Raw genomic sequence first — 230686 nt, 5'->3', positions numbered from 1 at the left:
TCAGCCGCAAGTCCGAAGCCCTGTACGGCCCCTTAGGTGCAGGGAAGGGCCGCATCGATGCCTGGCAGCGGTTGATGGCGACCCAGAGCCAGGGCAGCGAGATGCAGCGCCTGCAGGTGGTCAACCAGTTCTTCAACCAGCAACTGCGCTACGTCGAGGATATCGACCTGTGGCACGAGGTCGACTACTGGGCCACGCCTATCCAGGCGCTTGTAAAAGGCGCCGGCGACTGCGAGGACTACGCCATCGCCAAGTACTTTAGCCTCCGGCGCATGGGGATCCCCAGCGAAAAGTTGCGCATCACCTACGTCAAGGCCCTGCGCCAGAACCGTGCGCACATGGTGCTGACCTATTATTCAAGCCCACAGGCGCAGCCGTTGGTGCTCGACAGCCTGATGGACGCAATAAAGCCGGCCAGCCAGCGTACCGACCTGCTGCCGGTGTATGCCTTCAATGGTGAAGGTCTGTGGCTGACCGGCGCTGCGGGCAACAAGAAGGTCGGTGATACCAAGCGCCTGTCCCGTTGGCAGGACTTGTTGAAGAAAATGCAGGCCGAAGGGTTCCCGGCCGAACCGGTTTACTGAAGGAGCACAGATGTCACTGTTCAAACAATTGCTGTTGGCCATTTGCCTGTTCCTGGTCATCGCGTTCAGCGGCAGCTTCATGGTCAGCCTGGAAAGCTCGCGCAGCCAGTATGTCAATCAGCTGCGTTCGCACGCCCAGGATGCAGCCACTGCGCTGGCACTGTCGCTCACGCCAAATATCGATGACCCGGCGATGGTCGAGCTGATGGTCAGCTCGATCTTCGACAGTGGCTACTACGCCAGCATCAAGGTGGTCGACCTGAGCTCCAATGCCGTGCTGGTTGAGCGGCACGCTGAGCCGGACCCAGGCGGTGTGCCAGCGTGGTTCATCCACCTGATTGGCCTGGAAGCGGCCGGTGGTGATGCCATCGTCAGCCGGGGCTGGCAGCAGGCTGCGCGGGTCGAGGTGATCAGCCACCCGATGTTTGCCATCGCCAAGCTCTGGCAAAGCGCATTGGGCAGCCTCGGCTGGCTGCTGCTGTGTGGTGCCGCCAGTGCGGTACTTGGCGCACTGCTGCTGCGTCGTCAGTTGCGGCCGCTGGACTACATGGTGGAACAGTCCCACGCCATCGCCCGACGCGAATTCCTCAGCCTGCCGGAGCTGCCGCGCACGCCGGAGCTACGCCGTGTGGTGCAGGCAATGAACCAGATGGTCGAGAAGCTCAGGGCCTTGTTCACCGAACAGGCCGAGCGCAGTGAGCGGTTGCGGGCGGAGTCCTATCAGGACAGCCTCACTGGCCTGTCCAATCGGCGATATTTCGAAATGCAGCTGACAGCCCGGGTCAGCAACCTGGAAGAGGCACGTGCCGGTTACCTGCTGCTGCTGCGCGTGCAGGGCCTGGCCGGGCTCAACGCACGCCTGGGCGGCCAGCGCACCGACCAGCTGCTGCAGGCAGTAGGGGAGCAGCTACGGCGTACCTGCGCCAGCTTCCCGGAGACCAACGACTTGATTTCCCGCAGCCGTGGCGGTGAGTTCGCCGTGCTGGCCCCGGGCATGGTCCACGAGGAAGCCGTGCAGCTCGCCCAGGCACTGGAGGCAACACTGCAGAGCCTGCACGAAACAGGCGCCAGCGACGTCGACCCGGTTGCCTGCATCGGCCTTGCTCCATTCAGCCCCGGTGACGCGCCGCAGGCATTGCTCAAGCTGGCTGACGAGGCGTTGGCGCGTGCCGAGAATCAGCCGACCCCAGGTTGGGTATGCCTTGAGCAGGGCGTGGCCGCAGTGGCTGGCGACAGCCAGCATGCCTGGCACACGCGGTTGGACGAAGCCTTCGTCAAAGGTCGTTTCGAGTTGTTCTTCCAGCCTGTCGTGAATGCCAGGCAGACGCAGCAGGTCCTTCATCACAAGGTGATTTCACGCCTGCACGATGACCAGGGCGAGGCTTTGCCTGCCGGTCGCTTCCTGCCGTGGCTGGAGCGCTTTGGCTGGATGTCGCGGCTGGATCTGCTGGTACTGGAAAAGGTGCTGGCACACCTGCGTGGCCATGATCAGGTCCTGGCGCTCAACCTGTCGGCTGCAACGCTGGCTGACCCCAAGGCCTTGCAGCGTGTCTACGAGTTGCTGAGCCAGCATCCAGCGCTGGGCTCACGGTTGATCTTCGAGATCGGTGAGGAGCAACTGCCCGAACAGGCCGCGCTGGACAAACTCACCCGCCGTCTGCACAGCCTGGGCTTCGGCCTGGCGTTGCAGCGCTTCGGCGGGCGCTTCAGCATGATCGGCAACCTGGCGCACCTGGGCCTGGCCTACCTGAAGATCGATGGCAGCTATATCCGCAACATCGACCAGGAGCAGCACAAGCGGCTGTTCATCGAAGCCATCCAGCGCGCGGCGCACAGCATCGACCTGCCGCTGATTGCCGAGCGGGTGGAGACCGAAGGCGAGCGGCTGGTATTGGTGGAGATGGGCGTCGGTGGCATCCAGGGGCAACTGGTCGGCGAGCCGGCGCCCTGGCGTTGATTCAAGCATGGCGGGGCGCAATGCGCCCCTTGGGATTTCAGATCAGCCCGCCTTCCTCCTCTTCCTCGATCAGGTTGTTCAAGCTCCCCAGCGCCTTGCGCGCGGTAGAGCGGTTGAGCAACTTGGCCTGCGCCCCCGCCGGCAGGTCGGTGATGCTGAACACGCCCTTGGCGGTCAGCACCTCGATCAGGTCCTCGAGCACGCGGATCATGTCCAGGTCGCTCTGCTTGAGCTGCTTGAGGCTGTTTTCGACGACATCGTCAGCGAACCATTCTTGGATTTCTGCATGATCGGCGGGCAGGATTTCCGTGTACTCGGCGTAGGGCGCGGCCTCCACCCGCCCCAACTGCCCTTCGCCGTCGCGTTGCACATAGAACATGGCGTCCATCCTCGTCTCGTTGACTACTCTGGTTCTGGCGCAGCATAGGCAACTTTGCCCAACTGCGCCTGCCCGTCAGCTGTTGTTGTTGTCGATCTTGATGGTCGGGTCGGCACCGCTGATCAACGAGTTGATCGTGGTATTCGACCAGTTCACGCCCTCCAGCTTGATGCTCACGTCTACGTTGGCCAGCCCACCAGCAGCATTAAGTTTGCCTTCGGTGCTGATCTGCAGGGTCGACTCGCCACCCGTCGTAGTGATCTTCAGGTAGTTGTCGATGGTCGAGCCGCGCTCGCCCTGCAACAGGTCGGTGAGGTCGATGCGGTCGCCTTCGCTGAGCTTGAAGTCCTTGATCACGTCCTGGCCAATGTCGCCGGCTTTCCATACGAAGGTATCGGCGCCGGCGCCACCGCTGAGGATGTCGTTGCCCTTGCCGCCGATCAGGGTGTCGTTACCGGCCCCGCCGAATAGCAGGTCGTTGCCTTCGCCGCCAAGCAGTGTGTCGTTGCCCGTACCGCCCAGCAGGATGTCATTGCCCTTGCCGCCATCGATGTAATCGTTGCCGCCCTGGCCGAAGATGATGTCGTTGCCGCCCCCGCCCATCAGGGTGTCGGCGCCGTCGTTGGTGCGCGACAGGTCGAAGTCGGTGTAGTGCTCGGTGATGTACTGATGCATCACCTTGGCATCCACCAGGCTCGTGTCGACGCCCAGCTTGGTGGCGACGAAGGCCTGCACGGCCTCGATGCCGCTGCCGGGTATCGAGTCGAAGCTCACCAGGTCGCCGAAGATGATGTCGTGGCCATCGCCGCCACTGATGGTGTCGGCACCGGCAATGGTCTGGTCGGTGTGGCCGAGGATCGCATCGCTGATCTTGCTCGGGTCGACATTGACCTGGGGCACGCCGTCGCTGTCGAACGGTTTCAGGTCGGTGGCAGCGATGCCTGTGCCGACGCCGACGGCTTCGACCGATGACAGCGCCGAGAGCAGCGCGAAGCTTGAGGTGGCGTTGGTCAGGGTGTCGCTGGTGGTGGTGCTGCCGGTGCCGGCCAGTTTCGACAGCTCGTAGCCGCCGTTGCCTTCGGCGTGGATCAGGCCGGTGGTGACGGCACTCCACTTGTAGCTCAGGCTCAGCAGGTCGAAGCTGCGGGTTTCGGCGGTGAGCTTGCCGGTGGCGTCGATCGACACCCGGTTGCTGGTGTCCAGCTGGTAGTTGGTCAGGGTGTCGCCCATCTTGTAGCTGACATTGCTGAGCAGCGTGTCGAGCTTGACCGAGCTGTTGGCCAGGGTTGGGTTGGTCTGCTCGCCGGTCTGGTAGTAGGTCGGCTGGCCGTCGGTGAGGAAGTAGGTCTGGTTGGTGCCGGTGACACCGGCATTTTTCAGGTTCTGGAACCAGTTGGCGGTGGTCTTGAAGGCATCCTCATAGTTGGTGCCGCCGTCCGCGCTCATGCCGCCCAGGGCGTTCAGCAGCGTCTTGAGGCCAGCGTCGTTGAGGGTGACTGAGACGGTACTCTTGACCTGGGTGGCGAAGTCCACCAGCAGCACGTTGACCGTGCCGACCCCGGTGGCCTTGGCATCCGCCAGCAGGGTCTGGAACGTGGTGGCCAGCGACGCCTTGGTCGCGTCGATGCCGGTGGTGCTCATGCTGCCCGAGGTGTCGACGATGAAGGCGAGGTTGTAGTTGGTGCCAGCGGTCATATGCAGGCCGGCGGTGTCGGCGATGATGATGTCATCGCCGTAGGTACCGGTTGTGCTGTCATTGGCGGTGGTCAGCTGGCTGGTGGTGTAGGTGTCCGGGTAGACCGTGACCTTGAGGGTGCCTTCGGTGGTGGCGAAGCTGCCGCCGACCGACTCGGTGGAGGTTGAGCTGACCTTCACATCGAACTGGCCGCTGTAGTAGGCCGGTGGCTTGATCGTCAGGCTGCTCAACGTCCAGCCACTGACATCGACTGCGGTGGCGCCCACGGTGGCGGTGTGCCCGGCAGTGTCGCTGATCACCGAGCCCGCTGGAATACCGCTCAGCTTCACGCTGAGGGTCTCTGAGCCGTCGGTGTCGGTCAGGCTGCTGCCGATACCCACCAGCTTGACGCTGCCGTTTTCCGGCCCTTCGTTGAGCTTGTAGCCATCGTAGTAACCCTGAGTGCTGTTGCTGCCGTGCAGATCGGACACGGTGACCCCGGCGTTGGTCAGGGCGGTGACGTTCTGGTACATCGGGATGGTGGTGCTGTTGAAGTCGCCGGCAGCGCCGCCGTTGACCGAGATGTTGACGTCGTAGCTGCCCGGGCCGGACTGGTTGGCGTGGTAGATCTCCAGGGTGTAGTAGCCGCTGGTGGTCGGTGTGTAGGTGCCCGAGACGGTCCCCGACCCCGAGCCCCAGGTGGCAGTGACCACGTTCTTGCCGCCGATGTTCACCAGCAGGCTGTCGTCGGCGTTGCCGCTGAAGGTGTAGGTCTTGCCAGCCTCCAGGTACACCAGGCCGGAAGTCTTCGAGCCGCTCTGTGCCGCTACGCTGGAATCGGATTGCACGTTGGTGATGGTCGTGGACGAGGTTGCGGCGCCAGAGTTGGTGAACACTGTCTTCAGTGCATCGCCGGTAATGCCGTTGCCGTTGGTGCCCAGGCCAGTGAGGCTGGTCCAGATTTCCTTGGTCAAACCCAGCGAGTTGACGCTGTTGCTGCCGATCGACAGGGTCGGTGCGTCGGCGATCGGGTTGATGTCTACCTTCAGAATGGTTTCGCTGCCCGGGGTGACGCCGTCAGTGGGCTTGAACTTGATCTGTGCGTAGTCAGCCTGATTGTTGCCCACCCCGGTGCCGCCATAGCCGTTGACGCCCGACTGGTTGACCAGCGGCACGAACTTGAGCTTGCCGGCGCTGATGTCGGCCTGGCTGATGGTCTGGTTGAGGGCCACGTTCACCCAGGCGGTACCGTTGTTGTACTGCATGGTGCCGAGGGCCGGTAGCTGGGTGATGGTCACGCCCAGGCTCGAGACCGGGCTGTCGACGTCAGTGACGTTGAAGTTGCTCCAGGTCAGCACCAGCGCGGTGTCTTCGACCCCGGTGACGGCGCCGCCGGCGGACACTGGCGCGTCATTGACCGCCACAACGTTGACCGTGGTGGTGGCGGTATTGGACACATTGACCCCGTCGGTGACCGTGACCGTGATGATCCGTGGCGTGGTGCTCGGGTCTTCGCTGGTGTTGACGAAGGTGATGTTCTTGATCGCCTGCATGTAGTCGGCCAGCGAGGCGTTGCCAGTCAGGGTCAACACCACCTTGCCGGCGGTCACGCTGGAGATGATGGTAATGCCGTTGACGCTGCTGCCCAGGTTCAGCGCATCGCCGGCCTGGGCGTTGGTCAGGGTGACGGTCGCGCCGGTCAGCTGCGTGCTGTCGAAGTCGGTGATGGAGATGTCCAGGTCACTGATCGAGTTGCCGCTGCTGTTCTCGGTGAAGGTGGTCTGGAAGTCGGCGCCGGTCTTGCCGCTGGAGTCGTTGGCATCCAGGTCCAGCACGGGTGCGGGTTCGAACAGCTGGGTGGTGATGCTGCCCGCGGTGTTGCTGACGACAAGGCCCTCGAAGTTGCCGCCAGTGGCCGAGTCGATCTTGATGGTGAAGGTCTCGGTGCCTTCGGTGATGTTGTCTTTGATGGTCGGGATGCTGAAGGTCGCCGTGTTGCTGTTGGCCTTGATGGTCACGGTAGCCACGCCGGTGTAGTCGACACCGTTGGTGGCAGTACCGCTGTAGCTCAGCTTGACCACCACATCGGTCTGCGGCGGGTTACTCAGGGTCAGGGTGTAGGTGGCGGTGTTGCCCTCGGCCACGGTGGCCGAACCGGTGATGCCGAGGGTGGTGTTGTTCAGCGTGTCGGTCACGGCGGTGACTGCTGGCGCCGGGTTCACCACCAAGCTTTCGAAATTGCCGCCGGTAGCGTTGGTGATGGTGGTACTGACAGTGGAGGCGTCGATGTACACATCGTCGGCTGGCGCCGCCACAGTGACGCTGCCGGAGGACTGGTTGGGGCCGATGGTGATGGTCTGGCCATTGCTCAGGGTCACGCTGACGGCTGTCTGTGCCGGGTTGGTCAAGGTCGCGGTATAGACGATCTGGCCGCCCTCGGCCACGGTCGGCGTGGCGGTGAGGGTGACGGTGGTGGTGTCCGTCACATCGGTGACGCTGGTGCTGACCACGGTCTTGTTGGTCACCAGGTTCTCATAGCTGCCACCGGAGACGCTGCTGATGCTGTTGGTGACGGCTGCATGCCCCTGATAGACATCATTGGTGACCGAGCCGGTCGTGGTGCCGCTGCTCTGGCCGACCGGGATGGTGATGGTCTGGCTGTTGGTCAGGGTCACCACCACCGGAGTGACGGTGACTGGCGCGCTGACGGTGGCGGTGTAGGTGATGGTGCCGCCCTCGGCCACGCTTGGCGTGGCGGTGAGGGTGACGGTGGTGGTGTCCTGCACGTCGGTGACGCTGGTGCTGACCTGAGTCTTGTCGGCGATCAGGTTCTCGTAGCTGCCGCCGGATACGTTGGTGATGCTGTTGGTCACTGGCGCATGGCCCAGGTACACGTCGTTGGTCACGCTGCCGGTGGCGGTGCCGGCGCTCTGGCCGACCGGAATGGTGATGGTCTGGCCGTTGGCCAGGGTCACCAGCACGGCGCTGCCGGTGACCGGGGCGCCGACAGTGGCGGTGTAGGTGATGGTGCCACCCTCGGCCACGCTGGGTGTGGCGGTGAGGGTGACGGTGGTGGTGTCCTGGACATCGGTGACGGTGGTGCTGACCGCTGTCTTGTTGGCCACCAGGTTTTCGTAGTTGCCGCCGCTGACGGCGGTGATGCTGTTGGTGACCGGTGCATGGCCCAGGTACACGTCATTGGTGACGGTGCCGGTGGCCGTACCAGAAGTTTGCCCGACGGCAATGGTGATGGTCTGGCCGTTGGCCAGGCTCACCAGCACTGGGCTGCCGGTGACGGCGGCGGTGACGGTCGCGGTGTAGACGATGGTGCCGCCTTCGGCTACCGACGGCGTGGCGGCCAGGGTCACGGTCGAGGTGTCGATGGTATCGGTGACGTTGGTCACTGCGGGCGTGTTGTTGACTGCAAGGTTCTCGAAGTTGCCGCCTGACGCGCTGGTGATCTGTGCACTGACCTGGCCAGCGTCGAGGTACGGGTTATCGCCGTGGGTGGCGACGGTGACGCTGCCGGAGGTCTGGTTGGCGCCGATGGTGATGGTCTGGCCGTTGCTCAAGGTTACCGTCACGGCGGTTTGCGCTGCGTTGGTCAGGGTAGCGGTGTAGGTGATCTGGCCACCTTCGACCACGGTCGGAGTGGCCGACAGCGAGACCGTGGTGGTGTCCTGCACATCGGTGACCGTGGTGCTGACCACGGCCTTGTTGGCCACCAGGTTTTCGTAATTGCCGCCGGAGACGTTGCTGATGCTGTTGGTGACCGCGGCGTGCCCCAGATAGACATCGTTGGTCACGGCGCCCGTGGCGGTGCCGGCGCTTTGGCCGACCGGAATGGTGATGGTCTGGCCATTGGTCAGGGTCACCACCACGGCAGAGCCGGTGACTGGCGCAGTCACCGTGGCGGTGTAAACGATCGTCCCACCCTCGGCCACCGATGGTGTGGCGGTCAGGCTGACGGTCGAGGTATCGATGGTATCGGTGACGTTGGTCACTGCCGGCGAGCCGTTGATAGCGAGGTTCTCGAAGTTGCCTCCCGTTGCGCCGGTAATGCGCGCGTTGACCTGACCGGCATCGAGGTACGGGTTATCGCCGTGGGTGGCAACCGCGACGCTGCCGGAGGTCTGGTTGGCGGCGATGGTGATGGTCTGGCCATTGCTCAGGGTCACTGTCACAGGCGACTGCGCGACATTGGTCAGGGTGGCGGTGTAGACGATCTGGCCGCCCTCGGCCACGTTCTGGGTGGCCGACAAAGAAACCGTGGTGGTGTCCTGCACGTCGGTGACGGTGGTGCTGACCGCTGCCTTGTTCGCCACCAGGTTTTCATAGTTGCCACCCGACACATTGCTGATGCTGTTGCTGACGGCAGGATGGCCCTGATAGACGTCGTTGCTGACGGCAGCCGTGGCGGTCCCCGAACTTTGCCCGACCGGGATGGTGATGGTTTGCCCGTTGGCCAGGGTCACCACTACAGCAGAACCGGTGACCGGTGCGGTTACTGTGGCGGTGTAGACGATCGTGCCGCCCTCGGCGACTGAAGGCGTGGCGGTCAGGCTGACGGTCGAGGTATCGACGGTATCGGTGACGTTGGTCACTGCCGGCGTGCTGTTGACCACCAGATTCTCGAAGTTCCCGCCCGAAGCGTTGGTTATGCTGGCGCTGACCTGCCCCGCATCGAGGTACGGGTTATCGCCGTGGGTGGCAACCGCGACGCTGCTGGTAGTCTGGTTGGCGCCGATAGTGATGGTCTGCCCGTTGCTCAGGGTCACGGTCACTGGCGACTGTGCGGCGTTGGTCAGGGTCGCGGTGTACACGATCTGACCGCCCTCAGCGACGGTCTGGGTGGCCGACAGCGAAACGGTGGTGGTGTCCTGCACATCGGTGACGCTGGTGCTGACCGGTGACTGGTTGGCGACCAGGCTTTCGTAGTTGCCACCGCTGACACTGGTGATGCTGTTGGTGACGGCGGCGTGGCCTACATAGACATCGTTGGTCACTGCGCCAGTGGCGGTGCCAGAGCTCTGGCCGACCGCGATGGTGATGGACTGTCCATTGGCAAGGGTTACCACCACCGGGCTGCCAGTGACGGGCGCGCCGACGGTGGCGGTGTACAGGATGGTGCCACCTTCGGCTACGGATGGTGTGGCTGTAAGGGTAACCGTGGTGGTGTCGGTCACATCGGTCACGGTGGTGCTGACCTGAGACTTGTCCGCCACCAGGTTCTCGTAGCTACCGCCGCTCACATTGCTGATGCTGTTGGTGACAGGTGCATGGCCTTGGTACACGTCGTTGCTCACGGCGCCAGTCGCGGTGCCGGAGCTTTGCCCAACAGGGATTGTGATGCTCTGGCCGTTGGCCAGCGTGACCACCACCGGGCTGCTGGTGACGGGCGCGCCAACGGTGGCGGTGTAGATGATGGTTCCACCCTCTGCCACGTTTGGTGTGGCTGTCAGGGTCACGGTCGTGGTGTCGGTCACATCGGTAACGGTGGTGCTGACCTGAGTCTTGTCTGCGACCAGGTTCTCGTAGTTACCGCCGCTCACGTTGCTGATGCTGTTGGTGACAGGTGCATGGCCTTGGTAGACGTCGTTGCTCACGGCACCTGTCGCCGTGCCGGAACTCTGGCCAACCGGAATGGTGATGGTCTGGCCATTGGTCAGGGTCACCACGACCGGGCTGCCGGTAACCGGAGCGCCGACGGTTGCGGTGTAGACGATGGTCCCGCCCTCGGCAACGGAAGGCGTGGCAGTCAGGGTCACAGTGGTGGTGTCCTGGACATCGGTCACTGTGGTGCTGACCGCTGCCTTGTTCGCCACCAGGTTTTCATAGTTACCGCCAGACACGTTGCTGATGCTATTGCTGACGGCCGGATGGCCCTGATAGACGTCGTTGGATACTGCGGCCGTGGCGGTCCCGGAGCTTTGCCCGACCGGAATGGTGATAATTTGCCCATTGGCCAGGGTCACCACCACAGCGGAGCCTGTAACCGGAGCGGTCACCGTGGCTGTGTACACGATCGTGCCGCCCTCGGCGACGGAAGGCGTGGCGGTCAGGCTCACGGTTGAGGTGTCGACGGTATCAGTGACATTGGTCACTGCTGGCGTGCTGTTGACTGCCAGATTCTCGAAGTTGCCACCTGATGCATTGGTGATGCTGGCGCTGACCTGGCCGGCATCGAGATAGGGGTTATCGCCGTGGGTGGCAACCGCGACGCTGCCGGAGGTCTGGTTAGCGGCGATGGTAATGGTCTGGCCATTGCTCAAAGTGACGGTCACCGGAGACTGTGCAGCATTGGTCAGGGTCGCGGTGTAGACGATCTGGCCGCCCTCAGCGACGGTCTGAGTGGCCGACAGCGAAACGGTGGTGGTGTCCTGCACGTCGGTGACGTTGGTGCTGACCGGTGCCTGATTGGCGACCAGGTTTTCGTAGTTTCCGCCCGTGACGGTAGTGATGCTGTTGATGACGGGTGCATGGCCCTGGTACACGTCGTTGCTCACGGCGCCAGTCGCAGTGCCGGAGCTTTGGCCAACGGCAATGGTGATGGTTTGTCCATTGGCAAGACTAACCACAACCGGGCTGCCGGTGACCGGCGCGCCGACGGTGGCGGTGTAGACGATGGTGCCGCCCTCGGCCACGGTTGGCGTGGCGGTGAGGGTGACGGTGGTGGTGTCGGTCACATCAGTGACGGTAGTGCTAACCGCCGCCTTGTTCGCCACCAAGTTCTCATAGTTGCCGCCAGACACGTTGCTGATGCTGTTGCTGACTGCCGGATGGCCCTGATAGACGTCGTTGGATACTGCGGCCGTGGCGGTCCCGGAACTTTGCCCGACCGGAATGGTGATGGTCTGCCCGTTGGCCAGGGTCACCACCACGGCAGATCCGGTGACCGGCGCGGTCACGGTGGCGGTGTAGACGATGGTTCCACCTTCTGCCACCGAGGGCGTGGCGGTCAGGCTGACGGTCGAGATGTCAACGGTATCGGTGACGTTGGTAACTGCCGGCGCGCTGTTGACTGCCAGATTCTCGAAGTTGCCACCTGATGCATTGGTGATGCTGGCGCTGACCTGGCCGGCATCGAGATAGGGGTTATCGCCGTGGGTGGCAACCGCGACGCTGCCGGAGGTCTGGTTGGTGGCGATGGTAATGTTCTGGCCATTGCTCAAGGTGACGGTCACTGGCGACTGTGCGGCATTGGTCAGGCTGGCGGTGTAGACGATAGTGCCGCCTTCGGCCACGGACGGCGTGGCGGTCAGTGTGACGGTTGTAGTGTCCTGCACATCGGTAACGCTGGTGCTGACCTGAGACTTGTCGGCGACGAGATTCTCGTAATTTCCGCCGGAGACGTTGCTGATGCTGTTGGTGACTGCCGGATGGCCCTGATAGACGTCGTTGCTGACGGCCGCCGTAGCGGTCCCCGAACTTTGCCCGACCGGGATGGTGATGGTCTGGCCGTTGGCCAGGGTCACCACCACAGCAGAGCCGGTGACCGGCGCGGTGACCGTGGCGGTATAGACAATGGTCCCGCCTTCGGCCACCGATGGCGTGGCGGTCAGGCTGACGGTCGAGGTGTCGACGGTATCGGTGACAGTGGTCACTGCCGGCGCGCTGCTGATTGCTAGGTTCTCGAAGTTACCGCCCGAGGCGCTGGTGATGCTGGCGCTGACTTGGCCCGCGTCGAGGTACGGGTTATCGACGTGGGTGGCAACCGCCACGCTGCCAGAGGTCTGGTTGGCAGCGATGGTGATGGTCTGGCCATTGCTCAGGGTCACAGTCACTGGCGACTGCGCAGCATTGGTCAGGGTGGCGGTGTACACGATCTGCCCGCCCTCGGCCACGCTCTGCGTTGCCGACAGCGAGACCGTGGTGGTGTCCTGCACATCAGTGACGCTGGTGCTGACCTGAGTCTTGTCGGCCACCAGGTTCTCGTAGTTACCGCCGCTCACGTTGCTGATGCTGTTGGTGACAGGTGCATGGCCTTGGTAGACGTCGTTGCTCACGGCACCTGTCGCTGTGCCGGAACTCTGGCCAACCGGAATGGTGATGGTCTGGCCGTTGGCCAGGCTGACCACGACCGGGCTGCCGGTAACCGGAGCGCCGACGGTTGCGGTGTAGACGATGGTGCTGCCTTCGGTCACGGAAGGTGTGGCGGTCAGGGTCACAGTGGTGGTGTCTTGAACATCGGTGACTGTGGTGCTGACCGGCGAATGGTTGGCGACCAGGCTTTCGTAGTTGCCACCACTGACGGCCGTGATGTTGTTGGTGACCGGGGCGTGCCCCTGATAGACGTCATTGTTCACCACTTCAGTGGCGGTACCGGAGCTCTGACCCTCCGCAATGGTGATGGTCTGCCCATTGGCCAGGCTCACCACCACCGGGCTGCCAGTGACGGGGGCGCCCACACTTGCCATATAGGTAATGGTTCCACCCTCTGCCACGCTGGGTGTGGCTGTCAGGGTCACAGTGGTGGTGTCTTGGACATCGGTGACTGTGGTGCTGACCGGCGACTGGTTGGCGACCAGGTTTTCGTAGTTGCCGCCCGTGACGGTGGTGATGCTGTTGGTGACGGGTGCATGGCCTTGGTACACGTCGTTGCTCACGGCGCCAGTCGTGGTGCCGGAGCTTTGCCCAACAGGGATTGTGATGCTCTGGCCGTTGGCTAGCGTGACCACCACCGGGCTGCCGGTGACGGGCGCGCCAACGGTGGCGGTGTAGACGATGGTGCCGCCCTCGGCCACGGACGGTGTGGCGGTGAGGGTAACGGTGGTGGTGTCGGTCACATCAGTGACGGTAGTGCTAACCGGTGCCTGATTGGCGACTAGATTTTCGTAGTTGCCACCGCTGACGCTGGTGATGCTGTTGGTGACGGCCGCATGACCCTGATAGACGTCGTTGCTGACCGCAGCCGTGGCGGTCCCCGAACTTTGCCCGACCGGGATGGTGATGGTCTGCCCATTGGCCAGTGTCACCACTAAGGCAGAGCCGGTCACTGGCGCAGTCGCCGTGGCGGTGTAAACGATGGTCCCGCCCTCGGCTACAGATGGCGTGGCGGTCAGGCTGACAGTCGAGGTGTCGACGGTATCGGTAACGTTGGTCACCGCTGGCGCGCTGTTGATTGCCAGGTTCTCGAAATTGCCGCCAGTCGCATTGGTGATCTGTGCGCTGACCTGGCCGGCATCGAGATAGGGGTTATCGCCGTGGGTGGCGATGTTGACACTGCCGGAGGTCTGGTTGGCGGCGATGGTGATGGTCTGGCCATTGCTCAGGGTTACGGTCACTGGCGACTGAGCGGCATTCGTCAGGGTCGCGGTGTAGACGATCTGCCCGCCCTCAGCCACGGTCTGGGTGGCCGACAGCGAGACTGTGGTGGTGTCTTGCACATCGGTGACGCTGGTGCTGACCTGGGTTTTGTCCGCGATCAGGTTCTCGTAGTTGCCACCGCTGACACTGGTGATGCTGTTGGTGACGGGAGCATGGCCCTGATAGACATCGTCGCGCACGGCACCTGTCGCCGTGCCGGAACTTTGGCCGACCGGGATGGTGATGGTTTGCCCATTGGCCAGGGTCACCATCACGTCAGAGCCGGTGACCGGCGCAGTCACGGTGGCGGTGTAAACAATCGTCCCGCCCTCGGCCACCGATGGCGTGGCGGTTAGGCTCACGGTCGAGGTGTCGACGGTATCGGTGACGTTGGTCACCGCGGGAGTGTTGTTGACCGCGAGATTCTCGAAGTTGCCGCCCGTTGCGCCAGTAATGCTCGCGCTTACCTGACCGGCATCGAGGTACGGGTTATCGCCGTGGGTGGCAACCGCGACGCTGCCGGAGGTCTGGTTGGCGCCGATAGTGATGGTATGGCCATTGCTCAGGGTGACGCTCACCGCAGTTTGCGCCGTGTTTGTCAGGGTAGCGGTATAAACAATCTGCCCGCCTTCAGCCACGCTTGGCGTCGCCGACAGCGAAACCGTGGTGGTGTCCTGCACATCGGTGACGGTGGTGTTTACGGTAGCGGTATTGGCGACCAGGCTTTCGTAGTTGCCACCACTGACGGCCGTGATGTTGTTGGTGACCGGGGCGTGCCCCTGATAGACGTCATTGTTCACCACTTCAGTGGCGGTACCGGAGCTCTGACCCTCCGCAATGGTGATGGTCTGCCCATTGGCCAGGCTGACCACCACCGGGCTGCCAGTGACGGGGGCGCCCACACTTGCCGTATAGGTAATGGTTCCACCCTCTGCCACGCTTGGTGTGGCTGTCAGGGTCACAGTCGTGGTGTCGGTCACATCGGTAACGGTAGTGCTGACCTGAGTCTTGTCTGCGACCAGGTTCTCGTAGTTGCCACCGGATACGTTGCTGATGCTGTTGCTGACTGCAGAGTGGCCTTGGTAGACGTCGTTGGATACCGCAGCCGTGGCGGTACCCGAACTTTGCCCGACCGGAATGGTGATGGACTGGCCGTTGGCAAGGGTCACCACCACAGCAGAGCCGGTAACCGGAGCGGTCACCGTGGCGGTGTAGACGATGGTCCCGCCTTCAGCCACCGATGGCGTGGCGGTCAGGCTGACGGTCGAGGTGTCGACGGTATCGGTGACATTGGTCACAGCGGGGGTGCTGTTGACCGCCAAATTCTCGAAATTGCCGCCTGATGCACTGGTGATACTGGTGCTGACCTGACCGCCATCAAGATAGGGGTTATCACCGTGGGTGGCGACGCTGACGCTGCCGGAGGTCTGGTTGGCGGCGATGGTGATGGTTTGCCCGTTGCTAAGGGTCACTGTCACCGGAGACTGTGCTGCATTGGTCAGGGTCGCGGTGTACACGATCTGCCCGCCTTCGGCCACGCTCGGCGTTGCCGATAGCGAAACCGTGGTGGTGTCCTGCACATCGGTGACACTGGTGCTGACCTGAGTCTTGTCGGCCACCAGGTTCTCGTAATTACCGCCGGACACGTTGCTAATGCTGTTGGTGACAGCGGCGTGGCCTTGGTAGACGTCGTTGCTGACGGTGCCCGTGGTGGTGCCGGAACTCTGGCCGACCGGAATGGTGATGGTCTGGCCATTGGTGAGGGTGACCACGACCGGGCTACCAGTGACCGGAACACCCACGCTGGCGGTGTAGAGGATGGTCCCACCTTCGGCCACGGATGGCGTGGCAGTCAGGGTGACGTTGGTGGTGTCGGTCACATCGGTCACGGTGGTGCTGACAGTGGCGGTGTTGGCGACCAGGTTTTCATAGTTGCCACCGCTGACGGCGGTGATGTTGTTGGTAACCGGGGCATGGCCCTGATAGACGTCGTTGGACACCGCAGCTGTGGCGGTCCCTGAACTTTGCCCGACCGGAATGGTAATGGTCTGCCCATTGGCCAGGGTCACCACCACGGCAGAGCCGGTGACCGGCGCAGTCACGGTGGCGGTGTAAATAATCGTCCCGCCCTCGGCCACCGATGGCGTGGCGGTCAGGCTCACGGTCGAGGTTTCGACGGTATCGGTGACGCTGGTGCTGACCGGTGACTGGTTGGCGACCAGGTTTTCGTAGTTGCCACCGCTGACACTGGTGATGCTGTTGGTGACGGGAGCATGGCCCTGATAGACGTCGTTGCTCACGGTACCGGTGGCAGTGCCGGAACTCTGGCCGACCGGAATGGTGATGGTCTGGCCATTGGTCAGGGTCACGACGACCGGGCTGCCGGTGACCGGGGCATCCACACTCGCCGTGTAGACGATGGTGCCGCCCTCGGCCATCGACGGTGTGGCGGTGAGGGTAACGGTGGTGGTGTCCTGCACATCAGTAACGGTGGTGTTCACGGTCGCGGTATTGGCGACCAGGCTTTCATAGTTGCCACCACTGACGGCCGTGATGTTGTTGGTGACCGGTGCGTGACCCTGATAGACATCATTGGTCACCACCTCGGTGGCGGTACCGGAGCTCTGACCCTCCGCAATGGTGATGGTCTGCCCATTGGCCAGGCTTATCACCACTGGGCTGCCGGTGACGGGGGCGCCCACACTCGCCGTATAGGTAATGGTTCCACCCTCTGCCACGCTTGGTGTAGCTGTCAGGGTCACGGTCGTGGTGTCGGTCACATCGGTAACGGTGGTGCTGACCTGAGCCTTGTCTGCGACCAGGTTCTCGTAGTTGCCACCGGATACGTTGCTGATGCTGTTACTGACTGCAGGGTGGCCTTGGTAGACGTCGTTGGACACCGTAGCTGTGGCGGTCCCCGAACTTTGCCCGACCGGAATGGTGATGGTCTGCCCGTTGGCCAGGGTGACCACGACGGCAGAACCCGTGACCGGAGCGGTCACCGAGGCGGTGTAGATGATCGTCCCGCCTTCAGCCACCAAAGGCGTGGCGGTCAGGCTGATGGTCGAGGTGTCGACGGTATCGGTGACATTGGTCACTGCAGGGGTGCTGTTGACTGCCAGATTTTCAAAGCTGCCGCCCGATGCGCTCGTAATTTGTGCACTGACCTGTCCAGCATCGAGGTACGGGTTATCGCCATGGGTGGTAACCGCGACGCTGCCGGTAGTCTGGTTGGCGCCGATAGTGATGGCCTGGCCATTGCTCAAGTTGACGGTTACCGGAGACTGCGCAGCATTGGTCAGTGTCGCGGTGTAGACGATCTGTCCGCCTTCAGCCACGGTCTGGGTGGCCGACAGTGAAACGGTGGTGGTGTCCTGCACGTCGGCGACGCTGGTGCTGACCGGCGATTGATTGGCGACCAGGTTTTCATAGTTGCCACCGCTGACGCTGATGATGCTGTTGGTGACGGCCGCATGGCCTACATAGACATCGTTGGTTACTGCGCCGGTGGCGGTGCCGGAACTCTGGCCGACCGCAATGGTGATGGTCTGGCCGTTGGCCAGGCTCACGACGACCGGGCTGCCAGTGACCGGCGCGCCCAAAGTGGCGGTATAGAGGATGGTTCCGCCTTCGGTCACGGATGGCGTGGCGGTCAGGGTGACGGCGGTGGTGTCCTGCACATCGGTGACGGTGGTGCTGACTTGAGTCTTGTCGGCAACCAGGCTCTCGTAATTACCGCCAGTGACGTTGGAGATGCTGTTTGTGACCGGCGCATGACCCTGATAAACGTCGTTGGACACTGCGCCCGTAGCGGTGCCGGAGCTTTGCCCGACGGCGATGGTGATGGTCTGGCCGTTGGCCAGGTTCACCACCACTGGGCTGCCGGTGACCGGGGCACCCACACTCGCCGTGTAGACGATGGTGCCGCCCTCGGCCACGGACGGTGTGGCTGTCAGCGTCACCGTGGTGGTATCGGTCACATCGGTGACAGTGGTGCTGACTTGGGTCTTGTTGGCGACTAGGTTCTCGTAGTTGCCACCTGACACATCGCTGATGCTATTGCTGACTGCGGCATGGCCTTGGTAGACGTCGTTGGATACCGCAGCCGTGGCGGTTCCGGAACTTTGCCCGACCGGAATGGTGATGGTCTGCCCGTTGGCCAGCGTCACCACGACGGCAGAACCCGTGACCGGAGCGGTCACCGTGGCGGTGTACACGATGGTCCCACCTTCGGCCACGGACGGCGTGGCGGTCAGGCTGACGGTTGAGGTGTCGACGGTATCGGTGACATTGGTTACCGCAGGCGTGCTGTTGACCGTGAGATTTTCGAAGTTGCCGCCTGATGCGCTCGTAATTTGTACACTGACCTGTCCAGCATCGAGGTACGGGTTATCGCCATGAGTGGCAACCGCGACGCTGCCGGAGGTCTGGTTGGCGCCGATAGTGATGGTCTGGCCGTTGCTCAGGGTCACGGTCACTGGGGACTGTGCAGCATTGGTCAGGGTGGCGGTGTAGACGATCTGACCACCCTCAGCCACGCTCGGCGTGGCCGACAGCGAAACGGTGGTAGTGTCCTGCACATCGGTGACGCTCGTGCTGACTTGGGTTTTGTCCGCGACAAGGTTTTCATAGTTGCCGCCGGACACACTGTTGATGCTGTTGGTGACTGCCGCGTGGCCGTGATAGACGTCATTGGACACTGCGCCAGTGGCGGTCCCGGAGCTTTGTCCAATGGCAATGGTGATGGTCTGCCCATTGGCCAGATTGACTACGACCGGGCTGCCGGTGACGGGCGCATCCACGGTGGCCGTGTAGAGGATGGTGCCGCCCTCGGCCGCGGACGGTGTGGCGGTGAGGGTAACGCTGGTAGTGTCCTGCACATCGGTGACGGTGGTGCTCACGGTAGCTGTGTTGGCGACGAGGTTTTCGTAGTTACCACCGGACACGTTACTGATGGCGTTGGTGACCGGGGCATGGCCCTGGTACACGTCGTTGCCAACTACACCGGTTGCGGTGCCGTAACTCTGGCCGACAGCGATGGTGATGGTTTGGCCATTGGTCAGGGTGACCACCACCGGGCTGCCGGTGACCGGGGCATCCACACTCGCCGTGTAGACGATGGTTCCGTCCTCGGCCATCGACGGTGTGGCAGTCAGCGTGACCGTGGTTGTGTCGGTCACGTCGGTGATGGTGGTGCTGACCTGGGTTTTGTCCGCGACCAGGTTTTCGTAGTTGCCGCCGGACACATCACTGATGCTGTTGCTGACTGCGGCATGGCCTTGGTAGACGTCGTTGGAGACCGCAGCCGTGGCGGTCCCTGAACTTTGCCCGACCGGAATGGTGATGGTCTGCCCGTTGGCCAGGGTCACCACCACAGCAGAGCCGGTAACCGGAGCGGTCACCGTGGCGGTGTAGACGATGGTCCCGCCTTCAGCCACCGATGGCGTGGCGGTCAGGCTGACGGTCGAGGTATCGACGGTATCGGTGACCTGGGTCACCGCCGGTGTGCTGTTGACTGCCAGGTTCTCGAAGTTGCCGCCCGTTGCGCTGGTAATGCGTGCACTGACCTGGCCGGCATCGAGGTACGGGTTATCGCCGTGGGTGGCGACGTTGACGCTGCCGGAGGTCTGGTTGGCGGCAATGGTGATGCTCTGGCCATTGCTCAAGGTTACAGTCACCGGAGACTGCGCGGCATTGGTCAGTGTCGCGGTGTAGACGATCTGTCCGCCCTCAGCCACGGTATGGGTGGCTGACAGCGAGACCGTGGTGGTGTCGTTCACATCGGTTACGGTGGTGCTGACAGTGGCGGTGTTGGCGATCAGGTTTTCGTAGTTGCCGCCGGACACGCTACTGATGCTGTTGCTCACTGCCGGATGGCCCTGGTAGACGTCGTTGGATACCGCAGCCGTGGCTGTGCCCGAACTTTGCCCGACCGGAATGGTGATGATCTGCCCATTGGCCAGTGTCACCACCACCGCAGAGCCGGTCACCGGCGCGGTCACCGTGGCGGTATAGACGATGGTTCCACCTTCGGCCACCGATGGCGTGGCGGTCAGGCTCACCGTCGAGGTTTCGACGGTATCGGTAACGTTGGTCACCGCGGGAGTGCTGTTGACCGCGAGATTCTCGAAGTTGCCGCCCGTTGCGCCAGTAATGCGCGCGCTGACCTGACCGGCATCGAGGTACGGGTTATCGCCGTGGGTGGCAACCGCGACGCTACCGGAGGTCTGGTTGGCAGCGATGGTGATGGTCTGCCCGTTGCTCAAGGTGACGGTCACCGGAGACTGCGCCGCATTGGTCAGGGTGGCGGTGTAGACGATCTGACCACCCTCAGCCACGGTCTGGGTGGCAGACAGCGAGACCGTGGTGGTGTCCTGCACATCGGTGACGCTGGTGCTGACCGGTGACTGGTTGGCGACCAGGTTTTCGTAGTTGCCACCGCTGACACTGGTGATGCTGTTGGTGACGGGAGCATGGCCCTGATAGACGTCGTTGCTCACGGTACCGGTGGCAGTGCCGGAACTCTGGCCGACCGGAATGGTGATGGTCTGGCCATTGGTCAGGGTCACGACGACCGGGCTGCCGGTGACCGGGGCATCCACACTCGCCGTGTAGACGATGGTGCCGGCCTCGGCCATCGACGGTGTGGCGGTGAGGGTAACGGTGGTGGTGTCCTGCACATCAGTAACGGTGGTGTTCACGGTCGCGGTATTGGCGACCAGGCTTTCGTAGTTGCCACCACTGACGGCCGTGATGTTGTTGGTGACCGGGGCGTGCCCCTGATAGACGTCATTGCTGACTGCAGCCGTGGCGGTCCCTGAACTTTGCCCGACCGGAATGGTAATGGTCTGCCCATTGGCCAAGGTCACCACCACGGCAGAGCCGGTGACCGGCGCAGTCACGGTGGCGGTGTAAACAATCGTCCCGCCCTCGGCCACCGATGGCGTGGCGGTCAGGCTCACGGTCGAGGTTTCGACGGTATCGGTGACGTTGGTCACCGCGGGAGTGCTGTTGACCGCGAGATTCTCGAAGTTGCCGCCCGTTGCACCAGTAATGCGCGCGCTGACCTGACCGGCATCGAGGTACGGGTTATCGCCGTGGGTGGCAACCGCGACGCTACCGGAGGTCTGGTTGGCAGCGATGGTGATGGTCTGCCCGTTGCTCAAGGTGACGGTCACCGGAGACTGCGCCGCATTGGTCAGGGTGGCGGTGTAGACGATCTGACCACCCTCAGCCACGTTCTGGGTGGCCGACAGCGAAACGGTGGTGGTGTCCTGCACATCAGTGACGCTAGTAATGACCTGGGTCTTGTCCGCGACCAGCGCTTCGTAATTGCCGCCGGACACGTTGCTGATGCTGTTGGTGACAGCAGTGTGGCCTTGGTAAACGTCGTTGCTGACGGTGCCCGTGGCGGTGCCCGAACTATGGCCGACGGGAATGGTGATGGTCTGGCCGTTGGTCAGGCTCACGACGACCGGGCTGCCAGTGACCGGTGTGCCCAAAGTGGCGGTGTAGAGGATGGTGCCGCCTTCGGCCACGCTTGGCGTGGCGGTGAGGGTAACAGTAGTGGTGTCGGTCACATCAGTGACGGTAGTGCTTACCGCCGCCCTGTTTGCCACCAGGTTCTCATAGTTGCCGCCAGACACGTTGCTGATGCTGTTGCTGACCGCAGGATGGCCCTGATAGACGTCGTTGCTGACTGCAGCCGTGGCGGTACCCGAACTTTGCCCGACCGGGATGGTGATGGTCTGTCCGTTGGCCAGGGTGACCACGACGGCGGAGCCAGTGACCGGTGCGGTCACCGTGGCGGTGTAAACAATCGTTCCGCCTTCAGCCACCGAAGGCGTGGCGGTCAGACTGACGGTCGAGGTGTCGACGGTATCGGTGACATTGGTCACAGCGGGGGTGCTGTTGACCGCCAAATTCTCGAAATTGCCGCCAGTCGCATTGGTGATCTGCGCACTGACCTGGCCGGCATCAAGATAGGGGTTATCACCGTGGGTGGCGACGCTGACGCTGCCAGAGATCTGGTTGGCGGCGATGGTGATGGTTTGCCCGTTGCTAAGGTTCACTGTCACCGGAGACTGTGCTGCATTGGTCAGTGTCGCGGTGTACACGATCTGCCCGCCCTCAGCGACGGTCTGGGTGGCCGACAGCGAAACGGTGGTGGTGTCCTGCACATCAGTGACACTAGTAATAACTTGGGTCTTGTTAGCGATCAGCGCTTCGTAATTGCCACCGGACACGTTGCTGATGCTGTTGGTGACAGCGGCGTGGCCCTGATAAACGTCGTTGCTGACGGTGCCTGTGGCGGTGCCCGAACTCTGACCGACGGCAATGGTGATGGTCTGGCCGTTGGTCAGGCTCACGACGACCGGGCTGCCAGTGACCGGCGCGCCCAGGGTTGCGGTGTAGAGGATGGACCCGCCTTCGGCTACGGACGGCGTGGCGGTCAGGGTGACGGTGGTGGTGTCGGTCACATCGGTCACGGTGGTGCTGACCGTGGCGCTGTTGGCGACCAGGTTTTCGTAGTTGCCGCCGCTGACAGCCGTGATGTTGTTGGTGATCGGTTCGTGGCCCTGATAGACGTCGTTGCTCACGGCCGCGGTGGCGGTGCCTGAACTCTCTCCGACGGCAATGGTGATGGTCTGGCCGTTGGCCAGGCTGACCAAGACCGGGTTGCCGGTGACCGGCGCATTTACCGTCGCGGTGTAGATGATGGTGTCACCCTCTGCCACGGACGGTGTGGCGGTGAGGGTGACGGTGGTGGTGTCCTGCACGTCGTTGACGCTGGTGCTGACCGGTGACTGATTGGCGACCAGGTTTTCGTAGTTGCCACCGCTGACGCTGGTGATGCTGTTGATGACGGCGGCGTGGCCTACATAGACATCGTTGGTCACTGCACCGGTGGCGGTGCCAGAGCTTTGCCCGACCGCAATGGTGATGGTCTGCCCATTGGCCAGATTGACTACGACCGGACTGCCGGAAACCGGCGCATCCACGCTGGCCGTGTAGAGGATGGTGCCACCCTCGGCTACGGACGGTGTGGCAGTCAGCGTGACCGTGGTTGTGTCGGTCACGTCGGTAACGTTGGTGCTGACGGGTGTCTGGTTGGCGACCAGATTCTCGTAATTGCCGCCTGTGACTGATGTGATGTTGTTGGTTATCGACGCATGGCCTCCATAGACATCGTTGCTGACAGCACCCGTGGCGGTGCCGGAACTCTGGCCGACGGCGATTGTGATGGTCTGGCCGTTGGCCAGGTTCACCACCACTGGGCTGCCGGTGACCGGAGCACCGACAGTGGCGGTGTAGACGATGGTGCCGCCTTCGGCCACGGTTGGCGTGGCGGTGAGGGTAACGGTGGTGGTGTCGGTCACATCAGTGACGGTAGTCCTTACCGCCGCCTTGTTTGCCACCAGGTTTTCATAGTTGCCGCCGGACACGCTGTTGATGCTGTTGGTGACAGCGGCGTGGCCCTGATAAACGTCGTTGCTGACGGTGCCCGTGGCGGTGCCCGAACTCTGGCCGACGGCAATGGTAATGGTCTGGCCGTTGACCAAGCTGACCACCAGCGGGCTTCCGGTGACCGGCTCACCCACGCTTGCGGTGTAGAGGATCGTGCCGCCCTCGGCCACGGACGGTGTGGCTGTCAGCGTCACCGTGGTGGTATCGGTCACATCGGTGACAGTGGTGCTGACTTGGGTCTTTTCGGCGACCAGGCTCTCGTAGTTGCCTCCGGACACATCGCTGATGCTGTTGCTGACTGCGGCATGGCCTTGGTAGACGTCGTTGGAGACCGCAGCCGTGGCGGTCCCCGAGCTTTGCCCGACCGGAATGGTGATGGTCTGCCCGTTGGCCAGGGTGACCAAGACGGCAGAACCCGTGACCGGGGCCGTCATCGTTGCGGTGTAAACGATCGTCCCGCCTTCAGCCACCGAAGGCGTGGCGGTTAGGCTGACAGTCGAGGTGTCGACGGTATCGGTGACATTGGTCACTGCCGGCGTGCTGTTGACCGCGAGATTCTCGAAGTTACCGCCCGAGGCGTTGGTTATGCTGGCGCTGACCTCGCCGGCATCGAGGTACGGGTTATCACCGTGGGTGGCGACCGCGACACTGCCGGAGGTCTGGTTGGCGGCGATGGTGATGGTCTGGCCATTGCTCAGGGTCACGGTCACCGGAGACTGCGCAGCATTGGTCAAGGTCGCGGTGTAAACGATCTGGCCACCCTCAGCGACACTCGGCGTTGCCGATAGCGAGACCGTGGTGACGTCGGTCACATCGGTGACGTTGATGCTGACCTGGGTCTTGTCCGCGACCAGGTTTTCGTAGTTGCCACCACTGACGCTGATGATGCTGTTGGTGACGGCGGCATGGCTTTGATAGGCGTCGTTGGACACCGCACCGGTGGCGGTGCCGGAGCTTTGCCCGACCGGGATGGTAATGGTTTGACCGTTGGCCAGGTCGACGGTGATGGGGCTACCGGTGACCGGCGCCCCCACTGTGGCGGTGTAGAGGATGGTGCCGCCTTCGGCCACCGACGGCGTGGCGGTGAGGGTGACAGTGGCGGTGTCCTGCACATCGGTGACGGTGGTGCTTACCGGCGTTGGGTTGGCCACCAACTGCTCGTAACTGCCGCCGCTGACACCGGTGATGCTGTTGCTGATTGGCGCATGGCCCTGGTAGGCGTCATTGCTGACGGCCGCCGTGGTGGAACCTGAGTTTTGGCCGATGGCAATGGTGATGCTCTGCCCATTAGCCAGGGTCACCACTACGGGTGAGCCTGTGACCGGCGCGTTGACAGTGGCTGTGTAGACAATGGTGCCGCCTTCGACCACCGACGGCGTGGCGGTCAGGGTCACGGTCGTGGTGTCGAGGGTATCGGTGACAGAGGTCACCGCCGGCGTGCCGTTGACTGCCAGGCTTTCGAAACTGCCGCCCTTGGCACCGGTGATGCGCGCGCTGATCAGGCTGGCATCGGCGTAGTGGTCATCGGCAGGCGCGGCCACGCTGACGCTGCCCGAGGTCTGGTTGGCCGCGATGGTGATGCTCTGGCCGTTGCTCAGGGTCACGGTGACGGCGGTCTGGCCCGGGTTGCTGAGGGTCGCTGTGTAGATGATCTGGCCACCTTCGGCCACGCTCGGGCTCGCGCTCAGGCTGACAGTGGTGACGTCCTGGATATCACTGACGGTAGTGCTGACCGGCGCGGGGTTGGCGACCAGATTCTCGAAGTTCCCCCCGGAAACCCCGGAGATGCTGGTACTGACCTGGCCTTGCCCTTGGCCCTGATAAACATCGTCGCCGACCGGCACGCTAACCGTGCCGCTGCTCTGGCCGACCGCCACGGTAATGGTCTGGCCGTTGGTCAGGGTCACCACCACCGGCGTCCCGGTCACCGGTGCCGAAAGGCTGGCGGTGTAGACAATGGTGCCGCCCTCGGCCACGGAGGGCGTGGCGGTCAGCGTGACGGTGCTGGTGTCGGTCGAATCGCTGACCACGGTCAGAACGGGAGCCGGGTTGGCTTGCAGATGCTCGAAGTTGCCCCCGGTGGCGGAGGTGATGTGGGCGCTGAGGGTGGTCGTGTCCTTGTACACATCATTTGCCGTCTGCAGCACCACGCTGCCGCTGCTCTGCCCCGCGCCGATGCTGATGACCTGGCCGTTGGACAGGGTGACGGCGACAGGCGTCTGGGCAGGGTTGCTCAGGGTCACGGTGTAGGTGATCGCACCGCCTTCGGTCACGTTCGGGCTGGCGCTGAGGGTGGCGGTGGTGGTATCGACGGTGCCGACCACGCGGGTGTCGGCCGGGGTGCCATCGATGCTGACCGCAATGCCGCCGCCACTGGTGCTTATGATCGTGGTCGACACGTGACGGTCATCGGCATACACCGTGGTGCCCGGCGTGACCGGCACGGTCACCGAGCCACTGGTCTGCCCGGCGGCAATCGCGATCACCGCGCCATTGGACAAGGTTACGGTCAGCGCGCTGAGCGGCGCCTGGCCGACCGTGGCGACATACACGATACTGCCGCCGGCCTCGCTGATCGACGGCGTCGCGCTCAGCACTACGGCGGTAGCCAGTTCGGCGACCAGCGCAGTGGTTGCGGTCTGTGGCCCGGCGGCGAAATCGAAGTTGAGGCTTTCGCTGAAATTCAGCGGTCCGGTCTGGAAGCCGATGTTCGGGTCGACGCGGGCAGCCGTTTCCTCAAGCAGGACGAAGCTGTGGCCACCGCCAAGCGCGCCGCCGCCACTGCTGCCCGAGGAGGTCGGGCCGGCAGCGGTGGCTTCCAGCGCCGTGGTCGGGTCGGCACCCGCCTGGATCGCCTGCTGCAGCTGCTCCACCGACGGTGCCGTCTGCGCGGTGGCCATGCACATGTCGGTACTGTGGTCGGACGCGCTGGCGCTCCACTGGCTGTCGCGGCCCAGGTCCACATAGCGGCCGTCTGTCAGCTGCAGGGTGACGGCACCGCCCACGCCTGTCAGCACCTGCTCGCCTGCGAACAGGCGGTCTCCCTCGATGAGCACGCGGCGGATGCCTTCTGGCGATACCGCGATGACTTGGCCAACAATGCTTTTGACGATGGCGACGACGGTGCTCATGGGACTCTCCAGATGACTCGACCAGTGTCTTCCATGCCCCTCCGGCGCTCGAAACCGGCGGGTTGTGGAATGATTTGAAAGTGCCTCTATTTATAGGCCCGTCAAACTTCCGTGCATTGAACGCTTGCGCGTTAAAAGACAGTCGAAATATTGACTTGGTTCGCTGTTTTGCGAGCGAAGGCCAATCTAAAGTCATATCGTGAAATAGCTGATTGCCAATTCTCACTTTCGTATTAGTTGCATAGATGTTGTCGGTCTTTGGCAGGCAGGATGGCATGGAGGCCTTGTCATATCTGGCTTTCGCAAGAGTGGAGAAGGCGTTGCATAACTTCTGGCTTGCGCCGCGCGTATCTCGCGTTAGTCTTTCCCTATCGCTGCGCGATGTTGGCTATGTGCAGAAAGTCTTGGCGATTTGAAACCTTCGAACAGTGATGTCGTCTGCTTTAAAGAATGCCGGGCCATTGTTGATGGGTGCCTGCCCCAACTACCGCAAGGAAGAGAGCGCCACGTGGAATCCGAAGTCCGTCGAGCCCAGCTCAGTCACGACCCGCGTAGTCAGCACGACGATCCATTGCTGGATTGCCTGCTGACCCTCTGTGTGCTGCATCAGAAACCCGCCAGCCGGGTGATGCTGACCACCGGCTTACCCTTGCCGGCCCAGCGTCTGAACGCCGAGCTGCTGCCCCGTGCCGCCGCCCGTGCCGGCCTGCAGGGGCGCCTGTTGCAGCGCAAGCTGGAGCAGATACCGAGCATCGCCATGCCGGCCATGCTGCTGCTCAAGGAAGGCCGCGCCGCAGTGCTGCTGGGGTGGGAAAACGCCGACACCGCACGCTTGCTGCTCAGCGAGAGCGACGGCGGTGAGGTGCTGGTCAGTCGCGAGGCGCTGGTCGAGGACTACAGCGGCAAGGTGTTCTTCGCCCAGCCGCAGCACAAGTACGACGTCAACCACGGCAACCTGATCCCGCGGGCCCAATCCTGGTTCCGCGACACCCTGCTGCGCAGCAAGTGGCTGTACATGGATGCCATCGCCGCCAGCCTGGTGATCAACCTGATCGCCTTGGCCGCGCCGCTGTTCGTGATGAACGTCTACGACCGTGTGGTGCCCAACCAGGCCACCTCGACACTGTGGGTGCTGGCTGTGGGCATTACCGGTGCCTACCTGTTCGACCTGATCCTCAAGGGCCTGCGCAGCCTGTGCCTGGACCTGGCCGGCAAGAAGACCGACCTGATCATCTCGGCCACGCTGTTCGAGCGCATCGTCGGCATGTCGATGAAATACCGACCGGCGCGGGTGGGCAGCTTTGCCCAGAACATCCACGAGTTCCAGGGCCTGCGCGACTTTCTCGCCTCGCTGACCCTGACCAGCCTGATCGACCTGCCATTCACCCTGATCATTCTCATGGTCATCGCCATCGTCGGCGGCCATCTGGTGTGGATCCCGGTCCTCGCCTTCCCGTTGGCGCTGGGCATCGGCTATGCCCTGCAAAAACCTTTGATGGCGACCATGGAGCGGACCATGGCGCTGGCCTCCGAACGCCAGTCGAGCCTGATCGAAACTCTGGCCGGGCTGGATGCGGTCAAGGTCAACAACGCCGAGAGCGAGCGCCAGTACCGCTGGGAGCAGACCCTTGGGACCCTCAGCCGCCTGGAACTGCGGGTCAAGGTGTTGTCGGGCCTGGCCATGAACATCACCTTGATGATCCAGCAGCTGGCCGGCGTGGCGATGATCTGCGTCGGCGTGTATCAGATCATCGACGGCAACCTCAGCATGGGCGGCCTGGTGGCCTGCTACATGCTCAGTGGTCGTGCACTCGGTCCGCTCGGGCAGTTGAACGGGTTGCTCGCGCGTTACCAGCAGGCCAAGGTGACCATGGTCTCGACCAACCAGATGATGGAGCTGCCGCAAGAGCGCAACTTCGAGGAGCGCCCGCTGAGCCGCCAGGTGCTGCAGGGTGCAATCGAGTTCCGCGGGGTCGATTTCACCTACCCGAACCAGCAGAACATGGCCCTGAAGAACATCAGCCTGAACATCCGCCCGGGCGAGAAGGTCGGCATCATCGGCCGCAGTGGTTCGGGCAAGAGTTCGTTGGCCAAGCTGATCGTCGGGCTGTACGAGGCAGACAACGGCTCGCTGCTGGTGGACGGCGTGGACATCCGCCAGATCGACGTCAGCGAATTGCGCCACAACGTCGGCTACGTGCCCCAGGACATCCAGCTGCTGGCCGGTACGCTGCGCGACAACCTGGTCAGCGGGGCGCGCTACATCGAGGACGAGCTGATCCTGCAGGCCGCCGAACTGGCCGGTGTGCACGAGTTCGCCCGGCTGCACCCCGATGGCTATGAGCTGCAGGTCGGAGAGCGTGGGCAGAACCTCTCCGGCGGCCAGCGGCAGAACGTCGCCCTGGGCCGTGCGCTGCTGCTCAACCCGCAGATCCTGCTGCTCGACGAGCCCACGGCGGCCATGGACAATACCGGCGAAGAGCGCCTCAAGCAGCGCCTGCAGGCGGTGATCGAGAACAAGACCGTGCTGCTGGTGACCCACCGCGCCTCGCTGCTGTCGCTGGTCGACCGGCTGATCGTCATCGACCGTGGCCAGGTGGTTGCCGATGGCCCGAAAGCTTCCGTTATGGATGCACTGAAGAAGGGGCAGATCAGTGTTGCATAAGCTCGATGTCGGTCAGTTCAAGGACAGCCTGCGCCGCTATTTCAAAGGCTCCGACTCGCTGCACGGGCAGCCGCTGCCCGAGGTCAACAAAGCGCTCATCGAAGACGCCCCGCGCGTCGTGCGCCTGACCATCTGGGGCGTGATCGCGTTCTTCCTGTTCCTCATCGTCTGGGCCAGCTTTGCGCCCATCGACGAAGTCACCCGTGGCGAGGGCAAGGCCATTCCGTCATCCAAGGTGCAGAAGGTGCAGAACCTCGAAGGCGGCATCGTCGCCGAGATCTTCGCCAAGGAAGGGGAAATCGTCGAAGTTGGCCAGCCGCTGCTGCGCCTGGACGAAACCCGCTTCATCTCGAACAAGGGCGAAACCGAGGCCGAACGCGTGGCCATGGCCCTGCGCGTCGAGCGGCTCAGTGCCGAAGTCGAGGACACGCCGCTGAAGATCGACGAAGAGCTGCGCAAGGCCGCGCCGAGCCAGGCGGCCAGCGAAGAGTCACTGTTTGCCAGCCGGCGTCAGCAATTGAATGACGAAATCAATGGCCAGCAGCAGCAACTGGTGCAGAAGCAGCAGGAGTTGCGCGAGTTCAACTCCAAGCGCGCCCAGTACGCCAACAGTTTGCAGTTGCTGCGCCAAGAGATCGGCATGTCCGAACCGCTGGTGGCCAAGGGGGCGGTTTCCCAGGTCGAGATCCTGCGCCTGCGCCGCTCCGAGGTGGAAACCCGAGGCGAGCTGGACGCCACCGAACTGGCCATCCCGCGCGCCGAAGCGGCGGTGAAGGAAGTGCAGAGCAAGATCGAGGAAACCCGTGGCAAGTTCCGCAGCGACGCCCTGACCCAGCTCAACGAGGCCCGCACCGACCTGAACAAGGCCACCGCCACTACCAAGGCGCTGGACGACCGGGTCAACCGCACCCTGGTCACCTCGCCGGTGCGCGGCATCGTCAAGCAGCTGCTGGTCAATACCATCGGCGGGGTGATCCAGCCGGGCAGCGACATCATCGAGATAGTGCCGCTGGACGATACGCTGGTGATCGAGGCGAAGATCCTGCCCAAGGACATCGCCTTCCTGCACCCGGGGCAGGAGGCCATGGTCAAGTTCACTGCCTATGACTACACCATCTACGGCGGCTTGGAGGCCAAACTCGAGCAGATCGGCGCCGACACCATCACCGATGAAGACAAGAAGACCACCTACTACCCGATCCGCCTGCGTACCGACAAGAGCCACCTGGGTAGCGACGCCAAGCCGCTGCAGATCATCCCCGGCATGGTCGCCACGGTGGACATCAAGACCGGCAAGAAGACCATCATGAGCTACCTGCTCAAGCCAATCATCAAGGCCCGCACCGAGGCCCTGCGCGAGCGCTGATGAGGTTTACGACCCTGTCCTGTGGGACCGCGTCGGGTTGCTCAATGCCGCTCAGATCAAACCAGTGTTTTCATCTTCCTCAATCAGGTTGTTCAGGCTGCCCAGTGCCTGGCGCGCGTTGGAGCGGTTGAGCAACTTGGCCTGGGCGCCGGCCGGCAAGTCGGTGATGCTGATCACGCCCTTGGTGGTCAGCACGTCGATCAGGTCCTCCAGCACGCGGATCATGTCCAGGTCGCTCTGCTTGAGCTGGCGCAGGCTGTTTTCGACCACGTCGTCGGCAAACCATTCGAGGATGTCGGTATGGTCGGCCGGGAGCATTTCCGTGAATTCGGCATAGGGGGCAGCTTCTACCCGCAGCAACTGGCCATTGGCGTTGCGTTGCACGTAGAACATGGCGTCGTCCCTCGTCACGATGGTTCCTTAGTTGAATCCGCAGCATAGGCAAAGTTCACCGGGCAGGTGAGCCCGGCGCGTGAGTATGCGCTGTGCGAGGGTGGCAGGGAAGGCCGCCTCCGCGGTGGCCAACGCTGGCCACCGCGGGACGGGGATCAGTGATCGACCTTGATGGTCGGGTCGGCACCGCTGATCAACGAGTTGACCGTGGTGTTCGACCAGTTCACGCCTTCGAGCTTGATGGTCACGTCGGCGCTGCCGCCGGCGTTGAGCTTGCCGTCGGAGCTGACCTGCAAGGTCGAGGTGCCATCTGCGGCGGTGGTGATCTTCAGGTAGTTGTCGATGGTGCTGGCGGTCTCGCCCTGCAGCAGGTCGTGCAGGTCGAGGCGGTCACCCTCGCTGGCCTTGAAGTCCTTTATCACGTCGTTGCCGACGTCACCGGCCTTCCACACGAACAGGTCGGCACCGCTGCCGCCGATCAGGATGTCATTACCCTGGCCGCCGATCAGGGTGTCGTTGCCGCTGCCGCCAAGCAGGATGTCATTGCCCTTGCCGCCATCGAGGTAGTCGTTGCCACCCTGGCCGAAGATGATGTCATTGCCTGCGCCGCCCAGCAGGGTGTCGGCCCCGTCGTTGGCCCCCGAGATATCGAACTCTGTGTAGTGCTCGCTGACGTACTGGTGCATCGCCCGCGCGTCCACGTCACCGACATCGACACCGGTCTTGCCGGCCACATAGGCCTGGATGGCCTCGACACCGGTACCGGCGATGGACGGGAAGGTCACCAGGTCGCCGAAGATGATGTCGTTGCCGTCGCCACCGTTGACTGTGTCGTTACCCGGCAGGGTGGCTTCGGTGTGGCCGAGAATGGCATCGGCGAGCTTGCTCGGGTCGATGTTGGTCTGCGGCTTGCCATCGGTGTCGAACGGCTTCAGGTCGTTAGTGTTGACGCCGTTGTTCAGGCCGATGGCCTCGACCTCTGACAGGCCCGCGAGGATCTTGAAGCTGTCCAGCGAGTTGTTCCAGGTGGCGTTGCTGGTGCTGCTACCGCTACCTGCTCGCGAGGAGAGCTCGTAAGTGCCATCACCCTGAGCGTGCAGGGTGCCCAGGTCATAGGAGCTGCCCCATCTGCCATTGCTGTTCTTGTACTGGATGGTGAGGCTGCCGTCGGTACCGATGGTCACGCGGGTATTGCTGTCCACGCTGCCACGGTAGACGTAGTCGCCCAGCGTGTACTTGATCGACGAGAGGTAGCTGTCCAGGGTGATGCCGCTGCTGGTCAGGTTCGGGTTTGTATCTTCGTCAGTCTGGTAGTAAGTCGGCTGCCCGTCGGTAATGAAGAACGTCTGGTTGCTGCCGGTGCTACCCGCTGCCTTGAGCGCCTCGAACCAGTTGGCGGTGGTCTTGAAGGCATCTTCGTAGTTGGTGCCGCCGCCGGACGACAGGTTGTTCAACGCCGCGAGCAGGGTTTTTAGGCCAGCGTCGTTGAGGGTCACCGAGACAGTGCTCTTGACCTGCGTGGCGAAGTCCACCAGCAGGATGTTGACCACGCCGGACTGGGAGCCCTTGACGCTGGCCGCCAGTGTCTTGAACACCGACTCCAGCGAAGACTTGGCCGCGCTCACGCCCGACGAGCCCATCGAGCCCGAGGTATCGACGATGAAGGCGATGTTGTAGTTCTGCCCCGGCACCACGTGCAGACCATTGACGTCCGAGACGATGATGTCGTTGCCGTCGGTACCGGTGGTGGTGTCGCTGTCGGACGACAGGTTACTGGTGGTGTAGGTCTGCGGGTAGACCGTGACCTTGATGGTGCCTTCGGTGGTGGCGGTGCTGCCGCCGACGCTTTCGCTTGAGGTCGAGCTGACCTTCACGTCGAACTGGCCCTGGTAGTAGGCCGGTGGCTTGATGGTCAGACTGCTCAGGTTCCAGCCAGTGACTTCGACCGCGCCGCTGCCAACGGTAATGGTGTGACCCGCGCTGTCAGCCAGTACCGAGCCTGCCGGAATGCCCGAGAGCTTGACGCTGAGTTTTTCCGAACCGTCGGTGTCGTTCAGCGCGGTGCTGATGCTCACCAGCTTGATCGGGGCACCGTTCTCGCCGCCTTCGTTGAGCTTGTAGCCGTCGTAGTAGCCCGTTCCGTTGCTGCCATGCAGGTCAGACACGGTTACACCGGCATTCGCCAGCGCACTGACGTTCGGGTACATCGGGATGTTGGCGCTGCTGAGGTCGGTGACCGCACCGCTGCCCACCTGGATGTTGACGTCCAGGCTGCCCGGGCCGGCCTGGTTGGCGCTGTAGATCTCCAGGGTGTAGTAGCCGCTGGTGGTCGGGGTGAAGCTGCCCGAGATGCTGCCGCTGGCGTTGGCCCAGGTAGCGCCGGCGACGTTCTTGCCGCCGATGACGATCTGCAGGCTGTCGTCGGCGGTGCCGCTGAAGGTGTAGGTCTTGCCGGCTTCCAGGTAGATCAGGCCGGAAGTCTTCGAACCCGAGCCCGCAGTGATGCTGGCCGTGGTATCGACGGTGGTCACGGTTTCGCTCTTGCCCGCTTTGCCAGAGTTGGCGAACACGTTCTTCAGCGCGTCACCGTTAATGCCATTGCCGTTGGTGCCCAGGCCGGTGAGGCTGGTCCAGGTTTCCTTGGTCAGGCCCAGCGAGTTGACGCTGTTGTTGCCGATGCTCAGCGACGGGGCGTCGGCGACCGGTTTGATGTCGACCTTCAGCGTGGCCTGGTTGCCCGCATCCTTGCCGTCGGTAGGCGTGTACTTGATCTGCGCGTAGTCGGCCTGCTTGTTGCCCACGCCGGTGCCGCCGTAGCCGTCGACGCCCGACTCGTTGGCGGCCGGTACGAACTTGAGCTTGCCGGCGGCGATGTCGGCCTGGCTGACGGTCTGGCCGGCCTTGACGTCGGTCCAGGTCGAGCCAACCAACAGCTGCAGTTTGCCGGCGCCCGGCAGGGTGTTGATGGTCACGCCCAGGCTGCTCAGCGGCGAATCGACGTCGCTGACGTTGAAGTCGCTCCAGGCCAGTACCAGGTCGGTGTCTTCGTTGCCGGTGACCGCGCCGCCGGTGGTGGTCGGCGCGTCGTTCACGGCAATCACGTTGACCGTGGTGGTCGCGGTGTTCGAGGTGTTGACGCCATCGGTCACCGTCACCGTGATGATCCGCGGCGTGGTGCTCGGGTCTTCACTGGTGTTGATGAAAGTGATGTTCTTGATCGCCTGGATGTAATCAGCCAGCGACGCGGTACCACTCAGGGTCAGCACCACCTTGCCGTCGGTGCTGTTGGCGTTGATGGTGATGCCGTTGATGCTGTTGCCCAGGTTCAGCGCATCGCCCGGCTGACGGTTGGTCAGGGTCACGGTGGCGCCGGTCAGCATCGAGCTGTCGTAGTCGGTGATGCTCACGTCGACATCGCCGATCGACACGCCACTGCCAGGCTGGCCTTCGGTGAAGGTGGTCTGGTAGTCGGCGCCGGTCTTGCCGCTGGAGTTGTTGGCGTCCAGGTCCAGCACCGGGGCCGGTTCGTAGATCACCGTGGTGGCGCTGCCGGCTGTACCGCTGACGGCCAGGTTCTCGAAGTTGCCGCCGGTGGCCGAGTCGATCTTGACGGTGAACTGCTCGCTGCCTTCGGTGACGTTGTCCTTGAAGGTCGGGATGGTGAAGGTGGCCGTCGAGCTGTTGGCCTTGATCACCACGTTGACCACGCCGGTGTAGTCGACACCGTTGGTGGCGGTGCCGGTGTAGCTCAGCTTGACGGTGACGTCGGTCTGCGCCGGGTTGCTCAGCGTCAGGGTGTAGCTGGCCGTGCCGCCTTCGGCCACCGCAGCGGTGCCGTTGATGCTCAGGGTGGTGGTCTGGATGGTGTCGGTCACGGCGGTGACCGCAGCCTGGTCGCTGACGGTCAGCTGCTCGAAGTTGCCACCGGTGGTACCGGTGATGGTCGCCGAGACGTTGCCCGCACTGATGTACACGTCATTGGCCGGGGCGGCGACAGTGACGGTGCCGGAGCTCTTGCCAGCGTCGATCTGGATCACCGCACCGTTACTCAAGGTCACCGTCATCGCGGTGTCGGCCTTGTTGGTCAAGGTAGCGGTGTAGGTGATCTGGCCACCTTCGGCAACGGTCTGGGTGGCGCTCAGGCTCAGGCCGGTGTTGTCGATGGTGTCGGTGACCTTGGTTTCGGCGTAGGAACCATCGATGAACAGCAGCTCGAAGTCGCCACCGGTGGTGCCATCGACCTTGACCTGCAGTGTGGTGTGATCGATGTATGGGTCATCGGCAGGCGCCTTGATCGTCACGCTGCCTTCGCTCAAGCCTTTGGCGATGGTGATGACTTCACCATTGGTCAGGAAGACCTTCATGTCGGTGCCGGCCGGATTGCTCAGCGTGACCTTGTAGGTGATCTGCCCGCCTTCGTCGACAGTTGGGGTCGCGGTCAGCTTGAGGTCGGTGACCTGTTTGGTGTTCGGGCCATCGTTGACCGTGGTGGTCGGCGTGCCAACGGCCACCAGCTTCTCGTAATTACCCCCGGTCATACCGGTGACGCTGTTGGTCAGCGGCGGATTGGTGGTGTAAACGTTGTTCGGCGCGGTGTAGTTGACCGAACCGCTGGTTTCGTTGATGCCGATGGTGATGGTCTGGCCGTTGGCCAAGCTGATGACCAGCGGTTTTTCGGTTACTGGCGCATCAACGGTCGCGGTGTAGACCACCGTGCCACCCTCGACTACCGATCCGGTCGCGGTGAGCGTGACGGTGGAGGTATTGATCGAGTCAGTGATATCGGTCTTCGCAGCCTCTGGATTGATCTCCAGGTTCTCGAAGTTGCCGCCTACCGCCTTGTCGATGGTTACTTCAACGGAGTGTGCGTTGTTGTAGACGTCATTGTCCGCGGTCTGGAACTCGACGCTACCGGTGGTTTTGCCGGCGTCGATGACGATGGTCTTGCCGTTCGACAGGGTCACGGTGACTGCGGTCTGAGCGGCGTTGGTCAGGGTGGCGGTGTAAGTAATCTTGCCGCCTTCAACCACGCTTTCCGAAGCCGACAGCGACACGGTCGTAGTGTCGGAAGAATCGGTAATGTCGGTTTTCGCAGCCTCTGGATTGATCTCCAGATTCTCAAAGTTGCCACCTTCGGCTTTGTCGATGGTTACTTCAAGGGAGTGCGCGTTGTTGTAAACATCATCGTCTGCGGTCTGGAACTCGACGCTACCGGTGGTTTTACCGGCGTCGATGACGATGGTCTTGCCGTTCGACAGGGTCACCGTGACTGCGGTCTGCGCGGCGTTGGTCAGCGTCGCGGTGTAGGTGATCTTGCCGCCTTCAACGACACTTTCCGAGGCTGACAGCGAAATGGTCGTGGTGTCGGACGAGTCAGTGATATCGGTCTTCGCAGCCTCTGGATTGATCTCCAGGTTCTCGAAGTTGCCACCTTCGGCTTTATCGATGGTTACTTCAACGCTGTGTGCGTTGTTGTAAACATCATCGTCTGCGGTCTGGAACTCGACGCTGCCGGTGGTTTTACCGGCGTCGATGACGATGGTCTTGCCGTTCGACAGCGTGACGGTGACTGCGGTCTGCGCGGCATTGGTCAGCGTGGCGGTGTAAGTAATCTTGCCGCCTTCAACCACGCTCTCCGAGGCCGACAGCGACACGGTGGTGGTGTCGGACGAATCGGTAATGTCGGTCTTCGCAGCCTCTGGATTGATCTCCAGGTTCTCGAAGTTACCGCCTACCGCCTTGTCGATAGTTACTTCAACGCTGTGGGCGTTGTTGTAGACGTCATCGTCTGCGGTCTGGAACTCGACGCTGCCGGTGGTTTTGCCGGCGTCAATGACGATGGTCTTGCCGTTCGACAGGGTCACGGTGACTGCGGTCTGAGCGGCGTTGGTCAGGGTGGCGGTGTAAGTAATCTTGCCGCCTTCAACCACGCTCTCCGAGGCCGACAGCGACACCGTGGTGGTATCGGACGAGTCGGTGATGTCGGTTTTCGCTGCAGTGCTGTCCACTTCGAGGTTTTCGAAGTTGCCACCTTCGGCTTTATCGATGGTTACTTCAACGGAATGCGCGTTGTTGTAGACGTCATCGTCAGCGGTCTGGAATTCCACGCTGCCGGTGGTTTTACCGGCGTCGATGACGATGGTCTTGCCGTTCGACAGCGTCACGGTGACCGCGGTCTGAGCCGCATTGGTCAGCGTCGCGGTGTAGGTGATCTTGCCGCCTTCAACCACGCTTTCCGAGGCCGACAGCGACACGGTCGTGGTGTCGGAAGAGTCAGTGATCTCGGTCTTCGCAGCCTCTGGATTGATCTCCAGGTTTTCGAAGTTGCCGCCTTCAGCCTTGTCGATGGTTACTTCAACGGAATGGGCGTTGTTGTAGACGTCATCGTCCGCGGTCTGGAACTCGACGCTGCCGGTAGTTTTACCGGCGTCGATCACGATGGTCTTGCCGTTCGACAGCGTCACCGTGACGGCGGTCTGAGCGGCGTTGGTCAGGGTGGCGGTGTAAGTAATCTTGCCGCCTTCAACCACGCTTTCCGAAGCCGACAGCGACACGGTCGTGGTGTCGGACGAGTCAGTGATCTCGGTTTTCGCTGCAGTGCTGTCCACTTCGAGGTTTTCGAAGTTGCCACCTTCGGCTTTGTCGATGGTTACTTCAACGGAATGCGCGTTGTTGTAAACGTCATCGTCAGCGGTCTGGAACTCGACGCTGCCGGTAGTTTTGCCGGCGTCGATCACGATGGTCTTGCCATTCGACAGCGTCACGGTGACTGCGGTCTGAGCGGCATTGGTCAGCGTGGCGGTGTAAGTAATCTTGCCGCCTTCGACCACGCTCTCCGAAGCCGACAGCGATACGGTCGTGGTGTCGGACGAGTCAGTGATCTCGGTTTTCGCTGCAGTGCTGTCCACTTCGAGGTTTTCGAAGTTGCCACCTTCGGCTTTGTCGATGGTTACTTCAACGGAATGCGCGTTGTTGTAAACATCATCGTCAGCGGTCTGGAACTCGACGCTGCCGGTAGTTTTACCGGCGTCGATCACGATGGTCTTGCCGTTCGACAGCGTCACCGTGACTGCGGTCTGAGCAGCATTGGTCAGGGTGGCGGTGTAGGTGATCTTGCCACCTTCAACGACACTTTCCGAGGCCGACAGCGACACCATGGTGGTATCGGACGAGTCGGTAATGTCGGTCTTCGCAGCCTCTGGATTGATCTCCAGGTTTTCGAAGTTGCCGCCTTCAGCCTTGTCGATGGTTACTTCAACGGAATGGGCGTTGTTGTAGACGTCATCGTCCGCGGTCTGGAACTCGACGCTGCCGGTGGTCTTGCCGGCGTCGATCACGATGGTCTTGCCGTTCGACAGCGTCACCGTGACGGCGGTCTGAGCGGCGTTGGTCAGGGTGGCGGTGTAAGTAATCTTGCCGCCTTCAACCACGCTTTCCGAAGCCGACAGCGACACGGTCGTGGTGTCGGACGAGTCAGTGATCTCGGTTTTCGCTGCAGTGCTGTCCACTTCGAGGTTTTCGAAGTTGCCACCTTCGGCTTTGTCGATGGTTACTTCAACGGAATGCGCGTTGTTGTAAACGTCATCGTCAGCGGTCTGGAACTCGACGCTGCCGGTAGTTTTGCCGGCGTCGATCACGATGGTCTTGCCATTCGACAGCGTCACGGTGACTGCGGTCTGAGCGGCATTGGTCAGCGTGGCGGTGTAAGTAATCTTGCCGCCTTCGACCACGCTTTCCGAAGCCGACAGCGATACGGTCGTGGTGTCGGACGAGTCAGTGATCTCGGTTTTCGCAGCCTCTGGATTGATCTCCAGGTTCTCGAAGTTACCGCCTATCGCCTTGTCGATAGTTACTTCAACGCTGTGGGCGTTGTTGTAGACGTCGTCGTCTGCGGTCTGGAACTCGACGCTGCCGGTAGTTTTGCCGGCGTCGATCACGATGGTCTTGCCATTCGACAGCGTCACGGTGACTGCGGTCTGAGCGGCATTGGTCAGCGTGGCGGTGTAAGTAATCTTGCCGCCTTCGACCACGCTTTCCGAGGCTGACAGCGAAATGGTCGTCGTGTCGGAAGAATCGGTGATGTCGGTCTTCGCAGCAGTACTGTCCACTTCGAGGTTTTCGAAGTTGCCACCTTCGGCTTTGTCGATGGTTACTTCAACGGAATGCGCGTTGTTGTAAACATCATCGTCAGCGGTCTGGAACTCGACGCTGCCGGTAGTTTTGCCGGCGTCGATCACGATGGTCTTGCCATTCGACAGCGTCACGGTGACTGCGGTCTGAGCGGCATTGGTCAGGGTGGCGGTGTAAGTAATCTTGCCGCCTTCAACGACACTTTCCGAAGCCGACAGCGACACGGTCGTGGTGTCGGAAGAGTCAGTGATCTCGGTTTTCGCTGCAGTGCTGTCCACTTCGAGGTTTTCGAAGTTGCCGCCTACCGCCTTGTCGATAGTTACTTCAACGCTGTGCGCGTTGTTGTAGACGTCATCGTCTGCAGTCTGGAATTCCACGCTGCCGGTAGTTTTACCGGCGTCGATGACGATGGTCTTGCCATTCGACAGGGTGACGGTGACTGCGGTCTGGGCCGCATTGGTCAGGGTGGCGGTGTAGGTGATCTTGCCGCCTTCAACGACACTTTCCGAGGCCGACAGCGACACCGTGGTGGTATCGGACGAGTCAGTGATCTCGGTTTTCGCTGCAGTGCTGTCCACTTCGAGGTTTTCGAAGTTGCCGCCTACCGCCTTGTCGATGGTTACTTCAACGCTGTGTGCGTTGTTGTAAACATCATCGTCAGCGGTCTGGAACTCCACGCTGCCGGTAGTTTTACCGGCGTCGATGACGATGGTCTTGCCGTTTGACAGCGTGACGGTGACCGCAGTCTGAGCGGCATTGGTCAGGGTGGCGGTGTAGGTGATCTTGCCGCCTTCAACGACACTTTCCGAGGCCGACAGCGACACCATGGTGGTGTCGGACGAGTCAGTGATCTCGGTTTTCGCTGCAGTGCTGTCCACTTCGAGGTTTTCGAAGTTACCGCCTACCGCCTTGTCGATAGTTACTTCAACGCTGTGCGCGTTGTTGTAAACGTCATCGTCTGCGGTCTGGAATTCCACGCTACCGGTGGTCTTACCAGCGTCGATCACGATGGTCTTGCCGTTCGACAGGGTGACGGTGACGGCGGTCTGAGCCGCGTTGGTCAGGGTGGCGGTGTAGGTGATCTTGCCACCTTCAACGACACTTTCCGAGGCCGACAGCGACACCGTGGTGGTATCGGACGAGTCGGTAATGTCGGTCTTCGCAGCCTCTGGATTGATCTCCAGATTCTCGAAGTTGCCACCTTCGGCTTTATCGATGGTTACTTCAACGGAATGCGCGTTGTTGTAAACATCATCGTCTGCGGTCTGGAACTCGACGCTGCCGGTGGTCTTACCAGCGTCGATCACGATGGTTTTGCCGTTCGACAGGGTGACGGTGACTGCGGTCTGCGCGGCATTGGTCAGGGTGGCGGTGTAGGTAATCTTGCCGCCTTCAACCACACTTTCCGAGGCCGACAGCGAAATCGTAGTGGTGTCGGACGAGTCAGTGATCTCGGTCTTCGCAGCCTCTGGATTGATCTCCAGGTTCTCGAAGTTACCGCCTACCGCCTTGTCGATAGTTACTTCAACGCTGTGGGCGTTGTTGTAGACGTCGTCGTCTGCGGTCTGGAACTCGACGCTGCCGGTAGTTTTACCAGCGTCGATAACGATGGTCTTGCCATTCGACAGGGTCACGGTGACTGCGGTCTGGGCCGCATTGGTCAGGGTGGCGGTGTAGGTGATCTTGCCGCCTTCAACCACGCTTTCCGAGGCTGACAGCGAAATGGTCGTCGTGTCGGAAGAATCGGTGATGTCGGTCTTCGCAGCAGTACTGTCCACTTCGAGGTTTTCGAAGTTGCCACCTTCGGCTTTGTCGATGGTTACTTCAACGGAATGCGCGTTGTTGTAAACATCATCGTCAGCGGTCTGGAACTCGACGCTGCCGGTAGTTTTGCCGACGTCGATCACGATGGTCTTGCCGTTCGACAGGGTCACGGTGACCGCGGTCTGAGCGGCATTGGTCAGGGTGGCGGTGTAAGTAATCTTGCCGCCTTCAACGACACTTTCCGAAGCCGACAGCGACACGGTCGTGGTGTCGGAAGAGTCAGTGATCTCGGTCTTCGCAGCCTCTGGATTGATCTCCAGGTTCTCGAAGTTACCGCCTACCGCCTTGTCGATAGTTACTTCAACGCTGTGGGCGTTGTTGTAGACGTCATCGTCTGCAGTCTGGAATTCCACGCTACCGGTGGTCTTACCGGCGTCGATGACGATGGTCTTGCCGTTCGACAGCGTGACGGTGACCGCGGTCTGAGCTGCATTGGTCAGGGTGGCGGTGTAGGTAATCTTGCCGCCTTCAACGACACTTTCCGAGGCCGACAGCGACACCGTGGTGGTATCGGACGAGTCGGTGATATCGGTCTTCGCTGCCTCTGGATTGATCTCCAGGTTCTCGAAGTTACCGCCTACCGCCTTGTCGATGGTCACTTCAACGCTTTGCGCGTTGTTGTAGACGTCATCGTCAGCAGTCTGGAACTCGACGCTGCCGGTAGTTTTACCGGCGTCGATCACGATGGTCTTGCCGTTCGACAGCGTCACCGTGACGGCTGTCTGAGCGGCGTTGGTCAGCGTCGCGGTGTAGGTGATCTTGCCGCCTTCAACGACACTTTCCGAGGCCGACAGCGACACGGTCGTGGTGTCGGACGAGTCAGTGATATCGGTCTTCGCAGCGGCTGGATTGATCTCCAGGTTCTCGAAGTTACCGCCTTCAGCCTTGTCGATGGTTACTTCAACGCTGTGTGCGTTGTTGTAAACATCATCGTCTGCGGTCTGGAACTCGACGCTGCCGGTAGTTTTACCCGCGTCGATCACGATGGTCTTGCCGTTCGACAGCGTCACGGTGACGGCGGTCTGCGCGGCATTGGTCAGGGTGGCGGTGTAAGTAATCTTGCCGCCTTCAACCACGCTCTCCGAGGCCGACAGCGACACGGTGGTGGTGTCGGACGAATCGGTAATGTCGGTCTTCGCAGCCTCTGGATTGATCTCCAGGTTCTCGAAGTTGCCACCTTCGGCTTTGTCGATGGTTACTTCAACGGAATGCGCGTTGTTGTAAACGTCATCGTCAGCGGTCTGGAATTCCACGCTGCCGGTAGTTTTACCCGCGTCGATCACGATGGTCTTGCCGTTCGACAGCGTGACGGTGACCGCGGTCTGAGCCGTATTGGTCAGCGTCGCGGTGTAGGTGATCTTGCCGCCTTCAACGACACTTTCCGAGGCCGACAGCGACACCGTGGTGGTATCGGACGAGTCAGTGATCTCGGTTTTCGCTGCAGTGCTGTCCACTTCGAGGTTTTCGAAGTTGCCGCCTACCGCCTTGTCGATGGTTACTTCAACGCTGTGTGCGTTGTTGTAAACATCATCGTCAGCGGTCTGGAACTCCACGCTGCCGGTAGTTTTACCGGCGTCGATGACGATGGTCTTGCCGTTTGACAGCGTGACGGTGACCGCAGTCTGAGCGGCATTGGTCAGGGTGGCGGTGTAGGTGATCTTGCCGCCTTCAACGACACTTTCCGAGGCCGACAGCGACACCATGGTGGTGTCGGACGAGTCAGTGATCTCGGTTTTCGCTGCAGTGCTGTCCACTTCGAGGTTTTCGAAGTTACCGCCTACCGCCTTGTCGATAGTTACTTCAACGCTGTGCGCGTTGTTGTAAACGTCATCGTCTGCGGTCTGGAATTCCACGCTACCGGTGGTCTTACCAGCGTCGATCACGATGGTCTTGCCGTTCGACAGGGTGACGGTGACGGCGGTCTGAGCCGCGTTGGTCAGGGTGGCGGTGTAGGTGATCTTGCCACCTTCAACCACGCTTTCCGAAGCCGACAGCGACACGGTGGTGGTGTCGGACGAGTCGGTAATGTCGGTCTTCGCAGCCTCTGGATTGATCTCCAGGTTCTCGAAGTTACCGCCTACCGCCTTGTCGATAGTTACTTCAACGGAATGCGCGTTGTTGTAAACATCATCGTCAGCGGTCTGGAACTCCACGCTGCCGGTGGTCTTGCCGGCGTCGATAACGATGGTTTTGCCGTTCGACAGCGTAACGGTGACTGCGGTCTGAGCAGCATTGGTCAGGGTGGCGGTGTAGGTGATCTTGCCACCTTCAACCACGCTCTCCGAAGCCGACAGCGACACCGTGGTGGTGTCGGAAGAGTCGGTGATATCGGTCTTCGCAGCCTCTGGATTGATCTCCAGGTTCTCGAAGTTACCGCCTACCGCCTTGTCGATAGTTACTTCAACGCTGTGTGCGTTGTTGTAAACATCATCGTCTGCGGTCTGGAACTCGACGCTGCCGGTAGTTTTACCCGCGTCGATCACGATGGTTTTGCCGTTCGACAGGGTGACGGTGACTGCGGTCTGCGCGGCATTGGTCAGCGTGGCGGTGTAAGTAATCTTGCCGCCTTCAACCACACTTTCCGAAGCCGACAGTGAAATCGTAGTGGTATCTGACGAGTCAGTGATCTCGGTTTTCGCTGCAGTGCTGTCCACTTCGAGGTTTTCGAAGTTGCCACCTTCGGCTTTGTCGATGGTTACTTCAACGGAATGCGCGCTGTTGTAAACATCATCGTCTGCGGTCTGGAGTTCCACGCTGCCGGTGGTCTTACCAGCGTCGATCACGATGGTCTTGCCGTTTGACAGCGTGACGGTGACCGCAGTCTGAGCGGCATTGGTCAGGGTGGCGGTATAGGTGATCTTGCCGCCTTCGACCACGCTCTCCGAAGCCGACAGCGACACGGTGGTGGTGTCGGACGAGTCAGTGATCTCGGTTTTCGCTGCAGTGCTGTCCACTTCGAGGTTTTCGAAGTTGCCGCCTTCGGCTTTGTCGATGGTTACTTCAACGCTGTGGGCGTTGTTGTAAACGTCATCGTCCGCGGTTTGGAATTCCACGCTACCGGCGGTCTTACCGGCGTCGATGACGATGGTCTTGCCATTCGACAGGGTGACGGTGACTGCGGTCTGAGCCGCATTGGTCAGGGTGGCGGTGTAGGTGATCTTGCCGCCTTCAACCACGCTCTCCGAGGCCGACAGCGACACCGTGGTGGTATCGGACGAGTCAGTGATGTCGGTCTTCGCAGCAGTACTGTCCACTTCGAGGTTTTCGAAGTTGCCACCTTCGGCTTTGTCGATGGTTACTTCAACGGAATGCGCGTTGTTGTAAACATCATCGTCAGCGGTCTGGAACTCGACGCTGCCGGTAGTTTTGCCGGCGTCGATCACGATGGTCTTGCCATTCGACAGCGTCACGGTGACTGCGGTCTGAGCGGCATTGGTCAGGGTGGCGGTGTAAGTAATCTTGCCGCCTTCAACGACACTTTCCGAAGCCGACAGCGACACGGTCGTGGTGTCGGAAGAGTCAGTGATCTCGGTCTTCGCAGCCTCTGGATTGATCTCCAGGTTTTCGAAGTTGCCGCCTTCAGCCTTGTCGATGGTTACTTCAACGGAATGCGCGTTGTTGTAGACGTCATCGTCCGCGGTCTGGAACTCGACGCTGCCGGTAGTTTTACCGGCGTCGATCACGATGGTCTTGCCGTTCGACAGCGTCACCGTGACGGCGGTCTGTGCGGCGTTGGTCAGGGTCGCGGTGTAAGTAATCTTGCCGCCTTCAACCACGCTTTCCGAAGCCGACAGCGACACGGTCGTGGTGTCGGACGAGTCAGTGATCTCGGTTTTCGCTGCAGTGCTGTCCACTTCGAGGTTTTCGAAGTTGCCACCTTCGGCTTTGTCGATGGTTACTTCAACGGAATGCGCGTTGTTGTAAACATCATCGTCAGCGGTCTGGAACTCGACGCTGCCGGTAGTTTTGCCGACGTCGATCACGATGGTCTTGCCGTTCGACAGGGTCACGGTGACCGCGGTCTGAGCGGCATTGGTCAGGGTGGCGGTGTAAGTAATCTTGCCGCCTTCAACGACACTTTCCGAAGCCGACAGCGACACGGTCGTGGTGTCGGAAGAGTCAGTGATCTCGGTCTTCGCAGCCTCTGGATTGATCTCCAGGTTTTCGAAGTTGCCGCCTTCAGCCTTGTCGATGGTTACTTCAACGGAATGGGCGTTGTTGTAGACGTCATCGTCCGCGGTCTGGAACTCGACGCTGCCGGTAGTTTTGCCGGCGTCGATCACGATGGTCTTGCCATTCGACAGCGTCACGGTGACTGCGGTCTGAGCGGCATTGGTCAGGGTGGCGGTGTAAGTAATCTTGCCGCCTTCGACCACGCTTTCCGAAGCCGACAGCGACACCGTGGTGGTATCGGACGAGTCGGTGATCTCGGTCTTGGCTGCGGCTGGATTGATCTCCAAATTCTCGAAGTTGCCACCTACCGCCTTGTCGATAGTTACTTCAATGCTGTGGGCGTTGTTGTAGACGTCATCGTCTGCAGTCTGGAATTCGACGCTACCGGTGGTCTTACCGGCGTCGATGACGATGGTCTTGCCGTTCGACAGGGTGACGGTGACCGCGGTCTGAGCGGCATTGGTCAGGGTGGCGGTGTAGGTAATCTTGCCACCTTCAACGACACTTTCCGAGGCCGACAGCGACACCGTAGTGGTGTCGGACGAGTCGGTAATGTCGGTCTTCGCAGCCTCTGGATTGATCTCCAGATTCTCGAAGTTGCCACCTTCGGCTTTATCGATGGTTACTTCAACGGAATGCGCGTTGTTGTAAACGTCATCGTCTGCGGTCTGGAACTCGACGCTGCCGGTGGTTTTGCCGGCGTCGATGACGATGGTCTTGCCGTTCGACAGCGTCACGGTGACCGCGGTCTGAGCAGCATTGGTCAGGGTGGCGGTGTAGGTAATCTTGCCACCTTCAACCACGCTCTCCGAGGCCGACAGCGACACCGTGGTGGTATCGGACGAGTCGGTGATCTCGGTTTTCGCTGCAGTGCTGTCCACTTCGAGGTTTTCGAAGTTACCGCCTACCGCCTTGTCGATAGTTACTTCAACGCTGTGTGCGTTGTTGTAAACATCATCGTCTGCGGTCTGGAATTCCACGCTACCGGTGGTCTTACCAGCGTCGATCACGATGGTCTTGCCGTTCGACAGGGTGACGGTGACGGCGGTCTGAGCCGCGTTGGTCAGGGTGGCGGTGTAGGTGATCTTGCCACCTTCAACCACGCTTTCCGAAGCCGACAGCGACACGGTGGTGGTGTCGGACGAGTCGGTAATGTCGGTCTTCGCAGCCTCTGGATTGATCTCCAGGTTCTCGAAGTTACCGCCTACCGCCTTGTCGATAGTTACTTCAACGGAATGCGCGTTGTTGTAAACATCATCGTCAGCGGTCTGGAACTCCACGCTGCCGGTGGTCTTGCCGGCGTCGATAACGATGGTTTTGCCGTTCGACAGCGTAACGGTGACTGCGGTCTGAGCCGCATTGGTCAGGGTGGCGGTGTAGGTGATCTTGCCGCCTTCAACCACGCTTTCCGAGGCCGACAGCGACACCATGGTGGTGTCGGACGAGTCAGTGATATCGGTCTTCGCAGCCTCTGGATTGATCTCCAGGTTCTCGAAGTTACCGCCTACCGCCTTGTCGATAGTTACTTCAACGCTGTGGGCGTTGTTGTAGACGTCGTCGTCTGCGGTCTGGAACTCGACGCTGCCGGTAGTTTTACCAGCGTCGATAACGATGGTCTTGCCATTCGACAGGGTCACGGTGACTGCGGTCTGAGCGGCGTTGGTCAGGGTGGCGGTGTAGGTGATCTTGCCGCCTTCAACCACGCTCTCCGAGGCCGACAGCGACACCGTGGTGGTATCGGACGAGTCAGTGATGTCGGTCTTCGCAGCAGTACTGTCCACTTCGAGGTTTTCGAAGTTGCCACCTTCGGCTTTGTCGATGGTTACTTCAACGGAATGCGCGTTGTTGTAAACATCATCGTCAGCGGTCTGGAACTCGACGCTGCCGGTAGTTTTGCCGGCGTCGATCACGATGGTCTTGCCATTCGACAGCGTCACGGTGACTGCGGTCTGAGCGGCATTGGTCAGGGTGGCGGTGTAAGTAATCTTGCCGCCTTCAACGACACTTTCCGAAGCCGACAGCGACACGGTCGTGGTGTCGGAAGAGTCAGTGATCTCGGTCTTCGCAGCCTCTGGATTGATCTCCAGGTTTTCGAAGTTGCCGCCTTCAGCCTTGTCGATGGTTACTTCAACGGAATGCGCGTTGTTGTAGACGTCATCGTCCGCGGTCTGGAACTCGACGCTGCCGGTAGTTTTACCGGCGTCGATCACGATGGTCTTGCCGTTCGACAGCGTCACCGTGACGGCGGTCTGTGCGGCGTTGGTCAGGGTCGCGGTGTAAGTAATCTTGCCGCCTTCAACCACGCTTTCCGAAGCCGACAGCGACACGGTCGTGGTGTCGGACGAGTCAGTGATCTCGGTTTTCGCTGCAGTGCTGTCCACTTCGAGGTTTTCGAAGTTGCCACCTTCGGCTTTGTCGATGGTTACTTCAACGGAATGCGCGTTGTTGTAAACATCATCGTCAGCGGTCTGGAACTCGACGCTGCCGGTAGTTTTGCCGGCGTCGATCACGATGGTCTTGCCATTCGACAGCGTCACGGTGACTGCGGTCTGAGCGGCATTGGTCAGGGTGGCGGTGTAAGTAATCTTGCCGCCTTCAACGACACTTTCCGAAGCCGACAGCGACACGGTCGTGGTGTCGGAAGAGTCAGTGATCTCGGTCTTCGCAGCCTCTGGATTGATCTCCAGGTTTTCGAAGTTGCCGCCTTCAGCCTTGTCGATGGTTACTTCAACGGAATGCGCGTTGTTGTAGACGTCATCGTCCGCGGTCTGGAACTCGACGCTGCCGGTAGTTTTACCGGCGTCGATCACGATGGTCTTGCCGTTCGACAGCGTCACCGTGACGGCGGTCTGTGCGGCGTTGGTCAGGGTGGCGGTGTAGGTGATCTTGCCACCTTCGACCACGCTCTCCGAAGCCGACAGCGACACGGTCGTGGTGTCGGACGAGTCGGTAATGTCGGTTTTCGCAGCCTCTGTATTGATCTCCAGATTTTCGAAGTTGCCGCCTTCGGCTTTGTCGATGGTTACTTCAACGGAATGCGCATTGTTGTAAACATCATCGTCAGCGGTCTGGAATTCCACGCTGCCGGTGGTTTTACCAGCGTCGATGACGATGGTTTTACCGTTCGACAGGGTCACAGTGACTGCGGTCTGAGCGGCATTGGTCAGGGTGGCGGTGTAGGTAATCTTGCCGCCCTCGACCACGCTTTCCGAAGCCGACAGCGAAATGATGGTGGTGTCGATGGAGTCGCTGATAACGGTCTCGACCGGAGTCTTGTCGGCGTCCAGGGCTTCGAAGTTACCGCCTTCGGCTTTCTCGATCGAAACAGAAACATTGGAACCGTTGTTGTAGACGTCGTTGGCGGCCGTCGGTACATCGACGCTGCCCACGCTCTTGCCCGCTTCGACGGTGATGGTCTGGCCATTCGACAGGGTCACAGTCACGGCGCTCTGAGCCGGGTTGCTCAGGGTCACGGTGTAAGTGATCACGCCACCCTCAGTCACGCTAGGCGATGCGGTCAGGGTAGCAGTGGTGGTGTCGACCGAGTCGCTGACGACGGTCTCGGCAGGCGCCGGGTTCGGGGTCAGCTGCTCGAAGTTGCCGCCAGTGGCACCGGTGATGGTGGTGCTGACGGTCGAACCGTTGTTGTAGACGTCATTGGCCGGGGTCTGGAAATCAACGCTACCGGTGCTCTTGCCGGCTTCGACGGTAATTGTTTGGCCATTGGACAGGGTCACGGTCACCGGAGTCTGGGCAGGGTTGCTCAGGGTCACGGTGTAGGTGATCACGCCGCCTTCGGTAACACCTGGGGTAGCCGAGAGAGTCGCAGTGGTGGTGTCGACCGAGTCGCTGACGACGGTCTCGGCAGGCGCCGGGTTCGGCGTCAGCTGCTCGAAGTTGCCGCCAGTGGCACCGGTGATGGTGGTGCTGACGATCGAACCGTTGCTGTAGACATCATTGGCCGGCGTCTGGAAATCGACGCTACCGGTGCTCTTGCCGGCTTCGACGGTAATTGTTTGGCCGTTGGACAGGGTCACGGTCACCGGAGTCTGCGCAGGGTTGCTCAGGGTCACGGTGTAAGTGATCACGCCACCCTCGGTCACGCTAGGCGACGCGGTCAGGGTGGCAGTAGTGGTGTCGACCGAGTCGCTGACGACGGTCTCGGCAGGCGCCGGGTTCGGCGTCAGTTGCTCGAAGTTGCCGCCAGTGGCACCGGTGATGGTGGTGCTGACGGTCGAACCGTTGTTGTAGACATCATTGGCCGGGGTCTGGAAATCGACGCTACCGATGCTCTTACCGGCCTCAACGGTGATGGTCTGGCCGTTGGACAGGGTCACGGTCACCGGAGTCTGCGCAGGGTTGCTCAAGGTCACGGTGTAGGTGATCACGCCACCCTCGGTCACGCTGGGCGACGCGGTCAGGGTGGCGGTGGTGGTGTCGATGGTGTCGGTGATTTCGGTCACTGCCGGCGTCTGCGGCAGGGTCACGATCACGTTGCCGCCACCGGTGGTGCCGGTCACGGTGGTGGAAATCTGCCCGCCATCGATGTACGGCGTGTCGTTCCCTGCAACCGGCACGTTGACTGTACCGGTGGTCTGGCCGGCCGGAATGACGATGACCGCGCCGTTCGACAGGGTCACGGTCAGATTGGTCGCCGGAGCCTGGCCAACGGTGGCGGTATAGACGATGACGCCACCCGCTTCGGTGATGGAAGGGGTGGCGCTGAGGGTGAGGTCGGTGGCGATCATCGTGACCGCCGTACTGGAGGTGGTATCGACCCCTCCTGTTTCCTCAGTGGTCGCTGCGGTGGCGAAACCTATCGGAGCCGTAGGGAAGCCGATGGTCGGGTCCACGCTGCCAGCCGTGGCGTCGAGCATCACGAAGCTGTGGCCGCCGCCGACCGCGCCGCCACCACCTGCCGCCGAAGGGCCGGCTGCCGTTGCTTCGAGCTGAGTGGTCGGGTCGACACCGGCGGCGATCGCCTGTTGCAACTCTTCAACGGACGGTGCGGCCTGAGCGGCGGCCTGGCCCAGGTCGGTGCTGCTGTCCGGAGCATCGGCGCTCCACTGGGAGTCGCGACCCAGGTCGAGCAGGCGGCCATCGGCCAGTTCCAGAGTAACGGCCCCGCCCGCGCCCGTGAGCACCTGCTCGCCCGCGAACAGGCGGTCACCCTCGATGAGTACGCGCCGGATGCCTTCTGGGGATACTGCGATGACCTGGCCAACAATGCTCTTGACGATGGCAACAACGCTGCTCATTGGACTCTCCGGCTTACCCGATGATGGGACGTCCCTGCTCCGAAAGGCGCCCGCGGCGCCTCATCAGGCGGAATTGTGTCATTAATATGTCTGAAATTTTTGACGTCAATAAATTGGCTATAACTCATTGGAATTAACTTTATGCCAAACTATTGACCTTATGTTCGTCATCCTAAACAATCGACGAAGTAATGTCACATTGATATTTGAACGTTTGCATTCCCTTCCCGAAGTGCCTCTCCAAGTGCCCTGTTGGAAGCTCGCTCATCGCTCAGATCAGGTTGTCATTTTCCAAACCTGCACAGCTTCTGCCGTGATTCAGAACAACAGCGCCTTCGGGGATCCGTAAAAACATGCGTGCGCCACTGTTTACCGCTCTGCCACTCGCTTTTGTCGCCACTTTTGCCCACTCCCAGACGCTGCCAGAAGCCATGCAGCAGGCCCTTGAAGTGCACCCCGAGATCCAGGCCGGGGTGAACGCGCGCGTGGCCGCGGACTACCAATTGCGCGCCGCCAAGGGCGGCTATTTGCCGCAGGTTAACGTCACCGCCGGCTACGGCCGTGAAGGCAGCGACAGCCCGAGTACCGGCAACCGCTGGGAAACCCTGAACCGTGGCGAGTCGGCCATCCGCCTGCGACAGATGGTGTTCGATGGCTTCGCCACCTCCAGCGAAGTTGGCCGCCAGCAGGCCACCGCCAACTCCCGCGCCTATGCGCTGATGGACACCTCCGAGCGCACTGGCCTGGACGTGGCGAAGGTCTATCTGGATGTGCTGTCGCGCCGCGAGATGGTGCGCCTGGCCCAGGAGAACCTGCAGAACCACGAACGCATCCTCGACCAGATCAAGCTGCGCACCAGCCGTGGCGTCGGCCGTCTGGCCGACCTCGACCAGGCTGAAGCGCGCTTGGCCCAGGCCCAGAACAACCTGATCACCGAGCAGACCAACCTGGCCGACGCCAACACCAACTTCCTGAGCGTGGTGGGGCAGATGCCGGATGAGCTGAGCGCCCCGGCGCCGTTCATCGACCTGCTGCCCGCCAGCCTGGAAGAAGCCCGCGCGCAGATGGTAGAAAGCAGCCCGGTGCTGCGCTCGGCCGAAGCGGACATCGCCGCAGCGGAAAAACAGTACGATGCCGCCAAATCCAGCTTCTACCCGCGCTTCGATGCCGAACTCGGCCGCACCGCCGACAACAACATCGACGGTGTCGTTGGTCACAACAACGATTGGGAAGCCATGGTGCGGATGAACTTCAACCTGTACGCCGGCGGCAGCAACAAGGCCGACCTGGAAGCCAAGTCACACCTGGCCGGCCAGGCCCTGGACATCCGCAACAACGCCCTGCGCCAGCTCAACGAAGAACTGGGGCTGGCCTGGAACGCCCAGGAAAACGCCAACGCCCAGGTACCGATCGCCCAGCAGTACGTCGACCACAGCAACCGTGTGCGCAGCGCCTACCAGCAGCAGTTCAGCCTCGGCGAGCGGACCTTGCTCGACCTGCTCGACAGCGAGAACGAAACCTTCACCGCCCAGCGCCGTTTGGTGGAGGTGAAGAATATTCAGTTGTTTACTCAATATCGAATCAAGGCGACCATTGGCCAGCTGCTCAAGAGCCAGGGCGTTGTCGCGCCGATGGCCACTGTTGTGCAGAACGATTTGAAACCCCGGGTGAACCTGCCAGGCCTGAACTGAGGGACACCCATCCACTACCCGCCAGGTTGAAGAGAGCACCGCGTGGAATCCGAAGTCAGTCGAGTCCAACTCAACCACGATCCACGCAGTCAGCATGACGATCCATTACTGGATAGCCTGCTGACGCTGTGCGTCCTGCATCAGAAGCCTGCCAGCCGGGCGATGCTCACCACCGGTTTGCCGCTGCCGTCCCAGCGCTTGAACGCCGAGCTGCTGCCCCGCGCCGCCGCTCGCGCCGGCCTGCAGGGGCGCCTGCTGCAACGCAAGCTGGAGCAGATCCCGAGCATCGCCATGCCGGCCATGCTGCTGCTCAAGGAAGGCCGCGCTGCGGTGCTGCTGGGTTGGGAGAGCGACGGCAGCGCACGCCTGCTGCTCAGTGAGAGCGACGGTGGTGAGGTGCTGGTCAGTCGCGAGGCGCTGGTCGAGGACTACAGCGGCAAGGTGTTTTTCGCCCAGCCGCAGCACAAGTACGACGTCAACCATGGCAACCTGATTCCGCGGGCTAAGTCCTGGTTCCGCGACACCCTGCTGCGCAGCAAGTGGCTGTACATCGACGCCATCGCCGCCAGCCTGGTGATCAACCTGATCGCCCTGGCCGCGCCGCTGTTCGTGATGAACGTCTATGACCGCGTGGTGCCCAACCAGGCCACCTCGACCTTGTGGGTACTCGCCATCGGCATCACCGGCGCCTACCTGTTCGACTTGATCCTCAAAGGCCTGCGCGGCCTGTGCCTGGACCTGGCTGGCAAGAAGACCGACCTGATCATCTCGGCCACGCTGTTCGAGCGCATCGTCGGCATGTCGATGAAGTACCGCCCGGCGCGGGTCGGCAGCTTTGCCCAGAACATCCACGAGTTCCAGGGCCTGCGCGACTTCCTTGCCTCGCTGACCCTGACCAGCCTGATCGACCTGCCGTTCACGTTCATCATCCTCCTGGTCATCGCCATCATCGGCGGGCACCTGGTGTGGATCCCGATCCTCGCCTTCCCGCTGGCCCTGGGCATCGGCTACGCCCTGCAGCGGCCGCTGATGGCGACCATGGAACGGACCATGGCGCTGGCCTCCGAGCGCCAGTCGAGCCTGATCGAAACCCTGGCCGGGCTGGACGCGGTGAAGGTCAACAACGCCGAAAGCGAACGCCAGTACATGTGGGAACAGACCCTTGGCACCCTCAGCCGCCTCGAGCTGCGGGTGAAGGTGCTGTCGAGCCTGGCGATGAACATCACCTTGATGATCCAGCAGCTGGCTGGCGTGGCGATGATCTGCGTCGGCGTGTACCTGATCATCGACGGTAACCTGAGCATGGGCGGCCTGGTGGCCTGCTACATGCTCAGCGGCCGCGCCCTGGGCCCGTTGAGTTCGCTCAACGGCCTGCTGGCCCGCTACCAGCAGGCCAAGGTGACCATGGTTTCGACCAACCAGATGATGGAGCTGCCGCAGGAGCGCAACTTCGAGGAGCGCCCGCTGAGCCGTAAGGTGCTGCAGGGCGGCATCGAGTTCCGCGGCGTCGACTTCACTTACCCGAACCAGCAGAACCAGGCACTCAAGGGCATCAACCTGAACATCCGCCCGGGCGAGAAGGTCGGCATCATCGGCCGCAGTGGTTCGGGCAAAAGCTCGCTGGCCAAGTTGATCGTGGGCCTGTACGAAACCGACAACGGCTCGCTGCTGGTGGACGGCGTGGACATCCGCCAGATCGACGTCAGCGAACTGCGCCACAACGTCGGCTACGTCCCGCAGGACATCCAGCTGCTGGCCGGTACCCTGCGTGACAACCTGGTCAGCGGTGCCCGCTACATCGAGGACGAGCTTATCCTGCAAGCCGCCGAGCTGGCTGGCGTGCACGAGTTCGCCCGCCTGCACCCGGACGGCTACGAGCTGCAGGTGGGTGAGCGTGGCCAGAACCTCTCCGGCGGCCAGCGGCAGAACGTCGCCCTGGGCCGTGCGCTGCTGCTCAACCCGCAGATCCTGCTGCTCGATGAGCCGACCAGCGCCATGGACAACACCGGCGAAGAGCGCCTCAAGCAACGCCTGCAGGCCGTGGTGGAAAACAAGACCGTGCTGCTGGTCACCCACCGGGCCTCGTTGCTGTCACTGGTCGACCGGTTGATCGTCATCGACCGAGGACAGATTGTTGCCGATGGCCCGAAAGCCACCGTCATGGATGCGTTGAAGAAGGGGCAGATCAGTGTTGCATAAGCTCGATTTCGGCGTGTTCAAGGACGGCCTGCGCCGCTATTTCAAAGGCTCCGACTCGCTCAGCGGGCAGCCGCTGCCCGAGGTCAACAAAGCGCTCATCGAAGACGCCCCGCGCGTCGTGCGCCTGACCATCTGGGGCGTGATCGCGTTCTTCCTGTTCCTCATCGTCTGGGCCAGCTTCGCACCCATTGACGAGGTGACCCGCGGAGAAGGCAAGGCCATTCCCTCGTCCAAGGTGCAGAAGATCCAGAACCTCGAGGGCGGCATCGTCGCCGAGATCTTCGCCAAGGAAGGGCAGGTGGTCGAGGTCGGCCAGCCGCTGCTGCGCCTGGACGAAACCCGTTTTGCCTCCAATGTCGGTGAAACCGAGGCCGACCGCCTGGCCATGGCCCTGCGCGTCGAGCGCCTGAGCGCCGAGGTCGAGGACCGCCCGCTGAAGATCGACGAAGAACTGCGCAAGGCAGCGCCAAGCCAGGCAGCGGACGAGCAGTCGCTGTACCAGAGCCGCCGCCAGCAGTTGCAGGACGAGCTCGGTGGCCTGCAGCAGCAGCTGGTGCAGAAGCAGCAGGAGCTGCGCGAATTCACTTCCAAGCGTGCCCAGTACGCCAACAGTTTGCAGTTGCTGCGCCAAGAGATCGGCATGTCCGAGCCGCTGGTGGCCCAGGGCGCGATCTCCCAGGTAGAAGTGCTGCGCCTGCGCCGCTCCGAGGTGGAAACCCGTGGTCAGATGGACTCCACGGCGCTGGCCATCCCGCGTGCCGAAGCGGCCATCAAGGAAGTCGAGAGCAAGATCGAAGAGACCCGTGGCAAGTTCCGCAGCGAGGCGCTGACCAAGCTCAACGAGGCCCGTACCGAGCTGAACAAGGCTACCGCCACCAGCAAGGCACTGGATGACCGCGTCAGCCGTACCCTGGTCACCTCGCCGGTGCGCGGCATCGTCAAGCAGCTGCTGGTCAACACCATCGGCGGGGTGATCCAGCCAGGCAGCGACATCATCGAGATCGTGCCGCTGGACGACACCTTGGTGGTCGAGGCGAAGATCCTGCCCAAGGACATCGCCTTCCTGCACCCAGGGCAGGAAGCGACCATCAAGTTCAGCGCCTATGACTACACCATCTACGGTGGGCTAAAGGCCAAGCTGGAGCAGATCGGCGCCGACACCATCACCGACGAAGACAAGAAGACCACCTACTACCTGATCAGGCTGCGCACCGAGAAGAGCCACCTGGGCACCGACCAGAAGCCGCTGCTGATCATCCCCGGCATGGTCGCCACGGTAGACATCATGACCGGCAAGAAGACCATCATGAGCTACCTGCTCAAGCCGATCATGAAGGCACGCGACGAGGCCTTGCGCGAGCGGTAAGCCTGCTCTGGCCCTTTCGCGGGGCAAGCCCGCTCCTACAACGATCGCGCAGGCGTCATGGCACTTGCAGGAGCGGGCTTGCCCCGCGAAGAGGCCGGCACAGGTGGCCACGGAATCCCTTCATATCTTTATTCTTTAAAGATATTTAAATTATTTTTCTTATGCATTTATAGTCACTTCCACTGCGTACCCGTCGACCAATCGATGCGCCGCACGACTCGAACCCACACGGGTAATCCCCGTGCGTTTCTGATCGTTGCGCGCCATTGACGTCGCGCACTGCGTGGGAGTGAAACATGCCAGCCGCCTCGAACGCCTTGTCGTCCATCGACAGCGCCCAGCCGCAAACCTTCGAAATCCGCCCATTCTCCGGTGCCGTCGGCGCCGAGATCATTGGCCTGGACCTGGCCAAGCCGGTCACCACCGAGGATTTCACCCGAATTCATCGCGCCCACCTTGACCACCATGTACTGGTGTTCCGCGACCAGCGCATCAGCCCGGAACAACAGATCGCCTTCAGCCGCCGCTTCGGCGAGCTGCAGATCCATGTGCTCAAGCAGTTCTTGCTCGCAGGCCACCCGGAAATTCTGATCGTCTCCAACATCGTCGAGCACGGCCAGAACATCGGCCTGGGCGATGCTGGCAAGTTCTGGCACTCGGACCTGTCGTACAAAGAACTGCCAAGCCTCGGCTCCATGCTGCACGCCCAGGAGCTGCCAAGTGAAGGTGGCGACACCCTGTTCGCCGACATGCATAAAGCCTGGGATGCCGTGCCCGAGGCCCTGCGCAAGGTGGTCGAGGGCCGCAGTGCTGCGCACTCTTACACTGCCCGTTACGCTGAAACCAAATTCGAAGGCAACTGGCGCCCGACCCTGACCGCCGAGCAGCTCGCGCAAGTGAAGGAGGTCATCCACCCGGTGGTACGTACCCACCCGGAAAACGGCCGCAAGGCGCTGTTCGTCAGTGAAGGCTTCACCACCCGCATCGTCGGCCTGCCTGACGATGAAAGCCGCGATGTGCTGCAGCAGCTGTACGCGCTGAGCGTGCTTGAGCAGAACATCTACCGCCATCAGTGGCAGCCCCACGACCTGGTGTTCTGGGACAACCGTTCGCTGATCCACCTGGCTACCGGTTGCCCGGCGCATCTGCGCCGCAAACTGTTCCGCACCACCATCCAGGGCGATGCCCCGTTCTGACGACTGAGGAATTCATCATGCGCAAATCCATCAGCCGCCTGGCGGCAAGCATCGGCCTGGGTGCCAGCCTGGTTGTCGGCAGCCTGGCGGCCCCCGCCGTGGCGCACGCCGAAGGCAAGATCCGCATCGCCGAGCAGTTCGGCATCGTCTACCTGCTGCTCAACGTGGTGCGCGACCAGCACCTGATCGAGAAGCACGGCAAAGAACAGGGCATCGATATCGAGGTCGACTGGGCGCAGCTATCCGGCGGCTCGGCGATCAACGACGCGCTGCTGTCCGGTTCGGTGGACATCGCCGGTGCCGGGGTCGGCCCGCTGCTGACCGTGTGGGACCGCACCAAGGGCCGGCAGAACGTCAAGGCCGTGGCCTCACTGGGCAACTTCCCGTACTACCTGGTCAGCAGCAACCCGAACGTGAAGACCATCGCCGACATTTCCGACAAGGACCGCATTGCGGTGCCGGCCGTGGGGGTTTCGGTGCAGTCACGCTTCCTGCAGTACGCCGCCGCCCAGCAGTGGGGCGACAAGGAGTACAACCGCCTCGACAAGTACACCCTGGCCGTGCCGCACCCGGATGCCACCGCCGCGTTGCTGGCCGGCGGCACCGAACTGAACGGGCACTTCTCCAACCCACCGTTCCAGGACCAGGCGCTGGCCAACAAGGACGTGCACGTAGTGCTCAACAGCTATGACCTGCTCGGCCCCAACTCGCCGACCCTGCTGTTCGCCACCGAGAAATTCCGCAAGGACAACCCCAAGACCTACAAGGCCTTCGTCGATGCCCTGGCCGAGGCGGCAGACTTCGCCCAGAAGGACAAGGCCGCTGCAGCGGATACCTACATCCGCGTGACCAAGGCCAAGATCGACCGCGATGCGCTCATCAAGCTGATTGACAACCCGCAGTACGAGTTCACCGTCACGCCGAAGAACACCTACAAGCTGGCCGAATTCCTGTATCGGGTTGGCGCCATCAAGCACAAGCCGCAATCGTGGAAGGACTACTTCTTCCAGGATGAACGCCCGTTGCAGGGGAGCTGACCGACCATGACCGCCCCTTTGCCAGGCCACACGGCCAGCAACCTTAGCCGTGTCGCTACACCGCCGTTGCTCCAGGTGGACAACCTGAGCCTCGAATACCGCACCGCGCAGCGCGTGGTGCGGGCAACCCATCAGGTCAGCTTCGAAGTCGACCGGGCCGACCGTTTCGTCCTGCTTGGCCCGTCGGGCTGCGGCAAGTCCACCTTGCTCAAGGCCGTGGCCGGTTTCATCGCCCCCCAGGAAGGGCAGATCCTGCTGCAGGGCCAGCCGGTCGACGGCCCCGGGCCTGACCGCATCGTGGTGTTCCAGGAGTTCGACCAGCTGCCGCCGTGGAAAACGGTGAAAGAGAACGTCATGTTCCCGCTGGTGGTGTCTGGCCAGCTCAAGCGTGCCGAGGCCGAGGAGCGGGCCCTGCATTACCTTGACAAGGTCGGCCTGTCCGCCTTTGCCGATGTCTACCCGCACATGTTGTCGGGCGGAATGAAGGCCCGCGTGGCGATCGCCCGGGCGCTGGCCACTCAGCCGAAGATCCTGCTGATGGACGAGCCGTTCGCCGCGCTCGATGCGCTGACCCGGCGCAAGATGCAGGAAGAACTGCTGCTGCTGTGGGAGGAAGTGCGCTTCACCTTGTTGTTCGTCACCCACTCCATCGAGGAGGCGCTGGTGGTCGGCAACCGCATTTTGCTGTTGTCGCCCCATCCGGGCCGGGTCCGGGCCGAGGTGCACAGCCACCAGTACGACCTCGGCAGCCTGGGTGGCGCGGACTTCCAGGCCAGTGCGCGGCGCATCCATCGCTTGCTGTTCGACGAGGCCGAAGCCCCTGAACAGGCTGGTGAACTGGGCTTCAACGACATCCGCATCGCCTACTGACAGGAGCTTCAGCCATGACCGCTACACCTGGACGCCAGGAATACGAGGTGCAGCTGGAGCCTTTGCTCAGTGTGCCTGTGGAACGCAATCTACCGTTGGCTCAGCGCCTGTGGCAGCACGGCTGGCTGCGCAAGGCCGTGATCCTGATGGTGATCGCCGCCTTGTGGGAAGCGATCGCCCGCTTTCAGGGCAACGATCTGCTGCTGCCGACCTTCCTGCAGACCGCTGCCGCGCTGTGGGACGGCCTGCTCAGTGGCGAACTGCCGGCCAAGGTCGGCGTGTCGCTGGTGATTCTGCTCAAGGGTTACCTGCTGGGCATCGTGCTGGCCTTCGGCCTGACCAGCCTGGCGGTATCGACCCAACTCGGTCGTGATCTGCTGGGCACCCTGACCTCGATGTTCAACCCGTTGCCGGCGATTGCCCTACTGCCGCTGGCGCTGTTGTGGTTTGGACTGGGTGACAACAGCCTGATCTTCGTGCTGGTGCATTCGGTGCTGTGGGCGCTGGCGCTGAATACCTATGCGGGCTTTCTCGGGGTGTCGGAAACCTTGCGCATGGCCGGGCGCAATTACGGCTTGAAAGGGCTGCGCCTGGTACTGCACATCCTGGTGCCGGCGGCGTTACCGTCGATCCTCTCCGGGCTAAAGATCGGCTGGGCGTTCGCCTGGCGTACCTTGATTGCCGCCGAGCTGGTGTTCGGTGCCAGCAGCGGCAAGGGCGGGCTTGGGTGGTACATCTTCCAGAACCGCAACGAGCTGTATACCGACAAGGTGTTTGCCGGGCTGGCGGTGGTGATCCTGATCGGGTTGCTGGTCGAAGGGCTGGTGTTCAACACCCTGGAGCGGTTGACCGTTCGGCGCTGGGGCATGCAGCGGTAATACACCTGTGCCGGCCTCTTCGCGGGGCAAGCCCGCTCCTACAGGATTATCACAGGCCTGTAGGAGCGGGCTTGTCCCGCGAAGAGGCCGGCACAGGCGACCAATTCATATGCTGTGGGCCAAGGCCCTTGCTCTGAAAATCTTTCATGCATTCGCAAGCTAATTTGTCTGAAAAGCTGTAGGAAAATTCTGAGTTTAGTCTCGATCTCCTGAGAACCGTTGCGGTTGTCGTTCCTCGCGCCTAGCCTGTTCCGCTCATTCGTTTACAAGGAACAGTAATCATGGCTTTCGACGCATTCATTCAAATCGCGGAAATCGCCGGCGAATCACAAGACGAGCAATACAAGCACTGGATCGAGATCCTCGGCTACACGTTCGGCACCAGCCAAAGCGCCTCTGCGACCGCAAGTTCTGCAGGGGGCGCCACTTCCGGGCGCACCACCCTGAGCAATCTGACCTTCACCAAATACCTGGACAACGCCAGCTGCAAACTGCTCGAAGCCAGTTGCGCCGGGCAGCACCTGAAAGAAGTCAGGCTGGTCGTCTGCCGCGCCGGTGGCGACAAGCTCAAGTACTACGAAGTCGTGCTCGAAGAAGTGATCGTTGCCGATTTTATACAAGGCGTGCACGCCGGCGTGCCGACTGAAATCGTCCAGCTCAACTACGGCCGTATCAAGACCACCTACACCCGGCAGCAGCGCATCGATGGCGGCGCTGGTGGCAGTGTTACCGGTGGCTGGGACCGTATTGCCAACAAGAAATTTGCGTGAGGTACAACCATGTCCGAGGCACGCAGCTACATAAACCCCAAGGCACAGAACTACGCGACCCTGAAGAACAGCACGCCGATGAGCGCCAACCAGCAGGCCAAGTTCGATGTGCTCAATGCGCATATCGTCAACACGGTCGTCCTGGCCGGTGAACTGGTGATCGTCGGTGATCCAAGCACTTCCTCCTGTACCAGCCATGAAGCCTTTCTCATGGGCAAGGCGGCAGGTATTCACCGCGATATTGTGTTCAATGGCGGCGGTGTCGATGGGTTCATGCTGGATAACTTCGAAATGCTGCAGAGTCTGCTGTCCCATGCGTCGATGGGGGCGGGGGCCGCGAGCGATGGTTGGGCCAGGCATCTGGATGCGATCAAGAAGACGCTGGAACAGATCGAGCAATTGCACCGGGAACACATGAGTGGTGGTACGTTCAGGGCGCGGGAGGAGTTTTATGCCAAGCGTGCGGCGCTGTTCAGCAGGCTGGATGAGCAGTTTGGGAAAACCGCTGCTTACGGCTCGGGTCTACGAAATCAGGGATCGATCAAGCGGATGCTGCAGCTTTCCACTAAACGCTATCTGAGTACCGGTGAAATTACGGGGTATGCAAAGAAGGTAACAGGAGTGGCGAGGGCTGCGAGTCTGATCAAGAAAGGGAGCTACATCGGAGTCGCATTAGATGTGGCAGCGACAGGGCTTTCCATTCATAAGGCATGCACCATTGGCCGAGAAGAGGAATGTAGAAAGGCCAAATATGTAGAGGGCAGTGGTTTAGTTGGAGGTTTGGGTGGAAGTGCTGTTATGGGGGGTGTCGGAGGTGCCGCAGGTACCCTAGTATGCGCTGTACTATTCGGAATATCTACTGGAGGTCCTGGCGCATTAGCGTGCGCGGTGGCTGGCGGAGTTGTAGGTGGAAAGGTCGGTGGCGAAAAAGGTAAGGAGGGTGGTGAATGGCTTGGGGAAATTCTCTACGAGAACATTCAGCCATGAACACTTTTGAAATGAATGTGGTTGCGATTTGTTTTTTCTTCTTGGCTATGGTCGCATTTTTAGTGCAAATATATGTCGCCATAAGACATCTTGATAAAATTGAAGGGCTGCTTTCGAAAAGCGATTTTGTACTGGGGAATAGAAAGCTTTATTTGCACGCAGGCCTCCTAGGTAAAGTGATGCGTATCTGTACCATATCAACACTACTGACTACTCCATATCTGTTTGTTCGAAAGGGGTTGGCTGATAAGGCACAATTGCAAAACTTCCCGGCGCCTATGAAAAGACTGCTTATAGCAGCCTGGTGCACAATGTGTATTTCTTCAGCCGCTTTCCTCGCGCTCGGGTCTTTTTAAGAATGTGTTTGAGGTGCACATGCTGCAGTGCTATGCGCCGTGCTCAATTGCACCCTGTCCGAGGAAACTTGTAGGGAAGATGAGAGCAACAGTTTTGCTGGTTTGGCCCGCATGGGGGGCTAGTGTGTGTAAAGAGGAATGAATGAAGTCGACGGCCGAAGTGATAGGAATGTCCATATTGTTATTTTGGATGATGGTCAGTATGGGGTCTGTGATTTTTCTGGCGTGCCGATATCTTGATGTGGTCGAGTCGAAGCTGTCGGGATGCAGTTATGTGCGTGATAATCGGCTGAAATTTTCATCGGCGGGGTTGTTAGGGAGAGTGTTGCGCGTCAGTTTTGCCGCAAACATGCTCATGATGCCTTGGGTCTTTGTCCGCAGAGGCGTCGCGGATGCTTCCGAAATATCGCGATTTCCAAGAGGTTTGAAAATTAAGATGCTGATCTCTTGGGGAGGGCTAATGGCTTCTGCGACCCTCTTTTTTGTTTCTCACAATATTCTGAAGCTTGTAAACCATCCCAGTTGAATGGAGCAGTAGTTCTCCTGTGCTGGCCTATTCGAGGCGTCGAACCACCACGAAGAGGCCGGCACAGGCGACTAATTCACGTACTGTGCAGCCGCATTGCTCAAGGTCCTGGCGATCTCATCGCGCAATGCCTGCGGCGCTTCGACCACCAAGCCTTCCCCTTGGCTCAGCACCCACCAGCGCAACGGCCCGCCATCTTCCACCGTGGCCCGCAGCCGATGCCCCTGGTCCAACGCGGTCAACTGCATGTCCGCGCTCAACGGCGCTTCACGCAACTGCCTGGCCAAAGGATCGCTGACCCAGGCCTGCATCTCGATCCCTTCACCCTGAACCGGCTGAAGCGAATCACCACGCAAATATCCCTGCAGGTCGAAATTTCCTCGCAACTCGCCAGCAACGTTCGCCGACCAATGCCAGCCAAACGGAATGCTCTTGTCATTACGGTCCAGCGGAAAGATCAGCGACAACTCATTGAGGTCCCGCTCCACCGTACGTTTGCTGATGTTGAAGCCCACATCGCGCAGGCGCCACACCAGTTCGGCACTGGTAATACCTGGGGAGCGGCTCGGTAACTGGCGCAGCAGCGCCCACTGACGGCTGAGGGTGGCGCGGGTGGTGACGAACGGCAAAAGGTAACGTCCTTGTCTAGGCTTGCCGCAACAGGATGGCGGCTCGAGCGGGTCATGGCAATTAGCCATAACCCGCTCAGATCCAGGAATGCGCAATTGGTTGCCTTGCCCCGAATCGTTCGCGACAGGTTTTGACGTGACGTCGCGCAGAATCACGCCTCATCACAGCCGCGGTCGGGCCTGTGGGTCGTTCAATGAGGATGAACATGTCTGCTGTCAGCAATATCCATTCGCTGCTCGCCCGTCTTCTGCCAGAGCAGGTCATTTGCCCACCGACACACGCCGGCAGGCGACAGCGGCTGTTTGCCGGGGTAGGGCAGCCCAGCCAGCGCGCACTGCTGGTCAACCGCCTGGATGAGGCCCACGACCTGCAGGCGGTGTACACCGACCTGCGCCAGCAGGCACTGGCTGGCAACGTGGCAGCACTCAACGACCTCGGCTGGATCTGGCTCAACGGCAAGTACTGGCGTGCCGACACTGCCCTGGCAGGGCACCTGCTGCGCATGGCGGCGCTGCAGGGCAATGCGGCGGCATGGTTCAATCTGGGGCAGCAGCACTACTTCGGCAAGGGTGTCGAAACCTCTTACGCTCAGGCCGAGGAATGTTATCGCCAGGCCTTCGAGCGGGGCATGCTGCATGCCGCTGCAGCGTTGGGCGACCTCTATGAAGAAGAAGTCTGCGATGCCACGCTGGGCTGGCAGGTGGACCCCGGCCAGGCCTACCAATGGTTCTTGCGCGGCGCCGAGCGGGGCGAGGCGCGTTGCCGGTTCGAAGTGGGTTACCGCTTGTTGCATGGCCTGTACGTGGACGCGGACATCAAGGCCGCGCTGTATTGGCTGGAGCTGGCAGCGGCAACCGGAGTGATGCAGGCGGCCGAGGAGTTGGCGGTGCATTTCAGTAGCCGCGATGACGCGCGTTACCAGGACTGGCGTGACCGGGCGGTGCAGATGGGTAGCACCTTGGCCCTGACCATGAAGCTGGAAGACCAGGTTCAGCCCTGAATGAACAAGAATTTATCAAGGCCCCCCGTCGCCCACGGTTGACGACAGGGGGAGTCACAGGCGTATATTGATAGTTAGCAAACTATGAATATCCTTGGTTCTTCTCATGTCCATTGACTCCCTGCGCCTGCAAGTCAGCAGCGGTATGGTGGTTGCCGCTCGCCACTGGCGGCGCATCTGCCACAATGCCGTGATCGGCTACGGTATTTCCGAGGCCTGCGCCGCACCGTTGCTGATGATCGTGCGCCTGGGCGATGGCGTGCACCAGGTGGCGGTGGCCCAGGCTGCCGGCCTGGAAAGCCCGTCTCTGGTGCGCCTGCTGGATCAGTTGTGCAGGGCTGGCCTGGTCTGTCGCAGCGAAGACCCACTGGACCGCCGTGCCAAGGCCTTGAGCCTCACCGCAGAAGGCCGTCGCCTGGCCGAAGCCATCGAAGCCGAGCTGGTGCGCGTACGCCATGACGTGCTGCAAGGCATCGACGAGGCCGACCTGCAGGCCGCGCTGCGCGTATTGCGCGCCTTCGAGGCCGCTGGCCTGGGCACGGCAGGTGGGGTGGCATGAACGGTTTCTTCAGCTCGGTGCCGCCGGCCCGCGACTGGTTCTACGGCGTGCGCACCTTCGCCGCGTCGATGATTGCCTTGTACATCGCCCTGCTGCTGCAGTTGCCGCGCCCGTATTGGGCGATGGCCACCGTTTACATCGTCTCCAGCCCGTTCGTCGGCCCGACCAGCTCCAAGGCGGTGTATCGCGCTGTCGGTACGCTGCTCGGTGCTGCCGGGGCGATCTTCTTCGTGCCGCCGCTGGTGCAGTCCCCGTTGCTGCTGAGCATCGCCATCGCCCTGTGGACCGGCACTTTGCTGTTCCTCTCGCTGAACCTGCGCACGGCCAACAACTATGTGCTGATGCTGGCCGGCTACACCTTGCCGATGATTGCCCTGGCAGTGGTCGACAACCCCCTGGCGGTGTTCGACGTGGCGTCCTCCCGGGCCCAGGAAATCTGCCTCGGGATCGTCTGCGCGGCGGTGGTCGGTGCGATCTTCTGGCCCCGTCGGCTGGCCCCGGTGGTGGTGGGTGCCACCGGCAACTGGTTCACCGAGGCAATCCGCTACAGCGACACCTACCTTGCCCGTGAAGCCAGCGCCGACAAGGTCGGTGGCATGCGCGGCGCAATGGTCACCACCTTCAACTCGCTGGAGCTGATGATCGGCCAGCTCGGCCACGAAGGTGCCGGCCCGCACACCTTGAAGAATGCCCGCGAGCTGCGTGGGCGGATGATTCACCTGCTACCGGTGGTCGACGCCCTTGACGACGCTCTGGTTGCCCTCGAAGGCCGCGCCCCGGCCCATTACGCGCAGATCCAACCGGTGCTGGATGCCGCCCGTGAATGGCTCAAAGGCACCGCCGACAGCGCGTCCATCGCCCGCTGGACCGCCCTGCACGAGCAAATCGACCGCCTGCAGCCGGGCGCCGCCGCCCTCGACCAGCGTGCCGAGCTGCTGCTGTCCAACGCCCTTTACCGCCTCACCGAATGGGCTGACCTGTGGCAGGACTGCTGCTCCTTGCAGCACGCCCTGCGCACCGATGACCCCAAGCCCTGGCGCGCGGTTTACCGCCACTGGCGCCTGGGCCGGCTGACCGCGTTCTTCGACCGTGGCCTGATGCTCTACTCGGTGGTTTCCACGGTGCTGGCGATCGTCGTCGCCTGCGGCCTGTGGATTGGCCTGGGCTGGAACGACGGCGCCAGTGCGGTGATCCTTGCCGCCGTGTCGTGCAGCTTCTTCGCCGCCATGGACGACCCGGCGCCGCAGATCTACCGGTTCTTCTTCTGGACCCTGATGTCGGTGATCTTCTCCAGCCTGTACCTGTTCCTGGTGCTGCCCAACCTGCACGACTTCCCGATGCTGGTGCTGGCCTTCGCGATCCCGTTCATCTGTGTCGGCACCCTGACCGTGCAGCCGCGCTTCTACCTTGGCACCTTGCTGACCATCGTCAACACCTCGACGTTCATCAGCATTCAGGGCGCATACGACGCTGACTTCTTCACCTTCCTCAACTCGAATCTGGCCGGCCCCGTCGGCCTGCTGTTCGCCTTCATCTGGACCCTGGTGATGCGCCCCTTCGGCGTGGAACTGGCTGCCAAGCGTATGACCCGCTTCGTCTGGCGCGACATCGTCGAAATGACCGAGCCGGCGACCCTGGCCGAGCATCGCCAGGTCGGTGTGCAGATGCTCGATCGCCTCATGCAGCACCTGCCGCGCCTGTCGCAGACCGGCCAGGACAGTGGCGTGGCGCTGCGTGACCTGCGCGTGGGTTTGAACCTGCTCGACCTGCTGGCCTATATGCCGCGCGCCGGCCAGCAGGCCCGCGAGCGCCTGGGCACGGTGATCGAGGAAGTCGGCGCGCACTATGCCGCCTGCCTGCGTGCGGGTGAGCGCCTGCATGCCCCGGCCGCGCTGCTGCGCAACATGGAGCGAGCGCGCCTGGCGCTGAACCTGGATGAACTGTACGAGCGCGGCGATGCCCGCACTCATCTGCTGCATGCCCTGGCAGGCCTGCGCCTGGCCTTGCTGCCGGGTGTCGAGGTGATGCTCGAGCCTGCCGAACAACCGCAACTGCCCCCCGGCCTCGACGGAGCGCCCCTGTGATCGGTGAACTGGATATCAGTGGGGTGTTCCTGCCCACGCTGCTGGTGATGATGTTTGGCACCTACCTGCTGTTCCTGGGGGTGCACGCGGTGCTGGTGCGCCTGCATTTCTACCGCCTGGTCTGGCACCGGGCGCTGTTCAACGTTGCCCTGTATGCCGTGCTGCTGGGTGCGGTCGACCACTTTTGCCGAAGCCTGATGCTGCCATGAAAAAACCTTTGCTGACCCTGGGCCGTGTGGTCCTGACCTTGCTGGTAGTGACCTTCGCCGCCGTGCTCGTGTGGCAGATGGTGGTGTACTACATGTTCGCCCCCTGGACCCGCGACGGGCACATCCGCGCCGACGTGATCCAGATTGCCCCGGACGTGTCCGGCCTGATCCAGAAGGTCGAGGTGCGCGACAACCAGACCGTCAAACGCGGCGATGTGCTGTTCACCATCGACCAGGACCGCTTCACCCTGGCCCTGCGCCAGGCCAAGGCGACCCTCGGCGAGCGCCAGGAAACCCTGGCCCAGGCATCCCGTGAAGCGCAACGTAACCGCAAGCTCGGCAACCTGGTGGCGGCCGAGCAGCTGGAAGAGAGCCAGTCCCGCGAGGCCCGCGCCCGCTCGGCGGTCAGCGAGGCCCAGGTGGCGGTCGACACTGCCCAGCTCAACCTCGACCGCTCGGTGGTGCGCAGCCCGGTAGATGGCTACCTCAACGACCGCGCCCCGCGCGACCACGAATTCGTCAGCGCTGGCCGCCCGGTGCTGTCGGTGGTCGACAGTGCCTCGTACCACGTCGATGGCTACTTCGAGGAAACCAAGCTCGGGGGTATCCACATCGGCGACGCCGTGGACATCCGTGTGATGGGCGACAACACCCGCCTGCGTGGCCATGTGCAGAGCTTCGCCGCTGGCATCGAAGACCGTGACCGCGTCAGCGGCGCCAACCTGCTGCCCAACGTCAACCCGGCGTTCAGCTGGGTGCGCCTGGCCCAGCGCATTCCGGTGCGCATCGCCTTCGACGAAGTGCCGGAAGACTTCCGCATGATCGCCGGGCGCACGGCCACTGTGTCGATCCTTGAGGGCCAGCGCCCATGAAACAGCTGATCCTCGCGGGGTTCTGCCTGTCCCTGGGGGCCTGCATGATGGTCGGCCCCGATTACCAAGTGCCGAAGGACGCGGCGGTGCAACGCAGCGACCTCAACGGCCCGCTGCGCCAGGATGCCGACAGCGTGGTATCGGCGCCGGTGCCCGAGGACTGGTGGCAGCTGTATCAGGATCAACGCCTCAACCAACTGGTGCGCCAGGCGCTGAGTGCCAACACCGAACTGCGCGTGGCTGCGGCCAACATCGCCAAGGCTCGCGCCCAGGTCGAAGTGGCCGAGTCCCAGGGCGGCTTCAATGGCGGCATCAAGGCCGGCGCCCAGCGCCTGCAGGAGTCTGGCCAGGCCTTCCTGCTGCCGGAGAAGGTGCCGGTGGCCAACATCGGCGAGGCGATCATCAGTGCCTCGTACCAGTTCGACCTGTGGGGCACCTTCAAGCGCGGCACCGAGGCCGCCAAGGCCAACGCCGATGCGGTGCAGGCCGCTGCCGACACCGCGCGCATCACTCTGGTGGCCGACGTGGTCAAGGCCTACACCCAGGTGTGCTCGGCCAACGAGGAATTCCACATCGCTCGCGAGTCGCTCGACCTGCAGGAACAGAGCGTGAAGCTCAACCAGCGCCTGCGCGACGCTGGCCGTGGCGACGAAACCCAGGTCACCCGCTCGCAGACCCAGTTCAAGTCGTTGCGCGCCGAACTGCCGCGCTTCAAGGCCGAGCGCGAAACGGGCATCTACACCCTGGCGGCGCTGCTTGCCGTACCTGTGGATAAGTTGCCCGCCGGTACCGCTGATTGCGCCGAGCTGCCGCACCTCAACCAGTTGGTACCGGTGGGTGATGGCGCGGCCCTGCTCAAGCGCCGCCCGGACGTGCGCCAGGCCGAACGCCAGCTGGCGGCGGCCACCGCCGAGATCGGCGTGGCTACGGGGGCGCTGTACCCAGACATCAGCATCGGTGCCCAGGTCGGCACCATTGGTATCCTTGAAGACCTCGGCGACCCGTCCACTAACCGCTGGGGTTTTGGCCCGCAGATCAGCTGGAGCATCCCGACCAACGGCACCCGTGCGCGGATTCGCATGGCTGAAGCCTCGACCCAGGCTGCCCTCGCGCATTTTGACGGGGTGGTGCTGAACGCCATTCGCGAGACCCAGACCCGTCTGGCGCAGTACAGCGCTTTGCTGGACCGGCGTGATGCGTTGGCCGAGGCGGAGAAGTCGGCGAAGGAAGCGGCGGATCAGACGCACCGGTATTACCAGGCGGGGCGTGAGTCGTTCCTCGCGGATTTGCAGGCGACGCGGGCTTATACCGATGTGCGGGCGCAGTTGGCGGCGGCCAATAGCCAGGTGGCGGTGGGGCAGATTGGTGTGTTCCTGGCGTTGGGAGGCGGGTGGAAGCAGTGAGGTTTTGGCTTGAGATTGGGTGATGGCTGACAGGTGCCCGCCTTGACGCATTCAGCGCCTGTGAGATCGAGCGCCGCCCGCGCGGCGCTCGATCTCATAGGCGCTGCAAACCTGTCGGCAGGCACCTGTCAGCCCTCACCCTATCTCCCGGCAGGCATCTCCTGAATCCACTGAAGTCCCTTGCTGTCAGACATTTCCGAACCTTAAACCAAATGCTTCAGTTCTGATTCCATGTCGAATTATCCTACGGCACCTGTCGGAGGGTGCTGTCTTGGCTGGGAAGTCTCCACGGAATACTGTCCTCGGGACCCCTTTCCAGGCGCATTGACCCTCCCGGAATTCATCCCCCTGTTCACTTCTGGCGCCGTAATTATTGGCCTGGGTACAGTTCCCTGGCTTGAGTTTATATCGATATCGATATATTTTTGATCTGCAGCTTCCGGCATGTTCAGCCAAGCCTTTCGAGACAGACGGATGGAGCAGCGTGACTCAGTGCCTTGGTCAGGGCGAGTGATGAATTGCGAGCACATCTAGCGTCTGGACCGACGGCAAAGGGGCATTTGGCATGCGGGTTAATGAGAAACCCATCGAGTGGGTGGGCAGCAGTAAGGATGACCTACGCAGCTTTCCGCTGGTAGCCAGGCAGCGAGCCGGGTATCAGCTGGATTTGATTCAAGCCGGCGAGGAGCCTGCGGACTGGAAGCCAGTGGAAGCGGTAGGGCAAGGCGTGCGGGAGATACGCATCATGTGCAAAGACGGGGCTTTTCGCGTTTTTTATGTGATTAGCCGTCCTGAAGCCATCTATGTCCTGCATGCCTTTCGCAAGACTACTGAGAAGACTGAGAAACGCGACATCGACCTGGCAAGAGCTCGGTTCAGGTCGCTGGGTTAAAACAGAGGGATTCAACGATGGCAAACGAGAGATCTACCTCGGTTTGGGACGCGCTGGTTGACTCGCCTGAAGAAGCCGAGAACCTCCGACTGCGTTCCAAGCTAATGCGCGAATTGACCAGGGCTGTGCGGGCTTGGGATCTACCGCAAAAGGATGCAGCAAAGCGGTTGCGGGTGACTCAACCGCGCTTGAGCGAGCTGCTCAATGGCAAGATTGATAAATTTTCACTGGATGCTCTGGTGAACCTGCTGGCCAATGCTGATTTGGAAGTAGATTTCACGGTGAAAGGGAAAGCAGCATAGTTTGGACAAGTGATTCACTTCGGGCTGGCCTTGCGCTGGCTCGAATTGTTAGCGCTGGGCAAAGGCATGTGCGCTGTCAGACATTTCCGAATCTGAAACCAAATGCTTCAGTTCTGATTTCATGTCGAATTATCCTACGGCACCTGTCGGAAGGTGCTGTCTTGGCTGGGAAGTGCTCCCGGACTACTGTCCCTGGGTCGCCTCGCAAGGCGATCGGGCGTGAGACACCCGGTTTACATTCGGTAGCACCGCTTCATGGCGGTCGTGTGCGGACAGGCTTTGGCCTGGCCGGGGTTACCGTATGTCCCGGGTCTCACACCGTGCACGACTGCCACCCAATTCCGTGAGACGAAGAGGAGAGCAGTACCATCTCTCATACGGAGTTCCGCCATGAAAAAGCTAGTCCCCGACCCACCTCCTACCTCTATCCCCCAACTCGACATTCCCGGCTTCTCGCTCATCACCCCACCCGGCACCGAGCAATGCAATGCGCTGATGCACGCCTTGACCCTCACCGTGCAGCAAACCTACGGCGTCCTGCTGGACAGCGAGCCAGGCGCGCAGCGTGATGCCATGGCCATGAACATTCGCCTGTTGTGCCGAATGGTATCGGCCCTGACCGAACACTCGGACCTCCCCGTCTAAATCAAGGAGCGACAGGATGAGCACTTATCCACAAGACGCAGTAACCGCAGGCGTGCAGACCTTCGACCTGTTCAGCCTCAAGCCCAACGTGCCCTTTGACCATGCCTTCTCGCAGCTATCGGTGTTGCTCGGCTGCATCCGCCACCTCACCACCGAAGCAGAAATGGAGAACGACCGCATGGCCGGCAGCGCGGCGCGGATTCTCAGTGAAATGGCCAAGGCGCTGATCGACGATATGGAGTTGGGGCTGAACAAGGTTCTTCAATAAACCTAGAGCACATGGGGCTGCATGGCAGCCCCATCGTTGTGACGATCCACTTCATCTGATTTGTCTCAAGATTTTTCATGAAATCCACTGACAACGCTTGAGCGACGCAAAGTGGAAGTGAACAATGTTCTCTTTCGCATTCCCTTCGAGACTGGCCATGAAAACCCGTTCCCGTCTGCTCGCCTGGTTGCCGGCCGTTGTGCTCGGCCCGATGCTGGCGCTGTGCAGCGCCCTGGCGCAGGCCGAAGCGCCCGCCGAGGCCGCCAAAGCCTTGCACCTACTTGACTACATTGGTGCCGACTACCCGCCTACCGTTGCAAACGGCAAAGTCATCGACGACGGCGAGTACCGTGAACAGCAAGAATTCAGCACGGTGCTGGCCGACCTGATCAAAGGCCTGCCGGCGAACGCCGAGCAAGCCGGGCTTCAGCAGGGCGTGCAGGCGTTGCGCCATGCCATCGACCAGCGTCAGGACGGCGCAGTGGTAGCCAAGCAGGCCCGCCTGCTGGGCGCACGCCTGGCGGTGGCCTACGAGGTCAGCCAGGCCCCGGTCATTACCCCGGACCCGGCCCGTGGCGCCTCGCTGTATGCGCAGAACTGCTCGATCTGCCACGGTGATACCGGTGTGGGCGACGGCCCGGCAGGTTTGGGCCTGGAGCCAGCACCGGCCAACCTGCGCGACACCGCACGTCTCGATCAACTGAGCCTGTTCGACCTCTACAACACCCTGGCCCTGGGCATCGATGGCACCGAAATGCCGTCCTTCGCCGACCAGCTCGACGAGCGCCAGCGTTGGGACGTGGCCGCGTACATCGCCAGCTTCACCGCCAAGCCTGACGCGGCCAAGGGCGAGAAGACCTGGAACATCGCCGACCTGGCCCGCCAGACTCCGGCCGAAGTCGCCGCCAACGAAGGCGCCGCGTCGGTCGAGGCGTTCCGCGCCCAGCGCGCCCAGCCGCCGCAGGTCAAACGCGGCCCTGCGCAATTGCTGGAATACACCGCCAGCACCCTGGACAAGAGCCTGGCGGCCTACCGTGCAGGCGACCATGACCAGGCCTACGACCTGTCGGTGGCTGCGTATCTGGAAGGTTTCGAGCTGGTCGAAAGCTCACTGGACAACATCGACACCGAAGCGCGCAAGAGCACCGAAAAGGCCCTGATGGCCTACCGTCAGTCGCTGCAGGACGGTCTGCCGGTCGCCCAGGCTGAACAACGTCTGAGCGAAGCGAAAACCAAGCTCGACCAGGCCGCCAAGTTGTTGGGCAGCGATGGCCTGAGCTGGTCGCTGAGCTACATTTCCGGCCTGCTGATCTTGCTGCGCGAAGGCCTTGAAGCCATTCTGGTTCTGGCGGCGATCCTTGCCTTCCTGCGCAACACTGGCCAGCAATCGGCCATGCGCAGCGTCAACATCGGCTGGGGCCTGGCGCTGGTTGCGGGCTTTGCCACCTGGGCCGTGGCGGCCTATGTGATCGACGTTGGTGGTGCCCAGCGTGAGCTGCTGGAAGGCAGCACGGCCTTGTTCGCCAGCGTCATGGTGCTGTGGCTGGGCGTGTGGATGCACGACCGCCGTCACGCCGCGGCCTGGCAGGACTACATCAAGAGCAGCCTGGTCAGTGGCGGCGGGCGCTTCGGCTTTGCCGTGCTGGCGTTCTTCTCGGTGTACCGCGAGCTGTTCGAAGTGATCCTGTTCTACGAAACCCTGTGGTTGCAGGCAGGCCCAGCTGGTCACCAGGCGGTGTTGGCCGGCGGCGCCACGGCGCTGGTTCTGTTGGTGGGACTGGCGTGGGTGATCTTGCGCGGTTCGGCGAAGCTGCCGCTGTCGCTGTTCTTCAGCATCAACGCCGGGCTGCTGTGTGCGCTGTCGGTGGTGTTTGCCGGGCATGGCGTGAAAGCGCTGCAAGAAGCGGGCGTGCTGGGCACGCGGCCGGTAGCGTTCTTCGAGTTCGACTGGCTGGGGATTCACCCCGATGTGTACTCGCTGAGTGCGCAGGCGGTGGCGCTGCTGGCGATTCTGGTGTTGTATGGGCGTAGCCGCCTGGCCGACAAGCGCCGGGCTGCCGTTTAAGGTTGATGCTGCTGGCCCCTTCGCGGGACAAGCCCGCTCCTAAAGGCCTCCTGTGGCCCCTGTAGGAGCGGGCTTGCCCCGCGAAGAGGCCGGTGCAGGAATGAAGAGATTTAACTGAATGCGCATCTGGATCGACGCCGACGCCTGCCCCAAGGCAGCCAAGGACCTGATCGTCAAATTCGCCCTCAAGCGCCAGCTCGAAGTGGTGATGGTGGCCGGTCAGGCCGTGACCAAGCCGGCTTTCGCGATCGTCCGCCTGATCGTGGTGCCCAGCGGCATGGACGCGGCCGACGATTACCTGGTCGAGCACGCCGTGCCTGGCGAGCTGGTGATCTGCAGCGACGTGCCGCTGGCCGACCGCCTGATCAAGAAGGGCGTGGCGGCCCTGGACCCACGTGGCCGCGAGTTCGACGAACGCAACATGGGCGAGCGCCTGGCCGTGCGCAACCTGTTTACCGAGCTGCGTGAGCAGGGCCAGGTTGGGGGAGGGCAGGCGCCCTATGGCGAACGCGAGAAGCAGGCCTTCGCCAATGCGCTGGACCGGATCCTGACCCGCCTGAGCAAGGGCTGATCACTCCCCTTCGTGGGTCAGTTCCAGCACACGGTCCACAAGCTTGTAGATGCCCCCGGCAGCTTCACTGATCGACTTGGCCACCATGTAGGCCGGGGTAGTCACCAGCTTGCGTTGGGTATCCTCAACGATGTCATGCACATCGCACTCCTCGTGCTTGCCGCCCATCTTTTCCACAGCTGCCGCGGTGCCCGCGTCATTGCCAATGGTGCAGATCACGCCCGGGCCATAAATCTTCGCCGCCAGCGCTGGCGAGATGCAGATCAGGCCAACCGGCTTGCAGGCCTCGGCAAAAGCTTCGGCCAGGCTTAGCACCTCCGGATTCACCGTGCATTCAGTGCCTTCCACGGCAAAGTTGGACAGGTTCTTCGCCGCGCCGAAACCGCCTGGCACGATCAACGCATCGAAGTCTTCGGCCTTGGCCTCACGGATGTCCTTCACTTCGCCACGGGCGATGCGCGCCGATTCGGTCAGCACATTGCGCGACTCAGGCATTTCCTCGCCGGTCAGGTGGTTGATGACATGCATCTGCGCGATGTTCGGCGCAAAGCACTGCACCTGTGCGCCGCGCTGGTCGAGGCGCAGCAGGGTGATCACGCTTTCGTGGATTTCGGCGCCGTCGTACACGCCACAGCCGGAAAGAATCACCGCTACTTTCTTGGTCATGCTCATTACTCCATTTTCGAGGCGCTAAATGTCCTCTAGTTTGGCAGATGTGGCCATAGGGATTACGGCAGGCGCATCCTAATCTCTGTGGATAACCTTACCGAGCGTTGCCCATGGACCTGATTCTGCTGGCCGTGCCGTTTTTCTTCGTGCTGATCGCCGTGGAGCTGATTGCCGACCGCGTGCGCGGTCAGCGCAACTTCACCCTGGCCGATTCGATCAACAGCCTCAGCACCGGCGCGCTGTCCACCAGCACCGGCCTGCTGACCAAAGGGGTAGGGCTGCTGACCTATGCGCTGGCCTGGGAGCACCTGGCGCTGCTGCGCCTGCCGCAGAGCGCCGTGTGGGTCTGGCTGCTGGCCTTCGTGCTGTACGACCTGTGCTACTACTGGCTGCACCGCCTGGGCCATGAGCGCAACGTATTGTGGGCGGCGCATTCGGTGCATCACCAGAGCGAGGAGTACAACCTCACCACGGCGCTGCGCCAGACCAGCAGCGGTTTCATCTTCTCGTGGATCTTCTACTTGCCGCTGGCGCTGATCGGCGTACCACCCGTGGTGTTCATCACCGTGGCCTCGCTGAACCTGCTCTACCAGTTCTGGGTGCACACCCGCCACATCCCCAAGCTCGGCTGGCTTGAGTGGGTACTGATCACACCATCCAACCATCGCGTCCACCATGCGCAGAATCCTGCCTACTTGGATCGCAACTACGGCGGCGTGTTCATTATCTGGGACCGCTTGTTCGGCACGTTCAAGGAGGAGGACCCGGCCGAGCCGGTGGTGTTCGGCGTGACCACGCCTTTGGCCAGTTGGAACCCGCTATGGGCCAACCTGCAGTTCTACGCCCAGCTGTACAGCGATGCCCGTCGCACCCGCAGCTGGAAGGACAAGCTGCGCATCTGGTTCATGCCCACCGGCTGGCGCCCGGCCGATGTCGCGGCAGCTTATCCACAGGCGAAACAGAACCTGGCGATTTTCCGCAAGTTCGAGATTGCCCTGGGCCGGGCGTGGCAGGTGTACGTGGCTGTGCAGTTCGCCGTCTACATCGCGTTGGGCAGTTATCTGATGGACGTGGCCGAACGTGTGCCGAGCGCCGCCCTGATGCTGGGCTGGTCGCTGATGGCGTTTGGCTTGTTCGTGCTGGGAGCGGCCCTGGAAAAGCGGCCGTGGGCGGTGCGCCTGGAGCTGGCGCGCCTGCTGACGCTGGTGCCGGCGCTGTACCTGGCCGGTACGCTGGGCTTAGCGGTGGTCGTGCCCGTGTTCTGGCTGCTTCTCGGCGGCTACCTGCTGCTCAGTGCTGGCGGGCTGCTCGTCTGCCGCCGCGCGGCGCTCGGCGCGGATGGTGCGGAAGCGCCGGCGCAACCAGAGCAGGCCACCCAGCAGCAACAGGCCGCCGAGCACCCATAGCTCGTATTTCTTGATGCTGCCCAGCATGCCTTCGAGGATGGCGCCGAAGTGGTAGGCCGCCAGGCCCAGTGCCAAGGCCCATACAGCAGCGCCGATGCCGTTGAGCAGCAGGTAGCGGCGCGGCGAATAGCCGGACAGGCCGATGGCTATCGGCATCACCGTGCGCAGGCCGTAGACGAAGCGGAAGCTCAGCACCCAGATGTCCGGGTGGCGGCGGATATGCTCCAGCGCCCGGTCACCCATGGCCTGCCAGCGCGGCTTGCGTGCGAGGATCTTGCGTCCGTGCCGCCGGCCCATGAAGTACCACAGCTGGTCGCCGGCGTAGCTGCCGCAGAAGGCCACCAGGACCACCAGCTTGATGTCCATGTATTCGCGGAACGCAAGGAAACCCGCAAGTACCAGAATGGTCTCGCCTTCGAAGAAGGTGCCTAGAAAAAGGGCAAAGTAGCCGAAATCCTGCAGGAATTGTTGGAGCATTTTCTGAGGTGCTGGCGAAATGAACGCGCAGCCTACCCCTTCGCGCGCATTCGTGAAAGTGTCCAAATGTGTCTCGACGTGAACAATTCCTACACGGACAATATCGGCAGCCTTAAGTCGCGCCTTGCGCGAAGCTGTAACACAGCCGTCATAATGGGCGCTTATCTTGCCGCTCAATTGATCATAGGGCGTTAACGTCCTCAGGAACGTCAGATGAATAATGAAGTGCTAACCCCTGTCGCGATCAAGGATGCCCAGGCAGTCCCCGAAGAGATGGTTCAGACCCCGCCAGACCTGCCCGAAGTGGTGGAGCCGGTGGTCGAAGTCGCCGCCCCGGCCCCTGCGCCGACGCCGGCCATCGCCGTCCCGAGCCTGGACGACAGCAGCCTGTACATTCATCGCGAACTTTCGCAGCTGCAATTCAACATCCGCGTGCTGGAACAGGCGCTGGACGAATCGTACCCGCTGCTCGAACGCCTCAAATTCCTGCTGATCTTCTCCAGCAACCTCGACGAGTTCTTCGAGATCCGCGTTGCCGGCCTGAAGAAACAGATCAACTTCGCCCGCGAACTGGCCGGCGCCGACGGCCTGCAGCCGCATCAGGCGCTGGCACGCATCAGCGAGCTGGTGCACTTCGAGGTGGAGCGCCAGTACGCGATCCTCAACGACGTGCTGCTGCCGGAGCTGGAAAAGCACGCCATCCGCTTCATTCGCCGCCGCTACTGGACGCCCAAGCTCAAAACTTGGGTGCGCCGCTTCTTCCGCGACGAGATCGCGCCGATCATCACCCCGATCGGCCTCGACCCGACTCACCCGTTCCCGCTGCTGGTGAACAAGAGCCTGAACTTCATCGTCGAGCTCGAAGGTGTCGACGCCTTCGGCCGTGATTCCGGCCTGGCGATCATCCCTGCACCCCGCCTGCTGCCGCGCGTCATTCGTGTGCCGGAAGACGTCGGTGGCCCAGGCGACAACTACGTCTTCCTGTCGTCGATGATCCATGCCCACGCCGATGACCTGTTCCAGGGCATGAAGGTCAAAGGTTGCTATCAGTTCCGCCTCACTCGTAACGCCGACCTGGCGCTGGATTCCGAAGAAGTCGACGACCTGGCGCGCGCCCTGCGCGGTGAGCTGTTCTCGCGCCGCTACGGCGACGCCGTGCGCCTGGAAGTCGCCGACACCTGCCCGAAACACCTGTCGGACTACCTGCTCAAGCAGTTCAGCCTGAGCGAGAGCGAGCTTTACCAGGTCAACGGCCCGGTCAACCTGACCCGTCTGTTCAGCATCACCGGCCTCGACAGCCATCCGGAGCTGCAGTACACGCCGTTCACCCCGGCCATCCCCAAGCTGCTGCAGAACGCCGACAATATCTTCAGCGTGATCGGCAAGCAGGACATCCTGCTGATGCACCCGTTCGAGTCCTTCACCCCGGTGATCGACCTGCTGCGCCAGGCCGCCAAGGACCCGCACGTGCTCGCCGTGCGCCAGACCCTGTACCGTTCCGGGGCCAACTCGGAGATTGTCGACGCGTTGGTGGATGCGGCACGTAATGGCAAGGAGGTCACCGCGGTGATCGAACTGCGCGCGCGCTTCGACGAAGAGTCCAACCTGCAGATGGCCAGCCGCCTGCAGGCTGCCGGTGCGGTGGTGATCTACGGCGTGGTCGGCTTCAAGACCCACGCCAAGATGATGCTGATCCTGCGCCGCGAGCAGGGCGAGATCGTGCGCTATGCACACCTGGGTACCGGTAACTACCACGCCGGCAACGCCCGCCTGTACACCGACTACAGCCTGCTGACCTCTGACGATGCCCTCACCGAGGACGTCGGCAAGCTGTTCAGCCAGCTGATCGGCATGGGCAAGACCCTGCGCATGAAGAAGTTGCTGCACGCGCCGTTCACCCTGAAGAAGGGCATGCTCGACATGATCGCCCGGGAGACCCAGTTCGCCCTGGAAGGCAAGCCCGCGCACATTATCGCCAAGTTCAACTCGCTGACCGACGCCAAGGTCATCAAGGCGCTGTACAAGGCCAGCCAGTCGGGCGTGAAGATCGACCTGGTGGTGCGCGGCATGTGCTGCCTGCGCCCAGGCATTCCGGGGGTTTCGCACAACATCCAGGTGCGCTCGATCATCGGCCGCTTCCTTGAGCACACGCGGGTGTTCTACTTCCTCAACGGTGGCGAAGAGCAGATCTACCTGTCCAGCGCCGACTGGATGGAGCGCAACCTCGACAAGCGCGTCGAGACCTGCTTCCCGGTAGAGGGCAAGAAACTGTTGCTGCGGGTGAAGAAGGAGCTGGAAGGTTACCTGACCGACAACACCCACGCCTGGACCTTGCAGCCTGACGGGCGCTACGTGCGCAGCAGCCCGACCGGCAACCAGAACCCGCGCAGTGCCCAGGCGACCCTGCTGGAGCGCCTGAGCAACCCGCTCCTCAACGTACGCTGAGGACGAAGCCGACCCGGGCCAGCCACTCCGCCTCGTTGGCGAAGTCGGCCTGGGTCAGCTGGTTCTGTTCCAGCCAGCCTTCAGGGAACACCACCTCGAGGCTGTGTTCGCCGGCCTGCAGCTCAACCTTGGGCATCTGCTGGGTGCCACGAATGTGGTGGAACAGGATGGCGAAGCGCAGCAGCACGCACAGGCGAATCAGCTGTACGGCTTCGTCGCCGAACTCGGTGAACTTGTCCTTGGGAATGTTGCGGCGATGGCCGCGCACCAGCAGGGCCATCATCAGCTGCTCGTCGCGGGAAAAACCGGCCAGGTCGGAGTGCTCGATCAGGTAGGCACCATGCTTGTGGTAGTGGTAGTGAGCGATATCCAAGCCGATTTCATGGATTTTCGCTGCCCAACCCAGCAGATCGCGCCAGTTTCCATCTTCAAGCTTCCATGCATTGGCCACTTGGTCGAAGGCGCTCAGTGCCTTGCGCTCGACGCGAGCCGCCTGGCCTTGGTCGACGTGATACCGCTCCATCAGCGAATTCAAGGTGCGCTCACGCACATCCTCGTGGTGGTGGCGACCGAGCAGGTCGAACAGCACACCTTCGCGCAGGGCGCCGTCGCAGTGGTCCATGCGTTGCAGCTCAAGGGCGTCGAAGATGGCCTCGAGAATCGCCAGGCCGGCCGGGAAGATGGTGCGACGGTCGGGTTTGACGCCTTCGAAGTCGATCTTGTCGACCTCGCCCAGCTTGAACAGCTTGCGCTTGACCCAGGCCAGCCCCTCGGCATTGACCTCGCCGTTGCCCAGGCCGCCGGCCTTGATCGCGGCGCCAATGGCGCGGATGGTGCCGGACGAACCGATGGCCTCGTCCCAGGTCAGGCGGTGCAGGGCGTTTTCGATGCTCATCAGCTCCAGGCGTGCGGCGGTGTAGGCCTGGGCGTAGCGCGCCGGGGTGATCTTGCCGTCGCGGAAGTAGCGCTGGGTGAAGCTCACGCAGCCCATCTGCAGGCTTTCGCGCAGCAACGGCTCGAAGCGCTGGCCGATGATGAACTCGGTACTGCCGCCGCCAATGTCGGCGACCAGGCGCTTGCCGGGGGTGTCGGCCAGGGTGTGCGACACGCCGAGGTAGATCAGGCGCGCCTCTTCACGGCCGGAGATGACTTCCACCGGGTGGCCGAGGATGGCTTCGGCACGCAGGATGAAGTCGTTGCGGTTGCGCGCTTCGCGCAGGGCGTTGGTGCCGACAATGCGTACGGAGCCTGCGGGCATGCCGTTGATCAGTTGGGCAAAACGCTTGAGGCATTCCAGGCCTCGCTCCATGGCTTCTTCGCTGAGCATGCGCTCTTCGTTGATGCCGGCGGCCAGCTGAACCTTCTCGCCGAGCCGCTCGAGAATGCGGATTTCGGTGTGGTGCGCCTTGGCCACGACCATGTGGAAGCTGTTGGAGCCCAGGTCGATGGCGGCGATCAGGGACAGGTTCTTCGCGGAGGTATGCGGCATTCTGTGTGTTCTCGGTCGGTAACCCGGCAATCGTGCCACGATCCTTGGCTGACGCCAACGCGCACCACACCGGGCCTTGATGCAAGGCAATGTGCCATTCCATGCTATGACACTTGTGTGACAGTTTCGATTCGCGGCGTCTTGCACAACTATAGTTACACTCAATCGTCCGTGACTTCCTGTAGGGCCTGGGTGCCGCTATCATGGGCCACGTTTTTTTGCTTACGACCCTGGAGATATCCATGAGCAGCGATCTGATCAAACACGTCACCGACGCCACCTTCGAAGCCGAAGTCCTGCAGGCTCAAGGCCCGGTGCTGGTCGACTACTGGGCTGAATGGTGCGGTCCATGCAAGATGATCGCTCCGGTTCTGGACGACATCGCCGGCACCTACGAGGGCAAACTGACCGTCGCCAAGCTGAACATCGACGACAACCAGGAAACCCCGGCCAAGCACGGTGTGCGTGGCATCCCGACCCTGATGCTGTTCAAGAACGGCAACGTCGAAGCCACCAAGGTCGGCGCCCTGTCCAAATCGCAGCTGGCCGCGTTCCTCGACGCCCACCTGTGATGTGAAGCAAAAAACCCCGCAAATGCGGGGTTTTTTCTTTTTCAGAGCACTAGACGCAGAAAAAAGCAAGTGTTACATTCGGCCTCGCACTGCTTCTCCAGTGCCCTCTGCACGCCGTCGCCGAAGCATCCCTAATTCGAATCAGTACGCGATCCTGTCGCCATCTAGCGGCGCGGCCTCATTAAGCCACAGCTTAATTCTCCCTTCTTACATGATTACGTCACTCCCCTTATGAACCTGACTGAACTCAAGCAAAAGCCGATTACCGATCTTTTGGAAATGGCCGAACAGATGGGCATCGAAAACATGGCCCGTTCGCGCAAACAGGACGTGATTTTCGCCCTGCTGAAGAAGCACGCGAAAAGCGGCGAAGAGATCTCGGGTGACGGCGTGCTGGAGATTCTCCAGGATGGTTTCGGTTTCCTGCGTTCGGCTGATGCGTCCTACCTGGCCGGCCCCGACGACATCTACGTCTCGCCAAGCCAGATCCGCCGTTTCAACCTGCGTACCGGCGACACCATCGTCGGCAAGATCCGCCCACCGAAGGAAGGGGAGCGTTACTTCGCCCTGCTGAAGGTCGACACCATCAACTTCGACCGCCCGGAAAACGCGAAGAACAAGATCCTCTTCGAAAACCTGACGCCGCTGTTCCCGAACAAGCGCCTGAAGATGGAAGCCGGTAACGGCTCCACCGAAGACCTCACCGGTCGCGTCATCGACCTGTGCGCCCCGATTGGTAAAGGCCAGCGTGGCCTGATCGTCGCTCCGCCGAAAGCCGGTAAGACCATCATGCTGCAGAACATCGCGGCGAACATCACCCGTAACAACCCCGAGTGCCACCTGATCGTCCTGCTGATCGACGAGCGCCCGGAAGAAGTGACCGAAATGCAGCGCACCGTGCGCGGCGAAGTGGTCGCCTCGACCTTCGACGAGCCACCAACCCGCCACGTGCAGGTTGCCGAAATGGTCATCGAGAAGGCCAAGCGCCTGGTCGAGCACAAGAAGGACGTGGTCATCCTGCTGGACTCCATCACCCGTCTGGCGCGTGCCTACAACACCGTGATCCCGAGCTCCGGCAAGGTGCTGACCGGTGGTGTCGACGCCCACGCCCTGGAGAAGCCGAAGCGCTTCTTCGGTGCCGCGCGTAACATCGAGGAAGGCGGTTCGCTGACCATCATCGCCACCGCGCTGGTCGAAACCGGCTCGAAGATGGACGAAGTGATCTACGAAGAGTTCAAGGGTACCGGCAACATGGAGCTGCCCCTGGACCGTCGTATCGCTGAAAAGCGTGTGTTCCCGGCCATCAACATCAACCGTTCCGGTACCCGCCGCGAAGAGCTGCTGACCGCCGACGACGAATTGCAGCGCATGTGGATCCTGCGCAAGCTGCTGCACCCGATGGACGAGATCGCCGCCATCGAGTTCCTGGTCGACAAGCTCAAGCAGACCAAGACCAACGACGAGTTCTTCCTGTCGATGAAGCGCAAGTAAGATCGTCGTACCACGCGAAAAGCCGGGGAAACCCGGCTTTTTGCTATCTGTACTTTGGCTATTGCGGCCCTATCGGCGCTACACTCTGCACCCCGACCGATACGGCCAACACGAGGCTCATGCATGCAGTATCGCGATTTGCGCGACTTCATCCGTGGCCTGGAGCAGCGCGGTGAACTCAAGCGCATCCAGGTTCCGATTTCCCCTGTCCTGGAAATGACCGAGGTCTGCGACCGCACCCTGCGCGCCAAGGGTCCGGCGTTGTTGTTCGAAAAGCCTACCGGCTTCGACATCCCGGTACTGGGCAACCTGTTCGGCACGCCAGAGCGCGTGGCCATGGGCATGGGCGCCGAGTCGGTCGACGAACTGCGCGAGATCGGCAAGCTGCTGGCCTTCCTCAAGGAGCCCGAGCCGCCGAAAGGCCTGAAGGACGCCTGGTCCAAGCTGCCCATCTTCAAGAAGGTCGTGTCGATGGCGCCGAAGGTGGTCAAGGACGCGGTGTGCCAGGAAGTGGTCATCGAGGGTGACGATGTCGACCTCGGCCAGCTGCCGATCCAGCACTGCTGGCCAGGTGACGTGGCGCCGCTGATCACCTGGGGCCTGACCGTGACCCGTGGCCCGAACAAGGATCGCCAGAACCTGGGCATCTACCGCCAGCAGGTAATCGGCCGCAACAAGGTGATCATGCGCTGGCTGAGCCACCGTGGCGGCGCCCTGGATTATCGTGAGTGGTGCGAAAAGAACCCAGGCCAGCCGTTCCCGGTTGCCGTGGCGCTGGGCGCTGACCCGGCCACCATCCTTGGCGCCGTGACGCCAGTGCCGGATACCCTTTCCGAATACGCTTTCGCCGGCCTGCTGCGCGGCAACCGCACCGAGCTGGTCAAGTGCCGTGGCAGCAACCTGCAGGTGCCGGCCACCGCCGAGATCATCCTCGAAGGCGTGATTCATCCGGGCGAAATGGCCCCGGAAGGCCCGTATGGCGATCACACCGGCTACTACAACGAAGTGGACAGCTTCCCGGTGTTCACCGTCGAGCGCATCACTCACCGGCAGAAGCCGATCTACCACAGCACCTACACGGGCCGGCCGCCGGATGAACCGGCGATCCTGGGTGTGGCGCTGAACGAAGTGTTCGTGCCGATCCTGCAGAAGCAGTTCCCGGAAATCGTCGACTTCTACCTGCCGCCGGAAGGCTGCTCGTACCGCATGGCGGTGGTGACCATGAAAAAGCAGTACCCAGGCCACGCCAAGCGCGTGATGCTGGGTGTGTGGTCGTTCCTGCGACAGTTCATGTACACCAAGTTCGTTATTGTCACCGATGACGATATCAATGCCCGCGACTGGAACGATGTGATCTGGGCCATCACCACGCGCATGGACCCCAAGCGTGATACGGTGATGATCGACAACACGCCGATCGACTACCTGGACTTCGCGTCGCCGGTATCGGGGCTGGGGTCGAAGATGGGCCTGGACGCCACGCACAAGTGGCCGGGCGAGACTACACGCGAATGGGGCCGGGTCATCGTCAAGGACGAGGCCGTCACCCGCCGTATCGATGAGCTGTGGGATCAGTTGGGAATAGATTGATGCAGGTAACGTTGCAGCCGTCCGGGGCGGTGCTGGCGCTCGAACCCGGGGAAAGGATCCTGGATGGAGCGCGGCGGCTGGGCTATGACTGCCCGAACAGCTGCCGCAATGGCAATTGCCATGTCTGCGCCGCGTTGTTGGTCGAAGGAAGCGTGCGTCAGGACGGAGTAGTCCGTGACCATGGCGAGTTGTTCACCTGCATTGCCGAACCGCTGGAGGACTGTGTGTTGCTCTGGGATGGTGTGCTTGCCCTGGGCGAGCTGCCAGTGCGCAAGCTGGCGTGCAGCGTGAGCGAATGCGTCGAGGTCGGTGGCGACGTCTGGCGCGTACGCCTGCGCGCGCCGGCCGGCAAGCCGCCGCGTTACCATGCCGGGCAGTACCTGATGATCGAGCGCGAGGGCGGCAAGCCGGCGGCCTTCTCGCTGGCCTCTGCGCCGCATTCCGGGCGGGACCTTGAACTGCATGTGCTTGGCCGTGAAGCCAGCGCGCTGCAGTTGCTGGCGCAGCTGCAGCGTGACCGCGTGGCGCGTATCGAAATGCCGTTCGGCGATACCCACCTGGCCGAGTTGCCCGACGGGCCGCTGGTGCTGATTGCTGCTGGCACCGGCATGGGCCAGATGCACAGCCTGGTCGAACATTGCCGCGCCCAGGGCTTCAAGCATCCGGTGCACCTGTACTGGGGTGTCCGTCGCCCGGAGGACTTCTACAGCATCGAGCACTGGGCTGAATGGGAGCGCTTGCCCAACTTGTTCCTGCACAAGGTGGTCAGCGACATGTGTGGCTGGGAAGGGCGTTGCGGCATGCTGCATGAAGCGGTGTGCGAGGACGTGAAAGACCTCAATACCGTGCATGTGTATGCCAGCGGCTCGCCGAACATGGTCTACGCCACCCTCGACGCCCTGGTCGAGGCCGGCATGGATGCGCACCGCATGCGCGCCGATGTGTTTGCCTACGCGCCACGCGGTTAATAACCGAAGTTTGAAGTAATGGGTATAAGGCGGTCATTGTTACCGCCTTGGCCATTAACTTTCGCGGCCATCGAAACAATACTTCCCAGTCGTCGGAACTGCGCATGAAACTCTGTTCATGGGACTTGAGTATTGGCGTATTTCTATCCTATGGTTACTGCAAGCGCCGGTGGCGCGGCCGCGCAGGCCGCGTCATCAGCGCCTCCCGCTTTATGCGTAGTAAACAGGGAATAATGGCGGCAGCTTATGTCGGCACTTGAAAGTTTGTCCTGGGAAGTTGCATACCCTCCGACGCTCGACTTCGGTCAGCAACTGACCCGTGAGCAATTGCTCAATTCCATGCAAATGACCATGTCGCGCCATGAAGGTGGCCCTGTCTGGTTGTTTGCCTATGGCTCGTTGATCTGGCGCCCGGAATGCAATTCGGTGGAGCGCCAACGGGCGCGAGTGCATGGTTATCACCGTGGGTTGTACCTGTGGTCGCACGAGCACCGGGGTACCCCGGAAACGCCAGGCCTGGTGTTCGGCCTTGATCGCGGCGGCTCCTGCAGCGGTTTTGCCTACCGACTTGAAGACAGCAACCTCGATGATTCGCTGATGGCGCTGTGGCAGCGGGAAATGCCTTATCCGGCGTATCGGCCGCACTGGCTCAGCTGTCGGTTGGGCGATGGCAGCAAGGTGCAAGCGTTGGGGTTCGTGCTGGAACGGCATCTGCCGTGCTATGCGGGCAACCTGCCAGATACCTTGCTCAGCCAGATTCTGGCCAGTGCCAAGGGGCGCTATGGCACCACGCGGGACTATGTCGAGCAGACATTGAATGCGCTGCGCAGCCATCAGATGCCGGATCGCAACCTCGAGGCACGGTTCAGGCGTTGCCATAACCTGCGAGAGGTATGAAGGGGCTGCCGGCCCTTTTCGCGGGGCAAGCTTGCCCCGCGAAGCGGCCGGTCCTGCTTATCTGGCCAGCACCACCAACTTACCCACAGCCTTGCGCTGCCCCAACTGCTCAATTGCGGCCCCCGCTTCAGCCAGTGGATAAGTCCTCGACACCAACGGTTTCAACTTGCCCTCGGCATGCCAGGCAAACAATTGCCGGAAGTTCGCCGCATTGTCCTCAGGTTGGCGCTGGGCAAACGCCCCCCAGAACACCCCAAGTACCGCCGCCCCCTTGAGCAGCACCAGGTTCGCCGCCATCTGCGGAATCGTCCCGCTGGCAAACCCCACCACCAGCAGCCGGCCCTGCCACGCCAGCCCGCGCACGGCTTGGTCGAACAGCTCGCCGCCCACCGGGTCGTAGATCACATCCACGCCCTGGCCGCCGGTCAGGCGCTTGATTTCCTCCTTGAGGCTGGCCTGGCTGTAGTCGATCAGTTCGTCAGCGCCGGCAGCCTTGGCAACGGCGAGTTTCTCGGCGCTGCTGGCTGCGGCGATCACTCTTGCGCCCATGGCCTTGCCGATTTCCACCGCTGCCAGGCCAACACTACCGGATGCACCGAGCACCAGCAGGGTTTCGCCGGGCTGCAACTGGCCGCGCTGCTTGAGGGCATGCATCGAGGTGCCATAGGTCATGCCGAACGCCGCGGCGGTGGCGAAATCCATGTGCTCGGGGATCGGCATCACGTTGTAGAACGGCACCGCCACCTGCTCGGCGAACGCCCCCCAGCCGGTCAGGGCCATTACCCGGTCGCCCACCTTGAAAGTGCCGGCCCGTTCGCCGACCGCAGCGACCACGCCGGCGGCCTCGCCACCTGGCGAGAATGGCAGCGGGGGCTGGAACTGGTATTTGCCTTCGATGATCAGCGTGTCGGGGAAATTGACCCCGGCAGCCTGCACATCGAGCAGGATCTCGTTCTTCTTCGGCACCGGGCTGGCCACGTCTTCCAGCACCAGCTCGCGAGCCGGGCCCAGGGTTTTGCACAACACAGCTTTCATCGGGGCTATTCCTTTGCGTGTAGTGGCCGATAAGTGTAGGAGGGTCGCCTGCCGGGTCAACGAGCATGCCCCGCCCTGATGTGCTGACATAAGTGCTGGCACAAGCCCGTGCTTGGGTTTACGCGGCATGCTGGGTAAGCTGGCGCCAACTGTTTTGAGGAGCGAATTCGTGAAAGCGTGGATCTTGATGGTACTGGCGCTGATGCTGCCAGCGGCGGCCATGGCTGAGGAAGCCAAGGAAGGGGAGCCGAAAGTTTCCTACATCACCCTGAGCCCACCCTTCGTCGGCAACTACGCCCTCGATGGCAGCCCCAAGCTGCGCGTGTACAAGGCCGATGTGGCCCTGCGCGTGACCGGTGATGCCGCGGCGGCTGCGGTCAAGCACCAGGAGCCGCTGATCCGCAACCAGCTAGTGGCACTGTTCACCCAGCAGACGGTGGATAGCATGAGCAACGTCGACGCCAAGGAGAAGCTGCGCCAGGAAGCGTTGAAACAGGTGCAGCAGGTGATGGAATCGGAAGAGGGCAAGCCGATTGTCGAGGATCTGCTGTTCAATAACCTGATTGTGCAGTAAGCAAGGCTCGTTGATTTCGCAGCAGGTCGGATGTTCATCTGAGCATGCGATTCATGTGGGAGCGGGCTTGTCCCGCGAAGAAGGCACAGCGGTGCCTGGCACGATGCAGCCAGAGCATTTCGCCGCTGTGCGGGAAGCTGTCAGTTGTGCGCTTGGCTTCACACATCCAGCAACAGTGCGGACAGTTGTCAGTAGGACACAGGATGCACCATACTGAGCGCGTTCCCGAGAGGGGCTTGTGAGACTCTGCGGATCCTGGATTATCCAGCAATTACAGAGCCGGGCAGGTATAAGGCGATAACAAGTCTACCTGTCTGTGAGTAGGGCGCCGCGAGGCGCCCTTTGTCTTTGTGGACTACGTGTGAGCGGTTAGCGCGCCAGCGCGATGATCGCTGCCCACTGCTCTTCGGTCACTGGCATCACCGACAACCGCGTGCCTTTCTGCACCAGCGGCAACTCTGCCAGCGCACTCTGCTGCTTCAGCAGGCCCAACCCCAGCACCTGGCGGAAGGTCTTCACGTGGGCCACGTCCACCGCGCTCCAAGGGTTCTTTTCGGCATTGGCCTTGGCGTCGAAGTAGTGGCTTTCCGGGTCCAGTGCCGTCGGGTCCGGGTAGGCCGCCGCAGTAATCCGGGCGATGCCGGCAATGCCCGGTTGCGGGCAGCTGGAATGGTAGAAAAAGAACTCGTCGCCTACGCTCATGGCCCGCATGAAATTGCGCGCCTGGTAGTTTCGTACACCGTCCCAGCGCGCCTCGCCCAGGCGGCCCAGGCCTTCGATCGAGAGCTCGTCGGGCTCGGATTTCATCAGCCAATAGGCCATGGATACTGCTCCTGAAAAGGTTTGAAATAACCTGTTTCACGAAACCGACAGCCGGTTGGCGTCAACGTTTGCGTGAAGACTCAGGTTGTCGGAAAATGCGCCGATTTTAAAGCTAGACGCTCCGGCGGCACCTAGAAGGTCGCCGAGCCTGAACGTATGCCTAGGGGGGCATTCTTCGATGAATCAACGCAAACCGGATCTACTGTGGATCCTGGTCTTCATCTTTGGCCTTGGTGTGGTCACCACCGGTTATGCTCAGGGCATCTGGGAGCGCAAGCTGGATACCGCCTATCAGACGCCGGTCGACGCCAACCCTCAGCAACGCTGATATCCCCTCGCTGACGCCGCTTACTTCGGCGCCAGGTACCAGCCACGGTCGCTGACCGTGCCCTGCAGTGGTACATCCCAACTGGCCTGCGCCAGTCGCTCGACTTTCTGGCATTCATGCGCCAGCCCCAGCAGCAGCGGTTTCTTCCAGGTCTTGCGGCGTGCCTGGTAGGCCAGGCTGCGGTCGTAGAAGCCGCCGCCCATACCCAATCGCCCGCCGACTTCATCGAAGCCGACCAGCGGCAGCAGGATCAGGTCCAGCGACCAGATCGGGCGCTGGCGCCGACGATCGGTCAACGGCTCGGGAATACGGAAGCGGTTGCGCTTGAGCTTTTCGCCCTGTTCGAAACGCTGGAACACCATGCGCGTGCGTGGCCAGGCATGCAGTACCGGCAGGTAGGTGCGCTTGCCCCGGCGCTGGGCCTCGCGCAGCAGCAGGCGCGGGTCGATTTCACCGTCATTGGGCAGGTACAGGGCGATATGTCGGGCACGGCGAAACAGTGGGTGCTGTGCCAATTGCCGATACAGCCCGCGTGAAGCCTGGTGTTGCTGGGCGGGGGTAAGGGCGCGGCGGGCATTGCGAAGCAGGCGACGAAGCTGGGGGCGGGTGAGCGGCGCAGTTTCAGTCATGGCACTGGCGATCCCAGGTGTCGGATTGCCCAGCTGAGCGCTGGGCAGGAAGAATCAGGCTCCCCGATAAGACCGCTATCGGTGTAGCCCTTGAACCCGAAAGTTCAAGGTGGAGATTGCAGGGGGCGTTAAGGCTTTCCGTCGGGCGGACATGCACACCGGCCCCAGCGTGCAACCCCCGTGGTTGTGCGTATCGGCTCAGGGACATAACCGACTGGCGCATCCCCCAGGGAGTGGCGCCAGTATACCAATCTCAGCCGTTTTTGGTACCCGCATCGTCGGACAAAGCCTGATCGACCCGTTCCAGCAGGTCACGCACCTGTTCACGGTTGGCGCTACTCACCGGCGCGTCACTGCGTTCCTCCTGGCGGTGCAGCATCTCGTGAGTGATGTTCAACGCCGCCATGACCGCAATGCGGTCGGCACCGATCACCTTGCCGCTGCTGCGGATCTCGCGCATCTTGCCGTCCAGGTAGCGCGCGGCGCTGACCAGGTTGTTGCGCTCTTCCGGAGGGCAGATGATCGAATACTCCTTGTCGAGGATCTGCACGGTGACGCTATTGCTTGAACTCATGAGTCTTGCTCCAGGGCCTTCAGGCGTAAAATCATCGACTCGACCTTGCGCTTGGCGATCTCGTTCTTTTCGATGAGGTGGGCGCGCTCCTCGCGCCAGGATTTTTCCTGAGCTACTAGGAGTGCATTTTGCCGTTTTAGTTGCTCGACGCGTTCAATCAGCAACTCGAATCGGCTCATCAGCGCTTGCAGGTCGTTCTCTTGCGTGGGTTGCACTCGATTCGCTCCGTCGTTGAATCACCCTGCGATGATGCCTCTCCCTGCGCAGCGGCGGCCAGTGCCGATGGTCTTGGCGCGCCTGCCGGTGCTAGGATACAAGGTCTTCATTCTAGTCAAATGCGCCGTCTGGCGCCTAGCCGACCATGCCTAATACTCAATCGCCTTACGTTGCTTTTGCCATGCTTCTCTCGAGCAATGGCCATCCTGTCACCCCTGCCGAGCTGCACGGCCTGCTGATCGGGCGCAGCTGCGCCGGTGCCGGCTTCGATGCCGAGGCCTGGTTGGCCGACGCCGCCCAGCTACTGGAAACCGAACCCGGCGACACCGTGCGCAATGCCCTGATCGGCCTGCAAGAGATGGTCAAGGGCGAGCTGAACAGCGAAGACATGGCCATCGTCCTGCTGCTGCCGAGCGACGATGCCGCACTGGCCGACCGCGCCGAGGCGCTGGGCCAGTGGTGCCAGGGCTTCATCACCGGCTTTGGCCTGAACGCCGGTGGCAAGGACCTGTCTACCGAAGCCAAGGAAGTGCTGCAGGACCTGGTGGCCATTTCCCAGGTTCAGGAAGCACTCGAAGAATCCGAAGACGGCGAGAGCGACTACATGGAAGTCATGGAGTACCTGCGCGTCGCACCGCTGCTGCTGTACACGGAGCTGGCGGCGCCTGCCGCACCTGCACCAAAACCTTCGCTGCACTGATCAACCGGGGGTAGTCCTGCCCATGAGCCACATACCCAAGGCCGAGTATGCCCGTCGGCGCAAGGCGCTGATGGCGCAGATGGTCCCCAACAGCATTGCCATCCTGCCGGCTGCCGCGGTTGCCATCCGCAACCGCGATGTCGAGCACGTGTACCGTCAGGACAGCGATTTCCAGTACCTCAGCGGCTTCCCCGAGCCAGAGGCGGTGATCGCACTGATACCTGGCCGCGAGCATGGCGAATACGTGCTGTTCTGCCGTGAGCGCAACCCGGAGCGTGAGCAATGGGACGGGCTGCGAGCCGGCCAGGAAGGCGCAGTCCGTGACTTTGGCGCGGACGATGCCTTCCCGATCACCGACATCGACGAGATCCTGCCGGGCCTGATCGAAGGCCGCGAACGGGTCTACAGCGCCATGGGCAGCAACGCTGAGTTCGACCGCCGCTTGATGGACTGGATCAACGTGATCCGCTCCAAGGCGCGCCTCGGTGCTCAGCCGCCGAACGAGTTCGTTGCGCTGGATCACCTGTTGCACGACATGCGCCTGTATAAATCGGCAGCGGAAGTGAAGGTGATGCGTGCCGCCGCCGAGATCTCTGCGCGCGCCCACGTGCGGGCCATGCAGGCCTGCCGCGCAGGGTTGCACGAGTACAGCCTGGAAGCCGAACTGGACTACGAATTCCGCAAGGGTGGGGCGAAGATGCCTGCCTACGGCTCGATCGTCGCCGCCGGGCGCAATGGCTGCATCCTGCACTATCAGCAGAACGATGCCCCGCTCAAGGACGGTGACCTGGTGCTGATCGATGCCGGTTGCGAGATCGACTGCTACGCCAGCGATATCACCCGTACCTTCCCGGTCAGCGGGCGCTTTTCGCCCGAGCAGAAGGCCATCTACGAGCTGGTGCTCAAGGCCCAGGCCGCCGCCTTTGCCGAGATCGCCCCGGGCAAGCACTGGAACCACGCCCACGAGGCGACCGTGCGAGTCATCACCGAAGGCCTGGTGGAACTCGGCTTGCTCAAGGGTGAGGTGCAGGCGCTGATCGACAGCGAGGCCTACCGGGCCTTCTACATGCACCGTGCCGGGCACTGGCTGGGCATGGATGTGCACGATGTCGGTGAATACAAGGTCGGTGGCGAGTGGCGGGTGCTGGAGCCCGGCATGGCGCTGACAGTAGAGCCGGGTATCTACATCGCCGCCGACAACGAGTCGGTCGCGAAGAAGTGGCGCGGCATCGGCATCAGGATCGAGGACGACGTGGTAGTGACCAGGCAAGGCTGTGACATTCTGACCTCGGGCGTGCCCCGCACGGTCGCCGAGATCGAGGCGCTGATGCAGGCTGCACGTAAGGACGCGGCATGAATCGGGTCAACCTGGCGATTATCGGTGGCGGTCTGGTCGGTGCAAGCCTGGCCCTGGCCCTGCAGGCCGGCGCCAAGGCACGCGGCTGGAAGATCCTGCTGATCGAGCCGTTCGCCCCCGGCGACAGCTTCCAGCCCAGTTACGACGCACGTTCCTCGGCGCTGTCTTTCGGCACCCGGCAGATCTACCAGCACCTTGGCCTGTGGCAAACCATCAGCCCGCGCGCCGAGCCGATCCGGCAGATCCAGGTCTCTGATCGGGGCCGTTTCGGTGCTACCCGCCTGGATGCCATGGAAGAGGGCGTGCCGGCGCTGGGTTACGTGGTGGAGAACGCCTGGCTCGGCCAATGCCTGTGGCAAGGGCTGGACAGCGAGGTGGTGAGCTGGCGCTGCCCGGCCGAAGTGAAGGCGATGCAGGCCATCGAAGGTGGCTACCGCCTGCTGCTGGACGACGACACCAGCCTGGAATGCGACCTGGCGGTATTGGCTGACGGTGGCCGCTCCGGCCTGCGCGAGCAGCTGGGTATCCATGTGCGCCGTACGCCCTACGAGCAGAGCGCGCTGATCGCCAACATCACCCCGGGCGAGGCCCACTGCGGCCAAGCCTTCGAGCGCTTCACCGAGCAAGGCCCGATGGCCTTGCTGCCCTTGCCGGAAAACCGCTGCGCGCTGGTCTGGACGCGGCAGGGTATGGATGCCAGGCGCTTGGCCGAAATCGACGAGCGCAGTTTCCTGCGCGAGCTGCAGGATGCCTTTGGCTATCGCCTCGGCGCCCTGCGCCAGGTCGGTGCCCGGCATCTCTACCCGCTGGCGCTGATTGAAGCTCAGGAGCAGGTACGCCCACACCTGGTGGTGCTGGGCAACGCCGCGCACAGCCTGCACCCGATTGCCGGGCAGGGCTTCAACCTGTCGCTGCGTGACGTGCAGTCGCTGGCTGATGCGCTGCTGGCCGGCCCGCAGCATCCGGGTGATCTTGCCAGCCTGCTGGCCTATCACCAGCGCCAGCGCCTCGACCAGGCCCTGACCATCGGCTTCTCCGACCAGGTCACCCGCCTGTTCGGCAGCAACCAGCCGCTGCTGGCGGCCGGGCGCAATATCGGCCTGCTCGGGCTCGACCTGCTGCCACCGGCAAAAAGTTGGTTCGCCCGCCAGGCCATGGGCCTCGGCACCCGCCCCGATCCGCGGGGTCAGGCATGAGCAACCCGCGAAGGCTGGCGCGCCGGGCGCGCATGTTGCGCTGGCTGCTGAACCTTTACCCGCCCTACATCGGTGCCGGTATCCGCATCCAGCACATCAGCCCTGACATGCGCAGCGTCAAGGTACGCATGAAGCTGACCCGCTGGAACCGCAACTATGTCGGCACCCAGTTTGGCGGCAGCCTGTACTCGATGGTCGACCCGTTCTACATGCTGCTGCTGATCGAGCAGCTGGGCCGCGAGTACATTGTCTGGGACAAGGCTGCCAGCATCGATTTCATCGCCCCGGGCAAGGGCACGGTGTACGCCGAATTCCACGTCGATGACGCGCTGCTGGACGAGATCCGCCAGCAGACCGCCACCGGCAAGAAGTACCTGCCGCGTGTGCAGGTCGATATCCGTGACGAAGCCGGCGAACTGGTGGCACGGGTCGATAAAACCCTATACGTGCGGCTCAAGCCGCAAGCGAGGCAGGCGTAAGGCATGGAAATGCGCGCAGATCTGTTGATTGTCGGTGCCGGTATGGTCGGCAGCGCCCTGGCCCTGGCGCTTCGCCACAGCGGCCTGGAAATTCTCCTGCTCGATGGCGGCCCGCTGTCGGTGAAACCGTTCGATGGAGCCGCACCGTTCGAGCCGCGGGTCAGTGCCCTGTCGGCGGCCAGCCAGCGCATCCTCGAACGCCTGGGTGCCTGGGAAGGCATCGCCGGGCGGCGCGTGTCGCCGTATTCCGACATGCATGTATGGGACGGCAGCGGTACCGGCCAGATTCATTTCTCGGCAGCCAGCGTGCATGCCCAGGTACTTGGCCATATCGTCGAGAACCGGGTGGTGCAGGACGGTCTGCTGGAGCGCCTGCACGACAGCGACATTGGCCTGCTGCCCAATGCCCGCCTGGAGCAGCTGCGCCGCTCCGGTGACGAATGGCTGCTGACCCTGGCCGACGGCCGCCAGTTGCGTACACCGCTGGTGGTGGCCGCCGACGGAGCCAACTCGGCAGTGCGCCGCCTGGCCGGCTGCGAGACCCGCGAATGGGATTACCTGCACCACGCGATCGTTACCAGCGTGCGCTGCAGTGCTGCGCACCAGGCCACCGCCTGGCAGCGTTTCACCGATGAGGGGCCGCTGGCGTTTCTGCCACTGTCGCGTGACGGCAAGCAGGATTGGTGCTCGATCGTCTGGTCGACCACGCCGGAGCAGGCCGAGCAGATCATGGCACTGGATGAACAGGCCTTCCTCAAGGCCCTGGAACGCGCCTTCGAGGGGCGTCTGGGGGATGTGCTGGAGGCCGACCCGCGCGTTTGCGTGCCGTTGCGCCAGCGCCACGCCAAGCGCTACGTGGACGAAGGGCTGGTGTTGATCGGCGATGCCGCGCATACCATTCACCCGCTGGCCGGGCAGGGCGTCAACCTGGGCTTCCTCGACGCCGCAGTGCTGGCCGAGGTGCTGGAGAATGCCTGCGAGCGCGGTGAACGGTTGGCAGATGTGAAAGTGCTCAGCCGTTATGAGCGCCGGCGCATGCCGCACAACCTGGCGTTGATGGCGGCGATGGAAGGCTTCGAGCGGTTGTTCCAGGCCAATCCGTTGCCGCTGCGCTGGTTGCGTAACAGCGGATTGAAGCTGGTGGAGCAGATGCCGGAGGCCAAGGCGTTGTTCGTGCGCCAGGCGTTGGGGCTGACCGGGGACTTGCCGGAACTGGCCAAGGCCTGATTGTATAAAACTCGTGTAGGAGCGGGCTTGTCCCGCGAAGCAGGCAACACGGTGCATGGCACCGGCTTTGCCGGTGTTCGCGGGACAAGCCCGCTCCTACACGAATCTTTGCAACATCCGGTAACTGCTCGGATGATGAGCTGGAAAATGGGATTCACTACCATTTGCACCTCTCATACGATCCGAGGAGTGCTTTCCATGTTGCCACGCAAGCCCCTACTGGCCGCCCTGGCCCTGACCCTGTTAGGCGGCACCGCCCAGGCGGCGGACGAAGTGGTGGTGTACTCCTCGCGCATCGACGAGCTGATCAAGCCGGTGTTCGATGCCTATACCGCCAAGACCGGGGTCAAGGTCAAGTTCATCACCGACAAGGAAGCCCCGTTGATGCAGCGCATCAAGGCCGAGGGCGAGAACGGCGTGGCCGACCTGCTGCTCACCGTCGATGCCGGCAACCTCTGGCAGGCCGAGCAGATGGGCATCCTGCAGCCAATCAAGTCGGACATCATCGACCAGAACATCCCCCCGCAGTACCGCGCTTCGTCCCATGACTGGACCGGCCTGAGCCTGCGTGCACGGACCATCGTCTACTCCACCGAGCGGGTCAAGCCGGCCGAGCTGACCACTTATGAAGCCCTCGCCGACAAGCACTGGGAAGGCCGCCTGTGCCTGCGCACCGCGAAGAAGGTGTACAACCAGTCGCTGACCGCCACGCTTATCGAGAACCACGGCGAGGCCAAGACCGAGCAGATCGTCAAAGGCTGGGTCGGCAACCTGGCCACCGATGTGTTCTCCGACGATAACTCGGTGATCCAGGCCATCGAGGCCGGTCAGTGCGATGTGGGCGTGGTCAACACATACTACTACGGCCGCCTGCATGCTCAGAACCCGAAACTGCCGGTCAAGATCTTCTGGCCCAACCAGGGTGACCGTGGCGTGCACGTCAACCTGTCGGGCATCGGCCTGACCAAGCATGCGCCGCACCCGGAAGCCGCCAAGAAGCTGGTCGAGTGGATGACTGGCGAGGAGGCGCAGAAGCTGTTCGCCGACATCAACCAGGAATTCCCGGCTAACCCGAAGGTCAAGCCGTCGGATGAAGTGGCAGCCTGGGGTAGCTTCAAGGCCGACAGCATTCCGGTGGAGGTGGCTGGCAAGCGCCAGGCCGAAGCTATTCGCCTGATGGATCGGGCTGGCTGGAACTGAGTTATCCTCCGGGGGCCTGCAAGGGCCCCTGTAGGAGCGGGCTTGCCCCGCGAACGACCGCAAAGCGGTCGCAAACCAGCCACAGAGACATTCAACCTTGCCCCACACCCTCCAACGCCGCTGGTACCTCCCGGTCACCCTGACCGCCGCCCTGGTTCTCCTGCCCCTGAGTGTGCTGCTGCTGTCCTGGCAGTCCATCGACCTGCAGATCTGGTCGCACCTGCTCGACACCCAGATGGGCCGCCTGCTGGGCAATACCGCGACGCTGCTGGTCGGCGTAGGAATCGGAGTCACCCTGCTCGGCGTCAGCCTGGCCTGGCTCACCAGCCTCTGCGAGTTCCCTGGCCGACGCTGGCTCGACTGGGCGCTGATGCTGCCGTTCGCCATTCCGGCCTACGTGCTTGCGTTCGTCTTTGTCGGCCTGCTCGACTTTTCCGGCCCCGTGCAGAGCGCCTTGCGCGAAGTGTTCGGGCCCATGCGCCTGCCACGTGTACGCTCTACGGGTGGGGTGATCATCGTGCTGGTGCTGGTGTTCTACCCCTACGTCTACCTGCTGGCGCGCACGGCGTTCCTGGCCCAGGGCAAGGGCTTGATGGAGGCTGCGCGGGTACTGGGCCTGTCACCCCTGCAGGCCTTCTGGCGGGTGGCGCTGCCGATGGCGCGGCCTGCGATTGGTGCGGGTATCGCCCTGGCGCTGATGGAGACCCTGGCCGATTTCGGCGCAGTGGCCGTGTTCAACTTCGACACGTTCACTACGGCCATCTACAAAACCTGGTACGGCTTTTTCAGCCTGTCCAGTGCGGCCCAGCTGGCCAGCCTGCTGCTTTTGGCGGTGATGCTGGTGCTGTATGGCGAGCGCCGCGCCCGTGGCGCGACCCGCAGCGGCAACGAGCGACCGCGCGGGCAGGCGCTCTACCACTTGCGCGGGTTCAAGGCGCTGCTGGCCAGCGGCTGGTGCCTGTTGGTGTTCGCCTGCGCATTCGTCATTCCGCTGCTGCAGTTGCTGGCGTGGTTCTGGCAGCGCGGTCGGCATGATCTGGACGAGCGGTATGTCGGCCTGGTGGTGCATACCTTGTACCTGGGCGGCATGGCCGCTCTGCTCACCGTTTGCGTGGCCCTGCTGCTGGCCTTCGCCCGCCGTCAGGCGCCGACGGGCGGCATTCGTGCCGGCGTTGGCCTGGCCAACCTGGGCTATGCCTTGCCCGGCTCGGTGCTGGCGGTGTCGATCATGCTGGCGTTCAGTTACCTGGATAATCAGCTGGTCATTCCGCTGTCGACCTGGTTGGGCGGCGCGGGCAAGCCACTGCTGCTGGGCAGCCTGGCCGCCTTGCTGCTGGCTTACCTGGTGCGCTTCATCGCCGTGGCCTATGGCCCATTGGAGAGCAGCCTGGAACGTATTCGGCCCTCATTGCCGGAGGCTTCGCGCAGTCTCGGCGTCGGTGGCGTGGGTTTGTTTTTCAAGGTGTATCTGCCGCTGCTGGTGCCCGGGGCTTTGAGCGCCGCGTTGCTGGTGTTCGTCGACGTGCTCAAGGAAATGCCTGCCACCTTGCTGATGCGCCCGTTTGGCTGGGACACCCTGGCGGTCAGGGTGTTCGAGATGACCAGCGAAGGCGAGTGGGCGCGCGCCTCGCTGCCGGCGCTGACCTTGGTGCTGGTAGGGCTGCTGCCGGTCATCGGGCTGATTCGCCGTTCCGCTCGGCGTACGGGTCACAGTCACTGAGGATGCCAGCTTGCGCCCTTGCGGCTACAATGCGCGGCATTCGCGCGGCGGGTCCTACAAGAAGAGCTGACGATTAAACGTCATCGACCGCCGCCGCTTCGCCACGCCCGGAAGGAGAAACCCATGGGACAGCGCACGCTTTTGTACGACTTGCACCTGGCGCTCGGTGCCAAGACGGTCGATTTCGGCGGCTGGGACATGCCGCTGCACTATGGCTCGCAGGTCGAGGAGCACCATCAGGTGCGCAGCGACTGCGGTGTCTTCGATGTGTCACACATGACGGTCATCGACATCACCGGCGACGACGCCACGCCCTGGCTGCAACGTCTGCTGGCCAACGACGTAGCCCGTCTCGACGGCACCGGCAAGGCGCTGTACAGCCCGTTGCTCAACGAAGACGGCGGGGTCATAGACGACCTGATCGTCTACCGCACACAAGGCGGCTACCGCCTGGTTACCAACGCGGCCACGCGGGCCAAGGTCATCGACTGGCTGCAGCGCCAGTGTGCCGGTTTCAGCGCCTCGTTCGACGTTCGCCCCGACCTCGCGATTCTCGCCATCCAAGGCCCCCATGCCCGCGAGAAAGTCGCCGCGCTGCTCAGCCCTGCGCGCGCCGCGCTGATCCGTGAACTGCGCCCGTTCGAAGGTGTTGCCGAAGGTGACTGGTTCATCGCCCGTACCGGCTACACCGGTGAAGACGGCCTGGAAATCATCCTGCCGGGTGATGAGGCGGTAGCGTTCTTCAACGACCTGGTCGGCGCTGGCATCGCGCCGAGCGGCCTGGGCGCGCGCGACACCCTGCGCCTGGAGGCCGGCATGAACCTGTACGGCCAGGACATCGATGAAAGCCATACCCCGCTGACCTCCAACCTGGGCTGGTGCATTGCCTGGAAACCCGCCGAACGCAACTTCGTCGGCCGTACCGGGCTGTTGGCGGAAATCGAGCGTGGTGTGCAGGAAAAACTGGTTGGCCTGGTGCTGGAAGAGCGCGGCGTTCTGCGTGCCCACCAGGTGGTGCGTGTAGCCGGGATTGGCGAAGGGGAGATCACCAGTGGTAGTTTCTCGCCTACGCTGAGCAAGTCCATTGCCTTGGCGCGCGTGCCCATGGCTACCGGTGACCGTGCCGAGGTCGAGATTCGCGGCAAATGGTACCCGGTGCGGGTGGTCAAACCGACCTTCGTGCGCCACGGCAAGATTTTGATCTGAACATTCAACGGCGGGCCGAACCGCTGACCCAAACGAGGAATTCAAGACATGAGCAATATCCCCGCCGATCTGCGTTTCGCCGAAAGCCACGAGTGGGCACGCCTGGAAGCTGACGGCACTGTGACCGTGGGTATCAGCGACCACGCCCAGCAAGCGCTGGGTGACGTGGTGTTCGTCGAGCTGGCCGAAGTCGGCAAGGTGTTCGCTGCTGGCGACGCAGCTGGCGTGGTCGAGTCGGTCAAGGCCGCCTCCGACATCTACGCCCCGGTTGCCGGCGAAGTGATCGCGGTCAATGAAGAACTGGCCGATAGCCCGGAACTGCTCAACGAAGAACCTTACGATTCGTGGATCTTCAAGCTGAAGCCAAGCGATAAGCCGGAGCTGGACAAGCTGCTGGATGCTGCTGGCTATCAGGCACTGATCGGCGAGTAAGACCGCGTCGCCTGCTTCGCGGGACAAGCCCGCTCCTACAGGAATAGCACCGACCTCATGGCTGTGTTTATCCTGTAGGAGCGGGCTTGTCCCGCGAAGAGGCCGGCCTTGCCATGCAAGATTCCCCGCAGAATCGGCAATCCTTCCTAGACTTATAAGTCTCCATGAGACCTGGTCTAGGAAGAGAGCGTCGACATGTCCCAGTCGCCATCCCTGCATCAACTGCAAGAGCTCAACCCTTTCCTGCGCCGCCACCTGGGGCCCGATGCCTCGGAGCAGCAGGCGATGCTCAGCATCCTCGGCCTCAACAGCCGCAGCGAGCTGATCGAGCAGACCGTGCCGCCAGGCATCCGCTTTAACCGCGCCCTTGACCTGCCGCCAGCCCTGGATGAACAGGCTGCGTTGGCCAAGCTCGCCGGCTACGCCGAGCAGAACCAGGTGTGGACCAGCCTCATCGGCATGGGCTACCACGGCACCGTCACGCCCACGGTCATCCTGCGCAACGTGCTGGAGAACCCCGGCTGGTACACCGCCTACACGCCCTATCAGCCGGAAATCGCCCAAGGCCGTCTGGAGGCGCTGCTCAACTTCCAGCAGATGGTCATCGACCTCACCGGGCTGGCCCTGGCCAATGCGTCGTTGCTCGATGAAGCCACCGCCGCTGCCGAAGCCATGGCCCTGGCCAAGCGAGTGGCGCGCAACCAGAGCAACGCCTTCTTTGCCGACGAGCATTGCCATCCACAGACGTTGTCGGTACTGAAAACCCGCGCGGAAGGCTTCGGTTTCCAGCTGATCGTCGACACTGTGGATAACCTTGCCAAGCACCAGGTCTTCGGGGCGTTGCTGCAATACCCTGACACCCACGGCGAAGTGCGTGACCTGCGCCCATTGATCGACCAGTTGCACAGCCAGCAGGCCGTGGCCTGCGTGGCCGCCGACCTGCTCAGCCTGGTGATGCTGACACCGCCCGGTGAGCTCGGCGCCGATGTGGTGCTGGGTTCGACCCAGCGCTTTGGTGTACCGATGGGCTACGGTGGCCCGCACGCGGCTTATTTCTCCTGCCGTGACGACTACAAGCGGGCGATGCCCGGGCGCATCATTGGCGTATCCCGCGATGCCCGTGGCAACACGGCTCTGCGCATGGCCCTGCAGACGCGTGAGCAGCATATCCGCCGCGAAAAGGCCAACTCCAACATCTGCACCGCCCAGGTGCTGCTGGCCAACATCGCCAGTTTCTATGCGGTGTATCACGGTCCGGAAGGCCTGCAGCGCATCGCTCAGCGGGTGCATCGGCTGACCTTCGTGCTGGCCGCAGGCCTTGAGGCCAAAGGCATCAAGCGTCTCAATCAGCACTTTTTCGACACCTTGACCCTGGACGTCGGCGGCGCTCAGGCGGCGATCATCGAAAGTGCCGAGGCCGCCCGCATCAACCTGCGCATTCTGGGGCGCGGCCATCTGGGCGTGAGCCTGGACGAAACCTGTAACGAAGCCACCGTGCTGCGGCTGCTCGACATTTTCCTGGGCGTCGATCATGGCCTGGATATTGCCACGCTTGACCAGCACGCGCTGCCCGAAGGCATTCCCGCTACGTTGGTGCGCCGCACGCCGTTCCTCAGCCACCCGGTGTTCAACCTGCACCACAGCGAAACCGAGATGCTGCGCTACCTCAAGCAGCTGGAAAACAAGGACCTGGCACTGAACCAGTCGATGATCCCGCTCGGCTCCTGCACCATGAAACTCAACGCCACCAGCGAGATGATCCCCATCACCTGGCCTGCGTTCGCTCAGCTTCACCCCTTTGCGCCCGCCGCACAGGCCACGGGCTACAAGGCGATGATCGACGAGCTGGAAAGCTGGTTGTGCGCCATTACCGGCTTCGATGCCATCTGCATGCAACCCAACTCCGGCGCCCAGGGCGAATACGCCGGGCTCATGGCCATTACCCGTTATCACCGCAGCCGCCATGAGCCTCAGCGCACGCTGTGCCTGATCCCGTCGTCGGCCCATGGTACCAACCCGGCTTCCGCGCAGATGGCGGGCATGGAGGTGGTAATCGTCGATTGCGACGATGCTGGCAACGTCGACCTCGAAGACCTCAAGGCCAAGGCCCATGCCGCCGGGGCTAGGCTGTCGTGCCTGATGGTCACCTATCCCTCGACCCATGGCGTGTACGAAGAAGGCATCCGCGAGATCTGCGAGGTGGTGCACCAGCACGGTGGACAGGTGTACATGGATGGCGCCAACCTCAACGCTCAGGTCGGCCTGGCGAGACCTGCGGATATCGGTGCCGACGTTTCGCACATGAACCTGCACAAGACGTTCTGCATCCCCCATGGCGGTGGCGGCCCAGGCATGGGGCCGATCGGCATCCGCGCTCATCTGAAGCCGTTCGTCGCCAGCCACCCGGTAGTACCCGTTCCGGGCCTGGACCCGAACAACACTGCGGTCAGCGCCGCGCCTTGGGGCAGTGCGAGCATCCTGCCGATCAGCTGGATGTACATCGCCATGATGGGCCCACAGCTTGCTGATGCCAGCGAAGTGGCGATCCTCTCGGCCAACTACCTGGCCAGCCAGCTCGGCGGCGCGTTCCCGGTGCTGTACCGCGGACGCAACCAGCGCGTGGCCCACGAATGCATCCTCGACCTGCGGCCACTCAAGGCGCAGACCGGCATTACCGAGGAGGACGTCGCCAAGCGCCTGATGGACTATGGCTTCCACGCCCCGACCATGTCATTCCCCGTACCGGGAACCTTGATGGTCGAGCCCACCGAAAGCGAGTCGAAGGCCGAGCTCGACCGCTTCGTCGAGGCGATGCTGGCGATTCGGGCAGAAATTGCCGAGGTGCAGGAGGGTAACTGGCCGGCGGAAGACAACCCGCTCAAGCATGCGCCGCATACCCTGGCCGATGTGTTGGCGCCGTGGAACCGGCCTTACAGCCTGGAGCAGGCGGTTGCGCCCAGCGCCCACGTGCGCCTGCACAAGTACTGGCCAGCGGTGAACCGGGTCGACAACGTGTATGGGGACAGGAATCTGTTCTGTGCTTGCGTGCCGGTGGAGGCTTACCGGTAAGGCTTGGGATCGGTGCTGGATGCTTCGCGGGCTTGCCCGCGAAGCAGACGACGCGGTTACTCGGCTACCGCGTTCTTGGCCAGGATGGCGTTGGCCAGTTCCATATCCGAGGCCTGCATCCCTGGGTTCTCGGCACGCACCTGCTGCAGCGCCTGCTCCAGGAACGGCCCGCGAATCGCACCCTCGCTGGCGACGAAGCTGCCGGCGTCATCCTGCGCCGCGAGCACCAGCTTGTGGTCGTGCGAAGTGATGTAGCTCGACGCGGTGGTTGCGCCGGAAGTCATTACGTTACGCCAGAAGGTATCGGCCATGGCAGAGCCAACAGGCAGCGAAAGCAAGGCAGCAGCTGCGATGGCGGTTTTGAGACGCATGATGAAACACCTCGAAGGGTGAGGGTTGGGAATGGTCGTTTTGATCCCGCAAAATGGGCGCAAGTTCCTTGAATACAAGGGTTTTTTGCTCAGGAACAGACCCGCAGCACCTCCTCGGAAAGGGTCAGCCCACGGGCCACTTTCGCCTCCCCACAGCTGCGCAAATCCTGTAACCCTTCAGCTAGAGCCTGCCGTTGCAGTTCGGCCAGATCGGTGCTGGCGCCTATCCGTGCACGCAGGCTGTCGCTCGGGATCAGTAGTTCGAACAAGCCGGTACGGCCACGGTAACCGGTGCCTCGACAGACCTGGCAAGGATCGCTCGATGGGCGGCCCTGGCAGGCTTGGCAGAGCAGGCGCACCAGGCGCTGGGCCATGACCCCGCCCAGGGTCGCCCGGATCAGGTAATCGGCCACACCTAGCTCAAGCAGGCGGGTAATGGCGCTACAGGTGTCGTTGGTGTGCAGGGTCGAGAGTACCAGGTGCCCGGTGAGCGCAGCCTGAACCGCCACCAGTGCAGTCTCGCGGTCGCGGATTTCACCGATCATGATGATGTCCGGGTCCTGGCGTAGCAGGGTGCGCACGCCATCGGCAAAGCCCAGGCCCAGGGCTGGCTGCACCTGCATCTGGTTGAACACCGGCTCCAGCCGTTCGATCGGGTCTTCGATGGTGCACAGGTTGACCTGCGGCGTGGCCAGCTGCTTGAGGCTGGCGTAGAGCGTGCTGGTCTTGCCGGAACCGGTAGGCCCGGTGACCAGCAGGATGCCCTGGCGGCGCTGCAGCAGCGTTTGCCATTGGGCCAGTGGCTCGCCCTCCAGGCCCAATTGGTCGAAGTCCTCCTGCAGCTGGCGCGGGTCGAACAAGCGCAACACCAGTTTTTCACCAAAGGGCGTCGGCAGCGTCGAAAGGCGCAACTCAACTTCGCTGCCGCCTGGCAGGCTGCTCTTCACCCGCCCGTCCTGCGGGCGGCGCTTCTCCGCTACATCCATGCGGCCCAGGTGTTTCAGGCGGCTGACCACGGCCAGGGTGACGCTGGCCGGGAAGGCGTAGACCGTGTGCAGCAGCCCGTCTATGCGGTAGCGCAGGTGGCCTTGTTCGCGACGTGGCTCCAGATGGATATCGCTGGCGCGTTGCTCGATGGCGTACTGCAGTAGCCAGTCGACGATATGCACGATGTGCGCGTCGTCGGCCGTGGCCTCCGCTTGACGCTTGCCGAGCTCAAGCAAGTGTTCGAGCTCGCCCAGGCTAGTCGCTTGCTGGTGCTGAGCGCCTTGTACCGAGTGAGCCAAGCGAAACAGCGACTGGCCCAGTTGGCGAATCTGCAGCGGGCTGGCCAGCACGCGGCGGATCGGCTTGCCCAGGCTACGCGCCAGGTCGGCCTGCCACAGCTGCTGGTAGGGTTCCGCACTGGCCACGGTGATGGCGTTGGCGTCGTTGGCCACGATCAGGATGCCGTGGCGTTGCGCGAAGGCGGGGGAGATCAGGCCATTGACCTGGGCCAGGTCGAGTTGCATGGGGTCAATGCGCAGGTAAGGCAGGCCGACCTTTTGCGCCAGCCATTGGCAGAGGGCGTCCAGGTTCAGCAGCTGGCCAGGCTGGCAGCGATCTTCCAGGCCCAGGGCCGCAATGGTTTCAAGCGGGTGGTGAGCACTGTACCGGGCCGCTTGTTCGCGAACCTGGCATGAGTCGGTGGCGGTCAGGTGCTGGTCGGCCTGCAAGGCGTCCAGCAGGCTCTTGAGATCGAGGGATTGCTCATTGGGAGTGAACATCGGCGGCGTCCGTGCCTTGGGGGAGTCCTGGGTCAAGGCTAGCCCTGCCCGCCGGAACGAGGTTAGGCAAAGGATTTCGGGATTTTGCGCCGCCTTCCTGCTGGCTGACCTGCACGCTGTGCGGCGTGAGGGACTGCAAGGCAAACAGGTTGAGCACTCGGCACAGGGTATCCGGCTCGGCTTCGGCCTGCAGGCGATAGCGCACCGTACTGTGGCTGGCGTTGGCGGCCCAGGCATCGCTGCGGGGCAGGGGGCGTTCGAGTGCGTTCATGCTGGGTCTCCGCGAGTGTGGGAGAAATTCTTGCACGTCGAAGTCGGTATTTTTTCGCTATGATTCCAGCGTATTGCGGGTGTTGCAGATTAATCAATTTGCACAAGTATATTTAGGGGAATTATTCATGCAAGGCGAACTAGATGCCTACGACCGGCGCATTCTCGAGCTCCTGCAAGAGGACGCGTCGCTGTCCAGTGCGCAGATCGCCGAGCGTGTGGGGCTGTCGCAATCGCCCTGCTGGCGCAGGATTCAGCGGCTGAAAGAGGAAGGGGTGATCCGCGGGCAGGTGACCCTGCTGGACCGCAAGAAGGTCGGCCTGAATACGCAGATTTTCGCCGAGGTGAAACTCAACGCTCACGGCCGCTCCAACTTCACCGAATTCACCGAGGCGATCCGCGGCTTTCCGGAAGTGCTGGAGTGCTATGTGCTGATGGGAGCTGTGGACTTTTTGCTGCGCATCGTTACCTCGGACATCGAGGCGTATGAGCGCTTCTTCTTTGAAAAACTATCGAACGTGCCAGGGATCCAGGAAGTGAACTCGATCGTGGCGCTGTCGGAGATCAAGTCCACCACCAGCCTGCCACTATCGAGGTGAGGCCTTCGCGGGACAAGCCCGCTGCTACAGGGAAATCCGTAACCCTGTAGGAGCGGGCTTGTCCCGCGAAGTAGGCAACGCGGTATCAGGCCTTGAGCAGGTGCTTCCAGCCCCGGCTCTGATCAACCGCCCGAGCCTGCTCGATCCGCGCTTCCAGCACTTCATCGCTGATCGGCAGCTCCGCCAGCTCATGCAGCTTCTTCAGGTCGCCGTACAGGCGGTCCATCTGCGGTGCTTCGAGCACCTGGCGTGCATGGTGCAGCCAGGCCAGCAGCTGTTCGATACGCGGCAGCTGTTCAGCCAGGTCTTCCGGGCGCTGGGTGTACAGCGGCAGCTTCAGCGAGCGGCCTTCTTCGCCCAGCAGGTGCGCCAGCCAGCTGGCTAGCTGCGCCTTGCCCTGGCGCTCGCCACGGCCCTTGCGCTCCACGGTCCAGGCACGGGCCAGCAGCCAGCGCGAGGTTTCCAGGGAGAACTGGCCCCAGCGTACGTCTTCAAGCTCTTCGATGAACTGCTCGGGGGCGGCACGGCGAATGTCTTCGTCGTCGTTGCCGGCCTGCACCAGCGGGCGCCAATCTTCCAGCAGCACGTCGAGGCTGGCGCGCAGCTCGCGGGTGGTCGCGCGGGGTGCGGCCTGGCCCAGGCTGGCAACCAGTGCACGCAGTTCGGCCAGGCACTGTACCCAGTCCTGCAGCAGGCGCCAGTGGCCATTGTGGCGGTACTGCTCGGCCAGGCGCTGGCTGCTGCCCAGCAGCTGCCAGGCGAGCGCGGTGAACGCGTCGTCCACGGCCATTTCGGCGTCCAGTTCGGTGGAAGGCAGGCCCAGCTCGTAGCTGTCCGGCTCGAGCAGGCGGTAACCGCGCTCGGCCTTACTGATGTCGCATGGCATCAGTGGCAGGCTCGCGGCCAGCTCTGCGGCCAGCTCCAACAGCGCTTCGGGGGCGCCTTCGCGCAGTTCCAGTTCCAGCTCGCTGATCTCTTCCTTGCGCTTGCCGGCGATCACGAAGCCCTGGTCCAGTGCGGCCTCGATCACGACCTTGCTCTTGCCGCGGCCCCAGCTGATCTCGGCGTATTCGCGGGTGAAATCGGTGGTGAACAGCGGCTTGATGGTTTTCTTGTCCAGCTCGGCCAGTTGCTCGGGCCAGCAGGTGGCGTCGAGCTTTTTCAGGTCGAGCTTGACCTTGTCCAGATGCCATTCGTACTCGTTGCGCTCGGACAGACCGGCGACACTCTGGCCGCGGCACTTCAGGGTCTGGATGACTTCCTCGCCGTCACGGCGCAGACGCAGGGCGACACGGGCGGCGGAGAGGTCGCGCTCAGGGGTGTCGAAGTACTGGTTGAGCAGCTCGCGAGTCTGCCAGCCGGACTTGTTGCGCTTTTTCAGCAGGGGGTGCTCGCGCAGGGCGGCCAGGGTCTCGCGGCTGGCGCGGAGCTTAAGTTCGGTTTCTTTGTGCATCACAGGCTCGAAAGAGGGGCGTCGTTGCAGGGCAGTCTACAGGAGTCGGCCGGCAACGGTTTATTCCAGACGGCGGATAGTCCTATGATGGGCAACGCTTCCGAGGAGTATGCGCATGCCGTTGCCGACGCTGAAAGACCAGTTTGCCGCCTTGATCGCCGCGCCCTCGGTCAGTTGCACCCAACCCGCATTGGACCAGTCCAACCGTCAGGTCATCGACCTGCTGGCCGGCTGGCTGGGCGATCTGGGCTTCAGCTGTGATATCCAGCAGGTCAGCCCCGGCAAGTTCAACCTGCTGGCCAGCCGTGGCAGTGGCCCTGGCGGCCTGGTGCTGGCGGGGCATAGCGACACCGTGCCGTACGACGAACAGCTGTGGTCCAGCGACCCGCTCAAGCTCACCGAGGCCGATGGCCGCTGGGTCGGCCTGGGCAGCTGCGACATGAAAGGCTTTTTCGCCTTGATCATCGAAGCGGTGATCCCGCTGCTGGAGCACGATTTCAAGCAACCGCTGCTGATCCTCGCCACCTGCGATGAAGAAAGCTCCATGTCCGGCGCCCGCGCCTTGGCCGCTGCCGGCCAGCCGCTCGGCCGCGCGGCGGTGATCGGCGAGCCCACTGGCTTGCGGCCGATCCGCATGCACAAGGGCATCCTCATGGACCGCATCGATATCCTCGGGCGCAGCGGCCATTCCTCCGACCCGAACCTGGGCCGCAGCGCGATGGAGGCCATGCACGAGGTGATGGGCGAGTTGATGGGCCTGCGCCGGCAGTGGCAGGCAACCTTCAGCAACCCGCAGTTCACCGTGCCTACGCCCACCATGAACTTCGGCTGCATCCATGGCGGTGACAACCCCAACCGCATCTGCGGCCAGTGCGCCCTGGAGTTCGACCTGCGCCCGCTGCCGGGCATGGATGTCGAACAGCTGCGGGCCGCCATTCGCGGCAAGCTGCAGCCGGTGGCCGAGCGCCATGAGGTACGCATCGACTACGCACCGCTGTTCCCTGAGGTGCCACCCTTCGAGGAGGCCGCCGATGCCGAGCTGGTGCAAGTGGCCGAGCGCCTCACCGGTCATCGGGCCGAAGCGGTGGCGTTCGGTACCGAAGCGCCTTATCTTCAGCAGCTGGGTTGCCAGACCATCGTGCTGGGCCCCGGCGACATCGCCTGCGCCCACCAGCCCGGCGAATACCTTGAAATGTCACGAATCGAGCCTACCGTGCGTCTATTGCGTGACCTGATCCGGCACTACTGCCTGAATTAAACTTCCACCCTGCTGATTCGTTCTTGCCTAGAGGAGACCGCGCGTGACCGCAAGCCTGTTCCGACGATGATCCTGAACGCCGTGTGATTCACCGTTCTCCGTCCACTTTATCCACAGGCCCCGTCATGCCCGAATACGTCAACTGGCTACGTCATGCCTCCCCGTACATCAATGCCCATCGCGACTGCACCTTTGTGGTGATGCTCCCCGGCGATGGGGTTGAACACCCGAATTTCGGCAACATCGTCCACGACCTGGTGCTGCTGCACAGCCTGGGGGTGCGCCTGGTGCTGGTGCATGGTTCGCGCCCGCAAATCGAAAGCCGCCTGGCTGACCGCGGCCTGACCCCGCACTACCACCGGGGCATGCGCATTACCGATGCCGCCACCCTGGACTGCGTGATCGATGCCGTCGGCGCCCTGCGCCTGGCCATCGAGGCGCGCCTGTCGATGGACATCGCCGCCTCACCGATGCAGGGCTCGCGCCTGCGCGTGGCCTCCGGCAACCTGGTCACCGCGCGGCCGATCGGCGTGCTTGAAGGGGTGGACTACCACCACACTGGCGAAGTGCGTCGGGTCGACCGCAAGGGCATCAGCCGCCTGCTCGACGAGCGTTCCATCGTGCTGCTGTCGCCGTTGGGCTACTCGCCCACTGGCGAAATTTTCAACCTGGCCTGCGAAGACGTCGCCACCCGCGCGGCCATCGAGCTGGGCGCCGACAAGCTGCTGCTGTTCGGTGCCGAACCAGGTCTGCTGGATGAAAACGGCAAGCTGGTGCGTGAGCTGCGCCCGCAGCAGATCGCCCCGCATCTGGCGCGCCTGGGCAGCGATTACCAGGGCGAGCTGCTGGATGCCGCCGCCGAGGCCTGCAAAGGTGGCGTGGCACGTAGCCATATCGTCAGTTATGCCGAGGACGGTGCACTGCTGACCGAGCTGTTCACCCGCGAAGGTGGCGGCACGCTGGTGTCGCAGGAGCAGTTCGAAGTGGTGCGCGAGGCGACCATCGACGATGTCGGTGGTTTACTGGAGTTGATCAGCCCGCTGGAAGAACAGGGCATTCTGGTGCGTCGTTCGCGCGAAGTGCTGGAGCGTGAGATCGAGCAGTTCAGTGTGGTCGAGCGTGAGGGCATGATCATCGCCTGTGCGGCGCTGTATCCGATTGCCGATTCGCAGGCGGGTGAACTGGCGTGCCTGGCGGTGAACCCGGAGTACCGCCATGGCGGGCGTGGGGACGAGCTGCTTGAGCGCATCGAGGGGCGGGCGCGGCAGATGGGGTTGAATACCTTGTTCGTGCTTACCACGCGCACGGCGCACTGGTTCCGTGAACGCGGGTTTGCGCCTAGCGGCGTAGAGCGCCTGCCGGCTGCGCGGGCTTCGCTGTACAACTACCAGCGCAATTCGAAGATTTTCGAGAAATCCCTGTAAGCCTGTACCGGCCTCTTCGCGGGCGCGCCCGCTCCCACAGGATACTCACAATGCTTGAGCCTGTGATGTACCTGTGGGAGCGGGCAAGCCCGCGAAACAGGCGACGCGGTCCGGAATGAAAAACGCCGCCCCTGAGGGCGGCGTTTTTGCTTACACGGTATGCAGATACCAGTTGTACTCGAGGTCGGAGATCGAATGCTCAAACTCCTCCAGCTCGCTCTCCTTGCACGCGACGAAGATGTCGATGTACTTCGGATCGATGTACTTGTTCAGGATCTCGCTGTCGTCCAGCTCGCGCAGGGCATCGCGCAGGTTGTTCGGCAGGCTCTGCTCCAGCTGCTCGTACGAGTTGCCTTCGATCGGCTCACCCGGCTCGACCTTGTTGGTCAGGCCATGGTGCACGCCGGCCAGTACGGCAGCCATCATCAGGTACGGGTTGGCGTCGGCACCGGCCACGCGGTGCTCGATGCGTACGGCGTCCGGCGAGCCGGTCGGCACGCGCAGGGCCACGGTGCGGTTGTCCAGGCCCCAGCTCGGTGCGTTCGGCACGTAGAACTGTGCACCGAAGCGGCGGTACGAGTTGACGTTCGGGCAGAGGAAAGCCATGGACGCGGGCAGGGTCTCGAGCACACCGCCGATCGCATTACGTAGCGCGGCGTTCTGCTCGGGATCCTCGCTGGTGAAGATGTTGTTGCCATCTTTGTCCAGCACGGAAATGTGTACATGCAGGCCGTTGCCAGCCTGGCCCGGGTAGGGCTTGGCCATGAAGGTGGTGTCCATTTCATGGTCGTAGGCGATGTTCTTGATCAACCGCTTGAGCAGTACCGCGTAGTCACAGGCCTTGAGCGGGTCGGCAACGTGGTGCAGGTTGACTTCGAACTGCGCCGGGGCGCTTTCCTTGACGATGGCGTCGGCCGGGATGCCTTGTTCTTTCGCGCCTTCCAGGATGTCCTGCAGGCAGTCGGCATATTCGTCAAGATCGTCGATCAGGTACACCTGGGTCGACTGTGGGCGCTTGCCCGAAATTGGCGAGCGTGGCGGCTGTGGGCGGCCGTTCACGTTCTCCTGGTCGATCAGATAGAACTCCAGCTCGAACGCGGCGCAGATGGTCAGGCCCATATCGGTGAACTTGCTCACCACCTGACGCAGCACTTCGCGCGGGTCGGCGAAGAATGGCTCGCCTTCGAGTTCGTGCATGGTCATCAGCAGCTGCGCGGTCGGGCGCTTCTGCCAGGGTTCGTTGGAGAGGGTGCCGGGGATCGGGTAGCAGATGCGGTCAGCATCGCCGATGTCCAGGCCCAGCCCGGTGCTTTCGACGGTGGAACCGTTGATGTCCAGGGCGAAGAGGGAGGCAGGCAGGTTGATGCCTTTCTCGTAAACCTTGTGGAGGCTGGTGCGCTCAATGCGCTTGCCACGCACCACACCATTCATATCTGCAATCAGAAGGTCAACGTAGAGAACCTCAGGATGTTCCTTAAGGAACGCGTTCGCTTCGTTAAGCTGAACGGCACGCGGGGGTACCGACATGATGCAACACCTTTGTTGTTAAAAATATCAATCAAGGGGGGCTTGCAGGACCAGTCAATCGAAAAGACAAACTGATGTCAAGCCAACCCCATGATGCCTCGAAATGGCACATCGACGGCAGATTTGCTGCATATCGGGGCGTGCCATTATCCGCTATTTCCCCAGCAAAGGGCTATCTCCGACACGCCGTGTTTTATTTTTTACGGAGGTGTTGTGTAAAAAATTTAACAAGGCTAAGCTCGGACTCAACCCAGAACACAATAATACGAGGGTCACATGGTCCGCTTGTCGCGACCTGAACGCGCTGCCTGCGCAGTGCAGTCGGGTATCCCTGCCGTTCCCGAACGCATCAGTCGAGCTGTGGCCTGCATGGCCGCAATAATTGACGCTTTGCGCATCTGGACCACACCCCGTAACGCTTTTTCGTTGCTCTTCTCGTATTCCTGCCCTTTGATCCCACTACGGACACGCTTATTTTCAGTGTATCCACAGTGCGCCTGCGCGTGGGTTTTTGCTTTAGCAATCTACTCCATCCAGAATCAGGGCGCGGACCACCTTACCTCCTGAGGTATTTATGAGTAACAACCTCGACCAGCTCACCGATTGGTTGAAAGAGCACAAGATCACCGAAGTCGAATGCCTGATCAGCGATCTGACCGGCATCACCCGCGGCAAGATCTCGCCGACCAACAAATTCATCGCCGAAAAAGGCATGCGCCTGCCCGAGAGCGTGCTGCTGCAGACCGTGACCGGCGACTATGTCGACGATGACATCTATTACGACCTGCTCGACCCGGCCGACATCGACATGATTTGCCGCCCCGACCAGGACGCAGTGTTCCTCGTGCCGTGGGCCATCGAGCCGACCGCCCAGGTGATCCACGACACCTACGACAAGAAGGGCAACCCGGTCGAGCTGTCGCCGCGCAACGTGCTGAAGAAAGTCCTCAAGCTCTACGCCGACAAGGGCTGGCAGCCGATCGTCGCGCCGGAGATGGAGTTCTACCTGACCAAGCGCAGCGAAGACCCTGACTTCCCGCTGCAGCCGCCGGTCGGTCGCTCTGGCCGCCCGGAAACCGGCCGCCAGTCGTTCTCGATCGAAGCCGCCAACGAATTCGACCCTTTGTTCGAAGACGTCTACGACTGGTGCGAACTGCAGCGCCTGGACCTCGACACGCTGATCCACGAAGACGGCACGGCGCAGATGGAAATCAACTTCCGTCACGGCGACGCCCTGCACCTGGCCGACCAGATCCTGGTGTTCAAGCGCACCATGCGTGAGGCCGCGCTCAAGCACAACGTGGCTGCCACCTTCATGGCCAAGCCGATGACCGGTGAGCCGGGCAGCGCCATGCACCTGCACCAGAGCGTGGTCGATGTGGCCACCGGCAAGAACATCTTCAGCAATGAAGACGGCAGCATGAGCGAGCTGTTCCTGCACCACATCGGTGGCCTGCAGAAGTTCATCCCCGAAGCGCTGCCGCTGTTCGCCCCCAACGTCAACTCGTTCCGCCGCTTCCTGCCCGACACCTCGGCGCCGGTGAACGTCGAGTGGGGCGAGGAGAACCGCACCGTCGGCCTGCGTGTACCGGATGCCGGCCCGCAGAACCGTCGCGTCGAGAACCGCCTGCCGGGTGCCGATGCCAACCCTTACCTGGCCATCGCCGCCAGCCTGCTGTGCGGCTATATCGGCATGGTCGAGGGTATCGACGCCAGCGCGCCGGTTCAGGGGCGTGGCTACGAGCGCCGCAACCTGCGCCTGCCGCTGACCATCGAGGACGCCCTCGAGCGCATGGAAAACAGCCGTGCGCTGGTGCAGTACCTGGGCAAGAAGTTCATCACCGGCTACGTCGCGACCAAACGCGCCGAGCACGAGAACTTCAAGCGCGTCATCAGCTCGTGGGAGCGTGAATTCCTGCTATTCGCTGTCTGATCAACCCTGAGGCCGCTGGTGCGGCCGCCGGAAAATGGAGAGGCACATGAGCGTCAACAACCCGCAAACCCGTGAATGGCAAACCCTGAGCGGCGAGCACCACCTTGCACCCTTCTCTGACTACAAGCAGTTGAAGGAGAAGGGGCCGCGCATCATCACCAAGGCGCAGGGTGTGCATTTGTGGGACAGCGAGGGGAACAAGATCCTCGACGGCATGGCCGGCCTGTGGTGCGTGGCGGTCGGCTATGGCCGTGAAGAACTGGTGCAGGCGGCAGAAAAGCAGATGCGCGAGCTGCCGTACTACAACCTGTTCTTCCAGACCGCTCACCCGCCAGCCCTGGAGCTGGCCAAGGCGATCACCGACGTTGCGCCGGAAGGCATGACCCATGTGTTCTTCACCGGCTCCGGCTCCGAAGGCAACGACACCGTGCTGCGCATGGTCCGCCACTACTGGGCGCTGAAGGGCAAGCCGCACAAGCAGACCATGATCGGCCGCATCAACGGCTACCACGGTTCAACCTTCGCCGGTGCTTGCCTGGGTGGCATGAGCGGCATGCACGAGCAGGGTGGCCTGCCGATCCCGGGCATCGTGCATATTCCGCAGCCGTACTGGTTCGGCGAAGGCGGTGACATGAGCCCGGACGAGTTCGGCGTCTGGGCTGCCGAGCAGCTGGAGAAGAAGATTCAGGAAGTCGGCGAAGACAACGTCGCTGCCTTCATCGCCGAGCCGATCCAGGGCGCCGGTGGGGTGATCATTCCGCCGGAAACTTACTGGCCGAAGATCAAGGAGATCCTGGCCAAGTACGACATCCTGTTCGTCGCCGACGAAGTGATCTGTGGCTTCGGCCGCACTGGCGAGTGGTTCGGCTCCGACTACTACGACCTCAAGCCCGACCTGATGACCATCGCCAAGGGCCTCACTTCCGGTTACATCCCCATGGGCGGTGTGATCGTGCGTGACAAGGTGGCCAAGGTGCTCAGCGAGGGCGGTGATTTCAACCACGGCTTCACCTATTCCGGCCACCCGGTAGCGGCCGCAGTGGGCTTGGAAAACCTGCGCATCCTGCGTGACGAGAAGATCGTCGAGAAGGCGCGCACGGAAGTGGCACCCTACTTGCAGAAACGTCTGCGCGAGCTGCAGGACCACCCGCTGGTGGGCGAGGTGCGCGGCCTGGGCATGCTCGGTGCCATCGAGCTGGTCAAGGACAAGGCGACCCGCAGCCGTTACGAGGGCAAAGGTGTCGGCATGGTGTGCCGCAACTTCTGCTTCGAGAACGGCCTGATCATGCGTGCGGTCGGCGACACGATGATCATCGCGCCGCCGCTGGTGATTAGCCATGCCGAGGTGGATGAACTGGTGGAAAAGGCGCGCAAATGCCTGGATCTGACCCTCGAAGCGATCAAGTGAGCACCTGCTAGGCTAGCGATGTGACATTAAGTCGTTACAAGGCCCTGCTTTCCTTGAAACAGAGCCTTGTAACTTGCCAGACTAGCGGTTGTTTCAGTCGCCGCGCGCTCTGCACCGTGGGTTCTGGCTGCTGGACAGTTGCTAACATAAAAATTCTGGAGCATTACGCATGAATAAAATGGGCAAAACGTTGCTGGCCGCCGCCCTGATGGGTGCCATGGCCTCCGCTGTTCAGGCTGAAGACAAAGTGTTGAACGTGTACAACTGGTCGGACTACATCGCTCCGGACACCATCGCCAAGTTCGAGAAGCAGACCGGTATCAAGGTCAAGTACGACGTCTTCGACAGCAACGAAACCCTCGAAGCCAAGCTGCTGGCCGGCAAGTCGGGCTACGACATCGTCGTACCGTCGAACAACTTCCTGGCCAAGCAGATCAAGGCCGGCGTCTACGAGGAGCTGGACCGCTCCAAGCTGACCAACTGGAACAACCTCGACAAGGACCTGCTCAAGGCCGTTGGCGACGCCAGCGACAAGGACAACAAGCACGCCTTCCCGTACATGTGGGGCTCGATCGGCATCGGCTACAACCCGGAGAAGGTCAAGGCCGCGCTGGGCGTGGACAAGATCGACTCGTGGGACGTGGTGTTCAAGCCTGAGAACATCGCCAAGCTCAAGAGCTGCGGCGTGAGCTTCCTGGATGCCCCAACCGAAATGCTCCCGGCCGCGCTGCACTACCTGGGCAAGCCGACCAACAGCACCAGCAAGGAAGACCTGAAGGCCGCCGAGGATCTGTTCCTCAAGGTCCGTCCTTCGATCACCTACTTCCACTCGTCCAAGTACATTGGCGACCTGGCCAACGGCAACATCTGCGTGGCCGTCGGTTACTCGGGTGACGTCGAGCAGGCCAAGGCTCGCGCCCACGAAGCTGGCGACAAGGTGAAAGTGGACTACATCATTCCGAAAGAAGGTGCCGGTACCTTCTACGACATGGTCGCCATCCCGAAAGATGCCGAGCATAAAGATGCCGCCTACCAGTTCATGAACTTCCTGCTGCAGCCGGAAGTCATGGCCGAGATCACCAATGCCGTACGCTTCCCGAACGGCAACGAGGCCGCTACTCCGTTGGTCGACAAGGCCATCACCAGCGACCCGAGCATCTATCCACCAGCTGACGTGAAGAAACAGCTGTATGCCATCGCCGCACCGGATGCCAAGGTCCAGCGTGACATCACCCGTAGCTGGACCAAGATCAAATCGGGCAAATAACCCCGATGCGTGACCTCTGGGCCGGGGTTTTCCGGCCCAGAGCCAGTGAATGGCAATTGTTCATTGCGGCATCGAAGCTGCGCAGGTAAGTTGCGCGCCGGTTTTGTGTGCGCGGCAGCGCTTGTACCCAATAAGTACGCCGTCACCAGGCACTGATTGTGAGGACCACCCACTTGTCTATTTCTGTTTTACGCAAGGCCTTGATGGCTGGAGCGGGCCTGACGCTGGCATGCAGCGTCCAAGCGGCGCCTACGGTGCACTTCTATAACTGGTCGGACTATATCGGCCCGAATACCCTCGCGGACTTCGAGAAAGAAACGGGCATCAAGCCCGTGCAGGACGTTTTCGATTCCAACGAAACCCTGGAAGGCAAACTGCTGGCCGGCAATACCGGCTATGACGTGGTGGTGCCGTCCAACCATTTCCTCGGCAAGCAGATCAAAGCGGGCGCGTTCCAGAAGCTCGACAAGAACTTGCTGCCCAACTATTCCAACCTCGACCCGGCGCTGATGAAGCGCCTGGAAAAGAACGACCCGGGCAACCAGTACGCCGTGCCTTACCTGTGGGGCACCAATGGCATCGGTTACAACGTCGACAAGGTCAAGGCCGCGCTGGGCGTGGACAAGATCGACTCCTGGGCCGTGCTGTTCGAACCCGAGAACATGAAGAAGCTCTCCAAGTGCGGTGTGGCCTTCCTCGACTCGGCGGACGAAATGCTCCCGGCGGTGCTCAACTACATGGGGCTCAACCCCAACAGCACCGACCCCAAGGATTACGCCAAGGCCGAACAGAAGCTGCTGGCCGTGCGCCCATACGTGACCTACTTCCACTCTTCCAAGTACATCACCGACCTGGCCAACGGCGACATCTGCGTCGCGGCAGGTTTCTCGGGTGATGTGTTCCAGGCCAAGGCCCGCGCTGAAGAAGCGAAGAAGGGCGTGAACCTGGCCTACGCCATTCCCAAGGAAGGCGGCAACCTCTGGTTCGACGTGCTGGCGATCCCCAAGGACGCCAAGAACGTCAAGGAGGCCCACGCCTTCATCAACTATTTGCTGAAACCTGAGGTTATCGCCCAGGTCAGTGATTACGTCGGTTACGCCAACCCGAACCCCAAGGCTGGCGACCTGATGGACCAGGCCGTGAGGACTGACGCTGCGGTTTACCCACCGCAGGAAGTGCTGGACAAGATGTTCGTGAACTCAGAGTTGCCGCCCAAGGTGCAGCGTCTGATGACCCGTAGCTGGACCAAGGTCAAGTCGGGCAAGTAATTATCCAGACCCGCTGCGGTACCTGGACACAGGCCGCGCGGGCACAAAAATCTTGTTGGGAGTTTCACTCATGGCAGTTGCCTCCGGTGCCTATAAAAAAGCCCTCGAGGGTGGCCAGCAACCCAAGCAGGTGCTGGTCAAGATCGACCGGGTTACAAAAAAGTTCGACGAAACGGTCGCCGTGGAAGATGTGTCCCTGGAAATCCGCAAAGGCGAGATCTTCGCCTTGCTCGGTGGCTCCGGTTCCGGCAAATCGACCTTGCTGCGTATGCTGGCCGGCTTCGAGCGCCCGACTGAAGGGCGGATCTTCCTCGATGGCGTCGACATCACCGACATGCCGCCGTACGAGCGGCCGATCAACATGATGTTCCAGTCCTACGCGTTGTTCCCGCACATGACCGTGGCGCAGAACATCGCCTTCGGCCTGCAGCAGGACAAGATGCCCAAGGCCGAGATCGACGCCCGCGTGGCCGAGATGCTCAAGCTGGTACACATGACCCAGTACGCCAAGCGCAAGCCGCACCAGCTCTCCGGTGGCCAGCGCCAGCGGGTGGCCCTGGCCCGTTCCCTGGCCAAGCGCCCCAAGCTGCTGCTGCTCGATGAGCCGATGGGCGCGCTGGACAAGAAACTGCGTTCGCAGATGCAGCTGGAACTGGTGGAAATCATCGAGCGAGTAGGCGTGACCTGCGTGATGGTGACCCACGACCAGGAAGAGGCCATGACCATGGCCCAGCGCATCGCCATCATGCACCTGGGCTGGATCGCCCAGATCGGCTCGCCGGTGGATATCTACGAGACCCCGACCAGCCGCCTGGTGTGCGAATTCATCGGCAACGTCAACCTGTTCGAAGGTGAGGTCGTCGACGACGCCGAAGGCCACGCGATCATTGCCAGCCCGGAGCTTGAGCGCAAGATCTACGTTGGCCACGGCATCACCACGTCGGTGGAAGACAAGCACATCACCTACGCCCTGCGCCCGGAAAAAATGCTGGTCACCTCCCAGCAACCGACTTGCGAGCACAACTGGTCGCGCGGCAAGGTCCACGACATCGCCTACCTGGGCGGCCACTCGGTGTTCTACGTCGAGCTGCCGAGCGGCAAGATCGTTCAGTCGTTCGTCGCCAACGCCGAGCGCCAGGGCACACGCCCGACATGGGGCGATGAAGTGTATGTGTGGTGGGAAGACGACAGCGGTGTGGTACTGCGGTCATGAAAGTGCGCAAGCTCAAGCGAGCCTTCCAGCGCCTCATCCCGGAGGGGCGGCACCTGGTGATCGGCGTGCCGTTCATCTGGCTGTTCCTGTTCTTCATGCTGCCGTTCTTCATCGTGTTGAAGATCAGCTTCGCCGAAGCCGACGTGGCGATCCCGCCGTATACCGAGATCTACAGCTACGTCGAAGACAAGATCCAGCTGGTGCTCAACCTGGCCAACTATGGCCTGTTGACCGAGGATGAGCTGTACATCTCGGCCTACCTGGGCTCGCTGAAGATGGCCTTCTTCAGTACCCTGCTATGCCTGCTGATCGGCTACCCGATGGCCTACGCCATCGCCAACGCCAAGAAGGAGACCCAGACGGTCCTGCTGCTGCTGATCATGATGCCGACCTGGACCGCGATCCTGGTCCGCGTCTATGCCTGGATGGGCATCCTCAGCAACAACGGGCTGCTCAACGGCTTCCTGCTGTGGACCGGGTTGATCGACCAGCCGCTGCAGATCCTCAACACCAACCTGGCGGTGTATATCGGCGTGGTCTATTCGTACCTGCCGTTCATGATCCTGCCGCTGTTCGCCAACCTGGTGAAGCACGACCAGAGCCTGCTGGAGGCTGCCTCTGACCTGGGTTCGAGCACCTTCAACAGCTTCTGGAAGATCACTGTGCCGCTGTCGAAAAACGGCATCATCGCCGGCTGCATGCTGGTGTTCATCCCGGTGGTGGGCGAGTTCGTGATTCCTGAACTGCTCGGCGGCCCGGAAACCCTGATGATCGGTAAAGTGCTGTGGCAGGAATTCTTCAACAACCGTGACTGGCCGGTGGCATCCGCTCTGGCGGTGGTGATGTTGGCGATCCTGATCGTCCCGATCCTGCTGTTCAACCGTAGCCAGGCCAAAGAGATGGAGGGCCGCGCATGAAACGCTTCAGTTTCTCCAAGCTGATGCTGGTGCTCGGCTTGCTGTTCATCTACCTGCCGATGCTGATCCTGGTCATCTACTCGTTCAACGCCTCCAAGCTGGTGACGGTGTGGGGTGGCTGGTCGGTGAAGTGGTACGTCGGCCTGCTCGACAACACCCAGCTGATGGGTTCGGTGATGCGCTCGCTGGAAATCGCCTGCTACACGGCGGTGGCTGCAGTGGCGCTGGGTACCCTGGCGGCCTTCGTGCTGACCCGGGTCACCCGCTTCAAGGGCCGCACGCTGTTCGGCGGCCTGGTCACCGCACCGCTGGTCATGCCCGAGGTGATCACTGGTCTGTCGCTGTTGCTGCTGTTCGTGGCCATGGCGCAGATGATCGGCTGGCCGCAGGAGCGTGGCATCGTCACCATCTGGATCGCCCACACCACGTTCTGCGCGGCGTATGTGGCGGTGGTGGTGTCGGCGCGCCTGCGTGAGCTGGACCTGTCGATCGAGGAAGCGGCGATGGACCTGGGTGCCAAGCCGTGGAAGGTGTTCTTCCTGATCACCATCCCGATGATCGCGCCATCGCTGGCGGCGGGTGGCATGATGTCGTTTGCGCTGTCGCTGGATGACCTGGTGCTGGCCAGCTTCGTATCCGGCCCTGGCTCGACCACCTTGCCGATGGAAGTATTCTCGGCGGTGCGTCTGGGAGTGAAGCCGGAAATCAACGCCGTGGCCAGCCTGATCCTGCTGTCGGTCTCGCTGGTGACCTTCTTCGTCTGGTTCTTCAGCCGCCGGGCCGAAGAAAACCGCCGCAGGGCGATTCAGCAGGCGATCGAAGAGGGTGCGGCGGCCAACGCCTCGCAGCCACAGGTCAAGCGCCCGACTCAAGTGGCCGCTTCGGCTTGATCTTGATGGCACCCTGCAGGGCTTTGGCTCTGTGGGGTGTCTGGTGCCTGCCTCAACATCTTCAGCGCCTGAGAGACCGAACGCCGCCCGCGCGGCGCATCGCGAGCTATGCTCGCTCCTACGTTTGTTTCTGGCCAGTAACGTCTGTAACAGGCGCGCGCGGCCGTCTTGTTTGTACGACGCCATACCGAGCCATGCACCAAGGCGTTCGCGCGCAAATCCCGCAGGAATAATTGGCTCGAAACAAAAGTAGGAGCGAGCGCAGCTCGCGATGCGCCGCGCGGGCGGCGCTCGGTCTCACAGGCGCTGAAATTGTTGTGGCAAGCACCTGGATGCCATAACCCCCTCTCATACCTGACGCCAGTCAGTGCCGTTTATCCAACCCTGAACTACGCTGACACTCGCATTCCAAGAATCATTTGCGCGCAAGCAAGGAGCCTGCATGACGTTGATACGTCCGCTGTCGGTCGTTTGCCTGGGGCTGCTGTACATGCTCACCGGCTGTAGCAAGGAAGAGGTCCCCGAGACCCTGCCTCGGGTTGGTGTGCAACAGGTGCAGCCCACCGATTTCGCTGCCAGGGTCACCCTGACGGGCGATGTGCAAGCACGGGTGCAGACCGACCTGTCGTTCCGCGTCGGCGGCAAGATCATTTCCCGTAGCGTTGATGTGGGCGACCACGTCAAGGCTAACCAGGTATTGGCGCGGCTCGACCCGAAAGACCTGCAGAACAATGTCGATTCGGCCAAGGCCGAGGTGTTCGCTGCCCAGGCACGGGTCACGCAGACCAGCGCCGCCTTCGTGCGCCAGCAGAAGCTGCTGCCCAAGGGCTATACCAGCCAGAGCGAGTACGATTCCGCCGAGGCCGCGCTGCGCAGCGACCAGAGCGCGCTCAAGGCTGCCCAGGCGGAACTGGCCGATGCCAAGGAGCAACTGGGCTACACCGCGCTGGTGTCCGAAGCCGATGGCGTGATCACCGCGCGCCAGGCCGAGGTCGGCCAGGTGGTGCAGGCGACCATGCCGATCTTCAGCCTGGCCCGCGACGGCGATCGCGATGCCGTGTTCAACGTCTACGAGTCGCTGCTGGTAGCGCCGCCCAGCGACGCCGGTGTCATCGTCAGCCTGCTGGACGACCCCAAGGTCCAGGCTCACGGCTTTGTTCGTGAAATCACCCCCACCGTGTCGGCACAAAGCGGCACGGTACAGGTCAAGGTGGCGCTCAAGGACGTGCCGCCAGGCATGCAGCTGGGCGCGCCGGTGACTGCCAGCACCAATGCGGTTGGGCGGCCCAGCATCGAGCTGCCGTGGTCGGCGCTGACCAAGGCGCTGCATGAGCCGGCAGTCTGGGTAGTGGGCGAGGGCGACAAGGTCGAACTGCGCAAGGTCGAGGTCAGCCGCTACCTGACCGGCAAGATCGTGGTCGCCAGCGGCCTGAAGGCCGGCGAGACCGTGGTGGTGGCCGGTAGCCAGCTGCTGCACCCCGGCATGCAAGTAGAGAAGGTCGATGCCAAGGCCAAGGGGGGCGTGCTATGAAGCGCCTGCTGATACTGTCGGCCGGCCTGCTGCTGGCTGCCTGCGGTAGCGAGGAAGAAACGCCCGAGCCGATCCGGCCGGTACTGTCGGTCAAGGTGGAGCCACAGGTGCAGTCGCAGCTTGGCCGCTTCGCTGGCGTTATCCAGGCGCGCTTCGAAAGCACCTTGGGCTTCCGCGTCGGCGGCCGCATTGCCCGGCGTTGGCTGGATGTGGGCGCCCAGGTGAAGCCAGGCGACACCCTGGCCACGCTCGACCCCACCGACCAGCAGAACCAGCTGCGCGCCGCCGAAGGCGACCTGGCCAAGGTGCAGGCGCAGTGGATCAATGCCCAGGCTGATGCCCGCCGCCAGCAACAGCTGTATGACCGCGGCGTTGGCGCCCAGGCCCAGCTGGATATTGCCCAGACCAACCTGAAAACCACCAGCGCAGCGCTGGAACAGGCGCGCTCTGCGCTTAGCCAGGCTCGTGACCAGCTCGACTACAGTACCTTGCGCACCGACCACGCCGCAGTGATCACGGCTTGGCAGGCCGAGGCCGGGCAAACCGTTACCGCTGGCCAGTCTGTGGTCACCCTGGCCCGGCCGGACGTGAAAGAGGCCGTGATCGACTTGCCCATCGGCCTTGCCGAGCAGTTGAACAAGGACCTGACCTTCACCGTCGCCTCGCAACTCGACCCGACCATCAACACCACGGCCACCCTGCGCGAACTGGAGCCCCAGGCCGATGCCGCTACCCGTACCCGCCGCGCCCGGCTGACGCTGGCGAGCACACCGGCCGCCTTCCACCTGGGCACTGCGATCAGTGTGACCCTGAGCTCGCAAGTGTCCCCGCGGAGCGAGCTGCCGTTGAGTGCCTTGTTGGAGCGTGACGGCAAGACCCAGGTCTGGGTGATCGACCCCCAGCAGAAGACCGTGGGCACACGTGACGTCACCCTGATCGACCGTACTGCCGACAGCATCGTCCTGGCTTCGGGCGTGCAGCCTGGCGAGCGTGTGGTGACGGCGGGCGTTAACAGCCTCAAGCCTGGCCAGAAGGTCACCTTCGACGAGGATGCGCAATGAAAGGAAGCTTCAACCTGTCCGAATGGGCACTCAAGCATCAATCGTTCGTCTGGTACCTGATGTTCGTCGGTCTGCTGATGGGCATTTTCTCGTACTTCAACCTCGGCCGTGAGGAAGACCCGTCGTTCACCATCAAGACCATGGTGATCCAGACCCGCTGGCCGGGCGCGACCCAGGACGAAACCCTCTACCAGATCACCGACCGTATCGAGAAGAAGCTCGAAGAGCTGGACTCCCTCGACTACACCAAGAGCTACACCCGCCCGGGCGAATCCACGGTGTACGTGTACCTGCGCGACACCACCAAGGCCAAGGACATCCCGGAAATCTGGTACCAGGTGCGCAAGAAGATCCAGGACATCCGCGGCCAGTTCCCGCAGGGTATCCAGGGGCCCGGGTTCAACGACGAATTCGGCGACGTGTTCGGTACGATATACGCCTTCACCGCCGACGGCCTGACCCTGCGTCAGCTGCGAGACTACGTGGAACAGGCGCGGGCCGAAGTGCGCGATGTGCCCAACATCGGCAAGATCGAATTTATCGGTACCCAGGACGAAGTGCTGTACCTGAACTTCTCGACCCGCAAGCTGGCAGCCCTGGGCATCGACCAGCGCCAGGTCATGCAGGCCCTGCAACAGCAGAACGCGGTGACCCCGGCCGGGGTGATCGAAGCTGGCCCCGAACGCATTTCGGTGCGCACCACCGGGCAGTTCGCCTCGGAAAAGGACCTGCAGACCGTCAACCTGAAGATCAACGACCGCTTCTTCCGCCTGGCCGACATCGCCGACATCCAGCGCGGCTACGTCGACCCGCCGTCGCCGATGTTCCGCTACAACGGCCAGACTGCCATTGGCCTGGCCATCGGCATGAAGGCCGGTGGCAACATGCAGGTATTTGGCGCAGCGCTGAAAAAGCGCATGGACCGGGTGATCGAAGACTTGCCGGTCGGCGTTGGCGTGCACACCGTGTCGGACCAGGCGGTGGTGGTCAAGCAGGCGGTCGGCGGCTTCACCAGCGCACTGTTCGAAGCGGTGGTGATCGTACTGGCGGTGAGCTTCGTCAGCCTTGGCATGCGCGCTGGCCTGGTGGTGGCCTGCTCGATTCCCCTGGTGCTGGCGATGGTGTTCGTGTTCATGGAATACAGCGGCATCACCATGCAGCGGATTTCGCTGGGGGCGCTGATCATTGCGCTTGGCTTGCTGGTGGACGATGCGATGATCACCGTGGAGGTGATGGTCACGCGGCTGGAGATGGGTGAAAGCAAGGAGCAGGCGGCGACCTTTGCCTATACCTCGACGGCATTCCCCATGCTGACCGGTACCCTGGTCACTGTGGCCGGCTTCGTGCCGATCGGCCTCAACGCCAGTTCTGCCGGCGAGTACACCTATACCTTGTTTGCGGTCATCGCCGTGGCCTTGCTGGTTTCGTGGATCGTGGCCGTGTTCTTCGCCCCGGTGCTAGGTGTGCACATTCTCAGCAGCAGTAAGCTGAAAGCCCATGAAGCCGAGCCGGGGCGGGTCGGCAGGGCGTTTGAAGGGGGGCTGGTGTGGTGCATGCGCCATCGCTGGCTGACCATCATCGGCACCATCCTGCTGTTTGCCCTGTCGCTGTTCAGCATGCGCTTCGTGCAGAACCAGTTCTTCCCCTCGTCCGACCGCCCGGAGATTCTGGTCGACCTGAACCTGCCGCAGAACGCCTCGATCGAGGAGACGCGCAAGGTGGTCGACCGCTTCGAGGCGCGCATCAAGGACGACCCCGACCTGGTGCACTGGAGCACCTACATTGGCCAGGGCGCCATTCGCTTCTACCTGCCGCTCGACCAACAGTTGCAGAACCCGTATTACGCGCAGCTGGTGATCGTCAGCAAGGGCTTCGAAGAGCGCCAGGGCATGATGGAGCGCTTGCAGAAGATTTTGCATGAAGAGTTCGTCGGTGTCGGCACCAACGTGCAATCGCTGGAAATGGGTCCGCCGGTGGGCCGACCGATCCAGTACCGGGTCAGCGGGGCCAGTATCGATGAGGTGCGCAAGCATGCCATCGACCTGGCCACCATGCTCAACCAGAACGAGCATATTGGCGAAATGATCTATGACTGGAATGAGCCTGGTAAGGTGCTGCGCGTGGAAATCGCCCAGGACAAGGCGCGCCAGTTGGGGCTGTCGTCAGAAGACGTGGCCAATGTGATGAACAGCATTGTCAGTGGCGTGAATATCACCCAGGTCAACGACAACATCTACCTGGTCAACGTGGTCGCCCGCGCCGAGGACAGCGAGCGCGGTTCGCCCGATACCCTGCAGAACCTGCAGATACTCACCCCCAACGGCACCTCGATCCCGCTGCTGTCGTTCGCCACCGTGCGCTACGAGCTGGAGCAGCCGCTGGTGTGGCGCCGCGACCGCAAGCCGACCATCACCATCAAGGCCTCGGTCAACGGCGATATCCAGCCCACCGACCTGGTGGCCCAGCTGAAACCGAACATCGACGAGTTCGCCAGCAAGCTGCCGGTCGGTTACGAAGTAGCCACTGGCGGTACGGTGGAGGAAAGCGGCAAGGCGCAGGGACCGATCGCCAAGGTCATCCCGTTGATGCTGTTCCTCATGGCGACTTTCCTGATGATCCAGCTGCACAGCGTGCAGAAGCTGTTCCTGGTGGTCAGCGTGGCACCGCTGGGGCTGATTGGTGTGGTGTTGGCGCTGGTGCCTACGGGCACGCCGATGGGCTTTGTGGCGATCCTCGGTATCCTGGCGCTGGCGGGCATCATCATTCGTAACTCGGTGATCCTGGTGACCCAGATCGACGAGTTCGAAGCGCAGGGTTATTCACCCTGGGATGCTGTAATGGAAGCCACCAACCACCGGCGCCGGCCGATCCTGCTGACGGCGGCGGCGGCGAGCCTGGGCATGATCCCGATTGCTCGCGAAGTGTTCTGGGGGCCGATGGCCTACGCCATGATTGGCGGCATCATCAGTGCAACGCTGCTGACGCTGCTGTTCCTGCCGGCGCTGTACGTGGCCTGGTACAAGATCCGCGAGCCTGAGCATACGACCAAGCCCCAACACTGACCCTCCGTAGGAGCGGGCTTGCCCCGCGAACACCGGCAAAGCCGGTGCCAGGCTCCTCGGCGCCTGGCACCGGCTTTGCCGGTGTTCGCGGGGCAAGCCCGCTCCTACAAAGGCTCCGTGCCCATCTCGAAAAATGGTTATATAAACATTCTTAAACAGTATTTTTAAGAATAACCCAGCCTCACTACTATTGCCCTCAAGCCAGGCAATAACCCCCCTTCAAATCCCTGCCCGGCACCCTCACTCCAAGGAGAACGAGCATGAGTGCATCGCTGCGTAGCATCGACGGTCAGGACGAAGCCACCATTCTGCGTGAGATCCAGAGCGCCTTGCGCGACCTGCGTTTCGGTGCGGTGGAAATCACCGTGCACAACGCCCAGGTGGTGCAGATCGAACGCAAGGAGAAGTTCCGCCTGCAGCAGCCCGGCAACAAGCCTGGCTGATTCGCGCCACAACATTCAAAAACTAGAAAAATGCCAATCGGGAGCTTCACCATGTCCATCCGCCGTTATGCGCTCGCCGCCCTGGCCAGTGCTGTTTTTGCCGGTTCCGCCGTCGCCAAGGACTACGAACTGCTGAACGTGTCCTACGACCCGACCCGTGAGCTGTACCAGCAGTACAACGCCGAGTTCATCAAGCACTGGCAACAGGCCCATCCGGGCGATCAGGTGAAGATCCAGCAATCCCACGGTGGCTCGGGCAAGCAGGGCCGTGCGGTGATCGACGGCCTGCGCGCCGATGTGGTGACCCTGGCCCTGGCCGGTGACATCGACGAAATCGCCAAGCTCGGCAAGACCCTGCCGGACAACTGGCAGACCCGCCTGCCGGATGCCAGCACCCCGTACACCTCGACCATCGTGTTCCTGGTACGCAAGGGCAACCCGAAAGGCATCAAGGACTGGGGCGACCTGATCAAGAAGGACGTCTCGGTCATCACCCCCAACCCGAAAACCTCTGGCGGCGCCCGCTGGAACTTCCTCGCCGCCTGGGCCTATGGCCTGAAGACCGGCGGTAGCGAAGACAAGGCCAAGGCCTATGTGCAGGAGCTGTTCAAGCACGTGCCGGTGCTGGATACCGGCGCTCGCGGCTCGACCATCACCTTCGTCAACAACGGCCAGGGCGACGTGTTGCTGGCCTGGGAAAACGAAGCCTTCCTGGCACTGAAGGAAGACGGTGGCGCCGACAAGTTCGACATCGTCGTGCCGTCGCTGTCGATCCTCGCCGAGCCGCCAGTGGCAGTGGTCGACAAGAACGCCGAGAAGAAGGGCAATACCGAGATTGCCACCGAATACCTCAAGCACCTGTACAGCCCGGCCGGGCAGAAGATCGCTGCCGAGAACTTCTACCGCCCGCGTGATGAAAAGGTGGCTGCCGAGTTCGGCAAGCAATTCCCTAAACTGGACCTGGTGACCATCGACAAGGACTTTGGTGGCTGGAAGACTGCACAACCCAAGTTCTTCAATGATGGCGGTGTGTTCGACCAGATCTATCAGGCACAGTAAGGGCCAAGGAAAAGCGGGGCCGCTTTGCGGCCCATCGCAGCGGTTCGTCGCCACGACAAGCCAGCTCCCACAGGGATCGCACAGCCTTCAGGCCTGTGGTAATCCTGTGGGAGCTGGCTTGTCGTGGCGACGAACCGCTGCGATGGGCTGCAGAGCAGCCCCGGGATTTAAAAGCCTGCACCGGCCCGGGATTGTTTCCAGGCCAAGTGCATTAAACCAGGGATATTTATGTCACGTCGCATTTCCCCCGTCATACCCGGCTTCGGGCTGACGCTGGGCTACACCTTGGTGTACCTCAGCCTGATCGTGCTGATACCGCTGGCGGCCATGTTCATCCATGCCTCGCAGCTTACCTTCGAGCAATTCTGGAACGTCATCAGCGCGCCGCGGGTGATCGCCGCGCTCAAGCTGAGTTTCGGCACCGCCCTGTTCGCCGCCATCATCAATGGTGTGATCGGTACCCTGCTGGCCTGGGTGCTGGTGCGCTACACCTTCCCCGGGCGCAAGATCATCGACGCGATGATCGACCTGCCGTTCGCCTTGCCCACCGCCGTTGCCGGTATTGCCCTGACCGCCCTGTACGCGCCTGCAGGCTGGGTCGGTCAGTTCGCCACCGACCTGGGCTTCAAGATCGCCTATACGCCGCTGGGCATCACTTTGGCGCTGACCTTCGTCACCCTGCCGTTCGTGGTGCGCACGGTGCAGCCGGTGCTGGCGGACATCCCCCGTGAAGTCGAAGAAGCCGCGGCATGCCTGGGCGCGAAACCGTTGCAGGTGTTCCGCCATATTCTCGCGCCAGCGCTGCTGCCAGCGTGGCTGACCGGTTTCGCCCTGGCCTTCGCCCGTGGCGTTGGCGAATACGGTTCGGTGATCTTCATCGCCGGCAACATGCCAATGAAGACCGAGATCCTGCCGTTGCTGATCATGGTCAAGCTCGACCAGTACGACTACACCGGCGCCACTGCCATCGGCGTGCTGATGCTGGTGGTTTCCTTCATCCTGCTGCTGCTGATCAACCTGCTGCAGCGCCGCATCGAAACCCCTTGAAGGAGGCCGCATGTCCAGTTCAACCCTGAGTGCAAGCGCCGCCGCCAACGCCGCCCGGCGTGGCAGCGCCACCTCGCGGCGCGTCCTGATCGGCCTTGGCTGGCTGGTGTTCGCGCTGTTCCTGTTACTGCCGCTGGTGATCGTGGTGTCGCAGGCGCTGAAGAACGGCTTCGGCACCTTTTTCGAGGCGATCTTCGAGCCTGATGCCTTGTCGGCGCTCAAGCTCACCTTGCTCGCCGTGGTCATCTCGGTGCCGCTGAACCTGGTGTTCGGTGTCAGCGCCGCCTGGTGCGTGAGCAAATACAGCTTCCGCGGCAAGAGCATCCTGGTGACCCTGATCGACCTGCCGTTCTCGGTGTCGCCGGTGATCGCGGGCCTGGTCTACGTGCTGATGTTCGGCGCGCAAGGCCTGTTCGGCCCCTGGCTGCAGGACCACGACATCCAGATCGTATTCGCCTTGCCGGGCATCGTCCTGGCAACCATCTTCGTCACCGTGCCGTTCGTGGCCCGTGAGCTGATCCCGCTGATGCAGGAGCAGGGCACGCAGGAGGAAGAAGCCGCGCGCCTGCTCGGCGCCAACGGCTGGCAGATGTTCTGGCACGTGACCCTGCCGAACATCAAATGGGGCCTGATCTACGGCGTGGTGCTGTGCACCGCGCGGGCCATGGGCGAGTTTGGCGCGGTGTCGGTGGTGTCGGGCCATATCCGCGGCGTGACCAACACCTTGCCGCTGCATGTGGAGATCCTTTACAACGAGTACAACCACGTCGCGGCCTTCAGCGTGGCCAGCCTGTTGCTGATCCTGGCGCTCTTCATCCTGCTGCTCAAGCAGTGGAGCGAGAACCGTATTAACCGCCTGCGCCACAGCGCCGCGGAGGAATGATTCATGTCGATCGAAGTTCGTAATGTCAGCAAGCGTTTCAACAGCTTCCAGGCCCTGAACGCCATCAACCTGGACATCAACAGCGGCGAGCTGGTGGCCCTGCTTGGCCCGTCTGGCTGCGGCAAGACCACCCTGCTGCGCATCATCGCCGGCCTGGAGACCCCGGACCAGGGCAACATCGTGTTCCATGGCGAGGACGTGTCCGGCCACGACGTGCGTGATCGCAACGTCGGTTTCGTGTTCCAGCACTACGCGCTGTTCCGCCACATGAGTGTGTTCGACAACGTCGCCTTTGGCCTGCGCATGAAGCCCAAGGGCGAGCGCCCGAGCGAAAGCAAGATTGCCGAGAAGGTCCACGAACTGCTGAACATGGTGCAATTGGACTGGCTGTCCGACCGCTATCCCGAGCAGCTGTCCGGTGGCCAGCGCCAGCGTATCGCCCTGGCCCGTGCCCTGGCGGTGGAGCCCAAGGTGCTGCTGCTGGACGAGCCGTTCGGTGCGCTCGACGCCAAGGTGCGCAAGGAACTGCGCCGCTGGCTGGCGCGGCTGCACGAGGACATCAACCTGACTTCGGTATTCGTCACCCACGACCAGGAGGAAGCCATGGAAGTGGCCGACCGCATCGTGGTGATGAACAAGGGCGTGATCGAGCAGATCGGCTCGCCAGGCGAGGTGTACGAGCAGCCGGCCAACGATTTCGTCTACCACTTCCTTGGTGATTCCAACCGCCTGGCCTTGAGCGAGGGGCACCATGTGCTGTTCCGCCCGCACGAGGTGTCGCTGTCGCGGCATGAGACCGAGGGCCACCATGCGGCCGAGGTGCGCGATATCCGGCCTTTGGGCGCCACGACGCGGGTGACACTGAAGGTGGAAGGGCAGAGCGAGCTGATCGAGGCCGAGGTGGTCAAGGATCACGACAGCCTGACTGGGCTGGCACGCGGGGAGACGCTGTTCTTCCGGCCGAAAGTCTGGCAGAAGGTGGCGGATATCTGAGCCAATTCAAGTAGATAAAACCCGGGCCCGTTCCCGGGTTTTTTTGTGCTCAAGCCTTGCGCGACCCCTGTAGGAGCGGGCTTGCCCCGCGATCGAGGGCGCAGCCCTCGCGGCAATCTGATGCCTTGCGCGAATATTTCATATGCCCTCAAAGCATCGCCTGATCGCTGTTTACCCACACCCCGCAAAACCCGCGGCCTAGAGCCTACCCGGCAAAATCATTATTCTTAAAAGATCTAACTTTAATTTTAAACATTACTTTAAGAGATAAGCCCTTGGCCCCGATGATTCAGCCACACACCTGAATCAAGAACCCCAGGAGTTTGATCAATGGGTAATGTCCAGTCGGCCGTCAGGGCCTACGACCAGCCATGGCGCCCGAGCCCGGGTGATCTGGTCGAGCTTGGACGGACGCTTCGCCTGCCGTTGGGCCAGCTGCGCCTGCAACGCACCCCGGTCAGCGGCCTCAAACGCCGTGACAAGCTGGCGCTAGGCCTGCTGGTGCTGGCCCTGCACGGCGCCGCTGCCTACTGGGTCAGCCAGGCGCCCACGCCCGCGCTGCCCATCGTGCCGCCGCAGATACCGCCCATGACCATCGAGTTCGCCGCGCCCGCGCCGCCCGTGGTGCAGCCACCTCCGCCAGCCCCGGCGCCACCCGTGGTCGAGCCGCCACCACCGGTCATCGACGAGCTGGCCGCCAAGCCAAAGCCTAAGCCGAAACCCGTGCCCAAGCCCGCGGCCCAGCAACCGCCCAAGCCCCAGCCGAAACCGGTCGAAGCGCCGCCACCTGCGCCCGTCGCCGCCCCGGCACCGCCCGCGCCACCCGCGCCGGCACCGGTCACGCCGCCATCGGCCAACGCCGCGTACCTGAAGAACCCGGCGCCGGAGTACCCGCAGATGGCCCTGCGCCGTGGCTGGGAAGGCACCGTGCTGCTGCGCGTCGAGGTGCTGCCCAGCGGCAAGCCGGGGCAGATCCAGATCCAGCACAGCAGCGGCCGCGATGCCCTCGACGCCGCCGCGCTGGCTGCGGTCAAGCGCTGGAGCTTCGTCCCCGCCAAGCAGGGCGACGTGGCCCAGGCCGGCTGGGTCAGCGTGCCGATCGATTTCAAGCTTCGTTAACCTTTTCGCAGAACACAGGAAGACACCCTCATGAGCCTGCTGGCATCCCCCCTCGAATCCGTTGAAAGCGCAGTCATCTGGCTGCTGGTCGGTTTTTCCGTCGTCACCTGGGGCCTGGCCCTGGTCAAGGTCGCGCAGTTCATACGGCTGAAGAACCAGGACAAGCGCTTCCACCAGCAGTTCTGGGCCGCATCGAGCCTCGACTCGGCGGCGGAAATCAGCCACGAGCTGCCTGGCCCGGCCGCCCGCGTCGCTCAGTCCGGCTATGCCGCGATCGCTGTCGGTGAAGCGCACGCCAGTGACCTGAGCCATGCCATCAACCATCAGGACCGCCTTGAACGCGCCCTGCGCCAGCAGATCGTGCGTGAGCGCCGTTCGCTGGAAACCGGCCTGGCCGTGGTCGCCAGTATCGGCAGCACCTCGCCCTTCATCGGCCTGTTCGGCACCGTGTGGGGCATCATGGAAGCGCTCAAGGGCATCAGCGCGGCAGGTTCCGCCAGCCTGGAAACCGTGGCCGGGCCGATCGGCGCGGCGCTGGTCGCCACCGGTGTGGGTATCGCCGTCGCGGTGCCGGCGGTACTGGTCTACAACTACTTCCTGCGCCGCCTCAAGCTGACCGCGGCCGACCTCGATGACTTCGCCCACGACTTCTACAGCCTGGCGCAGAAGAGTGCCTTCCGCGTGCTGGTGCACCCGGCCGTGCACAAGGCTCAAGGCGGTTTCACCCAGCCGGTGAAGGAGGCGTCCTGACATGGCCTTTTCGACCCAGGACAGCGACGAAGTCCTCAGTGAAATCAACGTCACGCCGCTGGTAGACGTCATGCTGGTGCTGCTGGTGGTGTTCATCGTCACCGCGCCACTGCTGACCAACGCCATCCCGATCAACCTGCCCAAAACCGAGGCCGTGGCCCCGGTGGAGCAGAAAGACCCGCTGGTGGTGAGCATCGACGGTGGCGGCAAACTGTTCATCAACAAGGACGAGATCCAGCCGGACCTGCTGGAAACCCGCCTCAAGGCAGCCAAGGACAAGGACGTCGATGTGCGCGTGCAACTGCAGGCCGACGATGGCGTGAACTATGGCGAAGTGGCGCGGGCCATGGCGGCGATCGAGCGCGCCGGGATCAGCAAACTGGCGGTAATAACTGCACGGTAATCTTCACCCTCTTCAGGCAAGTGCTTAGGGGCCACATCTCTTGGCAGGGGTTGGCCCTTTCTTTTTGTCTGTCATCTGTATTTATTTTTTGGTTATTAATAAATAGCTTCTTATTCCTTTACGATTATAACTGCCTCCCTATACTGGTCCCCAAGCACGCAAACTTACTGGAGGCGTCCCCATGCGCAATGAGTCGATTCGTTACCTGATTGTGCCGGGCTGGCAAGGATCGCCAGACAATCATTGGCAGAGTCACTGGCAGCGCACGCTGCCCAACAGCGCCCGAGTCGAGCAGCAAGACTGGCTCACCCCCCAGCGCCGCGATTGGGTGCATGCGCTGGAGCAGGCGATTGTCGCCGAACGCTCGCCGGTGATTCTGATTGCTCATAGCCTCGGTTGCGTCACTGTCGCCCATTGGGCTGCACAGGCCAGCCCAGCCCTGTTGCGGCGGGTGCGCGGCGCATTGCTGGTGGCCCCGGCGGATGTCGAGCGGCCCACCTGCGCGCCGGCCTTGCGCAACTTCGCGCCGATTCCGCTGCAGGCCCTGCCGTTCCCCAGCCAGGTGGTCAGCTCCGACAACGATCCGGCAGTGAGCGTGCCGCGTGCCTTGTACCTGGCCCAGGCCTGGGGCGCCGAGGCGGGCCTGCTGAGCAATGCCGGGCACATCAACGTGAAGTCCGGGCATGAGCGCTGGGAACAAGGCTTCGCCTACCTGTATCGCTTGCAAAGCCGGGTCGAGCAGCGCGCATTGCGCCGCGCCTGATCCATCCCAACCGTTCACCCTTTGCCTGACGCCCGGCCACCGATGGCCTTGGGCGGGAGTTCGTCATGACTGTTCAAAACCCGTTCGGCCAGCCGTTGCTGACCTTCCCTGAGCTGGACAAGAGCCCCCTTAGCATCCGCGCCAAGGCGCTGGTGTTCATCGACCCGCGCTCGCAGCAGTTGCGCCAGGCCCTGGAGCAGCTGGCGCCGCAACCGGTACCGGTGCTGATCCGCGGCGAGACCGGTACCGGCAAGGAACTGCTGGCACGGCAGATCCACCGGGCCAGCGACCGTCCCGGCCTGTTCGTCTCGGTCAATTGCGCGGCCATCAGCCCGACCTATGCCGATGCCGAGTTGTTCGGCTACAGCGCCGGCAGCCAGGGCGGTACGGCCAGCAGCCGCGCCGGCTGGTTTGGCTCAGCCAATGGCGGCACCTTGTACCTGGACGAGATCGCCGACTTGCCGTTGGCGATCCAGGGCAAGCTGCTGGCAGCCTTGGAAAACCGCGAGGTCACCCGTGTCGGCGCGCAGCAACCGCAGCCGGTGGACGTGCGCCTGGTGACCGCGACCAGCATCGACCTGGCGCGGGTAGTGAAGGCCGGGCGCTTCAACGAGCGCCTGTACCAGTACCTGCGCGAGGGCGCGCTGGATCTGCCGCCGCTGCGCGAGCGCCCGGGCGACATCCTGCCATTGGCCGAGTATTTCGTGGGCATCTACAGCGTGCGCCTGCAGCGCCCGCTGGCGTTGATCAGCGAGGCCGCGCAGCAGGTGCTGGAGGCGCATGCCTGGCCGGGCAACACCCGCGAACTGGAGAACGTGATCCACTTCGCGCTGTTGGTGAACGACGGCGACGAGCTGCTGCCGGAGGACCTCGATCTGCTCAACCCCGCAGGCTAGACGAGCTAATAAGCAAACTGGATGGTGGCAGATTGTTTTTGGAATAAGCAGCTAATTAAAAGATATTGTTACGGAATAAAATATCTCGGTATCGTCCGCCTCAAGCCCGCCAGTGAAACGGTTGGGCACCCGAATTCGCCATCCGCGATGGCTCAGATCCAGAATAAGGAACACCATGAAGAAGACCCTGCTGACCACTGCCCTGGCCGCCGCCCTGTCGTTCGCTGGCCTGGCCTGCGCCGCCGAGAAACTGGTGGTTGCCGCTACCCCGGTACCGCACGCCGAGATCCTTGAGCTGATCAAGCCGACCCTGGCCAAGGAAGGTGTGGACCTGCAGATCAAAGTCTTCACTGACTACGTGCAGCCGAACGTGCAGGTTGACCAGAAGCGCCTGGACGCCAACTACTTCCAGACCCTGCCGTACCTGCAGAACTTCAACGAAGGCAAGGGCACCCACCTGGAAACCGTGGTCGGCGTGCACGTCGAGCCGTTCGGTGGCTACTCGAAGAAGGTCAAGAGCCTGAGCGAGCTGAAAGAAGGCGCCAGCGTTGCCATCCCGAACGAGGGCAGCAACAGCGGTCGCGCCCTGCTGCTGCTGCAGAAGGCCGGCCTGATCACCCTGAAGGACCCGAAGAACGCCCTGGCGACCCCGAAAGACATCGCCGAGAACCCGAAGAAGCTGAAGTTCCGCGAGCTTGAGTCGGCCATGCTGCCGCGCGTGCTCGACCAGGTCGACCTGGACATGATCAACACCAACTACGCCCTGGAAGCCGGCCTGAACCCGGCCAAGGATGCGCTGGTGATCGAAGGCAGCGACTCGCCGTACGTGAACTTCCTGGTAGCTCGCCCGGACAACAAGGACAGCGAAGCCATCCAGAAGCTGGCCAAGGCACTGACCAGCCCTGAGGTGAAGGAATTCATCGCCAAGAAGTACCAGGGTGCGGTATTGCCTGCGTTCTGATTCTTTGATGGCTGTATGAAAACGCCGACGCATTTGCGTCGGCGTTTTTGTGTGTGGCTGGCTTCACCGGCCTCTTCGCGGGGCAGCCCGCTCCCACAGGTACAGCGTTGCCGGTGAGGCCGATGCGATCCCTGTGGGAGCGGGCATGCCCCGCGAAAGGGCCGGTACAGGCCTACGCGGACCCGGCCCTACCCAAGGCCCTGCGCAGTGCCAGCAGCCACAGCAGTTGTTCGTTCGAATCAGGTGAGCAAGGGCTGTTCATCATTATCGTCCTTGTTGGTGATGGCCATGCAAGTCACAGTCTGAAACGTTTTGAGGAGCGTGTTGCAGAAAAGTTTCACGCGGCGTCGTTCAACTCAGGATTTGCGCGGCAGCCAGTTCAGCAGAAACTCGTTTACCACCTGCGGGTTCTCCAGGCTGGAGATATGCCCAGCAAACGGTATCTGCGCCGCCAGGCAGCCAATGATCCGCGACATCTCGTTCGACTCTTCAGGCGGCCGCGGAATGTCCTGGTCACCGCAGACCACAATAGTCTTGTCACCTTTGAGTTCACCCAGCCGCTCCAGCAGGTCGGGCCGCCCGAAGATCACCCGTCCCATCGGGTCGAGTCTGTTGCGAATCACCTCGGCGCTGCTTGCCTTTAATGCCGCCCGAAAGCTTTCTCGAATTTCGGGCACTGTCTGCCCGCCAGCATGGAAGAAGATCGGCACGATGATATCCAGCAGTGGGTCCGGGAAGAAACCTGCCTCGCTCGCCGCATCCAGCATGGCGAAGTACTTCAGCCGGGTCGCCTCGGGTTCGGCACCGAGATAGGTGTCCATCAGGACCAGGCGATCGACCCGTTCGGGGTTTTCGATAGCCAGCTGAGCACCCCACATGCCACCGACCGACAGGCCAACGAGGTGGCACTGGGCGATGTCCAGCGCGTCCAGCAGTGCCAGATGCTGACGGGCCAGTGCGCTCATGTCGGTGGTGGTGGCGGGTGGGGCAGCGGAGTCGCCGTGGCCCCAGAGCTCGGGGACGATGACCCGGAAGTGCTGTGACAGGGCCTCGATCTGGGGCTGCCACATTTCGGCCGACCACAGGTAGCTGTGGCCGAGCAGCACTGGGAAGCCCTGGCCTTGGTCGACATAGCTCATGCGTGCGCCGTCGATTTCGATGAAGTGTTTTTGCATGGATAAGTCTCTGCAGAAAGTTTCAAGGGGTTTCAAGATTACTCACGGGCGCCGGGAACAAGCCTGAGGGTGCTCTGCGCCGGGATCACGGCCATCTGCGCCCGCTGGTACTTCCCTTCGACATACCCTTCGGCCTGGTCCGCGAAATGCCGGTCGAATGGCACGCCGCTCTGTCCCACCGGATTGCTGGTCAATGCCTGGCCAGCATCCGCGAAATCGATCAGGCGCCGGGTCGACGGGCCGTAGGTCACCGGCCACGGCGCCGGGCCAATCTTCGCCGACAGGTTGTTGGGAACCTCATGGGTGCCGGGGGCGGCAAACGGGCCGACATTGAACAGCAGGTTCAGTGGCTTTTTCGCGCCCAGTGGGTGGTTGTGGGTCAGGGTATGGGCCTTGCCCCATTGCCAGCTGGCCGGGTCCTTGCCGAGGGTCTCACGCAAGTGGCCAAGGCTCTTCTGCCAGGCCACTCGCACGATGGCGGTGCGGTCAGTGCGCTGGCTGGCGCCGCGGGTGTTCCACCAGGGCGAATCGGCGTCGGCGGCCAGGCGCGGCAGTGCGGCATCGATGGCGCGGGTGCTGATCAGCACCGGGAACCAGGTGTCGCCCAGTTCATCATGCAGCGCGGCATAGGCCAGCTCGTAGAGGAACTGGTTGAACAGTGTGGAGCTGGTGGAGTCCAGCGGATAGTCGCCGCGCCAGGCGGCCAGCTGTTCGACCAGTTCCTTTTCCTCGTCACCCTGGGCGATCTGGCGCAGGGTCGCCAACAAGGGCGCCAAGGTACGGGGGCCGTAATCGCTGGCTGTATCAAGCTGCAACGCCTGGCTGTTCCGCATGTCCCATTTCACCTCCGGGTTGGCCAGTTGGCGATCGAGCTGGCGGCCACGGTCGGGGAGGTTGTAATAGCCGGGTATCGGCACCACGGCCGGTGGCTGGTAATTGGCCGAGACGATATAGCCGCTGGCCGGGTTCTCCTGCTGCGGGTTGACGCTGAACGGGTAGAAACCGCGTTTGTCGGCCTGGCTGCTGGCTCCGTCGAGGATAAACGCCGGGTTCACACCGTCCGGGCGGATCGGCAACTTCGCCGCCGCCCACCAGCCAATATCGCCACGGGCATTGGCCCAGACGAAATTCAGCCCCGGTGCCTGCACCTTGGCCGCCGCTTCGCGCATCTTGCCCAGGGTGTCGGCGCGATTGAGCTGGTAGAAGCCTTCGAGGATCGGGTTCTCGGTTTCGAGGAATGCCCACCACATGGCAATCGGCGTGGCCCCGGCCGTGGCGCCGAGGACTTCGTTGACGATCGGCCCGTGCGGTGAGCGGCGCAGGTTGATGGTGAGCGGTTGCTCGCCTTTGACTGCAATCTGCTGCTCGGTCTTCTCCAGAGTGCGCCACTGGCCATCGACCATGACCTGGTCAGCGTTGGCAGGGTTGGTCTTTTCTGCGATCAGGTCGACGTCATCGTTCTGGAACATGGTCAGGCTCCAGCCGAAGTCACGGTTGTGGCCCAGCATTGCGAACGGGTTCAGCGCCTGGAAGTAGCCATACAGGTTGAAACCTGGTGCTGACAGTTCGGCCTCGTACCAAACGGCGGGCACGGCAAAACTGATGTGCGGGTCGCCGGCCAGCAAGGGTTTGCCGCTGCGGGTACGGCTGCCGGAAACGGCCCAGGCGTTGCTGCCTTCGAACTGCGGGATGCCGGCTTCGACCAGCGCTTCGTGGCTGGCGCGGGCCACGGCTTCGAGGCTTTGCCAGTCGGCTGCAGCCAGTGGCGTGCCCAGTGCGCCCTGCGGTTGCCAGTCGAGATCGAAGATCTTCAGGTATTGAGGACCAAGCTGGTCGCGGATGTAGGTCAGCGCAGGTTCGGTGCGGAAGGCGGCTGCGAAGCTGTAGGCCAGGTAGCCGGCGATGCTCAGGGTGTCTTCGGCAGTGAACGGCCGTGGCGTGATGCCGATCAGGTCGAACTCCATCGGCTTGGGGTGGCTGGCCTGCCAGGCATTGACGCCCTCAAGGTAGGCCTGCAAGGCCTGCCAGGCGGGTGACTGGTGGTCCTGACGCTGAGCCATCAACGCGGCCTGTTCGCGAATGCGCAGGCTGCGGAACAGGGTGTCGGTGGGCAACAGTTTGTCGCCCAGCACTTCGGCCAGCTCGCCGCGGGCCAGGCGGCGCATGATCTCCATCTGGAACAATCGGTCCTGGGCATGCACGTAGCCCAGGGCGCGGTACAGGTCCGCTTCGCTCTGCGCTTGCAGGTGGGGCACGCCACGGGCGTCGTAGCGCACGCTGACCGGCGCCTGCAAGCCGGCGATGGCCACTTCGCCCTCGCGCTGTGGCAACTTGCCGTGCACATACCAGTAACCGGCACCAGCGGCCACGGCGACGACTACTGCCAACAGGGTCAGGCTGCGCTTCATCGAGACTCCTTGTGCATTCGAGCGGAAAGTGTGGTCCGATCATCGACGGATTCGCGAACAGAGCATAGCCCCCGGAAGGAGTTTCCATGTCCCTCAGCGAAAAACAGAAAATGCTTACAGGCCAGCTATATCACGCCGGCTGCCCCGAGCTGCAGGCCGAGCAGATCGCCAACAAGCACTGGATGCACCGCTACAACAACAGCGTCGAATTGCTCAACGACGCGCGCAACGGCCTGCTGGCCGAGCACTTCGGCCATGTTGGCGAAGGCACGGTAATCCGCCCACCGTTCTACTGCGACTACGGCTACAACATCAGCGTCGGGCGCAACACGTTCATGAACTTCAACTGCGTGATCCTCGACGTGGTGCCGGTATGCATCGGCGACGACTGCCAGATCGGACCCAACGTGCAGATCTATACGGCCGACCACCCGCTCGACCCCGAAGTGCGCCGTAGCGGGCTGGAGAGCGGCCGGCCGGTGACCATTGGTAACAATGTGTGGATCGGCGGGGCGGCGATCATCCTGCCGGGGGTGACCATTGGTGACAACGCCATCGTCGGTGCAGGCAGTGTGGTGACCCGTGATGTGCCGGCGGGGGTGACTGTAGTGGGCAATCCGGCGCGTATGCGTCAGTCGGCCCAGGGGCAATAGCAGCCCACGGCCAGCGTATTGGAGGCGGTGACGTTGCGTCCAGCCAGCAGCGCCTTGAGGATCGGCTCGATGAAACTGTTGCTGGCGTTGCACACCGCGCCTTCGCTGTAAGGGCCGAAGTAGGCGAGGTTGCCCTGGCGGTCCCAGATGGCCACGGCAGGGGAGGCGGGCAGGTGCTCACTGCCGGGCAAGTGGGCGATGGGTTGCAAGCTGCTCAGGTTGGCGGGTAGCTGGCCGTGGCTGCCAGCCTTCTGCACGACGCGGAAGGTCACGCCCTGGCCTGCGAACTGGGTAATCAGGACGCCAAGGTGCTGCTGGTTGCCGACGTTGCACGGGCAGGCCGGGTCCCAGAAGTGCACCACGCGGATCGGGCCGGGGCCGGCCAGTTCGGGGGGCAGTTGCAGCTGGCTGCCGTCGAACAGCGTGGTCTGGTTGTCGAACGGGCGCAGGTAGCGGGACTGGAAGGTGGAGTAGGCCTGCCAGAGCACCAGGGTGCAGATTGTCAGTGCGAGGCCCGCCAATAGCTGTTTGATGTTTCGAATCTTCATGAAATTTTCCGCACCCACAACTGATCCATGCTGCCTGTTCGAGGTGAGCAAGCTTGCCACGACGCTAGCCAGAGCTGAATATCCCAGATCAATACTCGCTCCGCCTTGGATGTATCCGATGCCCGCTGCCTTTCACCCCGATACCCTGCGTGCCAGCCTTGCCCCATTGGCCAAACGCCAGCCGTTGCCCGCGCAGGCGCAGAGCTATCAGCGCTTCTATGGCCTGAACCTGTCGGCCCAGAGCTGGCTGGGCGGTTTCCAGGCGGCGGGGTTCGAGCTGGTCGGGCAGGTCTGGCTACCGGAAAAGCCAGTCGCGACGTTGTTCCTGCTGCACGGCTACTACGACCACATGGGCCTCTATCGGCATGTGATCGACTGGGCGTTGAAGCTCGGTTATGCGGTGATCAGCTGTGACTTGCCAGGCCACGGCCTGTCCAGTGGCGAGCGCGCCAGCATCAGTGACTTCGCCGTGTACCAGCAAGTGCTGGAGGCCTTGTTCGAACAGGCACGTGGCATCGAACTGCCACGCCCCTGGCACCTCTGCGGGCAGAGCACTGGTGGCGCCATCGCCGTGGATCATTTGCTGCACCAAGGTGACCGCAGCCCGATCGATGGCGAGGTGATCCTGCTGGCGCCGCTGGTGCGGCCGCGCTCGTGGCGCTGGTCTAAGTTCAGCTATCGGGTGCTGCGCCACTTCGTCAACGGCATCGAGCGGCGCTTCAGCGAGAACACCAATGACCCGACTTTCCTGCCCTTCCTCGAAGCCGACCCGCTGCAACCGCGGCGGCTGCCCACGACCTGGGTCGGCGCCTTGATCGCCTGGGTCAAGCGTATCGAGGCGGCACCGCACTGCGCGCGGCGGCCCTTGATCGTGCAGGGGGAAGCGGATGGTACGGTGGATTGGCCCCACAATCTCGAAGTGCTCAAGGCCAAGTTCAGCGAGCCGCAGATCCTGATGTTGCCCGAAGCTCGCCATCACCTGGCCAACGAGCTGCCGGACATTCGCCGGCGCTACTTCGATTTCATCGAGCAGCGCCTGGGCTGATCACTTGAGATCGGCGCTGTTCTGGCCTACCGCCAAGCCGGCACGCACCGCAGCCACGGCGGCCTGGTAATAGGCCTTACCGTCTGGCGACTCGGCGAAGGTGGCGAACTCTTCCAGTTCGTCGTCGGACAGGTCGCGGTAGACGTAGAGCAGGGTATTGTTCAGGTCTTCACCGATCTGCCCCATAAGACGCTGGCGCTGGCCGTCGAGCAGGCCCTGGGCCTGGCCGGCACCGAACAGGCCAGGGATCATCGAACTCAGGCTGTCGGCGGCCACCCCGGCGATCGCCAGGCTGACTTCGGCACCGGCTTCGCGGGCTGGCAGGGCCTGGGCCAGGTGGCCGATGACCAGCATGCGGTTGTCGCTGGCCTGCATTTTCGGCAGGCCCTTGGCGTTCTTGGCCAGCTGGTCCTTGCGCGTGGCCAGCAGTTCGGCGGCGACAATCTTGCGCCCCAGCGGCGACTGGAAGAAGGCCAGTGCCGGCGCCGGGTTCGCCAACGTGCTGCGCAGTTTGGCCAAGGCACGTTTGTCCATTGCCTGGGCCTGGAAGCGCTGGTTGCTGTTGTTGACCAGCGCCTGGTAAACCGCAGGCGGCAGGCTATTGCGGTAGCGCTGTTGGGCGGCGCTCACGGCATCGGAAAAATGGGCGCGCTGGTCGGGCCAGCCGGCGGCCTTGTACAGTTGATCGAGGCTGTCTGCCCAGACAGGCATGGTGCAGATCATCAGCAGAAGCAGGGAAAACAGACGGTGCATTCAGGACTCCTGTCGGCAGGTGGCTATTGTCCTAGGCCCGGCGCCATTTTGTCGAGCAATCCGAACGCTTCTCAGCCAAGTGGCGCTGTGCGCCGACAAGGTGAATGGATATGATGCGCGCCATGCACAACTCCCCCGAAAACCCGATGCTTGCGGCCGTCGTCGACGATCTGGCCACCCATGGCTGGTCGCAGCAGGCGCTCTTTTTGCCTGCCGACCTGGTGCGCGCGTTGGCGGCCGAATGCCGGCGCCGAGATGCCGAAGGCGAACTCAATCCGGCCGGGGTTGGGCGCGGTGACTCCCAGGAGGTGCGCGAGAGCATTCGCGGCGACCAGATCCAGTGGATCGACCCCGGTCAGGCTGAAGCCTGTGACCAGTACCTGGCTGCCATGGACGAGTTGCGTCAGGCCATCAACCAGGGCCTGTTCCTGGGCCTTGAAGATTTCGAATGCCACTTCGCCCTGTACCCACCGGGGGCGTTCTATCGCCGGCACCTGGACCGCTTCCGCGACGATGACCGGCGCATGGTGTCGGCGGTGCTTTACCTCAACGAAGACTGGCAGCCAGAAGACGGTGGGCAACTGCGCATGTTCCTGGCGGATGGTGTCGAGCACGATGTGCAGCCAGTGGCGGGCTGCCTGGCGATCTTCCTGTCCGGTGAGGTGCCGCACGAGGTACTGCCAGCCGGGCGCGAGCGCCTGTCGTTGACCGGTTGGTTCCGGCGCCGTGGCAATGACCCGTTCTGATCTGTCCAAGGTCTTGGTGAGCGCCTGCCTGCTGGGGCAGCCGGTGCGCTATGACGGCCGGGCCAGCGGGCATCCTGATTTATTGCAGCAATGGCAGGCCGAAGGGCGTGTGGTGCCACTGTGCCCCGAGGTGGCTGGCGGCTTGCCGACACCGCGCCCGCCGGCGGAGATCCCCGGTGGCCAGGGCGCGCAGGTGCTCGATGGCGGCGCGCAGGTGCTGACGGTGACCGGCGAGGACGTCAGTGCCGAGTTTCTGGCCGGGGCGCAGCAGGCGCTGGCGCTGGTACGGCGCCATGGTATCCGGGTGGCGGTGCTGAAGGCGGGTAGCCCTTCGTGCGGCAACCGGTTGGTCTACGATGGCACCTTCAGTGGCAGGAAGGTGCCCGGCGAAGGGGTGGCGGCAGCCTTGCTGCGGCGTGCAGGGGTGCAGGTGTTCAGTGAGTTGGAGCTGGAGCAAGCGCAGCAGGCGTTGGCTGATCTGCCTGCAGGTTGCTGAACCACTTCTGTTCCAGTTCCGCCATGCGACCACTGTTTTTCAGGCGATCAAGCGCATTGTTCACCGCGCTTTCAAACGCTGGGTTGTCCTTCTGGAACGGAATGACCAGCTTCTTCTCGCCAAACGCCTGGCTCACATCGAACGGGCCATCCGCCTTGGGCGATTCGCTGGACGGCGTCAGGGTGATGTCGTACTTGCCACTCTCCACGCCCGGCAGCACTTCTGACGCGGTTGCTTCGACAAACTCGGCGCGCAGGTCCAGTTCACGGGCCAGATCCTGCCCGAGTTCGATCTCGAAACCCGTCAAGCGCTCGTTCTCCTTGAAGGAATACGGCGCATTGTCGGCCTGCACAGCAATGCGCAGTTCGCCCCGGTCGGCAATTTCGTCTATCAGCTCGGCCTGAGCCAATGGAGTGATCAGTACTGCCAGCAGTACGCCTATGGTCGAACGCATGTAGTGCCCCTTTTTCTCAAGCAGATGAATAACTTTCGCCGTGACTTTCTTCCTCGTCGCGGTCGAGCGCAGCCTATGACCTTGAAGCCTTGGCGAGGTTTAACCCTAACTGAAATATTTCTCTTTGTGGGCTATCGTGAACTACCGCCGCCGTTCGTTTTACTGGCAGCGGTCAATAAGTGAATCACAGGAGAAGTGAATGAACAGCCTAATTTCGCGTGCTGCCGTTGCCGGTCTGCTGATGGGTATCTCGGTGCTCGCCAGCGCCGCAGATGCCCTGAAGAGCCAGGAGCCGCCCGCGGGTGCCAAGGTTTCCATCCTTTCCCCCAAAGATGGCGAGCAGGTCGCCGGGACCTTCACCGTCAAGTTCGGCATCGAGGGCATGGAACTCAAGCCTGCGGGAGACCAGACCCCGCATACTGGCCACCACCACCTGCTGGTGGATGTGGACAAGGAACCTGTGGCCGACATGCCGCTGCCGACAAGCCTGATGCCGGCAGCCGGTACTGCGTTGCCAGCTGGGCCGCAAGTGCTGCACTTCGGCAAGGCGCAGACCGAAACGACCATCACCCTGACGCCGGGCAAGCACACGCTGCAACTGGTGCTGGGTGACCAGTATCATGTGCCGTTCAAGCCGAGTGTCGAGTCGAAGAAGATCACTGTAGAAGTGAAATAAAAAAAGGGAGGCCACCAGGGCCTCCCTTTTTCATACCGCCAGCGACCTTAGAACAGGACGCGCGAACGGATGGTGCCTTTGACCTGTTGCAGTTTTTCCTGCGCCAGGTCGGAGTACTCGGCGTCAACATCGATTACTACGTAACCGACTTTCTCGTTGGTCTGCAGGAACTGACCGGAGATGTTGATGGCGTTCTCGGCGAAGACCTTGTTGATCTCGCTGAGCACGCCCGGGATGTTTTCGTGGATGTGCAGCAGGCGGTGTTTGCCTGGGTGCGCCGGCAGGGCAACTTCCGGGAAGTTGACCGACGATACCGAAGTACCGTTGTCGCTGTACTTGACCAGTTTCTCGGCCACTTCCAGGCCGATGTTGGCTTGGGCTTCGGCGGTGGAACCACCGATGTGCGGGGTCAGGATCACGTTGTCCAGGCCACGCAGCGGGCTTTCGAACTCTTCGTCGTTGGAGCGTGGCTCGACCGGGAACACGTCGATGGCGGCGCCGATCAGGTGCTTGTCTTTGATCGCGGCGGCCAGGTGGTCCAGCTCGACCACGGTGCCACGGGCGGCGTTGATCAGGATCGAGCCCTTCTTCATCGCACGGATTTCCTTCTCGCCGATCATCCACTGGGTGGAGGGCAGCTCAGGCACGTGCAGCGAAACGATGTCGGCCAGGCCCAGCAGCTCGTTGAGGCTGGTGACCTGTACGGCGTTGCCCAGCGGCAGCTTGGTCAGCGGGTCGTAGAAGTACACCTGCATCCCCAGGTTTTCTGCCAGGACCGACAGTTGGGTACCGATCGAGCCGTAGCCGACGATGCCCAGCTTCTTGCCGCGGATTTCGAACGAGTTGGCCGCGCTCTTGATCCAGCCGCCACGGTGGCAGGAAGCGTTCTTCTCAGGGATGCCGCGCAGCAGCAGGATGGCCTCGGCCAGCACCAGCTCGGCCACCGAACGGGTGTTGGAGTACGGGGCGTTGAAGACGGCGATACCACGCTCGCGGGCTGCAGCCAGGTCGACCTGGTTGGTGCCGATGCAGAAGCAGCCGACGGCGACCAGTTTCTTGGCGCAGTCGAAGATTTCTTCGGTCAGTTGGGTGCGCGAGCGGATGCCGATGAAGTGGGCGTCGGCGATCTTTTCTTTCAGCTCGGCATCCGGCAATGAACCGGTGAGGTATTCGATGTTGGTGTAGCCGGCAGCCTTGAGGGTATCGACTGCGTTCTGGTGCACACCTTCAAGAAGAAGGAACCGGATCTTGCTCTTGTCGAGAGAAGTCTTGCTCATCTGCGTAAACCTGTATCCCGGAGAAAAAATGGCGAGGACTGGTGCCAGGCGCTAGGGCAGCCTTAGCATGAACAGCGGGAGGGCTATGCTAGCATACGCGACACAATCTGAGCTTATCCCGACAGGTGAAGAGTGCTCAGGGTGACTATGAATAAGTCGAGAGTTCCAGCGATGACCCACCCCGCTGTAATTGAAGAACTGATGACCCTTGTCGACCCTGGCAAGGTCCTGACCGACCCCGCTTCACTGGAGGCCTACGGCAAGGACTGGACCAAGCATTACCCGCCTGCGCCCACGGCCATCGTGTTCCCCAAGACAGTAGAACAGGTGCAGGCCATCGTGCGCTGGGCCAACCAGCACCAGGTTGCGCTGGTGCCGTCTGGCGGGCGCACCGGGCTTTCCGCCGGGGCCGTGGCGGCCAATGGGGAAGTCGTGGTCGCCTTCGACTACATGAACCAGATTGTTGATTTCAATGCCTTCGACCGCACCGTGGTGTGCCAGCCGGGGGTAATCACCCGTCAGTTGCAGGCCTTTGCCGAAGAACAAGGCCTTTATTACCCGGTGGACTTCGCTTCCAGTGGCTCCAGCCAGATTGGCGGCAACATCGGCACCAATGCCGGCGGTATCAAGGTCATCCGTTACGGCATGACCCGCAACTGGGTGGCCGGCCTTAAAGTGGTCACCGGCAAGGGCGAACTGCTGGAGCTGAACAAGGACCTGATCAAGAACGCCACCGGCTACGACCTGCGCCAGCTGTTCATTGGCGCCGAAGGCACCCTGGGCTTCGTGGTCGAAGCGACCATGCGCCTGGACCGCGCCCCGCGCAACCTCACCGCCATGGTGCTGGGCACGCCGGACTTCGACTCGATCATGCCGGTGCTGCATGCCTTCCAGGGCAAGCTCGACCTGACCGCCTTCGAGTTCTTCTCCGACAAGGGCCTGGCCAAGATCATGGCCCGTGGCGATGTGCCGGCCCCGTTCGGCACCGACTGCCCGTTCTATGCCTTGCTGGAGTTCGAAGCCAGCACCGAGGAGGTGGCCAATGAAGCGCTGGCCACCTTCGAGCACTGCGTCGAGCAGGGCTGGGTGCTGGATGGGGTGATGAGCCAGAGCGAAACCCAGCTGAAGAACCTGTGGAAGCTGCGCGAGTACCTGTCCGAGACCATCTCCCACTGGACGCCCTACAAGAACGACATTTCCGTCACCGTGTCCAAGGTGCCAGCGTTCCTGCGCGATATCGATGCCATCGTCAGCGAGCATTACCCGGACTATGAAGTGGTCTGGTACGGCCACATTGGCGACGGCAACCTGCACCTGAACATCCTCAAGCCCGAGCTCATGAGCAAGGATGACTTCTTCGCCTCGTGCACCAAGGTCAACAAGTGGGTGTTCGAGATCGTCGAACGCTACAACGGCTCGATCTCGGCCGAGCACGGCGTGGGCATGACCAAGCGCGACTACCTGGGCTACAGCCGTTCGCCTGAGGAAATTGCCTGCATGAAGGCAATAAAGGCCGTCTTCGACCCTAACGGCATCATGAATCCGGGTAAGATCTTCGCTCCTGAACAAAAGCAGTAATCAAAGGAGTCGGCCATGAGTTACCAGCACCAGTACGTAGACGGCACGCGCATTCATTTCCCGCTGGGCAAGGTGGTGTGCATCGGCCGCAACTACGCCGAACATGCCAAGGAACTGGACAACCCCATTCCTTCCGAGCCGCTGCTGTTCATCAAGCCGGGTAGCTGCGTGGTGCCGCTGGAAGGTGGGTTCAAGATCCCGACCGACCGTGGCTCGGTGCACTACGAGGCCGAAATTGCCGTGCTGCTGGGCAAGCCGCTGTCGTCCAATGCTTCCGAGGAAGAAGTACTGGACGCCATCTCCGGCTACGCCCCGGCACTGGACCTGACCCTGCGCGACGTACAGGCCAAGCTCAAGGAAAAGGGCCTGCCGTGGGAGCTGTGCAAGAGCTTTGATGGCGCTTGCGTGCTGCCACCGTTCGTTTCCGCAGCGTCCTTTGAAGATGTGACCGATATTCCGGTGCGCCTGACCATCAATGGTGAAGTGCGCCAGGATGGCAACAGCGCGATGATGCTCAACCCGATCGTGCCGATCATCCAGTACATGGCGGCGCACTTCTCGCTGCAGGCGGGGGATGTGATCCTGACCGGCACTCCGGCCGGTGTCGGGCCGTTCACTGCTGGTGACGAACTGGTGCTGGAGCTTCCGGGCGTCTGCCGTTTCGAGAGCCGGGTGCTCTGAGCCGATACCGCATTGCCCTCTTCGCGGGTTCACCCGCGAAGAGGCCGGTCCTGTTGACCGATTTTTCACACCTCATCCGGATAATGCGCGGCTCTTCGCCCTTATCCCCAGGACTTGCCCATGCCAGCATCCACCAGCGCCCCCGCATCCCCCAAGCGCCGCTTCTACCTGCGCTGGCCCTTCGGCCTGGCCATTGCTGCGGTGATCGGATACGGCGTGGCCATGGCCATGCACTGGGATGACCGCGGCCTGCTGTGGGTCAAGGAAGGTTTCGAAACCAGCGCCGAACGTAGCGAGAGCGTGTGGCTGCCGGACTATCAGGTCGACATCGACGCCAAGGTGTTGCCGGGCATGGAAGATGACGAAGCTTCGGATGTCGCCTACAACCCCCACACCCGCACGCTGTTCGCGGTGATGGGCAAAAACCCGTTCCTGGTCGAGCTCAGCCTCGACGGCGACGTGCTGCGCAAGATCCCGCTGGTAGGCTGGAGCAACCCGGAAGGCGTCGCGGTGCTGGAGGATGGGCATCTGGCGATCACCGATGAACGGCTGCACGACCTGACGCTGGTCAAGGTGGATGCACAGACCAAGACCTTGAATCATGCCGACTTCCAGAGCCATGACCTGGGCGAGTCGGTGAAAAGTAACAAAGGCTTCGAAGCCGTGGCCTGGGACCCGATGCGCCAGCGTCTGGTGATCGGCGAAGAGCGGCCGCCGAAGCTGTACACCTGGAGCACCGACGGGCGCAGCCCGCTCAAAGGTGACAAACAGGCACTGGCCAGCGACGAACTCGACCTGCGCAACCTGTCGGCGCTGGGGGTCGATCCGCGCACGGGTCATCTGCTGGTGTTGTCGGCCGATTCCAACCTGCTGCTTGAGCTTGACGAGCAGGGCCAGCAGGTCAGCTTCATGACCTTGCTGGGCGGCTTCAACGGTCTGGAGCACACCATCCCGCGAGCCGAAGGCGTTGCCATGGACGATCAGGGCAACCTGTACATGGTCAGCGAGCCGAACCTGTTCTATCGCTTCAAGAAAAGCCAGTAGATTTTTCAGAGCTTTCTGACGTTAAGTTTCACTTCAGTCGACCATGGTTAGCTTCGCTTCCTATATGTCGGGTCTGTTGTCATGCATCGCTTTATTCGTCTGCTTGTGCTTTTTGTCTTCGCCGGGCTGCTATTGCTGGGCCTGGCCGCTCAAGAGTATCGCCTGTTCGAGCGGGGCTGGTTCAACTTGAAGGCGTGGTGGCAGCCCGCCGAGCAGGGCATTGGCCTCGATCGTTACCGTGTAGTGGTCGAGGCGCAGCCGGTCGAAGGGCTGGACGATGACCTTTCCGCTCTGACCTACGACCCCGATCGCAAAACCCTGTTCACCGTCACCAATGCCCGCTCGGAGCTGATTGAGCTGTCACTGGACGGGCGCATCCTGCGTCGTGTGCCGCTGACCGGTTTTGGCGACCCGGAGGCCGTGGAGTACGTCGGCCCCAACACCTATGTGATCACCGATGAGCGCCAGCAGCGGCTGATCCGTGTTCGGCTCGACGATGACACGTTGTTCATCGACGCCGCAGATGCCGAGCAGTTGAGCCTGGGCATCGGCCTCAACGGCAACAAGGGCTTCGAGGGCCTGGCCTACGATTCGGCAGGCCAGCGCCTGTTCGTGGCCAAGGAGCGCGACCCGATGCTGATTTACGAAGTGCGGGGATTTCCGCATCAGAACCCGGAGCAGCCTTACGCGGTGCACGTAGTACAGGACCGCAAGCGCGATGCACGGTTGTTTGTGCGCGATCTGTCGAGCTTGCAGTTCGACGAGCGCAGTGGGCATCTGCTGGCGTTGTCGGATGAATCGCGGCTGGTGCTGGAGCTGGATGTGGAGGGGAAGCCGCTGAGTACCTTGTCGTTGCGCAAGGGGTATCAGGGGTTGAAGGCGACAGTCCCGCAGGCGGAGGGGATTGCCATGGATGAGGCGGGGACCATTTACCTGGTCAGTGAGCCGAACCTGTTCTATGTGTTCGAACCCGCTCCCACAAAGCCGTAGGGGCGGGTTCGCTCGCGAGTGGGTTACTCGGCCTTGAGCGTCTTCACACCATCCGCGGTACCCAGCAACAGCAAGTCGGCTGGGCGCGCCGCGAACAGGCCGTTGGTCACCACGCCGACGATGGCGTTGATCTGTGCTTCCAGCTCCACCGGGTTGGTGATCTGCAGGTTGTGCACATCGAGGATCACGTTGCCGTTGTCGGTCACCACGCCCTCACGGTACACCGGGTCGCCGCCCAGCTTGACCAGTTGACGCGCCACGTGGCTGCGGGCCATCGGGATGACCTCGACCGGCAGCGGGAAGGCGCCCAGCACCGGCACCAGCTTGCTGCCGTCGGCGATGCAGATGAAGGTCTTGGCCACGGCCGCGACGATCTTCTCGCGGGTCAGGGCCGCGCCGCCGCCCTTGATCAGGTTCAGGTGCGCATCGCTTTCGTCGGCGCCGTCGACATAGAACTCCAGCTCGCTGACGCTGTTCAGCTCGTAGACCGGGATGCCATGACCCTTCAGACGCTGGGCAGTGGCCTCGGAGCTGGCGACCGCGCCATCGAAGGCGGTTTTATGCTGGGCCAGGGCGTCAATGAAGAAGTTGGCGGTCGAACCGGTGCCGACGCCGACGACGCTCTTTACATCCAGCTTCGGCAGAATGAAGTCGACAGCGGCCTGGGCGACGGCCTGTTTGAGTTGGTCCTGGGTCATGCGGGCTCCGGAAAGGGGCAGGGCGGTAATGAAAGGAGCCTAGTATAACGGCTCGGGCGGCTTTGCTGTGGTCGCCCGACGTAGCGCTGGGGTAGACTCGCAGCCCTTGTCCCGCGGCCAGTGATGCTTTCCCGATGCTCGAACAGTACGTCAAGAAGATCCTCACCTCGCGCGTCTACGACGTCGCTGTCGAAACCCCGTTGCAGAGCGCCGGGCAGCTGAGCAAGCGCCTGGGCAACCAGATTCTGCTCAAGCGCGAAGACTTGCAGCCGGTGTTCTCGTTCAAGATCCGCGGGGCGTACAACAAGCTGGCGCAGCTGACCCCGGAAGAACTGGCCCGCGGCGTGGTCACCGCCTCGGCCGGCAACCATGCCCAGGGCGTGGCCCTGGCGGCCCGTGAACTGGGCATCAAGGCCACCATCGTCATGCCCAAGACCACCCCGGAGATCAAGGTCGAAGGCGTGCGTTCGCGCGGTGGCAAGGTGGTGCTTCATGGCGACTCGTTCCCCGAAGCGCTGGCCTACTCGCTGAAGCTGGTCGACGAGAAAGGCTTCGTCTACATCCACCCCTACGACGACCCGCATACCATTGCCGGCCAGGGCACCGTGGCGATGGAAATCCTCCGCCAGCACCCGGGGCAACTGGACGCGATCTTCGTTCCGGTGGGCGGCGGTGGCCTGATTGCCGGCATCGCGGCCTATGTGAAATACCTGCGCCCGGAAATCAAGGTGATCGGCGTCGAGCCGGACGACTCCAACTGCCTGCAGGCCGCGATGGCGGCTGGCGAGCGCGTGGTGTTGCCGCAGGTCGGGCTGTTCGCCGACGGTGTGGCGGTTGCCCAGATCGGCCAGCACACCTTCGATATCTGCCGCCATCATGTGGATGAGGTGGTGACTGTCAGCACCGACGAGATCTGTGCTGCAATCAAGGATATTTACGACGATACCCGCTCGATCACCGAACCTGCCGGCGCCTTGGGCGTGGCGGGCATCAAGAAATATGTCGAGCTCAAAGGCGTGACCGGGCAGACTCTGGTTGCCATCGACTCGGGCGCCAACGTCAACTTCGACCGCCTGCGCCACGTCGCCGAGCGCGCCGAACTGGGCGAGAAGCGCGAAGCCATCATCGCCGTGACCATCCCCGAGCGCCCGGGCAGCTTCAAGGCTTTCTGCGAGGCCATCGGCAAGCGTCAAATCACCGAATTCAACTACCGCAAGCACACCTCCGATGAGGCGCACATCTTCGTCGGCGTGCAGACCCATCCGGAAAGCGACCCAAGGGCCGCGCTGGTACAGAACCTGATCGATCAGGGCTTCCCAGTGACTGACCTGACCGACAACGAACTGGCCAAGCTGCACATCCGCCACATGGTCGGTGGCCATTCGGCCGGCGCCAGCGATGAGATCGTGCTGCGCTTCGAGTTCCCCGAGCGGCCGGGGGCGCTGTTCAACTTCCTCACCAAGCTGGGCGGGCGCTGGAACATCTCGATGTTCCACTACCGCAACCACGGCGCGGCTGACGGGCGCGTGGTGGCTGGCTTGCAGGTGCCTGAAGACGAGCGCCACATGGTGCCGGCGGCGCTGGCCAAGATCGGCTACCCGTACTGGGACGAGACCGATAACCCGGCGTACAAGCTGTTCCTGGGCTGAGCGGCTAAGCTTGACTTATCGCTCAAGGATGTGAAGACATGGAACACCTGACCACCCTCAAGGCCCTGCACATCATCGCCACCGCGCTGTTGTTGCTGGGCGCCATGGGCCTGACGGCCTGGACCGTGCGGGCCCGCCGCCAGGGCGATGCCGAAGCCTATGCCAAGCTGCTGCGCCGGCCACTGGTGTTCGTCTGGCTGGTGATGGGGGTTTGCCTGGTGAGCATGCCGTTCACCGGCTGGTGGCTGGTGCATCTGGTGGGTTGGCCGTTGGGGCAGACCTGGGTGCTGGCTTCCAGCGTTATCTATACCTTTGGCGCGTTTGCTGGCTGGTGGTTGCTGGTGCGGCTGAACCGGCTGCGCAAGGCTGAAGCGGTGGGGTTGCGCTTTACCTTGGCGCTGGCGGTGTTCAGCGGGGTGTGCTTCCTGTCCATCGCCGGGCTGATGGGCGCCAAACCAGTCTGACAGCACTGTGCTGCCCATACCCGCGAAGAGGCCGGTGCAGGAATAAATCAATCTCTCAGCGAAATGACAGGCCACCCATGTTTCTCGGCCTCGGCCCGCAGGTTAGGGTCAGGGTCTACCGCCACTGGATGCGCTACCCGCTCCAGCAACGGCAGGTCATTCATCGAGTCGCTATAGAAATAGCTGTCCTCCAGGTCGAATCCGTTCTCCAGCATCCAGCGCTTCAGCCGCGTCACCTTGCCTTCACGGAAACACGCTATATCGGTACTACGCCCGGTATAGCGGCCGTCGTGTGTCTCGCATTCGGTTGCCAGCAGCACGCGCACACCCAGGCGGCGGGCAATCGGTGCAGTGACGAAGCGATTGGTGGCCGTGATGATCACCAGCTGGTCGCCGGCCTCGCGGTGCTGCTGCAGCAAGGCCAGGGCCTTGGGCAGGATGATCGGCTCGATGCAGTCGCGCATGAACTCGCGGTGCCATTTGTCGAGCTGGGCAGGCTCGGTGGCTGCGAGGATTTCCATGGAAAAGGCCAGGTAGGCCTGCAGGTCCAGGGTGCCGTTCAGGTAGTCCTGGTAGAAAGCATCGTTGCGTTTCTTGTACGCGACCGGGTCGAGAATGCCCCGCTCGCACAGGTAGTCACCCCAGGCGTGGTCGCTGTCGCCGCCGAGGAGGGTATTGTCCAGGTCGAATAAAGCCAGGCGCATCGCGGTCACTCGTGTCAGCCACAGGGTAGGCCCGCAGAATACGGAGTTTTCACCGCGCTGCACATAAGCTTGGCGGGCGCGTTGCTGCGCTCGCAAGCTTTGTGGAACAATGCGGTGACATGCGTTTGCGAGGTTGCTGCCGTGATCGACCCGGATGGTTTTCGCCCCAATGTCGGGATCATTCTGACGAATGATGCCGGGCAGGTGCTATGGGCTCGGCGGATCAACCAGGATGCCTGGCAATTCCCCCAGGGTGGTATCAATCCTGACGAGACGCCAGAAGATGCCCTGTACCGCGAGCTGAACGAAGAAGTTGGCCTTGAACGCGACGATGTGGAAATTCTTGCCTGCACCCGCGGCTGGTTGCGTTATCGTTTACCCCAGCGGCTGGTCCGCACCCACAGCCAACCGCTGTGCATCGGCCAGAAGCAAAAGTGGTTTTTGCTGCGCCTGGTGAGCAATGAACAACGGGTGCGGATGGACCTGACCGGCAAGCCGGAATTCGACGGCTGGCGCTGGGTCAGCTATTGGTACCCGCTGGGCCAGGTGGTGACATTCAAGCGTGAAGTCTACCGCCGTGCCCTGAAAGAGCTTGCACCGCGTCTGCTGACGCGCGACTGACGACGGAGTTCGACCCCGAGCCATGCTCAATACGCTGCGCAAGATCGTCCAGGAAGTGAACTCCGCCAAAGATCTCAAGACGGCGTTGGGGATCATTGTCTTGCGCGTCAAGGAGGCCATGGGCAGCCAGGTCTGCTCGGTGTACCTGCTCGACCCGGAAACCAACCGCTTCGTGCTGATGGCTACCGAAGGCCTGAACAAGCGTTCCATCGGCAAGGTCAGCATGGCCCCCAACGAGGGCCTGGTCGGCCTGGTCGGTACCCGGGAAGAACCGCTGAACCTGGAAAACGCCGCCGATCACCCGCGTTATCGCTACTTCGCCGAAACCGGCGAAGAGAAATTCGCCTCCTTCCTCGGTGCGCCGATCATCCACCACCGCCGTGTGGTGGGCGTGCTGGTCATCCAGCAGAAGGAGCGCCGCCAGTTCGATGAAGGTGAAGAAGCCTTCCTCGTGACCATGAGCGCTCAGCTCGCCGGGGTTATCGCCCACGCCGAAGCTACCGGTTCGATCCGGGGCCTGGGCCGCCAGGGCAAAGGCATCCAGGAGGCACGCTTCGTCGGCGTGCCGGGCTCGCCGGGTGCCGCTGTCGGGCGTGCCGTGGTCATGCTGCCACCGGCCGACCTGGAAGTGGTGCCGGACAAGGCCGTCGATGACATCGACGCCGAACTGAAACTGTTCAACAACGCGCTCGAAGGCGTGCGCGCCGACATGCGCAAGCTGTCAGCCAAGCTGGCGACCCAGCTGCGCCCGGAAGAGCGCGCACTGTTCGACGTGTACCTGATGATGCTCGAAGACGCTGCTCTCGGTGGCGAGGTGGTCGAGGTCATCAAGACTGGCCAATGGGCCCAGGGCGCCCTGCGCCAGGTGGTTGGCGAGCATGTCAACCGCTTCGAGCTGATGGACGACGACTACCTGCGCGAGCGCGCCTCGGATGTGAAGGACCTTGGCCGGCGCCTGCTGGCTTACCTGCAGGAAGCCCGCTCGCAGTCGCTGGTGTATGCCGACAACACCATCCTGGTCAGTGAAGAGCTGACCCCGGCGATGCTCGGCGAAGTGCCGGAAGGCAAGCTGGTTGGCCTGGTCTCGGTACTGGGGTCGGGCAACTCTCACGTCGCCATCCTCGCCCGGGCCATGGGCATCCCGACGGTGATGGGCCTGGTCGACCTGCCGTACTCCAAGGTCGATGGCATCGAAATGATCGTCGACGGCTACAAGGGCGAGGTGTTCACCAACCCCAGCGAGGTGCTGCGCAAGCAGTACAGCGACGTGGTCGAAGAGGAACGCCAGCTGGCCCAGGGCCTCGATGCCCTGCGCGAACTGCCGTGCGTTACCCCCGATGGCCACCGCATGCCGCTGTGGGTCAACACCGGCCTGCTCGCCGATGTGGCCCGTGCCCAGCAGCGTGGCGCCGAAGGCGTCGGCCTGTACCGCACCGAAGTACCGTTCATGATCAACCAGCGCTTCCCTAGCGAGAAAGAGCAGCTGGCGATCTACCGCGAGCAGCTGGCGGCCTTCCACCCGCTGCCGGTGACCATGCGCACCCTCGACATTGGTGGTGACAAGGCGCTGTCGTACTTCCCGATCAAGGAAGAAAACCCGTTCCTCGGCTGGCGCGGCATTCGCGTCACACTCGATCATCCGGAAATCTTCCTGGTGCAGACCCGCGCCATGCTCAAGGCCAGCGAGGGCCTGAACAACCTGCGCATCCTGCTGCCGATGATTTCTGGCATTCACGAATTGGAAGAGGCACTGCACCTGATCCACCGTGCCTGGGGCGAGGTGCGCGACGAAGGCACCGACGTGCCGATGCCGCCGGTGGGTGTGATGGTGGAGATCCCTGCGGCGGTGTACCAGACCAAGGAGCTGGCGCGGCAGGTCGACTTCCTTTCGGTCGGTTCCAATGACCTGACCCAGTATCTGTTGGCGGTGGACCGCAACAACCCGCGGGTCGCCGACCTTTACGACTATCTGCACCCTGCCGTGCTGCAGGCGCTCAACACTGTGGTGCGTGATGCCCATGGCGAAGGCAAGCCGGTCAGTATCTGCGGCGAGATGGCCGGTGACCCGGCAGCGGCAATCCTGTTGATGGCCATGGGCTTCGACAGCCTGTCGATGAACGCCACCAACCTACCGAAAGTGAAGTGGATGCTGCGCCAGGTGAACATGAGCAAGGCCAAGGAGTTGCTGGTCGAAGCCTTGAGCCATGACAACCCGCAAGTTATCCACAGCTCGCTGCAGTTGGCCCTGAAGAACCTCGGCCTGGCGCGGATGATCGGGCCTGGGGCCAACAAAACCCTCTGAATTTGAGGGCCGGTGAATTCAACATCACACTTCCAGGCTGACTTCCCCAAGATGCCCACCAAAGGGCCCGAAGCTGCGCTCAACCAGCCGTCTTCTGCCCTGATCATCCACAATCAGCACGGTGCTCGCCCGGGTGCCATAGTTCTGGCTGGCAATGAACACGCTCGACAGCAACTTCTCGGTCGCCACCCCCACGCCGGTCTCCGGTAGCTCACCGTCGGCTGCCAGCTCGTTGTCCGCCAGCAACGCCAGCAACCGCTGTGGGTCGGCCGTGTCCAGCATCCCCTGCAACCCAGTGCGCGCTTTCACCAGCTTCGGCCACGGCGTATCCAGCCCGGCATTGGAAAGCCCGTACACCCCGGCCTCCAGCAAGCGTGGCGCCGCGTCCCGGGCATGCAGGTAGCCCAGCTGATGGCCATCACCCACCAGCAGATTGAACCCTGAATACTGCCCACTGTGGCTGGCGACCTGGTCGAGGTAGGCCTCCACCCCCAGTTCACCCTGCAGATACGCCGCCACCAGCTCGCCCCGCGAGCGTGGCCCCAGCACCTGCCCCGGGTCGCGAATGTTGGTCAGCGCCGCGAAGCGCCCCTGCGGGCCGACGCCCAGCCAGGTACCGCCGGCTTCAAGGTCGCGCCCGGCATGCACCCCGGGCGCATCTTCCCAGGCGGCCAGGGCCTGGGTCGGGCGGGCGTAGAACTCGTCACGGTTGGCCGCGACGATCAGCGGCAGGGCATGCCCCGGTCGCCAGGCAAATACGATCAGGCACATAGGTTGGGCCTCTGTGTTTTTGCCCACTGTACCCACTGCACGGGTGTCGATCCATCCTGTCACAGAGTTCACTAGAGCCCCGAGCCCGGCTTCCGTTACCATGCCGGATTGTTTTTTCGGGGAAGACGAATGGAATTCGTGCTCTATCTGCTGTTGGGCGCCTGCGCCGGCGTGCTGGCCGGGCTGTTCGGCGTGGGTGGCGGCATCATCATCGTGCCGGTGCTGGTGTTCAGCTTCACCCTGCAGGGCTTCGACGCGTCGGTGTTGACCCACCTGGCAGTCGGTACCTCGCTGGCGACCATCGTCTTCACTTCGATCAACGCCGTGCTCGAGCACCATCGCAAGGGCGCGGTGCAATGGCCTATCTTCGCCTGGATGACCCTCGGTATCCTCATCGGCGCCGGTATCGGCGCCAAGACCGCGTCGCTGATCCAGGGCCCGCAGTTGCAGAAGATAATCGGTGTGTTCGCCCTGATCATCGCCGCGCAGATGGCCCTGGACCTCAAGCCAAAGGCCAGCCATGACATCCCTGGCAAGCCGGCCTTGATCGGCGCCGGCGGGGTGATCGGCTGGGCGTCGGCGATCTTCGGCATCGGCGGCGGCTCGCTGACCGTGCCGTTCCTGACCTGGCGCGGCCTGCCGATGCAAAAGGCCGTGGCGACCTCCTCGGCATGCGGCTTGCCGATTGCCCTGGCCAGCGCCCTGAGCTTCATGTTGCTGGGCTGGCACGAGGAACACTTGCCGCCCCACAGCATTGGTTTCGTCTACCTGCCGGCGCTGGTCGGCATTGCCGTGACCAGCATGTTTTTCGCGCGCTTTGGTGCGCGCCTGGCGCACAAGCTGTCGCCACGCCTGTTGAAACGCCTGTTCGCAGCCTTGCTGTTCTGCGTCGGCCTCAGCTTTCTGATTTGAATCGAGAGGAAGTTCCATGCTGCCTTACCCGCAGATAGACCCCGTGGCCGTAGCCCTCGGGCCACTGAAAATCCACTGGTACGGCCTGATGTACCTGGTCGGCATCGGCGGTGCCTGGCTGCTGGCCTCGCGCCGGCTCAACCGCTTCGACCCGACCTGGACCCGCGAGAAACTCTCCGACCTGGTGTTCTGGTTGTCGATGGGGGTGATCGTCGGCGGGCGCCTGGGCTATGTGCTGTTCTACGACCTGCACGCCTACCTGGCCAACCCGACGCTGATCTTCGAGGTGTGGAAGGGCGGCATGTCGTTCCACGGTGGCTTCATCGGTGTGATGCTGGCCGCGCTGTGGTTCGGCAAGCGCAACAACAAGTCGTTCTTCGAGCTGATGGACTTCGTCGCGCCGCTGGTGCCGATCGGCCTAGGCGCCGGGCGCATCGGCAACTTCATCAACGCCGAGCTGTGGGGCAAACCTACCGACGTGCCATGGGCGATGATCTTTCCGCCCTTCAGCGACCCGGCCCAACTGCCGCGCCACCCGTCGCAGCTGTACCAGTTCGCCCTGGAAGGCGTGGCGCTGTTCGTCATCCTCTGGCTGTTCTCGCGCAAGCCGCGGCCAACCATGGCGGTTTCCGGCATGTTTGCGCTGTTCTACGGCATCTTCCGTTTCATCGTGGAGTTCGTCCGTGTGCCGGACGCACAGCTCGGTTACATCGCCTGGGGCTGGCTGACCATGGGTCAGATTCTCTGCGTGCCGATGATCCTGGCTGGCCTTGGCCTGATCTGGTGGGCTTATAATCGCAAACCCACGGCGAAACCCGCCTGATTATTCCCACGGCAGGGGTGATCCCCCTGCCGTTCTTGTTACAGGTAAGCCATGAAACAGTATCTGGACCTGGTCCGCGACGTCATCGAGAACGGCACGCTGCAGGGCAACCGCACCGGCATCCGCACCATCAGTCTGCCGGGCGCCATGCTGCGTTTCGACCTGCAAAAAGGCTTCCCGGCCATCACCACGCGCAAGCTGGCGTTCAAGTCGGCAATCGGCGAGATGGTCGGCTTCCTGCGAGGGGTGAAGAACGCCGGTGAATTCCGCGAGCTGGGCTGCAAGGTCTGGGATCAGAACGCCAACGAGAACGCCCAATGGCTGGCCAACCCGTTCCGCCAGGGGCATGACGACCTGGGTGAGATCTACGGCGTGCAATGGCGCCAGTGGCCGGGCTACAAGCGCATCCCGCTGAGCAACCCGGCAGCCATCGAGATGGCCGAGCAGGCGGGTTTCCGTCGCATCGCCCAGGACGAAGAGGACGGGGTGGCGTTCGTCATCCTGTACAAGGCCATCGACCAGGTGCGCCAGTGCCTGGACACCATCGCCAAAGACCCTGGCAGCCGGCGCATCCTGTTCCACGGCTGGAACTGCGCCCAGCTCGACGAAATGGCCCTGCCGCCGTGCCACCTGCTGTACCAGTTTCACCCGAATGTCGAGACCAGAGAGATTTCCCTGACCCTCTACATCCGCTCCAACGACCTGGGCCTGGGCACGCCGTTCAACCTCACCGAAGGCGCGGCGCTGCTGTCGCTGTTCGGCCGCCTGACCGGCTACACTCCGCGCTGGTTCACCTACTTCATCGGCGATGCCCATGTGTATGAAAATCACTTGGACATGCTCAACGAGCAGCTCAAGCGTGAGCCACTGGAAGCACCGAAGCTGGTGATCAGTGACCGTGTGCCGGAATTTGCCAAGACCGGCAAGTACGAGCCGGAGTGGCTGGAGAAGATCGAGCCGAGTGACTTCAGCCTGGAAGGGTATGAGCACCATGCGCCGATGACGGCGCCGATGGCGGTGTGATTCTCTAGATTGGCGGGGGCGCAAAGCGCCCCCGGCAATGTCAATGCCCGTGGCTACGCCCCACATGCGAATGCTCTGTATCCGGCACCGATACCGCCCCATTCGTCTCTAGTTGCTGCAAGATCGCGCACTCTGCCCCCTGCGCATTGCAGCGCCGCCGCAGCTCCACCAGCTGCTCCTGCAACGCCACCAAGCCATCGATCCGCGCCTGCACATGCTCGATATGTTCGTCGATCAGCGCATTGACGCTGCCGCACGAATCGCCGGGGCTGTCGCGCAGGCGTAGCAGGCTGCGGATCTCGTCCAGGGTCATGTCCAGCGTTCGGCAGTTGCGGATGAAGGTCAGCCGCTCCACATGGGCCTGGGTGTACTGCCGGTAGTTGCCCTCGGTGCGCGCCGGCTCCGGCAGCAATTGTTCACGCTCGTAGTAGCGGATGGTTTCCACGGCGCAGTCGGTGGCTTTGGCCAGTTCTCCGATTTTCATGGCGAAATCTCCAGCAAATGGCTTGACCCTATAGTGGCTACAGGGTGTTCACTTGGCAACAGGCTCAATTTAAGGATGACCCCATGAACCAGCCTGTCAGCCACGAACACAAGCATTCGCACGACCATGCCCATGGCGTTGAAGACCACGGCCATGCCCCTCACGCCCACAGCTGCTGTGGCTCCAGTGCCGCGCCCGCTTTGGTGCAACTGCGCGAGAAGGCCAGCAGCCATGCGCAGTTCAGCCGTTTTCGCATCGACGCCATGGACTGCCCCACCGAGCAGACCCTGATCCAGGACAAGCTGGGCAAACTGGCGGGCGTCGAGCAGCTCGAGTTCAACCTGATCAACCGTGTGCTCGGTGTGCGCCATACCTTGAGCGATACCGGAGAGATCGAGCGCGCCATCGACAGCCTCGGTATGAAGGCCGAGCCGCTGGCCGCTGAAGACGACGGCAGCACCCCTGCAGCGCAGCCGCTCAAGACCCGCTGGTGGCCGCTGGCGCTGTCGGGTGTTGCCGCGATCGCCGCCGAAATCGTGCACTTCGCCAGCCTCGCGCCAGAATGGCTGGTTGCCGCGCTCGCGCTGGCGGCAATCCTCGGCTGCGGCCTGGGCACCTACAAGAAGGGCTGGATCGCCCTGAAGAACCGCAACCTCAATATCAATGCGCTGATGAGCATCGCCGTGACCGGCGCCGTGCTGATTGGCCAGTGGCCGGAAGCGGCCATGGTCATGGTGCTGTTCACCGTCGCCGAGCTGATCGAGGCGCGCTCGCTGGACCGTGCACGCAATGCCATCGGCGGGCTGATGCAGCTGGCTCCGGACATGGCCACGGTGCAGCAGGCCGATGGCCAGTGGCGCGAGGTGGAGGTGCGTGAGGTAGCTATCGGTGCCTTGGTACGGGTGCGACCGGGCGAGCGCATCGGCCTGGATGGTGAAGTGGTCAGCGGTCAATCGAGTGTCGATCAGGCGCCGATCACCGGCGAAAGCTTGCCTGTGGAAAAGGCAGCAGGCGACAAGCTGTTCGCCGGCACCATCAACCAGGCCGGCGCCCTGGAGTACCGCGTGACGGCGGCCGCAGGGCAGTCGACCCTGGCGCGCATCATCAAGGCCGTCGAAGAGGCACAGGGTGCGCGTGCGCCTACCCAGCGTTTCGTCGACCAGTTCTCGCGCATCTACACCCCGGTGGTATTCGCAGTGGCCCTGGCAGTGGCAGTGATCCCGCCACTGTTCATGGCCGGTGCCTGGTTCGACTGGGTGTACCGCGCGCTGGTATTGCTGGTGGTGGCATGCCCGTGTGCGCTGGTCATTTCCACCCCGGTGACCATCGTCAGTGGCCTGGCCGCTGCGGCGCGCAAGGGCATCCTGATCAAGGGCGGGGTCTACCTGGAAGGCGGCCGCAAGCTGGACTTCCTGGCCCTGGACAAGACCGGCACCATCACCCACGGCAAACCGGTGCAAACCGACGTCAAGGTGCTTGAACCCCTTTTCGAGGGCCGTGCCCAAGCGTTTGCGGCGAGCCTGGCCGACCGTTCCGATCACCCGGTGTCGGGCGCTATCGCCCAGTTCGCCAAGGCGCATAACCTGGCGCTGAGCGAGGTCAGCGAATTCGCGGCCCTGGCCGGCCGCGGCGTGCGGGGTGATATCGACGGCGAAACCTACCACTTGGGCAACCATCGCTTGGTCGAGGAGCTAGGCCTGTGCTCGCCGGAGCTGGAAGCCCAACTGGATACGCTGGAACGCCAGGGCAAGACCGTCGTTCTGCTGCTCGACCGTTCCGGGCCGTTGGCCCTGTTCGCCGTGGCCGATACGGTCAAGGACAGCAGCCGTCAGGCGATTGCCGAACTGCACGCACTGGGCATCAAGACCGTCATGTTGACTGGCGACAATCCGCACACCGCCCAGGCTATCGCCGCCCAGGTGGGCATCGACCGCGCCGCGGGCAACCTGTTGCCCGCCGACAAGCTGCACAGCATCGAGAAGCTCTACGTCGAAGGGCACCGGGTGGGCATGGTTGGCGATGGCATCAACGACGCGCCGGCCCTGGCTCGTGCCGAAATCGGCTTCGCCATGGCAGCGGCAGGTACCGACACGGCGATCGAGACCGCCGACGTGGCGCTGATGGATGACGACTTGCGCAAAATCCCGGCGTTCGTCAGGCTGTCGCGCCAAAGTGCGGCGATCCTGACGCAGAACATCGTTCTGGCGCTGGGCATCAAGGCGATTTTCCTGGCGATCACCTTTGCCGGCATGGCCACCATGTGGATGGCGGTGTTCGCCGACATGGGCGTGAGCCTGCTGGTGGTATTCAATGGTCTGCGCCTGCTGCGCAAATGAGGTCCTGCAATGCTGAGTGCCGAACTCAAAGCCTTCTACATGGTGGCCCGCCTGGGCAGCATCACCTTGGCGGCGAAGAAGCTCGGACTCAGCCAGCCGACGGTGACCACGCAGATCCGCAACCTGGAAAGCCATTACGCGGTGGAACTGTTCTACCGCGGAGGCCGGCGCCTGGTGCTGAGCGAGGAGGGCGTGCGCCTGCTGCCGATGGTCAAGGCGCTGCTGCAGCAGGAGGCCGACATCGAGTTCGAGCTGCGCAACAGCGGCCAGGCCCAGGGCAGTTTGCGCATTGCTGCCACTGCGCCTTACTACATCCTCGACCTGGTGAAGATCTTCCGCGAACGCCTGCCCCAGGTCGAGGTGACGGTGGAGATCGGCAATTCGCAGCAGGTGCTGGAGATGCTCGAGGATTACCGGGTGGATATCGCGGCGTCGTCACAGCTGGTGGAGGATGCGCGGCTGGTGCGGCGGGTGCTGGGCACCGACCCGCTGGTGGTGGCGGTGCACCGCAATCATCCGTTGGCCCTTCGGCAGGCGGTATCCATCGAGGGGTTGGCGGGGCATTGCCTGCTCATGCGCGAGAAGGGCTCGACCACGCGCAAGCTGACCGAGCAGATGATGTTGGACGCCGGGGTCAAGGCCGGGGCGTTGCTGGAGATCGGTAGCCGCGAGTCGATCCGTGAGGCAGTACTGCGCAATATCGGCATCAGCGTGATTGCCCGGCATGAGGTGCCGCATAACCCGGAGTTGCGGGTGCTGGCGCTGGAGAATGCGCCGGTGATGCATGAATACCTGTATTGCCTGAAGGAGCGGCGCCAGGCCCGGTTGCCGGCGGCATTCCTCGGTGTGGCGCAGGAAGTGGTGGGTTCGCACCTGTAGGAGCGGCCTACTACAAAATCTGCCTATACCACTATCACCGGGTTTTGCCCAAAAGCCACAGAACCTTCGCACAGCGTTCCTAGCATGGCCTCACTTGTTCGATGAGGCCTTGCCATGAACCACGCCACCCCGGGCGCACAGATGAAAGTGCGCGGTATCCACAAGCGTTTCGGTGCCTTCACGGCGCTCAACGACGTGTCCCTGGACATCGCTGCTGGCGAGCTGGTCTGCCTGCTCGGCCCGTCCGGTTGCGGCAAGACCACCCTGCTGCGCTGCATTGCCGGCCTTGAGCGTCAGGACCGTGGCGCGCTGTACATCGGTGAGCGGGACATTTCCGAACTGCCACCCCAGGCCCGGGACTACGGCATTCTGTTCCAGTCCTACGCGCTGTTCCCCAACCTGACCGTCGAAGCCAACATTGCCTACGGCCTGACCGGCAGCAGCCGCGACGAGAGCCGCCAGCGTGTGGCAGAAATGCTCGAGCTGGTCGGCCTGAGCGGCAGCGAGAAAAAGTACCCAGGCCAGCTTTCCGGCGGCCAGCAGCAACGTGTGGCCCTTGCCCGTGCGCTGGCACCTTCGCCCTCGCTGCTGCTGCTCGACGAACCGATGTCGGCGCTGGATGCCCGGGTGCGTGAGCATCTGTGCACCGAACTGCGCCAATTGCAGCGTCAGCTGGGCATCACCACGTTGATGGTCACCCACAACCAGGACGAAGCCATGCTCATGGCCGACCGCATTGCGGTGATGAACAACGGCCAGGTCGAGCAATACGCGACCCCGCAGGAGATCTACGACCAGCCGGCCACGCCGTTCGTTGCCGAGTTCGTCGGCCAGGGCAACTGGCTGCCGTTCCAGCGCAGTAGCGACAGCCACGCCCAGGTCGGCGCCATGAGCATGCGCCTGGCGAGCAGCGCGGGTACCGCCCGCAGTGGCCGGCTGTTCTGCCGCCCGGAGGCGATCACCGTCAATCCGTTGGTGCATGAGGAAAACCTGTTCCCGGCCAAGGTCCGCGAAATCACCTTCCTCGGCAACCGCTGCCGCATGAGCTTCGAACTCAAGGCCCTGCCGGGCCATGCGCTGCTCGCCGAACTGGCGCCGGAAGCCATGCCTCGCTTGGGCTCGCAGGATATCTGGGTGGCCTTGCCACCGCAGAGCCTGCAGGTGTTTGCCTGAGATGGCCGCGCCAATGTCCCTGCCGCTGACCCAGACCAAGGATGCGCGACGCAGCGACGTCGCCCTGGGTGACCGCCTGTTCGTCATCGGCGGCAAGAGCCTGCTGCTGGTCCTTCTGCTGCTGGCCGTGGTGATGCCGTTGCTGGCCATTTTCTGGAAAGGCTTCAGCGGTGAAGCCGGTCAGGGCGGTGGCCTGTTGGCCGCCCGAGAACTGTTCGCCAGCGAAAACTTCCACTGGCTGCTCGGCAACAGCCTGTCGGTGGCCTGCACCGTGGCGGCGATCGTGGTGCCGCTGGCCTACCTCTTCGCCTACGCCCTGCAGCGTACGCTGATCCCGGCCAAGGGCCTGTGGCGCGGCATTTCGCTGCTGCCACTGCTGGCGCCGTCGATGCTGCCGGCGATTGCCCTGGTCTACCTGTTCGGCAACCAGGGCCTGCTGCGCAGCCTAATCAGCGACAACATCTACGGCTTCTGGGGCATTGTCCTCGGCGAGGCCATCTACACCTTCCCCCATGCGCTGATGATCCTGCTCTCGGCCCTGTCACTGGCCGACGCCCGGCTATTCGACGCGGCGTCGAGCATGGGCGCCGGGCCGTGGCGGGCGTTTTGCAGCATCACCTGGCCAGCCACGCGTCAGGCGGTGTTCGCTGCGTTCTGCCTGGTGTTCACCCTGACCATCACCGACTTCGGTGTACCGGTGGTAGTCGGCGGCGACTATCAGGTGCTGGCGCTGGAGGCCTACAAGGCGGTGGTTGGCCAGCAGCAATTCGGCCGGGGCGCGTTGATCGGCATGGTCCTGCTGCTGCCAGCGCTGCTCAGCTTCGGCGTCGATGCCTGGTTGCGTCGGCGCCAGGGCGAGGCAATGAGCGGCCGTGCCCAGGTGTTCGAGCCCAAGCCGTCGCGCTGCCGTGATGCCTGCTTCCTGGTCATTGTGCTGGTGGTCTGCGCGGCGCTGCTGGTGGTAATCGGCATGGCGGTGTACTCGTCGCTGGTGACGTTCTGGCCGTACAACCTGACCCTGTCGTTCAAGCACTATATGTTCGACGACACTGCCGGTGGCGGCTGGCTGGCCTACCGCAACAGCGTGACCATGGCCCTGTGCACCGCACTGATCGGCAGCCTGGTGATCTTCACCGGCGCCTACCTGATGGAGAAAACCCAGGGCCAGCGCCTGCTCAACCAGGCCCTGCGCCTGCTCAGCTTCATTCCCATGGCGGTGCCTGGGTTGGTACTGGGCCTGGGCTACGTGTTCTTCTTCAACCTCAACGGCAACCCGCTGCACGTGTTCTATGGCGGCATGGCGCTGCTGGTGCTGTGCACCATCGCCCACTACCTGACCACCGCGCAGATGACCGCCGCCACCGCACTGCGCCAGCTCGACGGCGAGTTCGAAGCTGCCGCGCTGTCGCTCAAGGCGCCGCTCTACAAGCACTTCGTGCGGGTCACCGTGCCGATCTGCCTGCCGGCGCTGCTGGACATCATCCGCTACCTGTTCGTCTCGGCGATGACCACCGTGTCTGCGGCGATCTTCCTCTACAGCCCCGACACCATCCTCGCCGCCGTCGCCGTGTTGAACATGGACGATGCCGGCAACGTCGGCGGTGCCGCCGCCATGTCGACCCTGATCCTGCTGACCAGCGCTGCTGCTTCCCTGCTGCTGGCTGGTGCTTCCCGCGGCCTGCTGCGCCGCTCCCAGGCCTGGCGCCAGCGCGCGCCCGGCCATTGACCGACTGCCCACACTGATAGGAAACGCATCATGTTCAAGCCCCTTGCACTTGCCGCTGCCGTATCCGCCGTCTTCAGCCTGCAGGCTTCGGCTGCAGCCACCCAGTTGACCGTCTACACCGCCCTGGAAGCCGAACAGCTCAAGAACTACAAGCAGGCTTTCGAAAAGGCCAACCCGGACATCGAAATCAAATGGGTGCGTGATTCCACCGGCATCATCACCGCCAAGCTGCTGGCCGAGAAAGACCGCCCGCAAGCCGACGCGGTCTGGGGCCTGGCCGCCTCCAGCCTGGCTATCCTGGACCAGAACGGCATGCTCGAAGCCTATGCGCCGAAAGACCTGGGCAAGATCTCCGCCAACTACCGCGACGCCGCCAACCCGCCTGCCTGGGTCGGCATGGACGTGTGGGCCGCGACCATCTGCTTCAATACCGTCGAAGCCGAGAAGCAGGGCCTGAGCAAACCGGTGAGCTGGCAGGACCTGACCAAGCCGGAATACAAAGGCAAGATCGTCATGCCTAACCCGGCTTCCTCCGGCACCGGCTTCCTTGACGTCAGCGCTTGGCTGCAGACCTTCGGCGAGCCACAGGGCTGGGCCTACATGGACGCCCTGCACCAGAACATCGGCCAGTACGTGCACTCCGGCTCCAAGCCGTGCAAGCTGGCAGCGGCGGGCGAGTTCCCGATCGGTATCTCGTTCGAGTACCCGGCCGTGCAACTCAAGCGCCAGGGCGCTCCGCTGGATATCGTGCTGCCGAAGGAAGGCCTGGGCTGGGAGATTGAGGCGACCGCCGTGATCAAGGGCTCGCCAAAGGCTGATGCGGCCAAGCGCCTGGCTGATTTCTCGGCAAGCCCTGCCGCCATGGAACTGTACAAGGACAACTTTGCCGTACTGGCCGCGCCAGGCATTGCCAAGCCGCAGACCGAGCTGCCAGCCGACTATGAACAGCGCCTGATCAAGAACGACTTTGCCTGGGCCTCGAAGAACCGCGACGAGATCCTCACTGAATGGCGCAAGCGCTATGACGGCAAATCGGAGAAAGTGGCGCAACAATAAGAAAAAGCCCAGGAGTGAAGCCAATGCTTACGCCAGCCCAGACCATCGACACGCTGTTCAACTTGTATGAGCAGCATGGCAGCGACGATTACATCGGCGAAGCCATCAACCAGCTCGAACACATGTCCCAGGCTGCGCAGCTGGCCATGGCTGAAGGCTACGACGATGAAGTGGTGCTGGCGGCGTTCTTCCACGATATTGGCCACCTGTGTGGCGGCGACGCCAGCATGGGGGGCTATGGCGTGGTCAGCCATGAGCGTATCGGTGCCGAGTACCTGCGCCGTTGTGGCTTCGGCGAGCGCATGGCGCGGCTGGTGCAATATCACGTGGAGGCCAAGCGTTACCTGACCTTGCGCCAGCCGGGGTATTACGACCGGTTGAGCGAGGCAAGCCGCAGGACCCTTGAATACCAGGGTGGCGTGATGAGCGCGGCCGAGGCGGATGCGTTCGAGCGCGACTCGCTGTTCGAGGTGAGCTTGAAGATGCGCGAATGGGACGAGATGGCCAAAGAGGTCGGGGTGCCGGTGATGGATCTGGTGGTGCTGAAAGAGAAGGCATTGGCCTTGCTTTGAGGATTGCCTGTACAGGCCCTTTCGCGGGACAAGCCCGCTCCGACAGAGAGTGCGTTCCCCTGTAGGAGCGGGCTTGTCCCGCGAAGAGGCCAGACCTGCTGAATCAGATCTGTGAAACCAATGCTTCCAGCTGTTCCTGCCGCTCAGCCTGTTTGAGCTTTGCCCCAGGATTGAGCGTCGACCACTGTGGATGCGCCCGCGCCTTGCTCAAGGCCTCCGGCAGCTTGCCTTCACGCCAAGCCTTCTCATCCAGCTCGCCCAAGCGAATGCTGTCCTGTGCCGCATGCCCGCGGCCATCCAGCGCCACCATCAACTGCTGCTGACGCAACGCCAGCAGCCGCAGCACCGTGTCATCCACCGTCAGTTCGCGCTGGCCCTTCAGCTTGCCCATGAGCCGCGCCCCATAGTTGCGTGCAGTCTGCAGTGCACCACCGGCAATGGCGCCCGCCAACGCCGCAGCACCGAGGGTCAGGCCGCCAACCAGCAGGTCAACGCCGGCACCGGCTGCAGCCCCGGCCGCCACGCCGCTACCCAGGCGCACACCCAGCAACTTCAGGGTTTCGGGATTGAACAGGTCATCGCCCCAGCGCCCATCCAGCAACGGCAAATCACCGGCATTGGCATCCTCACGGCGGAAGGCATACAGCTTGAGGAGTGCCTCCACGCAACGCTGTTCACGCTGGCGTACATCCTGGCGCAAGGCCTCGATAGCTCTGGCTTCAGCTGCCGGTTCGGCCTCGACGCTGCGTCGGCAGGCGGCGCAGTCGAGCAGCAGCTCGGCGATCAGCCGCTTGCCGCTGTGCTGGCGTGCCAGGCGCTGGGCCTGCTGGTCGTCGATCAGCCGTTGCAGGGCGGGTCGGGCGTCCTCCAGCAACAGTGCGAGGCTTTCGTACAGACGGCGTTCACCATCCTCTGGCGGGGCTACGCTATCGAACCGCACCAATGCGTGAAGCCCAAGCCGGGCAAGGGCTTCACGCCATTCGGGCTCGCGGTGCTGGCTGCTGGCGACGAAGTTGAGCACCGGCAGCAGCGGCTTGCCGCAGCTGGCCAGCACTTCCAGTTCGTCGCGGTACTTGGCCAGCACGGGCTCGCGGGCGTCGATCACATACAGGCCGGCATTGCTCGCCAGCAATTGGCGCAGCACCTTGGCTTCCTGCTCGAAGCGCTGGCGTGCCTCGCTGCCCTGCAGGAAGCGTTCGAGGCGGGCCGGGCCGTCCAGGCGTTCGCCTGGGCGCTCCAGGCGCTCGAGATAGTCGAGCAGGGCGATGGCGTCTTCCAGGCCGGGGGTGTCGTAGAGCTCCAGCAGTGGTTCGCCGTCAACCGAGAGTCGCGCACCCTCGACATGGCGGGTGGTGCTGGGGCGGTGGGAGACCTCGCCGAAGCCGACGTCGCGGGTGAGTGTGCGCAGTAGCGAAGTCTTGCCGACGTTGGTGTGGCCGACCACGGCCAGTTTCAGCGGCTCAGTCATGGCCATGCTCCAGCCAGGTCAGGGGCGAAGTGTCGGCATGGGGCAGGCCGAGGCGGTCGAGGGCGTCGTGCCAGTCGCCCAGGCGTTCGGCGTCCAGGGCCTGGCCGGGGGCAGCCTGAAGCAGCCAGATGCGGGTGTCGCCGGCATTGCGTGCCAGCTCCGCGAGCAGCGCCAGGCTGCCACGGTCAGGTGAGCGGCGTGGGTCGCAGGCGATGGCCAGGCGTGCCGGCGGGAAACGGCTGAGCTGTTCGAGCAGCTTGTTGCGCGACTCGCGGCTGTCGAGCACACCCGCATCGGTTACCGCCTTGGACAAGGCGGGCGGCCAGGGGCGCTGGTCGTCGAGTTCCAGGCCTACCAGCAGGGCGCCGCTGCTGCCGCTTTCCAGCTGGCCGGCCTGAAACTGCGGGAGGGCATCGGGAGCGGCGTCCTGCACGCCGATGCGTTCGCTGCGCGGCATCAGTGCATCGCGCAATTGCGCGTAGCCGGGCAGGCTGAGGTCCAGCGCCAACTGGGCACGGCCCTGGTGCCAGCGCCACAGGCACAGCCCGGCCAGCAGCAGGCGCGGCAGCAAGCCGTACACCAGCACCACGCCGAGCAGCCAGCTGGCCCAGGCCTGGCGGGCGGCATCCAGGGCGGGGAAGGTATCGCCACTGGCGCGGATCATCGCTTCGTCCGGTACGGCGAAACCGAGCAGCGAGGGCAGGGCGCCGAGGGCCTGGGTCAGGTGAATGAACGGGTCGGCGGCCAGCAGGGTGGTTTCCCAGACGAAGCCGTAACGGCGGGTTGCCAGCAAGGCCAGCAGCATGCTCAGGGCGGCGATCATTGCCAGCAGCCACAGGCTGTGCACCAGCACGCCGAGCAGCCAGCGATTCAGGCGTTGGCGTTGCAGCAGCACCAGCAGTGCTGGCGCCAGGTGTGCGGCCTTGGCGTCGCGGGCGAAGCGCTCACTTAGCCACAACCACAGGCGGCCGAGGCTGGCGCCGTGCTCGCCGCTCAAGGCAAGGCCCACGGCCCAGCCCAGCAACAACAGCAGGTTCAGCCCGAGCAGGCTGCCCAGGGCCCAGAACACGTTGACCGGGCGCTGCCCATCGCCCAGTGCGGCGAAAGCCAAGCCTGCGCCGCTGAAAACGGCCAACAGCATCAGGGCCAGCAGCGCCAGGCGGGCGCCCTGCTTCCAGTGGCGCAGGGCAGTGCCCAGGCCATCGCGTTCGGCGAGAAACAGCGCGCGGGTTTCGATGCGTGCTGCCAGGTCACCGCCCATTTGGCGGGCATGGCGGTTGGCCTCCTGATCGTCCAGGAGGCCGGCGTGTTCCTCGCGCAGGCGTACCGCTTCGGTGAGCCAGCGCTTGTCCAGTGCAGTTGGTGCAGTCACAAGGTCTTCCATTGCGTGGTTCAGGGCAGAAGCATAACCCACACGCCCGGTGCTATCCTCGCTGGCATGAATACATCACTCCCCCTCAGCCTGATCGCGGCTCATGCCGAGAACCGCGTGATCGGCATCGACAATTCCATGCCCTGGCACCTGCCGGGGGACTTCAAGTACTTCAAGGCCACAACCCTGGGCAAGCCGATCATCATGGGGCGCAAGACCTGGGATTCGTTGGGCCGGCCGTTGCCGGGGCGGTTGAACATCGTGGTCAGCCGGCAGGCGGGTCTGGAGCTGGCCGGGGCCGAGGTGTTCGCTTCGCTGGAGGCAGCGGTGGCGCGGGCTGAGCAATGGGCGCGTGAGCAGGGCGTTGGCGAGCTGATGCTGATTGGCGGGGCGCAGCTGTATGGGCAGGCGTTGGAGAAGGGGCTGGTGAGCCGGATGTACCTGACGCGGGTGGAAATGGCGCCGGAGGGGGATGCATGGTTCCCGGAGTTCGATGAGGGCCAGTGGAGGTTGGTGTCGAGTGAGGCACAGGTTGAAGAAGGCAAGCCGGCTTACCACTTCGAAGTTTGGGACAAGATCTGAAAATGCGGGGGCTGCAAAGCAGCCCCCGGCAATATGTCAGGTATGACTCAGCTCGGCATGCTCATCACCGGCCAGCACTTCCTTGTCGGTCTCTTTCAGCAGCTGGCTGGTCACCACGCCCGCCGTCATTGACCCATTCACGTTCAACGCCGTGCGGCCCATGTCGATCAGCGGTTCCACCGAAATCAGCAGCGCCACCAGCTCGACCGGCAAGCCCATGGCTGGCAGCACGATCAGCGCAGCGAAGGTCGCACCGCCGCCGACGCCAGCCACACCCGCAGAACTCAGCGTCACGATCGCCACCAGGGTCGCGATCCACAGCGGGTCGAAGGTATCGATGCCCACCGCTGGCGCCACCATCACGGCCAACATGGCTGGATAGAGGCCCGCGCAGCCGTTCTGGCCAATGGTGGTGCCGAACGATGCACTGAAGCTGGCAATCGACTGCGGCACGCCCAGGCGGCGGGTTTGCGCTTCGATGTTCAGCGGGATGCTGGCGGCACTGGAGCGGCTGGTGAAGGCAAAGGTCAGCACTGGCCAGACCTTGCGGAAGAAGCGCAGCGGGCTCACGCCGGTGGCGGCCAGGATGATGCCGTGGATCACGAACATCAGCGCCAGGCCCAGGTACGACACCACCACGAAGCTGCCGAGCTTGAGGATGTCTTCCAGGTTCGAGCTGGCCACCACCTTGGTCATCAGCGCCAGTACGCCGTAAGGGGTGAGCTTCATCACCACGCGTACCAGGCGCATCACCCAGGCCTGCAGGGTATCGATGGCCGACAGGGCGCGCGCGCCCTTCTCGGCGTCGTCCTTGATCAGCTGCAGCGCGGCCAGGCCGACGAATACGGCGAAGATCACCACGCTGATGATCGAGGTCGGCTTGGCCCGGGCCAGGTCGCCAACCGGGTTGCTCGGGATGAACGAAAGCAGCAGCTGCGGGATATTCAGGTCGGCAACCTTGCCTACGTAGTCGCTGTGGATAACCTGCATGCGCGCGCTTTCCTGGGCGCCGGCCACCAGGCCTTCGGCGCTCAGGCCGAACAGGTTGGTCAGGACAATACCGATCAGCGCGGCAATGGCGGTGGTCAGCAGCAGGGTACCAATGCTCAGCACGCTGATGCGGCCCAGCGACGAGGCGTTGTGCAGGCGGGCCACGGCGCTGAGGATCGAGGCAAAGATCAGCGGCATGACGATCATCTGCAGCAGGCCGACGTAGCCGTTGCCGACCAGGTCCAGCCAGCTGATGGTGGCCTTGAGTACCGGGTGGCCGGCGCCGTAAATGGTGTGCAGGGCCAGGCCGAACGCGACGCCCAGCGCCAGGCCCAGCAGGACCTTCTTGGCCAGGCTCCAATCGGTGCGGCCGGTTTGCGCCAGGCCTAGCAGCAGGGCCAGGAACGCCAGCAGGTTGAGGGACAACGGCAGGTTCATTGAAGCTCCAGGAAAAAGCAGAAGAGGCATCGCCTCTGGTGAGCGATTGCGAACGGAAATGCTAACAGCCTGAAAAGAAACGAATTTATACCCAAAAGTAATTTGCTTAGTCGTTTATGGAATAACAGGTTGTCGCGGATAGCAATGCACACGACGTTTACAGTTTTGTGAAGGTCGTTGTGAGGGGTCGGAATCGGCGAATGTTGCACTAGTTTTTCCGGGTCATTTCAGGAGATTCGCACATGAAGTTCGCTCCGAAAGCCCTGGTCCTGGGTTTGTCCCTGCTGTTCAGTGTCGAAAGCTTCGCCACCGAGCTCAAGCACTGGCCCACCGATGCAGCCAAACAGCTCGATGCCATGATTGCCGCCAATGCCCACAAAGGTAACTACGCAGTCTTTGACATGGACAACACCAGTTACCGCTACGACCTCGAAGAAGCGCTGCTGCCGTTCATGGAAAACAAGGGTCTGCTGACCCGCGACAAACTCGACCCGTCGCTCAAGCTGATCCCGTTCAAGGACACGGCCGAGCACAAGGAGAGCCTGTTCAGCTACTACTACCGTCTGTGCGAGATCGACGACATGGTCTGCTACCCGTGGGTGGCGCAGGTGTTTGCCGGCTTCACCCTCAAAGAGCTCAAGGCTCAGGTCGATGAGCTGATGGCCTCGGGCAAGCCGATCCCCAGCACCTACTTCGAAGGCGATCAGGTCAAGGCCATCGAGGTGCAGCCGCCAAAGGTCTTCACTGGCCAGGCCGAGCTGTATAACAAGCTGATGGAGAATGGCATCGAGGTCTATGTGATTTCGGCGGCGTCTGAAGAGCTGGTGAGGATGGTCGCTTCCGATCCTAAGTACGGCTACAACGTCAAACCGCAAAACGTGATTGGCGTCAGCCTGTTGCTCAAGGATCGCGCCAATGGCCAGCTGACCACGGCGCGCAAGCAGATCAGCGCCGGGCAATATGACGCGAAGGCCAACGAAGGGCTGGAACTGACGCCTTACTTGTGGACACCAGCCACCTGGATGGCAGGCAAGCAGGCGGCGATCCTGACCTACATCGATGAATGGAAGAGGCCGGTGCTGGTGGGTGGCGATACGCCAACCAGCGATGGCTACATGCAGTTCCATGGCGTGAATGTAGACAAGGGGGGCATCCACCTGTGGATAAACCGCAAGGCCAAGTACATGGAGCAGTTGAACGGGATGATCGCGAAGAACGCGACGGCGCAGGCGAAGGAAGGGTTGCCGGTGACGGCGGACAAGAACTGGGTGATCGTGACGCCGGAGCAGATTCAGTAGGGCCGGTACAGGCATAAAAAAACCGGCGCTCAGGGCGCCGGTTTCTCTTTCACGCGGTCAGAGCCTCACAGCCCTTCAAGCATCGCCTTGTTACGCACAGCACCTTTGTCGGCACTGGTCGCCAGCAGGGCGTAGGCCTTCAGCGCGGTGGTCACCTTGCGTGGGCGGACTTCAGCTGGTTTCCAGCCTTTCTTGTCCTGCTCGATGCGGCGCTGAGCCAGCTCTTCGTCGCTGACCAGCAGGTTGATCGACCGGTTGGGGATGTCGATCAGCACCTTGTCGCCGTCGCGCACCAGGCCGATGGCACCGCCAGCGGCGGCTTCCGGCGAGGCGTGGCCGATCGACAGGCCCGAGGTACCGCCCGAGAAGCGGCCATCGGTGAGCAGGGCGCAGGCCTTGCCCAGGCCCTTGGACTTCAGGTACGAGGTCGGGTAGAGCATTTCTTGCATGCCCGGGCCACCTTTCGGGCCTTCGTAACGGATGATCACGATGTCGCCGGCCTTCACTTCGTCGGCGAGGATGCCGCGCACGGCGCTGTCCTGGCTCTCGAAGATCTTCGCGGTGCCTTCGAACACGTGGATCGACTCGTCGACGCCAGCGGTTTTCACCACGCAGCCATCCAGGGCGATGTTGCCGTACAGCACAGCCAGGCCGCCTTCTTGCGAGTAGGCGTGCTCGAAGCTGCGGATGCAGCCGTTTTCACGGTCGTCGTCGAGGGTTTCCCAACGGGTCGACTGGCTGAACGCGGTCTGGGTCGGGATGCCGGCCGGGCCTGCCTTGAAGAAGGTGTGCACGGCTTCGTCATCGGTCTGGGTAATGTCCCACTTGGCGATGGCTTCTTCCATGCTGCGGCTGTGCACGGTCGGCAGGTCGGTGTGCAGCAGGCCGCCACGGGCCAGCGAACCGAGGATGCTGAAGATGCCGCCAGCGCGGTGCACGTCTTCCATGTGGTACTTCTGGATGTTCGGCGCCACCTTGCACAGCTGCGGCACCTTGCGCGACAGGCGATCGATGTCGCGCAGGTCGAACTCGACCTCACCTTCCTGGGCTGCAGCCAGCAGGTGCAGGATGGTGTTGGTCGAACCGCCCATGGCGATGTCGAGCATCATGGCGTTCTCGAACGCCTTGAAGTTGGCGATGCTGCGCGGCAGCACAGACTCGTCGTTTTCCTGGTAGTAGCGCTTGCACAGCTCGACGATGGTGCGGCCGGCGGTGAGGAACAGCTGCTCGCGGTCGGCGTGGGTGGCCAGGGTCGAACCGTTGCCCGGCAGGGCCAGGCCCAGGGCTTCGGTCAGGCAGTTCATCGAGTTGGCGGTGAACATGCCGGAGCACGAACCGCAGGTCGGGCAGGCGCTGCGCTCGTACTCGGCGACTTTTTCGTCACTGGCAGTGGAGTCAGCGGCGATGACCATCGCGTCGACCAGGTCCAGGCCGTGGCTGGCCAGCTTGGTCTTGCCGGCTTCCATCGGGCCGCCGGAGACGAAGATCACCGGGATGTTCAGGCGCAGGGCGGCCATCAGCATGCCGGGGGTGATCTTGTCGCAGTTGGAGATGCAGACGATGGCGTCGGCGCAGTGGGCGTTGACCATGTATTCGACGGCGTCGGCGATGATCTCGCGGCTTGGCAGCGAGTACAGCATGCCGTCGTGGCCCATGGCGATGCCATCATCGACCGCGATGGTGTTGAATTCCTTGGCCACGCCACCGGCGCGTTCGATCTCGCGGGCGACCAGTTGGCCCAGGTCCTTCAGGTGCACGTGGCCCGGGACGAACTGGGTGAACGAGTTGGCGATGGCGATGATCGGTTTCTTGAAGTCTTCGTCCTTCATCCCGGTGGCACGCCACAGGGCGCGGGCGCCGGCCATGTTGCGGCCTTGGGTGGAAGTCTTGGAACGATAATCAGGCATGAAACACTCCTGGCGGCTTAATCAGGTCACAAAAAGGGGAGTGAGCTTCTCTTGTCCTTTGTGCCGCAGGCCGGTTGCCACTGGCACGGATGGGGCCGAAGACCGCGCGGGATCGCCGCGTGCTTGGCCAGAGCTCATAAACCCGCCGGGGATGACTGGCGATGAATAGGCCGATTCTACACCGCTGGCGCGGCGAGGGAATGAAGATGTGTCTGGACGGTGGTTTCGGAGGGGATTCCAGCTATTTGTAGGACGCTTCTGAAATGCTGCCAGCGGGGCAGACCTTGCCAACCGTACTGGCTATCATCCGCGGCGCCGCATGTGCGGCTTCACGAGAAATCACTTCAATGGACCTTCCCAGTTTCAGTTCACCCCGAACTTGTAAATTGGCACTGAGCGCGTTGCTGCCAGGGCTTGCTATGGCTTGAATCCCTGGGTTCGAGGCTCGCGGGTGCCTGCGTCGGCGCCTGGAGACTCACATGTATTCTGTCTGCACAAACTGCATCCGTTGTAATCAACCGCTCACGCACGACCAGACCAGCGAAGCGCTGGACAAGCTTCGCCAAGAGGCTACCGAAGACTTCCACAAAGGCGCATCGATCACCAATCACGTCGGTAACCTGCGCAATGCCACGGTCGGCCTGCTGTACCGCAAGCGAGTGCTGTGGCTGGTGCTGCTGGTGTTCGGCAATCTGTTTTCCGGCGCCGGCATCGCCGCCTTTGAAGAAACCATCGCCGCGCATATCGTACTGGTGTTCTTCCTGCCTTTGTTGGTGGACAGCGGGGGCAACGCCGGGGCGCAGTCGGCCACTTTGATGGTGCGGGCGTTGGCGACGGGGGAGGTGGTCATGCGCGACTGGATGCGCATGCTGGTCCGCGAATGTGGGGTGGCACTGGCGCTCGGTGGCACCATGGCGTTGGCGGTCGCATCGCTGGGAGCATTGCGGGGTGGCACGGACGTCGCCGTGATCGTGGCCAGCAGCATGCTGGTGATTGTGTTGATCGGCAGCTTGATCGGCATGAGCCTGCCGTTCCTGTTCACTCGCCTGAAGCTCGACCCGGCGACCGCCAGTGGCCCGCTGGTGACCTCGATCGCCGATGCGGCGGGGGTGCTGGTGTACTTCGGGATCGCCTCGCAGGTGCTGGAGATCTGATGCCAGCCCGGGGCGCATCGCGCCCCCGGGCCGTGCGGGGTCAGCTGTTTGGCAGCAAGCGGCAGGTGATGCTCTTGATGTAGCGGGTTTCGGCGATGGCCGGGTGCACCGGGTGGTCCGGGCCCTGGCCGCCGCGCTCGAGCAGTTGCAGGTTGCGGTCCAGGTGGCGAGCGCTGGTCAGCAGAATGTTGTGCAGGTCGTCCTCGGGCAGGTGCATCGAGCACGAGGCGCTGACCAGGATGCCGTCCTTGCTCAGCATGCGCATGGCCTGTTCATTGAGGCGGCGGTAGGCCGCTTCGCCGTTTTTCAGGTCCTTCTTGCGCTTGATGAAGGCGGGTGGGTCGGCAATGATCACGTCGAAGCGCTCTTCGGCGGCCTTCAGCTCACGCAGGGCCTCGAACACGTCGCCTTCGATGCAGGTCAGTTTCTCGCTGATGCCGTTCAGCGCAGCGTTACGCTCGACACCATCAAGGGCAAAGCCCGAGGCATCCACGCAGAACACTTCGCTGGCGCCGAACGCACCGGCCTGCACGCCCCAGCCACCGATGTAGCTGAACAGGTCGAGCACGCGCTTGCCTTTGACGTAGGGGGCCAGGCGTGCGCGGTTCATGCGGTGGTCGTAGAACCAGCCGGTTTTCTGGCCTTCGCGTACCGGGGCTTCGAACTTGACGCCGTTCTCTTCCAGCGGGACCCAGTCCGGTACTTCACCGTAGACGGTTTCGACATAGCGCTGCAGGCCTTCGGCGTCGCGGGCGGCTGAGTCGTTCTTGAACAGGATGCCGCTGGGCTTGAGCACCTGGATCAGGGCCGCGATCACGTCGTCTTTGTGCGCTTCCATGGTGGCCGAGGCCAGCTGCACCACGAGGATGTCGTAGAAACGGTCGACCACCAGGCCCGGCAGCAGGTCTGAATCGCCGTATACCAGGCGGTAGCACGGCTGGTCGAACAGGCGCTCGCGCAGGGACAGGGCGACGTTCAAGCGGTGCACCAGCAACGACTTGTCCAGTGGCAGCTTGATGTCACGCGACAGCAGGCGGGCGCAGATCAGGTTGTTCGGGCTCAGGGCGACGATGCCCAGCGGCTTGCCATTGGCAGCTTCGAGCACTGCCTGCTGGCCGGCCTGGAAGCCTTGCAGCGGGGTCGCGGAGACGTCGACTTCGTTGCTGTAGACCCACAGGTGGCCGGCGCGCAGGCGGCGGTCGGCATTGGCTTTAAGGCGAAGGCTGGGCAGGGACATGACGTCGCTCCGGGAAAAAAGAGCGGGATTATAGCCTGTTGGCCCTTTGCCTGCTGAATTGCAGGGCCGCGAAGAGCGCGGAACAGACACCAATTGTCTGAATTTTTACCACGTGGCCCACCTTCGGCGATTGGTGTGGTGCCGGACTACGGGGTTAGAATCCTTCGTCCTTCACGAGTGTGCACGCATGTCCCAAGAACTCAGCGCCGAACAGATCCAGCAAGCCTTGCAAGGCATCACCATTCCGCCGCAGCCGCAGATCATGGTCGACCTGCAGTTCGAGCAGTACATGCCTGATCCGGATCTGGAAACCATCGCCAAGCTGATTTCCCAGGACCCTGGCCTCGCGGGTGCCTTGCTCAAGCTGGTCAACTCGCCGCATTTCGGCCTGTCGAACAAGATCGGTTCGATCCAGCGTGCGGTGAACCTGCTGGGCAGCCGTTCGATCATCAATCTGATCAATGCGCAGTCGATCAAGGGCGAGATGAGCGACGAGACCATCGTCACCCTCAACCGCTTCTGGGATACCGCCCAGGACGTGGCCATGACCTGCCTGACCCTGGCCAAGCGTACCGGCATCCAGGCGGCCGACGAGGCTTATACCCTCGGCCTGTTCCACGATTGCGGCGTACCGCTGATGCTCAAGCGCTTCCCCGAGTACATGCAGGTGCTCGAAGACGCCTACGCCAAGGCCGGTGAGGAAACACGCGTGGTCGATACCGAGAACCGCGCCTTCAACACCAACCATTCCGTGGTCGGCTACTTCACGGCCAAGTCCTGGCGCCTGCCGGAGCACATCAGCGCGGCCATCGCCAACCACCACAATGCCCTGGCGGTCTTCCGCGAAGACTCGCCGCGCAATACCCAGAGCCAATTGAAGAACCTGCTGGCCGTGCTGAAGATGGCCGAGCACATCTGCGCCTCGTACCGCGTGCTGGGCAACCAGAACGTCGACCACGAGTGGAATGCGGTCGGCCCGCTGGTGCTGGACTATATCGGCTTGTCGGAGTACGACTTCGAGACCCTGAAACAGAACATTCGCGAGCTGGGCGGGCACTGATTCATGCCGGAATTACCTGAAGTCGAAACCACCCGGCGCGGGATTGCACCCCACCTGGTAGGCCAGCGCGTCAGCCGTGTGGTGGTGAGGGACCGGCGGCTGCGCTGGCCGATCCCCGAAGACCTCGACGTGCGGCTGTCCGGGCAGCGCATCGTCAGCGTCGAGCGCCGGGCCAAATACCTGCTGATCAACGCCGAGGTCGGCACCTTGATCAGCCACCTGGGCATGTCGGGCAACTTGCGCCTGGTGGAGCTGGGCTTGCCAGCGGCCAAGCATGAACATGTCGATATCGAGCTGGAATCGGGGCTGATGCTGCGTTACACCGACCCGCGACGGTTCGGTGCCATGCTCTGGAGCCTCGACCCGCTCAACCACGAACTGTTGCTGCGCCTGGGGCCGGAGCCGCTGACCGACCTGTTCGACGGTGAACGGCTGTTCCAGCTGTCGCGCGGGCGCTCGATGGCGGTCAAGCCCTTCATCATGGACAACGCGGTGGTAGTCGGCGTGGGCAACATCTACGCGACCGAGGCGCTGTTCGCTGCCGGCATCGACCCGCGCCGCGAGGCGGGCGGGGTTTCCCGGGCGCGCTACCTGAAGCTGGCAATCGAGATCAAACGGGTGCTGGCGGCGGCCATCGAGCAGGGCGGCACGACCTTGCGCGATTTCATCGGCGGCGACGGGCAGCCGGGGTACTTCCAGCAGGAATTGTTCGTCTACGGGCGGGGCGGGATGCCGTGCAAGCTGTGCGGCACGGCCTTGCGCGAGGTGAAGCTGGGGCAGCGGGCGAGCGTGTTCTGCCCGCGTTGCCAGCGCTAGCCGTCTGCGCTCAGGCCTTGCCGGTGATCCGGCGGTACTTGGCCATCAGCTCGTCTTCGGTTTCCGGGTGCGCTTCATCCAGTGGGATGCAGTCGACCGGGCAGACCTGCTGGCACTGCGGCTCGTCGTAGTGACCCACGCACTGGGTGCACAGGTTCGGGTCGATCACGTAGATCTCTTCGCCTTGGGAGATGGCCTCGTTCGGGCACTCGGGTTCGCAGACGTCGCAGTTGATGCAATCGTCGGTGATGATCAGGGACATGGGGACTCCGGCCGGGGCGCTGCGCCCGGGCATGTTCAACGCTTTGGGCACAATTGTGCCGCATTCGCGCCCGCAGTGCACGCGGGCGCGATGATCAGGCGCTCAAGGTTACTTCTTGAAGCGTTCGGTCAGCGCCTCGGCCACCACAGGGTGGACGAACTTGCTGATATCTCCGCCCAACGCGGCTATTTCCCGCACCAGCGTCGAAGAAATGAACGAATAGCGCTCCGAAGGCGTGAGGAACAGGCTTTCGACGTCGGGCGCCAGTTGCCGGTTCATGTTCGCCAGCTGGAATTCGTATTCGAAGTCCGACACCGCGCGCAGGCCGCGCAGGAACACGTTCGCGTTCTGCTCCTTGGCGAAGTGTGCCAGCAGCGACGAGAAGCCGATGACTTCGACATTGGGCAGGTGCTTGGTGACCTCACGGGCAAGCTCGACCCGTTGTTCCAGTGGGAACAGGGGGTTTTTCTTCGGGCTGGCCGCCACCGCGATGATCACGTGGTCGAACAGGCGCGAAGCGCGCTCGACCAGGTCGCCATGGCCTTTGGTAATGGGGTCGAAAGTACCCGGGTACAACACTCGGTTCATCGCGTCATCCTGGCTGGAGTGCGTTGGGGAGTCGGATGGTAGCGCAGCGATTGCGCCCGGCCAAGTCATGCGGCCGGCTGATGGCACTATAGACAGGGCGTGTATTTGTTGTCATGCACTCTGTGCCAGGCGGGCAGCCAAGGCCTCGGTCAGCCGGGCACTGATGGCGTACACCGACAACTGCGGGTTGGCGCCGATGCTGGTGGGGAACAGTGAACCGTCGTGGATCGACAGGTTTTCCAGCTGGTGATGGCGGCCCAGGCTGTCGCAGACCGCCTGGCGCGGGTCGTCGCCCATCGCGCAGCCCCCCATGACATGGGCGCTGCCCAGCCGGGTGCGGAACGGCTCCAGGCGCAAGGCGTCGATCATGCGCTGAGCTTCGCCCAGGCTGGCAGCGGCGCCGGCGTCGCTGTGGACCGGCGTGACCTGCTGGGCGCCTGCAGCGAACTGGATTTGCGCCATGCTGTGATAGGCGCGACGCAGGCCGTCGCGCAGGTAGTCGGTGAGCGGGTAATCCAGCACCGGTGAGCCGTCACCGCGCAATTCCACCGCCCCGCCTGTACTTTCGGGGTGAAAACCGTCCCGCAACAAAGCCAGCATCACGTGAGTGTGTGGCAATTCGGCCATGCGCTGGGCATTGTCGCTGCCGTATCCACCGAGCAACGTGCTGGCCAGGGCCGGGTGCAAAGGCGGCACTTCCAGCTTGTAGCCGACCGGCCCATCGACGCCGTCCTGCCACTGGAAGTGGTCGCTGTAGATCGACTGAGGAGCGCCGTAGAACGGGTCGATACGGTCATTGAAGCGTGCCGCACTGAAGTTGACCAGGTGCAGGAAGGTCCGTTTGCCCAGGCGGCCATGCGGGTCGGGAGCCTTGGAGCGCAGTAGCAGGGCCGGGCTGTTGATACCGCCCCCGGCCACGATGTAGTGGCGGGCTCGCACGCTGATCAGCCGGCCGGTGGCGTGTACGCCTTGAGCATCCAGCGCCTGGCACTGCAGCCGGGCGATACGCTCGCCATTGTGTTCGAAGCGTTCGGCGCGGGCGAGGTAGAGCAGTTCACCGCCATTTTCGAGGGTCGCCGGAATACGCGTGACCAGCATCGATTGCTTGGCATTCACCGGGCAGCCCATGCCGCAATAGCCGAGGTTCCAGCAACCGCGGACGTTGCGCGGGATCACCGCCCAGCGATAGCCAAGCTGTTCACAGCCGCGTCGCAGTACCTCGTTGTTGGCGTTCGCCGGCATCGCCCAGGGCGTGATGCCCAGGTCGTGCTCGATACGCTCGAACCAGGGCTGCATGTCTTTCTCTCCCAGGCCCGTGACGCCATGCGCTGCGGCCCAGTGCGCTAATGTCTGCGGTGGCGTGCGAAAGCTCGAGGTCCAGTTGATCAGCGTGGTCCCGCCGACGGCGCGGCCTTGCAGGATGGTAATGGCGCCATCCTTGCTCATCCGCCCCAGGCCTTCCTGGTACAGGCTGGCGTAGGCCTCGTTCTCCAGCAGATGGAAGTCGCTGCTGGTCTTCAACGGGCCTTCTTCGATCAGCAACACCTTGTAACCTGCTGCGCTGAGCATCTGCGCACTGGTGGCACCGCCGGCTCCGCTGCCGATCACGGCAATATCGGCCTCCAGCGTCAGGTCCTGCTCCAGGCGTGAGCCGTCATGGCTGATCCAGCCGCGATCGAGGCCTTGGCGAAACGGGTCGGTTACTGGCATTGAAGATGCTCTTGTTGTCAGATCTTGGGTGGGCCGGGGTAGCCGCACGCGGCCCAGGCTTCCGGGCGCTCGTACCAGGCCATTTGCAGCAGCTGCAGCAGCGAGGCATGGCCCATGCGCAGCAGGTTCAGCGAGCTGTCCTGCCAGCGCTGCAGAAAGGCCGTTACCTGCGCGCTGCTGGCTTGCTCCCAGGCCCCCCAGATCCCGGTCAAAGGGCCACGGGTCAGCGGCAGGTTGAGCACATCGAACAATTGCCGGGTGAGCTTGAGCATTTCCGGCGACAGCGCTGCCAGTTTGTGGTCGAGGCTGTGCAGCACCAGTTCGTCGTTGGCCGAGGTGCCGGCGAGCACCACCGGAATCAGCGCAAGCAGGGCCGGCAGGTCATCGTCACGCAGCACCAGGTAGCCGGCTGCGGGCGTTTGCGCGCTGCAGCCGACCAGGCTGGCGGTGCTCAGGAAAAGGCTGGCGCCCAGGCTGAAGCGCAGCAGGTCACGACGTTGCATCAGCGGATGAACAGCTTGTAGATCAGGCGTTGCAAGGCCTTGCCGTAGGGCGGGTAGATCAGCCGCGCGGCATTCAAGCGCTGCTTGGCCAGCACCGCCTTGGCCTTGCTGAAGGTCAGGAAACCTTCATGGCCATGGTAATGGCCCATGCCAGAAGGGCCGATACCGCCGAATGGCAAATCGTCCTGGGCCACGTGCAGCAGGGTGTCGTTCAAGCACACGCCGCCAGAATGGCTGTGCTGCAGCACGTGCTGCTGCTCGCTGCGGTCGTAGCCGAAGTAGTACAGCGCCAGGGGGCGAGGGCGTTGATTGATGTAGTCCAGGGCCTCGTCGAGGTGGTCGTAAGGCACCAGCGGCAGCAACGGACCGAAGATCTCGTCCTGCATCACCTGCATGCTGTCGTTGACCCTGGTCAGCAGGTGCGGCGGCAGGCGTCGGCCCTGGCGTGTCTCGTCCGGGTACAGGTCGAGCACCTGGGCGCCCTTGCCACGGGCGTCGTCCAGCAGGTGCTGCAGGCGCTGCAACTGCCGTGGGTTGATGATGGCGCTGTAGTCAGGGTTGTCGGCGATGCGTGGGTACATGCGCTGCACGACCTTGCGATAGGCATCGGTGAAGTCGTTCAGGCGCTCGCGCGGCACCAGCACATAGTCGGGTGCGACGCAGGTCTGGCCGGCGTTGAGGGTCTTGCCAAAGGCGATGCGTTCGGCGGCCGTGTCCAGTGGCACGCTGGCCGAGACGATGGCGGGCGATTTTCCGCCAAGCTCCAGGGTTACCGGGGTCAGGTTTTGCGCGGCTGCCAGCATGACCTGGCGGCCGATGCTGGTGGCGCCGGTGAACAGCAGGTGGTCGAAGGGCAGGCGCGCGAACGCCTGGCCGACTTCGACTTCACCCAGCACCACGCTGACCAGGTCCTCGGGAAACACCCGTTGCAGCAAGGTTTTCAGTGCCTGCGCGCTGGCCGGGGTGGACTCGCTGAGCTTGAGCATGACCCGGTTGCCAGCCGCCAGGGCACCGGTCAGGGGGCCGATGGCGAGGAACAGCGGGTAGTTCCACGGCACGATGATGCCCACCACGCCCAGCGGCTGGTACAGCACGTGAGCGCTGGCTGGCTGGAAGGCCAGGCCCACAGCGCGCCGGACCGGACGCATCCAGCGCTGCAGGTGGCGTTCGGCATGGCGAATGCCTTGCACCGATGGCAGTAGTTCGGCCAGCAGGGTCTCGTCGGCGCTGCGCCCTCCGAAGTCAGCATCGATAGCCGCGATCAGCTGCTGTTGGTCTGCAAGCAGCGCTTCACGCAGGCTTTTCAGCCACTGCCGCCGCTGTGCCGCCGGCGGCATGGCGTTGCCGGCAAAGGCTTGGCGCTGAGCGGCGAACGTCGCTTCAAGGTCGGTGTCGGAATGCACAGGAGGCAAAGCGATGGGCGAGGTCACGGCGGTCTCTCGTCTGGGCTTGAAGTCCCTAGAGCCTATACTCTAATTCGTACCATGGTGCGACTTTTTCCGCTGGCGTAAACGGTGCATCAGCGGTGTGATTCACCGTAAGATGACCCATTATCGAAAGCCCGCAGACTGGGAGCTGAGCATGGCCCCGCGCATGAAAACCCGAGAGCGCATCGTGCAGAACAGCCTGGAGCTGTTCAACCAGCAGGGCGAACGCAGCGTCAGTACCAATCACATTGCCGCGCACATGGAAATCTCGCCCGGCAACCTGTATTACCACTTCCCCAACAAGCAGGCGATCATCGCCCTGCTGTTCAGCCAGTACGAAGAGCTGGTGGACAGCTTCCTGCGCCCGCCGCAGGGCCGCGTGGCCACGGTCGAGGACAAACGCTTCTACCTCAAGGCGCTGCTCGCGGCCATGTGGAACTACCGCTTCCTGCACCGTGACCTGGAACACCTGCTGGAAAGCGACCCCGAACTGGCCGCCCGCTACCGGCGCTTTTCCGAACGCTGCCTGCGCCAGGGCCAGGCGATCTACCGTGGCTTCGTCGATGCCGGGATCCTGACCATGGAGCCTGCGCAGATCGAGTCGCTGACCATCAATGCCTGGATCGTGCTGACCTCGTGGGTTCGTTTTCTCAGCACCACGCGCGAACATTCCGCGCATCTGGGTGAAGAAGCCTTCAAGCGCGGCGTCTATCAGGTGCTGGTGCTGGAGCTGGGTTTCGTCACCAGTAACGCCCGCAGCGCCGTGGACGCCCTGTGCCAGGAATTCCACGTTCCGTTCAATCAGGCCTTGGAACAGTAACCAGGGCCTTCGAGCCATCGATCAGGAGATTGTCATGCCCCTTGCGCAATTGATCACCCCGCAACAGCTGGCCGAGCGTCTGGACTCGCCCAAGCTGGTGATCCTTGATTGTCGTTTTGCCTTGGAGGATGTGGATTACGGCCAACGCAGTTATGCCGAGGGGCATATCGCCGGGGCGCATTTTGCCGACCTGGAGCGTGACCTGAGCGGTCCGGTCAGCAAGGGCCGCACCGGCCGCCACCCGTTGCCGGACCCGCACCGGCTGGTCGAGCGCTTGCGCGAGTGGGGCCTGGACGACGACAGCGAAGTGGTGCTGTACGACGATGGCCCTGGCGCCTTTGCCGCCCGAGCCTGGTGGTTGCTGGTCTGGCTGGGCAAGCGCAGTGGCGTGGCTATCCTCGACGGTGGCCTCAAGGCCTGGCATGCGGCGCACCTGCCGCTGAGCCTGGATGCGCCGGCCAAACGCGAGGGGACGTTCAATGGCGAGGCGGACGCCAAGCTGCTGATTGATGCCGAACACCTGGCCAAGCGCCTGGGCAGCCCTGACCTGACCCTGATCGATGCCCGTGCGATGCCGCGCTTCCGCGGTGAAGTCGAGCCGATCGACCCTGTGGCAGGGCATATTCCGGGCGCCCAGTGCGCGGCCTTCAATGAGAACCTCGGTGCCGATGGGCGATTCCTGGCACCGGAACAGCTCAAGCAGCGCTTTGCCGAGAAGTTGGCCGGACGTGCCCCGGAACAATTGGTGGCCTATTGCGGGTCAGGGGTGACGGCTTGCCATAACCTGTTTGCCCTGGCGCTGGCGGGGTATCCGTTGGGCAAGCTGTACGCGGGGTCGTGGAGCGAATGGATCAATGATCCCAAGCACGGCGTGGCGACTGGCGAATAATCACTGACCGTCGACCAGCCACTGCGGAATCCGCCGCTCCAGGTAATAGCCCGGGTTCCGCAGGCTGCCGTCGACGAACCCCACATGCCCACCCCGCTCATGCAGCTCGAACTGTGTCTGCGGTGCCAGTTCACTGGCCGTGGGCAGGCTGTGGCCGAACACGAACGGGTCATCGGTGGCATGGATGATCAGTGTCGGCGTGCGGTTTTCCCCCAGATAGAACCGGCTCGATGAGCGGCGATAATAATCGTGGGCATCGCTGAAACCGTTGAGCGGCGCGGTGACCCTGCCGTCGAAGTCCCAGAAGGTCTTCAACCTGTCCAAGGGCCCTAGCCGGTCGAGCGCGGCCAGCCCCTCGTGATGCCCGCGGTCGCGGAAGTGCCGTTGCTTCAACTGCACGTAGGCCATCATCTCGCGCATGAAATGCGCCTGATACACCTTGGAAAAGCCTTGGCCGATGCGGTCGGCACACTGATCCAGGCGAAACGGCACCGATACCGCCACGGCCGACTCCAACTGGCTGGCGGTGCCACTTTCCCCCAGGTACTTGAGCAGCACATTGCCGCCCAGCGAGTAGCCGACGGCATGCAACGGTGCCAAGGGGCGCTGGGCACGCAGGTGGGTGACCACCTCGGCGAGGTCTTCGCTGGCGCCGGAATGGTAGCTGCGTGGTAACAGGTTGGGTTCACCCGAACAGCCACGCCAGTTGACCGCCACGCTTGCCCAGCCGCGTGCCTGTAGCGACTGCTGCAAGCCTTTGACATAGGGTGAACGGGACGATCCGGTCAAACCGTGCAGCACCAGCACCAGTGGCGCATCCGCGTTATGTGGCCCATGCCAGTCGAGGTCGAGAAAATCGCCATCGGCCAGCCACAGGCGTTCGCGGCTTCGTTCCAGCTCAGGCAACTTGCGCCACAGTGGGCCCCACAGGGTTTGCAGGTGGGGGTTGGACAGGCCGATGGCCGGGCGGAATGTGGCGGTGAGACTGGGCATGCTGGGCGACTCGTGATGTGCCTGCGTAGAGTGCCATGAAACGCCGCCACTGTACCTGCGCTATTGGTGGGGGGCTGGCAGAGGTTGCTGCTCGACGCTTGGGCCGACACTGACATGTACGCTGTAGTTTAGGTCGAGATGGCGCTGCATGGCGGCGCGGACATCTGCCGGAGTCAATCTGTTGATGCGCTCGAGGTAGGTGTTGAGATGATCGTCGGGTTGACCTTGATGGGTCAGCTCCGAAAGCAATCCCGCCAGGTGCTTGTTCTGGGCGACACCACGCAGCAATTGCCCCTCCAGTTGTTTGCGTGCCACTTGCAGCTCGGCCTGGGTTGGCCCTTGTTCGATAAAATCGCGCAGCAAGGTCACCACCAGATCCTGAGAGCCCTGCACATGCGCCGGTGCGACTTCCCATTCGACGGTGAACAGCCCGCCTGCCCGTAATGGCGCCATGCGGGTCTGCACGCCGTAAGTGAGGCCGCGGCGTTGTCGCAGCTCCACCATCAAGCGCGATTCGAGCCCTTCTCCCAGTACATTGCTGGCCAGCACCAGGGCCGGGAACTCCGGATCATTGGCGGGTACGTTCAAGGGGAGTGCCAGCAGGGCAGCACTGCTCGCGCCAGGCTGTTCGACTTTGAGCGTCGCGCCGGTGGCGGCTGGGACCGTTGGCAGATCTGCTGCGGACCAGCCCCGTGGCAGAGCCAGGCTGATCTGGCGTGAGAGTGCTTGAGCCTCAGTGAGGGAAAGGTCTCCGACCACGACCATCTCCAGATTGCTGGCGGAATAGGCTCTTTGGTGGAATGTGCGCAAATCGTCCTGAGTAACCGCCGTTACACCCTGTTCGGTGCTGCCCAGTGGGCGGCCATAAGGATGGCCACTGAACAAATGGCGGAAGGCTTCGCTGCGCGCCCTTAGTACGGGATGTCGATCACGTAAAGCGCTGTTCTGCAACAACTGCTCTTTGACCTTCTCCAGAGCAGAGGAGAGGAATGCAGGGTGTGCCACGAGGTCGGTGAATAGCGCCAGGGCTGGCTCTAGCACGGCCGGGCTACTCAGGCTACGCAGGCTCAGCGTCGCATGCTCCAGACGTATCTGCTTTTCGAAGATTGCGCCCAGGCGTTCGAGATGCTCGGCTTGCTGGGTGGCCGTGTACTGCTGGCTACCTTCATCGAGCATGTACAGCGTCAGTGCTGCCAGGCCGGGGGGCGCAGTGTCCTGGACCGTACCGGCCCTGAACCTCAGTATCACATCGACGATAGGCAATCCGCGGGCTTCGACGAATTTCACGTTTGTGCCTGCTTCTGTCGTCCAGGCCTGCACCTGAGTGAGGATGGACTCGAACTGATCCAGGTCGAGTCCTTGGGCTGAGACCAGGCCGCCGTAGATGCTGTTTTGGGTTGCTGTCGAATCATGCATGAGTGGTCTCCTTGTCGTGCATGAACGTAATGGCAGCGCGGGAGTCGGTCAGAAACTCAAGGGCTGCCAGGCCGACCTGCTCGGCTGTCACGGCTTCGATGGCCTGTCGCTCATCGTCCAGTGCTACCGGGTCCAGGCCGCAGGCGGCCTGTTTGCCGATCGTGTGGGCTTGCTTGTCGATGGCGTCCCTTTCGAACAGCTCCCTTGCCAGTAGGCGAGCCTTGGCACGTTGAAGGTCTTCCATGGAAGGTGCCGACTGACGAAACGCTTCGATCTCCAGCATCAGCCTTTCGGCTGCGTTCTCCGGCGTTACCTGCTGGCTGCAAAGTGCGTAGAGAACCAGCAGGCTGTCACCGCGCTGCCAGGGTTCGTAGGATGAGCGCAGGCCCCGCAAAATCGGGTCATCCAGAACCAGTCGCCGCTGCAGGATGCTGCTGTACCCGTCAGCCAGCAGATCGGGCAGTAGGCGCAATGCGTAGGCTTGCTCGGCAGCCTGGGCGGTACACTGGCTGGGAAGGTTGAAACTGAGAATGGTGCCGGTATAAAAGCCTGGCAGACGCAGTGTCTGATGGCGTCGAGCTTGTGCTGGCGGGGCGGAAGTGGTCTGGCGTGCCGGCAGGCGATTGGCGGGAATCGTTGCAAAGTGCCGGGTTACCAAGGTTTGCAGCTGTAGCAGGGTGATGTCGCCGGCGACTGCCAGCGTGGCATTGTTTGGGTGGTACCAGCTCTGGTACCAGGTTCGGGCAGCCGCCGGGGTCAGGTGTTCAAGGTCAGCCTTGAGACCAACGATTGGCGTGCCATAGCCGCCAGTGCCGTAGGCCAGTGAATGGTGATGCTCCAGTGCCAGAGACCAGGGGGCGTTGTCGACTTGCTCTCGGCGTTCGGCCATGACCACGTCCAGTTCGCGAGCGAAAGGTCCATCACTGATCGTTGCGCTGGCCATGACGTCGGCCATGGCCTCCAGAGCAATTTCAAGCCGACTGCCTGGCAGCGTCAGCGGGAAGACCGTGGCGTCGGTGAAGGTGTGGGCATTCGGGTCGCCGCCGAGGCGGGTCATGACGGCTGAATACTGGCCACTTGTCAGTTTACTGCTGCCTTCGAACAGCAGATGTTCCAAGGCATGGGAGAGACCGCTATGGCCTGCTGGCTCATAGCTCGAACCAACGTGATACCAGAGCTGCGCACTGACCAGCGGTGCACGATGGTCTTCGCGCAGGTAGATACGCAGGCCGTTGGCAAGGGTGAATGATTGTACGGTGCTGCCCTGGGTGGGCTGAGAAGGGTGTTCGATCATGGTTGAAGTGCTCCTGCGAGAACGTGGGAGCATCTTCAACCATGGCGACAGCGGGTTTGCGGTAACTAAATACGGTTTAAAGCGTAATCAGCCCCGATGCCACAGCGCATAGTGCACCTGGCCAGTCTTCTTCTCGCGATGCAGGCGCCAGTTGCCGGGCATCGGCAGCGTCGATGGGGCCGCCTCGCTTTCGGTGTAGATCCACGCCTGTTCGCGCAGCCACTGGTTCTGTTCCAGCAGGTTACAGGTGTTGGCCAGCAGGTCCTGGTGGAACGGCGGGTCGAGGAACACCACGTCGAACTGCTGCTTGGGCGGGTTCTGCAGGTAGCGCAAGGCGTCGGTCTGCAGGATCTGCCCGCGTGGGCAGCGCAGGATTTCGAGGTTGTTCTTCAGGTTGCTGATAGCCGCCGGGTTGCTGTCCAGCGCCACGGCATTCTCGGCGCCGCGGGACAGCGCCTCGAGCACCAGCGCGCCACTGCCGGTGAAGGCATCCAGTACCTGGGCACCTTCGATGTAGGGTGCCAACCAGTTGAACACGGTTTCGCGCACGCGGTCGGGCGTTGGGCGCAGGCCTTCGCCTTCCGGTACCGCCAGGCGGCGGCTGCGCCATTCGCCGGCGATGATGCGCAGGTGACCCTGGCCCTTGCTTTGGCCCTGCTGCGGGCGGGCGGGAGGGGTGGATCTAGGCATTAGTGCTCCGGTACGCCGAGCGGCTGCTCGGACGGTTTGTCAGTGGGGGCAGGCAGTGGCTGCTGTGGCACTTTCGGGCCAACGGTGACGATCACCAGTTTATCGGCTGCCAGGTGCTTGTTCATCGCCGTCTTGACCTGCTCGACGGTCAACGCCTGTGACTGCTGCATGAAGTCTTCCAGCCAGGTCAGTGGCAGGTTGTAGAAACCGATCGCGCCCAATTGGCCGACAATGCTGGCATTGCTGGCGTTGGACAGCGGGAAGCTGCCGGCCAGTTCGCGTTTGGCATCGTCCAGCTCCTGCTGGGTCGGGCCGCCCTTGAGGTAATCGGCGAGGATGTCCTGGACCAGCTTGAGCGTGCCTTCACTGAGTTCGGCACGGGTCTGCAGGTTGATCATGAACGGGCCGCGCACCTGCATCGGGCTGAATACCGAGTACACACCGTAGGTCAGGCCGCGTTTTTCGCGGACTTCGCTCATCAGGCGGGTGCCGAAGGCGCCGCCGCCGAGGATCTGGTTGCCCAGCGACAGTGCCGGCCAGTCCGGGTCCTGGCGGTCGATACCGAGTTCGGCGAGCATCAGATGAGTCTGCTTGCTCGGGAAGTCGATATGAGTGACGCCAGCCTTGGGTTCTACCGGCTGGGCCGGTTTGGCCAGTGCCGGGCCTTTGGGCAGGGCAGCGGATACTTGCGCCGCGACGGCCTCGGCTTCCTCGCGGCTGAGGTCGCCGACCAGGGCGATCACTGCGTTGCCAGCGGCATAGGCCTTGGCGTGGAAGGCGCGAAGCTGCTCGAGGGTGATGCCTGGCACGCTCTCGACGCTGCCATCGCTTGGCTGGGCGTAAGGGTGGTCGCCGTAGAGCTTGCTGAACAGGGCTTTGCCGGCGATCTTGCCAGGGTTCTGCTTCTCATACTCGAAACCGGCAAGCAGCTGGTTCTTGATGCGTTTAAGTGCATCTTCCGGGAAGGTCGGCTTGCCGGTCACTTCAGCGAACAGCTTGAGGGCCGGCTCACGCTTGTCCTTGGCGCTCAGGCTGCGCAGCGACGCCACGGCCATGTCGCGGTAGGAACCGTTGCCAAAGTCGGCACCCAGGCCTTCGAAGCCTTCGGCGATGGCGGTCACGTCCTTGCCGGCCACACCCTCGTTGAGCATGGCGTTGGTCAGGGTGGCCAGGCCCGGGGTGTTGCCGTCCTGGCTGCTGCCGGCAGCAAAGGTCACGCGCAGGTCGAACATCGGCAGCTCGCGGGCCTCGACGAACAATACCCGGGCGCCTTCGGCGGTGGTCCAGTTCTGGATGTTCAGCTGGCGTCGGCTGGGCGCCTTGCCATCCAGCTCGGCCAGCGATTGCAGGGTATTGGCCGGGCGCGCGGCGCTGCTATCGGCTTCGGAATGGGCCGGCCGGGCAAGCACGGCGGCCACGGCCACCACCAGCGCGATGATGCCCGTGCCGATCAGGGTGTAGCGTGGTGCGCTGCGATCACTCATGAGCGGACTCCTCGGGCAGTACATGGGCAACGCTCAGGCGTTCGCGGGTGAAGTAGGTGCGTGCTGCGTTTTGCACGTCTTCCGGGGTGACACGCTTGAGTTCGTCCAGCTCGCTGTCGATCAGCTTCCAGGACAGGCCGACGGTTTCCAGCTGGCCGATGGTAGTGGCCTGGCTGCTGATGGAGTCGCGGTCGTAGACCAGGCCAGCGATGACCTGGGCACGCACGCGCTCCAGCTCTTCGGCGCTCGGCGGGGTGGTCTTGAGCTCGTCGAGCAATTGCCAGACGCCTTTTTCGACGTCGACCAGGGTTTTCTGCTTCTGCACGTTCGGCGTGGCCGAGATCAGGAACAGGCTGTCGCCGCGGGTGAAGGCGTTGTAGCTGGACGAGGCGCCGGCCACCAGCTCCTGGCCACGTTCCAGGCGTGCCGGCATGCGCGCGCTGTAGCCGCCATCGAGCAGCGCCGAGATCAGCCGCAGGGCGTGCACGGTGCGTGGGTCCTTGGCGGTGGCCAGGCCCGGTACGTTGAAGCCGTAGATCAGGCTCGGCAACTGGGTGCGCACGTGCAGGGTCAGCTGGCGCTGGCCTGGCTCGGCCAGTTCCAGCGGCAGTTTGGCGGGTGGCACGGTGCGCTTGGGAATGCTGCCAAAGTATTTCTGTGCCAGGCCTTTGACTTCATCGGCGGTGACATCGCCGACCACCACCAGGGTGGCGTTGTTCGGTGCGTACCAGGACTCGTACCAGTGGCGCAGCTCCTCGACCTTCATGCGCTCGAGGTCGGCCATCCAGCCGATGGTCGGGGTGTGGTAACCGCTGGCCGGGAAGGCCATGGCGCGGAACAGCTCGAAGGCCTTGGAGCTTGGCTGGTCATCGGTACGCAGGCGGCGCTCCTCCTTGATCACCTCGATTTCGCGGGCGAACTCGTCGGCCGGCAGGCGCAGGCTGGCCAGGCGGTCGGCCTCCAGCTCCAGGGCCACCGGCAGGCGGTCGCGGGCCAGCACCTGGTAATAAGCGGTGTAGTCATCGCTGGTGAAGGCGTTTTCTTCCGCACCGAGGTCACGCAGGATGCGCGAGGCCTCGCCAGGGCCGATCTTGGCACTGCCCTTGAACATCATGTGCTCCAGGGCATGGGACAAGCCGGTCTGGCCCGGGGTCTCGTAGCTGGAACCGACCTTGTACCAGATCTGCGAGACGACCACCGGGGCACGGTGGTCTTCGCGCACGACCACCTTGAGGCCGTTGTCGAGGATGAATTCGTGGGTCGGTTGCACGTCGGCGGCAAAGGCCGCAAGCGGCAGGCAGAGCGTGCTGAGCAACAGGCCAGCGGCGCGGCGGGCTAGAGCATTCATACGGTGATTAACCTGTTCGGCGGCCCGCTGGTTTAGCGTCGGCGGGCCAGGAGGTGCTAGGATACTGATCCGGTTGCCTGGCGACCATGCCTGTCGCCGTTCTGGCCCGCAGGCCCATTAAGACAAAACATTGCGCATGAACCAGTCGGATTCAAAATAGTCTGTTCTGCGTTTAGAGAATTCCCGATGCGCCAGTTGCTGGCCCATCGCTACCCTGAGATAGCCGTCTTCCATGTTTGGTTCCAACGACGACAAAAAAGCGCCGGCCGAGGCTGGCGAGAAAAAAGGCCTGTTCAGCTGGTTTCGCAAGAAGCCGCAGCAACCTGTCGCCGAACAGCCTCAAACGCCTGAGCCACAAGCGCCCGAGGTGCAGCCAGCCGAGCCGGTAGCGCCGCAGCCTGCAGCCGAGCAGCCGCTTGTCGAGGCGCAGCAGCCTGCACCGATCGAGCCTGTGTCTCCGGTGGTCGAAGTGCCTGTGCCAGAGCCGGTCGCTTCCCAGCCGGTGCAGGCGCCCGAGCCTGAGCCGATTGCTTCTGCGCCGCTGGTTGCACCGGCGCCTGAACCTGTCGCCTCCATGCCTCTGCAGGCGGTACCGGTTGAGGTTGCCCCGGTAGTCGAGCATGCCGCCCCGGTCAGCAACCTGGTACTTCCGGTTGCCGAAGAGCCTGTGGCGCTGGTGCCAGACCTGGAGCCGAAGGCGCCACCGGTGATACCGGAGCGTCCGGCACCGGAGCCGGTGGTCGTGGCCCCTGTCGCGGTCCCTGCGCCCGCCGAACCGGAACCAACCCCCGTGGTGGCTGCCCCGGTTGCCACCGAGCAGTCCAAGCCCGGTTTCTTCGCCCGCCTCAAGCAGGGCCTGTCGAAGACCAGCGCCAGCATCGGCGAAGGCATGGCCAGCCTGTTCCTGGGCAAGAAGGTCATCGATGACGACCTGCTCGACGAGATCGAAACCCGCCTGTTGACCGCCGACGTCGGCGTCGAGGCGACCTCGGCCATCGTCCAGAACCTGACCCAGAAGGTTGCCCGCAAGCAGCTGGCTGACGCCGACGCGCTGTACAAGTCACTTCAGGAAGAACTGGCCGCGCTGCTGCGCCCGGTCGAGCAGCCGCTGAAGGTCCAGGCGCAGAACAAGCCCTACGTGATCCTCGTGGTCGGCGTGAACGGTGCCGGCAAGACCACCACCATCGGCAAGCTGGCCAAGAAGCTGCAGCTGGAAGGCAAGAAGGTCATGCTGGCTGCCGGTGACACCTTCCGTGCCGCTGCCGTGGAGCAGCTGCAGGTTTGGGGCGAGCGTAACCAGATCCCGGTGATCGCCCAGCATACCGGCGCCGATTCCGCCTCGGTGATCTTTGACGCCGTGCAGGCCGCCAAGGCCCGTGGTGTCGATGTGCTGATCGCCGACACTGCCGGCCGCTTGCACACCAAAGACAACCTGATGGAAGAGCTGAAGAAGGTCCGCCGGGTCATCGGCAAGCTCGACGCCGAGGCACCGCATGAGGTGTTGCTGGTGCTAGACGCCGGTACCGGGCAGAACGCCATCAGCCAGGCCAAGTACTTCAACCAGAGCGTCGAGCTGACCGGCCTGGCCCTGACCAAGCTGGACGGCACTGCCAAAGGCGGGGTGATCTTTGCCCTGGCCAAGCAGTTCAACATCCCGATCCGCTTCATCGGCGTCGGTGAAGGTATCGACGACCTTCGTACTTTCGAAGCCGAGCCGTTCGTCAAGGCTCTGTTCGCCGAGCGAGACTGACCATGATCCGATTCGAGCAGGTTGCCAAGCGCTACCCTAACGGCCATGTCGGCTTGCATGAGCTGAGCTTCCGGGCGCGCCGGGGCGAATTCCTGTTCGTCACCGGGCATTCGGGCGCGGGCAAGAGCACCTTGCTGCGCCTGCTGCTGGCCATGGAACGCCCGACCAGCGGCAAGCTGATGCTGGCCGGGCAGGACCTGGGCCAGATCAGCAATGCGCAGATCCCGTTCCTGCGCCGGCAGATCGGCGTGGTGTTCCAGAACCACCAGCTGCTGTTCGACCGCACGGTGTTCAACAACATCGCCCTGCCGCTGCAGATTCTCGGCTTGTCCAAGGCCGAGATCGCCAAGCGCGTGGACTCGGCGCTGGAGCGGGTGTCGCTGTCCGACAAGGGCGAGCTGTTCCCAGCCGACCTGTCCACTGGCCAGCAGCAGCGGGTCGGTATCGCCCGCGCCATCGTCCACCAACCGGCCTTGCTGCTGGCAGATGAGCCCACCGGTAACCTTGACCCGCGCCTGGCTGCGGAGATCATGGGTGTGTTCGAGGACATCAACCGCCTGGGCACCACGGTTCTGATCGCCAGTCACGACCTGGCACTGATTGCGCGCATGCGCCACCGCATGCTGACCCTGCAGCGCGGTCGTCTGATCGGCGATGGGGAGGCCGGGCAATGAGCACTACACGTACACCAAAGGTTTCCGAGCGCGTTGCGCCCAAGGCTGCCGACCCGCAGCCGGCCAAGAAGAAGGGCGGCGATCACGATGACGACGGCCCGGACTTCCGCACCCTGCTGCACGCCTGGCTGGAAAGCCATCGCGCCAGCCTCGCCGACAGCCTGCGGCGCCTGGGCAAGCAGCCGATCGGTAGCTTTTTCACCTGCCTGGTGATGGCCGTGGCCCTGAGCATGCCCATGGGCCTGTCGCTGCTGTTGAAGAACATCGAGGTATTGGGTGGCTCCTGGCAGCGCGCTGCGCAGATTTCGCTGTACCTCAAGCTCGATGCGGGCAGCCAGCAGGGTGAGGCCCTGCGCGACGACATCAGGCGCATGCCAGGCGTCGCCGATGCCCAGTACGTAAGCCCCGGGCAAGCCCTGGAAGAGTTCCAGCAGCAGTCCGGACTGGGCGAAGCCCTGCGCGAGCTGCCTGATAATCCTTTGCCCGGTGTGGTAGTGGTGACCCCGACCGAAGTCGACAAGCCGGCCTTGGAAGCCCTGCGTCAGCGCCTGTCGGAGCTGCCAAGGGTGGAGAATGCGCAGCTGGACCTGGTATGGGTGGAGCGCCTGGCGGCAATCCTCAAGCTGGGCGACCGTTTTGTCTTCGGCCTGGCAGTGATGCTGATTTCTGCGCTGCTGTTAGTAATCGGTAACACAATTCGTCTACATATCGAAAACCGCCGTATCGAGATCGAAGTGATCAAGCTGGTAGGCGGCACCGACAGCTACGTACGCCGGCCTTTCCTGTACATGGGCGCCTTGTACGGCCTGGGTGCGGGCGTGCTGGCCTGGGCTATTCTGGCCTTTGGCCTGAACTGGCTGAACGAGGCCGTGGTAGGGCTGTCCGGGCTGTATGGCAGTGACTTCGCCCTGGGCGGGGTGCCAGCGTCCGATGGTCTGTCGCTCTTGATCGGAGCGGTGCTGTTGGGGTATATCGGTGCATGGATCGCAGTCGCCCGCCACTTGAACGAGCTGGCACCGCGATAGTTTTTACGTGCCAGCATTGACATTTTCTTCACGATGGAACTTGTACGGTCGTTCCGGGTCAATGTTGGCAGCGCCCACAAGGCGCGAGTTTTGTAAGTCGGAGGTTCTTGAATGACCACATCGTTGCAACCTGCCTATGCCCTGGTACCCGGTGCAAACCTGGAAGCCTACGTGCACACGGTCAACAGCATCCCGCTGTTGTCTGTCGAGCAGGAGCGTGATCTGGCCGAGCGTCTCTACTATGAGCAGGATCTCGAGGCCGCTCGGCAGATGGTGATGGCCCACCTGCGTTTTGTTGTACATATCGCGCGTAGCTATGCAGGCTACGGGCTGGCGCAGGCCGACCTGATCCAGGAAGGCAACGTCGGCCTGATGAAGGCGGTCAAGCGCTTCAACCCGGAAATGGGCGTGCGCCTGGTGTCCTTCGCCGTGCACTGGATCAAGGCAGAGATCCACGAATTCATCCTGCGCAACTGGCGCATCGTCAAGGTGGCCACCACCAAGGCTCAGCGCAAGCTGTTCTTCAACCTGCGTAGCCAGAAGAAGCGTCTGGCCTGGCTGAACAATGACGAAGTTCATCGCGTGGCGGAAAGCCTCGGCGTCGAGCCACGTGAAGTGCGCGAGATGGAAAGCCGCCTGAGTGGCCAGGACATGGCCTTCGACCCGGCAGCCGAAGCGGATGATGACAGCGCCTTCCAGTCGCCAGCGCATTATCTGGAAGACCACCGTTACGACCCGGCTGTGCAGCTGGAGGATGCCGACTGGAGCGACAACTCCACCAGCAACCTGCACGAAGCACTGCAAGGCCTGGATGACCGTAGCCGCGATATTCTCTACCAGCGCTGGTTGGCGGAAGAAAAGGCTACGTTGCATGAGCTGGCTGACAAGTACAGCGTTTCGGCTGAGCGTATTCGCCAGCTGGAGAAGAATGCGATGAACAAGGTCAAGGCGCTGATCACCATCTGATCAAGCCTGGCTGCATTGAAAAGCCGCTGACCCGAGAGGGTGAGCGGCTTTTTTGTGAGGCTTACGGCCTGCGCGAGCTGTCCAGTTGCATCAGGTAGCTGGGCCCACCCAGCTGGCTCATCTGCCGGCGAATCCAGCCTGCCCTGCTGGCCACATAGGCACTCGGCCGGCTGGCACTCCACTTGATCGGGCTCGGCAGCACGGCGGCCAGCTGAGCGGCCTGCTGGCGGGTCAGTCGGCTGGCATCCACGCCAAAGTGATAACGCGCCGCAGCCTGAGCACCGAACACGCCTTTGCCCCACTCGGCGCTGTTCAGGTAGACCTCGAGAATCCGCTCCTTCGACCAGAACAGCTCGATCAGCGCGGTGAACCAGGCCTCCAGACCCTTGCGAAAATAGCTGCGACCCGACCACAGGAACAGGTTCTTGGCCACCTGCTGAGTCAGGGTGCTGGCGCCACGAATGCTGCCGCCACGCTCGTTGTACGCTAGCGCTGCCTGGATGGCCGGAATGTCGAAGCCCCAATGGCTGGCGAACTTCTGGTCCTCACCGGCGATGACCGCTACCTTGAGCTCGTCGGAGATATTTTCCCACGGTTCCCAGTCGCGCTGCAGGTCGATCGGCTCGCCACTCACCCATGATTGCACCTTGCGCTCGAGCATCAAGGCCGTGCCTGGCGGTGGTATCCAGCGAAACACCAACACCAGCACGATGCTGCCGGCAGCGAACCAGAGCAGGGCGCGGGCAAGGCGGCGGAGAATGGATGACAGCATGGCAATGGCTTGGCCGGACCGGTGGAACGGGCCATTATACAGACCCGATACCAGGAGTCGTCCCATGCTTCGCAGCTTCCTCATGCTCGCCGCCTTTTTCGGCTTTACCGGCGTCGCCCTGGGCGCGTTCGCCGCACATGGGCTGAAGAATCGCCTGACTGCCGATTACCTGGCCATTTTCCATACGGGGGTGACCTATCAGCTGGTGCATGCCCTGGCGATCTTCGGTGTCGCCGTGCTGTCGGCGCACCTGCCTGGGCGTCTGGTCGGCTGGGCCGGCGGTCTGTTCGCCCTGGGGATCGTGCTGTTCTCCGGTAGCCTGTACCTGCTGACTCTCAGCGGCCTGGGCAAACTGGGCATCATCACTCCCATCGGCGGCCTGTGCTTCCTCGCCGGCTGGCTGTGCCTGGGCCTGGCTGCCTGGCGCCTGGGCTGACCAATCGGTCCACTATCGCGACTAATGGCGTGCAGCGCCCTTGGGTTCATGTGTGGATCGGCGCTAGAATGCGGGCCCCAAAGAACAATGGTGGCCGTGCGCATGCGCATTCAACTGAACGGTGAACCTTACGAATTGCCCGCTGGCGAAAGCGTCGCGGCCCTGCTGACCCGACTGGAACTGACCGGGCGCCGGGTAGCGGTGGAACTCAACCTGGATATCGTGCCGCGTAGCCAGCACGACAGCACGCAGCTGAACGAAGGCGACCAGGTCGAAGTGGTCCACGCCATCGGTGGCGGCTGAGCCCGGCCCGGCGATTCACCTGCAAGCCCAGCAATCTTTTCCCGAGGAACAACGATGAGCAACGTTCGTAGCGACAAGCCCTTCATCCTGGCCGGGCGCACTTTCCAGTCGCGTCTGCTGGTCGGCACCGGCAAGTACCGTGACATGGAAGAAACCCGCCTGGCCACCGAGGCCTCGGGTGCCGAGATCGTCACCGTGGCCGTGCGCCGGACCAACCTTGGCCAGAATGCGGGCGAGCCGAACCTGCTCGACGTGCTGTCGCCCGACAAGTACACCATCCTGCCAAACACCGCAGGTTGCTTTGACGCTGTCGAGGCGGTGCGTACCTGCCGTCTGGCCCGTGAGCTGCTCGATGGTCACAAGTCCCACGAGTCGCGCACCCTGGTGAAGCTGGAAGTGCTGGCCGACCAGAAAACCCTGTTCCCCAACGTGATCGAAACCCTCAAGGCCGCCGAAGTGCTGGTCAAGGACGGGTTCGACGTGATGGTCTACACCAGCGACGATCCGATCATCGCCCGCCAGCTGGCCGAAGCCGGCTGCATCGCGGTGATGCCGCTGGCCGGCCTGATCGGCACTGGCCTGGGCATCTGCAACCCGTACAACCTGCAGATCATCCTCGAAGAGTCGAAGGTGCCGGTGCTGGTTGACGCAGGTGTCGGTACCGCCTCCGACGCCACCATCGCCATGGAAATGGGCTGTGAGGCTGTGCTGATGAACTCGGCCATCGCCCATGCCCAGCAGCCAGTGCTGATGGCCGAGGCCATGAAGCACGCCATCCTCGCTGGCCGCATGGCCTACCTGGCCGGCCGCATGCCGAAAAAACTTTATGCCAGCGCCTCTTCGCCGCTGGATGGTCTGATCAAGTAAGAGCCCCTGATGACTGACTCGCAAGATACGCCGATCTCCGCCGACGGCGACCAGCGCCCACACCGCCGCATCAAGAGCTTCGTGATGCGCGCCGGGCGCATGACCGAAGGGCAGCAACGCGGCCTCGACCAGGGCGGCCCGCAGTTCATCCTGCCGCTGGCCGACAGCCCGGTGGACTACGACCAGGTGTTCGGCCGTTCGGCGCCGCGCACCCTGGAGATCGGCTTCGGCATGGGCCATTCCCTGCTGGAAATGGCCGCTGCCGCGCCTGAACAGGACTTCATCGGTGTCGAAGTGCACCGTCCGGGTGTTGGCGCGCTGCTCAACGGCGTGCTGACCCAGGGCCTGAAGAACCTCCGGGTTTATGACTGCGATGCGATTGAAGTGCTCAACCGCTGCGTGGCCGACAACAGCCTCGACCGCCTGATGCTGTTCTTCCCGGACCCATGGCATAAGGCGCGTCACCACAAGCGTCGCATCGTCCAGCTGGAGTTCGCTGAACTGGTACGTCGCAAGCTCAAGCCCGGTGGCGTGTTCCACATGGCCACCGACTGGGAGCCGTATGCCGAGTACATGCTGGAAGTGATGAGCGCCGCCCCGGGCTATCGCAACCGTGCTGAAGACGGTACCTATGTGCCGCGCCCGGAAGAGCGCCCGATCACCAAGTTCGAACGCCGCGGCGAGCGGCTGGGGCATGGGGTGTGGGATTTGAAGTTCGAAAAGGTGGATTGATTGGCGGATTGAGCCTTTCGATACGCTGCGCCTGTAGAAATGCAGGCGAAAAAAACCGCTCTGAGAAGAGCGGTTTTTTTATGGGAGCGACAGGACTGAGTATCCTTCGCTCTGGGGCTTCACTGAAATCATACACATGGTCAACTAATCATAGGTAGCCTCAGGTGGCGCGTCAATGATCAGCAATATCCAGCATCATGTGTGTCGGAGCTGTTAACAGCTTTGGCAGTACATCCCAAGTATGATCGCGCTGCTCCTGTGTGGATGAGTATCGGTGATGGGCCGGGTAGGAGAAGAATTCTGCTTTCCGGCCCCTTCGACACGGCCTGAGAACCGTGCCGGTGACTCTGCTCGAAGGGCCATTTACCTGGCCACTTCACTGAAATCATTCACATGGTTTTCGAAGGCATCGAAGCGCCGGTTAGATGCTGGAAGATTGGCCCGCCAACACGGAGGCCAAGGCTTATGAAGCGTTTGCTTGATGCGCTGAGCCGCGTCTGGAAGCTCATCCGGATCTTGACTGTGCTCAAGACTGTTCGAGACTTCATGCGTGATCACTTCGATGATGCCCAGTAAGGGCTAATCAGGTGGTAGGGCTGCCCTGGTTCCCCGGGGCAGCTTTTAGCAGGTTCACCCGCGGCGGTCAGCCACCACGCCAATCAACACCAGCACCACCAACAACACCGGAGCCAGCGCGTAGTTGTTGAACTGCCCCAGCCCCTTCACCACCCACGGCGTGGCATAGATCAGCGCCGCTCCACTGCCGATCATCACCAGGGCAGCCATCACCGGCACCCGTAGCGCGCCGGCCAAGGCGCCCAGACGCTGGTCCACCCAGCCTTTGATGTCGGTGCCGAACAGCACCAGCAGGCAGCCTACCAAGGCCAGGGAAATCTCAGACAGATTGCTGCGGCTCCAGCGGGAAACCGTGGCGAGCAGATCAAGTACCAGATCCATGGGTCATCCTTAGGTCAAGAAATACTGCAGCAGGTCATTGAGGAACAGCTGGCCGCGCGGCGTGGCCACCAGTCGATCCGGTTCGACCTGCAAAAGGCCCTTTTGTTCGGCTGCGCGGCGGGCTTCGGCCAGCTGCGCCAGGGGCAGCCCGGTGCGCTGGGTGAACAGCTCGGCTTCCACGCCGTCGGTGAGGCGCAGGGCGTTCATCAGGAACTCGAACGGCAGCTCATCCACCGGCAACGGCTTCTCGCCAGCCTTGAACGGTTTGGCCAGGTTCAGGTAATCCTTGGGCAGGCGGGTCTTCCAGGTGCGCAAGATACGGCCATCTGCAAAGGTCAGCTTGCCGTGGGCGCCGGCACCGATGCCGATGAAGTCACCAAAGCGCCAGTAGTTGAGATTGTGCCTGGCGGCACGGTCAGCCTGGGCATAGGCCGAAACTTCATACTGCTTGAAACCGTTCGCCGCCATCAGCGCCTGGCCGGCCTCCTGGATGTCCCAGAGGATGTCGTCTTCAGGCAGCTCCGGTGGCTGGTTCCAGAACACCGTGTTCGGCTCGACGGTCAGCTGGTACCACGAGAGGTGGGTCGGCCCGAGGTCGATGGCCCGGCGCAGGTCGCCCAACGCGTCATCCAGCGATTGGTCGGGCAGGCCGTGCATCAGGTCCATATTGAAGTTGTCGAAGCCGGCCGCACGCGCCATCCCAGCAGCGCGGATCGCTTCGTCACCATTGTGGATACGTCCCAGCGCTTCCAGTTTGGCCGGCTGAAAGCTCTGCACGCCGATCGACAGGCGATTGATGCCGGTCTGCCGGTAGGCCTTGAACTTCTCCTGCTCGAAGGTGCCTGGGTTGGCCTCGAGTGTGATCTCGATGTCCGCCGCGAACGGAATGCGTTGCTCCACGCCACGCAACAGGCGCCCTAGGGCATTGGCACTGAACAGGCTTGGCGTACCGCCGCCGAAGAAGATCGATGACAGGGTCCGGCCCTGAACGGCGGCCAGCTCCAGGTCGAGGTCGGTCAACAGGGCGTCGACGTAGGCTTCTTCCGGCAGTTCAGGCCCGGCGGCGTGGGAGTTGAAGTCGCAATAAGGGCATTTGCGTACACACCACGGGATGTGGATGTACAGCGCCAGCGGCGGCAGGCTGGTGAGCGCCACCGTGCCAGCTTGGGACAGCGTTGCGATCATGCCAGGCCCAGACGTTGACGCAGCAGGGCCATGGCGCGGGCGCGGTGGCTGAGCTGGTTCTTATCCACAGGGGCGAGGTCGGCGCTGGAGCACTTGCGCTCCGGTACCCAGAATAGCGGGTCGTAGCCGAAACCGTGATCGCCGCTGGCCTCGAACAGGATGCTGCCGTGCCACAGGCCTTCGCAAAGGATCGGCAGCGGGTCATCGGCGTGGCGCACCAAGGCCAGCACGCAGACGAACTGGGCACCGCGCTGCTCAGGCGGCACATCTTTCAGGGCTTCGAGGAGTTTGGCGTTGTTCGCCGCGTCACCCTTGCCATCGGCATAGCGCGCCGAGTAGATGCCCGGCGCGCCGCCGAGGAAGTCCACGGCCAGGCCGGAATCGTCGGCCAGCGCCGGCAGGCCGGAGATGCGCGCAGCGTTGCGGGCCTTGAGGATGGCGTTCTCGACGAACGACAGGCCGGTCTCTTCGGGCTCTACCTGGCTGAACTCACCGATCGAGCGCAGTTGGACCGACTGGCCGAGCATGGCCTGGAGTTCCTTGAGTTTGCCAGCGTTGTGGCTGGCCAATACGAGTTGCTGGAAATTCATCATTCGCCTGGGAACACTTCCTGGTTGAAACTGAGTTGATGGCTGACCCCGCCGGTTTCGACGTTGAGGTCGAAGGTCAGGGTCTCGGCCTGCTCGATCTTGAACTGGGCGATGTAGTACACCGCGCCCTGGTCGGTTATCTGCTTGAACGACAGCGGGTTGGTACGCCCGGTCAGGTCTTTCACCGTACCGCTGACCACCGCCATGGTGGGCTTTTCGGCCTTGAGCACGGCGATGTTGAGCACGCCTTGGTTCTTGCTGCGGTTGAGCCCGGTGGCAGCGGCGATGTCCGCTTGCAGCATGCTCGAGGTGAAGGCGCTGTAGTGCACCGTCACGTCGCCGAAGACTTCCTTGCGCTCGGGTCGGGCGGCATCGGCCGCCATCACTGGCAGGGCCAGGCACAGGCTGATCAGGAACAGGGCTAGGCGACGCATGATGCGAATCCTCCGGTGGGCGTCAGACCGCCAGTTGATGCTCCTGCAGGCCCGGACTGCTGACGCGATAGATGCCGATTTCACCTAGAAGATTAGGCCAAAGCCGCCCACCCCACCCGTTACGGTGCAAGTGGTCGACGGCCAGGCGGTCGAGGACCTTGGCACGGCGCTCATGGCACAGCTCTTCGAAGTCGGCGAAGGTGCAGAAGTGGATGTTCGGCGTGTTGTACCAGGTGTACGGCATGAAGTCCGAAACCGGCATGCGACCTTTGGTGGCCAGGTACCAGCGGCAGCGCCAGTGGCCGAAGTTGGGGAAGGTGATGATGCACTGGCGGCCTACCCGCAGCATCTCGTCGAGGATGCGGTCAGGGTACTCCACGGCCTGCAGGGCCTGGGTCATGATCACCACGTCGAAGCTGTTGCTGGCAAAGTTGCCCAGGCCCTTGTCAAGGTCCTGCTCAATGACGTTGACGCCCTTGGCCACGCAGGCGGCGATGTTATCGGCGTCGATCTCCAGGCCATAGCCGGTGACCTGCTTGCGGTCACGCAGCGAAGCCAGCAGCTCGCCACTGCCGCAGCCCAGGTCCAGTACCCGGCTGCCGGCGGGAATCCAGTCGTGGATGATTTCCAGATCGGCTCTCATGCTGTCCTCAGATGGCGATGCGGTTCATGTAGTTCGCGAAACCCTGCATGTAGCGAGGCGTGGGGATCAGGAAGGCATCGTGGCCGTAAGGCGAGTCGATCTCCAGATAACAGACGTTCTTGCGCGCCGCCATCAGGGCGTCGACGATCTCCCGCGAGCGGGCCGGCGAGAAGCGCCAGTCGGTGGTGAACGACATGATGCAGTAATCCGCCTTGACGTGGGCCAGGGTCGCGGCCAGGTCGCCGCCATTGGCTGCGGCCGGGTCGAAGTAGTCCAGGGCCTTGGTCATGAGCAGGTAGGTGTTGGCGTCGAAACGGCCGGAGAACTCCTCGCCCTGGTAGCGCAGGTAGCTCTCGACCTGGAATTCGACGCTGTGGAAGTCGTAGTTGAGCTTGTCGCTCTTCAGCTCACGGCCGAATTTTTCACCCATCGAGTCGTCGGACAGGTAAGTGATGTGGCCGACCATGCGTGCCAGCATCAGGCCGCGCTTGGGGATCACGCCCTGGTCCTGGAACGAGCCGCCGTGGAACTCGGGGTCGGTGAGGATGGCCTGGCGCGCCACTTCGTTGAAGGCGATGTTCTGCGCCGACAGCTTGGGTGCCGAGGCGATATCCACGCAGTGGCGCACGCGATCGGGGTAGGTCATGGTCCACTGCAGGGCCTGCATGCCGCCCAGGCTGCCACCCACGATAGCCGCCCACTGCTGGATGCCCAGGCGATCAGCCAGGCGCGCCTGGCTGTGCACCCAGTCTTCCACGGTCAGTACCGGGAACTCGGCGCCATAGGGCTTGCCGGTGACCGGGTTGATGCTGCTCGGGCCCGTGCTGCCATTGCAGCCGCCGAGGTTGTTCAGGCTGACCACGAAGAAGCGGTTGGTATCGATCGGTTTGCCGGGGCCGATGCAGCTGTCCCACCAGCCCGGCTTGCGGTCGGTGGCGGCATGGTAGCCAGCGGCATGGTGATGGCCGGACAGGGCATGGCAGATCAGCACGGCATTGCTCGCGCTGGCGTTCAGGGTGCCATAGGTTTCGTAGACCAGCTCGTAGCTGTTCAGCGAACGGCCGCAGGCCAGGGCCAGCGGTTCATCGAACCGGGCAATTTGCGGTGTAACCAGACCGACGGAATCTTCGGGAAGGACAGTGGACATCGACCCTGCTCACGCTTGACGGAGGCGTAAGTCTAAAGAGCGCTACCCCCAGCGGCAAGCAATGGCTTGCCGCCAGGTGCGCATGGGGTCAGATCATCCGCCACAGTTCCTGTGGCATGCCGGCATAGGCGGCCAACGGCGGCATGACGAACGACTGGATCACCTGGATCGCCAGGAAGGCGAAGATCGGCGAGATGTCCATGCCGCCCAGGTTGGGCACGATGCGGCGGAACGGCGCCAGCACCGGCTCGCTGATCTGCCAGGCCAGCTCGGCAGCCGGGTTGTGGCTGTTCGGTGCGACCCAGGAAACGATCACCATGACGATCATCGCCACCCAGAAGATCTTCAGGAACAGCGAGGTGATGCCGATGATGGCCCACATCAGCAGGTGCAGAACATCGCCGAAGGTGCCGTAGGTGACCATCAGCACGAAGCCCATCAGCAGCGCCTGGATGACGATCGCCAGCAGCAGCGACGAGGTGTCCAGGCCGCCGATGCTGGGGATCACCCGGCGGATCGGCTTGAGCAGTGGCTGGGTCGCGCGCACGGCGAACTGGCTCAGCGGGTTGTAGAAGTTGGCCTTGACCAGTTGCAGCACGAAGCGCAGCAGGACGATCACCAGGTACAGGCTGACCAGGGTTTGCACCACGAAGATCGCGGCGCCGGACAGTGCATTCATCAACAGCTCCTTATTTGCCCAGTTGTTCGGCCAGTTCGGCGGAACGCTTCGACGCCGCTGCCAGCGCCTGCTCGACGATGGCTTCGAAGCCGTTGCCCTGGAACGACTTGATCGCCGCTTCGGTGGTGCCAGCTGGCGAGGTGACGCGGCGGCGCAGTTCTGCAGCATCGACATCGCTGGCCACGGCCATGTGCGCGGCGCCCAGGGCGGTTTGCAGGGTCAGTTGCGAGGCGGTTTCACGTGGCAGCCCCAGTTTTTCGCCGGCAGCGGTCATCGCTTCGATCAGCAAGAAAAAGTAGGCCGGGCCACTGCCAGAGACTGCGGTAACGGCGTCCAGTTGTTGTTCCTGCTCCAGCCACAGGGCAGTGCCGACGGCCGACAGCAACTGCTCGGCCTGCTGGCGTTGCTCGGCGGACACTTCAGCGGTGGCGTACAGGCCGCTGACGCCCTGGCGCAGTAGCGCTGGCGTGTTGGGCATGCAGCGCACTACCGGGCGGGCGCCGAGCCAGGTCTGCAGGCTGGCGCAGGTGATGCCGGCGGCGATCGAGACGATCAGTTGGCCAGCTTCGAGGTTCGGCTTCAGCGCTTCGCACACGGCCTTCATGACCTGCGGTTTCACCGCCAGCACGATCACATCGGCACCGGCAATGGCCTGGGCGTTGTCTTCGAAAGCCTCGATGCCGTGTTCGGCCTGGACGCGGGTGCGGGTCTCGGCGCCGGGGTCGCTGGCACGGATCTGCGCCGCGTCCAGGCCTTGGGCACGCAGGCCGCCGATCAGGCTGGCGGCCATGTTGCCGGCGCCGATAAAGGCAATACGTGTCTTGCTCATGTCAGGTCCTTGAGGGAAAGAGTGAGTAAAGCATGGAATCAGACGGGGCCGTAATTGCGGGCGCCGAACAGGGCGGTACCGATACGTATCCAGGTCGCGCCTTGAGCGATGGCCGCTTCCAGGTCGTGGCTCATGCCCATCGACAGGGTATCCAGGCCAAGGCCCAGACTTTCCTGAAGCTGGCGCAGGCGGGCGAAGGCGGCCTCCTGGGCGGTGCGGTCTTCGGTCGGCTCGGGGATCGCCATCAGCCCGCGCAGGCGCAGGTTGGGCAGTGCCGCCACGGCCTTGGCCAGCGCAGGCAGGTCGGCCGGGGCACAACCGGACTTGCTGTCTTCGCCGCTGACGTTCACCTGCAGGCAGATGTTCAGTGGCGCCAAGCCCGCAGGGCGCTGTTCGGACAGGCGTTGGGCGATCTTCAAGCGGTCCACGGAGTGTACCCAGTCGAAATGTTCGGCAATGGCTTTGGTCTTGTTCGACTGAATGGGGCCGATGAAGTGCCAGATCAAGGGCAGGTCGCGCAGTTCTTCTTGCTTGGCCAGGGCTTCCTGCAGGTAGTTTTCACCGACATCACGCACGCCTGCGGCGTGGATTTCGCGAATGGCGCTGGCCGGTTTGGTCTTGCTCACCGCCAGCAGCTGGACGCTGGCCGGGTCGCGTCCGGCAGCCTGGGCGGCGCTGTGGATGCGGGCGGCGAGGGCGGAAAGGTTCTCTGCTATGGTGGACATGGATCGATGCCGTCGGCTCTGGAGATCTTCGGCATTCTACCTGCTTGATGGCTATTGGGGAGTCTCATGGACGTGACCGACCTGTTGGCCCGGGCCGTGGATGCAGGGGCGAGCGACCTGCACCTGGCAGCGGGCGAGATACCGATGCTACGCGTGGATGGCGAGCTGCGGCGCATGGCGCTGCCGAGCGTGACGTCTGCAGCCTTGAGCGACGTACTGGCGCCGCTGCTCGACGAGAGCCAGTGCCGGCAATGGATTCAGGGCGATGAGCTGGATCTGGCACTGGAGTTGGCATCGCTGGGGCGTTTTCGTCTCAATCTGTTTCGGCAACTGAACGGTCTGGCGGCCACGCTTCGCCTGATTCCAAAACGCATTGCCAGTGTCGATGAGCTCGATCTCAAAGAAGTGTTTCAAGCCGTTGCGCAGCATACGGATGGACTGGTGCTGGTGGGTGGCCCGACCGGTAGCGGCAAGTCGAGCACCCTGGCGGCACTGATCGACCGGCTCAATCGCGAGCGGGCGCTGCATGTCATCACCCTTGAAGACCCTGTTGAAGTTATCCACAGCAGCCAATGCAGCCTGGTCAACCAGCGTGAGATTGGCCGGCATTGTCGTGACTTCGCCCAAGGGCTGCGCAGCGCCCTGCGTCAGGACCCGGATGTGATCATGATTGGCGAGCTGCGCGACCTGGAGACCATCCGCCTGGCGTTGCGTGCTGCGGAGACCGGGCATCTGGTGCTGGCCACGGTGCACACGCGGTCGGCGGCCAGCAGCATTGACCGGCTGGTTGAGGTGTTTGCGGCAGAGGAGAAACCGCTGGTGCGGGCGATGCTGGCGGAGTCATTGCGCCTGGTGGTCGCACAGGTGCTGGTCAAGCGTGTGGGCGGCGGCCGGGTGGCGGCGCGAGAAGTACTGGTGGCGACGCCTGCGGTGCGCAATCTGGTGCGCGAGGGGCGGATGGCGCAGTTGTGTTCGGTGATGCAGGCGGGGGCGGCGGAGGGGATGCGGACGATGGAGGGGGCGATGCGGGGGCTGAGGAGTAAAGGGCTGATCAGTGATCTCTAACGCCTGTACCGACCCATTCGCGGGCTTGCCCCGCGAAAAGGCCGGTACAGGAAAGCGCCTAAAAGATCAGCGCTTGGCCAGGCTCAGCTGTTGCTGCTCTTTCGGCAGCACCCGCTTGGCAACCACATAATGCTGCTGCCAGTAAGGCTTGCTCAGGCTGTCGATACTCACCCGCTTGCCGGTACGCGGCGCATGGATGAAGCGGTCGTTGCCCAGGTAGATGGCAACGTGATTGACCCGACGGCTCTTGATATTGAAGAAGATCAGGTCGCCTGGCTTGAGGTCGCTCTTGGCCACTTTCACGCCGTGGCCCTGGGCCATGGCATTGGACGTACGCGGCAAGTCGACGTCTGCCACGTCGTTGAACGCATACTTGACCAGCCCACTGCAGTCGAACCCTTTTTTCGGGTTGCTGCCGCCCCAAACATAAGGGGTACCGAGCACGTTGACCGCACGGCTGAGCACATCGCTGCTCTGCTTCGGCGACATCGCCGCAACAGCAGGCAGGTTGTGGCCCTTGCCCGAATGGTTCGAGCGTGCGTGCAGCGTGGTCTGCTTGACGGGCGCGTGCTTCACCGAGGCATTGCTGGTGTAGCCGGTGAAACCATTGGGAAGACGTTGCTCACGATTGGTGGCGTGGGCGGCCAGGGGCAATAATAGGCAGAGGGTCAGCCATGTCTTGAATAAAGGCGGCATAGATGAAGCTCTTATGAATGTTATGTGTGTGTTGGCGCGCAACTTTATAACAGCTTTTTGCTCCATTTCAGGGCCGTTGGTCGATTGTCATGCTGCCGTACGTCGGGCTGCGATGAAAAAGTCACATTTTTCTTTAGAAAATTTTCGGATAACCCACGAGGGCTATGAATGAACAGTTATCAGCAAGGGGCGCCGTATCACGATACCCACAGCAAGGTCATCGGCTACCTGCTGTGGATATTCGGCTTTACCGGCTCGCACCGTTTCTACTACGGCAAGCCGATCACCGGGACCATCTGGTTCTTCACCTTGGGCCTGCTCGGCATCGGCTGGCTGATCGACCTGTTCCTGATTCCGTCGATGGACCGTGAGGCGGACATGCGTTTCCAGTCCGGCCGTATCGACTACAACATCGCCTGGATCCTGCTGACCTTCCTGGGCATCTTTGGTGTGCACCGCCTGTACCAGGGCAAATGGATCTCGGCGATCATCTACTTCTTCACCGGCGGCCTGTTCCTGATTGGTGTGCTGTACGACTTCTGGACCTTGAACGGCCAGATTTCGGAAGCCAACACCCGCAGCCGATAGGGCGGCAGGCGCCCACAAAAAAGGCCTTGTCGCGCTGTGCGGCAAGGCCTTTTTCGTTACTGGCGGGTCTGTCGCTGCTGCAGCAGCAGGTTGCTGAACCCGGCCCCCGCCAGCTGCTTCTGCGCCACGGTCAGCTGTTCACGGTTGCTGAACGGCCCGACCAGCACGCGGTACCAGGTTTCTTCCTTGACGGTACCCGACTCGACCTTGACCGCCTGGCCGAGCAGGATGATCTGCGCGCGCACCTTGTCGGCGTCGGCCTGCTTGCGGAACGAACCGGCCTGCAGGAAGTACTGCGTGGTCGCCGCCGGCTTGATCACCGGTGGCGCGGGTGGCGGTGTCTGCCCCAGCAGTGCTGCCTGAGCGCGAGCGGTGTCGATTTTCGCCGCTTCCGCCGGCGTCACCGGGGTCACCGGCTGTGCAGGTACTGGCGGGGTCTTCTCCGGCACGGCCTCAGGCGGCACGATCACCTCGGATTCCGGCAGCAGGGTATAGAAGTCGTACTTCGGCTTCACCGGCGGCTGTGGCGTTGCAGGGGTGGTCGACTTGCTGGCCTCGGCCACCTTCTCCGGCTTCTGCTGCTCGGGCTTGGTGCGCTTGATGTCACCGCCACCGGGTTCGAGCTTCATCAGGAAAACGATGAACGCACCGACCGTCAGGCCGACCGCCAGCCATACCCAGCCGGGAATCGGCTGTTTGGCCGGGGCCGTCTGACGGCTGGCGCCGCGTTTGGGCGCTGGTTTTTTCTTGGCAGCCAACTTACATGCGCTCCAGGGTTTCCAGGCCGAGCAGCTCCAGACCTTGCTTGAGGGTGCGACCGGTCAGGGCAGCCAGGCGCAGGCGGCTCTGCTGCTGTTCCGGCGTTTCGGCGGCGAGGATCGGGCAGTTCTCGTAGAAGCTCGAGAACAGGCCGGCGAGGTCATACAGGTAGCTGCACAGTACGTGCGGGGTACCCTTGTCGGCGACGCTGTTGAGGATCTCGCCAAACTGGGCCAGGCGCGCGGCCAGGTCCTGTTCGTGAGCGGCCTGCAGCACGATGTTGCCGTCGACTTCGTCGAAGCCCTTGCCCAGCTTGCGGAACACACCGGCCACGCGGGTGTAGGCGTACAGCAGGTAAGGCGCGGTGTTGCCTTCGAAGTTGAGCATCAGCTCGAAGTTGAAGCTGTAGTCGCTGGTGCGGTGCTTGGACAGGTCGGCGTATTTCACCGCGCCAATACCCACCACTTCAGCGATGTGGCGCAGTTCGTCTTCGGCCAGGCTCGGGTTCTTTTCCTTGACCAGCGCGTAGGCGCGCTCCTTGGCCTCGGTGAGCAGGTCGATCAGCTTCACGGTGCCGCCGTCGCGGGTCTTGAACGGGCGGCCGTCGGCGCCGTTCATGGTGCCGAAGCCCATGTGCTCCATCTGCATCGGGTGGCCGACGAAGCCGGCGCGGCGGGCGACCTCGAACACCTGGTTGAAGTGCAGGGCCTGGCGTTGGTCAACGAAGTACAGGGCGCGGTCGGCCTTGAGCACGTTGCTGCGGTAGCGCACGGCGGCCAGGTCGGTGGTGGCGTACAGGTAGCCGCCGTCAGCCTTCTGCACGATCACTGGCAGCGGGTCGCCGTCGCTGTTCTTGAATTCGTCGAGGAACACGCATTGAGCGCCTTGGCTTTCGACCAGCAGGCCCTTGGCCTTGAGGTCGGCCACTACGTTGGCCAGATCGTCGTTGTAGGCGCTTTCGCCCATCACGTCGGCCATGGTCAGTTTGACGTTGAGCAGTTCGTAGGTCTTCTGGCAGTGCGACAGCGAGATGTCCTTGAAGCGCGTCCAGAGGGCCATGCATTCCGGGTCGCCGGCCTGCAGCTTGACTACAAGACCACGGGCGCGGGTGGCGAACTCTTCGGACTCGTCAAAACGCTTCTTGGCGGCGCGGTAGAAGTTTTCCAGGTCCGACAGCTCGTCGCTGGTGATCGGGTTTTCTTCCAGGTAGGCCAGCAGCATGCCGAACTGTGTGCCCCAGTCGCCTACGTGGTTCTGGCGGATCACCTCGTCACCGAGGAACTCCAGCACGCGGGCGACGCTGTCGCCGATGATGGTCGAACGCAGGTGACCGACGTGCATCTCCTTGGCCAGGTTCGGTGCCGACATGTCGATCACCACCTTCTGCGCAGGGCCGGCCTTGCGTGCGCCCAGGCGGGCGTCGGCCAGGGCGGCATCAAGGCGGTTGGCCAGGGCGTCGGTGTTCTGGAAGAAGTTCAGGAAGCCTGGGCCGGCGATCTCGACCTTGCTGATGTCGGCGGTGGCCGGCAGGGCGTTGATCAGCTTTTCGGCCAGGTCACGCGGCTTCATGCCGGCCGGCTTGGCCAGCATCATGGCGATGTTGCTGGCGAAGTCGCCGTGGGTCTTGTCCCGGGCGTTTTCCACCTGGATCGCCGGCGAGAGCCCTTCAGGCAGCACACCGTCGGTGACGAGTTGGGTGAGGGCTTGCTGGATCAGCTGGCGAATGGTGTCTTTCATGGGGATCTCTTTTCGACCGCAAGCGCGGTGGAGCGCCTGGATGCGCAGGTGGAAAAACTGGGCATTATCCGTTGCCGGGGGCGGGTTGCCAACCTTTGGGGCAGAAGCTTAATAAAGGTCGACCGGGTCGACATCCAGCGACCAGCGTACCTGGCGCCCGCTCGGCAGTTGCTCCAACACTAGCAACCAGGCGCTGATCAGTCGATGCAACGGGGCTCGGGTATTGGCCTGAATCAATAGTTGCGCCCTGAAACGTCCGGCGCGGCGCTCCATTGGCGCAGGCACCGGCCCCAGCAGTTCGATGCCGGGCAGGCGCTGTTCGGCGACCAGGCGTTCGGCGGCGGCGCAGGCTTCGTCGAGGAAGCTTTCAGCCTGGCCGGGCTTGTGTGCTTCGGCGCGCAGCAGGGCAAGGTGAGAGAACGGTGGCAGCCCGGCATTGCGGCGTTCGTCCAGGGCCTGTTCGGCGAAGGCGAAGTAACCTTGTTCGGTCAATTGCACCAGCAGCGGATGGTCGGCCAGGTGCGTCTGGATGATCACCTTGCCGGGTTCTTCGGCACGTCCGGCCCGGCCGGCCACCTGGACGATCAACTGGGCCATGCGCTCGCTGGCGCGAAAATCGCCGGAGAAGAGCCCGCCGTCGGCATCGAGAATGGCGACCAGGGTCACCCGCGGGAAGTGGTGCCCCTTGGCCAGCATCTGGGTGCCGACGAGGATGCTTGGCTGGCCGCGCTGGATGGTGGTGAACAGGTTGTGCATGGCGTCCTTGCGCGCCGTGCTGTCGCGGTCCACGCGCAGGATCGGGTAATCCGGGAACAGCACTTTCAAACGTTCTTCGGCGCGTTCGGTACCGGCGCCAACGGGCCGCAAATCGACATGGTTGCACTGCGGGCACTGGTGCGGCAGGCGCTCGTCGTAGCCGCAGTGGTGGCAACGCAGCACGCCAGAGCGCTGGTGCACGGTCATGCGGGCATCGCAACGGGGGCATTCGGACAGCCAGCCGCAGTCATGGCACAGCAAGGTCGGGGCGAAGCCACGGCGGTTGAGGAACACCAGGACTTGCTGGCCGGCCTCCAGGGTTTGACGGATGGCCTGCTGCAACGGGCCACTGATACCGCTATCCAGCGGCAGACTCTTCACATCCAGGCGCAACATGCGCGGTGGGCGGGCGCCACCTGCTCGCTGGTTCATGCGCAGCAGGCGATAGCGGCCGGTGAGCGCGTTGTGCAGGGTTTCCAGCGAGGGTGTGGCGGAGCCGAGCAGGATCGGGATGTTTTCCTGGTGGGCGCGCACCAGGGCGAGGTCGCGGGCGTGGTAGCGCAGGCCTTCCTGTTGTTTGTAGGAGCCGTCGTGCTCTTCGTCGATGATGATCAGGCCGGGGTTCTTCATCGGCGTGAACAGCGCTGAACGCGTGCCGATGATGATATCGGCCTCGCCGTCGCGGGCGGCCAGCCAGGCATCGAGGCGCTCGCGGTCGTTCACGGCCGAATGCAGCAGGGCGATGCGGGCGTTGAAGCGTTGCTCAAAGCGCGCCAGGGTCTGTGGGCCGAGGTTGATCTCGGGGATCAGCACCAGCGCCTGCTTGCCGGCCTCCAGGGTTTCACGAATCAGTTGCAGGTACACCTCGGTCTTGCCGCTGCCGGTGACGCCGGCCAGCAGGAAGGCGCCAAAACCGCCAAAGCCCTCGCGCACGGCGTCGAAGGCCTCTCGCTGTTCTTCATTGAGTGGCAGTTCCGGCTGTGCCAGCCAGTGCTCGTGGCGATGCGTCGGCAGGTGGCGGCGTATCTCCAGCTGAACCAGCTCCTTGGCCAGCAGCAAGTCGAGGCTGTCCTTGTTCAGATTGAGCTTGCTCAGCAGGCTGTGCGCCACGCCGTGCGGGTGCTGGGCCAAGGTCTTGAGGGCGTCGCGCTGGCGCGGGGCACGGGCGATGCGCGGGTCTTCCAGGCGTGCGCCAGGCGCCACGTGCCAGAAGCGCTCCTGGCGCATTTCGGCAGGTTCGCCCTGGCGCAGCAGCGTGGGCAACGCCCAGCTGAGGGTGTCGCCGAGGCTGTGCTGGTAGTACTGGGCGGTCCACAGGCACAGCTTGAACAGCGCTGCCGGGATCGGTGAAACCGGGTCGAGCAAGGCGCTGGCGGGCTTGAGCTTGTCGGCCGGCACTTCGCTCTGCTCGCACACTTCCACCAGCACACCGATCATTTCGCGCCGCCCGAACGGGACGCGGATGCGCATGCCTGGAGTCAGCACCTGGCGCGCCATGCTTGCTGGCGCCTTATAGTCGAACAGGCGGCGCAACGGGGAGGGCAGGGCAAGGCGCAGGATGACGTCGGACACGCGGCAAGGTCTCAGAGGGTGTTTCAAAGACTGGCGAGCCTAGCAGACGACGGTCGGTGCAAGCGACAACTTGCGTTGGTGCCGTGCTCTGGTATTATTCGCCGCCTAATTACGTGCGGTATTCAACAATAGGTGTTGGGTGGCGGCACGCAGCTCGAGGAAGTGACCATGAAAGAAGGTATCCACCCGAACTACGAAGTAGTTGCAGTCACCTGCAGCTGCGGTAACAAGTTCGAAACTCGTTCGACCCTGGGCAACACCCTGGCGATCGACGTTTGCAACCTGTGCCACCCGTTCTACACCGGTAAGCAGAAAGTCCTGGACACCGGTGGTCGCGTACAGAAGTTCGCCGATCGCTTCGGTATGTTCGGTACCAAGAAGTAATCATGCGCATGGCGAATCCTTCGGGCTTCGCGTTGTTGCTGAAAAAGGCGCCCCTTGTGGGCGCCTTTTTTGTGGGCGCGATCTGGCAGCTCCCGGCCCTGGCGTTCTGCCCGCTGCCCGACAAGCCGCAACAGGTGGCGGTGCGCCAGGTGGTGGATGGCGACACGCTGCGCCTGACCGACGGTCGCAGTGTGCGCATGATCGGCATCAATACCCCGGAGATCGGGCGCAAGGGGCGCACCAGTGAACCTTATGCCGAGGCTGCCAGGCAGCGCCTGCAGGCACTGGTCAAGGCCAGTGACGGGCGCGTCGGGCTGGTGCCGGGAATCGAGAGCAAGGACAAGTACGGCCGCACCCTGGCAAACATCTATGGGCGCAATGGCGACAATCTTGAAGCACGGCTGCTCAGCGAAGGGCTTGGCTATCGCGTAGCGGTTGCACCCAATGTGCGCCTGGCGGGTTGCCAGCTAGCAGCCGAGCGGGTGGCGCGCGAGGCGCGGGCCGGGTTGTGGCGCAACTCGCCAGTGCGCAGGGCTGCGGATGTCCGGCAATCCGGGTTCGCCATTGTCGCCGGCACCATCCGTGGCATCGAGCGCAATCGTGGCGGTATCTGGCTCGAACTGGATGACGCCGTGGTGTTGCAGATTCCCGCTCGTCTGCAACGCACCTTTCCCAACAGCTTCTTCGCTAACCTCAAGGGACGCCAGGTCGAGGCGCGCGGCTGGGTGCTGGATCGTTCCCGCAAAGGTGGGCTCAAGCCAGGGCAGCGACGCTGGGTGTTGCCGCTGACCGATCCCGGGATGCTGGAGCGTACTTCAGGCTGAAAAGATGTAGACAGTTCGCTATCGGATTGTACACACTGTGAGTCGAATGCCCCCGTGCGTGATAGCTTAAAGTCGTAGGCCAAAGGCCTTGACACAAGTGACTGACCAGTCTTGTGGCTCCCCGGCTCTTTGCGTATCCTCGGCGGTCCGTCAGAACAGTAAATAGCGGAATGCCCACCATGTCAGACCTGAAAACCGCCGCTCTCGAATACCACGCTCAACCTCGTCCGGGGAAACTGAGCGTCGAGCTCTCCAAGCCCACCGCCACCGCCCGCGATCTCGCCCTGGCCTACAGCCCAGGCGTAGCAGAACCCGTGCGCGAAATCGGCCGTGATCCTGAGCTGGCCTACAAATACACCGGCAAGGGCAACCTGGTCGCGGTTATTTCCGATGGCACCGCCATCCTCGGTCTGGGTGACCTCGGCCCACTGGCCTCCAAGCCAGTGATGGAAGGCAAGGGCGTTCTGTTCAAGCGTTTCGCCGGTATCGACGTGTTCGACATCGAAGTCGACTCGGAAAGCCCGCAGGCTTTCATCGACACCGTCAAGCGCATCTCGATCACCTTCGGTGGCATCAACCTCGAAGACATCAAAGCACCAGAGTGCTTCGAAATCGAACGCACCCTGATCGAGCAGTGCGACATTCCGGTATTCCACGATGACCAGCACGGCACCGCGATCGTCACCGCGGCCGGCATGATCAACGCCCTGGAAATCGCCGGCAAGAAGCTGGAAGACGCCAAGATCGTCTGCCTGGGTGCCGGCGCTGCCGCCATCTCCTGCATGAAGCTGCTGGTCAGCATGGGCGCCAAGGTCGAGAACATCTTCATGATCGACCGCAGCGGCGTGATCCACGCTGGCCGCGACGACCTGAACCAGTACAAGGCCCAGTTCGCCCACGCTACCGACAAGCGCACCCTGGCTGATGCCCTGGACGGTGCTGACGTGTTCGTAGGCCTGTCCGGCCCGAACCTGCTGAGCCCGGAAGGCCTGAAGTCGATGGCGGCCAACCCGATCGTGTTCGCCTGCTCGAACCCGGACCCGGAAATCTCCCCAGAGCTGGCGCACGCCACTCGCAGCGACGTGATCATGGCTACTGGTCGTTCCGACTACCCGAACCAGGTCAACAACGTACTGGGCTTCCCGTTCATCTTCCGTGGTGCCCTGGACGTTCGCGCCAAGCGCATCAACGAAGAAATGAAGATCGCCGCCGCCATCGCCCTGAAAGACCTGGCCAAGCTGCCAGTGCCGAAGGAAGTCTGCGAGGCCTACGGTGTTGAAGGCCTGGAGTTCGGTCGCGAGTACATCATTCCGAAGCCACTGGACGCTCGCCTGATCACCGTCGTCTCCGACGCTGTGGCCAAGGCTGCCATCGAGTCCGGTGTGGCTACCCTGCCGTACCCGAAGCACTACCCGCTGAACAGCGTGGATGAAGTGTTCAACGGCTGATCACTGCCGTAGCGACACAAAAAAGCCCCGACTCGTGAGAGCCGGGGCTTTTTGTTTGCCGGTATCCCGGCTGATGCGCTCCTACAGGGGCCTTGTTTTAGAACAGATCCATCGGCGCTGCTTCGTCCGCTGGCAGCGGGCTGCCCGGCGCAGTGCCATTGCCCAGCTCATCCACCGACGGTGGTGAGTCCTCGGCCTTGAACAGCTCGAAGTAGGCATCTGGCGTGCTTGGCGAAGCGGCGCGGCCGCTGACCGGGTCGACTCGTAGGCTGAGGATGCCTTCCGGTTCCGCCGGTGCATGGCTTGACTTGTCCTTCAGTGCCGCACCCATGAAGCTCATCCAGATCGGCAGCGCCGCAGTGCCGCCGTACTCGCGGCGACCGAGGGTCTCCGGCTGGTCGAAGCCGACCCACACGGTGGTCACGTAATCGGCGTTGTAGCCGGAGAACCAGGCGTCCTTGGATTCGTTGGTGGTGCCTGTCTTGCCGGCCAGGTCAGTACGGCCAAGGGCCAATGCCCGGCGGCCAGTACCGCGCTTGATCACATCCTGCAGCATGCTGGTGAGGATATAGGTGGTGCGACCATCGATGATCTGCTCGGCGATAGCGGGCGTCTGCGGTGGTGGGGCGATCTGGCCCAGGGCGGACGGCGCTTCGCCAGGCAGGGCAGCGGTACTGATCGGCTGCTCTGGTGCCGCGAGGCCGGCATGGTCTTCGGCGCCTTGCGGCACGCGTGCCGGGTTGGCGGTGAACAGGGTCTCGCCGCTGCGGCTCTCGATACGATCGATCAGGTACGGGTTGATCTTGTAGCCGCCGTTGGCAAAGGTGCTCCAGCCCGTGGCGATCTCCATCGGCGTCAGGGTTGCAGTACCCAGCGCCAGCGAAAGGTTGCGCGGCAGGTCCTGCTTGTTGAAGCCGAACTTGGCGATGTAGTCGATGGTACGGTCCACGCCCATGGCCTGCAGCAGGCGGATCGACACCAGGTTGCGTGACTTGTACAGCGCTTCGCGCAGGCGGATCGGGCCGAGGAAGGTGTTTGTGTCGTTCTTGGGTCGCCACTCATTGTTCTGGTACTGGTCGTAGAACACGATCGGCGCATCGTTGACCAGGCTGGAGGCGGTGTAGCCGCTGTCCAGTGCCGCGCTATAGATGAACGGCTTGAAGCTCGAGCCTGGCTGGCGCTTGGCCTGCATGGCACGGTTGTAGTTGCTCTGCTCGAACGAGAAGCCGCCGACCAGAGCGCGAATGGCGCCGTTGTACGGGTCGAGAGTGACCAGCGCGCTCTGCGCGACGGGTACCTGGCTGAACTTGAGCTTGCCTTCGTCAAGGCGCTGCAGGCGGACCAGGTCACCGACCTGGGCAACGTCGGCAGGCGACTGCGGCGCACGGCCTTGGGAGTTGGTGTTGATGAACGGGCGTGCCCACTTCATGGTGTCCCAGGCAACGATTTCTTCCTTGCCGTCACGGGTCAGCACCTTGAGGCCGTTTTTCTCGACCTGGGTGACGATGGCCGGCTCCAGTGCACCGAGGTTGCGCTGCTTGCTCAGCTCCTGCAGCCAGGCGGCGTGCGTCTTGCCCGGGAAGCGTGCTTCCGGGCCGCGATAACCGTGACGCTCGTCGTATTCGGTAAGGCCGTTGAGGATGGCCTTGTTGGCCATTTCCTGCATGTCGCTCGGCACGGTGGTGGTGACGCGGAAACCTTCGGTGTAGGCGTCGCTGCCATAGCGGCCAACCATTTCGGCGCGAGCCATTTCGGCAACGTAGGGCGCATTCACTTCAGGGGTCGGTACGTGGTAGCTGGCATTCAGCGGCTCGGCCAGGGCGGCCTGATAGCTCGCCTCGTCGATCTTGCCGAGCTTGTACATGCGACCGAGGATCCAGTCACGACGCTCTTTGGCGCGTACCGGGTTGGCCAGCGGGTTGAAGCGCGACGGCGCCTTGGGCAGGCCAGCGATCATTGCCATCTGTGCCAGGCTCACGTCACGGATCGACTTGCCGTAATACACCTGCGCGGCCGCATCGATGCCGTAGGCACGGTTGCCCAGGTAAATCTTGTTGACGTACAGCTCGAGGATCTCGTCCTTGGTCAGCTCACGTTCGATCTGCAAAGCCAGGAGAATCTCATTGGTCTTGCGCGAGAAGCTGCGCTCGCTGCTGAGGAAGAAGTTCTTCGCCACCTGCATGGTGATGGTGCTGCCGCCGGTCTGGATATGACCGGTTTTCACCAGCTGGGTCGCGGCGCGCATCAGGCTGCTCGGGTCGACCCCGTAGTGATTGAGGAAATTATCGTCCTCGGCTGACAGAAGCGCCTGAATGAACTGTGGCGGAATTTCCGCGAAACGGATCGGCGAGCGGCGCATTTCGCCGAATTCGGCAATCAGCTTGCCGTCGCTGCTGTACACCCTCAGGGGGATTTGCAACTGAACGCTTCTGAGCGAATCGACCGACGGCAGGTTGGGGCTAAGATACAGAAACGCACCGCTCACACCGAGTACGAGCGCGCAGATGACTGCGACAAAAGACCACCAGAAGAACTTCAGCAGGCGTATCAAGGCTTTTCGGTGTCCAGATTGAGGGGTGAATTGCGCACGGGGCCGGCGGACGAAAAAACGCTGGGCATTATAAGCATTTTTCGCCTCGCCGGGTGACCGGCCAGGCGGCCCGCTGCACCGTCTGGCTGGTTAGGCCCGGCAACGTGGCGGTTCATGGTTGTAACAAGGAAGTCGCTATGCTTGGACGTTTTGGCAAGGATGCCAGCTCACTGTTGGGGGTGGAAATCGCTTCCGACTCCGTACGTATTGCACAGCTGCGGCGCCACAGGGGGCGTTACCAGCAGCTGGTCTGGGCGGTCGAGCCGTTTGCGCCTGGCGGCGGCTGGCAAGACCCAGATCGAATCGTCGTGGCCCTGCGCAGCGCTTATCGGCAATCTGGCAGTCGCCAGCGCCGGGCTGCCGTGGCATTGCCTGCCTCGCAAGTGATCTGCAAGCTGTGCCAGCTGCCAGTCAGTCAGGCTCCGAGTCAAATGGAGGCACAGCTGCTGACGGAAGCGGACCGGCTGTTTCCCTTTCCCCTTGAAGACCTGGTGCTGGACTTTCAGGTGCTGGGCGCCTCGTTGCTACAACCCGATAGCTTGGATGTCCTGGTCGCGGCCAGTCGTCAGAGTGCATTGCAGCCTCTGCAAGCAGCATTCGAAGCGGCAGGGCTGGAGCTGGAGGTTGCGGAAGTGGACAGCATTGCCTTGCGCCGCCTGATGCCAAAGCAGGGCAAAGGCCCGGCAGCACTGCTGCGTATCGAGCCGGGCAGCTCGACGCTGCATGGCTGGCTTGGCGATACGCTGCCTTTGAGGCGGGAATTGCTCCCGGGTGCGCTGCCTGATCAGCCCGGTGATGTATTCGCTGAAGGAGCGAGGCCGGAAGAAGTGCTTGTCGTCGGCGCTCCTGCGATCGGGCGAGGCTTGCACAGTCAACTGAGTGAACGTCTCGGCTTGCCGTGCCGGCCATTGCCGCCTGTGGCTGGCGTGGATTGCAGTGAGGGCTGCATGGCCTTGGCTTTTGCACTGGCAATGGGGAGTGTGTGCTGATGTTACGCCTGAATCTGATGCCGTGGCGAGAGCGGCAGCGCCTGGTAGCGCTCCGGCGTTTGCGCCTGATGTTGGTGGGGGCAGCCGTCGTGGCGTTGTCTGCGGTGCTGCTGATCGACCAACTGGCTCGGCAGCGAGCTCGACAGCAAGCTGAGGCCAATAATGGCCGGCAGGCCGCAATCGATGTGCTCGAGGTGCAGATGACCGAGCATGGTCGTATCAGGCAATCCTATGACGCGGTGCGTGCTCAGGCTGCAGCGTTGGCTGACTTGCGTGCTGGGCAGGGGTTGTTGACAGCCGTGTTTGCGGACCTGGAACGGGCGTTGCCGGAGGGCGTTCAACTGCTCAGGCTCGAACTGCAAGGCTCACAGGTGAGCATGGTCGGTGTGGCCGCCTCCGGCGCAGTCGTGGCGCAGCTGATGCGTGAGCTTGAGCGCTCTGCCGTGATGCGTGAGCTGGAGCTAAGAAGCCTGAAGAGTCAGCCGGGTGGCGACGAGTTTCAGTTGTTGGCCCGCCTGTCGGCGTTCTGGTCGTGAATCTGCTGAAGCCAGGCGCATGGCTGGCCCTCATCGAGCGCTCGCGGTTTTTTCGCCGCGCGTTGCCATTCGCCATGGGCCTCATCCTGTTTGGGCTTGGCTGTCTGTTTCGCTTGCCGCAGTGGCTGCAGCTTCAGGAGGAAGAGCTTGCCAGGCAAGTTCGCCTGTTTCAGGCGCATGAAACCAAGGCTGCCGAGGTGGTGGCGCTGACGCAAATGCGCAAGGCCCTCGATGATGAACGGCAACTTTTGCAGGATGCTCGCTGGCGTCTTGCCGGCGGGGCCGACATGAGCGATTTGCTCGACCAGCTGGCGGCCTCGGGGCATGCGCATGGCCTGCACTTCGAACGGCTCGATGTACTTGATGAAGTAAAGCAGCCTGGCTATTGGCAGACACCGTTGGATGTGCAGGTAGTTGGACGCTATTCGGGGCTGCGGATGTGGCTGGACGACTGGCTTGGCCAGGATCGTCTGTTGCGCGCCGAGGGGTTGCAGTTGGCAGCTGCCGATGACCGGCCTGGTCTGTTGCGCCTTGGCATTCGCGTGCATGCCTATCAGGCTGACGGGGCAGTGCCCGAGCCGTTGTCACTGGCTGATTCACCCGCTCGAGGCGAGGTGCTGCCGGTGGTTCTCGATCCGTTTTCCGCCTGGGCGAAGCGCATTGCGCAGGCAGGGCTTGCCAGCGTCCCGCTGGCTCAGCTGCAGATGGTCGGCAGCCTGCAGCGGGGACAGCAGCGCGAAGCGTTGCTGTTGGCGGCAGGTCGCTTGTATCGCGTGCGTCCCGGTGATCCGCTCGGGCGGGATGGCGGTGTTGTGGTGGAAGTCGGCGAACGGCAGCTGGATGTGCGTGAACGACTGTTCGTAGGTGGCGTGTGGCGTGAGCGCACGGTAATGCTGACGCTCAGGAAGAGCGTGACAACGGAGGCCAGGGAAGGTGATGAAATGGCTGTTGAAGTGGGTGGTGGTGGCGTTGATACCCAGTCAGTGGTGCATCGCGGCGCCCTATCGGGGTGAGCCCATCTCGCTGAACTTTCAGGATGTCGAGGTGCGTTCGGTGCTGCAGGTGCTGGCTGACTACGCTGGGATCAACCTGGTGGCCAGTGACACGGTGCAAGGTAATGTCACCCTGCGGTTGCAGGAGGTTCCGTGGGATCAGGCGCTGGAGCTGGTCCTTCGTAGCAAGGGGCTGGCTCGGCGCGAGGAAGGGAATGTGCTGCTGGTGGCGCCAGCTGCCGAGTTGGCCGAGCAATCCCGCGGCACCCGTATCGGGCAAGAGCTGGATGCGCAGTTGCAACCCTTGCGGCGTGAGTTGCTGCCGATCCATCACGCCAAGGCTTCCGACCTTGCGCAGCTGCTGCTGGCAACCTTGGCGGATGATGGCATTCTGACCGGTCGTGGCAGCCTGAGCGTCGACGCTCGCACCAACACCTTGGTCGCGCACCAGCCTGCTGACCGCCTTGCCGAGTTGCGGCAGTTGGTCGCTCAGCTTGACGTGCCCGTACAGCAGGTAGAGATCGAGGCGCGCATCGTCGAAGCCAATGTCGACTATGAGAAAGGCTTGGGCGTGCGCTGGGGGCGACAGCTGTATGGGGAAGCGCCACAGTTGGGGAAGGATCTGTTTGTCGACCTGGGCATGGAGCGGGGCGGCGCCGGCATTGGTGTTGGCCTGCTGCGTGGCGGCGTGCTGCTGGATCTGGAGCTCAGCGCCATGGAAAAGAGCGGCAACGGCGAAATCATCTCCCAGCCCAAGGTGGTCACGGCTGACAAGGAAACTGCCAGGATTCTCAAGGGTACCGAGGTGCCTTATCAGGAAACCAGCAAGAGTGGCGCCACCTCGGTGGCCTTTCGCGAGGCCTCGCTGTCGCTGGAGGTCACGCCACAGATCACCCCGGACGGGAAGGTGATCATGACGGTCAAGGTGACCAAGGACGAGCCTGACTTCGTGAATGCCTTGAACGACGTGCCGCCGATTCGCAAGAACGAGGTCAATGCCAAGGTCCGTGTGGCGGACGGTGAAACCATCGTCATCGGTGGCGTCTACTCGACCACGCAAAACAATGTGGTCGACAAGGTGCCATTTTTCGGCGATCTGCCGTATGTTGGGCGGCTATTTCGACGCGATGCATTACAAGAGAAAAAATCCGAGCTGCTGGTCTTCCTGACTCCGCGTATCATGAGTGACCAGGCGATTGCTGTGAGTCGTTGATTCTGTGCGAAATTTGATACTTGTAGGGCCCATGGGTGCTGGCAAAAGCACCATCGGGCGCCTGTTGGCCAAAGAGCTGCGCCTGCTGTTCAAAGATTCCGACAAGGAAATCGAACTGCGAACCGGCGCCAACATCCCGTGGATCTTCGATAAGGAAGGCGAACCGGGCTTCCGTGACCGTGAGCAGGCGATGATCGCCGAGCTCTGCGCGCTCGATGGCGTAGTCGTGGCAACCGGTGGCGGCGCAGTCATGCGCGCGGAAAACCGCCAGGCGCTGCACGAGGGCGGCCGGGTGATCTACCTGCACGCCTCGGTGGAGCAACAGGTCGGGCGTACGGCGCGCGATCGCAACCGCCCGTTGCTGCGCACGGCCAACCCGGAGGCGACCCTGCGTGCCTTGCTGGAAGCGCGCGACCCGCTCTATCGCGAAATCGCCGACCTGGTGGTGGAAACCGACGAACGGCCGCCGCGCATGGTGGTGCTCGATATTCTCGAGCGCCTGCAGCAGTTGCCGCCCCGCTAAGCCGGGACTATTCTCGGCCAGCGCCGAGGCGAGGTTCAACGTTACCGCGCGGGTCGCACAGCCGGCGCCGCGCCCAAGTACATTGTGGGGATACATGCAGACACTTAAGGTCGACCTCGGCGAGCGTAGCTACCCGATCTACATTGGCGAAGGCCTGCTGGACCAGGCCGAACTGCTGGCACCGCATATCTGCGGGCGGCAGGTTGCCATCGTTTCCAACGAGACCGTCGCGCCTCTGTATCTCGAACGCCTGAGCAAGACCCTCGGCGCCTACTCGGTGCTGCCGGTGATCCTCCCGGACGGCGAAGCCCACAAAAACTGGGAAACCCTGCAACTGATCTTCGATGGTCTGCTGACGGCCCGGCATGACCGTCGTACCACCGTGGTCGCCCTCGGCGGCGGCGTGATAGGCGACATGGCCGGCTTCGCGGCAGCCTGCTACCAGCGTGGTGTCGATTTCATCCAGGTGCCGACCACCTTGCTGTCCCAGGTCGATTCCTCGGTGGGCGGCAAGACCGGCATCAACCACCCATTGGGCAAGAACATGGTCGGTGCCTTCTATCAGCCCAACGCGGTGCTGATCGACACCACCAGCCTCAAGACCTTGCCTGCGCGCGAGCTGTCGGCCGGCCTGGCCGAAGTGATCAAGTACGGCCTGATCTGCGACAAGCCTTTCCTGAGCTGGCTCGAAGACAATATGCAAGCCCTGCGCGCCCTTGAGCCCGCCGCCCTGACCGAAGCGATCAGCCGCTCATGCGCGGCCAAGGCTGCCGTGGTTGGCGCCGACGAACGTGAGTCCGGCGTGCGTGCCACGCTGAACCTGGGCCATACCTTCGGCCACGCCATCGAAACACACATGGGCTACGGCGTGTGGCTGCACGGTGAAGCCGTGGCCGCAGGCACGGTGATGGCCCTGGAAATGTCCATGCGCCTGGGCTGGATCGACCAGGCCGAGCGTGATCGCGGTATCCGCCTGCTGCAGGACGCAGGTTTGCCGGTGGTGCCACCACAGGAAATGACCCCGGCGCATTTCATGGAGCATATGGCGGTCGACAAGAAGGTGCTCGATGGCCGCCTGCGGCTGGTGCTGCTGCGCCAGTTGGGCGAAGCCGTGATCACCGACGACTATCCGAAAGAGATTCTTCAGGCCACGCTGTCGGCGGATTACCGCGCGATCGTGGCCCAGCTTTGAGGTTGTGACAGCGTAATGACCAGTTTGCATGCCGATGAGGCGTTCCTCGAACATTACCAGTTGAGCCACGATCCGTTCGCACCGCGTGTGCCCGGCTTCAAGTTCTTCCCCGCCCAGCGCAAGCCAGTGCTGGGCCAGTTGCATCACCTGGCCCGCTACAGCCAGCTGATGCTGGTGGTCACTGGCCCCGTGGGCAGCGGCAAGACCCTGCTGCGCCAGGCCCTGGTGGCCAGCACCAACAAGCAGTCGGTGCTGAGCGTGGTGGTGTCTGCCCGCGGCGCCAGTGACGCCGCCAGTGTGCTCGGCCAGGTGGCGCAAACGCTGGAAGTGGCCCAGCCTGAAGTGCAGGCGATCCTGAACAAGGTGGTACAGCTGGCACTGACCGGGCAAGAAGTCTACTTGCTGGTGGACGATGCGGAACAACTCGACGAGTCGGCACTCCAAGCGTTGCTGGAGCTGGCTGCAGGGCTGCCGGAAGGGCGCCCGCACGTGTTCCTGTTCGGCGAGCCTTCGCTGATTGCCGGGTTGGACGAGATCCAGGTCGAGGAAGAGCGCTTCCACGTCATTGAACTTGCCCCCTACAGTGAGGAAGAAACCCGCGAGTACCTGGAGCAGCGCCTGGAAGGTGCTGGCCGGGGCATCGAGGTGTTCACCCGTGAACAGCTAGTCGATATTCATGAAAACTCCGACGGATGGCCTGGCAACATCAACCAGGTCGCCCGCGATACTTTGATCGAAGCCATGATCGCCAGCCGTACCACGGTCAAGCGACCATCCATGGGGTTCAAAATGCCTAAGAAACACGTACTCGCGCTGTCCGCTGTCGTCGTGGTCGCCGTAGGTGCTGCGGTTCTGATGCCCAAGAAAGGCGACAAGGCCCCTGCCGAGGCACCTGTGGCCCAGGCCCAGTTGCCGTTGGGCCAGGGCGAGCCAGGTGGCGCCCAGTCGAACAACGGCAACCCGGCCATCGAATTCTCCGGCCAGTCGCAGCCGATGCCACTGCCGCTGGTGGGTCAGTCCCAGCCAGTCATGCGCGAGCCGCTGGCGCAAGCTGCCGGCATGGGTGATGGCGAAGAAGGTAGCCCGGCCGGCAACACCGCCTTGCAGCCTGGCAATCCGCCTACCGTGACCACGATCGCACCGCCGCAGGGCGTGCCTGCTGGTCCCGCGCCGAGCATGGCCCAGGCTACCGCGCCGGCGCAGCCGGTTGCGCCATCGCCCAAGCCTGTCGCTACCCAGCCGGTCAAGCCGGTTGCGCCTGCCAAGCCGGTACCAGCACCGACTCAGGTTGCTGTCGCCAAGCCTGCCTCCAAACCGGTAGAAAAACCGGTCGCGAGCGCCAGTGGTAGCGGTAGCTGGTACTCGGGCCAGAAGCCAGGCAACTATGTGGTGCAGATCCTCGGCACCAGCTCCGAGGCGTCGGCCCAGGCCTTCGTCAAGGCGCAGGGTGGCGACTATCGCTACTTCAAGAAAAACCTGCAGGGCAAACCCCTGTACGTGGTCACCTACGGCAACTTCGCCAACCGCGACGCAGCGGTTGCGGCAATCAAGAACTTGCCAGCGAAGGTCCAGGCTGGTAAACCTTGGCCACGTACCGTCGCCAGCGTCCAACAAGAGCTGGCTTCGGCCCGCTGATACCTGCCGGGCGGCATCACCCCGCCGCCCAGTTGCTGAGCGATTAACGACATTCGAATAGCCTGCTGCGCCTGAGCGCGGCAGGCTTTTCTGTCCCAGGCTGCCGGCCACAAGCCTCTGTTGCAGTCATGGCTGAAACGCTTCAGACTCGAGCCAGGCCGCTATCACGGCTGATGGCGCAAAAACATTCAAAATTACGACATAAATTTTCAATGGTGAGACATGAAAATTTGTGGGTATGACTGTCGCTGTGCAACAATGGTTTTCCATGGCCACCGCAAAAAAGCTGGCGTTTGATCGGCGTGGATGGTAAGTGGTTGTACATAAAAGAGATTTACCTCCGGTTGAGAGGTGAACCTGGTGAGAAAGTGTCTATGAAAACAGGTCTGTACCATCCCGAAGAATTCAAGGACAACTGTGGTTTTGGCCTGATCGCCCATATGACGGGCGAGCCAAGCCACCACCTTCTGCAAACCGCCATGCAGGCACTGACCTGCATGACCCACCGCGGCGGTATCAACGCCGACGGCAAGACCGGTGACGGTTGCGGTCTGCTCATGCAGAAGCCCGATCAATTCCTGCGTGCCGTGGCCCAGGAACACTTCGCCGTCGAACTGCCCAAGCAGTACGCCGTCGGCATGGTGTTCTTCAACCAGGACCCGGTCAAAGCCGAAGCTGCCCGCGCCAACATGGACCGCGAAATCGTCGCTGCCGGCCTTAAGCTGGTCGGCTGGCGCAAGGTCCCGATCGACACCAGCGTGCTCGGCCGCCTGGCCCTGGAGCGCCTGCCGCAGATCGAACAGGTGTTCATCGGCGGTGAAGGCCTGAGCGATCAGGAATTCGCCATCAAGCTGTTCAGTGCCCGTCGCCGTTCGTCCGTGGCCAACGCCCACGACGCCGACCACTACATCTGCAGCTTCTCGCCCAAGACCATCATCTACAAAGGCCTGATGATGCCGCGCGATCTCGCGGCGTTCTATCCAGACCTGGGTGACGAGCGCCTGCAGACCGCGATCTGCGTGTTCCACCAGCGCTTCTCCACCAACACCCTGCCGAAATGGCCACTGGCGCAGCCGTTCCGCTTCCTCGCCCATAACGGCGAGATCAACACCATCACCGGCAACCGCAATTGGGCCATGGCCCGTCGCACCAAGTTCGCCAACGACTTGATCCCCGACCTCGAAGAACTCGGCCCGCTGGTCAACCGCGTTGGTTCCGACTCCTCGAGCATGGACAACATGCTGGAGCTGATGGTCACCGGCGGCATCGACCTGTTCCGCGGCGTACGCATGCTGGTGCCGCCAGCCTGGCAGAACGTCGAGACCATGGACGCCGACCTGCGCGCCTTCTACGAATACAACTCCATGCACATGGAGCCGTGGGATGGCCCGGCCGGTATCGTCATGACCGAAGGCCGCCACGCGGTGTGCCTGCTCGACCGTAACGGCTTGCGCCCGGCGCGCTGGGTGACGACCACCAACGGCTACATCACCATCGCCTCGGAAATCGGCGTGTGGGGCTACCAGCCTGAGGAAGTCCTGGCCAAGGGCCGTGTCGGCCCGGGCCAGATCCTTGCCGTGGACACCGAGACCGGCCAGATCCTCGACACCGACGCCATCGACAACCGTCTGAAGTCGCGCCACCCGTACAAGCGCTGGCTGCGTCAGCATGCCCTGCGCATCCAGGCGACACTGACCGACGATCAGGGCGTGGCCAGCTACGACGCTGACCAGCTCAAGCAGTACATGAAGATGTTCCAGGTCACCTTCGAGGAGCGTGACCAGGTGCTGCGCCCACTCGGCGAGCAGGGCCAGGAAGCGGTCGGCTCGATGGGTGACGACACGCCGATGGCGGTGCTGTCGCAGCGCGTGCGTTCGCCGTACGACTTCTTCCGCCAGCAGTTCGCCCAGGTGACCAACCCGCCGATCGACCCGCTGCGCGAAGCGATCGTCATGTCCCTGGAAATCTGCCTGGGCGCCGAGCGCAATATCTTCCAGGAATCCCCGGAGCACGCTTCGCGGGTGATCCTCAGCTCGCCGGTCATCTCGCCTGCCAAGTGGCGTTCGCTGATGAACCTGGAGCGCGAGGGCTTTGACCGTCAGCTGATCGACCTCAACTATGATGAGGGCGTCGGCCTGGAAGCGGCCATCCGCAATATCGCCGACCAGGCTGAAGAAGCGGTGCGCAGCGGCAAGACCCAGCTGGTGCTGAGCGACCGCTACATCGCCCCGGGCAAGCTGCCGGTGCATGCGTCGATGGCCGTGGGTGCCGTGCACCACCGCCTGACCGAACAGGGCCTGCGTTGCGACAGCAACATCCTGGTCGAAACCGCCACTGCCCGCGACCCACACCACTTCGCCGTGCTGCTGGGCTTCGGTGCCTCTGCCGTTTACCCGTACCTGGCCTACGAAGTGCTGGCCGACCTGATCCGTACCGGCGAAGTGCTGGGCGATCTGGACGAAGTCTTCAAGTACTACCGCAAAGGCATCTCCAAGGGCCTGCTGAAGATCCTGTCGAAGATGGGCATCTCCACCATTGCCTCGTACCGTGGCGCCCAGCTGTTCGAAGCCGTGGGCCTGGCCGAGGAAGTGGTTGGCCTGAGCTTCAAGGGCGTGTCCAGCCGTATCAAGGGTGCGCGCTTCGTCGACCTCGAAGGGGACCAGAAGCTGCTGGCAGCCGAAGCTTGGAGTGCGCGCAAGCCGATCCAGCAAGGTGGCCTGCTGAAGTTCGTCCACGGTGGCGAATACCACGCGTACAACCCGGATGTGGTCAACACCCTGCAAGCCGCCGTGCAGCAGGGCGACTACGCCAAGTTCAAGGAATACACCACGCTGGTCGACCAGCGCCCAGTGTCGATGATCCGCGACCTGCTGAAGGTGAAAGTGGCCGATGAGGCCCTGCCGCTGGATCAGATCGAGCCGCTGGAGGCCATCCTCAAGCGCTTCGACTCCGCCGGTATTTCGCTGGGTGCACTGTCGCCGGAAGCTCACGAAGCCCTGGCCGAGGCGATGAACCGCCTGGG

The 230686-nt window shown here is 62.8% G+C and carries 177 protein-coding genes, 1 other RNA gene and 3 pseudogenes (2 of these 181 running past the window's edge); 120 read left to right on the top strand and 61 right to left on the bottom strand.

Annotated elements, in window-relative coordinates; translation table 11 throughout:
* Positions 1–584 carry the 3' portion of a cysteine protease LapG gene (lapG, locus tag C2H86_RS11195; protein WP_205524621.1) on the top strand. 163 nt of this gene lie to the left of the window's left edge, so only the last 584 of its 747 coding nucleotides appear in the window; its start codon lies off the left edge, out of view; the stop codon is at positions 582–584.
* Between the two features lie 10 nt (positions 585–594).
* Positions 595–2541, top strand: a complete 1947-nt coding sequence (gene lapD, locus C2H86_RS11190) for a cyclic di-GMP receptor LapD (protein ID WP_159412603.1) — start codon at positions 595–597, stop codon at positions 2539–2541.
* A 37-nt stretch (positions 2542–2578) separates the two neighbouring features.
* Here the strand turns inward: lapD and C2H86_RS11185 are convergent, their stop codons facing one another.
* The 3 genes and pseudogenes from C2H86_RS11185 to C2H86_RS28690 form a co-directional block, all read right to left on the bottom strand.
* Positions 2579–2920: a tryptophan synthase subunit beta gene (locus C2H86_RS11185; RefSeq protein ID WP_159412602.1), complete on the bottom strand. Its 342-nt coding sequence runs from the start codon at positions 2918–2920 to the stop codon at positions 2579–2581.
* Positions 2921–2995: 75 nt separating this feature from the next.
* Positions 2996–17905 (bottom strand): annotated as a pseudogene (locus C2H86_RS28695) (immunoglobulin-like domain-containing protein); the annotation flags it as partial.
* 36 nt (positions 17906–17941) lie between these two features.
* A pseudogene (locus tag C2H86_RS28690) lies at positions 17942–26269 on the bottom strand (retention module-containing protein); the annotation flags it as partial.
* 739 nt (positions 26270–27008) lie between these two features.
* Between C2H86_RS28690 and C2H86_RS11175 the strand changes: the two are divergent.
* Entirely contained in the window at positions 27009–29165 is a 2157-nt protein-coding gene (locus C2H86_RS11175; RefSeq protein WP_159412600.1) for a type I secretion system permease/ATPase, read from the top strand.
* Positions 29155–30531, top strand: coding sequence for an HlyD family type I secretion periplasmic adaptor subunit (locus tag C2H86_RS11170; protein WP_159412599.1), 1377 nt, complete (start codon positions 29155–29157; stop codon positions 30529–30531). Before C2H86_RS11175 ends, C2H86_RS11170 begins: the two co-directional genes overlap by 11 nt.
* Before the next feature lie 51 nt (positions 30532–30582).
* Here C2H86_RS11170 and C2H86_RS11165 read toward each other — a convergent pair whose 3' ends face one another.
* A complete protein-coding gene (locus tag C2H86_RS11165; protein WP_159413084.1) occupies positions 30583–30924 on the bottom strand; it encodes a tryptophan synthase subunit beta in 342 nt (113 codons plus the stop codon).
* 155 nt (positions 30925–31079) lie between these two features.
* Positions 31080–50309, bottom strand: a complete 19230-nt coding sequence (locus tag C2H86_RS11160) for a retention module-containing protein (protein ID WP_163985959.1) — start codon at positions 50307–50309, stop codon at positions 31080–31082.
* A 353-nt stretch (positions 50310–50662) separates the two neighbouring features.
* Here C2H86_RS11160 and C2H86_RS11155 point away from each other — a divergent pair, with 353 nt between their 5' ends.
* The 11 genes from C2H86_RS11155 to C2H86_RS11105 all read left to right on the top strand — a co-directional run bounded on the left by C2H86_RS11155 (position 50663) and on the right by C2H86_RS11105 (position 62185).
* Positions 50663–52000: a TolC family outer membrane protein gene (locus C2H86_RS11155; protein WP_159412597.1), complete on the top strand. Its 1338-nt coding sequence runs from the start codon at positions 50663–50665 to the stop codon at positions 51998–52000.
* A 42-nt stretch (positions 52001–52042) separates the two neighbouring features.
* Positions 52043–54199, top strand: coding sequence for a type I secretion system permease/ATPase (locus tag C2H86_RS11150; protein WP_159412596.1), 2157 nt, complete (start codon positions 52043–52045; stop codon positions 54197–54199).
* Positions 54189–55565: an HlyD family type I secretion periplasmic adaptor subunit gene (locus C2H86_RS11145; RefSeq protein ID WP_159412595.1), complete on the top strand. Its 1377-nt coding sequence runs from the start codon at positions 54189–54191 to the stop codon at positions 55563–55565. The genes C2H86_RS11150 and C2H86_RS11145 overlap by 11 nt, the downstream gene beginning before the upstream one ends.
* Positions 55566–55861: 296 nt before the next feature.
* Positions 55862–56761, top strand: a complete 900-nt coding sequence (locus C2H86_RS11140; RefSeq protein ID WP_159412594.1) for a TauD/TfdA dioxygenase family protein — start codon at positions 55862–55864, stop codon at positions 56759–56761.
* A gap of 17 nt (positions 56762–56778) precedes the next feature.
* Positions 56779–57798 carry an ABC transporter substrate-binding protein gene (locus tag C2H86_RS11135; protein ID WP_159412593.1) on the top strand — a complete coding sequence of 340 codons (1020 nt, stop codon included), beginning with the start codon at positions 56779–56781 and terminating at the stop codon, positions 57796–57798.
* A gap of 6 nt (positions 57799–57804) precedes the next feature.
* On the top strand, positions 57805–58668 hold the full coding sequence (locus C2H86_RS11130; protein ID WP_159412592.1) for an ABC transporter ATP-binding protein: 864 nt from the start codon (positions 57805–57807) through the stop codon (positions 58666–58668).
* Positions 58669–58682: 14 nt separating this feature from the next.
* Positions 58683–59546: an ABC transporter permease gene (locus C2H86_RS11125; RefSeq protein WP_159412591.1), complete on the top strand. Its 864-nt coding sequence runs from the start codon at positions 58683–58685 to the stop codon at positions 59544–59546.
* Positions 59547–59827: 281 nt separating this feature from the next.
* Positions 59828–60316 (top strand): Hcp family type VI secretion system effector, encoded by a 489-nt coding sequence (locus C2H86_RS11120; RefSeq protein WP_159412590.1) that lies wholly within the window; start codon positions 59828–59830, stop codon positions 60314–60316.
* Between the two features lie 9 nt (positions 60317–60325).
* Positions 60326–61303: a hypothetical protein gene (locus C2H86_RS11115; protein ID WP_159412589.1), complete on the top strand. Its 978-nt coding sequence runs from the start codon at positions 60326–60328 to the stop codon at positions 61301–61303.
* Entirely contained in the window at positions 61300–61659 is a 360-nt protein-coding gene (locus C2H86_RS11110) for a hypothetical protein (RefSeq protein WP_240349701.1), read from the top strand. The genes C2H86_RS11115 and C2H86_RS11110 overlap by 4 nt, the downstream gene beginning before the upstream one ends.
* A gap of 142 nt (positions 61660–61801) precedes the next feature.
* The gene (locus C2H86_RS11105; protein WP_159412588.1) at positions 61802–62185 is read left to right on the top strand and encodes a hypothetical protein; all 384 of its coding nucleotides are present in this window, start codon (positions 61802–61804) and stop codon (positions 62183–62185) included.
* A gap of 71 nt (positions 62186–62256) precedes the next feature.
* Here the strand turns inward: C2H86_RS11105 and C2H86_RS11100 are convergent, their stop codons facing one another.
* The gene (locus C2H86_RS11100) at positions 62257–62814 is read right to left on the bottom strand and encodes a WYL domain-containing protein (RefSeq protein WP_159412587.1); all 558 of its coding nucleotides are present in this window, start codon (positions 62812–62814) and stop codon (positions 62257–62259) included.
* Positions 62815–63020: 206 nt separating this feature from the next.
* Between C2H86_RS11100 and C2H86_RS11095 the strand changes: the two genes are divergently transcribed.
* The 12 genes from C2H86_RS11095 to C2H86_RS11040 all read left to right on the top strand — a co-directional run bounded on the left by C2H86_RS11095 (position 63021) and on the right by C2H86_RS11040 (position 73685).
* The gene (locus tag C2H86_RS11095; RefSeq protein ID WP_159412586.1) at positions 63021–63815 is read left to right on the top strand and encodes a tetratricopeptide repeat protein; all 795 of its coding nucleotides are present in this window, start codon (positions 63021–63023) and stop codon (positions 63813–63815) included.
* 106 nt (positions 63816–63921) lie between these two features.
* Positions 63922–64374, top strand: a complete 453-nt coding sequence (locus C2H86_RS11090) for a MarR family winged helix-turn-helix transcriptional regulator (RefSeq protein ID WP_159412585.1) — start codon at positions 63922–63924, stop codon at positions 64372–64374.
* On the top strand, positions 64371–66458 hold the full coding sequence (locus tag C2H86_RS11085; RefSeq protein ID WP_159412584.1) for an FUSC family protein: 2088 nt from the start codon (positions 64371–64373) through the stop codon (positions 66456–66458). The genes C2H86_RS11090 and C2H86_RS11085 overlap by 4 nt, the downstream gene beginning before the upstream one ends.
* On the top strand, positions 66455–66667 hold the full coding sequence (locus C2H86_RS11080; RefSeq protein ID WP_016392395.1) for a DUF1656 domain-containing protein: 213 nt from the start codon (positions 66455–66457) through the stop codon (positions 66665–66667). The genes C2H86_RS11085 and C2H86_RS11080 overlap by 4 nt, the downstream gene beginning before the upstream one ends.
* Positions 66664–67539, top strand: a complete 876-nt coding sequence (locus C2H86_RS11075) for an efflux RND transporter periplasmic adaptor subunit (RefSeq protein ID WP_159412583.1) — start codon at positions 66664–66666, stop codon at positions 67537–67539. Before C2H86_RS11080 ends, C2H86_RS11075 begins: the two co-directional genes overlap by 4 nt.
* Positions 67536–68942: an efflux transporter outer membrane subunit gene (locus C2H86_RS11070; protein WP_159412582.1), complete on the top strand. Its 1407-nt coding sequence runs from the start codon at positions 67536–67538 to the stop codon at positions 68940–68942. Before C2H86_RS11075 ends, C2H86_RS11070 begins: the two co-directional genes overlap by 4 nt.
* A gap of 565 nt (positions 68943–69507) precedes the next feature.
* A complete protein-coding gene (locus C2H86_RS11065; RefSeq protein WP_159412581.1) occupies positions 69508–69834 on the top strand; it encodes a type II toxin-antitoxin system RelE/ParE family toxin in 327 nt (108 codons plus the stop codon).
* 17 nt (positions 69835–69851) lie between these two features.
* Positions 69852–70136, top strand: coding sequence for a helix-turn-helix domain-containing protein (locus C2H86_RS11060; RefSeq protein WP_159412580.1), 285 nt, complete (start codon positions 69852–69854; stop codon positions 70134–70136).
* A gap of 390 nt (positions 70137–70526) precedes the next feature.
* The gene (locus C2H86_RS11055) at positions 70527–70781 is read left to right on the top strand and encodes a hypothetical protein (protein WP_159412579.1); all 255 of its coding nucleotides are present in this window, start codon (positions 70527–70529) and stop codon (positions 70779–70781) included.
* Between the two features lie 16 nt (positions 70782–70797).
* The gene (locus C2H86_RS11050) at positions 70798–71049 is read left to right on the top strand and encodes a DUF3077 domain-containing protein (RefSeq protein WP_159412578.1); all 252 of its coding nucleotides are present in this window, start codon (positions 70798–70800) and stop codon (positions 71047–71049) included.
* A 124-nt stretch (positions 71050–71173) separates the two neighbouring features.
* On the top strand, positions 71174–73114 hold the full coding sequence (locus C2H86_RS11045; protein ID WP_159412577.1) for an FTR1 family protein: 1941 nt from the start codon (positions 71174–71176) through the stop codon (positions 73112–73114).
* A gap of 118 nt (positions 73115–73232) precedes the next feature.
* The gene (locus C2H86_RS11040; protein ID WP_159412576.1) at positions 73233–73685 is read left to right on the top strand and encodes a YaiI/YqxD family protein; all 453 of its coding nucleotides are present in this window, start codon (positions 73233–73235) and stop codon (positions 73683–73685) included.
* Here the strand turns inward: C2H86_RS11040 and elbB are convergent, their stop codons facing one another.
* On the bottom strand, positions 73686–74351 hold the full coding sequence (gene elbB, locus C2H86_RS11035) for an isoprenoid biosynthesis glyoxalase ElbB (RefSeq protein WP_159412575.1): 666 nt from the start codon (positions 74349–74351) through the stop codon (positions 73686–73688). It abuts the gene before it with no gap.
* A 113-nt stretch (positions 74352–74464) separates the two neighbouring features.
* Here elbB and C2H86_RS28340 point away from each other — a divergent pair.
* A pseudogene (locus C2H86_RS28340) lies at positions 74465–75043 on the top strand (sterol desaturase family protein); the annotation flags it as partial.
* 549 nt (positions 75044–75592) lie between these two features.
* Here C2H86_RS28340 and C2H86_RS11025 read toward each other — a convergent pair.
* Positions 75593–76237 carry a DedA family protein gene (locus C2H86_RS11025; RefSeq protein ID WP_163985957.1) on the bottom strand — a complete coding sequence of 215 codons (645 nt, stop codon included), beginning with the start codon at positions 76235–76237 and terminating at the stop codon, positions 75593–75595.
* A gap of 213 nt (positions 76238–76450) precedes the next feature.
* On the opposite strand from C2H86_RS11025, the gene ppk1 reads away from it, so the two are divergent.
* On the top strand, positions 76451–78682 hold the full coding sequence (ppk1, locus tag C2H86_RS11020) for a polyphosphate kinase 1 (RefSeq protein ID WP_159412573.1): 2232 nt from the start codon (positions 76451–76453) through the stop codon (positions 78680–78682).
* Here the strand turns inward: ppk1 and ppx are convergent.
* Positions 78669–80171 carry an exopolyphosphatase gene (gene ppx / locus C2H86_RS11015; RefSeq protein WP_159412572.1) on the bottom strand — a complete coding sequence of 501 codons (1503 nt, stop codon included), beginning with the start codon at positions 80169–80171 and terminating at the stop codon, positions 78669–78671. The two genes, ppk1 and ppx, sit on opposite strands and share 14 nt — an antisense overlap.
* 242 nt (positions 80172–80413) lie before the next feature.
* Here ppx and trxA point away from each other — a divergent pair, with 242 nt between their 5' ends.
* From trxA to C2H86_RS10990, 5 genes are all read left to right on the top strand, one after another.
* Positions 80414–80743, top strand: coding sequence for a thioredoxin TrxA (gene trxA / locus C2H86_RS11010; protein ID WP_060477188.1), 330 nt, complete (start codon positions 80414–80416; stop codon positions 80741–80743).
* Between the two features lie 231 nt (positions 80744–80974).
* Entirely contained in the window at positions 80975–82234 is a 1260-nt protein-coding gene (rho, locus tag C2H86_RS11005; protein WP_003253661.1) for a transcription termination factor Rho, read from the top strand.
* A gap of 123 nt (positions 82235–82357) precedes the next feature.
* A complete protein-coding gene (ubiD, locus tag C2H86_RS11000; RefSeq protein WP_027920866.1) occupies positions 82358–83824 on the top strand; it encodes a 4-hydroxy-3-polyprenylbenzoate decarboxylase in 1467 nt (488 codons plus the stop codon).
* Entirely contained in the window at positions 83824–84792 is a 969-nt protein-coding gene (locus tag C2H86_RS10995) for a CDP-6-deoxy-delta-3,4-glucoseen reductase (RefSeq protein ID WP_159412571.1), read from the top strand. The genes ubiD and C2H86_RS10995 overlap by 1 nt, the downstream gene beginning before the upstream one ends.
* Positions 84793–85038: 246 nt before the next feature.
* On the top strand, positions 85039–85689 hold the full coding sequence (locus C2H86_RS10990) for a gamma-glutamylcyclotransferase (protein ID WP_103446191.1): 651 nt from the start codon (positions 85039–85041) through the stop codon (positions 85687–85689).
* A 57-nt stretch (positions 85690–85746) separates the two neighbouring features.
* On the opposite strand, the gene C2H86_RS10985 is transcribed toward C2H86_RS10990, so the two are convergent.
* Positions 85747–86724 carry an NADPH:quinone oxidoreductase family protein gene (locus C2H86_RS10985; RefSeq protein ID WP_159412570.1) on the bottom strand — a complete coding sequence of 326 codons (978 nt, stop codon included), beginning with the start codon at positions 86722–86724 and terminating at the stop codon, positions 85747–85749.
* Between the two features lie 169 nt (positions 86725–86893).
* Between C2H86_RS10985 and C2H86_RS10980 the strand changes: the two genes are divergently transcribed.
* Positions 86894–87298 carry a flagellar basal body-associated protein FliL gene (locus C2H86_RS10980; RefSeq protein ID WP_027920870.1) on the top strand — a complete coding sequence of 135 codons (405 nt, stop codon included), beginning with the start codon at positions 86894–86896 and terminating at the stop codon, positions 87296–87298.
* A 369-nt stretch (positions 87299–87667) separates the two neighbouring features.
* Here C2H86_RS10980 and C2H86_RS10975 read toward each other — a convergent pair whose 3' ends face one another.
* A complete protein-coding gene (locus C2H86_RS10975; RefSeq protein ID WP_060485681.1) occupies positions 87668–88120 on the bottom strand; it encodes an EVE domain-containing protein in 453 nt (150 codons plus the stop codon).
* Between the two features lie 178 nt (positions 88121–88298).
* On the opposite strand from C2H86_RS10975, the gene C2H86_RS28185 reads away from it, so the two are divergent.
* Positions 88299–88448 (top strand): hypothetical protein, encoded by a 150-nt coding sequence (locus tag C2H86_RS28185; RefSeq protein ID WP_165837333.1) that lies wholly within the window; start codon positions 88299–88301, stop codon positions 88446–88448.
* Between the two features lie 20 nt (positions 88449–88468).
* Here C2H86_RS28185 and C2H86_RS10970 read toward each other — a convergent pair whose 3' ends face one another.
* The 4 genes from C2H86_RS10970 to C2H86_RS10955 all read right to left on the bottom strand — a co-directional run bounded on the left by C2H86_RS10970 (position 88469) and on the right by C2H86_RS10955 (position 89830).
* Positions 88469–89077, bottom strand: coding sequence for a 5-formyltetrahydrofolate cyclo-ligase (locus tag C2H86_RS10970; RefSeq protein ID WP_110632669.1), 609 nt, complete (start codon positions 89075–89077; stop codon positions 88469–88471).
* A 56-nt stretch (positions 89078–89133) separates the two neighbouring features.
* A non-coding RNA gene (gene ssrS / locus C2H86_RS10965) (6S RNA) lies at positions 89134–89313 on the bottom strand.
* Positions 89314–89330: 17 nt separating this feature from the next.
* The gene (locus tag C2H86_RS10960; RefSeq protein WP_159412569.1) at positions 89331–89651 is read right to left on the bottom strand and encodes a cell division protein ZapA; all 321 of its coding nucleotides are present in this window, start codon (positions 89649–89651) and stop codon (positions 89331–89333) included.
* Positions 89648–89830: a TIGR02449 family protein gene (locus C2H86_RS10955; protein ID WP_029886233.1), complete on the bottom strand. Its 183-nt coding sequence runs from the start codon at positions 89828–89830 to the stop codon at positions 89648–89650. The genes C2H86_RS10960 and C2H86_RS10955 overlap by 4 nt, the downstream gene beginning before the upstream one ends.
* A 182-nt stretch (positions 89831–90012) precedes the next feature.
* Between C2H86_RS10955 and C2H86_RS10950 the strand changes: the two genes are divergently transcribed.
* The 10 genes from C2H86_RS10950 to gcvP all read left to right on the top strand — a co-directional run bounded on the left by C2H86_RS10950 (position 90013) and on the right by gcvP (position 102453).
* Positions 90013–90567 (top strand): YecA family protein, encoded by a 555-nt coding sequence (locus C2H86_RS10950; protein ID WP_027920874.1) that lies wholly within the window; start codon positions 90013–90015, stop codon positions 90565–90567.
* A gap of 22 nt (positions 90568–90589) precedes the next feature.
* On the top strand, positions 90590–91924 hold the full coding sequence (gene pepP, locus C2H86_RS10945) for a Xaa-Pro aminopeptidase (protein ID WP_103446186.1): 1335 nt from the start codon (positions 90590–90592) through the stop codon (positions 91922–91924).
* Positions 91921–93120: a 2-octaprenyl-6-methoxyphenyl hydroxylase gene (gene ubiH / locus C2H86_RS10940; RefSeq protein ID WP_159412568.1), complete on the top strand. Its 1200-nt coding sequence runs from the start codon at positions 91921–91923 to the stop codon at positions 93118–93120. The genes pepP and ubiH overlap by 4 nt, the downstream gene beginning before the upstream one ends.
* Positions 93117–93599, top strand: a complete 483-nt coding sequence (locus C2H86_RS10935) for a DUF4442 domain-containing protein (protein WP_159412567.1) — start codon at positions 93117–93119, stop codon at positions 93597–93599. The genes ubiH and C2H86_RS10935 overlap by 4 nt, the downstream gene beginning before the upstream one ends.
* Positions 93600–93608: 9 nt before the next feature.
* Entirely contained in the window at positions 93609–94826 is a 1218-nt protein-coding gene (locus tag C2H86_RS10930; protein WP_205524620.1) for a 2-octaprenyl-3-methyl-6-methoxy-1,4-benzoquinol hydroxylase, read from the top strand.
* A gap of 198 nt (positions 94827–95024) precedes the next feature.
* A complete protein-coding gene (locus tag C2H86_RS10925) occupies positions 95025–96026 on the top strand; it encodes an extracellular solute-binding protein (RefSeq protein ID WP_159412565.1) in 1002 nt (333 codons plus the stop codon).
* A 97-nt stretch (positions 96027–96123) separates the two neighbouring features.
* A complete protein-coding gene (locus C2H86_RS10920; protein WP_159412564.1) occupies positions 96124–97746 on the top strand; it encodes an ABC transporter permease in 1623 nt (540 codons plus the stop codon).
* Positions 97747–97869: 123 nt separating this feature from the next.
* A complete protein-coding gene (gene gcvT / locus C2H86_RS10915) occupies positions 97870–98952 on the top strand; it encodes a glycine cleavage system aminomethyltransferase GcvT (protein ID WP_159412563.1) in 1083 nt (360 codons plus the stop codon).
* Positions 98953–99000: 48 nt separating this feature from the next.
* Positions 99001–99384: a glycine cleavage system protein GcvH gene (gene gcvH, locus C2H86_RS10910; protein WP_159412562.1), complete on the top strand. Its 384-nt coding sequence runs from the start codon at positions 99001–99003 to the stop codon at positions 99382–99384.
* A gap of 195 nt (positions 99385–99579) precedes the next feature.
* A complete protein-coding gene (gcvP, locus tag C2H86_RS10905) occupies positions 99580–102453 on the top strand; it encodes an aminomethyl-transferring glycine dehydrogenase (protein WP_159412561.1) in 2874 nt (957 codons plus the stop codon).
* A gap of 56 nt (positions 102454–102509) precedes the next feature.
* On the opposite strand, the gene C2H86_RS10900 is transcribed toward gcvP, so the two are convergent.
* The 3 genes from C2H86_RS10900 to C2H86_RS10890 form a co-directional block, all read right to left on the bottom strand.
* Positions 102510–102824 carry a DUF2388 domain-containing protein gene (locus C2H86_RS10900; RefSeq protein WP_110632695.1) on the bottom strand — a complete coding sequence of 105 codons (315 nt, stop codon included), beginning with the start codon at positions 102822–102824 and terminating at the stop codon, positions 102510–102512.
* An 89-nt stretch (positions 102825–102913) separates the two neighbouring features.
* Positions 102914–104590, bottom strand: a complete 1677-nt coding sequence (locus C2H86_RS10895; protein ID WP_159412560.1) for a GspE/PulE family protein — start codon at positions 104588–104590, stop codon at positions 102914–102916.
* The gene (locus C2H86_RS10890) at positions 104574–104861 is read right to left on the bottom strand and encodes a hypothetical protein (RefSeq protein ID WP_159412559.1); all 288 of its coding nucleotides are present in this window, start codon (positions 104859–104861) and stop codon (positions 104574–104576) included. Before C2H86_RS10890 ends, C2H86_RS10895 begins: the two co-directional genes overlap by 17 nt.
* A 127-nt stretch (positions 104862–104988) precedes the next feature.
* On the opposite strand from C2H86_RS10890, the gene C2H86_RS10885 reads away from it, so the two are divergent.
* Positions 104989–105459 (top strand): Lrp/AsnC family transcriptional regulator, encoded by a 471-nt coding sequence (locus C2H86_RS10885; RefSeq protein WP_079230134.1) that lies wholly within the window; start codon positions 104989–104991, stop codon positions 105457–105459.
* A gap of 85 nt (positions 105460–105544) precedes the next feature.
* Here the strand turns inward: C2H86_RS10885 and C2H86_RS10880 are convergent, their stop codons facing one another.
* Positions 105545–106912, bottom strand: coding sequence for a CYTH domain-containing protein (locus tag C2H86_RS10880; protein ID WP_159412558.1), 1368 nt, complete (start codon positions 106910–106912; stop codon positions 105545–105547).
* Between the two features lie 115 nt (positions 106913–107027).
* On the opposite strand from C2H86_RS10880, the gene argE reads away from it, so the two are divergent.
* Both argE and argA read left to right on the top strand, forming a co-directional pair.
* Positions 107028–108170: an acetylornithine deacetylase gene (gene argE, locus C2H86_RS10875; RefSeq protein WP_159412557.1), complete on the top strand. Its 1143-nt coding sequence runs from the start codon at positions 107028–107030 to the stop codon at positions 108168–108170.
* Positions 108171–108295: 125 nt separating this feature from the next.
* Positions 108296–109594 (top strand): amino-acid N-acetyltransferase, encoded by a 1299-nt coding sequence (gene argA, locus C2H86_RS10870; protein WP_110632713.1) that lies wholly within the window; start codon positions 108296–108298, stop codon positions 109592–109594.
* Between the two features lie 150 nt (positions 109595–109744).
* Here the strand turns inward: argA and C2H86_RS10865 are convergent, their stop codons facing one another.
* On the bottom strand, positions 109745–111121 hold the full coding sequence (locus C2H86_RS10865; RefSeq protein ID WP_159412556.1) for a glutamine synthetase family protein: 1377 nt from the start codon (positions 111119–111121) through the stop codon (positions 109745–109747).
* Between the two features lie 574 nt (positions 111122–111695).
* On the opposite strand from C2H86_RS10865, the gene C2H86_RS10860 reads away from it, so the two are divergent.
* The 21 genes from C2H86_RS10860 to C2H86_RS10760 all read left to right on the top strand — a co-directional run bounded on the left by C2H86_RS10860 (position 111696) and on the right by C2H86_RS10760 (position 134988).
* Complete coding sequence (locus C2H86_RS10860) at positions 111696–113054, top strand: glutamine synthetase family protein (RefSeq protein WP_159412555.1); 1359 nt, start codon at positions 111696–111698, stop codon at positions 113052–113054.
* A gap of 46 nt (positions 113055–113100) precedes the next feature.
* The gene (locus C2H86_RS10855; protein ID WP_159412554.1) at positions 113101–114462 is read left to right on the top strand and encodes an aspartate aminotransferase family protein; all 1362 of its coding nucleotides are present in this window, start codon (positions 113101–113103) and stop codon (positions 114460–114462) included.
* Between the two features lie 169 nt (positions 114463–114631).
* A complete protein-coding gene (locus tag C2H86_RS10850) occupies positions 114632–115729 on the top strand; it encodes a polyamine ABC transporter substrate-binding protein (protein WP_159412553.1) in 1098 nt (365 codons plus the stop codon).
* A gap of 173 nt (positions 115730–115902) precedes the next feature.
* Positions 115903–116997 carry a polyamine ABC transporter substrate-binding protein gene (locus tag C2H86_RS10845; protein WP_159412552.1) on the top strand — a complete coding sequence of 365 codons (1095 nt, stop codon included), beginning with the start codon at positions 115903–115905 and terminating at the stop codon, positions 116995–116997.
* Between the two features lie 70 nt (positions 116998–117067).
* Positions 117068–118210: a polyamine ABC transporter ATP-binding protein gene (gene potA / locus C2H86_RS10840; protein ID WP_159412551.1), complete on the top strand. Its 1143-nt coding sequence runs from the start codon at positions 117068–117070 to the stop codon at positions 118208–118210.
* 35 nt (positions 118211–118245) lie between these two features.
* The gene (locus C2H86_RS10835) at positions 118246–119127 is read left to right on the top strand and encodes an ABC transporter permease subunit (protein WP_205524619.1); all 882 of its coding nucleotides are present in this window, start codon (positions 118246–118248) and stop codon (positions 119125–119127) included.
* Positions 119124–120017, top strand: coding sequence for an ABC transporter permease subunit (locus C2H86_RS10830; protein WP_054905162.1), 894 nt, complete (start codon positions 119124–119126; stop codon positions 120015–120017). The genes C2H86_RS10835 and C2H86_RS10830 overlap by 4 nt, the downstream gene beginning before the upstream one ends.
* 442 nt (positions 120018–120459) lie before the next feature.
* Positions 120460–121548 (top strand): efflux RND transporter periplasmic adaptor subunit, encoded by a 1089-nt coding sequence (locus C2H86_RS10825; protein WP_159412549.1) that lies wholly within the window; start codon positions 120460–120462, stop codon positions 121546–121548.
* A complete protein-coding gene (locus tag C2H86_RS10820) occupies positions 121545–122609 on the top strand; it encodes an efflux RND transporter periplasmic adaptor subunit (RefSeq protein ID WP_159412548.1) in 1065 nt (354 codons plus the stop codon). Before C2H86_RS10825 ends, C2H86_RS10820 begins: the two co-directional genes overlap by 4 nt.
* Positions 122606–125671, top strand: a complete 3066-nt coding sequence (locus tag C2H86_RS10815; protein WP_159412547.1) for an efflux RND transporter permease subunit — start codon at positions 122606–122608, stop codon at positions 125669–125671. Before C2H86_RS10820 ends, C2H86_RS10815 begins: the two co-directional genes overlap by 4 nt.
* A gap of 260 nt (positions 125672–125931) precedes the next feature.
* Positions 125932–126114 carry a sulfur starvation response protein OscA gene (gene oscA, locus C2H86_RS10810; RefSeq protein WP_003248957.1) on the top strand — a complete coding sequence of 61 codons (183 nt, stop codon included), beginning with the start codon at positions 125932–125934 and terminating at the stop codon, positions 126112–126114.
* 51 nt (positions 126115–126165) lie between these two features.
* Entirely contained in the window at positions 126166–127173 is a 1008-nt protein-coding gene (locus tag C2H86_RS10805) for a sulfate ABC transporter substrate-binding protein (protein ID WP_159412546.1), read from the top strand.
* Between the two features lie 228 nt (positions 127174–127401).
* Entirely contained in the window at positions 127402–128220 is an 819-nt protein-coding gene (cysT, locus tag C2H86_RS10800) for a sulfate ABC transporter permease subunit CysT (RefSeq protein ID WP_159412545.1), read from the top strand.
* Positions 128221–128230: 10 nt separating this feature from the next.
* The gene (cysW, locus tag C2H86_RS10795) at positions 128231–129103 is read left to right on the top strand and encodes a sulfate ABC transporter permease subunit CysW (RefSeq protein ID WP_085676373.1); all 873 of its coding nucleotides are present in this window, start codon (positions 128231–128233) and stop codon (positions 129101–129103) included.
* Positions 129104–129106: 3 nt separating this feature from the next.
* The gene (locus tag C2H86_RS10790) at positions 129107–130096 is read left to right on the top strand and encodes a sulfate/molybdate ABC transporter ATP-binding protein (protein WP_079230119.1); all 990 of its coding nucleotides are present in this window, start codon (positions 129107–129109) and stop codon (positions 130094–130096) included.
* 330 nt (positions 130097–130426) lie between these two features.
* Positions 130427–131215 carry an energy transducer TonB gene (locus C2H86_RS10785; RefSeq protein WP_159412544.1) on the top strand — a complete coding sequence of 263 codons (789 nt, stop codon included), beginning with the start codon at positions 130427–130429 and terminating at the stop codon, positions 131213–131215.
* A 30-nt stretch (positions 131216–131245) separates the two neighbouring features.
* Positions 131246–131965 carry a MotA/TolQ/ExbB proton channel family protein gene (locus C2H86_RS10780; protein ID WP_159412543.1) on the top strand — a complete coding sequence of 240 codons (720 nt, stop codon included), beginning with the start codon at positions 131246–131248 and terminating at the stop codon, positions 131963–131965.
* Position 131966: 1 nt separating this feature from the next.
* A complete protein-coding gene (locus C2H86_RS10775) occupies positions 131967–132368 on the top strand; it encodes an ExbD/TolR family protein (protein WP_159412542.1) in 402 nt (133 codons plus the stop codon).
* A gap of 181 nt (positions 132369–132549) precedes the next feature.
* Complete coding sequence (locus tag C2H86_RS10770; RefSeq protein ID WP_159412541.1) at positions 132550–133131, top strand: alpha/beta hydrolase; 582 nt, start codon at positions 132550–132552, stop codon at positions 133129–133131.
* A gap of 65 nt (positions 133132–133196) precedes the next feature.
* A complete protein-coding gene (locus C2H86_RS10765; RefSeq protein ID WP_159412540.1) occupies positions 133197–134027 on the top strand; it encodes a sigma 54-interacting transcriptional regulator in 831 nt (276 codons plus the stop codon).
* Between the two features lie 175 nt (positions 134028–134202).
* A complete protein-coding gene (locus tag C2H86_RS10760) occupies positions 134203–134988 on the top strand; it encodes a MetQ/NlpA family ABC transporter substrate-binding protein (RefSeq protein WP_159412539.1) in 786 nt (261 codons plus the stop codon).
* A 356-nt stretch (positions 134989–135344) separates the two neighbouring features.
* Here C2H86_RS10760 and C2H86_RS10755 read toward each other — a convergent pair whose 3' ends face one another.
* Together C2H86_RS10755 and C2H86_RS10750 are read right to left on the bottom strand one after the other, a co-directional pair.
* Positions 135345–136163 carry an alpha/beta fold hydrolase gene (locus C2H86_RS10755; protein ID WP_159412538.1) on the bottom strand — a complete coding sequence of 273 codons (819 nt, stop codon included), beginning with the start codon at positions 136161–136163 and terminating at the stop codon, positions 135345–135347.
* Positions 136164–136201: 38 nt separating this feature from the next.
* Positions 136202–138571 carry a penicillin acylase family protein gene (locus tag C2H86_RS10750; protein WP_159412537.1) on the bottom strand — a complete coding sequence of 790 codons (2370 nt, stop codon included), beginning with the start codon at positions 138569–138571 and terminating at the stop codon, positions 136202–136204.
* Positions 138572–138657: 86 nt separating this feature from the next.
* Between C2H86_RS10750 and C2H86_RS10745 the strand changes: the two genes are divergently transcribed.
* Positions 138658–139224 carry a sugar O-acetyltransferase gene (locus C2H86_RS10745; RefSeq protein WP_159412536.1) on the top strand — a complete coding sequence of 189 codons (567 nt, stop codon included), beginning with the start codon at positions 138658–138660 and terminating at the stop codon, positions 139222–139224.
* Here the strand turns inward: C2H86_RS10745 and C2H86_RS10740 are convergent.
* Positions 139203–139772 carry a DUF6436 domain-containing protein gene (locus C2H86_RS10740; RefSeq protein ID WP_159412535.1) on the bottom strand — a complete coding sequence of 190 codons (570 nt, stop codon included), beginning with the start codon at positions 139770–139772 and terminating at the stop codon, positions 139203–139205. The two genes, C2H86_RS10745 and C2H86_RS10740, sit on opposite strands and share 22 nt — an antisense overlap.
* 118 nt (positions 139773–139890) lie before the next feature.
* Here C2H86_RS10740 and C2H86_RS10735 point away from each other — a divergent pair, with 118 nt between their 5' ends.
* Complete coding sequence (locus C2H86_RS10735) at positions 139891–140817, top strand: alpha/beta hydrolase (RefSeq protein WP_159412534.1); 927 nt, start codon at positions 139891–139893, stop codon at positions 140815–140817.
* On the opposite strand, the gene C2H86_RS10730 is transcribed toward C2H86_RS10735, so the two are convergent.
* Positions 140818–141570, bottom strand: coding sequence for a DUF2059 domain-containing protein (locus C2H86_RS10730; RefSeq protein WP_159412533.1), 753 nt, complete (start codon positions 141568–141570; stop codon positions 140818–140820).
* Between the two features lie 113 nt (positions 141571–141683).
* Here C2H86_RS10730 and C2H86_RS10725 point away from each other — a divergent pair, with 113 nt between their 5' ends.
* The gene (locus tag C2H86_RS10725; RefSeq protein WP_159413082.1) at positions 141684–142316 is read left to right on the top strand and encodes a 2OG-Fe(II) oxygenase; all 633 of its coding nucleotides are present in this window, start codon (positions 141684–141686) and stop codon (positions 142314–142316) included.
* Positions 142303–142812, top strand: coding sequence for a DUF523 domain-containing protein (locus C2H86_RS10720; protein ID WP_159412532.1), 510 nt, complete (start codon positions 142303–142305; stop codon positions 142810–142812). Before C2H86_RS10725 ends, C2H86_RS10720 begins: the two co-directional genes overlap by 14 nt.
* On the opposite strand, the gene C2H86_RS10715 is transcribed toward C2H86_RS10720, so the two are convergent.
* Complete coding sequence (locus tag C2H86_RS10715) at positions 142751–143266, bottom strand: substrate-binding periplasmic protein (protein WP_159412531.1); 516 nt, start codon at positions 143264–143266, stop codon at positions 142751–142753. The genes C2H86_RS10720 and C2H86_RS10715 overlap by 62 nt on opposite strands.
* 199 nt (positions 143267–143465) lie before the next feature.
* Between C2H86_RS10715 and C2H86_RS10710 the strand changes: the two genes are divergently transcribed.
* The gene (locus tag C2H86_RS10710; RefSeq protein ID WP_159412530.1) at positions 143466–143942 is read left to right on the top strand and encodes a DUF4399 domain-containing protein; all 477 of its coding nucleotides are present in this window, start codon (positions 143466–143468) and stop codon (positions 143940–143942) included.
* Positions 143943–143989: 47 nt separating this feature from the next.
* Here the strand turns inward: C2H86_RS10710 and serA are convergent, their stop codons facing one another.
* A complete protein-coding gene (serA, locus tag C2H86_RS10705; RefSeq protein ID WP_103446144.1) occupies positions 143990–145219 on the bottom strand; it encodes a phosphoglycerate dehydrogenase in 1230 nt (409 codons plus the stop codon).
* Between the two features lie 171 nt (positions 145220–145390).
* Here serA and C2H86_RS10700 point away from each other — a divergent pair, with 171 nt between their 5' ends.
* The 4 genes from C2H86_RS10700 to C2H86_RS10685 all read left to right on the top strand — a co-directional run bounded on the left by C2H86_RS10700 (position 145391) and on the right by C2H86_RS10685 (position 149512).
* Positions 145391–146797, top strand: a complete 1407-nt coding sequence (locus C2H86_RS10700; RefSeq protein WP_159412529.1) for an FAD-binding oxidoreductase — start codon at positions 145391–145393, stop codon at positions 146795–146797.
* A 15-nt stretch (positions 146798–146812) separates the two neighbouring features.
* Positions 146813–147478: a fumarylacetoacetate hydrolase family protein gene (locus tag C2H86_RS10695; protein ID WP_159412528.1), complete on the top strand. Its 666-nt coding sequence runs from the start codon at positions 146813–146815 to the stop codon at positions 147476–147478.
* A gap of 120 nt (positions 147479–147598) precedes the next feature.
* The gene (locus tag C2H86_RS10690; protein WP_159412527.1) at positions 147599–148522 is read left to right on the top strand and encodes an SdiA-regulated domain-containing protein; all 924 of its coding nucleotides are present in this window, start codon (positions 147599–147601) and stop codon (positions 148520–148522) included.
* Between the two features lie 81 nt (positions 148523–148603).
* The gene (locus C2H86_RS10685; RefSeq protein ID WP_159412526.1) at positions 148604–149512 is read left to right on the top strand and encodes an SdiA-regulated domain-containing protein; all 909 of its coding nucleotides are present in this window, start codon (positions 148604–148606) and stop codon (positions 149510–149512) included.
* A gap of 23 nt (positions 149513–149535) precedes the next feature.
* Here C2H86_RS10685 and rpiA read toward each other — a convergent pair whose 3' ends face one another.
* On the bottom strand, positions 149536–150210 hold the full coding sequence (gene rpiA / locus C2H86_RS10680; RefSeq protein ID WP_159412525.1) for a ribose-5-phosphate isomerase RpiA: 675 nt from the start codon (positions 150208–150210) through the stop codon (positions 149536–149538).
* Positions 150211–150344: 134 nt separating this feature from the next.
* On the opposite strand from rpiA, the gene ilvA reads away from it, so the two are divergent.
* Positions 150345–151859: a threonine ammonia-lyase, biosynthetic gene (gene ilvA / locus C2H86_RS10675; protein ID WP_159412524.1), complete on the top strand. Its 1515-nt coding sequence runs from the start codon at positions 150345–150347 to the stop codon at positions 151857–151859.
* Between the two features lie 38 nt (positions 151860–151897).
* Positions 151898–152323 (top strand): DUF2269 domain-containing protein, encoded by a 426-nt coding sequence (locus tag C2H86_RS10670; protein ID WP_159412523.1) that lies wholly within the window; start codon positions 151898–151900, stop codon positions 152321–152323.
* A 47-nt stretch (positions 152324–152370) separates the two neighbouring features.
* Here C2H86_RS10670 and C2H86_RS10665 read toward each other — a convergent pair whose 3' ends face one another.
* The gene (locus C2H86_RS10665) at positions 152371–153027 is read right to left on the bottom strand and encodes an HAD family hydrolase (protein ID WP_159412522.1); all 657 of its coding nucleotides are present in this window, start codon (positions 153025–153027) and stop codon (positions 152371–152373) included.
* A gap of 141 nt (positions 153028–153168) precedes the next feature.
* On the opposite strand from C2H86_RS10665, the gene C2H86_RS10660 reads away from it, so the two are divergent.
* Positions 153169–153648, top strand: coding sequence for an RNA pyrophosphohydrolase (locus C2H86_RS10660; RefSeq protein ID WP_003249017.1), 480 nt, complete (start codon positions 153169–153171; stop codon positions 153646–153648).
* Between the two features lie 22 nt (positions 153649–153670).
* A complete protein-coding gene (gene ptsP / locus C2H86_RS10655) occupies positions 153671–155950 on the top strand; it encodes a phosphoenolpyruvate--protein phosphotransferase (RefSeq protein WP_103446135.1) in 2280 nt (759 codons plus the stop codon).
* Positions 155951–155974: 24 nt separating this feature from the next.
* Here ptsP and C2H86_RS10650 read toward each other — a convergent pair whose 3' ends face one another.
* Complete coding sequence (locus C2H86_RS10650; RefSeq protein ID WP_159412521.1) at positions 155975–156721, bottom strand: NRDE family protein; 747 nt, start codon at positions 156719–156721, stop codon at positions 155975–155977.
* 129 nt (positions 156722–156850) lie between these two features.
* Between C2H86_RS10650 and C2H86_RS10645 the strand changes: the two genes are divergently transcribed.
* From C2H86_RS10645 to C2H86_RS10635, 3 genes are read left to right on the top strand one after another with little or no spacing between them, the layout of a single operon-like run.
* Complete coding sequence (locus tag C2H86_RS10645) at positions 156851–157633, top strand: sulfite exporter TauE/SafE family protein (protein ID WP_159412520.1); 783 nt, start codon at positions 156851–156853, stop codon at positions 157631–157633.
* A gap of 16 nt (positions 157634–157649) precedes the next feature.
* Positions 157650–158456, top strand: a complete 807-nt coding sequence (gene lgt / locus C2H86_RS10640; RefSeq protein WP_079230092.1) for a prolipoprotein diacylglyceryl transferase — start codon at positions 157650–157652, stop codon at positions 158454–158456.
* Between the two features lie 51 nt (positions 158457–158507).
* Positions 158508–159479, top strand: coding sequence for a thymidylate synthase (locus tag C2H86_RS10635; RefSeq protein ID WP_159412519.1), 972 nt, complete (start codon positions 158508–158510; stop codon positions 159477–159479).
* Positions 159480–159519: 40 nt separating this feature from the next.
* Here the strand turns inward: C2H86_RS10635 and cadR are convergent, their stop codons facing one another.
* The gene (gene cadR / locus C2H86_RS10630) at positions 159520–159963 is read right to left on the bottom strand and encodes a cadmium resistance transcriptional regulator CadR (protein WP_159412518.1); all 444 of its coding nucleotides are present in this window, start codon (positions 159961–159963) and stop codon (positions 159520–159522) included.
* 83 nt (positions 159964–160046) lie between these two features.
* Here cadR and C2H86_RS10625 point away from each other — a divergent pair, with 83 nt between their 5' ends.
* The 6 genes from C2H86_RS10625 (at position 160047) to C2H86_RS10600 (ending at position 167705) form a co-directional block, all read left to right on the top strand.
* Positions 160047–162299, top strand: coding sequence for a heavy metal translocating P-type ATPase (locus tag C2H86_RS10625; protein WP_159412517.1), 2253 nt, complete (start codon positions 160047–160049; stop codon positions 162297–162299).
* Between the two features lie 9 nt (positions 162300–162308).
* Positions 162309–163178 (top strand): LysR family transcriptional regulator, encoded by an 870-nt coding sequence (locus C2H86_RS10620; protein ID WP_159412516.1) that lies wholly within the window; start codon positions 162309–162311, stop codon positions 163176–163178.
* 114 nt (positions 163179–163292) lie between these two features.
* Positions 163293–164351 (top strand): putative 2-aminoethylphosphonate ABC transporter ATP-binding protein, encoded by a 1059-nt coding sequence (locus C2H86_RS10615; protein WP_159412515.1) that lies wholly within the window; start codon positions 163293–163295, stop codon positions 164349–164351.
* A 1-nt stretch (position 164352) separates the two neighbouring features.
* On the top strand, positions 164353–166077 hold the full coding sequence (locus C2H86_RS10610) for a putative 2-aminoethylphosphonate ABC transporter permease subunit (protein WP_159412514.1): 1725 nt from the start codon (positions 164353–164355) through the stop codon (positions 166075–166077).
* 30 nt (positions 166078–166107) lie between these two features.
* On the top strand, positions 166108–167133 hold the full coding sequence (locus C2H86_RS10605; RefSeq protein ID WP_159412513.1) for a putative 2-aminoethylphosphonate ABC transporter substrate-binding protein: 1026 nt from the start codon (positions 166108–166110) through the stop codon (positions 167131–167133).
* Positions 167134–167156: 23 nt separating this feature from the next.
* On the top strand, positions 167157–167705 hold the full coding sequence (locus C2H86_RS10600) for a phosphonate degradation HD-domain oxygenase (protein ID WP_159412512.1): 549 nt from the start codon (positions 167157–167159) through the stop codon (positions 167703–167705).
* Between the two features lie 103 nt (positions 167706–167808).
* Here C2H86_RS10600 and C2H86_RS10595 read toward each other — a convergent pair whose 3' ends face one another.
* Together C2H86_RS10595 and C2H86_RS10590 are read right to left on the bottom strand one after the other, a co-directional pair.
* Positions 167809–169173: a GTPase/DUF3482 domain-containing protein gene (locus C2H86_RS10595; protein WP_159412511.1), complete on the bottom strand. Its 1365-nt coding sequence runs from the start codon at positions 169171–169173 to the stop codon at positions 167809–167811.
* Positions 169166–170557 carry a DUF2868 domain-containing protein gene (locus C2H86_RS10590; RefSeq protein ID WP_159412510.1) on the bottom strand — a complete coding sequence of 464 codons (1392 nt, stop codon included), beginning with the start codon at positions 170555–170557 and terminating at the stop codon, positions 169166–169168. Before C2H86_RS10590 ends, C2H86_RS10595 begins: the two co-directional genes overlap by 8 nt.
* Positions 170558–170611: 54 nt before the next feature.
* Here C2H86_RS10590 and C2H86_RS10585 point away from each other — a divergent pair, with 54 nt between their 5' ends.
* Entirely contained in the window at positions 170612–171127 is a 516-nt protein-coding gene (locus C2H86_RS10585; RefSeq protein WP_159412509.1) for a dihydrofolate reductase, read from the top strand.
* 36 nt (positions 171128–171163) lie between these two features.
* On the opposite strand, the gene C2H86_RS10580 is transcribed toward C2H86_RS10585, so the two are convergent.
* Positions 171164–172555, bottom strand: coding sequence for an L-cystine transporter (locus C2H86_RS10580; RefSeq protein ID WP_159412508.1), 1392 nt, complete (start codon positions 172553–172555; stop codon positions 171164–171166).
* 242 nt (positions 172556–172797) lie between these two features.
* Between C2H86_RS10580 and C2H86_RS10575 the strand changes: the two genes are divergently transcribed.
* Positions 172798–173853: a haloacid dehalogenase-like hydrolase gene (locus C2H86_RS10575; RefSeq protein WP_159412507.1), complete on the top strand. Its 1056-nt coding sequence runs from the start codon at positions 172798–172800 to the stop codon at positions 173851–173853.
* Positions 173854–173918: 65 nt separating this feature from the next.
* Here the strand turns inward: C2H86_RS10575 and ilvD are convergent, their stop codons facing one another.
* Complete coding sequence (gene ilvD / locus C2H86_RS10570) at positions 173919–175760, bottom strand: dihydroxy-acid dehydratase (protein ID WP_103446120.1); 1842 nt, start codon at positions 175758–175760, stop codon at positions 173919–173921.
* Positions 175761–176239: 479 nt separating this feature from the next.
* Here ilvD and C2H86_RS10565 point away from each other — a divergent pair, with 479 nt between their 5' ends.
* Positions 176240–176914, top strand: coding sequence for a magnesium transporter (locus C2H86_RS10565; protein WP_240349700.1), 675 nt, complete (start codon positions 176240–176242; stop codon positions 176912–176914).
* A 40-nt stretch (positions 176915–176954) separates the two neighbouring features.
* On the opposite strand, the gene C2H86_RS10560 is transcribed toward C2H86_RS10565, so the two are convergent.
* Positions 176955–178151, bottom strand: a complete 1197-nt coding sequence (locus C2H86_RS10560) for a class I SAM-dependent rRNA methyltransferase (protein WP_110632876.1) — start codon at positions 178149–178151, stop codon at positions 176955–176957.
* Positions 178152–178392: 241 nt separating this feature from the next.
* Here C2H86_RS10560 and C2H86_RS10555 point away from each other — a divergent pair, with 241 nt between their 5' ends.
* A complete protein-coding gene (locus C2H86_RS10555) occupies positions 178393–179211 on the top strand; it encodes an HDOD domain-containing protein (RefSeq protein WP_205524618.1) in 819 nt (272 codons plus the stop codon).
* A gap of 3 nt (positions 179212–179214) precedes the next feature.
* A complete protein-coding gene (gene mutM, locus C2H86_RS10550; RefSeq protein ID WP_159412505.1) occupies positions 179215–180027 on the top strand; it encodes a bifunctional DNA-formamidopyrimidine glycosylase/DNA-(apurinic or apyrimidinic site) lyase in 813 nt (270 codons plus the stop codon).
* Positions 180028–180037: 10 nt separating this feature from the next.
* On the opposite strand, the gene C2H86_RS10545 is transcribed toward mutM, so the two are convergent.
* From C2H86_RS10545 to C2H86_RS10525, 5 genes are all read right to left on the bottom strand, one after another.
* Positions 180038–180289, bottom strand: coding sequence for a YfhL family 4Fe-4S dicluster ferredoxin (locus C2H86_RS10545; protein ID WP_008095804.1), 252 nt, complete (start codon positions 180287–180289; stop codon positions 180038–180040).
* A gap of 108 nt (positions 180290–180397) precedes the next feature.
* Positions 180398–180877 (bottom strand): pantetheine-phosphate adenylyltransferase, encoded by a 480-nt coding sequence (coaD, locus tag C2H86_RS10540; RefSeq protein ID WP_103446111.1) that lies wholly within the window; start codon positions 180875–180877, stop codon positions 180398–180400.
* A gap of 111 nt (positions 180878–180988) precedes the next feature.
* Positions 180989–182587 (bottom strand): GMC family oxidoreductase, encoded by a 1599-nt coding sequence (locus C2H86_RS10535; protein ID WP_159412504.1) that lies wholly within the window; start codon positions 182585–182587, stop codon positions 180989–180991.
* A gap of 17 nt (positions 182588–182604) precedes the next feature.
* On the bottom strand, positions 182605–183090 hold the full coding sequence (locus C2H86_RS10530) for a twin-arginine translocation pathway signal protein (protein WP_159412503.1): 486 nt from the start codon (positions 183088–183090) through the stop codon (positions 182605–182607).
* Positions 183090–184520, bottom strand: a complete 1431-nt coding sequence (locus tag C2H86_RS10525; RefSeq protein WP_159412502.1) for a coniferyl aldehyde dehydrogenase — start codon at positions 184518–184520, stop codon at positions 183090–183092. The genes C2H86_RS10530 and C2H86_RS10525 overlap by 1 nt, the downstream gene beginning before the upstream one ends.
* Positions 184521–184671: 151 nt before the next feature.
* Here C2H86_RS10525 and C2H86_RS10520 point away from each other — a divergent pair, with 151 nt between their 5' ends.
* Positions 184672–185337: a TetR/AcrR family transcriptional regulator gene (locus C2H86_RS10520; protein ID WP_159412501.1), complete on the top strand. Its 666-nt coding sequence runs from the start codon at positions 184672–184674 to the stop codon at positions 185335–185337.
* 34 nt (positions 185338–185371) lie between these two features.
* On the top strand, positions 185372–186226 hold the full coding sequence (locus C2H86_RS10515) for a sulfurtransferase (RefSeq protein WP_159412500.1): 855 nt from the start codon (positions 185372–185374) through the stop codon (positions 186224–186226).
* On the opposite strand, the gene C2H86_RS10510 is transcribed toward C2H86_RS10515, so the two are convergent.
* The 6 genes from C2H86_RS10510 to C2H86_RS10485 form a co-directional block, all read right to left on the bottom strand.
* Positions 186227–187219, bottom strand: coding sequence for a hydrolase (locus tag C2H86_RS10510; protein WP_159412499.1), 993 nt, complete (start codon positions 187217–187219; stop codon positions 186227–186229). It lies immediately after the preceding gene.
* A 60-nt stretch (positions 187220–187279) separates the two neighbouring features.
* A complete protein-coding gene (locus C2H86_RS10505) occupies positions 187280–188635 on the bottom strand; it encodes a M16 family metallopeptidase (protein ID WP_159412498.1) in 1356 nt (451 codons plus the stop codon).
* Positions 188628–189929, bottom strand: a complete 1302-nt coding sequence (locus C2H86_RS10500; protein WP_159412497.1) for a M16 family metallopeptidase — start codon at positions 189927–189929, stop codon at positions 188628–188630. Before C2H86_RS10500 ends, C2H86_RS10505 begins: the two co-directional genes overlap by 8 nt.
* Before the next feature lie 87 nt (positions 189930–190016).
* Positions 190017–190619, bottom strand: a complete 603-nt coding sequence (rsmD, locus tag C2H86_RS10495) for a 16S rRNA (guanine(966)-N(2))-methyltransferase RsmD (RefSeq protein WP_159412496.1) — start codon at positions 190617–190619, stop codon at positions 190017–190019.
* A complete protein-coding gene (locus C2H86_RS10490) occupies positions 190619–192103 on the bottom strand; it encodes a M16 family metallopeptidase (RefSeq protein ID WP_159412495.1) in 1485 nt (494 codons plus the stop codon). The genes rsmD and C2H86_RS10490 overlap by 1 nt, the downstream gene beginning before the upstream one ends.
* Positions 192096–193451 carry a M16 family metallopeptidase gene (locus C2H86_RS10485; RefSeq protein WP_159412494.1) on the bottom strand — a complete coding sequence of 452 codons (1356 nt, stop codon included), beginning with the start codon at positions 193449–193451 and terminating at the stop codon, positions 192096–192098. The genes C2H86_RS10490 and C2H86_RS10485 overlap by 8 nt, the downstream gene beginning before the upstream one ends.
* A gap of 232 nt (positions 193452–193683) precedes the next feature.
* On the opposite strand from C2H86_RS10485, the gene ftsY reads away from it, so the two are divergent.
* The 4 genes from ftsY (at position 193684) to rpoH (ending at position 197866) form a co-directional block, all read left to right on the top strand.
* On the top strand, positions 193684–195201 hold the full coding sequence (gene ftsY / locus C2H86_RS10480) for a signal recognition particle-docking protein FtsY (protein WP_159412493.1): 1518 nt from the start codon (positions 193684–193686) through the stop codon (positions 195199–195201).
* A gap of 2 nt (positions 195202–195203) precedes the next feature.
* Positions 195204–195875 carry a cell division ATP-binding protein FtsE gene (ftsE, locus tag C2H86_RS10475; RefSeq protein ID WP_012274659.1) on the top strand — a complete coding sequence of 224 codons (672 nt, stop codon included), beginning with the start codon at positions 195204–195206 and terminating at the stop codon, positions 195873–195875.
* Positions 195872–196900 carry a permease-like cell division protein FtsX gene (gene ftsX, locus C2H86_RS10470; protein WP_079230063.1) on the top strand — a complete coding sequence of 343 codons (1029 nt, stop codon included), beginning with the start codon at positions 195872–195874 and terminating at the stop codon, positions 196898–196900. Before ftsE ends, ftsX begins: the two co-directional genes overlap by 4 nt.
* 111 nt (positions 196901–197011) lie before the next feature.
* The gene (gene rpoH, locus C2H86_RS10465; protein WP_079230062.1) at positions 197012–197866 is read left to right on the top strand and encodes an RNA polymerase sigma factor RpoH; all 855 of its coding nucleotides are present in this window, start codon (positions 197012–197014) and stop codon (positions 197864–197866) included.
* Between the two features lie 61 nt (positions 197867–197927).
* On the opposite strand, the gene mtgA is transcribed toward rpoH, so the two are convergent.
* Positions 197928–198638, bottom strand: a complete 711-nt coding sequence (gene mtgA / locus C2H86_RS10460; RefSeq protein WP_159413081.1) for a monofunctional biosynthetic peptidoglycan transglycosylase — start codon at positions 198636–198638, stop codon at positions 197928–197930.
* Positions 198639–198702: 64 nt separating this feature from the next.
* Here mtgA and C2H86_RS10455 point away from each other — a divergent pair, with 64 nt between their 5' ends.
* From C2H86_RS10455 to trmB, 4 genes are all read left to right on the top strand, one after another.
* Positions 198703–199074, top strand: coding sequence for a DUF423 domain-containing protein (locus tag C2H86_RS10455; protein WP_060498067.1), 372 nt, complete (start codon positions 198703–198705; stop codon positions 199072–199074).
* A gap of 102 nt (positions 199075–199176) precedes the next feature.
* Positions 199177–199377 carry a sulfur carrier protein ThiS gene (thiS, locus tag C2H86_RS10450; RefSeq protein WP_033696634.1) on the top strand — a complete coding sequence of 67 codons (201 nt, stop codon included), beginning with the start codon at positions 199177–199179 and terminating at the stop codon, positions 199375–199377.
* 54 nt (positions 199378–199431) lie between these two features.
* Complete coding sequence (locus tag C2H86_RS10445) at positions 199432–200244, top strand: thiazole synthase (RefSeq protein ID WP_027920973.1); 813 nt, start codon at positions 199432–199434, stop codon at positions 200242–200244.
* Positions 200245–200253: 9 nt separating this feature from the next.
* Positions 200254–200976: a tRNA (guanosine(46)-N7)-methyltransferase TrmB gene (gene trmB / locus C2H86_RS10440; RefSeq protein WP_103446094.1), complete on the top strand. Its 723-nt coding sequence runs from the start codon at positions 200254–200256 to the stop codon at positions 200974–200976.
* Between the two features lie 630 nt (positions 200977–201606).
* On the opposite strand, the gene C2H86_RS10435 is transcribed toward trmB, so the two are convergent.
* The 9 genes from C2H86_RS10435 to C2H86_RS10395 all read right to left on the bottom strand — a co-directional run bounded on the left by C2H86_RS10435 (position 201607) and on the right by C2H86_RS10395 (position 208165).
* A complete protein-coding gene (locus tag C2H86_RS10435) occupies positions 201607–201933 on the bottom strand; it encodes a DUF3392 family protein (RefSeq protein WP_027920975.1) in 327 nt (108 codons plus the stop codon).
* Positions 201934–201942: 9 nt separating this feature from the next.
* Entirely contained in the window at positions 201943–203118 is a 1176-nt protein-coding gene (gene hemW / locus C2H86_RS10430) for a radical SAM family heme chaperone HemW (protein WP_159412492.1), read from the bottom strand.
* The gene (rdgB, locus tag C2H86_RS10425) at positions 203115–203711 is read right to left on the bottom strand and encodes an RdgB/HAM1 family non-canonical purine NTP pyrophosphatase (protein ID WP_159412491.1); all 597 of its coding nucleotides are present in this window, start codon (positions 203709–203711) and stop codon (positions 203115–203117) included. The genes hemW and rdgB overlap by 4 nt, the downstream gene beginning before the upstream one ends.
* A complete protein-coding gene (locus C2H86_RS10420) occupies positions 203708–204142 on the bottom strand; it encodes a DUF4426 domain-containing protein (RefSeq protein WP_159412490.1) in 435 nt (144 codons plus the stop codon). Before C2H86_RS10420 ends, rdgB begins: the two co-directional genes overlap by 4 nt.
* A 22-nt stretch (positions 204143–204164) precedes the next feature.
* A complete protein-coding gene (gene metW, locus C2H86_RS10415) occupies positions 204165–204785 on the bottom strand; it encodes a methionine biosynthesis protein MetW (RefSeq protein ID WP_015272149.1) in 621 nt (206 codons plus the stop codon).
* Between the two features lie 7 nt (positions 204786–204792).
* On the bottom strand, positions 204793–205932 hold the full coding sequence (gene metX, locus C2H86_RS10410) for a homoserine O-succinyltransferase MetX (RefSeq protein ID WP_159412489.1): 1140 nt from the start codon (positions 205930–205932) through the stop codon (positions 204793–204795).
* 88 nt (positions 205933–206020) lie between these two features.
* The gene (locus C2H86_RS10405; RefSeq protein WP_027920981.1) at positions 206021–206611 is read right to left on the bottom strand and encodes a YggT family protein; all 591 of its coding nucleotides are present in this window, start codon (positions 206609–206611) and stop codon (positions 206021–206023) included.
* A 10-nt stretch (positions 206612–206621) separates the two neighbouring features.
* Entirely contained in the window at positions 206622–207440 is an 819-nt protein-coding gene (gene proC / locus C2H86_RS10400) for a pyrroline-5-carboxylate reductase (protein ID WP_159412488.1), read from the bottom strand.
* 38 nt (positions 207441–207478) lie between these two features.
* Positions 207479–208165: a YggS family pyridoxal phosphate-dependent enzyme gene (locus C2H86_RS10395; RefSeq protein WP_159412487.1), complete on the bottom strand. Its 687-nt coding sequence runs from the start codon at positions 208163–208165 to the stop codon at positions 207479–207481.
* A 66-nt stretch (positions 208166–208231) separates the two neighbouring features.
* Between C2H86_RS10395 and C2H86_RS10390 the strand changes: the two genes are divergently transcribed.
* Complete coding sequence (locus C2H86_RS10390) at positions 208232–209230, top strand: type IV pilus twitching motility protein PilT (protein WP_159412486.1); 999 nt, start codon at positions 208232–208234, stop codon at positions 209228–209230.
* Positions 209231–209296: 66 nt separating this feature from the next.
* On the opposite strand, the gene C2H86_RS10385 is transcribed toward C2H86_RS10390, so the two are convergent.
* The gene (locus tag C2H86_RS10385) at positions 209297–209926 is read right to left on the bottom strand and encodes a C40 family peptidase (RefSeq protein WP_159412485.1); all 630 of its coding nucleotides are present in this window, start codon (positions 209924–209926) and stop codon (positions 209297–209299) included.
* Between the two features lie 168 nt (positions 209927–210094).
* On the opposite strand from C2H86_RS10385, the gene C2H86_RS10380 reads away from it, so the two are divergent.
* On the top strand, positions 210095–210514 hold the full coding sequence (locus C2H86_RS10380) for an NINE protein (RefSeq protein WP_159412484.1): 420 nt from the start codon (positions 210095–210097) through the stop codon (positions 210512–210514).
* A 56-nt stretch (positions 210515–210570) separates the two neighbouring features.
* Here the strand turns inward: C2H86_RS10380 and C2H86_RS10375 are convergent, their stop codons facing one another.
* From C2H86_RS10375 to C2H86_RS10365, 3 genes are all read right to left on the bottom strand, one after another.
* On the bottom strand, positions 210571–211272 hold the full coding sequence (locus C2H86_RS10375; protein WP_103446075.1) for an SPOR domain-containing protein: 702 nt from the start codon (positions 211270–211272) through the stop codon (positions 210571–210573).
* Position 211273: 1 nt separating this feature from the next.
* Complete coding sequence (gene argS, locus C2H86_RS10370; RefSeq protein WP_159412483.1) at positions 211274–213010, bottom strand: arginine--tRNA ligase; 1737 nt, start codon at positions 213008–213010, stop codon at positions 211274–211276.
* 108 nt (positions 213011–213118) lie between these two features.
* Positions 213119–215338: a primosomal protein N' gene (locus tag C2H86_RS10365; protein WP_159412482.1), complete on the bottom strand. Its 2220-nt coding sequence runs from the start codon at positions 215336–215338 to the stop codon at positions 213119–213121.
* A gap of 168 nt (positions 215339–215506) precedes the next feature.
* Here C2H86_RS10365 and rpmE point away from each other — a divergent pair, with 168 nt between their 5' ends.
* The 3 genes from rpmE (at position 215507) to C2H86_RS10350 (ending at position 217994) form a co-directional block, all read left to right on the top strand.
* Entirely contained in the window at positions 215507–215722 is a 216-nt protein-coding gene (rpmE, locus tag C2H86_RS10360) for a 50S ribosomal protein L31 (protein WP_027920990.1), read from the top strand.
* Between the two features lie 2 nt (positions 215723–215724).
* Positions 215725–216546, top strand: a complete 822-nt coding sequence (locus C2H86_RS10355) for a thermonuclease family protein (protein ID WP_159412481.1) — start codon at positions 215725–215727, stop codon at positions 216544–216546.
* A 179-nt stretch (positions 216547–216725) separates the two neighbouring features.
* Positions 216726–217994, top strand: coding sequence for a malic enzyme-like NAD(P)-binding protein (locus C2H86_RS10350; RefSeq protein WP_085677944.1), 1269 nt, complete (start codon positions 216726–216728; stop codon positions 217992–217994).
* 97 nt (positions 217995–218091) lie between these two features.
* Here C2H86_RS10350 and C2H86_RS10345 read toward each other — a convergent pair whose 3' ends face one another.
* On the bottom strand, positions 218092–220545 hold the full coding sequence (locus tag C2H86_RS10345) for a penicillin-binding protein 1A (protein WP_159412480.1): 2454 nt from the start codon (positions 220543–220545) through the stop codon (positions 218092–218094).
* A gap of 176 nt (positions 220546–220721) precedes the next feature.
* Between C2H86_RS10345 and pilM the strand changes: the two genes are divergently transcribed.
* The 8 genes from pilM to gltB form a co-directional block, all read left to right on the top strand.
* Positions 220722–221573, top strand: coding sequence for a type IV pilus biogenesis protein PilM (gene pilM / locus C2H86_RS10340; RefSeq protein ID WP_159412479.1), 852 nt, complete (start codon positions 220722–220724; stop codon positions 221571–221573).
* On the top strand, positions 221573–222109 hold the full coding sequence (locus tag C2H86_RS10335; RefSeq protein ID WP_159412478.1) for a PilN domain-containing protein: 537 nt from the start codon (positions 221573–221575) through the stop codon (positions 222107–222109). Before pilM ends, C2H86_RS10335 begins: the two co-directional genes overlap by 1 nt.
* Complete coding sequence (locus C2H86_RS10330; RefSeq protein ID WP_240349699.1) at positions 222106–223122, top strand: pilus assembly protein PilP; 1017 nt, start codon at positions 222106–222108, stop codon at positions 223120–223122. Before C2H86_RS10335 ends, C2H86_RS10330 begins: the two co-directional genes overlap by 4 nt.
* The gene (locus tag C2H86_RS10325) at positions 223046–224314 is read left to right on the top strand and encodes a type IV pilus secretin PilQ (protein WP_159412477.1); all 1269 of its coding nucleotides are present in this window, start codon (positions 223046–223048) and stop codon (positions 224312–224314) included. The genes C2H86_RS10330 and C2H86_RS10325 overlap by 77 nt, the downstream gene beginning before the upstream one ends.
* 4 nt (positions 224315–224318) lie before the next feature.
* The gene (gene aroK / locus C2H86_RS10320; protein ID WP_060509908.1) at positions 224319–224837 is read left to right on the top strand and encodes a shikimate kinase AroK; all 519 of its coding nucleotides are present in this window, start codon (positions 224319–224321) and stop codon (positions 224835–224837) included.
* Positions 224838–224931: 94 nt separating this feature from the next.
* The gene (gene aroB / locus C2H86_RS10315; RefSeq protein WP_159412476.1) at positions 224932–226029 is read left to right on the top strand and encodes a 3-dehydroquinate synthase; all 1098 of its coding nucleotides are present in this window, start codon (positions 224932–224934) and stop codon (positions 226027–226029) included.
* A 15-nt stretch (positions 226030–226044) separates the two neighbouring features.
* Positions 226045–227664: an AAA family ATPase gene (locus C2H86_RS10310; protein WP_159412475.1), complete on the top strand. Its 1620-nt coding sequence runs from the start codon at positions 226045–226047 to the stop codon at positions 227662–227664.
* Positions 227665–228038: 374 nt separating this feature from the next.
* Positions 228039–230686, top strand: partial view of a glutamate synthase large subunit gene (gene gltB, locus C2H86_RS10305; RefSeq protein WP_159412474.1) — the 5' portion only. 1798 nt of this gene lie beyond the right edge of the window; the window shows 2648 of its 4446 coding nt (coding positions 1–2648); its start codon is at positions 228039–228041; its stop codon lies off the right edge, out of view.

The organism is Pseudomonas putida, assembly GCF_009883635.2.
Classification (GTDB): domain Bacteria; phylum Pseudomonadota; class Gammaproteobacteria; order Pseudomonadales; family Pseudomonadaceae; genus Aquipseudomonas; species Aquipseudomonas putida_W.
This window is presented reverse-complemented; position numbering and strand designations above follow the sequence as displayed.

Coding starts and splice junctions, on each gene's coding strand:
- lapD (WP_159412603.1), top strand. CDS start 595: ATGTCACTGTTCAAACAATTGCTGTTGGCCATTTGCCTGTTCCTGGTC.
- C2H86_RS11185 (WP_159412602.1), bottom strand. CDS start 2,920: ATGTTCTATGTGCAACGCGACGGCGAAGGGCAGTTGGGGCGGGTGGAG.
- C2H86_RS11165 (WP_159413084.1), bottom strand. CDS start 30,924: ATGTTCTACGTGCAACGCAACGCCAATGGCCAGTTGCTGCGGGTAGAA.
- C2H86_RS11160 (WP_163985959.1), bottom strand. CDS start 50,309: ATGAGCAGCGTTGTTGCCATCGTCAAGAGCATTGTTGGCCAGGTCATC.
- C2H86_RS11155 (WP_159412597.1), top strand. CDS start 50,663: ATGCGTGCGCCACTGTTTACCGCTCTGCCACTCGCTTTTGTCGCCACT.
- C2H86_RS11140 (WP_159412594.1), top strand. CDS start 55,862: ATGCCAGCCGCCTCGAACGCCTTGTCGTCCATCGACAGCGCCCAGCCG.
- C2H86_RS11135 (WP_159412593.1), top strand. CDS start 56,779: ATGCGCAAATCCATCAGCCGCCTGGCGGCAAGCATCGGCCTGGGTGCC.
- C2H86_RS11130 (WP_159412592.1), top strand. CDS start 57,805: ATGACCGCCCCTTTGCCAGGCCACACGGCCAGCAACCTTAGCCGTGTC.
- C2H86_RS11125 (WP_159412591.1), top strand. CDS start 58,683: ATGACCGCTACACCTGGACGCCAGGAATACGAGGTGCAGCTGGAGCCT.
- C2H86_RS11120 (WP_159412590.1), top strand. CDS start 59,828: ATGGCTTTCGACGCATTCATTCAAATCGCGGAAATCGCCGGCGAATCA.
- C2H86_RS11115 (WP_159412589.1), top strand. CDS start 60,326: ATGTCCGAGGCACGCAGCTACATAAACCCCAAGGCACAGAACTACGCG.
- C2H86_RS11110 (WP_240349701.1), top strand. CDS start 61,300: ATGAACACTTTTGAAATGAATGTGGTTGCGATTTGTTTTTTCTTCTTG.
- C2H86_RS11105 (WP_159412588.1), top strand. CDS start 61,802: ATGAAGTCGACGGCCGAAGTGATAGGAATGTCCATATTGTTATTTTGG.
- C2H86_RS11095 (WP_159412586.1), top strand. CDS start 63,021: ATGTCTGCTGTCAGCAATATCCATTCGCTGCTCGCCCGTCTTCTGCCA.
- C2H86_RS11090 (WP_159412585.1), top strand. CDS start 63,922: ATGTCCATTGACTCCCTGCGCCTGCAAGTCAGCAGCGGTATGGTGGTT.
- C2H86_RS11085 (WP_159412584.1), top strand. CDS start 64,371: ATGAACGGTTTCTTCAGCTCGGTGCCGCCGGCCCGCGACTGGTTCTAC.
- C2H86_RS11075 (WP_159412583.1), top strand. CDS start 66,664: ATGAAAAAACCTTTGCTGACCCTGGGCCGTGTGGTCCTGACCTTGCTG.
- C2H86_RS11070 (WP_159412582.1), top strand. CDS start 67,536: ATGAAACAGCTGATCCTCGCGGGGTTCTGCCTGTCCCTGGGGGCCTGC.
- C2H86_RS11065 (WP_159412581.1), top strand. CDS start 69,508: ATGCGGGTTAATGAGAAACCCATCGAGTGGGTGGGCAGCAGTAAGGAT.
- C2H86_RS11060 (WP_159412580.1), top strand. CDS start 69,852: ATGGCAAACGAGAGATCTACCTCGGTTTGGGACGCGCTGGTTGACTCG.
- C2H86_RS11055 (WP_159412579.1), top strand. CDS start 70,527: ATGAAAAAGCTAGTCCCCGACCCACCTCCTACCTCTATCCCCCAACTC.
- C2H86_RS11050 (WP_159412578.1), top strand. CDS start 70,798: ATGAGCACTTATCCACAAGACGCAGTAACCGCAGGCGTGCAGACCTTC.
- C2H86_RS11045 (WP_159412577.1), top strand. CDS start 71,174: ATGTTCTCTTTCGCATTCCCTTCGAGACTGGCCATGAAAACCCGTTCC.
- C2H86_RS11040 (WP_159412576.1), top strand. CDS start 73,233: ATGCGCATCTGGATCGACGCCGACGCCTGCCCCAAGGCAGCCAAGGAC.
- elbB (WP_159412575.1), bottom strand. CDS start 74,351: ATGACCAAGAAAGTAGCGGTGATTCTTTCCGGCTGTGGCGTGTACGAC.
- C2H86_RS11025 (WP_163985957.1), bottom strand. CDS start 76,237: ATGCTCCAACAATTCCTGCAGGATTTCGGCTACTTTGCCCTTTTTCTA.
- ppk1 (WP_159412573.1), top strand. CDS start 76,451: ATGAATAATGAAGTGCTAACCCCTGTCGCGATCAAGGATGCCCAGGCA.
- ppx (WP_159412572.1), bottom strand. CDS start 80,171: ATGCCGCATACCTCCGCGAAGAACCTGTCCCTGATCGCCGCCATCGAC.
- trxA (WP_060477188.1), top strand. CDS start 80,414: ATGAGCAGCGATCTGATCAAACACGTCACCGACGCCACCTTCGAAGCC.
- rho (WP_003253661.1), top strand. CDS start 80,975: ATGAACCTGACTGAACTCAAGCAAAAGCCGATTACCGATCTTTTGGAA.
- ubiD (WP_027920866.1), top strand. CDS start 82,358: ATGCAGTATCGCGATTTGCGCGACTTCATCCGTGGCCTGGAGCAGCGC.
- C2H86_RS10995 (WP_159412571.1), top strand. CDS start 83,824: ATGCAGGTAACGTTGCAGCCGTCCGGGGCGGTGCTGGCGCTCGAACCC.
- C2H86_RS10990 (WP_103446191.1), top strand. CDS start 85,039: ATGTCGGCACTTGAAAGTTTGTCCTGGGAAGTTGCATACCCTCCGACG.
- C2H86_RS10985 (WP_159412570.1), bottom strand. CDS start 86,724: ATGAAAGCTGTGTTGTGCAAAACCCTGGGCCCGGCTCGCGAGCTGGTG.
- C2H86_RS10975 (WP_060485681.1), bottom strand. CDS start 88,120: ATGGCCTATTGGCTGATGAAATCCGAGCCCGACGAGCTCTCGATCGAA.
- C2H86_RS28185 (WP_165837333.1), top strand. CDS start 88,299: ATGAATCAACGCAAACCGGATCTACTGTGGATCCTGGTCTTCATCTTT.
- C2H86_RS10970 (WP_110632669.1), bottom strand. CDS start 89,077: ATGACTGAAACTGCGCCGCTCACCCGCCCCCAGCTTCGTCGCCTGCTT.
- C2H86_RS10960 (WP_159412569.1), bottom strand. CDS start 89,651: ATGAGTTCAAGCAATAGCGTCACCGTGCAGATCCTCGACAAGGAGTAT.
- C2H86_RS10955 (WP_029886233.1), bottom strand. CDS start 89,830: ATGAGCCGATTCGAGTTGCTGATTGAACGCGTCGAGCAACTAAAACGG.
- C2H86_RS10950 (WP_027920874.1), top strand. CDS start 90,013: ATGCCTAATACTCAATCGCCTTACGTTGCTTTTGCCATGCTTCTCTCG.
- pepP (WP_103446186.1), top strand. CDS start 90,590: ATGAGCCACATACCCAAGGCCGAGTATGCCCGTCGGCGCAAGGCGCTG.
- ubiH (WP_159412568.1), top strand. CDS start 91,921: ATGAATCGGGTCAACCTGGCGATTATCGGTGGCGGTCTGGTCGGTGCA.
- C2H86_RS10935 (WP_159412567.1), top strand. CDS start 93,117: ATGAGCAACCCGCGAAGGCTGGCGCGCCGGGCGCGCATGTTGCGCTGG.
- C2H86_RS10930 (WP_205524620.1), top strand. CDS start 93,609: ATGCGCGCAGATCTGTTGATTGTCGGTGCCGGTATGGTCGGCAGCGCC.
- C2H86_RS10925 (WP_159412565.1), top strand. CDS start 95,025: ATGTTGCCACGCAAGCCCCTACTGGCCGCCCTGGCCCTGACCCTGTTA.
- gcvT (WP_159412563.1), top strand. CDS start 97,870: ATGGGACAGCGCACGCTTTTGTACGACTTGCACCTGGCGCTCGGTGCC.
- gcvH (WP_159412562.1), top strand. CDS start 99,001: ATGAGCAATATCCCCGCCGATCTGCGTTTCGCCGAAAGCCACGAGTGG.
- gcvP (WP_159412561.1), top strand. CDS start 99,580: ATGTCCCAGTCGCCATCCCTGCATCAACTGCAAGAGCTCAACCCTTTC.
- C2H86_RS10900 (WP_110632695.1), bottom strand. CDS start 102,824: ATGCGTCTCAAAACCGCCATCGCAGCTGCTGCCTTGCTTTCGCTGCCT.
- C2H86_RS10895 (WP_159412560.1), bottom strand. CDS start 104,590: ATGTTCACTCCCAATGAGCAATCCCTCGATCTCAAGAGCCTGCTGGAC.
- C2H86_RS10890 (WP_159412559.1), bottom strand. CDS start 104,861: ATGAACGCACTCGAACGCCCCCTGCCCCGCAGCGATGCCTGGGCCGCC.
- C2H86_RS10885 (WP_079230134.1), top strand. CDS start 104,989: ATGCAAGGCGAACTAGATGCCTACGACCGGCGCATTCTCGAGCTCCTG.
- C2H86_RS10880 (WP_159412558.1), bottom strand. CDS start 106,912: ATGCACAAAGAAACCGAACTTAAGCTCCGCGCCAGCCGCGAGACCCTG.
- argE (WP_159412557.1), top strand. CDS start 107,028: ATGCCGTTGCCGACGCTGAAAGACCAGTTTGCCGCCTTGATCGCCGCG.
- argA (WP_110632713.1), top strand. CDS start 108,296: ATGCCCGAATACGTCAACTGGCTACGTCATGCCTCCCCGTACATCAAT.
- C2H86_RS10865 (WP_159412556.1), bottom strand. CDS start 111,121: ATGTCGGTACCCCCGCGTGCCGTTCAGCTTAACGAAGCGAACGCGTTC.
- C2H86_RS10860 (WP_159412555.1), top strand. CDS start 111,696: ATGAGTAACAACCTCGACCAGCTCACCGATTGGTTGAAAGAGCACAAG.
- C2H86_RS10855 (WP_159412554.1), top strand. CDS start 113,101: ATGAGCGTCAACAACCCGCAAACCCGTGAATGGCAAACCCTGAGCGGC.
- C2H86_RS10850 (WP_159412553.1), top strand. CDS start 114,632: ATGAATAAAATGGGCAAAACGTTGCTGGCCGCCGCCCTGATGGGTGCC.
- potA (WP_159412551.1), top strand. CDS start 117,068: ATGGCAGTTGCCTCCGGTGCCTATAAAAAAGCCCTCGAGGGTGGCCAG.
- C2H86_RS10830 (WP_054905162.1), top strand. CDS start 119,124: ATGAAACGCTTCAGTTTCTCCAAGCTGATGCTGGTGCTCGGCTTGCTG.
- C2H86_RS10825 (WP_159412549.1), top strand. CDS start 120,460: ATGACGTTGATACGTCCGCTGTCGGTCGTTTGCCTGGGGCTGCTGTAC.
- C2H86_RS10820 (WP_159412548.1), top strand. CDS start 121,545: ATGAAGCGCCTGCTGATACTGTCGGCCGGCCTGCTGCTGGCTGCCTGC.
- C2H86_RS10815 (WP_159412547.1), top strand. CDS start 122,606: ATGAAAGGAAGCTTCAACCTGTCCGAATGGGCACTCAAGCATCAATCG.
- oscA (WP_003248957.1), top strand. CDS start 125,932: ATGAGTGCATCGCTGCGTAGCATCGACGGTCAGGACGAAGCCACCATT.
- C2H86_RS10805 (WP_159412546.1), top strand. CDS start 126,166: ATGTCCATCCGCCGTTATGCGCTCGCCGCCCTGGCCAGTGCTGTTTTT.
- cysT (WP_159412545.1), top strand. CDS start 127,402: ATGTCACGTCGCATTTCCCCCGTCATACCCGGCTTCGGGCTGACGCTG.
- cysW (WP_085676373.1), top strand. CDS start 128,231: ATGTCCAGTTCAACCCTGAGTGCAAGCGCCGCCGCCAACGCCGCCCGG.
- C2H86_RS10790 (WP_079230119.1), top strand. CDS start 129,107: ATGTCGATCGAAGTTCGTAATGTCAGCAAGCGTTTCAACAGCTTCCAG.
- C2H86_RS10785 (WP_159412544.1), top strand. CDS start 130,427: ATGGGTAATGTCCAGTCGGCCGTCAGGGCCTACGACCAGCCATGGCGC.
- C2H86_RS10780 (WP_159412543.1), top strand. CDS start 131,246: ATGAGCCTGCTGGCATCCCCCCTCGAATCCGTTGAAAGCGCAGTCATC.
- C2H86_RS10775 (WP_159412542.1), top strand. CDS start 131,967: ATGGCCTTTTCGACCCAGGACAGCGACGAAGTCCTCAGTGAAATCAAC.
- C2H86_RS10770 (WP_159412541.1), top strand. CDS start 132,550: ATGCGCAATGAGTCGATTCGTTACCTGATTGTGCCGGGCTGGCAAGGA.
- C2H86_RS10765 (WP_159412540.1), top strand. CDS start 133,197: ATGACTGTTCAAAACCCGTTCGGCCAGCCGTTGCTGACCTTCCCTGAG.
- C2H86_RS10760 (WP_159412539.1), top strand. CDS start 134,203: ATGAAGAAGACCCTGCTGACCACTGCCCTGGCCGCCGCCCTGTCGTTC.
- C2H86_RS10755 (WP_159412538.1), bottom strand. CDS start 136,163: ATGCAAAAACACTTCATCGAAATCGACGGCGCACGCATGAGCTATGTC.
- C2H86_RS10750 (WP_159412537.1), bottom strand. CDS start 138,571: ATGAAGCGCAGCCTGACCCTGTTGGCAGTAGTCGTCGCCGTGGCCGCT.
- C2H86_RS10745 (WP_159412536.1), top strand. CDS start 138,658: ATGTCCCTCAGCGAAAAACAGAAAATGCTTACAGGCCAGCTATATCAC.
- C2H86_RS10740 (WP_159412535.1), bottom strand. CDS start 139,772: ATGAAGATTCGAAACATCAAACAGCTATTGGCGGGCCTCGCACTGACA.
- C2H86_RS10735 (WP_159412534.1), top strand. CDS start 139,891: ATGCCCGCTGCCTTTCACCCCGATACCCTGCGTGCCAGCCTTGCCCCA.
- C2H86_RS10730 (WP_159412533.1), bottom strand. CDS start 141,570: ATGCACCGTCTGTTTTCCCTGCTTCTGCTGATGATCTGCACCATGCCT.
- C2H86_RS10725 (WP_159413082.1), top strand. CDS start 141,684: ATGCGCGCCATGCACAACTCCCCCGAAAACCCGATGCTTGCGGCCGTC.
- C2H86_RS10720 (WP_159412532.1), top strand. CDS start 142,303: ATGACCCGTTCTGATCTGTCCAAGGTCTTGGTGAGCGCCTGCCTGCTG.
- C2H86_RS10715 (WP_159412531.1), bottom strand. CDS start 143,266: ATGCGTTCGACCATAGGCGTACTGCTGGCAGTACTGATCACTCCATTG.
- C2H86_RS10710 (WP_159412530.1), top strand. CDS start 143,466: ATGAACAGCCTAATTTCGCGTGCTGCCGTTGCCGGTCTGCTGATGGGT.
- serA (WP_103446144.1), bottom strand. CDS start 145,219: ATGAGCAAGACTTCTCTCGACAAGAGCAAGATCCGGTTCCTTCTTCTT.
- C2H86_RS10700 (WP_159412529.1), top strand. CDS start 145,391: ATGACCCACCCCGCTGTAATTGAAGAACTGATGACCCTTGTCGACCCT.
- C2H86_RS10695 (WP_159412528.1), top strand. CDS start 146,813: ATGAGTTACCAGCACCAGTACGTAGACGGCACGCGCATTCATTTCCCG.
- C2H86_RS10690 (WP_159412527.1), top strand. CDS start 147,599: ATGCCAGCATCCACCAGCGCCCCCGCATCCCCCAAGCGCCGCTTCTAC.
- C2H86_RS10685 (WP_159412526.1), top strand. CDS start 148,604: ATGCATCGCTTTATTCGTCTGCTTGTGCTTTTTGTCTTCGCCGGGCTG.
- rpiA (WP_159412525.1), bottom strand. CDS start 150,210: ATGACCCAGGACCAACTCAAACAGGCCGTCGCCCAGGCCGCTGTCGAC.
- ilvA (WP_159412524.1), top strand. CDS start 150,345: ATGCTCGAACAGTACGTCAAGAAGATCCTCACCTCGCGCGTCTACGAC.
- C2H86_RS10670 (WP_159412523.1), top strand. CDS start 151,898: ATGGAACACCTGACCACCCTCAAGGCCCTGCACATCATCGCCACCGCG.
- C2H86_RS10665 (WP_159412522.1), bottom strand. CDS start 153,027: ATGCGCCTGGCTTTATTCGACCTGGACAATACCCTCCTCGGCGGCGAC.
- ptsP (WP_103446135.1), top strand. CDS start 153,671: ATGCTCAATACGCTGCGCAAGATCGTCCAGGAAGTGAACTCCGCCAAA.
- C2H86_RS10650 (WP_159412521.1), bottom strand. CDS start 156,721: ATGTGCCTGATCGTATTTGCCTGGCGACCGGGGCATGCCCTGCCGCTG.
- C2H86_RS10645 (WP_159412520.1), top strand. CDS start 156,851: ATGGAATTCGTGCTCTATCTGCTGTTGGGCGCCTGCGCCGGCGTGCTG.
- lgt (WP_079230092.1), top strand. CDS start 157,650: ATGCTGCCTTACCCGCAGATAGACCCCGTGGCCGTAGCCCTCGGGCCA.
- C2H86_RS10635 (WP_159412519.1), top strand. CDS start 158,508: ATGAAACAGTATCTGGACCTGGTCCGCGACGTCATCGAGAACGGCACG.
- cadR (WP_159412518.1), bottom strand. CDS start 159,963: ATGAAAATCGGAGAACTGGCCAAAGCCACCGACTGCGCCGTGGAAACC.
- C2H86_RS10625 (WP_159412517.1), top strand. CDS start 160,047: ATGAACCAGCCTGTCAGCCACGAACACAAGCATTCGCACGACCATGCC.
- C2H86_RS10620 (WP_159412516.1), top strand. CDS start 162,309: ATGCTGAGTGCCGAACTCAAAGCCTTCTACATGGTGGCCCGCCTGGGC.
- C2H86_RS10615 (WP_159412515.1), top strand. CDS start 163,293: ATGAACCACGCCACCCCGGGCGCACAGATGAAAGTGCGCGGTATCCAC.
- C2H86_RS10610 (WP_159412514.1), top strand. CDS start 164,353: ATGGCCGCGCCAATGTCCCTGCCGCTGACCCAGACCAAGGATGCGCGA.
- C2H86_RS10605 (WP_159412513.1), top strand. CDS start 166,108: ATGTTCAAGCCCCTTGCACTTGCCGCTGCCGTATCCGCCGTCTTCAGC.
- C2H86_RS10600 (WP_159412512.1), top strand. CDS start 167,157: ATGCTTACGCCAGCCCAGACCATCGACACGCTGTTCAACTTGTATGAG.
- C2H86_RS10595 (WP_159412511.1), bottom strand. CDS start 169,173: ATGACTGAGCCGCTGAAACTGGCCGTGGTCGGCCACACCAACGTCGGC.
- C2H86_RS10590 (WP_159412510.1), bottom strand. CDS start 170,557: ATGGAAGACCTTGTGACTGCACCAACTGCACTGGACAAGCGCTGGCTC.
- C2H86_RS10585 (WP_159412509.1), top strand. CDS start 170,612: ATGAATACATCACTCCCCCTCAGCCTGATCGCGGCTCATGCCGAGAAC.
- C2H86_RS10580 (WP_159412508.1), bottom strand. CDS start 172,555: ATGAACCTGCCGTTGTCCCTCAACCTGCTGGCGTTCCTGGCCCTGCTG.
- C2H86_RS10575 (WP_159412507.1), top strand. CDS start 172,798: ATGAAGTTCGCTCCGAAAGCCCTGGTCCTGGGTTTGTCCCTGCTGTTC.
- ilvD (WP_103446120.1), bottom strand. CDS start 175,760: ATGCCTGATTATCGTTCCAAGACTTCCACCCAAGGCCGCAACATGGCC.
- C2H86_RS10565 (WP_240349700.1), top strand. CDS start 176,240: ATGTATTCTGTCTGCACAAACTGCATCCGTTGTAATCAACCGCTCACG.
- C2H86_RS10560 (WP_110632876.1), bottom strand. CDS start 178,151: ATGTCCCTGCCCAGCCTTCGCCTTAAAGCCAATGCCGACCGCCGCCTG.
- mutM (WP_159412505.1), top strand. CDS start 179,215: ATGCCGGAATTACCTGAAGTCGAAACCACCCGGCGCGGGATTGCACCC.
- C2H86_RS10545 (WP_008095804.1), bottom strand. CDS start 180,289: ATGTCCCTGATCATCACCGACGATTGCATCAACTGCGACGTCTGCGAA.
- coaD (WP_103446111.1), bottom strand. CDS start 180,877: ATGAACCGAGTGTTGTACCCGGGTACTTTCGACCCCATTACCAAAGGC.
- C2H86_RS10535 (WP_159412504.1), bottom strand. CDS start 182,587: ATGCCAGTAACCGACCCGTTTCGCCAAGGCCTCGATCGCGGCTGGATC.
- C2H86_RS10530 (WP_159412503.1), bottom strand. CDS start 183,090: ATGCAACGTCGTGACCTGCTGCGCTTCAGCCTGGGCGCCAGCCTTTTC.
- C2H86_RS10520 (WP_159412501.1), top strand. CDS start 184,672: ATGGCCCCGCGCATGAAAACCCGAGAGCGCATCGTGCAGAACAGCCTG.
- C2H86_RS10515 (WP_159412500.1), top strand. CDS start 185,372: ATGCCCCTTGCGCAATTGATCACCCCGCAACAGCTGGCCGAGCGTCTG.
- C2H86_RS10510 (WP_159412499.1), bottom strand. CDS start 187,219: ATGCCCAGTCTCACCGCCACATTCCGCCCGGCCATCGGCCTGTCCAAC.
- C2H86_RS10505 (WP_159412498.1), bottom strand. CDS start 188,635: ATGCATGATTCGACAGCAACCCAAAACAGCATCTACGGCGGCCTGGTC.
- C2H86_RS10500 (WP_159412497.1), bottom strand. CDS start 189,929: ATGATCGAACACCCTTCTCAGCCCACCCAGGGCAGCACCGTACAATCA.
- rsmD (WP_159412496.1), bottom strand. CDS start 190,619: ATGCCTAGATCCACCCCTCCCGCCCGCCCGCAGCAGGGCCAAAGCAAG.
- C2H86_RS10490 (WP_159412495.1), bottom strand. CDS start 192,103: ATGAGTGATCGCAGCGCACCACGCTACACCCTGATCGGCACGGGCATC.
- C2H86_RS10485 (WP_159412494.1), bottom strand. CDS start 193,451: ATGAATGCTCTAGCCCGCCGCGCCGCTGGCCTGTTGCTCAGCACGCTC.
- ftsY (WP_159412493.1), top strand. CDS start 193,684: ATGTTTGGTTCCAACGACGACAAAAAAGCGCCGGCCGAGGCTGGCGAG.
- ftsE (WP_012274659.1), top strand. CDS start 195,204: ATGATCCGATTCGAGCAGGTTGCCAAGCGCTACCCTAACGGCCATGTC.
- ftsX (WP_079230063.1), top strand. CDS start 195,872: ATGAGCACTACACGTACACCAAAGGTTTCCGAGCGCGTTGCGCCCAAG.
- rpoH (WP_079230062.1), top strand. CDS start 197,012: ATGACCACATCGTTGCAACCTGCCTATGCCCTGGTACCCGGTGCAAAC.
- mtgA (WP_159413081.1), bottom strand. CDS start 198,638: ATGCTGTCATCCATTCTCCGCCGCCTTGCCCGCGCCCTGCTCTGGTTC.
- C2H86_RS10455 (WP_060498067.1), top strand. CDS start 198,703: ATGCTTCGCAGCTTCCTCATGCTCGCCGCCTTTTTCGGCTTTACCGGC.
- thiS (WP_033696634.1), top strand. CDS start 199,177: ATGCGCATTCAACTGAACGGTGAACCTTACGAATTGCCCGCTGGCGAA.
- C2H86_RS10445 (WP_027920973.1), top strand. CDS start 199,432: ATGAGCAACGTTCGTAGCGACAAGCCCTTCATCCTGGCCGGGCGCACT.
- trmB (WP_103446094.1), top strand. CDS start 200,254: ATGACTGACTCGCAAGATACGCCGATCTCCGCCGACGGCGACCAGCGC.
- C2H86_RS10435 (WP_027920975.1), bottom strand. CDS start 201,933: ATGGATCTGGTACTTGATCTGCTCGCCACGGTTTCCCGCTGGAGCCGC.
- hemW (WP_159412492.1), bottom strand. CDS start 203,118: ATGATCGCAACGCTGTCCCAAGCTGGCACGGTGGCGCTCACCAGCCTG.
- rdgB (WP_159412491.1), bottom strand. CDS start 203,711: ATGATGAATTTCCAGCAACTCGTATTGGCCAGCCACAACGCTGGCAAA.
- C2H86_RS10420 (WP_159412490.1), bottom strand. CDS start 204,142: ATGCGTCGCCTAGCCCTGTTCCTGATCAGCCTGTGCCTGGCCCTGCCA.
- metW (WP_015272149.1), bottom strand. CDS start 204,785: ATGAGAGCCGATCTGGAAATCATCCACGACTGGATTCCCGCCGGCAGC.
- metX (WP_159412489.1), bottom strand. CDS start 205,932: ATGTCCACTGTCCTTCCCGAAGATTCCGTCGGTCTGGTTACACCGCAA.
- C2H86_RS10405 (WP_027920981.1), bottom strand. CDS start 206,611: ATGAATGCACTGTCCGGCGCCGCGATCTTCGTGGTGCAAACCCTGGTC.
- proC (WP_159412488.1), bottom strand. CDS start 207,440: ATGAGCAAGACACGTATTGCCTTTATCGGCGCCGGCAACATGGCCGCC.
- C2H86_RS10395 (WP_159412487.1), bottom strand. CDS start 208,165: ATGTCCACCATAGCAGAGAACCTTTCCGCCCTCGCCGCCCGCATCCAC.
- C2H86_RS10390 (WP_159412486.1), top strand. CDS start 208,232: ATGGACGTGACCGACCTGTTGGCCCGGGCCGTGGATGCAGGGGCGAGC.
- C2H86_RS10385 (WP_159412485.1), bottom strand. CDS start 209,926: ATGCCGCCTTTATTCAAGACATGGCTGACCCTCTGCCTATTATTGCCC.
- C2H86_RS10380 (WP_159412484.1), top strand. CDS start 210,095: ATGAACAGTTATCAGCAAGGGGCGCCGTATCACGATACCCACAGCAAG.
- argS (WP_159412483.1), bottom strand. CDS start 213,010: ATGAAAGACACCATTCGCCAGCTGATCCAGCAAGCCCTCACCCAACTC.
- rpmE (WP_027920990.1), top strand. CDS start 215,507: ATGAAAGAAGGTATCCACCCGAACTACGAAGTAGTTGCAGTCACCTGC.
- C2H86_RS10355 (WP_159412481.1), top strand. CDS start 215,725: ATGCGCATGGCGAATCCTTCGGGCTTCGCGTTGTTGCTGAAAAAGGCG.
- C2H86_RS10350 (WP_085677944.1), top strand. CDS start 216,726: ATGTCAGACCTGAAAACCGCCGCTCTCGAATACCACGCTCAACCTCGT.
- pilM (WP_159412479.1), top strand. CDS start 220,722: ATGCTTGGACGTTTTGGCAAGGATGCCAGCTCACTGTTGGGGGTGGAA.
- C2H86_RS10335 (WP_159412478.1), top strand. CDS start 221,573: ATGTTACGCCTGAATCTGATGCCGTGGCGAGAGCGGCAGCGCCTGGTA.
- C2H86_RS10325 (WP_159412477.1), top strand. CDS start 223,046: ATGAAATGGCTGTTGAAGTGGGTGGTGGTGGCGTTGATACCCAGTCAG.
- aroB (WP_159412476.1), top strand. CDS start 224,932: ATGCAGACACTTAAGGTCGACCTCGGCGAGCGTAGCTACCCGATCTAC.
- C2H86_RS10310 (WP_159412475.1), top strand. CDS start 226,045: ATGACCAGTTTGCATGCCGATGAGGCGTTCCTCGAACATTACCAGTTG.